The sequence below is a fragment of the Sphingomonas sp. SP6 genome, from assembly GCF_058313435.1.
In genome coordinates this window covers 617,325-840,531 of the sequence record NZ_JBZFLG010000002.1, presented here as the reverse complement: position 1 = coordinate 840,531, position 223,207 = coordinate 617,325, and the positions used below count along the sequence as shown (strand labels likewise).

Annotated in this window: 229 protein-coding genes, 3 tRNA genes, 2 pseudogenes and 1 riboswitch (2 of these 235 only partly in view); of the genes and pseudogenes, 131 read left to right on the top strand and 103 right to left on the bottom strand. The window is 69.8% G+C overall.

All coding sequences use genetic code 11. The annotated features are described in order from the left end of the window. Positions 1-1,417, top strand: partial view of a bifunctional phosphoribosylaminoimidazolecarboxamide formyltransferase/IMP cyclohydrolase gene (gene purH, locus AC4GYY_RS09845; protein WP_491120164.1) — the 3' portion only. 155 nt of this gene lie to the left of the window's left edge; 1,417 of the gene's 1,572 nt are visible here — the last part of the coding sequence; its start codon lies off the left edge, out of view; the stop codon is at positions 1,415-1,417. Between the two features lie 33 nt (positions 1,418-1,450). On the opposite strand, the gene AC4GYY_RS09840 is transcribed toward purH, so the two are convergent. After that, the gene (locus AC4GYY_RS09840; protein WP_491120163.1) at positions 1,451-1,927 is read right to left on the bottom strand and encodes a DUF3429 domain-containing protein; all 477 of its coding nucleotides are present in this window, start codon (positions 1,925-1,927) and stop codon (positions 1,451-1,453) included. Between the two features lie 127 nt (positions 1,928-2,054). Between AC4GYY_RS09840 and rpiB the strand changes: the two genes are divergently transcribed. The 9 genes from rpiB (at position 2,055) to AC4GYY_RS09795 (ending at position 9,876) form a co-directional block, all read left to right on the top strand. Then, on the top strand, positions 2,055-2,534 hold the full coding sequence (gene rpiB / locus AC4GYY_RS09835) for a ribose 5-phosphate isomerase B (RefSeq protein WP_491120162.1): 480 nt from the start codon (positions 2,055-2,057) through the stop codon (positions 2,532-2,534). Then, positions 2,531-3,835 carry a serine hydroxymethyltransferase gene (gene glyA / locus AC4GYY_RS09830; RefSeq protein WP_491120161.1) on the top strand — a complete coding sequence of 435 codons (1,305 nt, stop codon included), beginning with the start codon at positions 2,531-2,533 and terminating at the stop codon, positions 3,833-3,835. Before rpiB ends, glyA begins: the two co-directional genes overlap by 4 nt. Before the next feature lie 10 nt (positions 3,836-3,845). Beyond that, positions 3,846-4,022 carry a hypothetical protein gene (locus AC4GYY_RS09825; RefSeq protein ID WP_491120159.1) on the top strand — a complete coding sequence of 59 codons (177 nt, stop codon included), beginning with the start codon at positions 3,846-3,848 and terminating at the stop codon, positions 4,020-4,022. Between the two features lies 1 nt (position 4,023). Further along, a complete protein-coding gene (gene nrdR, locus AC4GYY_RS09820; protein ID WP_491120157.1) occupies positions 4,024-4,485 on the top strand; it encodes a transcriptional regulator NrdR in 462 nt (153 codons plus the stop codon). Positions 4,486-4,567: 82 nt separating this feature from the next. After that, on the top strand, positions 4,568-5,752 hold the full coding sequence (locus AC4GYY_RS09815) for a TrmH family RNA methyltransferase (RefSeq protein ID WP_491120155.1): 1,185 nt from the start codon (positions 4,568-4,570) through the stop codon (positions 5,750-5,752). Positions 5,753-5,789: 37 nt separating this feature from the next. Continuing rightward, positions 5,790-7,214 (top strand): metalloprotease TldD, encoded by a 1,425-nt coding sequence (tldD, locus tag AC4GYY_RS09810; protein WP_491120153.1) that lies wholly within the window; start codon positions 5,790-5,792, stop codon positions 7,212-7,214. Positions 7,215-7,364: 150 nt separating this feature from the next. Then, positions 7,365-9,206: a translational GTPase TypA gene (gene typA, locus AC4GYY_RS09805; RefSeq protein ID WP_491120151.1), complete on the top strand. Its 1,842-nt coding sequence runs from the start codon at positions 7,365-7,367 to the stop codon at positions 9,204-9,206. Positions 9,207-9,238: 32 nt separating this feature from the next. Then, positions 9,239-9,493, top strand: coding sequence for a type II toxin-antitoxin system Phd/YefM family antitoxin (locus AC4GYY_RS09800; RefSeq protein ID WP_491120149.1), 255 nt, complete (start codon positions 9,239-9,241; stop codon positions 9,491-9,493). Then, a complete protein-coding gene (locus AC4GYY_RS09795; RefSeq protein WP_491120148.1) occupies positions 9,490-9,876 on the top strand; it encodes a type II toxin-antitoxin system VapC family toxin in 387 nt (128 codons plus the stop codon). The genes AC4GYY_RS09800 and AC4GYY_RS09795 overlap by 4 nt, the downstream gene beginning before the upstream one ends. A 19-nt stretch (positions 9,877-9,895) precedes the next feature. Here AC4GYY_RS09795 and AC4GYY_RS09790 read toward each other — a convergent pair whose 3' ends face one another. From AC4GYY_RS09790 to nadB, 4 genes are all read right to left on the bottom strand, one after another. Then, entirely contained in the window at positions 9,896-11,413 is a 1,518-nt protein-coding gene (locus tag AC4GYY_RS09790) for a lipopolysaccharide biosynthesis protein (RefSeq protein ID WP_491120146.1), read from the bottom strand. A gap of 100 nt (positions 11,414-11,513) precedes the next feature. After that, positions 11,514-14,273 (bottom strand): DNA polymerase I, encoded by a 2,760-nt coding sequence (polA, locus tag AC4GYY_RS09785; RefSeq protein WP_491120144.1) that lies wholly within the window; start codon positions 14,271-14,273, stop codon positions 11,514-11,516. Between the two features lie 185 nt (positions 14,274-14,458). Then, positions 14,459-15,595 (bottom strand): serine hydrolase, encoded by a 1,137-nt coding sequence (locus tag AC4GYY_RS09780; RefSeq protein ID WP_491120142.1) that lies wholly within the window; start codon positions 15,593-15,595, stop codon positions 14,459-14,461. A gap of 127 nt (positions 15,596-15,722) precedes the next feature. Beyond that, the gene (gene nadB / locus AC4GYY_RS09775) at positions 15,723-17,327 is read right to left on the bottom strand and encodes an L-aspartate oxidase (RefSeq protein WP_491120140.1); all 1,605 of its coding nucleotides are present in this window, start codon (positions 17,325-17,327) and stop codon (positions 15,723-15,725) included. A 98-nt stretch (positions 17,328-17,425) separates the two neighbouring features. Here nadB and AC4GYY_RS09770 point away from each other — a divergent pair, with 98 nt between their 5' ends. Beyond that, a complete protein-coding gene (locus AC4GYY_RS09770; RefSeq protein ID WP_491120138.1) occupies positions 17,426-17,599 on the top strand; it encodes a hypothetical protein in 174 nt (57 codons plus the stop codon). Positions 17,600-17,604: 5 nt separating this feature from the next. Here the strand turns inward: AC4GYY_RS09770 and AC4GYY_RS09765 are convergent, their stop codons facing one another. After that, a complete protein-coding gene (locus tag AC4GYY_RS09765) occupies positions 17,605-18,051 on the bottom strand; it encodes a DUF4126 family protein (RefSeq protein WP_491120136.1) in 447 nt (148 codons plus the stop codon). A 56-nt stretch (positions 18,052-18,107) separates the two neighbouring features. After that, complete coding sequence (locus AC4GYY_RS09760; RefSeq protein WP_491120134.1) at positions 18,108-19,034, bottom strand: ABC transporter ATP-binding protein; 927 nt, start codon at positions 19,032-19,034, stop codon at positions 18,108-18,110. 66 nt (positions 19,035-19,100) lie between these two features. Between AC4GYY_RS09760 and AC4GYY_RS09755 the strand changes: the two genes are divergently transcribed. After that, entirely contained in the window at positions 19,101-19,331 is a 231-nt protein-coding gene (locus tag AC4GYY_RS09755) for a zinc-finger domain-containing protein (protein ID WP_491120132.1), read from the top strand. On the opposite strand, the gene AC4GYY_RS09750 is transcribed toward AC4GYY_RS09755, so the two are convergent. The 5 genes from AC4GYY_RS09750 to AC4GYY_RS09730 form a co-directional block, all read right to left on the bottom strand. Beyond that, positions 19,328-19,858, bottom strand: coding sequence for a pseudouridine synthase (locus AC4GYY_RS09750; protein ID WP_491120130.1), 531 nt, complete (start codon positions 19,856-19,858; stop codon positions 19,328-19,330). The genes AC4GYY_RS09755 and AC4GYY_RS09750 overlap by 4 nt on opposite strands. An 8-nt stretch (positions 19,859-19,866) precedes the next feature. Beyond that, positions 19,867-21,483, bottom strand: coding sequence for an NAD(P)/FAD-dependent oxidoreductase (locus AC4GYY_RS09745; RefSeq protein WP_491120128.1), 1,617 nt, complete (start codon positions 21,481-21,483; stop codon positions 19,867-19,869). A 164-nt stretch (positions 21,484-21,647) separates the two neighbouring features. Next, positions 21,648-23,027 carry an acyl-CoA dehydrogenase family protein gene (locus AC4GYY_RS09740; protein ID WP_491120126.1) on the bottom strand — a complete coding sequence of 460 codons (1,380 nt, stop codon included), beginning with the start codon at positions 23,025-23,027 and terminating at the stop codon, positions 21,648-21,650. Continuing rightward, entirely contained in the window at positions 23,027-23,422 is a 396-nt protein-coding gene (locus AC4GYY_RS09735; RefSeq protein WP_491120124.1) for a DUF6285 domain-containing protein, read from the bottom strand. The genes AC4GYY_RS09740 and AC4GYY_RS09735 overlap by 1 nt, the downstream gene beginning before the upstream one ends. Further along, positions 23,415-24,443 (bottom strand): phosphotransferase family protein, encoded by a 1,029-nt coding sequence (locus AC4GYY_RS09730; protein WP_491120122.1) that lies wholly within the window; start codon positions 24,441-24,443, stop codon positions 23,415-23,417. Before AC4GYY_RS09730 ends, AC4GYY_RS09735 begins: the two co-directional genes overlap by 8 nt. 284 nt (positions 24,444-24,727) lie before the next feature. Between AC4GYY_RS09730 and AC4GYY_RS09725 the strand changes: the two genes are divergently transcribed. From AC4GYY_RS09725 to AC4GYY_RS09710, 4 genes are all read left to right on the top strand, one after another. Beyond that, the gene (locus AC4GYY_RS09725) at positions 24,728-27,238 is read left to right on the top strand and encodes a TonB-dependent receptor (protein WP_491120120.1); all 2,511 of its coding nucleotides are present in this window, start codon (positions 24,728-24,730) and stop codon (positions 27,236-27,238) included. 86 nt (positions 27,239-27,324) lie between these two features. Beyond that, positions 27,325-28,560 carry an acyl-CoA dehydrogenase family protein gene (locus AC4GYY_RS09720; protein ID WP_491120118.1) on the top strand — a complete coding sequence of 412 codons (1,236 nt, stop codon included), beginning with the start codon at positions 27,325-27,327 and terminating at the stop codon, positions 28,558-28,560. A 52-nt stretch (positions 28,561-28,612) separates the two neighbouring features. Next, the gene (locus AC4GYY_RS09715) at positions 28,613-29,728 is read left to right on the top strand and encodes an SDR family oxidoreductase (RefSeq protein WP_491120116.1); all 1,116 of its coding nucleotides are present in this window, start codon (positions 28,613-28,615) and stop codon (positions 29,726-29,728) included. A gap of 35 nt (positions 29,729-29,763) precedes the next feature. Further along, positions 29,764-31,314 carry a long-chain-fatty-acid--CoA ligase gene (locus tag AC4GYY_RS09710; protein ID WP_491120115.1) on the top strand — a complete coding sequence of 517 codons (1,551 nt, stop codon included), beginning with the start codon at positions 29,764-29,766 and terminating at the stop codon, positions 31,312-31,314. A 37-nt stretch (positions 31,315-31,351) separates the two neighbouring features. On the opposite strand, the gene AC4GYY_RS09705 is transcribed toward AC4GYY_RS09710, so the two are convergent. Together AC4GYY_RS09705 and AC4GYY_RS09700 are read right to left on the bottom strand one after the other, a co-directional pair. Further along, complete coding sequence (locus tag AC4GYY_RS09705) at positions 31,352-32,215, bottom strand: enoyl-CoA hydratase-related protein (protein ID WP_491120113.1); 864 nt, start codon at positions 32,213-32,215, stop codon at positions 31,352-31,354. Positions 32,216-32,223: 8 nt separating this feature from the next. Then, on the bottom strand, positions 32,224-33,141 hold the full coding sequence (locus AC4GYY_RS09700; RefSeq protein ID WP_491120111.1) for an SMP-30/gluconolactonase/LRE family protein: 918 nt from the start codon (positions 33,139-33,141) through the stop codon (positions 32,224-32,226). 131 nt (positions 33,142-33,272) lie between these two features. On the opposite strand from AC4GYY_RS09700, the gene AC4GYY_RS09695 reads away from it, so the two are divergent. The 4 genes from AC4GYY_RS09695 to AC4GYY_RS09680 all read left to right on the top strand — a co-directional run bounded on the left by AC4GYY_RS09695 (position 33,273) and on the right by AC4GYY_RS09680 (position 37,668). Then, a complete protein-coding gene (locus tag AC4GYY_RS09695) occupies positions 33,273-35,033 on the top strand; it encodes a class I adenylate-forming enzyme family protein (protein WP_491120109.1) in 1,761 nt (586 codons plus the stop codon). Next, positions 35,023-35,736, top strand: a complete 714-nt coding sequence (locus AC4GYY_RS09690) for a TetR/AcrR family transcriptional regulator (RefSeq protein WP_491120107.1) — start codon at positions 35,023-35,025, stop codon at positions 35,734-35,736. The genes AC4GYY_RS09695 and AC4GYY_RS09690 overlap by 11 nt, the downstream gene beginning before the upstream one ends. 109 nt (positions 35,737-35,845) lie before the next feature. Further along, positions 35,846-36,886, top strand: a complete 1,041-nt coding sequence (locus AC4GYY_RS09685; RefSeq protein WP_491120105.1) for a phosphotransferase family protein — start codon at positions 35,846-35,848, stop codon at positions 36,884-36,886. Then, positions 36,883-37,668 (top strand): enoyl-CoA hydratase/isomerase family protein, encoded by a 786-nt coding sequence (locus AC4GYY_RS09680; protein WP_491120103.1) that lies wholly within the window; start codon positions 36,883-36,885, stop codon positions 37,666-37,668. The genes AC4GYY_RS09685 and AC4GYY_RS09680 overlap by 4 nt, the downstream gene beginning before the upstream one ends. Before the next feature lie 173 nt (positions 37,669-37,841). Here the strand turns inward: AC4GYY_RS09680 and AC4GYY_RS09675 are convergent. From AC4GYY_RS09675 to AC4GYY_RS09660, 4 genes are all read right to left on the bottom strand, one after another. Continuing rightward, positions 37,842-37,916: transfer RNA gene (locus AC4GYY_RS09675), tRNA-Phe, on the bottom strand. 153 nt (positions 37,917-38,069) lie between these two features. Beyond that, on the bottom strand, positions 38,070-39,506 hold the full coding sequence (locus AC4GYY_RS09670) for an ammonium transporter (protein ID WP_491120101.1): 1,437 nt from the start codon (positions 39,504-39,506) through the stop codon (positions 38,070-38,072). A 10-nt stretch (positions 39,507-39,516) separates the two neighbouring features. Then, positions 39,517-39,855: a P-II family nitrogen regulator gene (locus tag AC4GYY_RS09665; protein ID WP_491120099.1), complete on the bottom strand. Its 339-nt coding sequence runs from the start codon at positions 39,853-39,855 to the stop codon at positions 39,517-39,519. 222 nt (positions 39,856-40,077) lie between these two features. Then, positions 40,078-41,097, bottom strand: coding sequence for a zinc-binding alcohol dehydrogenase family protein (locus tag AC4GYY_RS09660; RefSeq protein WP_491120097.1), 1,020 nt, complete (start codon positions 41,095-41,097; stop codon positions 40,078-40,080). Between the two features lie 139 nt (positions 41,098-41,236). Here AC4GYY_RS09660 and AC4GYY_RS09655 point away from each other — a divergent pair, with 139 nt between their 5' ends. The 3 genes from AC4GYY_RS09655 (at position 41,237) to AC4GYY_RS09645 (ending at position 44,432) form a co-directional block, all read left to right on the top strand. Then, a complete protein-coding gene (locus AC4GYY_RS09655) occupies positions 41,237-42,445 on the top strand; it encodes a toxic anion resistance protein (RefSeq protein ID WP_491120095.1) in 1,209 nt (402 codons plus the stop codon). Continuing rightward, on the top strand, positions 42,442-43,149 hold the full coding sequence (locus tag AC4GYY_RS09650) for a hypothetical protein (RefSeq protein WP_491120093.1): 708 nt from the start codon (positions 42,442-42,444) through the stop codon (positions 43,147-43,149). Before AC4GYY_RS09655 ends, AC4GYY_RS09650 begins: the two co-directional genes overlap by 4 nt. Positions 43,150-43,223: 74 nt before the next feature. Next, positions 43,224-44,432, top strand: coding sequence for a vanadium-dependent haloperoxidase (locus AC4GYY_RS09645; protein WP_491120090.1), 1,209 nt, complete (start codon positions 43,224-43,226; stop codon positions 44,430-44,432). A 3-nt stretch (positions 44,433-44,435) separates the two neighbouring features. Here AC4GYY_RS09645 and AC4GYY_RS09640 read toward each other — a convergent pair whose 3' ends face one another. From AC4GYY_RS09640 to ubiA, 5 genes are all read right to left on the bottom strand, one after another. Then, positions 44,436-45,530: a dipeptidase gene (locus AC4GYY_RS09640; protein WP_491120089.1), complete on the bottom strand. Its 1,095-nt coding sequence runs from the start codon at positions 45,528-45,530 to the stop codon at positions 44,436-44,438. Positions 45,531-45,580: 50 nt separating this feature from the next. Further along, positions 45,581-46,084, bottom strand: coding sequence for a MarR family winged helix-turn-helix transcriptional regulator (locus AC4GYY_RS09635; RefSeq protein ID WP_491120087.1), 504 nt, complete (start codon positions 46,082-46,084; stop codon positions 45,581-45,583). A gap of 3 nt (positions 46,085-46,087) precedes the next feature. Then, entirely contained in the window at positions 46,088-46,867 is a 780-nt protein-coding gene (locus AC4GYY_RS09630) for a 3'(2'),5'-bisphosphate nucleotidase CysQ (RefSeq protein ID WP_491120085.1), read from the bottom strand. Next, complete coding sequence (locus tag AC4GYY_RS09625; protein ID WP_491120083.1) at positions 46,860-48,218, bottom strand: TldD/PmbA family protein; 1,359 nt, start codon at positions 48,216-48,218, stop codon at positions 46,860-46,862. The genes AC4GYY_RS09630 and AC4GYY_RS09625 overlap by 8 nt, the downstream gene beginning before the upstream one ends. A 170-nt stretch (positions 48,219-48,388) precedes the next feature. Continuing rightward, complete coding sequence (ubiA, locus tag AC4GYY_RS09620; RefSeq protein WP_491120081.1) at positions 48,389-49,294, bottom strand: 4-hydroxybenzoate octaprenyltransferase; 906 nt, start codon at positions 49,292-49,294, stop codon at positions 48,389-48,391. Between the two features lie 243 nt (positions 49,295-49,537). Between ubiA and AC4GYY_RS09615 the strand changes: the two genes are divergently transcribed. The 4 genes from AC4GYY_RS09615 (at position 49,538) to AC4GYY_RS09600 (ending at position 53,962) form a co-directional block, all read left to right on the top strand. Further along, positions 49,538-49,792, top strand: coding sequence for a FeoA family protein (locus AC4GYY_RS09615; protein ID WP_491120079.1), 255 nt, complete (start codon positions 49,538-49,540; stop codon positions 49,790-49,792). 6 nt (positions 49,793-49,798) lie between these two features. Beyond that, on the top strand, positions 49,799-51,652 hold the full coding sequence (feoB, locus tag AC4GYY_RS09610) for a ferrous iron transporter B (RefSeq protein WP_491120078.1): 1,854 nt from the start codon (positions 49,799-49,801) through the stop codon (positions 51,650-51,652). A 158-nt stretch (positions 51,653-51,810) separates the two neighbouring features. Beyond that, a complete protein-coding gene (gene ssb / locus AC4GYY_RS09605; RefSeq protein ID WP_491120076.1) occupies positions 51,811-52,344 on the top strand; it encodes a single-stranded DNA-binding protein in 534 nt (177 codons plus the stop codon). A gap of 100 nt (positions 52,345-52,444) precedes the next feature. Next, a complete protein-coding gene (locus AC4GYY_RS09600; RefSeq protein WP_491120254.1) occupies positions 52,445-53,962 on the top strand; it encodes a sensor histidine kinase in 1,518 nt (505 codons plus the stop codon). 25 nt (positions 53,963-53,987) lie between these two features. Here the strand turns inward: AC4GYY_RS09600 and AC4GYY_RS09595 are convergent, their stop codons facing one another. The 3 genes from AC4GYY_RS09595 to metX form a co-directional block, all read right to left on the bottom strand. After that, the gene (locus tag AC4GYY_RS09595; protein ID WP_491120074.1) at positions 53,988-54,377 is read right to left on the bottom strand and encodes a response regulator; all 390 of its coding nucleotides are present in this window, start codon (positions 54,375-54,377) and stop codon (positions 53,988-53,990) included. An 82-nt stretch (positions 54,378-54,459) separates the two neighbouring features. Then, the gene (gene metW, locus AC4GYY_RS09590) at positions 54,460-55,056 is read right to left on the bottom strand and encodes a methionine biosynthesis protein MetW (protein WP_491120072.1); all 597 of its coding nucleotides are present in this window, start codon (positions 55,054-55,056) and stop codon (positions 54,460-54,462) included. Next, positions 55,053-56,156 (bottom strand): homoserine O-acetyltransferase MetX, encoded by a 1,104-nt coding sequence (metX, locus tag AC4GYY_RS09585; RefSeq protein ID WP_491120071.1) that lies wholly within the window; start codon positions 56,154-56,156, stop codon positions 55,053-55,055. Before metX ends, metW begins: the two co-directional genes overlap by 4 nt. A 55-nt stretch (positions 56,157-56,211) precedes the next feature. Here metX and hisC point away from each other — a divergent pair, with 55 nt between their 5' ends. Continuing rightward, a complete protein-coding gene (gene hisC, locus AC4GYY_RS09580; RefSeq protein ID WP_491120069.1) occupies positions 56,212-57,306 on the top strand; it encodes a histidinol-phosphate transaminase in 1,095 nt (364 codons plus the stop codon). Further along, a complete protein-coding gene (locus tag AC4GYY_RS09575; RefSeq protein WP_491120068.1) occupies positions 57,306-58,214 on the top strand; it encodes a prephenate/arogenate dehydrogenase family protein in 909 nt (302 codons plus the stop codon). The genes hisC and AC4GYY_RS09575 overlap by 1 nt, the downstream gene beginning before the upstream one ends. Positions 58,215-58,216: 2 nt before the next feature. Here the strand turns inward: AC4GYY_RS09575 and AC4GYY_RS09570 are convergent, their stop codons facing one another. Genes AC4GYY_RS09570 through ftsE form a run of 5 tightly spaced genes read right to left on the bottom strand, consistent with a single transcriptional unit; the run spans position 58,217 to position 61,424 of the window. Continuing rightward, a complete protein-coding gene (locus tag AC4GYY_RS09570; RefSeq protein ID WP_491120066.1) occupies positions 58,217-58,621 on the bottom strand; it encodes a hypothetical protein in 405 nt (134 codons plus the stop codon). Positions 58,622-58,628: 7 nt separating this feature from the next. Next, on the bottom strand, positions 58,629-59,336 hold the full coding sequence (locus tag AC4GYY_RS09565; protein ID WP_491120253.1) for a lysophospholipid acyltransferase family protein: 708 nt from the start codon (positions 59,334-59,336) through the stop codon (positions 58,629-58,631). Further along, positions 59,336-59,869 (bottom strand): YdcF family protein, encoded by a 534-nt coding sequence (locus tag AC4GYY_RS09560; protein WP_491120064.1) that lies wholly within the window; start codon positions 59,867-59,869, stop codon positions 59,336-59,338. Before AC4GYY_RS09560 ends, AC4GYY_RS09565 begins: the two co-directional genes overlap by 1 nt. Then, positions 59,866-60,723, bottom strand: coding sequence for a cell division protein FtsX (locus AC4GYY_RS09555; protein ID WP_491120062.1), 858 nt, complete (start codon positions 60,721-60,723; stop codon positions 59,866-59,868). The genes AC4GYY_RS09560 and AC4GYY_RS09555 overlap by 4 nt, the downstream gene beginning before the upstream one ends. Next, entirely contained in the window at positions 60,720-61,424 is a 705-nt protein-coding gene (gene ftsE / locus AC4GYY_RS09550; RefSeq protein ID WP_491120060.1) for a cell division ATP-binding protein FtsE, read from the bottom strand. The genes AC4GYY_RS09555 and ftsE overlap by 4 nt, the downstream gene beginning before the upstream one ends. Before the next feature lie 120 nt (positions 61,425-61,544). Between ftsE and AC4GYY_RS09545 the strand changes: the two genes are divergently transcribed. From AC4GYY_RS09545 to AC4GYY_RS09520, 6 genes are all read left to right on the top strand, one after another. Further along, positions 61,545-62,249: a zinc-ribbon domain-containing protein gene (locus AC4GYY_RS09545; RefSeq protein WP_491120058.1), complete on the top strand. Its 705-nt coding sequence runs from the start codon at positions 61,545-61,547 to the stop codon at positions 62,247-62,249. 90 nt (positions 62,250-62,339) lie between these two features. Further along, positions 62,340-62,426: transfer RNA gene (locus AC4GYY_RS09540), tRNA-Leu, on the top strand. Between the two features lie 152 nt (positions 62,427-62,578). Next, positions 62,579-65,989, top strand: coding sequence for a beta strand repeat-containing protein (locus AC4GYY_RS09535; protein WP_491120056.1), 3,411 nt, complete (start codon positions 62,579-62,581; stop codon positions 65,987-65,989). A gap of 84 nt (positions 65,990-66,073) precedes the next feature. Further along, a complete protein-coding gene (locus AC4GYY_RS09530; RefSeq protein WP_491120054.1) occupies positions 66,074-66,616 on the top strand; it encodes an ECF-type sigma factor in 543 nt (180 codons plus the stop codon). After that, positions 66,570-68,891, top strand: coding sequence for a protein kinase domain-containing protein (locus tag AC4GYY_RS09525; protein WP_491120052.1), 2,322 nt, complete (start codon positions 66,570-66,572; stop codon positions 68,889-68,891). The genes AC4GYY_RS09530 and AC4GYY_RS09525 overlap by 47 nt, the downstream gene beginning before the upstream one ends. A gap of 52 nt (positions 68,892-68,943) precedes the next feature. After that, entirely contained in the window at positions 68,944-72,333 is a 3,390-nt protein-coding gene (locus AC4GYY_RS09520) for an amidohydrolase family protein (RefSeq protein ID WP_491120050.1), read from the top strand. A gap of 60 nt (positions 72,334-72,393) precedes the next feature. Here AC4GYY_RS09520 and AC4GYY_RS09515 read toward each other — a convergent pair whose 3' ends face one another. After that, positions 72,394-74,436, bottom strand: a complete 2,043-nt coding sequence (locus AC4GYY_RS09515; RefSeq protein WP_491120049.1) for a S9 family peptidase — start codon at positions 74,434-74,436, stop codon at positions 72,394-72,396. A 99-nt stretch (positions 74,437-74,535) separates the two neighbouring features. Here AC4GYY_RS09515 and AC4GYY_RS09510 point away from each other — a divergent pair, with 99 nt between their 5' ends. The 4 genes from AC4GYY_RS09510 to AC4GYY_RS09495 are packed head-to-tail and all read left to right on the top strand — an operon-like array spanning position 74,536 to position 79,483. After that, positions 74,536-75,579 (top strand): type III polyketide synthase, encoded by a 1,044-nt coding sequence (locus AC4GYY_RS09510; protein ID WP_491120048.1) that lies wholly within the window; start codon positions 74,536-74,538, stop codon positions 75,577-75,579. After that, entirely contained in the window at positions 75,576-76,265 is a 690-nt protein-coding gene (locus AC4GYY_RS09505) for a methyltransferase domain-containing protein (protein ID WP_491120046.1), read from the top strand. The genes AC4GYY_RS09510 and AC4GYY_RS09505 overlap by 4 nt, the downstream gene beginning before the upstream one ends. Beyond that, positions 76,262-77,326 carry an NAD(P)/FAD-dependent oxidoreductase gene (locus AC4GYY_RS09500; protein WP_491120044.1) on the top strand — a complete coding sequence of 355 codons (1,065 nt, stop codon included), beginning with the start codon at positions 76,262-76,264 and terminating at the stop codon, positions 77,324-77,326. Before AC4GYY_RS09505 ends, AC4GYY_RS09500 begins: the two co-directional genes overlap by 4 nt. Positions 77,327-77,362: 36 nt before the next feature. Continuing rightward, complete coding sequence (locus AC4GYY_RS09495; RefSeq protein WP_491120042.1) at positions 77,363-79,483, top strand: transglycosylase domain-containing protein; 2,121 nt, start codon at positions 77,363-77,365, stop codon at positions 79,481-79,483. On the opposite strand, the gene AC4GYY_RS09490 is transcribed toward AC4GYY_RS09495, so the two are convergent. Genes AC4GYY_RS09490 through AC4GYY_RS09480 form a run of 3 tightly spaced genes read right to left on the bottom strand, consistent with a single transcriptional unit; the run spans position 79,456 to position 81,130 of the window. Further along, positions 79,456-80,130, bottom strand: a complete 675-nt coding sequence (locus tag AC4GYY_RS09490; RefSeq protein WP_491120040.1) for a M48 family metallopeptidase — start codon at positions 80,128-80,130, stop codon at positions 79,456-79,458. The genes AC4GYY_RS09495 and AC4GYY_RS09490 overlap by 28 nt on opposite strands. Next, on the bottom strand, positions 80,127-80,552 hold the full coding sequence (locus AC4GYY_RS09485) for a YcgN family cysteine cluster protein (protein ID WP_491120251.1): 426 nt from the start codon (positions 80,550-80,552) through the stop codon (positions 80,127-80,129). The genes AC4GYY_RS09490 and AC4GYY_RS09485 overlap by 4 nt, the downstream gene beginning before the upstream one ends. Then, a complete protein-coding gene (locus tag AC4GYY_RS09480) occupies positions 80,549-81,130 on the bottom strand; it encodes an SCO family protein (protein WP_491120038.1) in 582 nt (193 codons plus the stop codon). The genes AC4GYY_RS09485 and AC4GYY_RS09480 overlap by 4 nt, the downstream gene beginning before the upstream one ends. A gap of 58 nt (positions 81,131-81,188) precedes the next feature. Here AC4GYY_RS09480 and AC4GYY_RS09475 point away from each other — a divergent pair, with 58 nt between their 5' ends. Continuing rightward, entirely contained in the window at positions 81,189-81,788 is a 600-nt protein-coding gene (locus AC4GYY_RS09475; protein ID WP_491120036.1) for an ankyrin repeat domain-containing protein, read from the top strand. Here the strand turns inward: AC4GYY_RS09475 and AC4GYY_RS09470 are convergent. From AC4GYY_RS09470 to AC4GYY_RS09420, 11 genes are all read right to left on the bottom strand, one after another. Then, positions 81,785-82,294, bottom strand: coding sequence for an MmcB family DNA repair protein (locus AC4GYY_RS09470; RefSeq protein ID WP_491120034.1), 510 nt, complete (start codon positions 82,292-82,294; stop codon positions 81,785-81,787). The two genes, AC4GYY_RS09475 and AC4GYY_RS09470, sit on opposite strands and share 4 nt — an antisense overlap. Before the next feature lie 49 nt (positions 82,295-82,343). Next, a complete protein-coding gene (locus tag AC4GYY_RS09465; RefSeq protein WP_491120033.1) occupies positions 82,344-82,982 on the bottom strand; it encodes a cell wall hydrolase in 639 nt (212 codons plus the stop codon). A gap of 166 nt (positions 82,983-83,148) precedes the next feature. Then, positions 83,149-83,469, bottom strand: coding sequence for a DUF1491 family protein (locus AC4GYY_RS09460; RefSeq protein ID WP_491120032.1), 321 nt, complete (start codon positions 83,467-83,469; stop codon positions 83,149-83,151). After that, entirely contained in the window at positions 83,466-83,921 is a 456-nt protein-coding gene (locus tag AC4GYY_RS09455) for a PaaI family thioesterase (RefSeq protein WP_491120031.1), read from the bottom strand. Before AC4GYY_RS09455 ends, AC4GYY_RS09460 begins: the two co-directional genes overlap by 4 nt. 12 nt (positions 83,922-83,933) lie before the next feature. Beyond that, a complete protein-coding gene (locus AC4GYY_RS09450; protein WP_491120030.1) occupies positions 83,934-84,404 on the bottom strand; it encodes a PTS sugar transporter subunit IIA in 471 nt (156 codons plus the stop codon). A 10-nt stretch (positions 84,405-84,414) separates the two neighbouring features. Continuing rightward, on the bottom strand, positions 84,415-85,005 hold the full coding sequence (gene hpf, locus AC4GYY_RS09445) for a ribosome hibernation-promoting factor, HPF/YfiA family (protein ID WP_491120029.1): 591 nt from the start codon (positions 85,003-85,005) through the stop codon (positions 84,415-84,417). Between the two features lie 57 nt (positions 85,006-85,062). Continuing rightward, complete coding sequence (dnaQ, locus tag AC4GYY_RS09440; RefSeq protein WP_491120027.1) at positions 85,063-85,740, bottom strand: DNA polymerase III subunit epsilon; 678 nt, start codon at positions 85,738-85,740, stop codon at positions 85,063-85,065. Positions 85,741-85,750: 10 nt separating this feature from the next. After that, the gene (gene coaE, locus AC4GYY_RS09435) at positions 85,751-86,344 is read right to left on the bottom strand and encodes a dephospho-CoA kinase (RefSeq protein ID WP_491120025.1); all 594 of its coding nucleotides are present in this window, start codon (positions 86,342-86,344) and stop codon (positions 85,751-85,753) included. Next, entirely contained in the window at positions 86,341-87,153 is an 813-nt protein-coding gene (gene aroE, locus AC4GYY_RS09430) for a shikimate dehydrogenase (protein WP_491120023.1), read from the bottom strand. The genes coaE and aroE overlap by 4 nt, the downstream gene beginning before the upstream one ends. Before the next feature lie 43 nt (positions 87,154-87,196). Further along, complete coding sequence (locus AC4GYY_RS09425; RefSeq protein WP_491120021.1) at positions 87,197-87,790, bottom strand: Maf family protein; 594 nt, start codon at positions 87,788-87,790, stop codon at positions 87,197-87,199. Continuing rightward, positions 87,787-88,620, bottom strand: coding sequence for a pyruvate, water dikinase regulatory protein (locus tag AC4GYY_RS09420; RefSeq protein WP_491120020.1), 834 nt, complete (start codon positions 88,618-88,620; stop codon positions 87,787-87,789). Before AC4GYY_RS09420 ends, AC4GYY_RS09425 begins: the two co-directional genes overlap by 4 nt. A gap of 311 nt (positions 88,621-88,931) precedes the next feature. Here AC4GYY_RS09420 and hemE point away from each other — a divergent pair, with 311 nt between their 5' ends. From hemE to AC4GYY_RS09395, 5 genes are all read left to right on the top strand, one after another. Further along, positions 88,932-89,948: a uroporphyrinogen decarboxylase gene (gene hemE / locus AC4GYY_RS09415; RefSeq protein WP_491120018.1), complete on the top strand. Its 1,017-nt coding sequence runs from the start codon at positions 88,932-88,934 to the stop codon at positions 89,946-89,948. A gap of 11 nt (positions 89,949-89,959) precedes the next feature. After that, positions 89,960-90,424, top strand: coding sequence for a CopD family protein (locus AC4GYY_RS09410; RefSeq protein ID WP_491120016.1), 465 nt, complete (start codon positions 89,960-89,962; stop codon positions 90,422-90,424). Next, positions 90,421-90,759, top strand: coding sequence for a hypothetical protein (locus tag AC4GYY_RS09405; RefSeq protein ID WP_491120014.1), 339 nt, complete (start codon positions 90,421-90,423; stop codon positions 90,757-90,759). Before AC4GYY_RS09410 ends, AC4GYY_RS09405 begins: the two co-directional genes overlap by 4 nt. A gap of 164 nt (positions 90,760-90,923) precedes the next feature. Further along, positions 90,924-92,180, top strand: a complete 1,257-nt coding sequence (rho, locus tag AC4GYY_RS09400) for a transcription termination factor Rho (RefSeq protein WP_491120012.1) — start codon at positions 90,924-90,926, stop codon at positions 92,178-92,180. A 229-nt stretch (positions 92,181-92,409) separates the two neighbouring features. Beyond that, positions 92,410-93,135 (top strand): YjbE family putative metal transport protein, encoded by a 726-nt coding sequence (locus AC4GYY_RS09395; protein WP_491120010.1) that lies wholly within the window; start codon positions 92,410-92,412, stop codon positions 93,133-93,135. 7 nt (positions 93,136-93,142) lie between these two features. On the opposite strand, the gene AC4GYY_RS09390 is transcribed toward AC4GYY_RS09395, so the two are convergent. Both AC4GYY_RS09390 and AC4GYY_RS09385 read right to left on the bottom strand, forming a co-directional pair. After that, the gene (locus AC4GYY_RS09390; protein WP_491120249.1) at positions 93,143-93,835 is read right to left on the bottom strand and encodes a dienelactone hydrolase family protein; all 693 of its coding nucleotides are present in this window, start codon (positions 93,833-93,835) and stop codon (positions 93,143-93,145) included. Continuing rightward, complete coding sequence (locus tag AC4GYY_RS09385) at positions 93,835-94,305, bottom strand: methylated-DNA--[protein]-cysteine S-methyltransferase (protein WP_491120008.1); 471 nt, start codon at positions 94,303-94,305, stop codon at positions 93,835-93,837. Before AC4GYY_RS09385 ends, AC4GYY_RS09390 begins: the two co-directional genes overlap by 1 nt. Positions 94,306-94,356: 51 nt before the next feature. On the opposite strand from AC4GYY_RS09385, the gene AC4GYY_RS09380 reads away from it, so the two are divergent. The 14 genes from AC4GYY_RS09380 to cysD all read left to right on the top strand — a co-directional run bounded on the left by AC4GYY_RS09380 (position 94,357) and on the right by cysD (position 105,579). Further along, positions 94,357-94,587: a DUF6489 family protein gene (locus AC4GYY_RS09380; protein WP_491120006.1), complete on the top strand. Its 231-nt coding sequence runs from the start codon at positions 94,357-94,359 to the stop codon at positions 94,585-94,587. Then, positions 94,584-95,861 carry a tRNA uridine-5-carboxymethylaminomethyl(34) synthesis GTPase MnmE gene (gene mnmE, locus AC4GYY_RS09375; protein ID WP_491120004.1) on the top strand — a complete coding sequence of 426 codons (1,278 nt, stop codon included), beginning with the start codon at positions 94,584-94,586 and terminating at the stop codon, positions 95,859-95,861. Before AC4GYY_RS09380 ends, mnmE begins: the two co-directional genes overlap by 4 nt. 53 nt (positions 95,862-95,914) lie before the next feature. After that, the gene (gene mnmG, locus AC4GYY_RS09370) at positions 95,915-97,651 is read left to right on the top strand and encodes a tRNA uridine-5-carboxymethylaminomethyl(34) synthesis enzyme MnmG (RefSeq protein WP_491120002.1); all 1,737 of its coding nucleotides are present in this window, start codon (positions 95,915-95,917) and stop codon (positions 97,649-97,651) included. Further along, positions 97,648-98,256 carry a 16S rRNA (guanine(527)-N(7))-methyltransferase RsmG gene (gene rsmG / locus AC4GYY_RS09365; RefSeq protein ID WP_491120001.1) on the top strand — a complete coding sequence of 203 codons (609 nt, stop codon included), beginning with the start codon at positions 97,648-97,650 and terminating at the stop codon, positions 98,254-98,256. Before mnmG ends, rsmG begins: the two co-directional genes overlap by 4 nt. Then, entirely contained in the window at positions 98,253-99,032 is a 780-nt protein-coding gene (locus AC4GYY_RS09360; protein WP_491120000.1) for a ParA family protein, read from the top strand. The genes rsmG and AC4GYY_RS09360 overlap by 4 nt, the downstream gene beginning before the upstream one ends. Further along, positions 99,029-99,904, top strand: coding sequence for a ParB/RepB/Spo0J family partition protein (locus AC4GYY_RS09355; RefSeq protein ID WP_491119998.1), 876 nt, complete (start codon positions 99,029-99,031; stop codon positions 99,902-99,904). Before AC4GYY_RS09360 ends, AC4GYY_RS09355 begins: the two co-directional genes overlap by 4 nt. A 106-nt stretch (positions 99,905-100,010) precedes the next feature. Further along, entirely contained in the window at positions 100,011-100,256 is a 246-nt protein-coding gene (gene infA / locus AC4GYY_RS09350) for a translation initiation factor IF-1 (RefSeq protein ID WP_093666220.1), read from the top strand. Between the two features lie 15 nt (positions 100,257-100,271). After that, positions 100,272-100,841, top strand: coding sequence for a Maf family protein (locus AC4GYY_RS09345; RefSeq protein ID WP_491119996.1), 570 nt, complete (start codon positions 100,272-100,274; stop codon positions 100,839-100,841). Next, on the top strand, positions 100,834-101,769 hold the full coding sequence (locus tag AC4GYY_RS09340) for a ribonuclease (protein WP_491119995.1): 936 nt from the start codon (positions 100,834-100,836) through the stop codon (positions 101,767-101,769). The genes AC4GYY_RS09345 and AC4GYY_RS09340 overlap by 8 nt, the downstream gene beginning before the upstream one ends. Continuing rightward, positions 101,766-101,933 carry a DNA gyrase inhibitor YacG gene (locus AC4GYY_RS09335; RefSeq protein WP_491119993.1) on the top strand — a complete coding sequence of 56 codons (168 nt, stop codon included), beginning with the start codon at positions 101,766-101,768 and terminating at the stop codon, positions 101,931-101,933. Before AC4GYY_RS09340 ends, AC4GYY_RS09335 begins: the two co-directional genes overlap by 4 nt. A 9-nt stretch (positions 101,934-101,942) precedes the next feature. Next, positions 101,943-102,725, top strand: a complete 783-nt coding sequence (locus AC4GYY_RS09330; RefSeq protein ID WP_491119992.1) for an exodeoxyribonuclease III — start codon at positions 101,943-101,945, stop codon at positions 102,723-102,725. After that, positions 102,722-103,774 carry a GTP cyclohydrolase II gene (gene ribA / locus AC4GYY_RS09325; protein WP_491119990.1) on the top strand — a complete coding sequence of 351 codons (1,053 nt, stop codon included), beginning with the start codon at positions 102,722-102,724 and terminating at the stop codon, positions 103,772-103,774. Before AC4GYY_RS09330 ends, ribA begins: the two co-directional genes overlap by 4 nt. A 67-nt stretch (positions 103,775-103,841) precedes the next feature. Then, positions 103,842-104,666: a 3'(2'),5'-bisphosphate nucleotidase CysQ gene (cysQ, locus tag AC4GYY_RS09320; RefSeq protein ID WP_491119989.1), complete on the top strand. Its 825-nt coding sequence runs from the start codon at positions 103,842-103,844 to the stop codon at positions 104,664-104,666. 1 nt (position 104,667) lies between these two features. Then, positions 104,668-105,579, top strand: coding sequence for a sulfate adenylyltransferase subunit CysD (cysD, locus tag AC4GYY_RS09315; protein ID WP_491119988.1), 912 nt, complete (start codon positions 104,668-104,670; stop codon positions 105,577-105,579). A gap of 68 nt (positions 105,580-105,647) precedes the next feature. Here cysD and AC4GYY_RS09310 read toward each other — a convergent pair whose 3' ends face one another. Beyond that, complete coding sequence (locus AC4GYY_RS09310; RefSeq protein WP_491119987.1) at positions 105,648-106,067, bottom strand: hypothetical protein; 420 nt, start codon at positions 106,065-106,067, stop codon at positions 105,648-105,650. 72 nt (positions 106,068-106,139) lie between these two features. On the opposite strand from AC4GYY_RS09310, the gene cysN reads away from it, so the two are divergent. Further along, positions 106,140-108,089, top strand: coding sequence for a sulfate adenylyltransferase subunit CysN (gene cysN / locus AC4GYY_RS09305; RefSeq protein ID WP_491119986.1), 1,950 nt, complete (start codon positions 106,140-106,142; stop codon positions 108,087-108,089). A gap of 7 nt (positions 108,090-108,096) precedes the next feature. Here cysN and AC4GYY_RS09300 read toward each other — a convergent pair whose 3' ends face one another. Beyond that, positions 108,097-108,513, bottom strand: coding sequence for a DUF1810 domain-containing protein (locus tag AC4GYY_RS09300; RefSeq protein WP_491119985.1), 417 nt, complete (start codon positions 108,511-108,513; stop codon positions 108,097-108,099). 41 nt (positions 108,514-108,554) lie between these two features. Here AC4GYY_RS09300 and AC4GYY_RS09295 point away from each other — a divergent pair, with 41 nt between their 5' ends. Next, positions 108,555-109,208 carry a YbhB/YbcL family Raf kinase inhibitor-like protein gene (locus AC4GYY_RS09295; protein WP_491119984.1) on the top strand — a complete coding sequence of 218 codons (654 nt, stop codon included), beginning with the start codon at positions 108,555-108,557 and terminating at the stop codon, positions 109,206-109,208. A 76-nt stretch (positions 109,209-109,284) separates the two neighbouring features. Here the strand turns inward: AC4GYY_RS09295 and AC4GYY_RS09290 are convergent, their stop codons facing one another. From AC4GYY_RS09290 to AC4GYY_RS09280, 3 genes are all read right to left on the bottom strand, one after another. After that, positions 109,285-109,518 carry a hypothetical protein gene (locus AC4GYY_RS09290; RefSeq protein ID WP_491119983.1) on the bottom strand — a complete coding sequence of 78 codons (234 nt, stop codon included), beginning with the start codon at positions 109,516-109,518 and terminating at the stop codon, positions 109,285-109,287. Positions 109,519-109,554: 36 nt separating this feature from the next. Further along, positions 109,555-110,568, bottom strand: coding sequence for a GGDEF domain-containing protein (locus AC4GYY_RS09285; protein WP_491119982.1), 1,014 nt, complete (start codon positions 110,566-110,568; stop codon positions 109,555-109,557). A 97-nt stretch (positions 110,569-110,665) separates the two neighbouring features. Further along, complete coding sequence (locus AC4GYY_RS09280; protein ID WP_491119981.1) at positions 110,666-111,205, bottom strand: peroxiredoxin; 540 nt, start codon at positions 111,203-111,205, stop codon at positions 110,666-110,668. A 51-nt stretch (positions 111,206-111,256) separates the two neighbouring features. On the opposite strand from AC4GYY_RS09280, the gene AC4GYY_RS09275 reads away from it, so the two are divergent. Beyond that, positions 111,257-112,054 (top strand): inositol monophosphatase family protein, encoded by a 798-nt coding sequence (locus tag AC4GYY_RS09275; protein WP_491119980.1) that lies wholly within the window; start codon positions 111,257-111,259, stop codon positions 112,052-112,054. A gap of 34 nt (positions 112,055-112,088) precedes the next feature. On the opposite strand, the gene AC4GYY_RS09270 is transcribed toward AC4GYY_RS09275, so the two are convergent. Beyond that, the gene (locus AC4GYY_RS09270; protein WP_491119979.1) at positions 112,089-114,212 is read right to left on the bottom strand and encodes an AsmA family protein; all 2,124 of its coding nucleotides are present in this window, start codon (positions 114,210-114,212) and stop codon (positions 112,089-112,091) included. Between the two features lie 151 nt (positions 114,213-114,363). Between AC4GYY_RS09270 and rpmI the strand changes: the two genes are divergently transcribed. The 8 genes from rpmI (at position 114,364) to AC4GYY_RS09230 (ending at position 122,723) form a co-directional block, all read left to right on the top strand. Next, on the top strand, positions 114,364-114,567 hold the full coding sequence (gene rpmI / locus AC4GYY_RS09265) for a 50S ribosomal protein L35 (protein WP_491119978.1): 204 nt from the start codon (positions 114,364-114,366) through the stop codon (positions 114,565-114,567). Between the two features lie 14 nt (positions 114,568-114,581). After that, positions 114,582-114,971, top strand: a complete 390-nt coding sequence (rplT, locus tag AC4GYY_RS09260; protein WP_491119977.1) for a 50S ribosomal protein L20 — start codon at positions 114,582-114,584, stop codon at positions 114,969-114,971. Between the two features lie 85 nt (positions 114,972-115,056). Further along, positions 115,057-116,151 carry a phenylalanine--tRNA ligase subunit alpha gene (gene pheS / locus AC4GYY_RS09255; protein WP_491119976.1) on the top strand — a complete coding sequence of 365 codons (1,095 nt, stop codon included), beginning with the start codon at positions 115,057-115,059 and terminating at the stop codon, positions 116,149-116,151. Next, complete coding sequence (gene pheT, locus AC4GYY_RS09250; RefSeq protein ID WP_491119975.1) at positions 116,148-118,574, top strand: phenylalanine--tRNA ligase subunit beta; 2,427 nt, start codon at positions 116,148-116,150, stop codon at positions 118,572-118,574. Before pheS ends, pheT begins: the two co-directional genes overlap by 4 nt. Further along, the gene (locus AC4GYY_RS09245; protein WP_491119974.1) at positions 118,574-118,996 is read left to right on the top strand and encodes a hypothetical protein; all 423 of its coding nucleotides are present in this window, start codon (positions 118,574-118,576) and stop codon (positions 118,994-118,996) included. The genes pheT and AC4GYY_RS09245 overlap by 1 nt, the downstream gene beginning before the upstream one ends. 5 nt (positions 118,997-119,001) lie before the next feature. Beyond that, entirely contained in the window at positions 119,002-119,883 is an 882-nt protein-coding gene (locus AC4GYY_RS09240) for an aldose 1-epimerase family protein (protein WP_491119973.1), read from the top strand. A 70-nt stretch (positions 119,884-119,953) separates the two neighbouring features. Next, positions 119,954-121,141, top strand: a complete 1,188-nt coding sequence (locus tag AC4GYY_RS09235; protein WP_491119972.1) for an MFS transporter — start codon at positions 119,954-119,956, stop codon at positions 121,139-121,141. A 19-nt stretch (positions 121,142-121,160) separates the two neighbouring features. Next, entirely contained in the window at positions 121,161-122,723 is a 1,563-nt protein-coding gene (locus tag AC4GYY_RS09230; protein WP_491119971.1) for a peptide chain release factor 3, read from the top strand. Positions 122,724-122,750: 27 nt separating this feature from the next. On the opposite strand, the gene AC4GYY_RS09225 is transcribed toward AC4GYY_RS09230, so the two are convergent. Together AC4GYY_RS09225 and AC4GYY_RS09220 are read right to left on the bottom strand one after the other, a co-directional pair. Continuing rightward, a complete protein-coding gene (locus AC4GYY_RS09225; RefSeq protein ID WP_491119970.1) occupies positions 122,751-122,951 on the bottom strand; it encodes a hypothetical protein in 201 nt (66 codons plus the stop codon). Between the two features lie 59 nt (positions 122,952-123,010). Next, on the bottom strand, positions 123,011-125,071 hold the full coding sequence (locus AC4GYY_RS09220; protein WP_491119969.1) for a prolyl oligopeptidase family serine peptidase: 2,061 nt from the start codon (positions 125,069-125,071) through the stop codon (positions 123,011-123,013). Positions 125,072-125,218: 147 nt separating this feature from the next. Between AC4GYY_RS09220 and AC4GYY_RS09215 the strand changes: the two genes are divergently transcribed. Then, on the top strand, positions 125,219-126,706 hold the full coding sequence (locus tag AC4GYY_RS09215; RefSeq protein WP_491119968.1) for an ATPase domain-containing protein: 1,488 nt from the start codon (positions 125,219-125,221) through the stop codon (positions 126,704-126,706). Further along, positions 126,703-128,739 (top strand): hybrid sensor histidine kinase/response regulator, encoded by a 2,037-nt coding sequence (locus AC4GYY_RS09210; protein WP_491119967.1) that lies wholly within the window; start codon positions 126,703-126,705, stop codon positions 128,737-128,739. The genes AC4GYY_RS09215 and AC4GYY_RS09210 overlap by 4 nt, the downstream gene beginning before the upstream one ends. Positions 128,740-128,741: 2 nt before the next feature. Here the strand turns inward: AC4GYY_RS09210 and AC4GYY_RS09205 are convergent, their stop codons facing one another. Continuing rightward, positions 128,742-129,419 (bottom strand): dienelactone hydrolase family protein, encoded by a 678-nt coding sequence (locus AC4GYY_RS09205; protein ID WP_491119966.1) that lies wholly within the window; start codon positions 129,417-129,419, stop codon positions 128,742-128,744. 130 nt (positions 129,420-129,549) lie between these two features. Between AC4GYY_RS09205 and AC4GYY_RS09200 the strand changes: the two genes are divergently transcribed. From AC4GYY_RS09200 to AC4GYY_RS09170, 7 genes are all read left to right on the top strand, one after another. After that, positions 129,550-130,371, top strand: a complete 822-nt coding sequence (locus tag AC4GYY_RS09200; RefSeq protein WP_491119965.1) for a calcium-binding protein — start codon at positions 129,550-129,552, stop codon at positions 130,369-130,371. A gap of 130 nt (positions 130,372-130,501) precedes the next feature. After that, complete coding sequence (locus AC4GYY_RS09195) at positions 130,502-131,086, top strand: F0F1 ATP synthase subunit delta (protein WP_491119964.1); 585 nt, start codon at positions 130,502-130,504, stop codon at positions 131,084-131,086. A gap of 2 nt (positions 131,087-131,088) precedes the next feature. Next, positions 131,089-132,618, top strand: coding sequence for a F0F1 ATP synthase subunit alpha (gene atpA / locus AC4GYY_RS09190; RefSeq protein WP_491119963.1), 1,530 nt, complete (start codon positions 131,089-131,091; stop codon positions 132,616-132,618). Continuing rightward, entirely contained in the window at positions 132,615-132,971 is a 357-nt protein-coding gene (locus AC4GYY_RS09185; RefSeq protein ID WP_491119962.1) for a hypothetical protein, read from the top strand. Before atpA ends, AC4GYY_RS09185 begins: the two co-directional genes overlap by 4 nt. 8 nt (positions 132,972-132,979) lie before the next feature. Next, entirely contained in the window at positions 132,980-133,861 is an 882-nt protein-coding gene (locus AC4GYY_RS09180; protein ID WP_491119961.1) for a F0F1 ATP synthase subunit gamma, read from the top strand. A gap of 24 nt (positions 133,862-133,885) precedes the next feature. Continuing rightward, positions 133,886-135,367, top strand: a complete 1,482-nt coding sequence (gene atpD / locus AC4GYY_RS09175) for a F0F1 ATP synthase subunit beta (protein WP_491119960.1) — start codon at positions 133,886-133,888, stop codon at positions 135,365-135,367. Continuing rightward, a complete protein-coding gene (locus AC4GYY_RS09170; protein WP_491119959.1) occupies positions 135,367-135,618 on the top strand; it encodes an ATP synthase F1 subunit epsilon in 252 nt (83 codons plus the stop codon). The genes atpD and AC4GYY_RS09170 overlap by 1 nt, the downstream gene beginning before the upstream one ends. Before the next feature lie 130 nt (positions 135,619-135,748). Here AC4GYY_RS09170 and purT read toward each other — a convergent pair whose 3' ends face one another. The 14 genes and pseudogenes from purT to rimP all read right to left on the bottom strand — a co-directional run bounded on the left by purT (position 135,749) and on the right by rimP (position 149,638). Continuing rightward, positions 135,749-136,933, bottom strand: a complete 1,185-nt coding sequence (purT, locus tag AC4GYY_RS09165) for a formate-dependent phosphoribosylglycinamide formyltransferase (RefSeq protein ID WP_491120247.1) — start codon at positions 136,931-136,933, stop codon at positions 135,749-135,751. A gap of 214 nt (positions 136,934-137,147) precedes the next feature. Beyond that, positions 137,148-139,499 (bottom strand): polyribonucleotide nucleotidyltransferase, encoded by a 2,352-nt coding sequence (gene pnp / locus AC4GYY_RS09160; protein WP_491119958.1) that lies wholly within the window; start codon positions 139,497-139,499, stop codon positions 137,148-137,150. Between the two features lie 155 nt (positions 139,500-139,654). Next, positions 139,655-139,924 carry a 30S ribosomal protein S15 gene (rpsO, locus tag AC4GYY_RS09155; RefSeq protein WP_491119957.1) on the bottom strand — a complete coding sequence of 90 codons (270 nt, stop codon included), beginning with the start codon at positions 139,922-139,924 and terminating at the stop codon, positions 139,655-139,657. A gap of 21 nt (positions 139,925-139,945) precedes the next feature. Beyond that, positions 139,946-140,971: a tRNA pseudouridine(55) synthase TruB gene (gene truB, locus AC4GYY_RS09150; protein ID WP_491119956.1), complete on the bottom strand. Its 1,026-nt coding sequence runs from the start codon at positions 140,969-140,971 to the stop codon at positions 139,946-139,948. After that, positions 140,937-141,626, bottom strand: a complete 690-nt coding sequence (locus AC4GYY_RS09145) for a site-2 protease family protein (protein ID WP_491119955.1) — start codon at positions 141,624-141,626, stop codon at positions 140,937-140,939. Before AC4GYY_RS09145 ends, truB begins: the two co-directional genes overlap by 35 nt. 118 nt (positions 141,627-141,744) lie before the next feature. Beyond that, positions 141,745-142,314: pseudogene (locus AC4GYY_RS09140) on the bottom strand (thymidine kinase); the annotation flags it as partial. Position 142,315: 1 nt separating this feature from the next. Then, on the bottom strand, positions 142,316-142,708 hold the full coding sequence (locus tag AC4GYY_RS09135; protein WP_491119954.1) for a type II toxin-antitoxin system VapC family toxin: 393 nt from the start codon (positions 142,706-142,708) through the stop codon (positions 142,316-142,318). Beyond that, on the bottom strand, positions 142,705-142,965 hold the full coding sequence (locus AC4GYY_RS09130; RefSeq protein WP_491119953.1) for an AbrB/MazE/SpoVT family DNA-binding domain-containing protein: 261 nt from the start codon (positions 142,963-142,965) through the stop codon (positions 142,705-142,707). Before AC4GYY_RS09130 ends, AC4GYY_RS09135 begins: the two co-directional genes overlap by 4 nt. A 21-nt stretch (positions 142,966-142,986) precedes the next feature. Next, positions 142,987-143,376: a 30S ribosome-binding factor RbfA gene (rbfA, locus tag AC4GYY_RS09125; protein ID WP_491119952.1), complete on the bottom strand. Its 390-nt coding sequence runs from the start codon at positions 143,374-143,376 to the stop codon at positions 142,987-142,989. Between the two features lie 312 nt (positions 143,377-143,688). Next, positions 143,689-146,484 (bottom strand): translation initiation factor IF-2, encoded by a 2,796-nt coding sequence (gene infB, locus AC4GYY_RS09120; RefSeq protein ID WP_491119951.1) that lies wholly within the window; start codon positions 146,482-146,484, stop codon positions 143,689-143,691. Beyond that, complete coding sequence (locus AC4GYY_RS09115) at positions 146,481-147,212, bottom strand: DUF448 domain-containing protein (protein ID WP_491119950.1); 732 nt, start codon at positions 147,210-147,212, stop codon at positions 146,481-146,483. The genes infB and AC4GYY_RS09115 overlap by 4 nt, the downstream gene beginning before the upstream one ends. Beyond that, positions 147,193-147,429 carry a tautomerase family protein gene (locus AC4GYY_RS09110; RefSeq protein ID WP_491119949.1) on the bottom strand — a complete coding sequence of 79 codons (237 nt, stop codon included), beginning with the start codon at positions 147,427-147,429 and terminating at the stop codon, positions 147,193-147,195. Before AC4GYY_RS09110 ends, AC4GYY_RS09115 begins: the two co-directional genes overlap by 20 nt. Next, positions 147,429-149,084 (bottom strand): transcription termination factor NusA, encoded by a 1,656-nt coding sequence (gene nusA / locus AC4GYY_RS09105; protein ID WP_491119948.1) that lies wholly within the window; start codon positions 149,082-149,084, stop codon positions 147,429-147,431. Before nusA ends, AC4GYY_RS09110 begins: the two co-directional genes overlap by 1 nt. Beyond that, positions 149,084-149,638: a ribosome maturation protein RimP gene (gene rimP, locus AC4GYY_RS09100; protein WP_491119947.1), complete on the bottom strand. Its 555-nt coding sequence runs from the start codon at positions 149,636-149,638 to the stop codon at positions 149,084-149,086. Before rimP ends, nusA begins: the two co-directional genes overlap by 1 nt. Before the next feature lie 156 nt (positions 149,639-149,794). Between rimP and AC4GYY_RS09095 the strand changes: the two genes are divergently transcribed. Continuing rightward, positions 149,795-151,036: a PQQ-dependent sugar dehydrogenase gene (locus tag AC4GYY_RS09095; protein ID WP_491119946.1), complete on the top strand. Its 1,242-nt coding sequence runs from the start codon at positions 149,795-149,797 to the stop codon at positions 151,034-151,036. A 55-nt stretch (positions 151,037-151,091) separates the two neighbouring features. On the opposite strand, the gene AC4GYY_RS09090 is transcribed toward AC4GYY_RS09095, so the two are convergent. The 3 genes from AC4GYY_RS09090 to AC4GYY_RS09080 are packed head-to-tail and all read right to left on the bottom strand — an operon-like array spanning position 151,092 to position 153,354. Continuing rightward, entirely contained in the window at positions 151,092-151,472 is a 381-nt protein-coding gene (locus AC4GYY_RS09090; protein ID WP_491120245.1) for a PaaI family thioesterase, read from the bottom strand. A 5-nt stretch (positions 151,473-151,477) separates the two neighbouring features. Further along, positions 151,478-151,909, bottom strand: a complete 432-nt coding sequence (locus tag AC4GYY_RS09085; RefSeq protein WP_491119945.1) for a PaaI family thioesterase — start codon at positions 151,907-151,909, stop codon at positions 151,478-151,480. Between the two features lie 38 nt (positions 151,910-151,947). Beyond that, complete coding sequence (locus AC4GYY_RS09080) at positions 151,948-153,354, bottom strand: UdgX family uracil-DNA binding protein (protein ID WP_491119944.1); 1,407 nt, start codon at positions 153,352-153,354, stop codon at positions 151,948-151,950. A 117-nt stretch (positions 153,355-153,471) separates the two neighbouring features. Between AC4GYY_RS09080 and AC4GYY_RS09075 the strand changes: the two genes are divergently transcribed. From AC4GYY_RS09075 to pal, 8 genes are read left to right on the top strand one after another with little or no spacing between them, the layout of a single operon-like run. Further along, the gene (locus AC4GYY_RS09075; RefSeq protein ID WP_491119943.1) at positions 153,472-157,611 is read left to right on the top strand and encodes a GAF domain-containing sensor histidine kinase; all 4,140 of its coding nucleotides are present in this window, start codon (positions 153,472-153,474) and stop codon (positions 157,609-157,611) included. Next, positions 157,608-158,369, top strand: coding sequence for a LytR/AlgR family response regulator transcription factor (locus AC4GYY_RS09070; protein ID WP_491119942.1), 762 nt, complete (start codon positions 157,608-157,610; stop codon positions 158,367-158,369). The genes AC4GYY_RS09075 and AC4GYY_RS09070 overlap by 4 nt, the downstream gene beginning before the upstream one ends. Positions 158,370-158,413: 44 nt before the next feature. After that, entirely contained in the window at positions 158,414-158,872 is a 459-nt protein-coding gene (locus tag AC4GYY_RS09065; protein WP_491119941.1) for a YbgC/FadM family acyl-CoA thioesterase, read from the top strand. Between the two features lie 13 nt (positions 158,873-158,885). Then, the gene (gene tolQ / locus AC4GYY_RS09060; RefSeq protein WP_491119940.1) at positions 158,886-159,578 is read left to right on the top strand and encodes a protein TolQ; all 693 of its coding nucleotides are present in this window, start codon (positions 158,886-158,888) and stop codon (positions 159,576-159,578) included. A 1-nt stretch (position 159,579) separates the two neighbouring features. Beyond that, the gene (tolR, locus tag AC4GYY_RS09055) at positions 159,580-160,014 is read left to right on the top strand and encodes a protein TolR (RefSeq protein WP_491119939.1); all 435 of its coding nucleotides are present in this window, start codon (positions 159,580-159,582) and stop codon (positions 160,012-160,014) included. Positions 160,015-160,066: 52 nt separating this feature from the next. Next, positions 160,067-161,083 (top strand): cell envelope biogenesis protein TolA, encoded by a 1,017-nt coding sequence (locus tag AC4GYY_RS09050; protein ID WP_491119938.1) that lies wholly within the window; start codon positions 160,067-160,069, stop codon positions 161,081-161,083. Between the two features lie 5 nt (positions 161,084-161,088). Further along, complete coding sequence (gene tolB, locus AC4GYY_RS09045; RefSeq protein ID WP_491119937.1) at positions 161,089-162,498, top strand: Tol-Pal system beta propeller repeat protein TolB; 1,410 nt, start codon at positions 161,089-161,091, stop codon at positions 162,496-162,498. A 47-nt stretch (positions 162,499-162,545) separates the two neighbouring features. After that, positions 162,546-163,094, top strand: a complete 549-nt coding sequence (gene pal, locus AC4GYY_RS09040) for a peptidoglycan-associated lipoprotein Pal (protein ID WP_491119936.1) — start codon at positions 162,546-162,548, stop codon at positions 163,092-163,094. A 109-nt stretch (positions 163,095-163,203) separates the two neighbouring features. Here pal and AC4GYY_RS09035 read toward each other — a convergent pair whose 3' ends face one another. The 5 genes from AC4GYY_RS09035 to AC4GYY_RS09015 all read right to left on the bottom strand — a co-directional run bounded on the left by AC4GYY_RS09035 (position 163,204) and on the right by AC4GYY_RS09015 (position 166,535). Then, positions 163,204-164,496 carry a PQQ-dependent sugar dehydrogenase gene (locus AC4GYY_RS09035; RefSeq protein ID WP_491119935.1) on the bottom strand — a complete coding sequence of 431 codons (1,293 nt, stop codon included), beginning with the start codon at positions 164,494-164,496 and terminating at the stop codon, positions 163,204-163,206. Then, entirely contained in the window at positions 164,493-164,915 is a 423-nt protein-coding gene (locus tag AC4GYY_RS09030; protein ID WP_491119934.1) for a DUF2231 domain-containing protein, read from the bottom strand. The genes AC4GYY_RS09035 and AC4GYY_RS09030 overlap by 4 nt, the downstream gene beginning before the upstream one ends. A 104-nt stretch (positions 164,916-165,019) precedes the next feature. Further along, a complete protein-coding gene (locus tag AC4GYY_RS09025; protein ID WP_491119933.1) occupies positions 165,020-165,142 on the bottom strand; it encodes a hypothetical protein in 123 nt (40 codons plus the stop codon). 114 nt (positions 165,143-165,256) lie between these two features. Beyond that, positions 165,257-166,075 carry an oxygenase MpaB family protein gene (locus AC4GYY_RS09020; protein WP_491119932.1) on the bottom strand — a complete coding sequence of 273 codons (819 nt, stop codon included), beginning with the start codon at positions 166,073-166,075 and terminating at the stop codon, positions 165,257-165,259. A gap of 34 nt (positions 166,076-166,109) precedes the next feature. After that, positions 166,110-166,535 (bottom strand): CBS domain-containing protein, encoded by a 426-nt coding sequence (locus tag AC4GYY_RS09015; RefSeq protein ID WP_491119931.1) that lies wholly within the window; start codon positions 166,533-166,535, stop codon positions 166,110-166,112. Positions 166,536-166,622: 87 nt separating this feature from the next. Here AC4GYY_RS09015 and rpiA point away from each other — a divergent pair, with 87 nt between their 5' ends. Further along, positions 166,623-167,294, top strand: a complete 672-nt coding sequence (rpiA, locus tag AC4GYY_RS09010) for a ribose-5-phosphate isomerase RpiA (RefSeq protein WP_491119930.1) — start codon at positions 166,623-166,625, stop codon at positions 167,292-167,294. Here rpiA and AC4GYY_RS09005 read toward each other — a convergent pair. Then, the gene (locus AC4GYY_RS09005; RefSeq protein WP_491119929.1) at positions 167,282-167,992 is read right to left on the bottom strand and encodes a CPBP family intramembrane glutamic endopeptidase, BDIM_20840 family; all 711 of its coding nucleotides are present in this window, start codon (positions 167,990-167,992) and stop codon (positions 167,282-167,284) included. The genes rpiA and AC4GYY_RS09005 overlap by 13 nt on opposite strands. Positions 167,993-168,149: 157 nt before the next feature. Between AC4GYY_RS09005 and tkt the strand changes: the two genes are divergently transcribed. The 8 genes and pseudogenes from tkt (at position 168,150) to AC4GYY_RS08965 (ending at position 177,332) form a co-directional block, all read left to right on the top strand. Next, positions 168,150-170,237 carry a transketolase gene (gene tkt / locus AC4GYY_RS09000; protein WP_491119928.1) on the top strand — a complete coding sequence of 696 codons (2,088 nt, stop codon included), beginning with the start codon at positions 168,150-168,152 and terminating at the stop codon, positions 170,235-170,237. A 29-nt stretch (positions 170,238-170,266) separates the two neighbouring features. After that, a pseudogene (gene tal, locus AC4GYY_RS08995) lies at positions 170,267-171,352 on the top strand (transaldolase); the annotation flags it as partial. Beyond that, a complete protein-coding gene (gnd, locus tag AC4GYY_RS08990) occupies positions 171,243-172,394 on the top strand; it encodes a phosphogluconate dehydrogenase (NAD(+)-dependent, decarboxylating) (RefSeq protein WP_491119927.1) in 1,152 nt (383 codons plus the stop codon). The pseudogene tal and the gene gnd, both read left to right, overlap by 110 nt. Before the next feature lies 1 nt (position 172,395). Continuing rightward, a complete protein-coding gene (locus AC4GYY_RS08985) occupies positions 172,396-173,196 on the top strand; it encodes a Cof-type HAD-IIB family hydrolase (RefSeq protein WP_491119926.1) in 801 nt (266 codons plus the stop codon). Beyond that, positions 173,193-173,939, top strand: a complete 747-nt coding sequence (locus AC4GYY_RS08980; RefSeq protein ID WP_491119925.1) for an HAD-IIB family hydrolase — start codon at positions 173,193-173,195, stop codon at positions 173,937-173,939. Before AC4GYY_RS08985 ends, AC4GYY_RS08980 begins: the two co-directional genes overlap by 4 nt. Before the next feature lie 69 nt (positions 173,940-174,008). Beyond that, the gene (locus AC4GYY_RS08975; protein ID WP_491119924.1) at positions 174,009-174,797 is read left to right on the top strand and encodes an SDR family NAD(P)-dependent oxidoreductase; all 789 of its coding nucleotides are present in this window, start codon (positions 174,009-174,011) and stop codon (positions 174,795-174,797) included. Between the two features lie 88 nt (positions 174,798-174,885). After that, on the top strand, positions 174,886-175,983 hold the full coding sequence (locus AC4GYY_RS08970; RefSeq protein WP_491119923.1) for an acyl-CoA dehydrogenase family protein: 1,098 nt from the start codon (positions 174,886-174,888) through the stop codon (positions 175,981-175,983). Between the two features lie 149 nt (positions 175,984-176,132). Continuing rightward, complete coding sequence (locus AC4GYY_RS08965; protein WP_491119922.1) at positions 176,133-177,332, top strand: acyl-CoA dehydrogenase family protein; 1,200 nt, start codon at positions 176,133-176,135, stop codon at positions 177,330-177,332. Between the two features lie 63 nt (positions 177,333-177,395). Here AC4GYY_RS08965 and AC4GYY_RS08960 read toward each other — a convergent pair whose 3' ends face one another. Genes AC4GYY_RS08960 through AC4GYY_RS08950 form a run of 3 tightly spaced genes read right to left on the bottom strand, consistent with a single transcriptional unit; the run spans position 177,396 to position 178,718 of the window. Next, positions 177,396-178,139 (bottom strand): 16S rRNA (uracil(1498)-N(3))-methyltransferase, encoded by a 744-nt coding sequence (locus AC4GYY_RS08960; RefSeq protein ID WP_491119921.1) that lies wholly within the window; start codon positions 178,137-178,139, stop codon positions 177,396-177,398. Next, the gene (locus AC4GYY_RS08955) at positions 178,136-178,297 is read right to left on the bottom strand and encodes a hypothetical protein (protein ID WP_491119920.1); all 162 of its coding nucleotides are present in this window, start codon (positions 178,295-178,297) and stop codon (positions 178,136-178,138) included. Before AC4GYY_RS08955 ends, AC4GYY_RS08960 begins: the two co-directional genes overlap by 4 nt. 13 nt (positions 178,298-178,310) lie before the next feature. Next, complete coding sequence (locus AC4GYY_RS08950) at positions 178,311-178,718, bottom strand: DUF2147 domain-containing protein (RefSeq protein ID WP_491119919.1); 408 nt, start codon at positions 178,716-178,718, stop codon at positions 178,311-178,313. A 98-nt stretch (positions 178,719-178,816) separates the two neighbouring features. Between AC4GYY_RS08950 and AC4GYY_RS08945 the strand changes: the two genes are divergently transcribed. Then, positions 178,817-179,974, top strand: a complete 1,158-nt coding sequence (locus AC4GYY_RS08945; RefSeq protein WP_491119918.1) for an acyltransferase family protein — start codon at positions 178,817-178,819, stop codon at positions 179,972-179,974. Here the strand turns inward: AC4GYY_RS08945 and AC4GYY_RS08940 are convergent. Both AC4GYY_RS08940 and AC4GYY_RS08935 read right to left on the bottom strand, forming a co-directional pair. Beyond that, positions 179,946-180,599 (bottom strand): COQ9 family protein, encoded by a 654-nt coding sequence (locus AC4GYY_RS08940; RefSeq protein ID WP_491119917.1) that lies wholly within the window; start codon positions 180,597-180,599, stop codon positions 179,946-179,948. The genes AC4GYY_RS08945 and AC4GYY_RS08940 overlap by 29 nt on opposite strands. Further along, positions 180,596-181,456 carry a DMT family transporter gene (locus tag AC4GYY_RS08935; RefSeq protein ID WP_491119916.1) on the bottom strand — a complete coding sequence of 287 codons (861 nt, stop codon included), beginning with the start codon at positions 181,454-181,456 and terminating at the stop codon, positions 180,596-180,598. The genes AC4GYY_RS08940 and AC4GYY_RS08935 overlap by 4 nt, the downstream gene beginning before the upstream one ends. Positions 181,457-181,564: 108 nt before the next feature. On the opposite strand from AC4GYY_RS08935, the gene AC4GYY_RS08930 reads away from it, so the two are divergent. Continuing rightward, complete coding sequence (locus AC4GYY_RS08930) at positions 181,565-182,641, top strand: alkene reductase (protein WP_491119915.1); 1,077 nt, start codon at positions 181,565-181,567, stop codon at positions 182,639-182,641. A gap of 34 nt (positions 182,642-182,675) precedes the next feature. Here AC4GYY_RS08930 and AC4GYY_RS08925 read toward each other — a convergent pair whose 3' ends face one another. The 8 genes from AC4GYY_RS08925 to AC4GYY_RS08890 form a co-directional block, all read right to left on the bottom strand. After that, positions 182,676-184,043, bottom strand: a complete 1,368-nt coding sequence (locus tag AC4GYY_RS08925) for a cytochrome P450 (RefSeq protein ID WP_491119914.1) — start codon at positions 184,041-184,043, stop codon at positions 182,676-182,678. Positions 184,044-184,172: 129 nt separating this feature from the next. Then, on the bottom strand, positions 184,173-184,592 hold the full coding sequence (gene ribH / locus AC4GYY_RS08920) for a 6,7-dimethyl-8-ribityllumazine synthase (protein WP_491119913.1): 420 nt from the start codon (positions 184,590-184,592) through the stop codon (positions 184,173-184,175). A gap of 145 nt (positions 184,593-184,737) precedes the next feature. Then, positions 184,738-185,892 carry a 3,4-dihydroxy-2-butanone-4-phosphate synthase gene (gene ribB / locus AC4GYY_RS08915; protein ID WP_491120244.1) on the bottom strand — a complete coding sequence of 385 codons (1,155 nt, stop codon included), beginning with the start codon at positions 185,890-185,892 and terminating at the stop codon, positions 184,738-184,740. Continuing rightward, on the bottom strand, positions 185,873-186,484 hold the full coding sequence (locus tag AC4GYY_RS08910) for a riboflavin synthase (RefSeq protein ID WP_491119912.1): 612 nt from the start codon (positions 186,482-186,484) through the stop codon (positions 185,873-185,875). Before AC4GYY_RS08910 ends, ribB begins: the two co-directional genes overlap by 20 nt. A 1-nt stretch (position 186,485) precedes the next feature. Further along, positions 186,486-187,451 (bottom strand): bifunctional diaminohydroxyphosphoribosylaminopyrimidine deaminase/5-amino-6-(5-phosphoribosylamino)uracil reductase RibD, encoded by a 966-nt coding sequence (gene ribD / locus AC4GYY_RS08905; RefSeq protein WP_491119911.1) that lies wholly within the window; start codon positions 187,449-187,451, stop codon positions 186,486-186,488. Between the two features lie 23 nt (positions 187,452-187,474). Further along, positions 187,475-187,822 carry a hypothetical protein gene (locus AC4GYY_RS08900; RefSeq protein ID WP_491119910.1) on the bottom strand — a complete coding sequence of 116 codons (348 nt, stop codon included), beginning with the start codon at positions 187,820-187,822 and terminating at the stop codon, positions 187,475-187,477. A gap of 54 nt (positions 187,823-187,876) precedes the next feature. Next, positions 187,877-188,536 carry an energy transducer TonB gene (locus AC4GYY_RS08895; protein WP_491119909.1) on the bottom strand — a complete coding sequence of 220 codons (660 nt, stop codon included), beginning with the start codon at positions 188,534-188,536 and terminating at the stop codon, positions 187,877-187,879. A 102-nt stretch (positions 188,537-188,638) separates the two neighbouring features. Beyond that, positions 188,639-189,961 (bottom strand): glutamate--tRNA ligase, encoded by a 1,323-nt coding sequence (locus AC4GYY_RS08890; protein ID WP_491119908.1) that lies wholly within the window; start codon positions 189,959-189,961, stop codon positions 188,639-188,641. Between the two features lie 77 nt (positions 189,962-190,038). On the opposite strand from AC4GYY_RS08890, the gene AC4GYY_RS08885 reads away from it, so the two are divergent. Then, positions 190,039-190,974 carry a ribose-phosphate pyrophosphokinase gene (locus AC4GYY_RS08885; RefSeq protein ID WP_491119907.1) on the top strand — a complete coding sequence of 312 codons (936 nt, stop codon included), beginning with the start codon at positions 190,039-190,041 and terminating at the stop codon, positions 190,972-190,974. A gap of 95 nt (positions 190,975-191,069) precedes the next feature. On the opposite strand, the gene AC4GYY_RS08880 is transcribed toward AC4GYY_RS08885, so the two are convergent. From AC4GYY_RS08880 to AC4GYY_RS08865, 4 genes are all read right to left on the bottom strand, one after another. Continuing rightward, on the bottom strand, positions 191,070-191,408 hold the full coding sequence (locus tag AC4GYY_RS08880) for a PilZ domain-containing protein (RefSeq protein ID WP_491119906.1): 339 nt from the start codon (positions 191,406-191,408) through the stop codon (positions 191,070-191,072). A 12-nt stretch (positions 191,409-191,420) separates the two neighbouring features. Next, complete coding sequence (locus AC4GYY_RS08875) at positions 191,421-191,945, bottom strand: sterol desaturase family protein (RefSeq protein WP_491119905.1); 525 nt, start codon at positions 191,943-191,945, stop codon at positions 191,421-191,423. 284 nt (positions 191,946-192,229) lie between these two features. Further along, entirely contained in the window at positions 192,230-192,907 is a 678-nt protein-coding gene (locus tag AC4GYY_RS08870; RefSeq protein WP_491119904.1) for an RlmE family RNA methyltransferase, read from the bottom strand. Further along, positions 192,904-193,905, bottom strand: coding sequence for a Ppx/GppA phosphatase family protein (locus AC4GYY_RS08865; RefSeq protein WP_491120242.1), 1,002 nt, complete (start codon positions 193,903-193,905; stop codon positions 192,904-192,906). The genes AC4GYY_RS08870 and AC4GYY_RS08865 overlap by 4 nt, the downstream gene beginning before the upstream one ends. 191 nt (positions 193,906-194,096) lie before the next feature. Here AC4GYY_RS08865 and AC4GYY_RS08860 point away from each other — a divergent pair. The 3 genes from AC4GYY_RS08860 (at position 194,097) to AC4GYY_RS08850 (ending at position 196,360) form a co-directional block, all read left to right on the top strand. Further along, positions 194,097-194,170: transfer RNA gene (locus tag AC4GYY_RS08860), tRNA-Gln, on the top strand. A 388-nt stretch (positions 194,171-194,558) separates the two neighbouring features. Beyond that, positions 194,559-195,041, top strand: coding sequence for a hypothetical protein (locus tag AC4GYY_RS08855; RefSeq protein ID WP_491119903.1), 483 nt, complete (start codon positions 194,559-194,561; stop codon positions 195,039-195,041). Then, positions 195,038-196,360: a DNA-packaging protein gene (locus AC4GYY_RS08850; protein ID WP_491119902.1), complete on the top strand. Its 1,323-nt coding sequence runs from the start codon at positions 195,038-195,040 to the stop codon at positions 196,358-196,360. The genes AC4GYY_RS08855 and AC4GYY_RS08850 overlap by 4 nt, the downstream gene beginning before the upstream one ends. Positions 196,361-196,394: 34 nt before the next feature. On the opposite strand, the gene AC4GYY_RS08845 is transcribed toward AC4GYY_RS08850, so the two are convergent. Then, positions 196,395-196,802: a DUF4844 domain-containing protein gene (locus AC4GYY_RS08845; protein ID WP_491119901.1), complete on the bottom strand. Its 408-nt coding sequence runs from the start codon at positions 196,800-196,802 to the stop codon at positions 196,395-196,397. 118 nt (positions 196,803-196,920) lie between these two features. Between AC4GYY_RS08845 and AC4GYY_RS08840 the strand changes: the two genes are divergently transcribed. The 28 genes from AC4GYY_RS08840 to AC4GYY_RS08705 all read left to right on the top strand — a co-directional run bounded on the left by AC4GYY_RS08840 (position 196,921) and on the right by AC4GYY_RS08705 (position 218,186). Then, positions 196,921-197,250, top strand: coding sequence for a DMT family transporter (locus tag AC4GYY_RS08840; protein WP_491119900.1), 330 nt, complete (start codon positions 196,921-196,923; stop codon positions 197,248-197,250). Continuing rightward, the gene (locus AC4GYY_RS08835) at positions 197,250-197,909 is read left to right on the top strand and encodes a spermidine synthase family protein (protein ID WP_491119899.1); all 660 of its coding nucleotides are present in this window, start codon (positions 197,250-197,252) and stop codon (positions 197,907-197,909) included. The genes AC4GYY_RS08840 and AC4GYY_RS08835 overlap by 1 nt, the downstream gene beginning before the upstream one ends. A gap of 66 nt (positions 197,910-197,975) precedes the next feature. Continuing rightward, positions 197,976-199,064 carry a phage portal protein gene (locus AC4GYY_RS08830; protein WP_491119898.1) on the top strand — a complete coding sequence of 363 codons (1,089 nt, stop codon included), beginning with the start codon at positions 197,976-197,978 and terminating at the stop codon, positions 199,062-199,064. After that, complete coding sequence (locus tag AC4GYY_RS08825; RefSeq protein WP_491119897.1) at positions 199,061-199,354, top strand: DUF6127 family protein; 294 nt, start codon at positions 199,061-199,063, stop codon at positions 199,352-199,354. Before AC4GYY_RS08830 ends, AC4GYY_RS08825 begins: the two co-directional genes overlap by 4 nt. A gap of 86 nt (positions 199,355-199,440) precedes the next feature. Continuing rightward, positions 199,441-199,848: an HK97 family phage prohead protease gene (locus tag AC4GYY_RS08820; protein WP_491119896.1), complete on the top strand. Its 408-nt coding sequence runs from the start codon at positions 199,441-199,443 to the stop codon at positions 199,846-199,848. Between the two features lie 103 nt (positions 199,849-199,951). Next, entirely contained in the window at positions 199,952-200,950 is a 999-nt protein-coding gene (locus AC4GYY_RS08815; protein ID WP_491119895.1) for a phage major capsid protein, read from the top strand. A gap of 178 nt (positions 200,951-201,128) precedes the next feature. Continuing rightward, entirely contained in the window at positions 201,129-201,674 is a 546-nt protein-coding gene (locus AC4GYY_RS08810) for a head-tail connector protein (RefSeq protein ID WP_491119894.1), read from the top strand. Continuing rightward, on the top strand, positions 201,671-202,072 hold the full coding sequence (gene gp17, locus AC4GYY_RS08805) for a tail completion protein gp17 (RefSeq protein ID WP_491119893.1): 402 nt from the start codon (positions 201,671-201,673) through the stop codon (positions 202,070-202,072). The genes AC4GYY_RS08810 and gp17 overlap by 4 nt, the downstream gene beginning before the upstream one ends. Positions 202,073-202,197: 125 nt before the next feature. Continuing rightward, positions 202,198-202,605 (top strand): phage major tail protein, TP901-1 family, encoded by a 408-nt coding sequence (locus tag AC4GYY_RS08800; protein WP_491119892.1) that lies wholly within the window; start codon positions 202,198-202,200, stop codon positions 202,603-202,605. Positions 202,606-202,675: 70 nt separating this feature from the next. Next, entirely contained in the window at positions 202,676-202,984 is a 309-nt protein-coding gene (locus AC4GYY_RS08795) for a gene transfer agent family protein (protein ID WP_491119891.1), read from the top strand. A gap of 173 nt (positions 202,985-203,157) precedes the next feature. Further along, entirely contained in the window at positions 203,158-203,301 is a 144-nt protein-coding gene (locus AC4GYY_RS08790; RefSeq protein WP_491119890.1) for a phage tail assembly chaperone, read from the top strand. After that, on the top strand, positions 203,294-203,839 hold the full coding sequence (locus AC4GYY_RS08785) for a tail tape measure protein (protein ID WP_491119889.1): 546 nt from the start codon (positions 203,294-203,296) through the stop codon (positions 203,837-203,839). The genes AC4GYY_RS08790 and AC4GYY_RS08785 overlap by 8 nt, the downstream gene beginning before the upstream one ends. 1 nt (position 203,840) lies before the next feature. Next, positions 203,841-206,090 (top strand): DUF2460 domain-containing protein, encoded by a 2,250-nt coding sequence (locus AC4GYY_RS08780; protein ID WP_491119888.1) that lies wholly within the window; start codon positions 203,841-203,843, stop codon positions 206,088-206,090. A 68-nt stretch (positions 206,091-206,158) separates the two neighbouring features. Further along, positions 206,159-206,959: a DUF2163 domain-containing protein gene (locus tag AC4GYY_RS08775; protein WP_491119887.1), complete on the top strand. Its 801-nt coding sequence runs from the start codon at positions 206,159-206,161 to the stop codon at positions 206,957-206,959. Further along, complete coding sequence (locus AC4GYY_RS08770) at positions 206,956-207,330, top strand: NlpC/P60 family protein (protein ID WP_491119886.1); 375 nt, start codon at positions 206,956-206,958, stop codon at positions 207,328-207,330. The genes AC4GYY_RS08775 and AC4GYY_RS08770 overlap by 4 nt, the downstream gene beginning before the upstream one ends. Positions 207,331-207,333: 3 nt before the next feature. Next, the gene (locus AC4GYY_RS08765; protein WP_491119885.1) at positions 207,334-209,475 is read left to right on the top strand and encodes a phage tail protein; all 2,142 of its coding nucleotides are present in this window, start codon (positions 207,334-207,336) and stop codon (positions 209,473-209,475) included. 27 nt (positions 209,476-209,502) lie between these two features. Further along, entirely contained in the window at positions 209,503-210,000 is a 498-nt protein-coding gene (locus tag AC4GYY_RS08760) for a DUF2793 domain-containing protein (RefSeq protein ID WP_491119884.1), read from the top strand. Between the two features lie 127 nt (positions 210,001-210,127). Then, positions 210,128-211,246: an OmpA family protein gene (locus AC4GYY_RS08755; RefSeq protein WP_491119883.1), complete on the top strand. Its 1,119-nt coding sequence runs from the start codon at positions 210,128-210,130 to the stop codon at positions 211,244-211,246. Positions 211,247-211,456: 210 nt separating this feature from the next. Next, entirely contained in the window at positions 211,457-211,807 is a 351-nt protein-coding gene (locus AC4GYY_RS08750; RefSeq protein ID WP_491119882.1) for a DUF3147 family protein, read from the top strand. Beyond that, positions 211,804-212,427: a nicotinate-nucleotide adenylyltransferase gene (locus tag AC4GYY_RS08745; protein WP_491120240.1), complete on the top strand. Its 624-nt coding sequence runs from the start codon at positions 211,804-211,806 to the stop codon at positions 212,425-212,427. The genes AC4GYY_RS08750 and AC4GYY_RS08745 overlap by 4 nt, the downstream gene beginning before the upstream one ends. Before the next feature lie 53 nt (positions 212,428-212,480). Further along, a complete protein-coding gene (gene rsfS, locus AC4GYY_RS08740; RefSeq protein WP_491119881.1) occupies positions 212,481-212,834 on the top strand; it encodes a ribosome silencing factor in 354 nt (117 codons plus the stop codon). Positions 212,835-212,875: 41 nt separating this feature from the next. Beyond that, positions 212,876-213,298: a 23S rRNA (pseudouridine(1915)-N(3))-methyltransferase RlmH gene (locus AC4GYY_RS08735; protein ID WP_491119880.1), complete on the top strand. Its 423-nt coding sequence runs from the start codon at positions 212,876-212,878 to the stop codon at positions 213,296-213,298. Then, positions 213,298-214,434 (top strand): murein hydrolase activator EnvC family protein, encoded by a 1,137-nt coding sequence (locus AC4GYY_RS08730; RefSeq protein WP_491119879.1) that lies wholly within the window; start codon positions 213,298-213,300, stop codon positions 214,432-214,434. The genes AC4GYY_RS08735 and AC4GYY_RS08730 overlap by 1 nt, the downstream gene beginning before the upstream one ends. A gap of 87 nt (positions 214,435-214,521) precedes the next feature. Then, the gene (locus AC4GYY_RS08725) at positions 214,522-215,877 is read left to right on the top strand and encodes a S41 family peptidase (RefSeq protein ID WP_491119878.1); all 1,356 of its coding nucleotides are present in this window, start codon (positions 214,522-214,524) and stop codon (positions 215,875-215,877) included. Next, positions 215,874-216,356, top strand: a complete 483-nt coding sequence (locus AC4GYY_RS08720) for a disulfide bond formation protein B (RefSeq protein WP_491119877.1) — start codon at positions 215,874-215,876, stop codon at positions 216,354-216,356. The genes AC4GYY_RS08725 and AC4GYY_RS08720 overlap by 4 nt, the downstream gene beginning before the upstream one ends. Beyond that, positions 216,353-216,886: a demethoxyubiquinone hydroxylase family protein gene (locus AC4GYY_RS08715; RefSeq protein WP_491119876.1), complete on the top strand. Its 534-nt coding sequence runs from the start codon at positions 216,353-216,355 to the stop codon at positions 216,884-216,886. Before AC4GYY_RS08720 ends, AC4GYY_RS08715 begins: the two co-directional genes overlap by 4 nt. Before the next feature lie 12 nt (positions 216,887-216,898). Then, positions 216,899-217,366, top strand: a complete 468-nt coding sequence (locus AC4GYY_RS08710) for a hypothetical protein (RefSeq protein WP_491119875.1) — start codon at positions 216,899-216,901, stop codon at positions 217,364-217,366. A 32-nt stretch (positions 217,367-217,398) separates the two neighbouring features. Further along, a riboswitch (ZMP/ZTP riboswitch) is annotated at positions 217,399-217,480 on the top strand. 19 nt (positions 217,481-217,499) lie between these two features. Next, complete coding sequence (locus tag AC4GYY_RS08705; RefSeq protein ID WP_491119874.1) at positions 217,500-218,186, top strand: DJ-1/PfpI family protein; 687 nt, start codon at positions 217,500-217,502, stop codon at positions 218,184-218,186. 161 nt (positions 218,187-218,347) lie between these two features. Here the strand turns inward: AC4GYY_RS08705 and AC4GYY_RS08700 are convergent, their stop codons facing one another. The 5 genes in view from AC4GYY_RS08700 to AC4GYY_RS08680 are tightly spaced (at most 45 nt apart) and all read right to left on the bottom strand, a layout consistent with a single transcriptional unit that may run on beyond the window. Continuing rightward, positions 218,348-218,953, bottom strand: coding sequence for a LolA family protein (locus tag AC4GYY_RS08700; RefSeq protein ID WP_491119873.1), 606 nt, complete (start codon positions 218,951-218,953; stop codon positions 218,348-218,350). A gap of 22 nt (positions 218,954-218,975) precedes the next feature. Beyond that, positions 218,976-220,382 (bottom strand): alpha,alpha-trehalose-phosphate synthase (UDP-forming), encoded by a 1,407-nt coding sequence (locus tag AC4GYY_RS08695; protein ID WP_491119872.1) that lies wholly within the window; start codon positions 220,380-220,382, stop codon positions 218,976-218,978. Next, positions 220,379-222,163: a glycoside hydrolase family 15 protein gene (locus AC4GYY_RS08690; RefSeq protein ID WP_491119871.1), complete on the bottom strand. Its 1,785-nt coding sequence runs from the start codon at positions 222,161-222,163 to the stop codon at positions 220,379-220,381. The genes AC4GYY_RS08695 and AC4GYY_RS08690 overlap by 4 nt, the downstream gene beginning before the upstream one ends. Beyond that, positions 222,160-222,906, bottom strand: a complete 747-nt coding sequence (gene otsB / locus AC4GYY_RS08685; RefSeq protein ID WP_491119870.1) for a trehalose-phosphatase — start codon at positions 222,904-222,906, stop codon at positions 222,160-222,162. The genes AC4GYY_RS08690 and otsB overlap by 4 nt, the downstream gene beginning before the upstream one ends. 45 nt (positions 222,907-222,951) lie before the next feature. Further along, positions 222,952-223,207: the 3' end of a hypothetical protein gene (locus AC4GYY_RS08680; RefSeq protein WP_491119869.1), read on the bottom strand. It continues 1,019 nt past the right edge of the window; the window shows 256 of its 1,275 coding nt (coding positions 1,020-1,275); its start codon lies off the right edge, out of view; its stop codon occupies positions 222,952-222,954.

The window sequence follows — 223,207 nt, the reverse complement described above, 5'->3', positions numbered from 1 at the left end:
CGTCTCCGACCTCACCGGCTTCCCCGAGATGATGGACGGGCGCGTCAAGACGCTCCACCCCGTGGTCCATGGCGGCCTCCTCGCCGTCCGCGACGATCCCGCGCACGCCGCCTCCGCGGAGGAACACGGCATCGGCATGATCGACCTCGTCGTCGTCAACCTCTACCCCTTCGCCGCCACCGTCGCGAAGGGGGCCGAGCGGCCCCAGATCATCGAGAACATCGACATCGGCGGGCCGAGCATGGTCCGCTCCGCGGCCAAGAACCACGCCTATGTCGCGATCGTCACCGACCCCGCCGATTACCCCCTCGTCGCCACCGGCGAGACCACGCTCGACGACCGCAAGCGCCTCGCCGCCAAGGCCTTTGCGGCGACCGCGACCTACGACGCGATGATCGCCAGCTGGTTCGGCTTCGCCGATCAGGGGCAGCGGTTCCCGGCGACCCTGCCTTACGTGCTCGAGGCCCCGAACGTGCTGCGCTACGGCGAGAACCCGCACCAGCAGGCCGCCTTCTACCACCACGCCGGCCCGTCGACTCCCGGCATCGGCCAGGCCCGCCAGCTCCAGGGCAAGGCGCTCAGCTACAACAATCTGAACGACGCCGACGCCGCGCTGGAGCTGGTCGCCGAGTTCCGGGACGCGGAGCCCACCTGCGTCATCGTCAAGCACGCGAACCCCTGCGGGGTCGCCACCGCTGCGACGCTCGCCGAGGCGTATGACGCGGCCTTCGCCTGCGACACGGTGTCCGCATTCGGCGGCATCATCGCGCTCAACCGACCCCTCGACGCCGCCACCGCGCGCGCGATCACCGGCATCTTCACCGAGGTCGTCGTCGCCCCCGACGCCGACGAGGAAGCGCTGGCGCTGTTCGCCGCGAAGAAGAACCTGCGCTTGCTGCTGACGGGCGCGCTCCCGGATCCGGCGCGCGGCGGGATGACGGCGAAGACGATCGCGGGCGGCTGGCTGGTGCAATCGCGCGACAATGGCGTCCTGACGGGCGATATGCTCAAGGTCGTGACCAAGCGCACGCCGACCGCGCAGGAACTCGCCGACGCCACATTCGCCTGGACCGTCGCCAAGCACGTCAAGTCGAACGCGATCGTCTATGCCAAGGATGGAGCGACCGCGGGGATCGGCGCGGGCCAGATGAACCGCCTCGAATCCGCCCGCATCGCCGCCTGGAAGGCGAAGGACGCCGCCGACAAGGCCGGCTGGCCGACCCCGCGCACGATCGGCTCGGCGGTCGCCTCCGACGCCTTCTTCCCCTTTGCCGACGGCCTCCTCGCGGCAGTCGAGGCGGGCGCGACCGCGGTGATCCAGCCCGGCGGCTCGGTCCGCGACGGCGAGGTCATCGCGGCGGCGGACGAGGCGGGCTTGGCGATGGTCTTCACCGGCATGCGCCACTTCCGCCACTGAGGCCGCTCGGCGGTGGGGGCCTGCTCTCCCCGCTTAGTTGCTGTAGTTGATCAGGATGTGTTCGGGCGCGGCGACCCCGGTGGCGATCGTCAGCACCGCGAGCCCGACCGAGAGCGGCACGCGCAGCCCCATCCAGCCCGGCGGCGCGACGCCCTCTTCCAGGAACATCCGGTCGACGACGAGCGTCAGCATCAGCACCACCGCGATCGCGACCAGCGCCCAGTCGGCGCGGAACCCCGCCATCCGCGCCGTCACCAGCGCGAACGCCGCGATCGTCGGGATCACCGCCAGCGCCGCCATCCGCGGCTGCCGCTCGCCCGCGCGCATCGCGAATCCCCACCAGATCCCGCCCAGGAACGAGACGATCAGCATCGCGTAGCCTAGCGCCATCAGCGCTCCGAGCGCCGGATCGATCCGCATCGCGGTCAGCAGCAGCGCCAGCAGTTGCGGCAGCAGTCCGGCAAAGCCCAGCATCCGCGCCGCGACGGAAATCGGCGGGTCGTCGCGCATCGTCCAGCCCCTGATCCAGATTAGAGCGCGTCAAACTTCCGATCCCGCGCGGACGTTCCGGGTTTCCGGTGGAAATCTGGCGGTCCCGTCGCTACGTCGTCGCGACCTCACCGACAGGACTTGCCGCTTGCGCGTCGCCCTCGCCACCGATCACGCCGCCGTCGACCTCAAACGCGCCGTCGCGCAATGGCTGGCGCAGGCCGGGCATGAGATTGTCGACCTCGGCACGAGCGACGGAGCGAGCGTCGACTATCCCGATTACGGCTTCGCGCTCGCCGCCGCGCTCGCCGACGGCCGGGCCGAACGCGGGATCGCGCTGTGCGGATCGGGCATCGGCATCGCCATCGCCGCCAACCGCAATCCGGAGTGCCGCTGCGCGCAGGTGTCCGAGCCGCTCTCCGCCCGCCTCGCCCGCACCCACAACGACGCCAACGCCATCGCGCTCGGCGCGCGGCTGATCGGCGAGACGATGGCGCTCGCGTGCGTCGAGGCATTCCTCGCTGCCCAGTTCGAGGGCGGCCGCCATGCCGCCCGCGTCGCCAAACTGTCCACGCCCCCGGCTCCGACGCCGGAGGAGGCGCTTCGCTTCACCGAGGAACTGTCATGAGCACCCAGCCCATCTCGAACGACGTCCAGCCGGATGGTTTCTTCACGCGCTCGCTCGCCGACGCCGATCCGGCGGTGTTCGCCGGCGTCGCGCACGAGCTCGACCGCGAGCAGACCCAGATCGAACTGATCGCCTCGGAGAACATCGTGTCGCGCGCCGTGCTCGAGGCGCAGGGCAGCGTGTTCACGAACAAATACGCCGAAGGCTATCCCGGCAAGCGCTATTATCAGGGCTGCCATCCCTCCGACGAGGTCGAACAGCTCGCGATCGACCGCGCGAAGGCGCTGTTCGGCTGCGGCTTCGCCAACGTGCAGCCGCATTCGGGGGCACAGGCGAACGGCGCGGTCATGCTCGCGCTCGCCAAGCCGGGCGACACGATCCTGGGGCTCAGCCTCGACGCCGGCGGCCACCTCACCCACGGCGCGCGCGCGGCGCAGAGCGGCAAGTGGTTCAACGCGGTCCAGTACGGCGTCCGCTCCGACGATCACCGCATCGACTTCGACCAGGTCGAGGCGCTCGCGCGCGAGCACAAGCCGCGGCTCCTCATCGCCGGCGGCTCGGCCTATCCCCGCCACATCGACTTTGCCCGCTTCCGCGCCATCGCGGACGAGGTCGGCGCGCATTTCATGGTCGACATGGCGCATTTCGCCGGCCTCGTGGCGGGCGGCGTCCACCCCACCCCGTTCGGCCACGCCCACGTCGTCACCACGACGACGCACAAGACGCTGCGCGGCCCACGCGGCGGGATGATCCTGACCGACGACGAGGCCATTGCGAAGAAGATCAACTCTGCCGTGTTCCCGGGTCTTCAGGGCGGTCCGCTGATGCACGTCATCGCCGCCAAGGCGGTCGCGTTCGGCGAAGCGCTCCGTCCGGAGTTCAAGAGCTACGCCGCCGCGGTGGTCGAGAACGCCAAGGTGCTCGCCGCGACGCTCGCCGAACGCGGCGCCGCGCTCGTCTCGGGCGGCACCGACACGCACCTTGCACTGGTCGACCTCACCCCGCTCGGCGTCACCGGCAAGGACGCCGACGAGGCGCTCGAGCGCGCCGGAATCACCTGCAACAAGAACGGCATCCCCAACGATCCGCTGCCGCCGGTCAAGACCAGCGGCATCCGCGTCGGCTCCCCGGCGGGCACCACCCGCGGCTTCGGCGCGGGCGAGTTCCGCGAGATCGGCCATATGGTCGCCGACGTCCTCGACGGGCTTCGCGCCAAGGGCGAGGAGGGCGACGCCGCGGTCGAGGCGGCGGTCAGGGAACGGGTTCGCGCCTTGTGCGCTCGGTTCCCGATCTATCACTGAGGGAAGACGCATGTCCAAGATCGACGAAGTCCAGGATGAGATCCGCAACACCCCCGGCCTGGGCAAGAGCATGGCCAAATGGAGCGCCCTCGGCGCCGTCGTCGCGATCCCGGTCCCGATCGTGGGGCCGATCTTCGGCGCGCTGGCGGGCGCGACCTACGCCTATATGAAGCGCAACAAGGGCTAGGATGCGCTGTCCGTTCTGCGGCCATGACGCAAGCCAGGTGAAGGACAGCCGCCCCACCGACGACGGGGCGGCGATCCGGAGGCGGCGGCAGTGCGAGGGCTGCGCGGCGCGCTTCACCACCTTCGAACGGATCCAGTTGCGCGATCTGACCGTCGTGAAATCGGAAGGACGGCGCGAGCCGTTCGACCGCGACAAGCTCGTCCGGTCGATCGGCATCGCCGCGCGCAAGCGCGCGATCGAGCCGGTCGCGATCGAACGCCTCGTGTCGAGCATCCAGCGCCAGCTCGAGACCAGCGGCGACGGCGAAGCGTCTTCGAAACGCATCGGCGAGCTGGTGATGGAAGGCCTGAAGGCGCTCGACTCGGTCGCCTACATCCGCTTCGCCAGCGTCTACCGCGACTTCAGCGAGGCCCGCGACTTCGAGGAGTTCGCGGGGAGCGTGGAGGAGGCCGGGCGGGGGTAGCTTGGCGGACTGGGTAAGTGGTGCTGCCGCTTTCCACCACTGTTCATGCTGAGCGAAGTCGAAGCACCGTTGAAGGTTTGAAATGGCGTTCTACTGCTACATCCTCCGCTGCTCGGACGGCAAATACTACACGGGCCATACGGACAATCTCGAACATCGCTTCGCGCAGCACCAATCCGGTGCCATGCCCGGCTGGACGAGCACCCGGCGACCCGTCACGCTGATGTGGTCACAGGAGTTTCCGACGAGGATGGAGGCGCTCGAAGCCGAGAAGCGCATCCAGGGGTGGACCCGGCGCAAGAAGGAGGCGCTGATCCGCAGCGACTGGGCGGACCTGCACGACGCCGCCATCCCTCCGTCCGAACGGGCGCTTCGACTTCGCTCAGCGCGAACGGACGGTGGGGACCAAACCCCCATTGCCGCTCGTGCTGAGCGAAGTCGAAGCACCGTCGATGCCGCGGACGACCAGGCCCCTCGACTTCGCTCAGGGCGAACGGGGGAAGACGGTACCCCCACCCCCGCTCATGCTGAGCGAAGTCGAAGCACCCCCATCATCGTCCTCGTCCGCCCCCAGCTCGGCGAGAACATCGGCAAGGCGGCGCGCGCGATGCTGAACTTCGGCCTGACCGAGATGCGCCTCGTCGCCCCGCGCGACGGCTGGCCCAATCCCGCCGCCGGCCCCGCCGCCAGTGGCGCGGATGTGGTGCTGGCGAACGCCAAGGTCTACGACACCGTCGCCGACGCCGTCGCGGACTGCGCGCAAGTCTACGCCACCACCGTCCGCAAGCGCGGCGTCACCAAGCCTGTGGTCACGCCCGCGGCCGCCGCGCGCGCGATCCACGCCGACGCGGGCCGCTCGGCGGTCCTGTTCGGCCCCGAACGCTCCGGCCTCGAAACCGACGACGTCGCGCTCGCCCGCACCATCGTCACCGTTCCGATCAACCCCGAGTTCGGCAGCCTCAATCTCGCCCAGGCCGTGATTTTGGTCGCTTACGAGTGGTCCAAACATGTGTCGCTCTCCTCGCCCCCCGAGGTCGACCTGCCCCAGCCCGCGCCGCAGGAAGAGCTCGACGGGATGATCGCCCAGCTCGACGCGATGCTGGTGGGCGCGGGGTATTTCTTCCCGCCCGATCGCACGCCCGTGACCCGGCGGACGCTGCGTACGCTCCTCACCAAGCCCGGCTGGTCGACCGAGGAGGTGCGCACCGTCCGCGGCGTCCTTTCCGCGCTCGCGGGCAAGCGGCCGCGGATCAAGCCGGCGGACTGACGGTGGCGCGGCCGCGCGCACGGCCTATATCGATCGCATGACCTCAGCCGATCCCCGCCAGCTCCTCTACCGCGACGCGCTCGATCCCGACGCCGCGCTCCGCCTCACCGCCGGCGCGCTCGCGAAGGCCGACGATGGCGAGCTCTACCTCCAGTATCGCCGCGCCGAGGCCTTCGGCTTCGACGACGGGCGGATGAAGACCGCGAGCTACGACACCCACGCCGGCTTCGGGCTGCGCGCAGTCTCGGGCGAGATGACCGCCTTCGCCCACGCCAACGAGCTCAGCGAAGCCGCGATCAAGCGCGCCGCCGAGACGATGGCGCTGATCGATCCTTCGGCGAGCCCCAAGGCCGCGCCGCCGCAGCGCACCAACCGCCACCTCTATACCGACGGCGACCCGCTCGATCTGGTCGCCTTCGCCGACAAGGTGAACCTCTGCCAGACGATCGACGCCGCCGCCCGCGCGCGCGATCCGCGCGTCGCCCAGGTCTCGGTCGCGCTGTCGGGCTCGTGGAGCGTGGTCGAGATCGTCCGCCCCGACGGCTTCGTCGCCACCGACGTCCGCCCGCTCGTGCGCCTCAACGTGTCGATCGTCGCCGAGCAGAACGGCCGGCGCGAGACCGGCAGCTTCGGGATCGGCGGCCGCTATCTCTACGACTCGCTGTTCGACGAGGCGACCTGGACCCGCGCGATCGACGAGGCGCTGGCGCAGGCTTTGGTCAACCTCGAGTCGGTCGCCGCCCCCGCGGGCGAGTTCACCGTCCTCCTCGGCCCCGGCTGGCCCGGCGTCCTGCTCCACGAGGCGATCGGCCACGGGCTGGAGGGCGATTTCAACCGCAAGGGCACCAGCGCCTTCTCGGGCCGGATCGGCGAGCAGGTCGCCGCGCGCGGCATCACGATCGTCGACGACGGCTCGCTTCCCGACCGCCGCGGCTCGCTGTCGATCGACGACGAGGGCACGCCCACCGCCGAGACCATCCTGATCGAGGACGGCTTCCTCAAGGGCTATATGCAGGACCGCCTCAACGCCCGGCTGATGGGCGTCGCCCCCACCGGCAACGGCCGGCGCGAGAGCTTCGCCCACGCGCCGATGCCGCGGATGACCAACACCTTCATGAAGGCCGGCAAGGACGACCCCGCCGAACTGCTTTCGCGGGTGAAGGACGGCATCTTCGCCAAGAGCTTCGGCGGCGGCCAGGTCGACATCGTCTCGGGCAAGTTCGTCTTTAGCTGCACCGAGGCGTACCGCGTCAAGGACGGGAAGATCGGCGCCCCGATCAAGGGCGCTACGCTGATCGGCGACGGCCCGACGGTGCTCACCAAGGTGCTCGGCGTCGGCCACGACTTCGCCCTCGACGAGGGCGTCGGCATGTGCGGCAAGGGCGGGCAGAGCGTCCCGGCCGGCGTCGGTCAGCCGACCTTGTTGGTCGGGGGGCTGACGGTTGGGGGAACGGCAGCGTAGACGCCGGTCCACCGCAGCGATGCGGCGGGGTTCGTTCGTATGATCGGGCGCCGGCAGTCCTATTCGCCCGCCCTTCCCGCGACGCAGCAATTCGGCTAAGGGCGCGGCCGAAGAGCCGTGCCCGACGCATGGCCGTTTCCAGGATTTCGCATGAATCTGCGCAACATCGCCATCATCGCGCACGTCGATCACGGCAAGACCACCCTCGTCGACCAGCTGTTCCGCCAGTCCGGCACCTTCCGCGACAACCAGCGGGTCGAGGAGCGGGCGATGGATTCGAACGACCTCGAGAAGGAGCGCGGGATCACGATCCTGGCCAAGCCGACCTCGGTCGACTGGACGCCGCCGGGTGCTGCCGAGAGCGTGCGAATCAACATCGTCGACACGCCGGGCCACGCCGATTTCGGCGGCGAGGTCGAGCGCATCCTGTCGATGGTCGACGGCGTCGTCCTGCTGGTCGATTCGTCGGAAGGCGCGATGCCGCAGACCAAGTTCGTGACGGGCAAGGCGCTGGCGCTGGGGCTGCGCCCGATCGTCGTCGTCAACAAGGTCGACCGCGCCGACGCGCGCATCCAGGAAGTGCTGGACGAGGTGTTCGACCTGTTCGTCAGCCTGGAGGCGAACGACGACCAGCTCGACTTCCCGGTGCTCTACGCGAGCGGCCGCAACGGCTACGCCTCGACCGACATGGATGCGCGCGAGGGCACGCTGACGCCGATGTTCGAGACGATCGTCAACCACGTGCCGCCGCCGAGCGCCGACCCCGACGGCCCGTTCAAGTTCCTGGTCACCTTGCTCGACCGCGACAACTTCCTCGGTCGGATCCTGACGGGCCTCGTGTTCTCGGGCAGCGTCAAGACCAACATGCCGATCCATGCGCTCGACAACGACGGCAAGGTCGTCGAGACCGGGCGCGCGTCGAAGATCATGTCGTTCCGCGGGCTGGACCGGGTGCCGGTGGACGAGGCGAGCGCGGGCGACATCATCTCGCTCGCCGGGCTGACCGTCGCAACCGTCGCGAACACGATCTGCGACCCCTCCGTCACCGAGCCGCTCCACGCGCAGGCGATCGATCCGCCGACGCTGTCGATGCGCTTCGCGGTCAACGATTCGCCGATGGCGGGGCGCGAGGGCACCAAGGTGACGAGCCGCATGATCCGCGACCGGCTGTTCCGCGAGGCCGAATCGAACGTCGCGGTCAAGGTGACCGAGGCGGCCGACAAGGACAGCTTCGAGGTCGCGGGCCGCGGCGAGCTCCAGCTCGGCGTGCTCATCGAGACGATGCGCCGCGAGGGCTTCGAACTCGGCATCAGCCGCCCGCGCGTGCTGTTCGGCGAGGACGAGGACGGCAAGCGCACCGAACCGTACGAGACCGTCATCATCGACGTCGACGAGGAATATTCGGGCACCGTCGTCGAGAAGATGAACATTCGCAAGGCCGAGCTGACCGACATGCGCCCGTCGACCGGCGGCAAGACCCGGATCACCTTCTCCGCGCCCAGCCGCGGGATGATCGGCTATCACGGCGAGTTCCTTTCGGACACGCGCGGCACGGGCATCATGAACCGGCTGTTCGAGCGGTACGGGCCCTACAAGGGCAACATCGAGGGCCGCAAGAACGGCGTCCTGATCTCGAACGGCGCCGGCGAGGCGAACAGCTATGCGCTTGGCCCCCTCGAGGAGCGCGGCGTGCTGTTCGTGGCGCACGGCGAGACGCTGTACGAGGGCATGATCGTCGGCGAGAACGCCAAGACCGACGACCTCGAGGTCAATCCGATGAAGGCCAAGCAGCTGACCAACTTCCGCGCGAGCGGAGGCAAGGACGACGCCATCCGGCTAACTCCGCCCAAGCGGATGACGCTGGAACAGGCGATCGCCTATATTGACGACGACGAGATGGTCGAGGTGACGCCGAAGTCGATCCGCCTGCGGAAGCGGTTCCTAGACCCGCACGAGCGCAAGCGCGCCGGGCGGGCAAAGCAGGCGGCTTGAGCTTAGCCAAGCGTTAGACTAAGCTTCGGCGCATGGCGACCGTCAGCGTCCATGAGGCGAAGACCCATCTCTCCCGCCTGATCGAGCAGGTGCTCGCGGGCGAGGAGGTGACGGTGACGCGCAACAAGGAGCCGGTGATCCGGTTGGTGCCGGCGGTCGCGGCGATGCCGAAGGTTCGACTGCTCGGGGCGATGCAGGGTCGATTGGGCAATGTCGCCGAGGAAGTCTGGACGCCGTGGACCGACGAGGAGATCGGCTTAGCCGAGTGGGACGATAAGCCGCTTTGAGGCTTCTGCTGGATACCCATGCCCTGTTCTGGGCGCTCGGAAACGATCCGCGCCTCTCGCCCGATGCGACCACCTCGATCGGCGATCCCGCCTCCCGGCTGCTGGTCAGCGCCGTGTCAGCGTACGAGATCTGCTACAAGCATCGGCTGGGCAAGTTGCCCGAAGCCGCTGCCCTTGCGGTGAATTTCGAACGCGAAATCGCGTCGCTGGATTGCGAGTGGCTGTCGATCACGCCGGCGCACGCCATCGTCGCGGCAGGGCTCGATCCGCGCCACCGCGACCCGTTCGACCGGCTGCTGATCGCACAGGCGTTGGTCGAGCGCGTATCGATCGTCTCGAACGAGGCGATGTTCGACAGGTTGGGAGTGAAACGGATCTGGTGAAGTTGGGGCAGGCGGCGAGCTACCGCGTCGCGCCCCCGACGTGGGGCAGCGTGGCCTCCTCGATCCGCGGCGCCTTGGAGAACAGCGCCCGGTCCGCCGCACCGAAGGCGAAGCGCCAGAGGACGAAGAGGTAGACGCATAGGATCGCGGGCTCGCCGAACAGCAGCTCGGCCCACTCGAGGCGGTGCGGGAGGAGGGTGAACGCCCCACCCACTACGCCGGCCGCCGCCACGGCCCAGACGAGCGGCCAGCGCAGGGGCGAGACGGGCGCGGACAGCAGGCGTCCCAACGTGCGCGCCTTGACGACGGACGTGAGCGAGACACTGATCATCAGCGCGACCGCAACGCCGGCCGCCTGATAGGCGTCGGGCCAGCCGAGCGCGCGCATCGCGAAGATCAGCCCAAAGCTCAGCGCCACCTGTACGAGGAGCATCGCCGCCGAGATCGCCAGATTGCGGTGCCGCGCCATGTAGACCAGCGCCGATTCGCACACCGCTCCGGTCGAGGCGAAGACCTCGGCGAAGAGGAGGAAGGCGAGCGCGGCGGTGCCTGCGACGAACTGCGGGCCGACGGTGCCCATCACGCCCTCGCCCGGGATCGACCCCATCAGTGCCAGCCCGAGCTGCGCCGCGATGATCCAGAAGGCGACCTGGCGGACCTGGGTGGCGATCGCGGGCAGGTCGTTCGCGGCGAGGCTGCGGGTGATGACGGGGCCGAGGATCGGATCGAACGACGTCTTGAGCTTCTGCGGCAACGAGGCGACCTGCTGCGCCATGTAGTAGATGCCGACGTAGCGCGGCTCGAACATCACCCCGAGGATGAAGCGATCCACGTTGCGGGTCCCCCATTCGAGCGCGTCGGCGCCCGCGAGCGGCGCATTGGCGCGGGCGAGCGCGAGCAGCTCACGGAAGCGCGGCGACCAGCCGTGGGGCAGGCCGTAGCTTTTGAGGAACGGGACGAGGCTGGCGATCAGTGCCGCGGTCATCGAGGCGACGTAGGAGAGGACCAGCCCGTCCCTGAGCGTCACGAACGAGAAGGCCCAGGCGGCGGCGGAGATCGTCCATGGCTCGACTACCGCGCGCGCGGTGACCGCCGCCTTGACGTTCAGCCGGTAGGCGAGCGCGGCGAGGCTGACGTCCGACCATGCGACCGCGACGATGACGAGGGGCAGGTAGCGATCGAGGCCCTCGATTGCGCTCGACGGGTACATGAGCTCGGGGAAGACCCACAGGGCCGCGCTGGCGATCAGGGAGACGACGAACGCGACCGCCAGCCCGTCCCAGGCGACATGCGCGTGGGGCCGCTCGGTCTTCGCCAACGCCTGCGCGAGCCCGCGCTTGAGCCCGAGCGTGGCGAGCAGCGCGGCGAGCTCGACGACGACGACCGCGAGCGCGAAGCGGCCGACCCGGTCGGGGCCGTAGAGGCGACCGGCGATGAACAGGAACGGGATGCGCGCGAGGAGGCGCAGCGCGAAGCCGGCGATGTTGGTCCGGCCGCCCTTCGCGAGCGTGGCGATGTCGCGGGAGGGTTCGGTCACCAGCCGTCACCCCGGCCTTGTGCCGGGGTCAACTGCTTCACGAGCGATGCCGCCCGCGGCTCCGTAGATGCCGGAACACGTCCGGCGTGACGGGAAGGGATCAATGCGCCGCCCCCCACGACGGACCGACGCCGATCTCCACCGCGAGCGGCACGTCGAGCTTCACCGCCGGTTCCGCTGCGGTCGCCATCACGCCCTCGATCACCCCCCGCGCCGCTTCCGCCTCGGCTTCCGCCACCTCGAACACGAGTTCGTCGTGGACCTGGAGGAGCATCCGCGTGCCCGTCAGCCCCGCCGCGGCCAGCGCCGGGTCCATGCGGGCCATCGCGCGCTTGATGATGTCGGCGCTGGTGCCCTGGATCGGGGCGTTGATCGCGGCGCGCTCCGCGCCCTGGCGTTCGTGCTGGATCTTGGATTTGAGGCGCGGGAACCAGGTCTTGCGACCGAATAAAGTGGTGGTGTGGCCGCGCTCGCGCACCGTCGTCAGCGTCTCGGCGATGTAGCGGTTGATGCCGGGGAAGCGATCGAAATAGCGGTCGATCATCGCCTGCGCCTCGTCGGCGGTGATGTCGAGGCGGCCGGCCAGCCCCCAGCGGCTGATGCCGTAGAGGATCGCGAAGTTGATCGTCTTGGCGGAGGCGCGGGTATCGCGGGTGACCTCGCCGAACAGCTCCTCCGCCGTCATCGCGTGAATGTCGTGGCCTGCGGCGAATGCCTCCTTCAGCTGCGGCACGTCGGCCATGTGCGCGGCGAGGCGGAGTTCGATCTGCGAATAATCGGCGGCGAGGATGACATTGCCGGGCTCGGCGACGAAGGCGTCACGGATCTGGCGGCCGACTTCCTGGCGGATCGGGATGTTCTGGAGGTTCGGGTCCGACGACGAGAGGCGCCCGGTCTGCGCGCCGGTGAGCGAATAGCTGGTGTGGACTCGACCCGTCTCGGGATGAATCTGCTCCTGGAGCGTGTCGGTGTAGGTGTTCTTGAGCTTGGTGAGGCTGCGCCAGTCGAGCACCTTGACCACCATCTCGCGGCCGGGCGAATCCTTGTCGGCGGCGATCCGCTCGAGCTCGGTGACGTCGGTCGAATAGACGCCGGACTTGCCCTTGCGCCCGCCCTTGATCCCCATCTTGTCGAACAGCACGTCGCCCAATTGCTTGGGGCTGCCGATGGTGAAGGGGAAGCCCGCGATCGCGTGGATTTCCTGTTCCAGCGCGGCGATCTGGGTGTCGAAGCCGCGCGAGAGTTCGGCCAGCCGCTCGCGATCGACCTTGATGCCGCGCTGCTCTATCCGGCTGACGACGGCGGGGAGCGCGCGGTCGACCATCTCGTAGACGCGGGTCGAGCCTTCGACCGGGAGGCGCGCCTTGAAGCGCTTCCATAGCCGCAAGGTCACGTCGGCGTCCTCGGCGGCGTAGCGGGTCGCGGCCTTGAGATCGACCTCGTGGAAGCCGATTGCCTTCTTTCCCGTCCCCGTCACGTCCTTGTAGGCGATGCACGAATGGCTGAGGTGGGTGGCGGCGAGCTCGTCCATGCCGTGGCCGTGGCGGCCGGCGTCGAGGTCGAAGCTCATCACGATCGTGTCGTCGTAGGGGGCGACATCCACGCCAAGCCGCGCGAGGATCGTCAGGTCGTACTTCAGGTTATGACCGATCTTGAGGACCGACGGATCCTCCAGCAGCGGCTTGAGCCTCGCGAGCGCCGCGTCGCGGTCGAGCTGGAGCGGCGTTTCGGCGAACATGTCGCTGCCGCCGTGCGCGAGCGGCACGTAGCAGGCATGGTTCGGCGCGAGCGCCATCGACACGCCGACGAGCTCGGCGAGCATGGGGTCCTTGGCGGTGGTCTCGGTGTCGATCGCGACCCAGCCCTGGTGGCGAGCCTCATCGATCCAGCGGGCGAGATCGACTTCGGTGACGACCGTCTCATAGCCGTCGTGATCGCAGGGCGGGTCCTCATCGAACACGACCGCCGCCGACGGCTCGGGCTGAGGCGCGTCGGCGACCCCGCCGAGTTTCGTGAGCAGCGACTTGAAGCCGTGATGTTCGAGGAAAGCGCGCAAGGGCGCGTCGGGGATGCCCTTGATGTCCAACTCGTCGAGCGGCTGGGGCATGTCGCCGTCGCACTTGAGCGTGACGAGGACCTTTGAGAGCCGGGCGTTGTCGGCGTGCTCGATAAGATTGTCGCGCAGCTTGCCGGGCTTCATCGCCGGGGCGGCGGCGAGGACGGCTTCCAGGTCGCCGTGCTCGATCAGCAGCTTGGCCGCGGTCTTCGGCCCGACGCCGGGAACTCCGGGCACGTTGTCGACCGCGTCGCCCATCAGCGCCAGCACGTCGCCGAGCTTGTCGGGGCCGACGCCGAATTTCTCCTGGACGTACTCCGGCCCGAGTGTCCGGTTGTTCATCGTGTCGAGCATGTCGACCGACGGATCGGTCATCAGCTGCATCAGATCCTTGTCGGAACTGACGATCGTGACGCGCCACCCCTGCGCGAGTGCGGCTTGCGTATAGCAGGCGATGATGTCGTCCGCCTCCAGCCCCTCCTCCTCGATACATGGCAGCGAAAAGGCGCGGGTGGCGTCGCGGATCATCGGGAACTGGGGAACCAGGTCCTCGGGCGGCGGCGGGCGATGCGCCTTGTACTGATCGTACAGCTCGTTCCGGAAGGTGTGGCTCGACTTGTCGAGGATCACCGCCATGTGGGTGGGGCCATCGGCCTTGTGGAGCGCGTCGGCGAGCTTCCACAGCATGGTGGTGTAGCCATACACCGCCCCGACCGGCTCGCCATGCTTGTTGGTGAGCGGCGGCAGGCGGTGATAGGCGCGGAAGATGTAGCCGGAGCCGTCGACCAGGTAGAGGTGGGGCATGGCGGGGATGTAGCGGGTGACGCGGGCGGCGTCATCCGTGACTCGCGGACCAACCCTCCCATCGTTCGTCCTGAGTAGAGACTGAGCGGAGCGAAGGCTCGTATCGAAGGGCAGCCCGCCACACGGTCCTTCGATAGGCCACTTCGCTGCGCTCAGCGGCTACTCAGGACGAACGGCCGAGGGCTCTAGCCCCCCGCTTCGCTGTCCTCGCTCGCGCCCCCCATCGTCGGCGCGCCGCGGTAGCCGGTCAGCGCGGAGGCGGCGGCCTGGATCAGCTGCTGGCGCTCGCGCATCGGTGCGGCGGTGTCGCCGATCATCACCGCGATCGCGTAGCGACGGCCGTCGGGGGCCGTCATCAGCCCGACATCGTTGAAGCCGGCGTTCTTGCGCCCGAGCTCCTGCCCGGTGCCGGTCTTGTGCGCGAGGCTCCAGCCCGGCGGGAGCGCCGCCTTCAGGCGCGCGCGGCCGGTGACGGTCGAGGACATGGTCGAGAGCAGCAGGCGCGTCGACGTCTCGCTCAGCAGCTCGCCGCGGGCGAGGCGGGCGAGCGCGTCGGCGATCGCGAGCGGGGCAGCGCCGTCGATCGGATCGTTGACGTAAGCCGCAAAGGCGGCGGCGCGGACCTCCGGCGAAAGGCGCGAGCGCGCGATCTCGAAGCTGTTGCCCACCGCATAGCTCTGCTGCCAGGTCAGCCCCGCGGTGGCCGACTGGAGCAGCCGCTCGCCGGGGCCGAAACGGATGTCGCCGAGCCGCTTCTCCTCGATCATCGCGCGTACCGCGGGAGGGCCGCCGACCAGGGTCAGCAGGCGGTCGTTGGCGGTGTTGTCGCTCTGCGTCAGCGCGCGGAACATGAGGGTCCCGACCGTCGTGGTGTACGCGCCCGACTTCACGACGAGGCCGGCGATCGGCTGGTGGAACAGCGTCAGGTCGGCCGGGGTGATGGTGACGGGGTCGTCGAGGCGAAGGCGGCCGCGGTCGCGCTGGTCGAGCACGGTGATTGCGACCCAGAGCTTGGAGACGCTCTGCTGCGGCATCCGCTGGCGCGCGCCGGCCTCGACCGTCCAGCCCTCGTCGACCGCGCGGATCGCCACGCCGGCCTTGCCGGGGAAGGAGGCGACGAGCGCGGCGACCCGCTGCCGAAGGCCCACCGGCGAGCGATCGGGCGCGCGCGGGCGCGGGGCGGGGACGGGGATCGCGACGACATAGGCGGGGGCGCTGGCGGCCGGCGCACGCGCGGTCTGGCCGGGGCGGCTGCCCGATCCGCAGGCGACGAGCGCCCCAGCGGCCGCCAGCCCCATCAGCCAACCGATTGCGCGCGTCATGCCTTGCGTGTGTCCCGCCCCGAGTTGCGGCGACGTTACGTGGGAAATCGTCATGCGAAACAGCTTCTTGCCGCTCGTGCGGTGAACCGCGCCTGAAGCGGGGCGGGGCGAATCGGGGCGTGCGCGACTATGGAACCAGCACCGTGTCGACCGCCTCCGGCAGCATCTCGGGCCAGTCGAGATTGAAGTGAAGCCCCCGGCTCTCGTGCCGCGCCAGCGCCGAACGGACGATGAGCTCGGCGGTCTGGAGGAGGTTGCGGAGTTCGATCAGGTCCGAGGTGACCCGGAAGTGGCCGTAATAATCCTCGACCTCCTTCGTCAGCAGCGCGATGCGGTGCTGTGCGCGCTCGAGCCGCTTGGTGGTGCGGACGATCCCGACGTAGTTCCACATGAAGCGGCGGATCTCGGTCCAGGTCTGCTGGATCACGACCTCCTCGTCCGAATCGGTGACGCGGCTCTCGTCCCAGGCGCGGATCGGGGGCACGGGCGGGAAGGCGTCCCAGTGCGCGGCGATGTGCTGCGCCGCGGCTTCGCCGAAGACGAAGCATTCGAGCAGCGAGTTCGAGGCGAGACGGTTGGCGCCGTGGAGCCCGCTCTCGGTGCATTCGCCCGCGGCGTAGAGGCCGGGCAGGTCGGTCTTCCCGTCCCGGTCGATGACGATGCCGCCGCAGGTGTAATGCTGGGCGGGGACGACCGGGATCGGCTGGCGCGTCATGTCGATGCCGAGGCCGATCAATTTGTCGTAGATGTTCGGGAAATGGCCGCGGACGAAGTCGGCGGGCATGTGGCTGATGTCGAGGTGGACGAAATCGAGGCCGTAGCGCTTGATCTCGGCGTCGATCGCGCGGGCTACTACATCGCGCGGCGCGAGCTCCATCCGCTCGGCGTCGTAATAGGTCATGAAGCGCTTGCCGGTGGTCGGATTGATCAGCCGTCCGCCTTCGCCCCGCACCGCCTCGGTGATGAGGAAGTTCTTGACCTGGAGGTTGTAGAGGCAGGTCGGGTGGAACTGCATCATCTCCATGTTCGAGATGCGGCAGCCCGCACGCCACGCCATCGCGATCCCGTCGCCGGTCGCGCCGCGGGGGGCGGTGGAAAAGAGGTAGGTCCGGCCCGCGCCGCCGGTTGCGAGCACCGTCGCGCGCGCGGTGTGGAGGTTGACGCGGCCCGACGCGCGATCGACCGCATAGACGCCCCAGACGTTGCCCGCGCCCGAATAGCGTTCCTCGTGGCGGCTGGTCGCAAGGTCGATCGCGACCTGGTTCGGGACGAGGGTGATGTTGGGGTGCGCCTCGGCCGCGCGCTGAAGCGCCTCCTGCACCGCCCAGCCGGTCGCGTCGGCGACGTGGACGATCCGTCGGTGGCTGTGCCCGCCCTCGCGCGTGAGGTGGAGCGCGTTCCCCTCCTGCGCGAACGGCACGCCGAGCCGCTGGAGCCGCTCGATCGCGGCCGGGGCGCCGCCGACCACGAACTCGACGACCGCCCGGTCGTTGAGCCCCGCGCCCGCGACCATCGTGTCCTCGACATGGCTTTCGAACGTGTCGCCCGGTTCGAGCACGGCGGCGATGCCGCCTTGCGCCCAAGCCGTCGACCCCTCGTTGAGCGCGCCCTTCGCCAGCACGGTGACGCGGAAGCGATCGGCGAGGTTGAGCGCGGCGGTGAGCCCCGCGGCGCCGGAGCCGACGATCAGGACGTCGGCGGCGATGATGGGCGGGGGAGGAGCGCTGGCCATGTGCGCGTCTGTGACACGGAAATGACGATGCGCAACTCCCGCGGCGACTGCGACGAGCCGCGGAACGCGACTCCCGTCCCGCGCATTCCGGCGATCCAGTGAGTGACAAAGCCAAGACCGATCGCGCCCGCGAACGCGCCGCGCGGCTCCGCGACGAAGCCGCGAACTGCCTCACCTTCGCGGTGCGCGAGGACGACGAGGCGCATGCCGCCGAGCTGATCGACGAGGCGCTCCGGCTCGCGCGCCGGTCGCGCGAGCTGGCGGGCGCCTAGCTGGATCAGGCGGTGCGGATCGCTGTCGTCGCGCCGGCGAGCACCGCCGCATCCTCTACGAAGCCCGTTGCGGTCTGGCCCCAACGCGCCATTGCGGTGCACCGCGCTCGCCACCCAACGTAGGATGCAGCGAGCGCGGTCGCGCCGCCGACCGCCGCGCCGAGCCATCGCCCGTCGCGCGGCGCCAGCGCCATCCCCGCGATCGCAGAGGTCACAAGGCGGGCGGCGAGGCCGATCGGGACGATCCGGTCGGGCGCGGACGGCTGCTTGTCGCCCGCCATCTCAGCGACGGCCAGTAAGGTCGCGCCGGCGGCGACGAGCGGGTGCGAGAGCAATGCAGGCGCGCCGCTGTTCTCGGGCAACTCGCCCCGCGCGCCGGCGACCGCGACTGCGGCGAGCGGGGTCATCGCGCGCTGACCGCCGACGAGGCCGATGAGGAAGGACGCGAGCATTGGAAATCTCCGGCGCTGACGGTTTCACCGACAGCGCGCGAAGCCGGAGGACGTTCCTAGCGCCCGTCCGCCGCCCGCGTCAGGCTGAGGAACACGTCTTCCAGATCGGGCTCGCGAGTCGAGACGTCGACGATCCCGAAGCCGGCGCCCTGGACCGCGCCGAGCACTTCGCCCGCGTTGACCCGATCCTTGGCGTAGGTGATCTCCAGCGTGCGCGCGCCCTTGAGCACGATCTTCTGGAAGCAGGCGTTTTCCGGCACCTGCGCGACATCCCGATCGACGGTGACCGCGACGAGCTTTTCCTGCGCCTTGCCGACGAGGTCGCGGGTCGGTTCGTCGGCGATGACGCGACCGTGATTGATGATCGCGATCCGGTCGCAGAGCGCCTCGGCCTCTTCGAGATAATGGGTGGTCAGCACCACCGTCACGCCGCGATCGTTGAGCGAGCGGACGTAGGTCCACAGCTGCTGCCGGAGTTCGATGTCGACCCCCGCGGTCGGCTCGTCGAGGACGAGGACGGGGGGCGAATGGACCATCGCCTTGGCGACCATCAGCCGCCGCTTCATGCCGCCCGAGAGCGTCCGCGCGTAGGCATCGGCCTTGTCCTCGAGATGCACGGCGCGGAGCAGGTCCATGCTCTGGCGCGCGTTCTTGGCGACGCCGTAGAGCCCGGCCTGGATCTCGAGCGTCTCGAACGGGGTGAAGAAGGGATCGAACAGGATCTCCTGGTTGACGATCCCGATCGAGGCCTTGGCGTTGCGCGGGTGCCGGTCGATGTCGAAGCCCCAGATCGACGCGCTCCCGCCGGTCTTATTGACGAGTCCTGCAAGGATGTTGATGAGCGTCGACTTGCCGGCGCCATTGGGGCCGAGCAGCCCGAAGATGCTGCCCTGCGGCACCTCCAGCGACACGCCGTCGAGCGCGCGCTTGCCGCCCGCGTAGGTCTTGCAGAGGTCGCGGATGGCGATGGCGGCTTCGGTCATGCAGGCGCGTTACCGGCCGGAGGGGACGATTGCTAGCGCGTGGCGCGCTTGCTAACGCGCCGGGCCATGCAGCCGCCTCCTCAGATCGCCCGCACCAGCCAGGCCCGCGTCGCCTGCGACGGCGCGCACGACGGCCTTCCCGCCGCGCTCGGCCACCCGCGCGTCTATCTCCAGATCGACGAGACCGGCTATGTCGACTGCGGCTATTGCGACCGGCGGTTCGTCCTGATCGGCGGGCCGGCCGACGGCGCGGACCAGAGCGCCCTGCCCGACCACGGCGACGGCGCGGGGCGCTAGGCGCGACGCCAGTCGCCGGGCGCGAGCCCATCCAAGCTCCAGTCGCCGATGCGCCAGCGCACCAGCCGCAGCGTCGGGTGGCCGACCGCCGCCGTCATCCGGCGGACCTGGCGGTTGCGGCCTTCGGTGATCGTCAGCCGCAGCCAGCCGTCGGGCACGGTCTTGCGGACGCGGACCGGCGGTTCGCGCGGCCAGAGCGCAGGCGGGTCGATTCGCTCGGCCGCCGCGGGGCGCGTCGGCCCGTCCTTCAGGCGGACGCCGCGACGCAGCGCCTCGAGCGTAGAATCGGCGATCTCGCCCTCGACCTGGACGAGATAGGTCTTCTCCAGCTTGAAGCGGGGATCGGCGATCCGCGCCTGGAGCCGACCGTCGTCGGTCAGCAGCAGCAGCCCCTCGCTGTCGAGATCGAGGCGGCCGGCAGGATAGACGCCGGGGACGTCGAGGTGGTCGGACAGCGTCGGGCGGCGCTGGTCGTCGGTGAACTGGCAGAGGACGCCGTAAGGCTTGTTGAAGAGGATCAGCGTCATCGCCGGGATCAGCGGGCGGCCACGCTGAGCGCCAGCGCCTCGGCGACCTTGATCCCGTCGACCGCGGCCGAAAGGATGCCGCCGGCATAGCCCGCGCCCTCGCCCGCCGGGTAGAGCCCGGCGGTGTTGACGCTCTGCAAGTCGGCGCCGCGGGTGAAGCGCACCGGCGAGGAGGTCCGCGTCTCGACTCCGGTCATCAGCGCGTCGGGATGGTCGTAGCCGGGGATCTGGCGGCCGAACACCGGCAGCGCCTCGCGCATCGCGGCGACCGCGAAGTCGGGCAGGCAGTCGGCGAGGTCGGCGGGGCGGACGCCGGGGCGGTAGGAGGGCTGGACCGAGCCGATCGCGGTCGAGGACCGCGCGGCGAGGAAGTCCTCCAGCCGCTGCGCGGGGGCCTGATAGTCCGATCCGCCGGCGACGAACGCCTGCGACTCCCAATGGCGCTGGAGCGCGAGGCCGGCGAGCGGGTGGCCCGGATAGTCGCGCGCCGGATCGATCGCGACGACGAGGCCGGAGTTGGCGTTGCGCTCGTTGCGCGAATATTGGCTCATGCCGTTGGTCGCGACGCGGCCTTCCTCCGAAGTCGCAGCGACGACGGTGCCGCCGGGGCACATGCAGAAGCTGTAGACCGCGCGGCCGTTCGAACATTGGTGCGACAGATGGTATTCGGCCGCGCCGAGGACCGGGTGGCCCGCGCTCGGCCCGAAGCGCGCGCGGTCGATCCACGACTGCGGATGCTCGATGCGGACGCCGATCGCGAAGGGCTTCGCCTCGACATGGACCCCGGCGTCGTGGAGCATGGCGAAGGTGTCGCGCGCGCTGTGGCCGATCGCGAGGACGACGCGGTCGGCGGCCAGATACCCGCCGGTGTGGAGGTGGAGGCCGCGGATCCGGCGCGTCCCGTGCGGGTCGGTGGCGACGTCGAGTCCGTCGACGCGGGTGCCGAAGCGATATTCGCCGCCGAGCGCCTCGATCGAGGCGCGCAGGCTCTCGACCATCGTCACTAGGCGGAAGGTGCCGATGTGGGGGTGCGCCTCGGTCAGGATCTCGGGCGGGGCGCCCGCCGCGACGAACTCGGTCAGCACCTTGCGGTCGAGATGACGCGTGCCCTTGATCCGGCTGTAGAGCTTGCCGTCGGAGAAGGTGCCCGCGCCGCCCTCGCCGTACTGGACGTTCGATTCGGGATCGAGGACGCCGCGGCGCCACAGTCCCCAGGTGTCCTTGGTCCGCTCGCGCACGACCTTGCCGCGTTCGAGGATGATCGGGCGGAAGCCCATCTGGGCAAGGATCAACGCCGCGAACAGCCCGCACGGGCCGGTGCCGATCACGACCGGGCGCAGGCCGCCGACAGGGGCGGTCGCGACCGGGCGATAGCGGGTGTCGGGCGTGGGGCGCACGTTGGGGTCGTCCGCGAAGCGCGCGAGCACCGCCGCCTCGTCGCGGAGCGCGAGGTCGACGGTGTAGATCAGCTGGATCGCGGTCTTCTTGCGCGCGTCGTTCCCGCGGCGCGCGACTTCGTAGGCCAGCAGCGCCTCGCGATCGACGCCGAGGCGGCGGCAGATCGCGGCGGGCAGCGCCTCGTCGTCGTGGTCGAGCGGCAAGGCGAGATTGGTCAGACGCAGCATGGGGGCGATGTAGCGATCGGGGAACGGCTGCGCCAATCGGGGAACAGAGCCACGGTCCGGAGATCACGCCGCGGCCAAGCCGCGTCGGCTCTGCGTCCGATGGCGCGGGACGCTCTGTCGGGGCGACCTGGCGTTCTCTCCGCGATCGCCCGACAGGCGCGACCTCACGCTTCGGGGCGAGTCGTGTCCACGGCCTGCCACCCGGAGCGCGGGCGGATCTGGCTCTGGGTGCGATAGTCCACGTCCGCGTAGGTCAGCGCACTGAACTCTTTGCGCTTCGGCCCCAAATAGCCGAACAGGAACGCGCCCACCTTGCGCATCTGGATTTCTTCCGTTCCCTCGGTGATCCGGTAGCGGCGATGATGACGGAAGATGTGCTCGAACGGCTTGTGCCGTGAATAGCCGATTCCGCCGTGGACCTGGATCGCCCGGTCCGCCGCTTCGCAGCACAGCCGGTTCGCCCAGTAATTGCACATCGAGACCTTGTCGGAAATCCGCTTCTCGACCTCCGGGTGCGACATCTGGTCCATCTCCCACGCGGTCTTGCGGATCAGCAGCCGCAGCATCTCGCACTGCGTGGCGAGCTCGACCAGCGGGAACTGGATCGCCTGGTTCCGGGCGAGCTCCTCGCCGAACGGCTGCCGGATGCGCGCGTAGCGCACCGATTCCTCGACGCAATAGACCGCCGCGCCGAGCGAACCGGCCGCCTGACGGATGCGGTTCTCGTGGACGAAGCTCTGCGCCAGCGGCAGCCCGTTGTCGAACGGTCCGAAGATCGCGCTTTCCGGCACCCAGACGTCCTTGAACGACACGCGCGGATGGTCGGTCGGCATGTTGTAGGTCCACAGATATTGCTCGACCTTGACGCCTTCGTCGTCGGCCGGGACCAGGAAGCAGGTAATGCCCTTGGCCGCGCCATCCTCGCCGCTGGTGCGCGCGAACAGCGCGCAGTGCGTGGCGACGTGCATGCCGGTCGTCCACATCTTCTCGCCGTTGAGCAGGTAACCGGGCACGCCGTTGCGCACCTCGGGCACGCCGCGCGTCTCCATATGCGTCGCGTCCGAGCCGTGATGCGGCTCGGTCAGCCCGAAGGTGATCCGGCGCGTGCCGTCGAACATGCCCTGGATGAACTCCGAGCGCTGCTCGTCCGTCCCGAAATCGTCGAACATCTTCGCGAACGGGTTGTTGGCGACGATCGAATGCTCGGTCTGCTGATCGTAGTGGAGCCCCAGCCCCTTGGCGGCGAGATATTCGCGGATGACCGTCATCCACAGGTTCGATCCGCCCTTGCCGCCGAACTTGGGATCCATCGCGAAGCGCAGGTGGCCGGCGCGGTCGGCGCGACGCTTGGCTTCGCGCATCAGCTCCTCCCACTCGGGCCGCGGCAATCCGTCGTTCTCGAAATCGGTGCGAGCCCATTCGCGCCGGTGATCGAAGAACCGGACGTTGTCGTCCTGATCCTCGAGCGGCTTGATCTCGGCCTCGATGAAGGCGTCGAGTTCCTTGAGATAGTCGCGCAGCTCCTGCGGAAGTTCGAAGTCCATCAGCTCTCTCCATCAATCGCGTCGCGATCGTTCGCCGCGCGCAGGTAGGTTTCGTACTTGGGTTGATCGATCGCCAGCGTGTCGATGGTGGTCGCCCAGAGGTGCGCGACCAGTCGCTCGTCGTCACGGGCGATCGCGCCGGTGCGGATCGCGGCGCACAGCGCCTCATTGAGCTCAGCCGTCTCGCCCGACCGCGCGAGCAGCGCCGTCAGCCGATCGTGCTCGCGCGCCTGCGCGGACGCGCCGGACGCCAGCTCGCGGCGGCAGATGTCGAGCACGTTGCCCGCGACCCGGGCGTGAAAGGCGAGCCGCCCGTCGAGCGCGGGCAGCACCTCACGGCGCAGGAAATCCGCCACCGCCTCGATCAGCTCGAGCGCCTGCGGTTCCTCACGCATGGCGCATCCCCGTCAGCGGCGCGAGGATGGCGAGCAGGTCGATCTCGGTCTCCGAGGCGCGCCGACCGATCGCCGCGCGCTCGACCGAGCGGTCGCCCGCCTGGAACTCGCGCGCCATCATCGCGCACGAAAGCCCCCAGCGCAGCGTGCCGAGCACCTCGTGGAAGCGCACCCGATCGGCGTCGGGCCTTACACCGCTCGCCGCCTCGTAGCCGTCGAACAAGTCCTCGCGCGCGCCGAACCCGCCGACCGGCCGATCGATCGCGCCGAACCGCCAGGAGGTGACGCAGAGCCATCCGAGATCCGCCATCGGATCGCCGCGGTGGACGACTTCCCAGTCGAGCACCGCGCGCAGCCCGTCCGCGTCGACGAGGATGTTGCCGTTGCGGAGGTCGCCGTGGACGACGCACGCCCTGGTCGGCTCCGGCGGGCGATGCTCGGCGAGCCAGCGCAGACTCCACTCGACCACCGGGCGCGCGAGGCCGTTCGCGCGATATTGCTGCTCTGCGCCCTCGAGTGCCGCGGCCACGCCGCCTTCGCGTAAGGGCGCTCCGGCGGGATCGAGCGCGTGGATCCGCGCCGCCGCCTCGCCGAGTTGAAACGCGAGCCGTTCGCGCGCGCGGGCGTATTCGGCGTTGCGCAGGATGCGACGCGCCAGCGATTCGCCCTCGACGTGCGACATCAGGTAACCGGCGCCGAGCCCGTCGCCCTCGCCGAGAACCTCGACGATGTCGGGTACCGGCACGCCCGCGCGGCCCCCGCGCGCGATCATCTCGGCCTCCAGCCACATCGGCGTCGCCGACGGGCGCGGCCGAAGACCCGGCGGGTTCCGGCGCAGGATGAGCCGGCGCCGCACGTCGCGGTCGACGACGGTGAACGCCCAGATCTCCTGGCTCGCCCCGGCCGAAAGGCGCCGCAGCGAGTCGATCCGCGCCGCGGGCCCGAACCGGCGAGCGGCCAGACGCATCAAGCCTTCGGCCGGATCGCCGGCATCGATGCGCTCGCTGGCAAGTGCGTTCACGCGACTCCCTCCTCGTCCGTCCGTGTCGCGAATCGAGCGTCACGACACAAGAGAAAATAGACGCTGTTATAACGGACTGGCCGATGCACTCCGTGTGCTTAGCGGTCCATGCCGCCCCTCGGCGGTCGCCCGCTTGCGCCGATAAATGGAACTTGTTATACATCTTTCCGGCTGATGCGGGCGACGATCGATCGTCCTCACGGCTTAGGAGAAAGCCCGGGCGGGGGTTCAGACGAGCCCTTCGGACGCGCTTGGACGCCGTCTTGAGCGGCAGGGGAGGATCGATGAAGGGCTTGACCTCGGCGCTTGCGGGCGCGTCACTGCTTTCGCTGGCGGTCGCCCTGCCGGCCGTCGCCCAGACCGGAGATGCGAACCCGCCTGCGGCGACCTCCGGTCCGCCGCAAGCGGCAGGTCCCGACGGCGCCGGCACCATCCCCGACGTGATCGTCACCGCCGAAAAGCGGGAGCAGCGGATCAACGATGTCGGCATGTCGATCTCGGTGCAAAGTGGCGAACAGCTGACCCAGCTGGGCATCACCGACACCGCCAGCCTGGCCAAGGTGACGCCCGGACTGAACTTCACGCCCAGCGCCTACGGCACGCCGATCTACACCATCCGAGGCGTGGGTTTTCAGGACACCTCGCTCGCCGCCAGCCCCACCGTCAGCATCTATACCGATGAAACGCCGCTGCCGTTCTCGATCACGACGATCGGTGCGGCGCTGGACGTCCAGCGCGTCGAAGTGCTCAAGGGACCGCAGGGGATCCTGTTCGGTCAGAACGCGACCGGCGGCGCCATCAACTACGTCGCCAACAAGCCGGGCGACCATCTGGAGATGGGGGTGGACGCGAGCTACGGCCGGTTCGACCAGCTCGACATCCAGGCGTTCATCTCTACCCCGCTCACCGACACGCTGGGGATCCGGGTCGCGGGCCGGCGGCAGTCGATGAGCGACTGGCAGCGCGGCTACACCACGCCGATCTCCTCCGGGCAGCAGGACCTGTGGATCGGGCGCGCGATCCTGGAGTGGCGGCCGACGGCGGCGTTCCGGGCGATGCTGAACGTCAACGGCTGGAAGGATCGCAGCGACACGCAGGTTCCGCAATTCTACGGCATCATCCCGCTCAACCCGACGAACGGGGTCGATCCGCGTCTCCTCGCCTATCCGCTCGCCCCGCATGACCCGCGCGCCGCCGATCGCAGCGCGTGCATCAACAATTCGCCGTTCAACGAGCCGTTCAACGCGATCCCGCCGCCGTACGGCTACGACCCGTCCCGGCCGAGCACCGCGACCAACTGCACCAGCCTCGCTCGCGACAACAGTTTCTTCAACGCCTCGCTGCGGCTCGAATATGACATCGCCGACGACATAACGCTGACCTCGCTGACCGCCTACGAGCATTTCGACCGCTCCCAGCCGGTCGAAGGGGACGGCGTCGTCTATCAGAACTACGAATCGCAGCAGCGCGGCTACACGGACACCGTGTTCCAGGAACTACGGCTGTCGGGCAGCTTCGGCGGGCAGGGCAGCTGGATCGCCGGCGGCAATTTCGAACACGACAAGACCTACGACAATTTCCTCCAGAGCTACGGCGGCTCCAGCGCCGTGCCGACGCTCGGCATCCTGCTCGGGCCGACCAATCCGCAGAACCGTCAGACGACCAAGACCTACGCCGGGTTCGCCAACGTCGAATATCCGATCCTGCCCAATCTGACCGCGCATGCGGGTGTCCGCTACACCGAGGTCGACAAGGACTATCGCGGTTGCGCGCACGATTCGGGAGACGGCACCTGGTCGGCGGCGTCGAAGGTGATCCAGAACCTGCTCGCCTTCGTGAACGGCTCGATCACCGCCGAGCAGTTCGCCGCCGGCGACGGCCCCGGCATCGATCCGGGACCGGGCGCGTGCGCGACCACCGGCCCGGGCCCGACCTTCAATCCCGCCTCGCCCGACTTCACCGAGAAACTGTACCAGGACAATGTCTCGTTCCGCGCGGGCGTCGACTGGAAGGTGGTGCCCGGCACCTTGCTCTACGCGAACGTCAGCCGCGGCTACAAGGCCGGAGGCTTTCCCACCGTCGCGACCTCCTCGTCGACTCAGCTCACCCCCGCGGTGCAGGAGGAACTGCTCGCCTACGAAGCCGGCTTCAAATCGTCGCTGCTCGGACGCCGGCTCCAGCTGAACGGCGCCTTCTTCTATTACGACTACACCAACAAGCAGATCCTCGGCAGCCTGAACGACGTCGTGTTCGGGGCGCTGCCGGCGCTCGTGAACGTTCCCAAGTCGGAGGTGATCGGGTTCGAGCTCTCCGGCGTGGCGACCCCGACGGACGGGCTGACGCTGTCCTCCGGCGTCAGCTACGCCAAGAGCCGGGTGATCGGCGACTATTTCAATTTCGACCCGTTCACCCCGACGCCGGTCAACTTCAAGGACGAGCCGTTCCCCAACTCTCCGCCCTGGACCGCTTACGGCGACGTTCAGTACGAGGTCCCGATCTCGGCGCAGATCAAGGGCTTCCTCGGCGGAACGGTGAACTACCAGAGCAGCACCCGCCAGTTCTTCTACGATCAGGGTCCCAACCCGGCCCAGTCGCGCGACATCCTGCGCATCCCGGCGCGCACCCTGCTCGATCTGCGCGCAGGGATCGAAAGCGGCCCCTGGCGCCTGTCGGCCTATGTGCGGAACGTGACCGACGAATGGTATTGGACGCAAGCGGTCCACACCAACGACATTCTGGGGCGCTATACGGGAATGCCGCGGACGTACGGCGTGACGGTGAGCTGGCGCTACTGAGCCGCCGAGCGGTCGCAGACGGCCGCTCCGCCGGGACGTCCTGTCGCCGCGGCGGGACCGAGATCCAATCAGGAGGAAACGCCGCCGTGTCGATCGATTTCGAGATCCCCGCCGACGCCGCCGCGGTGCGCGAACAGGTGCGCCATTGGGTCCGGGACGAGTGCAAGCCCGCCGAGGACCGTCTGGCCGCCGGCGAGGACTTCAAGACGGTGCTGGCGGAGCTGCGCGCCAAGGCGCGCGCGCAGGGGCTCTGGTGTCCGTTCATCCCGCGCGAACATGGCGGCATGGGGCTCGGCCCGCTCGCCAACGCGCTGGTCCAGATGGAGCTCGGCGAAAGCCACCTGGGCGCGCTTTCGATGAACACGCAAGGTCCCGACGACGCGACCATGCTGACGCTGCTGGCGCACGGCACCGACGATCAGAAGGAACGCTTCCTCAAGCCGCTGCTCGCGGGCGAAAAGCGCATCTGCTATTCGATGACCGAAAAGGCGGCGGGCGCCGACGCGACCGGGATGCAGACCCGCGCGGTGAAGGACGGCAACGCCAATTACGTGCTCAACGGGGAGAAGTGGTTCTCCTCCGCCGCGAGCGTCGCCGACATCGCGCTGGTGATGGCGATGACCGATCCCGATGCGCCGCGCCACCAGCGGTATTCCACCTTCATCGTCGAACTGCCGAACCCCGGCTACCGGATCGTGCGCGACATCCCGACGATGGCGGTCCACGGGCGGCTGACCGACGTGCTGGGCGGCGGCCATTCCGAAATCGAGATCACCGATCTGGTGGTCCCGGCGACCAACCTCCTGGGCGGCGAGGGCAACGGCTTCGCCATGGGGCAGCACCGGCTCGCCTATGGCCGGCTCCGCCACGGGATGCACAACGTGTCGATGGCGCAGCGCGCGCTCGATCTCGCGACGGCGCACGTCATCCAGCGCGAGACCTTCGGCAAAAAGCTGTCGGAGCGGCAGGGCGTCCAGTGGATGCTCGCCGACTGCGCCGCCGAACTCTACAAGGCGCGGCTCATGCTGCTCCACATCGCCTACAAGGCGGAGCGCGGCGAGGATCTGCGCCAGGAGAACTCGATCGCGAAGGTGTTCCTGGCGAACATGGTCCACCAGGTGGTGGACACCGCCATCCAGCTGCACGGTGCGCTCGGCTTCAGCCTCGATACGCCCCTCGCGGCCTGGTACACGGGCATCCGCTCGCAGCGGCTGGTCGACGGGCCGGACGAGGTCCACCGCTGGACGGTCGGCCGCAACGTCATCAAGGCGTTCGAGCGCGACGGCACCACCGCCGCGGCCTGCGGCGGGGCGCTTCTCTGAAACCGGATCGTCGAACGGGTCCCGCCCGGCGGGCGCGGCGGAGGAGAGCAGGATGAGCGGACGCACGGTGTTGGTCTGCGGCGCGAGCGGCGTCATCGGTCAGGCGGTCTGCGAGCGGTTCGCCGCCGCTCCCGACACCCGCGTCGTCGGCCTGTCGCGGCGCCCGCCGGTTCTGCGCGGCGGCCTGGCGGTCGAGCACCGTCCCGTCGACCTGCTCGACGCCGACGCTTGTCGCGACGCGGTGTCCGATCTCTCGGCGGTGACCCACCTCATCTACGCGGCCCTGTACGAGAAACCGGGCCTGGTCGCCGGCTGGTTCGAACAGGATCAGATGGACACCAACCTGCGCATGATGCGCAACCTGATGGACCCGCTGCTGACGGCCGCGCGCGGGCTCCGGCACGTCAGCGCGTTCCAGGGCACCAAGGCCTATGGCGCGCACCTCCACCGCATCGCCGTCCCCGCTCGCGAGGACCGCGAGCGCGACCCGCACGCCAATTTCTACTGGCTCCAGGAGGATGACCTGCGCGCCCGGCGCGCGCAGGCCGACTGGGCGCTGACGATCTGGCGGCCGCAGATCGTGTTCGGCACCGCGACCGGGGTCGCGATGAACGTGATCCCGGTGCTGGGCGCCTATGCCGCGATCTGTCGCGAGCTCGGCCGCCCGCTCGCCTTTCCGGGCCGGCCCGGCGGCGTCGGCGAAGCGGTCGACGCGGACCTGATCGCCCGCGCGCTCGACTGGGCGAGCCAAGCGCCCGCCGCGGGCGACCAGACGTTCAACATCACCAACGGCGACGTCTTCTCCTGGGACAACGTCTGGCCCGCGATCGCGCGCGCGGTCGATCTCGAGCCCGCGTTCGGCGAGCCCTTCTCGCTCGCGCGGTTCCTTGCAGATCATGCCGACGTCTGGGACCGGATCGTCGCGCGCGAGCATCTCCGGCCGCTGACGATCCCGGCGCTGGTCGGCGAATCGCACCATTATGCCGACCTGCTGTTCGGGGTTCACGCCCCGCCGGAGGCGACGCGCGAGCCGATCCTCGTCAGCACGATCAAGGTGCGCCAGGCGGGCTTCGGCGACTGCGAGGACACCGAGCGCATGTTCGCCCGGCTGCTCGGCAGACTGGCGGAGGAACGGATCGTTCCGGCGGTCCGGTCGGGGCGGGAGTGATGCGTTAGGATCTGCAACCGGGAAGGGAGAGGACGATGCTGCTGAGCGACGTGCCCGTGCTGGCGGCGCACCGTGCGCCGACGCGGGTGGCGGTGCGCCACGGCGAGCGCGAGCTGCGGTACGACGTGATGCGCGATCGCTGCCGGCAGCTCGCGAACACGCTGCTCGCTCATGGCGCGCCCGGCGACCGGGTGGCGATCCTCGCCGAGAACTGCCTCGAATACGCGCTTTGCTATTACGGCGTGCCGGGCGCGGGGATGACGCTGACCTTCCTCAACTATCGTCTCGCCGCCGCCGAACTCGCCTGGATCATCAACGACGCCGGGCCGCGGGTCCTGATCGTGCAGGACAGGTATCTGGGCGCGGTGCGCACGATCCGCGACCGGATCTCGTCGGTCGAGCGGCTGGTGGTGATCGGCGCGTCCGACGCGGAGGCGATCGGCTTCGACGCCTGGATCGCCGACGCACCGACGACCGAGCCGGCGACCCGGCCCGACGAGGAGTCGCTCGCCTGGCTGCTCTACACCTCGGGCACGACCGGGCTGCCGAAGGGGGCGATGCTGAGCCACCGCAACGTGATGGCGGCGGTCCTCAACAGCCTGGCCAGCTGGGATCGCGAGCCGGACTCGCACTATCTGCTGACGTTCCCGATGTACCACGTCGCCGGCTACGGCATGGTGGTCAACCACTGCCGCGCCGCCGAGCTGACGATCCTCCCCAGCTTCGATCCGGAAACGCTGTTCGGCCTGATCGAGCGTCACGCCATCACCGCCACCGCGGCCGCCCCGACGATGATCGCGATGCTGCTCGATCATCCCTCGATGCCGCGATACGATCTCTCCTCGCTCCGCAACGTCGGCTACGGGGCGTCGGCGATGCCCGCGGCGGTGCTGCTGCGCGCGCGGGAGAAGTGGCCGCAGGTGCGGTTCGGGACCGGCTTCGGCATGACCGAGCTCGCCGGCAACGTCATGGTGCTGACCGCCGACGAGCATGATCTCGCGATCGATGAAGGGCTGCCGATCCTCGCCTCCGTCGGGCGCCAGATGATGCTCGCGCGCGTCCGCGTGGTGGACGAGGCGATGCGCGACGTCGGGCCGGGGGTGGAGGGCGAGATCGTCGTCCAGGGCGATCAGGTCCTGCGCGGTTATTGGCGCAACCCGGAGGCGACCGCCAAGGCCTTCACCGACGGCTGGTTCCACACCGGCGACGTCGGCCGCTGGGACGAGAACCAGTATCTCACCATCGTCGATCGCAAGAAGGACATGATCGTGACTGGGGGCGAGAACGTCTATCCGCGCGAGGTGGAGGAGGCGCTCTATCGCCACCCGGCGGTGCTGGAGGCGGCGGTGATCGGTGCGCCCGACCCGGTCTGGGGCGAGAGCGTGGTCGCCGTGGTGACGCCGCGCGAGGGCGCCCGCCCCGCCGCCGCCGAGCTGATCGCCCATTGCCGCGACCATATCGCCAGCTACAAGAAGCCCAAGGCGGTCGCGTTCGTCGCCGAGCTGCCCAAGAACGCCTCCGGCAAGGTGCTGAAGCGGACTTTGCGCGAGATGCTCGCGGCCGGTGCGCTCGACCTCGATCGATGACGGGGATCGGCCGCCTCCCGATCGACCGCTCCTCCGGTCAGGCGGCCGTCCACCATGGATAGCCGCTCGGCATGTCCCGCGTCGGGCTTCCCTGAAACGCCGGTGCGCGCTTTTCGAGGAACGCCGCCACGCCCTCGCGCACGTCGGGCCCCGTGCCGAGGGCCAGCGCGAACGGGCCGTCGACCTTCAGCAGATCGAAGGGCAGCGGCGCGTTGCCGAACCGCCAGAGCAGCTGGCGCGTCAGCGCGATCGAGACGGGCGCGGTCGTCTCGGCGATCTCCAGCGCGATCTCGCGCGCGCGCGCGAGCAGCCGGTCGGGGGGCAGGACCTCGCTCACCAGGCCCCCGGCGAGCGCTTCCGCGGCGTCGAAGACCCGGCCCGAAAGGCACCAGCGCAGCGCCTGCGCAAGGCCGACGATCTGGGGCAGGAACCAGGCGCTCGCGGCTTCCGGCACCAGTCCCCGCCGCGCGAACACGAACCCGAAGCGGGCGGTCTCGGACGCGATCTTGATGTCGGTCGGCAGCGCCAGCGTCACGCCGACGCCCACCGCGGGTCCGTTGAACGCGGCGATCGTCGGCTTCGTCGAGTCGAACAGCGCGCCGATGAACCCCGCGCCGTCGCGATCCGCCCCCTCCTGCGACGCGCCGAAGTTCTTCGCGCCTTCGCCGCTCTGCGTATCGAAGCTGCCGGCGCCGGCCGAGATGTCGGCGCCGGCGCAGAAGCCGCGACCTTCGCCGGTCAGGATGACCGCGCGCACCGCATCGTCCGCGCTCGCCGCCCGCAGCGCCGCGGCGAGTTCGCGACCCATCCGGTTGGTGAAGGCGTTGAGCTTGTCGGGGCGGTTCAGCGTGACGGTCGCGACCGGGCCGTCGACCTCGTAGCGGATCTCTTGATAGGTCATCGCATCCCTCATGCGTTGAACGCGAGCTTGAGGCCGGGGCGCGGCCAGCGGCACTTGAACAGCTTGCCGGTGCCGGAGCAGGTCACCCAGGCGGTCCGCATGTCCTCGCCGCCGAAGCAGATGTTGGTGGTGATCGCATCGGGAAAGGCGAAATGTTCGAACGATCCGTCGCCGGGGTCGAAGGCGGTGATGCCGCCGTTGACGATCGTCGCGACGCAGATGTGCCCGTCGGCCTCGACCGCCAGGCTGTCGAACAGCTGGTATCCGGGCAGCGGCCCGAACACGCGCCCCGCCACCCACATGTCCTGCGGCGTCGCCAGCTCGCCCGGCCCGGCGATGTCGAACGCCCACAGCCGGCCGGTGTAGGTCTCGGCGACATAGACGGTGCCGCCGTCGGGCGAGAGCCCGCAGCCGTTCGGAGACACCATGCCTTCGCGCACCCGCGCGATGTGCGAGCCGTCCGGCCTTGCGTAGAGCAGGTGGCCCATCTGCATCGAGTCGCCGTTCGACTTGCCCAGATCGGTGAACCAGAAGCCGCCGCCCGCATCGAAGACCAGGTCGTTTGGCCCGCGCAAGGGGCGGCCGTCGCAGCTGTCGAAGACGGTCGTCACCGCGCCGCTCGTCAGATCGACGCGCTGGATCGACCCCGACGTGTAATCGTGCGGCGTACCGTGCGGCGCGAGCATTCCGTCCTCGCGTTCGATCCATTCGAAGCCGCCGTTGTTGGTGATGTAGGCCGCGCCGTCCGGTCCGATCGCCGCGCCGTTCGGCCCACCGCCCAGCTCGGCCACGATCTCCTGCGTGCCGTCGGGCTTCACGCGCGTCAGCGTCTGGCGCTTGATCTCGACCACCAGCACCGATCCGTCCGCCATCGCGATCGGACCCTCGGGGAACTGCAGTCCCTCGGTGACCAGCTCCATGTCCATCTCGGTCCTCTCCTCCGTTCGGGCCGCCCGATCGCTGGGCGTGCTCGCTTGCGTTGGTCGCGCCAAGGCGTGTAACCTGTTATAAGGATTTCGCCAAGCGCCGACGAGCGGGCGCTGCATGGGAGATGGACATGGCGACGCACCCCGATCCCGCGACGGCCTCGCGCCCCTGGCCCGCGCTCGACCTGCCGGAGACCTATCGCCGCCTCACCGCGCCCGGCGCGCCGTTCGCGATGACGGAGGTGGACGTCCGCGGCGTCCGCCTGCGCGCCTACGTCAACGCGCTCAACGATCTGCGCCAGGTGTTCGACATCGCCCGCGGCTGGGGCGAGCGCGAGTATCTGGTGTACGAGGACGAGCGGCAGACCTATGCGGCGCACTTCCGCGCCGCCGGCCGGCTCGGCCGCATCCTGGCCGAGCGGTACGGCGTGAAGAAAGGCGATCGCATCGCCATCGCGATGCGCAACCTGCCCGAATGGTCGCTCGCCTTTTGGGCCGGCGTGTCGATCGGCGCGGTGCTGACGCCGCTGAACGCCTGGGGCCTGGGCGACGAACTGGCCTATGGCATCACGAACTCGGGCGCGCGCGTGGCGTTCGTCGACGGCGAGCGCTTGTCGCGGCTCGCGCCGCATCTCGCCGATCTCGGGCTGGACCTGCTCGTGTCGACCCGCAGCGATGACGATCACGGCGCGGGCGCCACCCCGCTCGAGGCGCTGGTCGGCGCGCCCGCCGATTATGGCTCCCTCCCCGACGATCCGATGCCCGATCCCGGGATCGACACCGACGATCCCGCGACCATTCTCTACACCAGCGGCACCACCGGCCGGCCGAAGGGCGCGCTCGGGACCCATCGCAACGTGCTCAGCAACGTGATCTCGCTCGGCTTCAACGGCGCGCGCGCGGCCATCCGCCGCGGCGACCCGCTGCCGGTCCCCGACCCCGCCGCGCCGCAGCGGGTCAACCTGCTGCCCGTGCCGCTCTTCCACGTCACCGGCACCAACTCGATGATGGTGCCGAGCGTGCTCGCCGGCGCCAAGCTGGTGCTGATGCACAAGTGGAATCCCGAGCGCTTCCTGGAGCTGATCGAGCGCGAGCGCGTGAATTCGACGACGGGCGTCCCGGCGATGGTCTGGCAGGTCCTCGAATCGCCCGACTTCCATCGACGCGATCTGACGAGCCTCGACAGCTACGGCTATGGCGGGGCGGCGATCGCGCCCGAGCTGACCCTCAGGTTCGCCGAACTCTTTCCCTGGTTCGCCCCCGGCCAGGGTTACGGCGCGACCGAGACGTCCTCGGTATCGGTGGCGAACAGCGCCGAGGATTACCTGCGCCACCCCGACAGCGTCGGTGTCGCGGTGCCCGTCTGCGACGTGAAGGTGGTCGGCGACGACGGCAGCGCGCTTCCGCCCGGGGAAGCCGGCGAACTCTGGATCCGCGGCCCCAACGTCGTCGCCGGATATTGGAACAATCCCGACGCGACGGCCGCCAGCTTCACCGACGGTTGGTACCATACCGGCGACATCTGCCGGATCGACGACGAGGGCTTCGTCTATCTGCTCGACCGCGCCAAGGACATGCTGATCCGCGGTGGCGAGAACGTCTATTGCGTGGAGATCGAGGATGTGCTGGTCGCGCACCCGGCGGTGATCGACGCCGCCGTCGTCGGGCTGCCGCACCGCATCCTGGGCGAGGAGGTGGGCGCGCTGGTGCAGGTGAAGCCGGGGATGAGCGTGACCGAAGACGAGCTGAAGGCCCATGCCGGGCGCCTGCTCGCCCCGTTCAAGGTCCCCGTCCGGATCGACGTCCGGCACGCCGAGTTCCCGCGCAACGCCAGCGGGAAGACGTTGAAGCCCGTGCTGCGGGCCGAGCTGGTGTCGCTGCATGGCGGTTGATCCCGCCGACGTGCCGGAGCCCACGCCCGGCCGCCGCGAGACCGCCAAGGAGGAGCGCCGACAGCGCATCATCCAGGCCGCGCGCGAGCTGATCCGCGAGACGCACACCACCGGCCTGTCGATGCGCGAACTGGCGAAGCGCGCCGGGGTCAGCCTCGCGACGCCCTACAACCTGTTCGGCTCCAAGGGCGCAGTGGTTCTCGCGGTCCTTCAGGACGTGCGCGAATATCATCAGCGCTTCTCGGCACATTCGTCGCACGACGCCATTGCGCGCGTGTTCGAGGCGGTGGACCTCGCGCTCGAATATTATCTGAACGACCCCGATTTCTATAAGGTGCTGTGGAGCGAGGTGTTCGCCACGGCCAACGTGCGCGCCGCGATCTACAATCCTAAACGCGACGCCTTCTGGCTGGGGATCATGTCGAGCGCTTCGGCGGCGGGCGCGATCCAGCCGTCGATCGACGTCGGGCTCCTCCTCCACCAGCTGGATCATCAGTTCCGCTCGGTGATGCTCGACTGGGTGACCGGCGATCTCGCCTCCGAAGCACTCGGCCCCACCATCCGGCTCGGCTACGCTCTGATCCTGCTCGGCGCTGCGACACCCGGCTGGCGCGGTCCTCTAGAGGCGCGGGTCGCCGACTGCCAGGCGCGGATGCTGGACGCGGGGGTGGCGACCGCGCAGCGCTCGGTCATCCCCGGCTAGCGAGCGACACGGCGCTTGCCGCGCCTCCGACATTCCGACAGCCGCAGGCGGGCGCTTGCACGTCGCCAAAAACCCTATAACCTGTCCTAAAATGTTGGGTAGGGTTGTCATGCAAGAGGCGACGGCGCCGCTGCGCCCAATACGCGAAGGTCATGGGTTCGATGCGGCCGCGCTCGGGCACTGGATGGCGGAGCATGGCGTCGAGGTCCACCCTCCGGTGCGGGTCGACCAACTCGCAGGCGGCGCGTCCAATCCCACCTTCCTCGTGACGGATGCCGCGGGCCGCCGCTACGTGCTGCGCAAGAAACCGCCGGGCGCGCTGCTCGAGAGCGCGCATCAGGTCGATCGCGAGTACCGGGTCATGGCGGCGCTGCGCGGCACCGACGTGCCGGTCCCCCACGTCCGCGCGCTCTGCGACGATCCGGCGGTGATCGGCACCGCCTTCTACGTGATGGATTATCTCGACGGCCGCATCCTGCGCGATCCGCTGCTGGCGGGGCATAGCAGCGCGGAGCGGGCGGCGATCTACGATGAGCTCAATGCCGTGCTTGCGCGGCTTCACCGCGTCGATCACGAGGCGATCGGCCTGGGCGACTACGGCCGGCCCGGAAATTACTTCGGTCGCCAGATCGGGCGCTTCACCCGCCAGTATCGAGACGCCGAGACCGAGACGATCGCGCCGATGGAGCGCCTGATCGCGGTGCTGCCCGATCGCATCCCCGACGAGCCCTCGATCTCGATCGCCCACGGCGACTACCGGCTCGAGAACGTGATGTTCCACGCAACCGAGCCCCGCATCATCGGCGTGCTCGATTGGGAATTGTCGACGATCGGCCATCCGCTCGCCGACCTGGCCTACAATTGCATCTTCTACCATTCCGACGCCGCTCGCGCCGCCTTCGCCGACGGCGACGCGGCCGGGCTTCCGGACGAGGCCGCCTATGTCGCCGCTTACTGCCGGCGGACCGGCCGCGACCGCATCGCCGACTGGCCCTTCTACATGGCCTTCGCCACCTTCCGGCTCGCCTCGATCGCGCAGGGCGTCTACGCGCGCGCGCTCGCCGGCACCACGCCGACCGACGATTGGAAGGTCAACGGCGCGCCGGCGATGGCCGCGCTCAGCCTCGAGCTGCTGGAGGGACGGCGATGAGCGTCCGGTACGAGATCGCCGAGCACGTCGCGACCATCACGCTCGACCGGCCCGAGCGGCGCAATGCGCTTAACTACGACGCCTATGACCGGCTTGAGCGTGCGTTTCGCGACGCCACGGCCGACGATGAGGTGCGCTGCGTCATCGTGACTGGGGCCGACCCCGCCTTCTGCTCGGGCGACGACGTCGCCGAGATCATGGCCGGCCCGAACGCCGTCTCGCGTCAGCCCGCCGCCTCGTCCGTCACGCACACGCCGACGCCGGCGGCGATGGCCGCGCTCGACTGCGACAAGCCGGTGATCGCGGCAGTCAACGGCGCGGCGGTCGGCTGGGGCATGGAGCTCGCGCTCTACGCCGACATCCGGATCGCATCGGAGCGCGCCCGGTTCGCCGAGCTGTTCATCAAGCGCGGCCTGGTCTGTGACGTGGGCGGTTTCTACCGCTTGCCGTCGATCGTCGGCCCGGCGAAGGCGGCCGAGCTCCTCTTCACCGGCGACGTGATCGACGCCGCCGAAGCGCTCCGCATCGGCCTGGTCCGCGACGTCGTCCCCCACGCCGAGCTGATGACCGCCGCGCGCTCGCTGGCGACCCGCATCGCCGTCAATCCGCCGCTCGCGCTTAGAGCCATGAAGCGCGGTCTGCGCCGCGCCGCCGCGGGCGACGCCGCGGAACTCGGCGCGTGGGCGATCGGGACCATCCGCCGGCTGATGGAAACCGAGGACCACCGGGAAGGCGTCCGCAGCTTCTTCGAGAAACGGGAGCCGGTGTTCGTCGGCCGGTGAGGGCTCGCAGCGGGATCGCGGCTGGCACGAGGACCGGGGCGCCCCGATGCTCCACGCCGCGCCCGTGCCGATGGCGGCGACAACGCGGGCGATTCCCCACGCATCGCCCGACACCCTACAAACGTGATTTTCGTAGACGCCGTGGCGGTCTCGGGAGCCCCGGGGCGGGGTGGTGGTGCCCAGGGGCGGAGTCGAACCACCGACACGACGATTTTCAGTCGTCTGCTCTACCACTGAGCTACCCGGGCGCACGGCCTGCGAAGGCCGGAAGGCGCGCGTTACAGACGCGGGCGCAGGGTGTCCAGACGCAAAAAAGAGGGCCCGGAGCTTTCGCGCCGGGCCCAGGTCGTCCGCAGGAGGAACATGGTTCGGGAGCCGGCCGAAGCCGGCGCCCAATCTCGTCAATAATTGTAGGCGCGCTCACCGTGCTCGGCGACGTCGAGCCCCTCGTGCTCGATCTCGGCCGTCGGGCGGATGCCGATGGTGTACTTGAGCGCGAGGAACAGCACCGCGGAGACGCCACCCGACCAGACCAGCGTCAGCAACACCGCCTGGAGTTGGACCAGCAGCTGCGCCGAGATGCTGTACGCCTCGGGCGTGATCGCGACCGCGGGGAACTTCGTGTAGTCGAAATAGCCCTGCCCGCCCAGCTTGGGGTCGGCGACGATCGCGGTGCCCAGCGCGCCGACGATCCCGCCGACGCAGTGGACGCCGAACACGTCGAGCGAATCGTCGTACTTGAGCGCCTTCTTCACCGTGGTGACGAAGAGGAAGCAGATCGGCGACACCACGAAGCCGAGCACAATCGCGGTCATCGGCGCCGCGAAGCCCGACGCCGGGGTGATCGCGACGAGCCCCGCCACCGCGCCGGTGACCGCGCCGAGCAGCGACGGCTTCTTGTGGACGACCTGCTCGATCAGCGCCCAGCTGACCGCCGCCGCCGCGGTCGCGACATAGGTGTTGACGAAGGCAACCGCGGTGACGCCGTTCGCCTCCAGGTTGGACCCCGCGTTGAAGCCGAACCAGCCGACCCACAGAAGGCTGGCGCCGATCATCGTCATGGTCAGCGAGTGCGGCGGCATCGGTTCCTTGTTGAAGCCCAGCCGCGGGCCGATGACGAGGCAGCCGACCAGCCCGGCGATCCCGGCGTTGATGTGGACGACGGTGCCGCCCGCGAAATCGAGCGCGCCCTTGAGGAACAGATAGCCGCCGTCGGTCGGCGCGTCGGGCAGGAAATCCGGGCCCGCCCAGTACCAGACCATGTGCGCGATCGGGAAATAGACGATCGTCATCCACGCCACCATGAAGATCATCAGCGGCGTGAAGCGCACCCGCTCCGCGAACGCGCCGACGATCAGCGCCGGGGTGATGCAGGCGAAGGTCATCTGGAACGTCACATAGGCGAGCTCGGGAATGTAGACGTTGTTCGAGAAGGTCGCGGCGAGCGTGGTCCCGTCGACGCCCTTGAGGAAGGCCTTGGACAGCCCGCCGAAGAAATGGTTCTCGCCGCCGCTGGTGAAGGCCATCGAATAGCCCCACGACACCCAGACGAGCGTCGCGATGCAGACGATCATCATCACCTGCATGAGGACGCTGAGCATGTTCTTGGTGCGGACCAGCCCGCCGTAGAACAGCGCCAGGCCCGGCACCGACATCATCAGCACCAAGGCCGACGAGATCAGCATCCAGGTCGTGTCGCCCTTGTTGACCATGCCTGCCATCGCGGCGGCGGCAGGCGCCTTGACCGGGCCCGCCGCGGCCTGCGCCCAGGCCGGGAGCGCGGCGACGGCGAGCGCACCCGCGGCCGCCAGCGCCGACATCTTCGTTGCTTGCTTCATTCCCACCCCCTCAAAGCGCGCTGTCGTCGGTCTCGCCGGTGCGGATCCGCACCGCTTGCCCCACGTCGAGCGCGAAGATCTTGCCGTCGCCGATCGCGCCGGTGTTGGCGGAGGCCTGGATCGCCTCCACGACGCGCTCGGCGAGGTCGGCGGCACAGACCACCTCGATCTTGATCTTGGGCACCATGTTGGTGCTGTATTCCGCCCCGCGATAGATTTCGGTCTGGCCCTTCTGGCGACCGAACCCCTTGACCTCGGTGACGGTCATCCCCGCCACGCCGACGCCGGTGAGGGCTTCCCTCACCTCGTCCAGCTTGAACGGTTTGATGATCGCGATGATCAGCTTCACCCGCGCCCCCCTTTTTACGGCTGTGTGCGTCGGGGCGCGTCGCAACGATCGTGCCAGGCGCGAAATGACCGCCCCCACAAGGAAGCCCACACCGCGGCGCGGGGTTAACGGTTGTTAATTTTTGTGCAGGCGCGAAAGGCTGCCCAATTATGAGGCAGTCCGAACGGCCCTTCAGTACGCCGCGAGCCGATTGGCGCCAGAAGGGCCATCATGCCTGCGGGGTCACCGGCTCCAGCCGGACAGGACCACCTTCCCCTTCATCGTCCCACGCTCCACCATCGCGTGCGCGCGCTTGAGCGTCACGGCGTCGATCGGACCCAGCGCCTCCGTCAGCGTCGAGCGGACCGCGCCCGCGTCCACCAGCCGCGCGACCTCGGCCAGCAATTCGCCCTGCTTCGCCATGTCGGCGGTCCGGAACAGCGGCCGGGTGAACATCAGTTCCCAGTGCAGCGAGATTGCCTTGGTCTTGAGCGGCATGACGTCCAGCGTCTCGGGATCGTCGATCAGCGCCAGCCGGCCCTGCGGCGCGATCAGCGCGACGATGTCGGCGAGGTGATCGTCGGTGTGGCTGGTCGAGAAGACGTGGCCGGGCTTGCCGACCCCCAGCGCCTCGATCTGCGGTGCCATCGGCTCGCGGTGACTGACGACGTGGTGCGCCCCCAGCTCCTCGACCCAGGCGCGGGTCTCGCTGCGCGACGCGCTGGCGATCACCGTCAGGTCGGTCCGCGCCCGGAGCAGCTGGATCGCGATCGAGCCGACGCCGCCGGCCCCGTTGACGATCAGCACCGCGGGGGCGGCGGAGGGAACGGCGCGCGTCACTTCGAGCTTGTCGAACAGCGCTTCCCAGGCGGTGATCGTCGTCAGCGGCATCGCCGCGGCGGCGGCCCAGTCGAGCGTCGCCGGCTTCTTCGCGGCGATCCGGGCATCGACGCACTGGAGTTCGGCATTGCTCCCCTGCCGGTCGATCTGCCCGGCGTACCAGACCGCGTCGCCGGGCGCGAACCCGGCCACCCGGTCGCCCACGGCGACCACCTCGCCGGCGGCGTCATAGCCGAGCACCCGCCAGTCGCCGCTCGCCGGACGCATCCCGCCCCGAACCTTGACGTCGACCGGATTGACCGAGACGGCGCGGACGCGGACCAGCAGGTCGTGCGGCCCGGGTTCCGGATCGGGCAGGGTCACGTCGACGAGCGCGTCCTCGCGCTCGATCGGGCCTGCGGTCTTGAAGGCGACGGCGCGCATCGGCGACACTCCTGCTGTTCGCCCGGCCCTGCCGCCCCGCGCGCGCCGGAGCAAGCGCTCGCGCGCGTGTTGTCATACTAACACACCTTGAACGCGGCGCGCATTCGCTTATTCTGGGGCCGACACCGAAGGGACAGCCATGGCGACGACACCCACCGCGACCGCAGACGCGCCGACCCTCACGCTCACGCCGCCCGATCCGGTGCCGGTGGTCAGCGCGGAGAAGGCGGTCGGCCTGGTGCCGATCGACGACACCAAGAAGACCCAGCTCGAGACGCGCGTCGACGGCTTCATCGATGATCTGATCGCGCAGGACGTCAACTCGCCCGAGTTCGGCAAGCGCGTCGACGCGATCACCGCGATGGGCGCCAAGGAGATCCGCGAGGCGGCGGGCCAGTCGAACCGCTTCCTCGATCGTCCGACCCGCGCGATGGATCAGGAATCGGGAGTCGGCAAGGACCTGGCCGAACTGCGCCGCGTGGTCGAGGACCTCGATCCCGGCCGCCGCGGCAATCTCACCGCGCCCAAGAAGCTGTTCGGGATCATCCCGTTCGGCGGCAAGCTGCGCAACTATTTCGACAGCTACAAATCGTCGCAGACCCATATCGCCGCGATCCTCAAGGGCCTCGCCTCGGGCAAGGACGAGCTCCTCATGGACAACGCCGCGATCGACACCGAGCGCGCGAACCTGTGGAGCGCGATGGGGCGGCTCGAGCAGATGATCCACCTGTCGCGGACGATGGACCAGAAGCTGGAAGACCGCGCCAACGACCTCGACGCGACCGATCCCGCCAAGGCCAAGGCGATCCGCGAGACCGCGCTCTTCTACACGCGCCAGCGCACCCAGGACCTGATGACCCAGATGGCGATCACCGTGCAGGGCTATCTCGCGCTCGATCTGGTCAAGAAGAACAACGTCGAGCTGATCAAGGGCGTCGATCGCGCCTCGACCACCACCGTCTCGGCGCTCCGCACCGCCGTCACGGTCGCGCAGGCGATGGTCAACCAGAAGCTCGTGCTCGACCAGATCACCGCGCTCAACACGACGACCGCGAACATCATCGATTCGACCGGCAAGCTGCTGCGCGACAACACCGCGCGCATCCACGAGCAGGCCTCGTCCTCGACGATCCCGCTCGAGACGCTCCAGCGCGCGTTCCAGAACATCTACGACACGATGGACGCGATCGACACCTTCAAGCTGAAGGCGCTCGACAGCATGAAGACGACGGTCAACACGCTCTCGACCGAGCTCGACAAGTCCAAGGGCTATATCGCCCGCGCCGAGGGCGCGCAGCAGAACCGGCTCGCCGGCCCGACCGACACCTTCAAGCTGGAGTCGGTGTGAACGCCTCTTCGGACGAGACCATCGCCGCGGCGCGCGCGGCGTATCAGCGGATCACCGGGCAGGATCAGCCGCTGACGATCGCGCGCGACCGCCGGCGCGAGACCGCGACCCGGCTCGGCCGCAAGCTCGCGCGGATCGCGGCCGTCGACGCCGCGATCCTGGTCGCCGCGGTGGTGGTCGGGTTGGTCTGGCCGCTCGGCATCATGGGCGCGCTCGGCGTGATGGCGCTGCTCGTCGCGGCGACCGTGATCCTCGCCTTCTACCCGGCGCCGCGCGCGCTCCCGCCCGAGCGGCTGCGTCAGACCGACCTGAAGACGCTCCCGGCGGCGACCGGCCGCTGGCTCGAGACGCAGCGCCCCGCGCTGCCCGCGCCGGCGCGCACGCTCAGCGACCAGATCGGCGTTCGGTTGGAGACGCTCCAGTTCCAGATGGCCGGGCTCGACGAGTCCGCGCCCGTCGCGGGCGAGGTGCGCAAGCTGGTCGGCGAGCAGCTCCCCGACTTCGTCCGCGACTATCAGAAGGTGCCGCAACCGCTGCGCGGCGTCGCGCGCAACGGCAAGACCCCCGACGCGCAGCTCGCCGACGGCCTCAAGGTGATCGACGGCCAGCTGGCCCAGCTCTCGGAACAGCTCGCGCAGGGCGACCTCGACACGCTCGCCACCCGCGGGCGCTTCCTGGAGCTGAAGTACCAAGGCGACGACTGATGTCGTTTTCATCCAAGACGATCGCACGCGGACGCTGATACGCTTCCCCACGGGGTCGACGTGGGGGATGGTGAATGCGAATCGGATGGGCGCCGGCGGTCGCGATGCTGGCGGTCGCCACCCCGGCGCGGGCGGATTTGGTCACCGACTGGGCCGACTACGCGGTCAAGCTCGACGCGGACGCCGACGACACGCCCGAGGCCGGGCTCGCCGATTCGCAGATGGCGGTCGCGATGTTCGAGGCCGCGAACGCGATCGACCACCGCTACCAGAGCCTGTGCGGGATGAAACCGACGCCCGTCGCGGCCTCGGTCGAAACCGCGGTGATCGCCGCCGCCCGCGACGTGCTCGCGCAGCATTACCCCGACAAGAAGGCGCGGATCGTCGAGAACGCGACCTTTGCGATCGCCGCGCTGCCCGCCTCGGCCAAGGCCAAGACAGCCGGGGACGCGGTCGGCGCCGAGGCGGCGCGGCTCGCATTGACGCACGGCGGGGTCGATGCGGCGATCACGCAACGGCCGTACCGGCCGCTCACCAGTCCCGGCGTCTGGGTGGGAGCGACGCTGCCGGCGTTCCAGCCCTATTGGCAGGCGGTGAAGCCGTGGGTGCTCGACCGCGTGGACGCGGTGCGCCCCGGCCCGCCGCCCGCGCTCTCCTCCGAACGCTATGCGCGCGACTTCGACGAGGTGAAGCGACTGGGCGGCAAGACCTCGACCCAGCGTACGCCGCAGCAGTCGCTGATGGCGCGCTACCGCATCGCCCCCAATCTGATGCCGATGCTGCGCCAGATCGCCGACCAGCCCGGGCGCAGCATCGTCCGCAACGCGCGGATGCTCGCACGCGAGTGGATCGCCGAATATGACGAGGGCGTCGCGATGGTCGACGCCAAGATGCACTACAACTTCTGGCGGCCGATCACCGCCATCCGCAACGCCGACGACGACGGCAATCCGGCGACCGCCGCCGATCCGGCGTGGGAGCCGCTGGTCAAAACGCCGAACCATCCCGAATATCCGTGCGGCCACTGCGGCTATGCGGCGGTGACCGCGACGATGCTCTCCGCCGAGGTCGGCGACGCGCCGCCCGGCGGCGTGGTCGTCGGCTCCGATTCGATGGCCGACGCGGTGACGATGCGGCTGCCGACCTTCAGCGAATGGGCGCGGCAGGTCAGCCTGTCGCGGACGCTGGGCGGCGTCCACTACCGCTTCTCGAACGAGGCGGGGGAAGCGATCGGGCGCGATGTCGCGGCGCGGGTGCTGAAGACGATGCCGCCGCTCCGCTGACGATCATCCCCAGGTGTCCCGGAAGACCCGCGCGAGATTGGCGCCGAGCACCTTCTCCACCGTGCGCGACGAATAGCCGCGCTTCAGCAGCGCCTCGGCGATCACGACGTACCGATCGGACCGGTTGAGTCCGACGACGAACGGGGGCGGCCCCTCGCCCGGCGCGGCGACCCCGGTCGCCTTGCGCCGCGCGGTCTCGGCGTTCCAGCGCCTCATGCTGGCGGGCGAAGTGTCGAACCGGGTGAGCGTCGCGTCGCTGCCGATCCCGACATGATCCTCGCCGGCGACGTTCAGCGCATGGGTCAGATGCGCCAGATAGACCGCCAGCGTCGGCTGCGCGGGCGCTTGCGTCAGGTACGACAGCTCGTAGATCCCGATGACTCCGCCGCGATCGGCCAGCGCGCGCAGCAGCGCATCGGACTTGTTGCGCGGGTGCGGGTGGACCGCGGCGCAGCCGGCATGGGTGATCAGCACCGGCTTGGCCGAAGCGGCGATCGCGGCGAGGCTCGAAGGCTCGTCGCTGTGGCTCACGTCCACCGTCACGCGGAGCGCATTCATCCGCGCCACCGCCTCGCGTCCGAGCGGGGTCAGACCGCCATGCGCCCTCGACATCACCCCCGACGCGAACGGCGTATCCAGGTTGTAGCTCAACCCCATCACCTTGATGCCCAGCGCGGCGAATGCGTCGATCGAGCCGATCTTGCCCTCCAGCATCTCCCCGGCTTCGAACGACAGGATGATGCCGAGCCGCGCGCTCGCCTTGGCGCGCGCGAAGTCGGCGGCGTCGCGCACCCTGAGCAGCAGCGTCGGGCTCGCCGCGATTGCCTTGTCGGTCGCGGCGATCTCCTCCAGCGTCTCCTTCTTCGTCTGGTTGCCGCTGCCGCCGAGCGTCAGCTTCATCACCGACAGCCCCGAGGCGCGGATCTGCGCCGCGGTAGCGCCGGTGAGCGGCCCGTCGGGATCGAGGGGGACGACGAGATTGCCGTCGACCACCGTCATCCGCCGGATCAACGCTTCGGCGGCCCGCTCGCGCCGCACCGCCCACGCCGGCGCCGCCGTCAGCGCGAGCCCAGCGCCCAGGAACGTCCTGCGATCCATGCCCCTCTCCTCCTTGATGCGAGCAGGATATGTAGGGACCTACATGATTGTCAACCGCGCTCGGGCGGCTCGGGGGCGAGCGCCATGATCCGATCGAACATCGCCGCCCGGTCGAGCGCGTCGTCGAGCCGGTCGAGCGCCGCGACGAGATCGCCCGCCTCCTCGTTCAACACCCCCGCCGCGACGTTGAACGCCTCCCACAAGGGCGCCAGCCGCGCCGCCAGCGCCCGACCGTCCTCGGTCAGCCGCAGGTCGCGCCGGCGCGCATCGCCGGGCGCCGGATCGGCGCGCACGATCCCGGCGGCTGTCAGCGATCGTACCGTCTCGCTCACCGAGACATGCGTGATCCTGAGCACCGCCGCGATCTCGCCGACCGACATCGCGCCGTTCGCGATCAGCTGGCGCAGGACGCCGTACCAACGTTGCTCGAAGCGGATCCCGTGCGCGGCATAGACCCGCGTGCCGTCGCGATCGATCCGCTCGGACGCCCGCCGCAGCCGGGCGCCGAGCGCCTCGCCGCCGAAACTGCGGCTGTAGTCGCCGGGCTCGCTCACCCGCTACGCCGTCATCGCCGCCGCCGCGCGCTCCGCCAACCGCGCGACCGCCTCCCCGTGGATCGCGGGCGCGGTCGCCAGCACGCCGAAGGCGCGGGGTTTCGGCTGGTTGAACGTCAGCGGCTTGCCGAGCGCGTCGGTGACGCTCGCGCCCGCCTCGCTCGCGACCAGCGCGGCGGCGGCGATGTCCCACTCGTTGCCCCAGCGCAGCGTCGCCACCAGGTCCGCCTCGCCCGCCGCCACCATCGCGATGCGCAGCGCGATCGAATTGGGCTTGGCGACCGGCTGGAACACGGCGCGGTCCGCCTTCGCCAGCGCATCGGCGGGCACGCGCGCGCCGACGAGCGCCTGGCGTGCAGAGGCGCGCACCGGCTCGCCGTTGCGCCACGCGCCGCCGCCCGCCGCCGCCCGCCACGCCTCGTAGCGCGCCGGCGCGTCGAGCACTCCGATCACCACCCGCCCGTGCTCGACCAGCGCGATCGAGATCGCGAACCCCTCGCGCCCACGGACGTAGTCGCGCGTGCCGTCGATCGGATCGACCACCCACACCCGCTCGCGCGACAACCGCGCCGGATCGTCCGCGGTCTCCTCCGACAGCCATCCCGCCTCCGGAAGCAGCGCCGCCAGCCGCGCCTTCAGGAAGCGGTCGACCTCCAGGTCGACCGCGCAGATCACGCTGCCGTCCGGCTTGGCCCCGGTCTCGAAGCCCGTGCCCCAGCGCGACACCGCGAGCCGCCCCGCCGCCGCGGCGATCTCCGCGACGTCGTCGATCAGCTCAGCCACCGATCGCCCCGCTCGCGACCGACATCGCCTCGATGCGCAACGTCGGCACGTTGACGCCCTGGCGGAACTCCAGATCGTTCGCGGGCGTCAGCCGGGCGAACATCTCCTTGAGGTTCGACGCGATCGTGAACTCGCTTACCGGGGTCGTCAGCTCGCCGTTCTCGATCAGGAACCCCGACGCGCCCCGGCTGTAGTCGCCGGTCACCCCGTTCACCCCCTGCCCGATCAGCTCGGTGACGTAGAGGCCGCGCGCGACCTCGCCGATCAGCGTCGCCGGCGGGACCTTGCCCGGTTCCATGTAGAGGTTGCTGGTCCCCGCCCCCGGCGCGCCGCCGACGCCGCGCACCGCATGGCCGGTTGGCTCCAGCCCCAATTGCCGCGCCGCCGCCGAATCGAGCAGCCAGGTCTCGAGCACGCCCTCCTCGACGATCGCGACCGGCGACACCGGCAGCCCCTCGCCGTCGAAGGGTCGCGAGCGCAGACCGTGCGGGCGGTGCGGATCGTCGCGGATCGTCACGCCGGGGGCGAATACCGCCGACCCCAGCGCCTCCAGCAGGAAGCTCGTCCGCCGCGTGATCGCGCCGCCGGTGATCGCGCCGACGAGATGCCCCAGCAGGCTGGCGCCGACCCGCGGGTCGAACACGATCGGCATGGTCCCGCTCTGGACGCGCCCCGGATTCACCCGCGCCGCCGCCCGCTCGCCCGCGCGCCGCCCGATCTCGGCGGGCAGGTCCAGCCGCGTCCGGTGGCGTGCGGAGTGATAGGCGTAATCGCGCTCCATGGCGCCACCGCTCCCCGCCAGCACGCTCGCCGAGACGCCGTAGCCGGTGGTCGCATAGGCGCCCGCGAACCCGGCGCTGGTCGCGATCGCCCACACCGCCTGCGACGCCGACGCACCCGCGCCTTCGCTGTTGGTCACGCCCGGCACCGCGCGCGCCGCATCCTCCGCCGCCAGCGCCGCTTCCCGCAGCTCGGCCGGGGTCGCGTGGCCGCCGTCGTCGAGATCGAGCAGCGGCGGGTCGCCCCGCATCAACCGCGCTTCGGGCGCGAGCCCGGCCCAGGGGTCCTCGGGCGCCTCGCGCGCCATCGCCACCGCGCGTTCAACCAGCGCCGCCGCCGCGTCGGTCGACAGGTCGGAGGTCGACACGCTCGCCGACCGTCGCCCGACGAAGACGCGCAGCCCAAGCTCCTCGCTCTCGGAGCGTCCGACGTCCTCCAGCGCGCCGAGTCGCACGGACACCTCGATCGAGGCGTCCGCGGCGAACACCGCATCGGCGGCGTCCGCGCCCGCGGCTTTGGCGCGCGCGACGAGATCGGCGGCGCGCTCGCGCGCCAGGTCGGGGGTCAACATGCCTAGCGACTTAGGGGTGGAGGAGGGAGGTTGCTAGGTCGCTAGACCATCCTCCCCGTTCACGGGGAGGTGGCGCGTAGCGCCGGAGGGGGCTCTCCTCCTCTGCGTCGTTGATGGAGAGCCCCCTCCGTCAGCCTGCGGCTGCCACCTCCCCGCAAGTGGGGAGGATCTCAAATCCGCGTCCCGACCACCGCGCAGGCCAGGAAAACCAGCAGCCCCGTCGTCCGGTTCGCCCGGAACCGCGCGAGCGCGTTCGCCCCGTCCGCCGGGATCAACGTCGCCACCTGCCACGCGAGATGCCCCGCCGCCGGCAGCAGCGCGAGCAGGACCAGCGGGTCGGCGCGGACGCTCCACAGCGAAGCGCCCCACAATGCCAGTGCCGCCGCATAGAACCCGGCCACCCCGGGCTTCACCGCCGCTCCCAGTGCGCGCGCCGACGAGCGCACCCCGACGAGCGCATCGTCCTCGACGTCCTGGAGCGCGTAGATCGTGTCGTAGCCGATCACCCAGGCGACCGACCCCGCGTAGAGTAGCAGCCCCGGTGTCGCGAGCGCGCCCCATGCCTCGCTCCACGCGACCAGCGCCGCCCAGGAGAACACCAGCCCCAGCCATGCCTGCGGCCACCAGGTGATCCGCTTCATGAACGGATAGGCCGCGACCAGCGCCAGGCTCGCCAGCGCCACCCCCGCCGCATAGGCATGGAGCTGGAGCAGCACGACCAGCCCGACCAGGCTCAGCGCCACCAGCCACGCCCAGGCCGCCTTCAGCGACACCGCCCCGCTCGCCAGCGGCCTTGCAGCGGTACGCGCCACCTGCCGGTCGAGATCGCGGTCGACGATGTCGTTGTAGACGCACCCCGCCCCTCGCATCGCGATCGCGCCGAGCAGCAGCCACAGCGTCAGGTTCCAGCGCGAGACCGCCTCGCCCGCCAGCGCGACACCCCATGCGCCGGGCCAGAACAGCAGCCACCAGCCGATCGGCCGATCGAACCGCGCGAGCAGCGCCAGGTTGCGCGGCGTCGTCGGCAACGACGCGACGAGACCGCGATGTTCGGTGTCGGGGACGATCATGGTCATATCCGTCGCCGCGCCTCTCTCATCTTCGCCCACCCGTTCGTCCTGAGTCGCCGCTGAGCGAATGCGAAGTGGCGTATCGAAGGACCGAGGTCGGCGCAGTCCTTCGATACGGGCCTTCGCTCTGATCAGGCCCTACTCAGGACGACCGGAGGGGGTTAGCTAAAAGCGCGCTGTCGTGCGAGCGACCCGGGAGCCATGCAACCACCTATTGATAATCAATCGCACCAAGCGTATCGCGTCCCCATGAGCAGTCTCGAATCGCTCCCGCGCCGCCATTCCGCCACCGTGTCGCGGATCGATTGGGAGCGGCTCGCCGCCCCCGAGGCGAAGCGGCTGCGCGAGCTTGGCTTCGACGCCGGCGTCTCGGTCGAGGTGCTGCACCGCGCCTCCCTCGGCAGCGGGCCGATCGCGTGCCGGATCGGGCGGATGACCGTGGCGCTGCGTCGTGCGGTCGCGCGGGCGGTGGCGGTCGAGGCCGACGCGCTCCCCGCCGAATAGAGCTGAATGCACGCCGCGCCGCTGGTCGCGCTGGTCGGCAATCCCAACGCCGGCAAGTCGGCGCTGTTCAACGCGCTGACCGGCGCGCGGCAGAAGGTCGGCAATTATCCCGGTGTCACCGTCGAGCGCCATTCGGGCCGGCTCACCCTCGACGACGGTCGCCCGGTCGAGCTGGTCGATCTCCCCGGCGCCTACAGCCTCGATCCCGCCTCGCTCGACGAGCGCGTCACCCGCGACGTGCTGCTGGGCGCTCAAGCGGGCGAGCGCACGCCCGACGCGCTGCTGGTGGTGGTCGACGCCGCCAACCTCGACAATCACCTGCGCTTCACGCTCCAGCTGATCGCGCTCGGCCGCCCGGTGGTGGTCGCGCTCAACATGATCGACCTGGCCGAGCGCGACGGGCTGACGCTCGCGCCGGACGTGCTCGCCGCCGAGCTCGGCGTGCCCGTGGTCCCGACCGTGGCGGTCCGCCGCCGCGGCCTGGACCAGCTCCGCGCCGCGCTCACCGCAGCGGTGGAGACGGAGCCGGCGAAAAGGCTCCCGGTCGCGCCGACCGACGACATCGCCACGCTCCAGCGCCGCGCCCGCGCGCTCTCGGTCAGGGCGACCGTCAGCGAGACGAACGTCCGCCGCTGGACCCACATCCTCGACGGCGTCGCGCTCCACCCGGTCGCCGGCCCGATCCTCTTGCTGACGCTGCTGTTCGTCATGTTCCAGGCGGTCTTCTCCTGGTCCGAAGCCCCGGTCGGCTGGATCGAGGACGGCTTCAAGGCGCTCGAAACCGCCGTCACGAACGCCATGCCCGCGGGCATCCTCCGCTCCGCGATCACCGACGGCGTCATCGCGGGCGTCGGCGCGGTGATCGTCTTCCTGCCGCAGATCCTGATCCTGTTCGCCTTCATCCTCGTGCTCGAGGCGTCGGGATATATGGTCCGCGCGGCGTTTCTGATGGATCGGCTCATGGCGGGCGTCGGCCTGTCGGGCCGCGCCTTCATCCCCTTGCTCTCGTCCTTCGCCTGCGCCGTCCCCGGCATCATGGCGACGCGCACGATCGACGACGAGAAGGACCGGCTCACCACCATCCTGATCGCACCGCTGATGACCTGCTCGGCGCGGCTGCCGGTCTATACGATCATCATCGGCGCGCTGATCCCCGCGCGGCGGGTGCTGCCGGGTGTGGGCCTCCAGGGCCTCGTGCTGTTCGGCCTCTACGTCATGGGCATCCTCGGCGCGTTCGTCGCCGCGCTCGTGCTGCGACGGACCGTCACCAAGGGCTCGTCCTCGGGCTTCATGATGGAGATGCCTAAATATCAATGGCCCCATCTGCGCGATGTCGGGCTCGGCTTGTGGAGCCGCGCGCTGATCTTCTTGAAACGCGCGGGCACCACGATCGCGCTGACCACGATCGTGCTCTGGGGGCTGCTCTCCTTCCCGCGTGCGCCCGCGGGGCAGAGCCAGGTCGATTATTCGATCGCGGGGCGGATCGCGAACACCGTGATCGCCCCGATCGTCGCCCCGATCGGCTTCAACCGCGACATCAGCCTCGCGCTGATCCCGGCGATGGCGGCGCGCGAGGTCGCGGTGGCCGCGATCGGCACCGTCTACGCGGTCGACGACGTCGAGGGCGAGAAGGGGCAGCAGACCATCACCCAGAACCTGCGCGCGCGCTGGACGCTCTCGACCGCGCTCGCCTTCCTGATGTGGTTCGTCTTCGCGCCGCAGTGCATCTCGACGATCGCGGTGACGCGCCGCGAGACCAACGGCTGGCGCTGGCCGCTGTTCATGGTTGGCTATCTGTTCGCCACCGCCTACGTCATGGCGGGACTCACATACTGGCTGGCGGTGTTCGCAGGGCTCTAGAGTCGGGCGGATTTCCCCGTTACCGTTCGTCCTGAGTAGGGACCGAGCGCAGCGAAGGCCCGTATCGAAGGACACCGCGCATCAAGTCCTTCGATACGCCGCTTCGACAGGCTCACCGGCTACTCAGGACGAACGGATAGAAGGCACCAGGAACGAACATGGCAGGCAGCGTCAACAAGGTCATCCTGGTCGGCAATCTCGGGCGCGATCCCGAGTCGCGGTCGTTCCAGAACGGCGGCAAGGTCGTCGAACTCCGCATCGCGACCTCCGAATCGTGGAAGGACCGCAATTCGGGCGAGAAGAAGGAGCGCACCGAATGGCACACCGTGAAGGTGTTCCAGGAAGGTCTCGCCAACGTCGCCGAGCGCTATCTGAAGAAGGGCTCGAAGGTCTATATCGAGGGCGCGCTCCAGACGCGCAAATGGCAGGACCAGTCGGGCGCGGACCGTTATTCGACCGAGATCGTGCTTCAGGGCTTCAACGGCGTGCTGACCATGCTCGACGGCGCGCCGGGCGCGGGCGGCGGCCCCGGTGGGGGCGGCGGGCGTGACGACTGGGGCGGCGACGACTTCGGCGGCGGGTCGCGTGGCGGCGGTGCGGCTCGCGGCGGCCCCGCGGGCGGCGGGCGCGCCGTCGGCGGCGCGGCGGCGGGCGGATTCGCCGACGACCTGGACGACGACGTGCCGTTCTGACCCGAACCGCGCCGGAACCGGCTGGATGCGGCCGGGTTATCGCGACATCGCTTGATCCAGATGATTCGTGTCAGGACTCCTCACGCCCGACCAACCCACCCTGCGGGCTGAGCCCGGTCCGGTCGACGAACGCATCCGCGCGGAGGTGATCGCCGCCTATGACGTCGCCGCCGCGCGGTCGGTCGGCGCGCTGGACGACCTTGCGCAATTCGCCGCCGAACTCTGCGACACGCCGACCGCGCTCGTCAGCCTGGTCGAGGAGGCGCACCAGCAGTTCCTCGCGCGGATCGGTCTCGACGTCGCGTCGACCCCGCGCTCGATGTCGTTCTGCGCGCACACGATGGTCGGCGCGGAGATCATGGAGATCCCGGACGCCGCGGGAGACGCGCGCTTCGCCGACAATCCGCTCGTCACCGGTCCGCCCTACATCCGATTCTACGCCGGCGCGCCGCTGGTCAGCCGCGAGGGCGTGCCGCTCGGCGCGATCTGCGTCGTCTCGCCGGAGCCGCGACCGGGCGGCCTCACCCCCTTCCAGCGGCGCGGCCTCGCGATCCTCGGGCTGACCGTCATGTCCCGCCTCGACGATCGCCGCGCCGCGCGCGAGGCGGCCGAGACGCGCGCGGACCTGGCGGAGAGCGAAATGCGCTTCCGCACCCTGGCCGATACGATGCCGCAGATGGTGTGGTCGACCCGGCCGGACGGCTTCCACGATTACTACAATGCCCGCTGGTACGAGTTCACCGGCGCGCCCGAGGGCACGACCGACGGCGAGGGGTGGAACGACATGTTCCACGTCGAGGATCAGGGCCGCGCCTGGGAACAATGGCGCCGGAGCCTGGCGACGGGCGATCCCTATGCGATCGAGTACCGGCTCAAGCATTTCGACGGCACCTATCGCTGGGTGCTCGGCCGCGCGCTGCCGATCCGCGACGAGGCCGGCCGGATCACCCGCTGGTTCGGCACGTGCACCGACATCCACGAGCAGAAGCTGGCGATGGAGGAGCGCGAGATCATCAGCCAGGAGCTCTCGCACCGCATCAAGAACATCTTCGCGGTGATCGCCGGGCTCATCGGCTTCGCCGCCAAGTCGCGACCCGAGTTCGCGCCCGCCGCGAACGATCTGCGCCAGCGGATCACCGCGCTCGGCCGCGCGCACGATTTCGTCCGCCCGCACAGCCCCAATTCGCGCCCGAGCGCGCAGCAGGATTCGCTCCACGGCCTCCTCGACGATCTGTTCGCGCCTTATCAGCATGCCGGCGGCGACCGCATCCGCATCACCGGGGAGGAGATCGCGATCGACGATCGCTCGGCCACCCCGCTCGCGCTCCTGTTCCACGAACTCGCGACCAACGCGACCAAGTACGGCGCGCTGTCGGTGCCGGACGGCGTCGTCACCCTCGACATCCACGCCGACCCGACCGAGGTCACGCTGTGCTGGACCGAGGCGGGCGGGCCGCCCGTCGTCGCCCCCGACGGCGGGCATGGGTTCGGCAGTCAGCTGGTCGAGCTCGCCGTCGTCCGTCAGCTCGGCGGACGGGTCGAACGCGACTGGCGGCCGGAGGGGTTGGTGCTGACCGTGGCGGTCCCGCGCGCCGCCTTCAGCCGCGCGGGGATCTGACCCCCGCGGCGGAGTTCAGACCGGCTCAGCCGTGGGTCTCGAACCGGACCAGGTCCGGGCAGTCGGCCTCATGGCCGGTCACCACCGCCGCCGCCGTCACGATCGCGGCCTCGCTGAACGGCTTGCGGATATAGCCGAGGCCTCCGGCAGGGGCCTCGATCTGCGCCGGATTGGCGGTGACGAACACCACCTTCACCCCGTAATCGCGCGCGATCCGCTCGGCGATCAGCGGGCCGGTCGCACCGTCGCGAAGGTTGACGTCGACGAACGCGAACTCGCATTCGGGCGCAGCCGCGAGCGCGGTCGGCGTATCGGCCGCGATCGCGACCACCCGGTAGCCCGCATCTTCGAGAATGCGTTCCAGATCGAGCGCCACGAAGATCTCGTCTTCGACGATGAGAGCGGTCTTGGTCACGGTTTAACTTCGGTTGGAGCCAGGAAACGTCCGATTTCGAACCGGTCTGCGCGACGATGGTTCCGACAGCGTTACTTTGCCGTCAACCGTGTCCGCGCCGCAACAGGAACACCGCATGTTCGGCGAGCAGGTTCGCCGCCGCCGCGCTCGTCTCCACCCCACGCGACAGGAACCACGCGCGCTCCACCACGATATCGCGTTTGGCGACGAAGGCGCGAAAATCGTCGATCGTGACATGATGGATATTGGGCGTGTCGTACCATTCCTCGGGCAGCAACTTGGTCACCGGCATCCGCCCGCCCCACAGCAGCGACAGTCGCGTCCGCCAATGGGCGAAGTTCGGAAACGACACGAACGCGCGGGCGCCGATCCGCAGCAGCTGATCGAGCACGACATGCGGCGCGCGCGCCGTCTGGAGCGTCTGGCTCAGGATCGCATAGTCGAAGCTCGCATCGGGATAGCCGGCCAGGTCGACGTCGGCGTCGCCCTGGATGACGGAGAGCCCGCGCGCCACCGCCGCCGCGACGTTGCCCGCGTCGATCTCCAGCCCGCGCGCGTCGACCTGCTTGGTGTCCCGGAGCGCCGCCATCAGCGCCCCGTCGCCGCAGCCGACGTCGAGCACCCGCGATCCGGGCGCGACATGATCGGCGATGACCGCGAGGTCGGGGCGGAGCGTCACCGCCCGGCGCCCAGGAACCCGCGCACCACATCGGCAAGCCCCGGCGGATCGAGCAGGAAGGCGTCGTGCCCGAACGGGCTTTGCAGCTCGACGAAGCTCACCGCCGCGCCGCTGGCGTTCAACGCCTGCACGACCGTGCGCGACTCGGCGGTTGGGTAGAGCCAGTCGGTGTCGAAGCTCACCAGGCAGAACCGCGCGCGCGAGCCGCGAAAGGCGTTGGCGAGCAGCCCGCCATGCTCCTCGGCAAGGTCGAAATAATCCATCGCGCGGGTGATGTAGAGGTAGCTGTTGGCGTCGAACCGATCGACGAACGCGATCCCTTGATGCCGCAGATAGCTCTCGACCTGGAAGTCGGCGTCGAACCCGAAGGTCTTGGCGTCCCGCGCCTGCAACTTGCGCCCGAACTTGCTCGTCAGCCCCGCTTCCGACAGGTACGTGATGTGCGCCGCCATCCGCGCCACCGCCAGCCCGGCGGCGGGCGGCTCCGCGCGGTAATAATCGCCCCCGTTCCAGTGCGGATCGGCCATCACCGCCTGCCGCCCGACCTCGTGGAAGGCGATGTTCTGCGCGGTGTGCCGCGCGGTCGAGGCGATGACGAGGCACCCCTCGACCCGGTCGGGGAAGGTCGCCGCCCAGCTGAGCGCCTGCATCCCCCCCATCGACCCGCCGACCACCGCCTTCAGCCGCGCGACGCCGAGATGATCGAGCAGCATCGCCTGCGCGCGCACCATGTCGCGGATGGTGATGACCGGAAACGCCATCCCCCATTCGCGCCCCGTCGCCGGATCGACGCTCGCCGGCCCCGACGAGCCGAGGCACGAGCCCAGCACATTGGCGCAGATGACGAGGTTCGCGTCGGTGTCGATCGGCTTGCCCGGCCCGACCATGTTCCCCCACCATCCGGGCTTGCCGGTGCGCGGATGGACGCTGGCGACATGCTGGTCCCCGGTCAGCGCGTGACAGATCAGGATCGCGGGGTGCTCGGGGTCGCCATAGGTCTCGTAGGCGATCTCTACCGGCGTCAGCGTCCCGCCGCCGTCGAGCCGCAGCGGGCCGGGGAGGGTGATCGAACGCGAGAGGCCGAAGCGCGGATCGGACATCGCGCGCTCGATAGGGCGTGTGGACCCGGTTCGCCAGCGTCGCTAAGCGCCCCGCATGACCGGACCCGTCGCCAAGCCGTACATCCTCGAGATCGCGCCCTATATCCCGGGCCGCTCGACCACCGACGACGGCCGCAAGGTCGCCAAGCTTTCGTCGAACGAGAATCCCCTCGGCACCAGCCCGGCGGCGCGCGAAGCGTTCGCCGCCGCGTCGCACAACCTCGAGCGTTATCCCGACGCCAGCGGGACCGAACTGCGCGAGGCGCTCGCCGCCAAATACGGGCTCGACGCCGCGCGGATCATCTACGGCAACGGTTCGGACGAGGTGCTCCACCTCGCCTGCGGCGCGTTCGCCGGGGTCGGCGACGAGGTGATCTACGTCCACTACGGTTTCTCGGTGTACCCGATCGCGACCCGCCGCGTCGGCGCGACCCCGGTGGTCGCCCCGGACAAGGATTATGCGACCGACGTCGACGCGATCCTGTCCTGCGTCACCGACCGGACGCGGATCGTCTACGTCGCCAACCCCAACAACCCGACCGGCACCTATGCGCCGCGCGACGAGATCGCCCGGCTCCACGCCGGCCTGCGCGACGACATCCTGCTCGTCGTCGACCACGCTTATGCCGAGTACATCGACGGCGCGCATGACGACGGCGCGATGGCGCTGGCCAAGACCGCGCCCAACGTCCTCGTCACCCGCACCTTCTCGAAGATGTACGGCCTCGCCGCCGAGCGGATCGGCTGGGGCTATGCGAGCGCGGACATCATCCAGGCGATGCACCGCATCCGCCTGCCCTTCTCCATCACCATCGCCGGCACCGCTGCCGCGGTCGCAGCGCTCGGCGACGACGCCTTCGTCGCGCACACCGCCGAGCACAATGCGACATGGCGCGCGTGGTTCGCCGACGAGATCGGCAAGCTCGGCAACGCCGGCCTGCGTGCCGTCCCCAGCCAGGCGAATTTCGTGCTCGTCCTGTTCGAAGGCGATCTGACCGCGGAGGTCGCGTACAAGGGGCTGATGGACGCGGGCTATATCGTCCGCTGGCTGCCGGGTCAGGGCCTGCCCCACGGCCTGCGCATCACCATCGGCACCGAGGACGAATGCAAGGGCGTCGTCGCCGCGTTACGCAGGATGGCGGGAGCCTGATGCTCCCCTTCTCCCGCGTCACCATCGTCGGCCTCGGGCTGATCGGCTCCTCGATCGCGCGCGCGGTGCGCGAGGCGATGCCGACCGTGCGCCTGACCGGGCACGACGCCGACCCGCAGGTCCGCGACACCGTCCGCGCGCTCGATCTCGTCGACGACGTCGCCGACACCGCGGGCGCGAGCGTCACCGACGCCGATCTCGTCATTCTTTGCGTGCCCGTCGGCGCGATGGAGGCGGTCGCCGCGGAGATCGCCGCCGACCTCCCCGCCGACGCAATCGTCAGCGATGTCGGCAGCTGCAAGGCGGAGGTCGCCCGTGCGCTCTCCGCCTCGCTCGATCCGGCCCGCGTCGTCCCCGCCCACCCGGTCGCCGGCACCGAGCGCAGCGGCCCGGAGGCAGGGTTCGCCGCGCTCTTCCAGGGCCGCTGGTGCATCGTCACGCCCTTGGCCGAAAGCGATCCCGTCGCCGCCGAGCGTGTCGCCGAGTTCTGGCGGCGGCTCGGCAGCCAGGTCGAGACGATGGCCCCGGACCACCACGACCGCGTCCTCGCGGTGACGAGCCACCTGCCCCACCTGATCGCCTACACGATCGTCGGCACCGCCAGCGACCTCGAGGAGGTCACCTCGTCGGAGGTGATCAAATTCTCCGCCGGCGGCTTCCGCGACTTCACGCGCATCGCCGCGAGCGACCCGACGATGTGGCGGGACGTCTTCCTGTCGAACAAGGAGGCGGTGCTGGAGATGCTCCAGCGCTTCAGCGAGGACTTGAGCCAACTTCAGCGGGCGATCCGCTGGGGCGACGGCGACGCGCTGTTCGACGCCTTCACCAAGACCCGCGCGATCCGTCGCCAGGTCGTCGACCAGGGCCAGGACGACGCCGCCGCCGACTTCGGCCGGCGGCACGGATAGGATCACCCGTTCGACGCGCCCGTCTGGTTCGCCATTTCGCCGCGCATCGCGGTCATGCTCGGTCCCGGGCCGGTCGCCGGGCGAAGGCTCTCGCGCTCGCTCTCAGGCACGGGCGCGGTCGGATCGGGGCGGAACGCCTCGGGCGCACGCTGCGAGCCGACCGGCGGCGCGTCGGCGGCGAGGTCCGCCGCCGGATGCTCGGCGTCGCCGCCGGGCTTGCGCGCGCCGCCAGCGCCGATCCCGGTCCGGCTCAGCCCGAAGAAGCCGAGCGCGATCGCCGCGATCGCACCCAGCCCGGCGGCGGCGCCGACCACGACCGTCCGGGCGCCGACGCCCGAGCGCTGAGGCTTGATATTGGACTTCGCGCGGCTCTTCGGCGGCGCCCTGCGGGTCTTCTTGTCTGCCATGCGCCGCTCAACCGGCGAGCGGCCCCGCCTGTTCCGCCTCCAGCGCGTTGATCGCGGCGTGGACCCGCGCCTCGATCTCTCGCCGCGGCAGCCCCGGCGGGATCGGCTCGCCGATGCGGATCGTCACCACGCCCGCATGTTTCGCCCCGCGCTTCGGCAGCAACCGCCCGCTGTCGAGCGCGATCGGCACCACGGGGAGCGCCAGCGCCTTGTAGAGCCCCGCGAACCCCGATCGGAGCGGCGGCGTCTCGCCCGGCGGGACCCGCGTCCCCTCCGCATAGACGATCACCGACCGGCCCTCGGCGCGCGCCCGCTTGGCCTCGTGCACCATCTTCCGCAGCGCCCCGGCCGACGCCTCGCGGTCGACCACGATCGAGCCGTATCTGGTCGTCGCCCAGCCCCAGACCGGGATCCGCATCAGCTCGCGCTTGATGACCATCACCGGCGCGCCGAGGATCAGCTGGAGCTCCAGCGTCTCGTACATGGCCTGGTGCTTGGCGGCGTAGAACACCTGGCCCTCGGGCACCGCGCCCTCCACCCGCGGGCGGATGCCGAGGATGACGCGCATCAGCAGCCGGTGCATCCGTGCCCAGAGATGCGCGTTGGCGATCACCGCGCGCTGGCCGAACAGCGCCGAGAGCGGCACCGCCAGCACGATCGGCACCGACAATGCGTAGAACAGCGCGCGGAACACGATCGTCCGAAGCCAGGCGATCACGCGCCCAGCCCCGTCCACAATGCGACCCGCCGCAGCAGCAGCTTGTTGTATTCGTTGATCAGCAGCCCCAGCCGCTGTTCCGCCGGCACCCCGTCCCGGACGATCCGCACCTGCGGATCGAGCGCCGCGCCCAGCTCCATCCGCGCCCGCGCCATATGCCAATCGGACGTGACGAGGCGGACCGAGCGGACGCGGTGGTCCTCCACCCAGCGCGCGGTCTCCTCCGCATTCGACCGCGTGTCGACGGCCTCGGCGCCCAGATCGACGCAGCAGGCGACCGTCGCGGCGTGACCGAAGATGCGCGCGACGTCCGCCTTGCGCACCCCGGGCGCGACCCCGGACACCAGCATCCGCTTCGCCTTGCCCGCCTCGACCAGCGCGAGGCCGCGGTCGATCCGCCCCGGCCCGCCGGTCGGCACCACCACTGCATCGGTGACGACGTCGCTGGCCGGGGGCGCCAGCAGCAGCATGAACGCCGCGAAGCCCAGCCCCCAGGCGAGCGCCAGCACCGACAGGATGCGGACGATCACAGCGTCCGCCTCAGCGCCGCCACCACCGCGACGCGCGCGCTGCCCGCCGCCAGCAGGACGAAGCCGATCGGGAGGGACGCGAGCAGCACCCAGCCCGTCGCGCCGATCGTCGCGCTTCCCAGCAGTTCGGAGCCGAACGCGGCCACCCGCGCGCCGATCAGCGCGATCACCGCGAGCGCTGCTCCGCCGCCGACCACGCCGCCGATCAGCGCGTCGCGCGCGATCCGCCGCTGGAACAGCCGCGCGACCTGGACGTCGGTCGAGCCGAGCATGTGCATGACCTCGATCGTCGCCCGGTGCGCGTCGAGCCCGGCGCGCGCGGCGAGCACCACCACGCTCGCGGTCGCCGCCGCCATCAGCACCACCAGCCCACCCGCGAGCCAGGTCAGCGTCGCCAGCAGCGAGGCGACGGGCGCCATCCAGTCGGCATGCCGATCGATCCGTGCCGCGGGCGCGACCGCGCGGACCGCCCGCTCGACCGCCGCCGCCCCGTCCGCGCGCGTCAGGTCGACGTCGATCAGCGCGGGCACCGGCAGCTCGGGATCGGCCGCGTCGCCGCCCAGGAACGGCGCGAGGAGCGCGGCCAGCTCGTCCGCGGGCACCCGCCTCACCCCGCGCACCTCGGGCCGCGCCGTCAGCAGCGCCGCGACCCGCACCGGATCGCCCGCGCCCGGCGCGATCTGCACCGTCAGCCGCCCGGCCAGCCGCCGATCGAGCGCCCCCGCCGCATGCGCGGTCGCCAGACCCGCCGCCGCCGCGAGCAGCGTCAGGAACAGCATGATGGCGATCACCCAGGTCATCGCCCGGACGCCGCGCGCATCGTCGAGCAACCGGGTGGTGGCGCCGCCGCTCATGCCGCCGCGCCCGGCGGATGGCGCAGCGCCCCGGTCGGGTCGAGCAGCCGTCCGCCCTCCAGCCGCATCATCCGCGCGCCGCGCACACGATTGAGGAGATGAAGATCATGGGTCGCGACGACGATGGTCGTCCCGAGCGTGTTGAGCGAATCGAACAGGTGGAGCAGTCGCTCCGCCATCACCGGGTCGACATTGCCGGTCGGCTCGTCCGCGACCAGGATCTCGGGGCGGGCGATCACCGCGCGCGCGATCGCGACCCGCTGCTGCTCGCCGCCGGACAGCGTCGCCGGCAGCGCGCCGCCGCGACCGCCCAGCCCGACCCAGGCGAGCATCTCGTCGACCGGCCCGGCGATGTCGCGCTCGCCGACGCCGGCGACCCGCAGCGGCAGCGCGATATTGTCCGCGACCGAAAGGTGCGGCACCAGCCGGAAGTCCTGGAACACCACCCCGATCCGCCGCCGGAATCCCGGCAAGCGGCCGCGCGGCATCGTGACCGCATCCTCGCCGAACAGTCGGATGATGCCGCGGCTCGGCCGCTGGGCGAGATAGAGAAGCCTCAGTAGCGAGGTCTTGCCCGCGCCGCTCGCCCCGGTGAGGAAGTAGAAGGTGCCGGCCGCGAGCGTGAAGGTCAGGTCGATCAGCGTCTCCGCGCCCGCACCATAGCGCAGCCCCACATTCTCGAACTGCACGATATTGGCCATGGCTGCGGGCGACCATCGCACGGGAGCGCCGCGGCCATCAAGTCGCGAGCTTGCCAGCGCCGCCGCGCCCGTGCTTAGATTCCGCGATGGCCGGTCGGGTGCGTCGCCCATCGCCGGAAGTTGAAGCGTCAGTCCACGATGATCCTCGAATGCCCGCAGTGCCGCAGCCGCTACCTCGTCCCCGACGGGGCGATCGGGACCGAGGGCCGGACGGTGCGCTGCGCCAATTGCCGACACAGCTGGTTCCAGGAGGGCGCGCCTCCGCCCGCGACGGTCGAGCCGCCGGTCTCCTACCCGCCGCTGCCGGACGCGCCGCCGCCGCTCGCTCCGCTGGCGAGCGCGGCCGAGCCGACCGAGGCGTCGGCATCGCCCCCCGCCCCCGCCGGCCCGCCGCGGCGCAATCCGGCGCGCCGCTGGACCGCGGCGGCGATCGCCGCCGGGCTGCTGATGATCGCCGGCGTCGGGATCATCCTCTGGTCCAGCGCGCCGGGGCTGCTCGCCAATGTCGGGCTGTCGCTCGGGCCCAAGGATTCGCCGCTGCGGCTGGTCGACAATCCGATCGAGCGCCGCGATCTGACCAACGGATCGGAGCTGTTCGCGGTCTCGGGCAAGGTGCTCAATCCGTCCGCGACCGCGCAGCGCGTTCCCGACATCCGCGCCGATCTGCGCGACGCGACCGGGCGGATCGTCTATTCGTGGACGATCACGCCGCAGCAGCGCACGCTCGCGCCCAAGAGCGCGATCGACTTCAACTCCGCCAAGCTCGACGTCCCCGCCTCCTCGAAGCGGCTGGAGCTGAGCTTCGCCGGCGAGGGCGGCTCGTGACCGCCCCCGCGAAAACCGTTGCCACGCCGCGGACGCTTCGCTAGGGGCGTCCGCCTACCGGCCGCCGGGCCTTCCGGCGGTATGGCACGTGCGGTCGTGGCGGAACTGGTAGACGCGCAGCCTTGAGGTGGCTGTGGCCGAAAGGCCGTGGAAGTTCGAGTCTTCTCGACCGCACCATTCTCCCATGACTGTCGGCATGGGCCGTCCGCCTTCAAGAGGGGCGGTTCGTCGCCCACTCGTCGATTCCATCCAATCGGTGGCCCCCTTTCCCGCCTAACCCCGCTTCGCAATGTGCCGGGCGGTTCGGCACGATTTTCCGGGGAAACGACATGGCCAGACACAGCAGCTTTCGCAGGAACACCGACGCCCACGCGCTCGACGCGCTCTTCGTGGGCGGGCCGGGACGGCTCTTCAACACGCCCGACGATCTGTTCACGCTCGATCTGTCGGGGTTCAAGGAGGGCTACGGCTTCTCCACCTCGATCAGCGCCGACGCGACCGGCGGCTACAAGGGCGAATTCTACCTTGACGGCAACAGCCGCTACGCCTTCGCGAGCATCGAACGCTTCAACATCACCGGCACCAATTATGCCGACGTGATCCAGACCGGCAACGGCGCGGACGTGATCAAGGCCGGCGGCGGCAACGACATCGTCCAGGCCGATGCGGGCAAGGACACGCTCGACGGCGGCACCGGGATCGACGGGTTCAACAAGAATTTCGCCGCCGTGGCGGGCGGCGTCTCGGTCAACCTGTCGACCGACTCGATCACCGCGAGCCAGGGCTCGATCAAGAGCTTCGAATATTTCTACAACGTCCAGGGCTCGGGCGGGAACGACACCTTCGTCAGCTCGCAGGCGCGCGGCAACGACAGCGTCAACGGCGGCGAAGGCAACGACCGCGTCGAGTTCCGGGTCGGCGACGACGATTTTATCGGCGGCGGGGGCGTCGACACGCTCAAGACCGACGAAAGCTGGTACGCCGGGGCCGAAGGTATCCAGACTTCGCTCTCGGTGGACGCCGGCGGGGGTTACCGCGGCTATTATTTCGTCAACGGCGTCCAGCGCGTGGATTTCACCACCACCGAGCGGTTCGAGGTGCTGGGCACCAAGAACAACGACGCCATTTACGCCGGGAACGGCGGCAACATCCTGTCGGGCAATGGCGGCAACGACGACGTCCGCTCGGGCTGGGGCAGCGACACGCTGGACGGCGGGGACGGAATCGACGGGCTGGGTCGCGATCTGACCAACCAGGCGACGGCGGTCTCGATCAACCTCCAGACCTCCACCATCACCGCCGCCTACGGCACGATTGCCGGCTTCGAATATTTCTCGAACGTGATCGGCAGCGCGCAGAGCGATACCTTCGTCTCCACGGCGGTCCAGGCCAACGATACGATCGACGGCGGCGGCGGCGGCGATACCGCCAGCTTCTTCGAAGGCGTCGACAGCTTCGCCGGCAGCCAGGGCAGCGATCGGCTGATCGTCGATTATTCCGCGCAGAACACCAACGCCGGGATCCAGATGTCCTTCAGCGTCGACGCGAACGGCGGCTGGCGCGGCTATTACTATGTCGACGGCGATACCCGGACGGACTTCAGCTCCGTCGAATCGTTCGCGATCACCGGCACCGCGTTCGACGACAAGATCACCACCGGCGATTTCGACGATGCGGTCTCCGCGGGCGCGGGCAACGACATCGTCACCTCGGGCCGCGGCGTCGACACGCTCGACGGCGGCGCCGGCATCGACGGGCTGGGCCGCGATCTGACCGCGCTGACGACCGCGATCACGATCAACCTGAAGACCAGCACGATCACCGCCGCGCTCGGCACGATCGCAGGCTTCGAATATTTTTCGGGCGTCACCGGCGGCTCGGGCGGCGACACCTTCGTCACCACCTCCGCGCAGGCCGACGACGTCGTCACCGGCGGCGGCGGCAACGACACCGCGACCTTCTACGAAGGATATGACCGGTTCGCCGGCGGCTCCAACGACACGGACACGCTGATCATCGACTGGTCGGCACAGACCACCAACAAGGGCATCACCATGTCCTTCAACGTCGACACCAACGGCGGCTGGTCCGGCTATTACTATGTCGACGGCGACACCCGCGCCGACTTCAGTTCGGTCGAGGCGTTCCAGATCACCGGCACCGCGTTCGACGACACGATCTACGCCGGGGACAACAACGACGTCGTGAACGGCGGCGGGGGGTTCGACTATATCCGCACCGGCGCCGGCGTCGACACGCTCGACGGGGGCGCCGGGATCGACGGGGTCGCCCGCAATCTGACCGGCGCCGAGTTCGACATCTCCGTCGACCTCGCCGCCAACGGCGCGACCGCGGCGATCGGGACGATCAAGAACTTCGAATATTTCGGCGCGTCGGGCACCGGCTTCGCCTTCATCACCGGCGGCGGCAACGATTCGCTGGTGTCGACCACGCTCCAGCTGACCGACTATGTCGAGACCGGGGCGGGCGACGACACCTTCGCGGCCTATAACGGCTATGATCGCTACACCGCCGGCATCGGCACCGACCGGCTGGTGATCGACTGGTCGGCGGTCGACATCGGCGTCGGCATCACCAGCGTCAGCCAGAACGCCGACGCCACCGGCGGCTACGCCGGCTATGTCTACGCCAGCAACCTGCTGCGGGTCGATTACGCCAGCGTCGAGGCGTTCACGATCACGGGCACCCGATACGGCGACATCCTGTCGGGCAGGGAGTTCAACGACACCCTGTCGGGCGGCGGCGGCGACGACAAGATCTACGCCGGCAGCGGCGACGACGTGGTCGACGGCGGCGCCGGCATCGATGGTCTTCAGAAGGACATGACCGGCTTGGGCGGCAAGATCACGGTCGACGTCGATGCGGGCAAGCTCTCGCTCAAGGGGTCGAGCTTCACCGGCATCGAATACCTCCTGGACCTGCGGACCGGCGAGGGCGCGGACAAGATCACGACCGGCCATCTTCAGCTGGGCGACGTGGTCTGGGGCAACGGCGGCAACGACACCGCCAGCTTCTTCTGGGGCAGTGACACGTTCAACGGCGGCTCGGGCAGCAAGGACGTGCTCGTGATCGACTATTCGGCGGTCGACAGCGAAAGCGCGATCTCGACCTCGATGAGCGTCGATAACGACAACGGCGGCTTCCGCGGCTATTTCTCGGCCGACGGCGGCACGCAGACGGTCTTCACCGGGGTCGAGGTCTTCGACGTCACCGGCACCAAGAACAACGACACGATCACCGGCGCGGACTTCGCGGACACGCTCGCCGGCGGCGACGGCCGCGACACGCTGAACGGTGGCGGCGGCAGCGACAAGCTGCTCGGCGGCACCGCGGCCGACACGCTCGTGGGCGGCGACGGTGACGACACGCTGACCGGCGGCGAGGGGGGCGACACGATGACCGGCGGCGCAGGCGCGGACACCTTCGCCTTCGCGAACGGCGACGTGAACAACGGGACGCTCTACGTCGATCGGATCGCCGATTTCGCGACCGGCGTCGACACGATCGACCTGTCGAAGATCGACGCCGATCTGGGAGCGAGCGGCGATCAGGCGTTCACCTTCGTCGGCGCGGGTGCGTTCACCGCCGCCGGGCAGCTCCACATGGTCACCATCGCCGGGATCACCTACCTCCAGGGCAACGTCGACACCGATCTGGGTGCGGACTTCGCGATCCGCATCGACGGGACCGTCCCGATCTCCGACGACTTCAAGCTGTAAGGTCCGCACGACCCTCGAAGCCCACTGGCACGGCGAGGTCCGGCATGGCATGGTTTGCGCATCGTTGGTTGCGCGGGACGTGCCATGCCGGCCTCGTCGATCGAGTCCCCAAGGCGCTACGATCTCAGCGCCGAATGTTACGCCGAGATGCGGCGCACCGCGCGGCGGATGCTCTCGGGCGACCGCCAGCGTCTCGCCTTCGATCCGACCGAACTCGCGCACGACGCCTTTCTCCGGCTGATCCAGTCCGATGCGGCGCAGACGAACGACCAGGCCCATGCGCTCGCGCTCGGCGCGCGGACGATGCGCCGCATCCTGATCGACGAGGTCCGCCGCGCCTCCGCCGCCAAGCGTCACATGCCGACGGTGCTGCCGACGATCCTCGGCGGCGCGCGCGCGGCCGTCGATGTGGAGGCGCTCGACGCGGCGCTCAAGGCGCTCGAGGCGGTCTCCCCCGATCATGCGACGATCGTCGAGCTGCGCTTCTCGCTCGGCATGACCGTCGAGGAGACCGCCACCGCGCTCGGCATCGCCCCGCGCACCGTCAAGCGCCGCTGGCAGAGCGCGCGGGCCTGGCTCCATGACCATCTCGCCGACGACGAGGACCCGGCCGACGCTCCCGCCTGAGCTCGAGCGCCGCGCGCTCGCGCTGGTCGACGAGCTCGTCGAGCAGCGCGACGACGCCGCCGTCGACCGAACGCTGGCGGCGGAGGACGCGGCGGTCGGCGCGCGCGTCCGCCGCCTGCTCGGCCGCGCGCGGATCGGGGGCGAGCTCCCGACGATCGTCCTCGCCGACGACGACCTGCCGGTCCCGACGCGCGTCGGCGCCTTCGCGCTGATCGAGGAGGTCGGCGTCGGCGGGATGGGCCGCGTCTGGCGCGGCGAGCGCACGGACGGGCTGTTCGAGCAGACGGTCGCGGTCAAGCTGCTGCGCGCCTCCCCCGCCTTGCTGGGCGCGCGCTTCGCCGAGGAGCGGCGCATCCTGGCCCGGCTCGACCATCCCGGCATCGCCCGGCTGATCGACGGCGGGGTCGCGGAGGGCGTGCCCTATCTCGTCATGGAGTTCGTACCCGGCCGCCACCTCGACGCCGCCGCCGGCGGCCTGCCGCTCGCGCAGCGGGTCGCGCTGCTTCGCGAGGCGGCGGTCGCGGTTCAGTTCGCGCACGCCCGGCTGGTAGTCCATGCCGACCTCAAGCCTTCGAACATCGTCGTCGACGAAGGCGGCCGTGTCCGACTGCTCGATTTCGGGGTCGCGCGGCTGCTCGGCGACGAGACCGTTGTGGCGCACCCGATGACCCCCGCCTACGCCAGTCCCGCGCGCCGGGCGGGCCGCGCGCCGATGATCGCCGACGACGTCTTCGCGCTCGGCGAGCTGCTCGCCGTGGTGACCTCGGACGCGGGCGATCCCGACCTCGCCGCGATCGCCGCGCGCGCGCGCGCCGAGGACGAGCGCGCGCGCTACACCGGGGTCGGCGACCTGCTCGCCGATCTCGACCGCTGGCGCGATCGGCTTCCGGTCTCGGCCCGCGCGCCGACCGTCCGCTACCGCGCGCAGCGGTTCCTGTCGCGTCACCGCATCGGGGTCGCCGCCGCGACGCTGGCACTGCTCCTGCTGTCGGCGACGTCGGTCTGGGCGCTCCTGGCCGCGCGTGCCGAAAGCCGCCAGCGCGCGGTCGCCGAGCGTCGCTTCGACGAGGTCCGCGCCCTCGCGCGCTTCATGCTGACCGACCTCTACGATGAACTCGGCGACGCCCCCGGCACCGTCGCCGCCCGCGTGCGCATCGCCGAGGTCGCACGCGGTTACCTCGATCGCCTGGCTGAGACCGCGCCGCCGGAAGGCTCGCTCCGTCTGGAGATCGCGCGCGGCTTCGAACGATTGGCCCGGGTGCAGGGCGTCTCCGGGGTGGCGAGCCTCGGCCGCCCGAGCGATGCGCTCGCTTCGCTCGTGCGCGCCGACGCGCTCGTCCGCACCCTCCCCGCCGGCGCCGCGGCCGACGAACTCGCCGGCCGCATCGCGCTCGATCGCTGGACGCTCGCGCCCGAGAATGCGGATTCGCGCGCGATCAACGCCGCCGCGCGGCTCGCCTTCGCCCGCGCGCTCGCCCGCGAGCCCGATCGGCAAGGCGCGCTGCTCGGCTCGCTCTGGACCGAGAAGAACCGGGCGTTCGAGCTGATCTGGACCGATGACGACCCCGGCGGCGCGATCCCGGTGGTACGCCTGGCGCTCGCACGCCTCGACGCGACCCGCTACGACGCCGCGCACCGGGACGAGGCGCAGCAGCTGCGGGTGAACCTGCTCAACCGGCTCGGGGACGCGCTCTATTATGCCGGCGACAACCGCGCCTCGCTCGGCGCCTTCCGCCAGGCGCAGGCGGTCGCCGCCGCCGAACTCGCTCGCCGCCCGACCCTCGCCTGGCTGGAGCGCGTCGGCGAATCGCACTGGTTCGTCTCGGGCACGCTCGAACAATATGACGTGCCGGGCGCGCTGGTCGAGGCCGAGGCAGGGATCGCGACCATGCGCCGCGTCCTGTCCTATGGGCCCGACGCGAACGCCGAGAAGTGGCTCGCGATCCTCTACAACCAGCAGGCGTCGCTGCTCGCCGAGCTCGGACGTTCGGCGGAGGCCGCACCCGCCGCGCTCGCCTCGGTCGCGATCCGCCAGCGGCGCGCCGCCGCCCAGCCGGACGATCCGCGCCGCGCCCGCGATCTCGCGGTCGGGCTCGAGGCCGCCGCCGAGACGCTCGCCAAGGCCGGTCGGGGCGGCGAGGCCTGCACCCTCGCCCGGCGATCGACGGCCGGTTGGGAGGCGATCGAGCGACGCGGCAGGCTCGGCAAGTTGGACGCGAATAAGGCCTATCCCGAAGCTCGTGCCACCGCGGCGAAGCTCTGCGCGGGGTCGTGACAACGGCGTCAGCGCCGCTTACCCATCCGTCCAAAGACAAGAGAGGGGTTTCATGATCACGTCCGTCGCCAGCGTCCTCGCCGTCCTGCTCGCCCAGGCCGCGCCGCAACCGCAGTCCGCACCGCCGCAGGAGCGGACCGAAGCCCCCGAGGACCAGGCGACCCGCCCGCCCACCCAGGCCCCCACCGCGCCGCCGCAGCAGCAGCCGGCGCGGACGCCGGGCGCGAGCACGGACGCCGCGAAGCCGGCCCCGACCAAGGGCCAGAAGTGGGACGTCAACAATCCCCCCGGCGCGACCGTCCGCCAGGTCCCGATCAGCGTCGAAGAGGGCAGCTGGATCGACATCGACGTCTCCCCCGACGGCCGCACGCTCGCCTTCGATCTGCTCGGCGACATCTACACGATGCCGATCGCCGGCGGCGCGCCGACCCGGATCGCCGAGGGCCTCGCCTGGGAGGTCCAGCCGCGCTGGTCGCCCGACGGCCGCCGCATCGCCTTCACCTCGGATCGCGGCGGCGGCGACAACATCTGGATCATGAACGCCGACGGCTCCGACAAGCGCCAGGTCACCAAGGAGGACTTCCGCCTCCTCAACCAGCCGACCTGGTCGAAGGACGGGCGCTTCATCGCCGCGAAGAAGCATTTCACCACCGGCCGCTCGCTCGGCACCGGCGAGGTGTGGCTCTATTCGGTCGCGGGCGGCGGCGGCGTCCAGCTCGTCAAGCGCGCCAACGAGAAGCTCCAGAAGGAGCTGGGCGAGCCGATCTACGCCGCCGACGGCAAGTCGATCTTCTACACGAGGAACGTCACGCCGGGGAACGTGTTCGAATATGCGCAGGATTCGAACACCGACCTGTTCGACATCGAGCGCTACGATCTCGCCACCGGCGAGGTGACGACTGCGGTCACCGGCCTCGGCGGCTCGGTGCGCCCGACCCCCTCGCCCGACGGCCGCAAGATCGCTTTCGTCCGCCGCGAGCGCGCCCGGTCGAAGCTCTACGTCAAGGATCTCGACTCCGGCGCCGAGCGCAAGATCTACGACGCGCTCGACCAGGACGTGCAGGAGACCTGGGCGGTCACCGGCGTCTATCCCAACATGAGCTGGACCCCCGATTCGAAGTCGGTCGTCTTCTGGGCGGGCGGCAAGATCCGCCGCGTCGACGCCGACGGTGCGAACGCCGCGGTGATCCCGTTCCGCGTTGCCGACACCCGGGGCCTCATCGACGGCCCCCACCCGCAGATCGAGGTCGCGCCCGCCAGCTTCGAGACGAAGATGCCGCGCTGGGCCAGCGTCTCGCCCGACGGCCGCACTGTCGTCTTCGAGACCCTCGGCAAGCTCTGGACCAAGCCGATGGCGGGCGGCACGGCCAAGCGCCTCACTGCTGCTGGCGACGTGCTAGAGATGTTCCCCAGCTGGTCGCGCGACGGTAGCCAGATCACCTATGTCGAGTGGACCGACGCCGGGCTCGGCAAGATCAACGTCGTCGGTGCGGCGGGCGGCAAGCCTCGCACCGTCACCGCACACCCCGGTCACTATGCGAAACCGCGCTTCTCCCCCGACGGCCGCACGATCGCGTTCGAGAGCCGCGGCAGCGAGGGTCTGACGTCGGCGCTCTGGTCGGCCAATCCCGGCGTCTATGTCGTCCCCGCGGCCGGCGGCGCGGCGACGCTCGTCAGCAAGGACGCCGTCTCGCCGCAGTTCGGCGCGACCGCCGACCGCCTGTTCATGGTCGCCGAGGAGGGCGAGGAGCGCGCGCTCGTCTCGACCGACCTCTCCGGGCAGAACAAGCGCGTCCACGCCAAGGGCGAGCTCGCCAACGACTTCATCGTCTCGCCCGATGGCCAGACGGTCGCGTTCCGCCAGAATTACGAGGCGTTCGCGATGCCGCTGATGCCCGGCGGCCAGGCGGTCGAGGTCGCGCCCGACACCAAAGCGCTCCCCGTCACCCGCGTCAGCGCCGACGGCGCGGATTACATCCACTGGTCGAACGGCGGCGATCAGCTCCACTGGAGCCTCGGGCCGACGGTCTTCACCGCGCGCCGCGACGCGCTGTTCCCGTCAGCGCCCACGGGTGAGACCGCCGCGAAGTTCGTCGCCCCCGCTACCGGCGTGTCGCTGTCGATGACCGTCCCCGCCGCCAAGCCGACCGGCACCGTCGCGCTCGTCGGCGCGCGCATCCTGACGATGCGCGACGACGCGGCGGACGGCGGCCCGATCGACGACGGCGTGGTCGTGATCCGCGGCGACCGCATCGTCGCGGTCGGCCCCCGCGCCTCGGTCCAGATCCCCGCCGGCGCGAAGACCGTCGACCTGGCCGGCAAGACGATCATCCCCGGCCTCATCGACGCCCACGCCCACGGCCCGCAGGGCGAGGACGAGGTCGTCCCGCAGCAGAACTGGTCCGAGCTCGTCAACCTCGCGATGGGAACGACGACCAAGCACGATCCCTCTGCGCGTGCCTCGGAGATCTTCACCGCGTCGGAGCGCCAGCGCGCCGGCGACCTGCTCGCCCCGCGCATCTTCTCGACCGCGGAGATCGTCTACGGGGCGAAAGCCGCCGACGTGTACGCGCAGATCGACAGCTACGACGATGCGCTCGATCACATCCGCCGGATCAAGGCGGAGGGCGGGCATTCGATCAAGAACTACAACCAGCCCCGCCGCGACCAGCGCCAGATGGTCACCGAGGCCTCACGTCGCGAGAATATGCAGGTCGTCGCGGAAGGTGGCTCGCTCTACAATTTCGACATGACGCTGATCGCCGACGGCAACTCCACCGTCGAGCACAACGTCCCGCTCGAGCATTTCTACGAAGACGTGCTCCAGTTCTTCTCGGAATCGAAGACCAACAATACGCCCACGCTGATCGTCAGCTACGGCGGCCTCGCGGGCGATCCGTACTGGCGGCAGGCGACCGACGTGTGGAAGCAGCCGCTGCTCGCCGCGCACATTCCGCCCGATCAACTCGCGGCCGCCAACGTCCGCCGCACCAAGGCGCCCGAGGAGGATTTCGTCGACGACGACAATGCGCGCGAGGCGAACAAGCTCGCGCACCGCGGCGTCCTTGTCTCGATCGGTGCGCACGGCCAGCAGTCCGGCATCGGCAGCCACTGGGAGCTGTGGAGCTTCGTCCGCGGCGGCATGACCCCGGTCGAGGCCTTGCGCGCGGGAACGATCGTCCCGGCGAAGTCGCTCGGCATGGCGAAGGACATCGGCAGCCTGGAGGTCGGCAAGCTCGCCGACCTCGTCGTCCTCGACGCCGATCCGAGCGCGGACATCCGCAATTCGGAGAAGGTCGCCAAGGTCATGCTCGGCGGCCGCCTCTACGATTCGAAGACGATGAACGAGGAAGTCACCGGCACGGCGAAGCGGCGGCCCTATTACTGGCAGGGCGGCCCGACCTCGGCGAGCACGGTGACGACGATGCACGGAGCCGACTGAACCGCCAACAGCGGGAGCCCGGAGTGAGGCTCTGGGTTCCCGACTGCCCGAAAACACCTGCTACTTGGTCGTCCACCGGTCCATCCACCCGATCACCTCGCGGTACCATTGCCGCGAGTTCTTCGGCTTGAGCACCCAATGGTTCTCGTCCGGGTTCACCAGCAGTCGTGAGGGAATGTCGCGCCGCTGAAGCGCGGTGAAGGCGGCCAGCCCCTGCGTGTAGGGAATGCGGAAGTCCTTCTCGCCGGTGATGACCAGCATCGGCGTTCTCCAGTTCTGGACGAAGTTGACCGGGTTCCACTTCTCGAACGCGGCCGGGTCCTCGAAATACGCCTTTCCCCCGTGCTGCCATTCGTCGAACCACAATTCCTCGGTCTCGTACGCCATCGCGCGCGCATCGAAGACGCCGTCGTGCTGGACGATGCACTTGAACCGATCGGGCCACTGCCCCTCGATCCAGTTCATCATGTACCCGCCGTAAGACGCGCCGAGCGCACAGGCCCGGTCGCCGTCGAGCCAGGCGAACTTGGTCGTCGCTGCCTCGAGTCCCGCCTTCAGATCGTCGAGCGGCCACCCGCCCCAATTGCCCCGGATCGCGTCGGTGAAGGCCTGCCCGTACCCGGTCGACCCGTGGAAATCGACCGCGACGAGCCCGTAGCCCGCGCCCGCGAACACCGCCGGGTTCCAGCGGTACGACCACGAGTCGTTCGACGACCCCTCCGGCCCGCCGTGCACCATATACGCGATCGGGACCTTTCCGGTGCTCCCCGCCGGCCTCACCGCATAGCCGTGGACCGGATCGTTGTTGGCACCGGTGAAGCTGAATCGTGTCACCAGGGGCATGTCGATGCCCGCCAGTTTGGTCGCGTTGACCGTTGTCAGCCGCCGCGGCGCGCCCTTGCCCGCCACCAGCCAGAAGTCGTCCGGCGCAACTAAGCTGTCCAGCGCTGTCACGAGCCCCTGCGGCGTGACCGAGACCGCCGCGACATGACCCGCCTTGGTCAGCCGCGTGACCGTCCCCGTCCTCGCATCGACCGCGAACAGCGGGGTGTCCTGCACGTCGTCCGCGGTGACGTAGAGGGTCCGCGAATCGACGCTCCACGCGACCGACGCCGCCGATCGGTCCCACCCGTCCGTCAGCGCCCGTACCCGGCCGGTCGCGAGATCGCGGAGCATGACGACAAGCCGGTCCGCTTCGTGTCCCGGTCGCTTCATCGCCAGCCAGGCAAGCGTGCGGCCGTCGGGGGAGACCGCGGGCTGGGTGTCGGTCGCCTCGTTCGCATCGGTCAGGTTGACCGGCGCCGAGGACCCGTCCGCCGCGACCTGGAAGATGTCGAGGTTGGTCGACAGCGGCTCGATCCGCCCCGCCTCGCGCAGCGCGAAAACGAGCGTGCGCCCGTCCGGGCTCCACGCCACCTCCTCGCCGCCGCCCATCGGCTTGGACGGCGCGTCGCCGATCAGCGTTGCTGCGACCGCCACTCCGTCGCCCGGCGCGCCGTCCGGCCCGAGCGGCAGGACGAACAATTGCTGCCGCGTGCCGTCCCCCCACGTGTCCCAGTGACGCACGAACAATTGGTCGTAGGTCCGCCCGCCGCCGGCGTTCGGGTCCTTCTTCTCCATGGCCGGCGCGAGGCTGGGCGCGCCCGGCTTGCGATCGGCCCAGACGACGATCTTGTCTCCGGTCGGCGCGACCTTGAAGCCGCTCAATCCACCCTGGAAGCCGGTCAGCTTGTGCGGGTTGCTGCCGTCGGTCCCGATCGCCCAGACCGCCTGGTCGCCGCCCTTGTCCGACGTGAAATAGACCGTCCGCCCGACGATCTGCGGATCGTTCTCGTTGACGTCGGCCTCCGCCGCCAGGGGCTCGGGCTTCGCTCCGCGCTTCGACAGATCGAGTCGCCACAGATCGTACCGCCCCTTGTCGGCGGCGAGATCGGTCTCGCGCTGCGCCCACACCAGCCAGCGTCCATCCGCGGATGTGGTCGGCGCGCCGACGCGGCTGAGCATCGTCACGTCGTCGATGGTGAGCGGGCGGGCCAGGGCCGGAGACAGGGCCGGAGACGCGGCGGCAATCGCGACCGACGTCGCGGCGAGAAACGATTTCATCGCTCGCGATTAAACCGATCGTCGCCAACCGCAACACACCCATGCGTCCGTTCGATCATGCCGTTCGTACTGATCTGCTGAATGTCCTAGAGTTCGCCCGTGTCCTTCCTCAACGCCATCGGCACCGCGGTGCCGTCCCAAGATGTCCACCATGCGTTCGAGACCTGGGCGCATGCGCGTCTGCCCGACCGCGAGGCGCGGCTGTTCGACCGCATGGCCAAGCGTTCGGGGATCGAGCACCGTTGGTCGGTGCTGCCGGATGCACCGCACCCGATCGCGCCGGGCGGGTTCTACGCGGATGCGATGCCAGGCACGGCGGCGCGGATGCGCATCTACGCCGAGGCGGCGCCCGCGCTGGCGCTCCGGGCGATCGGCGATCTCGCGGCGCAGCGCCCGCTGGGCGGGATCACCCATCTCGTCGTCGCGAGCTGCACCGGCTTCGTCGCGCCGGGGATCGACCAGATCATCGCCGCGGACCTGGGCCTGGCGAACGTCGAGCGCACGCTGATCGGCTTCATGGGCTGCTACGCCGCCGTCGCGGCGCTGCGCACCGCACGCCATATCGTGCGGTCGGAGCCGGCGGCGCGGGTGCTCGTCGTCACCGTCGAACTCTGCACGCTCCACCTCCAGGCGGCGGCGGAGATCGAGCCGCTGCTCGCGATGCTCCAGTTCGGCGACGGCGCGGCGGCGGCACTGGTCACCGGCGACGCCGAGGGCTTCGCGCTCGGCGCGCCGTTCGCGACCACCCTCCCCGCCTCGAGCGCGCTGATCCGCTGGGACATCACCGATACCGGCTTCGCGATGCACCTGTCCGGCGAGGTTCCGGGCCGGATCGCCGCCGCGCTGAGCGACCCCGACGTCGCGCGCGCCGCGACCGGCGGGCGCACCCCCGAGGAGATCGACGCCTGGGCGGTCCACGCCGGCGGCCGCTCGATCCTCGACGCGGTCGAGGGGGTGTTCGGGCTTTCCGGCGAAGCTCTCGCCGACTCGCGGGCGGTGCTCGCGGCGAACGGCAACATGTCCTCTGCGACCTTAATGTTCGTGCTGGCGCGGATGCTCGCCGGCGCGCCCGTTCGCGACGGCGTCGCGCTCGCCTTCGGCCCCGGGCTCGCTGCCGAGGGCTTTGCGTTCCGAAGCGCGTGATGCTCGCGCGCCGCGCCGAGGCCGAGGAGCTGATGGACGCGGACGACCTGCCCGTGCAGACCTATGCAGCGGTGGTCGGCGATCTCGCCAAGGTCAACGCCGTGACCCTCGCGGCCCGCCCCACGCTCGCCTTTCTCGCCCGTATCGCGACCGTTGCGAAGCCGCTGCGGATCCTCGATGTCGGCTTCGGCGACGGCGACATGCTCCGTCGCGTCGCGGGCTGGGCGGCGAAGCGTGGCCAGCCGGTCGAGCTGGTGGGGGTCGATCTCAATCCGCGCAGCGAGGCGGCGGCGCGCGCGCATACCCCGCCCGATCTGCCGATCCGCTGGGTGACCGGCGACTATGCCGCTCTCGCCGGAGACGGCTGGGACGCGGTGATCTCGAGCCTGGTCGCGCATCACATGACCCACGACCAGCTGGTGGCCTTCGTGCACTTCATGGAGCGCGAATCCGGCCGCGGGTGGCTGATCAACGATCTTCACCGCCATGCGTTCGCCCACGCCGGTTTTCCGCTGCTCGCCCGCGTGTTCGGCTGGCACCCGATCGTCCGCCACGACGGCCGGCTGTCGATCGCCCGGAGCTACCGGCCGGCGGAATGGCCGCCGCTCCTCGCCGAGGCGGGGGTGACCGAGGCCCGCGTTTTCCGCGTCTTTCCGTTCCGGCTCTGCGTCGAGCGGCTGCGATGACGCCGAAGGCGGTGATCATCGGTGGCGGGCCGGCGGGCGCGGCGGCGGCGATCACGCTGGCGCGCGGCGGAGCCGAGCCGCTGCTCCTCGAACGGAGTCGCGAGACCGGCGATGCGTTGTGCGGCGGATTCCTGAGCTGGCGGACGCTCGACACGCTCGCATCGCTCGGCATCGCGCCGGAGGCGCTGTCTCGTGCACGGATCACTCGCGTGCGGCTGTTCGCGGGTCCGCGCGTGGCCGAGTCCCTCCTGCCCCGCCCGGCCGTGGCGGTCTCGCGACGGCGCCTCGACACCTTGCTGCTCGCCGCCGCCGCGCGCGCCGGCGCGCGGATCGAACGCGGCGCGCACGTGCGACGGCTGGATGAGGTCGAGGCGGAGGCGGTGCTGCTCGCGACCGGCAAGCACGACCTGCGCGGGCTGCCCCGCCCGGTGGATCCGCACGACCCGACCCTGGGCCTGCGCGTCCGGCTGGCGCCCTCCCCCACCCTGACGCGGCTCGTCGCCGATACGGTCGAACTTCACCTCTTCGATCGCGGTTACGCAGGCGTCGCGCTCCAGGAGGACGGGAGCGCCAACGTCTGCCTTGCCGTGCGGCGGTCGCGGCTGCGCGAGTCCGGGTCGCCGCTGGCCTTGCTTGACTCGCTTGCGGCCGGCCCGCTCGGCGAGCGGCTCGCCGATCTCGACGGCGCGGCGGCGATCGATGCGGTCGCCAACGTGCCCTACGGCTGGCGCCTCGCGGACGGCGTGCCCGGCCTCTTCCGCCTGGGCGACCAGGCTGGCGTGATCCCGTCGCTCGCCGGCGAGGGCATGGGGATCGCCTTCGCCAGCGGGGTGTCGGCCGCGACCGCGATCCTGCGCGGGGTGGACGCGGGAACGTGGCAGCGCGGCTTCGCGCGGCGGATCGCTCGACCGATCGGGCGTGCGGACACGATCTGGGGGGCGATGGAGCGACCGACGCTGGCCCTGTCGCTGGTGTCGGTCGCCGGGCTGGCCCCCCGGTTGGTCGCATGGGCGGCAGCGGCGACCCGCATTTCGGGCGGGCGAACGCCGATCACTTGTTAACCACCCGGCAAGCCGGTATCCGCCACGCGCACGGCCATGGCTCGCGCCCCCTCCCCCAAACCGCGCTGGCGTCGCCGGCTGATGCTTGCGATCAAGCTGCTGGTCGCGGCCGGTTTGCTGGCGCTCGTCGCACTCGCGACCGCAGTCTATATCGCGAAGGCGCAGCTGCCGAGCTTCGACGATTTGAAGCGCTCGCCCAACGGGCAGATGATCCGCGTCCATGCGGCTGACGGCACCGTGATCGTCACCCTTGGCCCCAGTTACGGCGAATGGCTGCCGTACGACCGGATCCCGACGGTGATGCGCGACGCGACCGTCGCGGTCGAGGATCGCCGCTTCTTCAGCCATCCCGGCGTCGATCCGATCGGGCTCGCCCGCGCGGTCGAGGTGCGCGTCCAGCGCGGGCGCTGGGTGCAGGGCGGCTCGACGATCACGCAGCAGCTCGCGCGCAACGTCTTCCTGTCGAGCCAGAAGAAGTTCGGCCGCAAGTTCCGCGAGTGGATCCTGGCGCTGGCGATGGAGCGCAAGTTCTCGAAGGACGAGATCCTCGAACTCTATCTCAACAAGGTCTATTACGGCGGCGGCAGCTACGGGATCGACGCCGCCAGCCGGAAGTTCTTCGGCCACGGCGCGGACCGGCTGTCGCTGACCGAGGCGGCGATCATCGCCGGGCTGGTCAAGGCGCCGTCGAACTATTCGCCGACCGCCGACGCCTCGGCCGCGGTCGGGCGCGCGGGCGTCGTCCTCGAGACGATGGTCGACACCGGCAAGATCACGCCGGCAGAGGCGGCAGACGCGAACCCGAAGGACGCCAAGCTCGCCCCCGAGCCGCGGCAGAACTCGGTCCGCTACTTCACCGACTGGGCGCTGCCGCAGCTCGACCTGCTGATCGACGAGACGGAGAAGCCGCTCGAGGTCTGGACCACGCTCGACCTCGGCATGCAGCGCGCCGCCGACGCCGCGATTCAGGCGAACACGCCCAAGGGCGCGCAAGGTGCGCTGGTCGCGCTCGATCGCGACGGGTCCGTCCGCGCGATGGTCGGGGGCAAGGATTACGTCACCACCAACTACAACCGCGCCGTCACCGCGGTCCGCCAGCCGGGTTCGGCGTTCAAGCTGTTCGTCTATCTCGCCGCGCTCGAGGCGGGAAAGACACCGGAGAACACCGAGGTCGACGAGCCGGTGACGATCGACGGCTGGAGCCCGCGCAACGATTCGCGGCACAATTCGGGACAGGTGACGCTCCGCACCGCCTTCGCCTATTCGCTCAACACCGTCGCGGCGAAGCTGGGGCAGGAGGTGGGCTTCTCCACCGTCGCCGACATGGCACGGCGGTTCGGGATCTCGACCCCCATCAACACTCACCCGTCGATGGTGCTCGGCACGTCGGAGGTGAAAGTCATCGACATGACCCGCGCATTCGCCAGCGTGGGCAACAAGGGCGTGGCGGTCACCCCGTTCGGGATCACCAAGGTCGTGAGCGAAGGCCAGGTGATCTACAACCACGAGGTCGACCGCAATCACGTGCTGGTCGCGCCCGATGTCGCCGCGCGGATGACCGACCTGCTCCAGACCACGGTCAACACCGGCACCGGCCGCGCGGCGCAGATCGGGCGGCCGGTCGCGGGCAAGACCGGCACGACCTCCGCCTCGAAGGACGGCTGGTTCCTGGGCTTCTCGAGTGGGCTGACGACCGGCGTGTGGATGGGCCGCGACGACGCGCGGCCGATCGCCGGCCTGCACGGCGGCACCGCGCCGGCCCGCGCCTTCGCCCAGTTCATGAAGGTCGCGGTCGCCAAGCGTCCGGTGGAGCAGTTCGATACCCAGGTGACCCTCCCCGACCAGCAGATCGAGCCCGACGAGGAGAGCTACTTCGGTCAACCCGACGACCGCGGCGGCACCGGCCCGTTCGTGGACGAGGACGGCAATCCCGTCGCCGGCAGCGAGACGCGACCGCAGCCGGACGATCGCGGGATCGGGATCGAACGCCCGGCGACGGGCTACGATCAGCAGCCCGCGCCCGAGGACGCGCCGCGGGGTCAGCGGGACGAGCGGCTCGACCAGGACTGGATCGACCGGGTGACGGGACAGGACGCCCCTCCGCCGCCGCGCCGATCGCGCGACGATGCTCAGCCGGAGCCGCGGCCGAACCAGTGAAGCGCCGCGCCATGCTCCTTCAGCCAGCGGCGCTGGGGGGCGGGATCGGCGCCGTAGAGATCGGCGACCAGCGCGTGGAAGGCGGGTGCGTGATTCATGTGGACGCGGTGGGCGACCTCATGCGCCGCGGTGGCGCGCCGGACCGCCGAGGGCGCGAGCACGAGCCGCCAGCTGTAGCGGATCGCCCCGCTCGACGAGCAACTGCCCCAGCGTCCGCGCGCGTCGCCGATCGTGACCTGCGGGACCGAGACGCCTGCACGTTCGGCGTAGCAGCGGGTGTCCGCCGACAGCAGCCGCAGCGCCTCGCGGCGAAGCCAGGTCTCGACCCTGCGGGCGATCGCCTCGCGCGGGCCGGAGACGAGCAGACGCCCGCCGTCGCGACTGGCGGTACGGCACGCGCCCTGTGTCCAGACGACCGTCAGCTCGTCGTCCGCGAACGGGATGACCGCTCCGTCGACGAAAGGGCGTCCTTCCGGCAGACGGTTCCGCTGCGCGTCGAGCCATTGCGCTTGCGTCGCGGCCCAGGCGAGCGCCTTCTCGGCCGAGGCGCGCTTGGGGATGGTCAGCCGGGCGCGGCCGCTGGTCCGATCGAACGACAATTTCGCGCGCCGGGCACGAGGATGGCGGACCAGCTCGATCCCGGTCACAAGTCGCGGTCGACGAGATGGTGTTCGAGGTCGCCGACGTCGTCCTCGCTGACGGTCCAACCCCGCACCGACTGGCCCGCACGGTGGACGGCCTCGCGGTCGCCCGAGACCAGATAATGCCAGTCCGGCAGCGCCTCGCCCGCCGCCCGCAGGCGGTAGGCGCAGGTCGAGGGCAGCCAGTCGATCGCGCGCACGTTGCCGTTGGTCAGCCGCACGCATTCCGAGACATAGGCGCGGCGGTTGCGGTAGTTCGAGCAGAAGCCCGAGCGGCGGTCGAGCAGACGGCACGCGACGTTGGTCGCCAGCAGCTCGCCGGTGTCCTCGTCCTCCAGCTTGTGGACGCAGCACTTGCCGCAGCCGTCGCACAGGGCCTCCCACTGCGCGCGGTCGAGCCGTTCCAGCGGCAACTCCCAGAACTTCACTTCACCCACCGCTCCAACGTCTCCTCCACCGCCTGCGGTGACTGATCGGCAGGCACCAGCGCGATCGGCTTGCCTGCGGGATCGAACAGATAGGTCTGGCGGCTGTGATTGACGAGGTAGCCGCCGCCCGCGCTCGCCTCGCCCTTCGCATAATAGACCGCATAGGCCTTCGCCGCCGCCGCGATCTGGGCAGGCGTTCCGGTCAGGCCGACCATGCGGGGGTGGAAGGCGGCGACGAACTGCGCGAGCACCGCCGGGGTGTCGCGCGTCGGATCGACGCTGACGAAGAGCGGGACGACCTTGCCGGCGCGGGCCGGGTCCTTCGTCTCGAACGCCTTCAGCCCTGCACCGACATTGCCCAGGTCGGTCGGGCAGACATCGGGGCAGAACGTGTAGCCGAAGTACATGACCCGCCACTTGCCCAGGTAATCGCGCTCGGTGCGCGGCCGGCCGTGCTGATCGACGAGGTGGAACGGCCCACCGATCCTCGCCCCGGCGAGCGGTGGCGCAGCCGAAGGCGACGTCGATGGCGAGCAGGCGACGACGGCGAGCGCCGCGAACAGGAACCGCATCTTCATGGCGCGGCGAGCCTTGGTCTGATAGGGTCGCCGTGACAAGAACCCCGGATCGCCACCCATGACCCCACGCCTGCTCGCGGCCGCCCTCCTGCTCTCGGTCGCCCTGGTCACCCCCGCCGCCGCCCAGTTCCAGTCCAAGGGCTACAAGTTCCTCCAGGCGGTGAAGGACGGCAAGGGTCAGGACGTCGTCGACATGCTCGACACGCCCGGCTCGACCATCATCAACACCCGTGATCCGACCAGCGGCGAGGGCGCACTGCACATCGTCGTCAAGCGCGGCGACGACCTCTACATGCGCTACCTGCTCTCGCGCGGCGCCGACCCCAATCTGCGCGACGCCAAGGGCAACACGCCGCTGCTGCTCGCCGTGCAATTCGGCAAGACGGCGCTGATCGACTCGCTGGTTTCGTTCAAGGCGAATCCCAATCTCGCGAATTCGAGCGGCGAGACCCCGCTGATCCGCGCGGTCCAGCGTCGCGACGTGGCGATGGTCCGCGCGCTGCTCGCCGCCAAGGCGAATCCCGATCAGGCGGATACGGTCGCCGGGATGTCCGCGCGCGACTATGCCCATGCCGACGATCGCTCGCCGATCGTGGCCAAGTTGATCGACGATGTCCCGAAAGGGGCGGCCCGCGGCGTGGCGGGGCCGAAGTTCTAGCGGAAACCCGGCACACCTTCGGGATCGGCGAGCGCGGTCAGCCGGCGCGCCGCCCGCCGCGCGAAGCCGAGCGTGCAACGCTTGCGGACGTGCGCGGGAAGGGGGGTCGGCGCGGCCTCACGGACGATCTCGGCATCGTAGCGATCGGCGACGATCACCCCGGTCCGCTCGGGAAGAAACCCCTCGTCATCGAGCGGCGCCGCGTCGAACCCAGCCGGCACCGCCCAGTAGAAGCGGTCGCAGCACGCAAGATAGTCGCGCCATTTGGCGTCGCCCAGCAGATCGGCGCGCGACACCTTGATCTCGACGATGACGATGCAGCCTTTCGCATCTAGCGCCATCAGGTCCACGCGACGACCGCCATCGAGGGGAACTTCGGCGATGGCGGTCAGATCGTGCCGCATCAACAGCCGCGTGACCCCACGCGCGACATCCGCCGCGCAGAGGGGCGGCGCCCCGGTAAGGGATGAGGAATCATCGGCGCAGGGGCGAGGCGCGGCGAGCATCCCCACTCCCTAGAACATCCGGGGAACGTAGGAAAGCGTCGCCGGCGGATCAACGATAGAAGATGTGGTTGCCGATCGAAGCGACGCGGGTCTTGCCGGCGAAGGGCGCGCGGCGCGCGTTGAAGTAGAGCGCGTCCGGAGCCGGGCTATCCCATGCCGCGGCGAGCGCCACCTTGGCGACCGCGACCGCGGTGCGATAGGCCGGCTTGCCCTGATCGACCGCCGGGAGTTGGCCACCACGGACGAACGAGAACTGGCCGCGCTGCGTGACGACGCCGCAGACCGACGAGCCGAACCGCTTCTGCTTGGCACGGTTGAGGACGACCTGTGCGACGGCGAGCTGACCGGCGAGCGGCTCCCCCTTCGATTCGAAATAGACCGAGGTGGCAAGGCAGCGGAGTTGTTCATCGCCGGCCGCGCCGGCGTCCTGCGCGGCGACGGCGGCAGCCAAGGTCGGATAGGCGACCTCATCACCCGGCTGAAGATCGGCCTGGGTGGTCTCGACCGCGGCGGGCTCGGGCTGGACGGGAACCGGATTCTGATCCGGAGTGTTCATTGGGTCGACGGCGCTGGCGGACAGCGCGACGTGCGCAAGCTCGGCGGCCTGAACTGCCGTGGTCGGGGCAGTGAGCCCGAGGACCGAGACGGCAAAGCTCATCACGAGCGCGGCACGGAACGAAAGAGACATCAACAGACTTCACGTGCGGTTGGCGCGCGGACGCGGTCGGACCTCGTAAACGAGGACGGAACCGGCCGGAAAACCCCCCGACTGCGTCACCGGATAGCGGATCGCACCCACTCCGGCCCAACGCGACAAAACGATGACAAAGGCGTGTCGGAACGGCTTTCGCCCGTCAATCGACGCCGAGCGTTTCGGCGACGAGTCGTTTCGCCTGTGGGATGTCTAGCTCGATCACCCAGAGATCCGGGTCGCGCACGCGGCGTCTGCGCCAATAATCCTCGACCGAGTCGCCGAGGGTCTGTTCGATCAGCGCCGGTTCACCGTCGTGGCCGATACCGCGCTCGAGGATCGTCGTCCGGTCGCGGTCGGTGGCGATCACCAGGATCGCGCCGCCGCTCTCGTCGCCGCGTGCGCGCACCACGCCCAGCCCGCCCGCATTGTTCGCCTGCTGGAGCATCGCGGAGACGATCAGACCACTCGGCAGTCGGCTCACACGCCGTAGCCCGGCAAGGTGGCGAGTGCGATCCGGCTGCGCATGAAGGTGCCGCTGCCGCGCGCGACCTCCTCGCCGTCGGGGGCGATCAACCGCGCATCGGCGACGAACACGCGGCGTTCGCCGCTGATCCACCGGCCCTCCGCCACGACCGGACCGGCCCCGAGCGGCCGGGTGAAATTGAGATTGAATTGGGTCGTCAGCAGGAAGCGATCGGTCACCAGGCTGTTGCAGGCGTAAAAGGCGGCGTCGTCGAGCATTTTGAAGTAGCTCGTCCCGTGCGCCGCGCCGCCCGCGTGGAAGTGCCGACGGTCGAGCGTGAACCGGATCCGCGCCAACCCGGCTTCGGGGATCTCGAGCGCCGACTCGAAGAGCCGGTTGATCGGCGCCGCGGCGTAGAGACGCTCCAGCGCGCGGAAATGCGCCTCGGCTCCGGTTTCGCGCTGCGTCACGCGCGTACCGCGTCACGCCGCATCGCGGGCCTCGTCCGCCGACAGCAGCGCCCAGAATGCGTCGCGCGAACCCGCGCCGCGGATCTTCGCGACGAACGCGCGGTCGCGCAGCCGGCGCGAGACGCGGGCGAGCGCTTTCAGATGTTCGGCCCCGGCGCCCGCGGGCGAAAAGAGCAGGAAGGCGAGGTCGACCGGCACGTCGTCGACCGCGCGGAACTCGATCGGGGTCGCCAGCCGCGCGACGGCGAGCGCGATCCGCGGCAAGCCGGACAGCTTGGCGTGCGGGATCGCGACACCCCCGCCGAATCCGGTGGAGCCGAGCTTCTCGCGCGCCGCCAGCGCCTCCGCGAGCGGCCTCGCCTCGACGCCGAGGATCGGTGCCGCCGCCGCTGCGACGTGCGTGAACAGCGCGCGCGCATTGGCGGCGACGACTCCCGTCATCACCAGCTCGGGGACGAGCAGGTCGCTGAGATCGACGGACATCGCGGCCGCGTCAGCCCGCCGAGCTCTGCGGCTCGACCCAGCCGATCGTCCCGTCCCCGCGGCGGTAGACCATGTTGTACGCGCCCGTTCCCGTGTTGCGGAACAGCAGCGCGGCGGTGTTGCGGAGATCGAGCATCATGACCGCGTCCGAGACCGTCGCCTCGGGCACGTCGACGCGGGTCTCGGCGACGATCAGCGGTGCATCGCCGGCATCGTCGACGTCGGTCGATTCGGCGAACAAGGTGTAATTGGCATTGTCATAGCCGTCCGCCTCCTGCGCGGCGACCGTCTCCGCGGCGCTGCGATCCTTCAGGCGGCGCATGTAGCGGCGCAGCTGCGTCTCGATCTTGTCGGCGGCGCCGTTGAAGGCGAGGTGCGCATCCTGCGGCGAATCGTGGCGACCCTTGAGGACCAGCCCGCGCATCACGTGCGCGACGATGTCGCACTTGAAGCCGTTGTCGTGCGGGCCCTTGCCGAAGGTTACCTCGGCCGAAATGGCGCGCGCGAAGTACTTCTCCGCAATCCCCTGGAGCCGGTCGTCGACATGCGCCTTGAGCGCCTCACCAGTTTCAACCTGATGGCCCGAGATGCGGATGTCCATGTCTGTCACTCCTTCTTGGGGCGATCTGGCGCCCGGTCTTCGTCGGTCGGCGGCCGATCAGGCTGCCCAGAGGGGATCGGTGACCCCGGTCATGAACGCGGCGTGGGCCGCCAACTCTCCCTCGCTCGGCGCAAAAACCCGCGGCGCGCGTGCGTGCGAAGCGCGCGGCGCGGCGACGACGATGGTCTCGGCGGCGACGTCCGCGACGAGGCCGAGCCCGATTTGACGCCCGCCGGTCAGTTCGACATAGACCTGCGCCAGCAGCTGCGCGTCGAGCAGCGCGCCGTGGAGCACGCGGTGCGAGCGATCCACGCCGTACCGCGTACAGAGCGCGTCCAGCGAATGCTTGGCGCCCGGATGCCGCTTCTGGGCCATCGCCAGCGTGTCTCGCATCCGCGACAGGCATACCGGATCCCGGCCGCAGCGCGTCAGTTCGCCGTTGAGGAAGGCGAAGTCGAAGGTCGCGTTGTGCGCGATCAACGGCGCGTCGCCGATGAAATCGATCAACTCGTGCGCGGCGTCTCCGAACAGCGGGAACTTCGCCAGGAACGCCGCCGACAGGCCGTGGACACGCTCGGCGTCCGGAGGCATGTCGCGTTCGGGGTGGTAATAAGCGTGGAAGGTGCGGCCGGTCTCGCAGCGGTTGATTAGCTCGACGCAGCCGATCTCGACCATGCGGTCGCCCCGCGAAAAGTCGAAACCCGTGGTCTCGGTATCGAAGACGATCTCACGCATGGGGGCGGTGTTATCGCGCGTGTGGCGCAGCGAGGCAAGCGATCACCCGGCGGACGCAAGCGCGGGTCTGGTCGAGCGGCACGTCGGTGGGAATGACGAAATCGGCACGGGTGCGCTTCTCGGCGTCCGGCGTCTGGCGAGCGACGATCGCGTCGAACTTGGCTTCGGTCATGCCGGGACGTCGCAACGTGCGCGCGCGCTGGACCTGGGGCGCCGCGGAGACCACCGCGACGGTGTCGACCGTACGGTCGCCGCCGGTTTCGAACAGCAGCGGGATGTCGAACACGACGAGCGGCGCGGCGGCATGGTCGCGCAGGAAGGCGGCGCGCTCCTCGCCGACCGCGGGGTGGACGATGGCCTCGAGTGCCTTCATCGCGGCATCGTCGCCCAGCACCGCGTCCGCGAGCGCGGTGCGGTCGACGCCTCCCTCGCCGGTCGTACCCGGGAAGCGCGCCTCGATCGCGGCGACGACTCTGCCGGCAGGACCTTGCAGACGGTGGACGGCAGCGTCGGCGTCGAACACGGGAATGCCCTCGTCCGCGAACATCGCCGCGACGGTCGACTTGCCCATGCCAATCGACCCGGTCAGTCCGAGCTTGATCATGCCGTCAGCAGCGCGCGCAGTTCGGCGTCGCGGTCGCGCGGCGGCTCAGCGCCGAAAAAGAGCTCGAAGGCAAGCGCCGCCTGGCCGATCAGCATGTCGAGGCCATCGACCGTCTCGAGCCCGCGCGTGCCGGCGCCGGCAAGGAGCCGGGTCTCGAGCGGCGCATAGACGAGGTCGTAGACGATCGCATCCTCGGGAAGCGGCGACAGGTCGAGGTCGAGCGGCGGCTGGCCGGCCATGCCGAGCGCGCTGGCATTGACGACGAGGGTCGCGGGCGGGAGCGGGGAGTCGAGCGGGACGGCGTCGCCCTTCAGGCCGAAGGTCGCGAGCAGCCCGGCGGCCTTGAGCGGCGAGCGGTTGAGGATCGTCACCCGGCCGACCCCCACCCTCGACAAGGCGAACAGCACCGCGCGTGCCGCGCCGCCCGCGCCGATCACCGCGACCGGCCGGTCGGCGAGGTCGAGCCCCGCGATGGGGGCCCAGAAGCCGGCGGCGTCGGTGTTGGTACCGATCACCGAGCCGTCGGGCTGGCGGACGATCGTGTTCATCGCGCCGATCGTGCCGCGGACGTTTCCGGGATCGTCGACGACGTCCATCACCGCCACCTTGTGCGGGATGGTGACGTTGCAACCGCGCCAGTTCGCATCGGCGCAGGATCTCGCGATGTAGTCGGCGACCTCATCCGCGGGAACTCGGAAGGCCTTGTAGTCGCCCTCGATACCCAGCGCATCGAGCCAGAAGCGGTGGATCAGCGGGGACTTGGAGTGGGCGACGGGATCGCCGATCACCTCCGCAAACGGCGTGCTCATGCGCCACGCCATCGCCGAAGTTGCGCGCGCTGCGGTTCATTCCTCAACTTCCGATCACCCCGCGCTCGCGCAGATAGCCCAGGACCGGCAGGAGCGGCATGCCAAGGACGGTGAATTGGCTGCCTTCGATCCGCTCGAACAGTTGCACCCCCGGCCCCTCCACGCGGTAGCAGCCGACGCATCCCGCAATAGCGGGCCATTCGGCGTCGAGATACGCCTCGATGAACGAGCAGGACAGGGGGCGGACGAAGATGCGGGCGGCTTCGACGTGGCGCCAGACCGGGCGTGTGCTCTCGGCGATGACCGCGGCGCTGACAAGATCGTGGCGGCGGCCCGACAGACGCTGGAGATGTTCGCGCGCCTCGTCGCGGTCGCGGGGCTTGTCCAGCACGCTGCCGTCGTCGAGCACCGCGAGGCTGTCCGAGCCGAGGACGAGCGCGTCCGGCTCGCGCGCGGAGACCTTGAGCGCCTTCAGTTCGGCCAGCGCGTCGGCAAGATCGCGCGGGCGCTCGCGGCCGAGCGACGCCTTGGCGGCGTCCTCGTCCACATGCGCCGGCTGCGCCTCATAGGGCACACCGGCGGCATCGAGCATCGCGCGGCGCGAGGCGGACTGCGAGGCGAGGATCAGCCGGGTCATTCGCCCTCGCGCGCAGAAACGCCGCCGCGCTCGCCGACGAGCGCGATGATCGCGGCGGCGGTCTCCTCGATCGAGCGGCGAGTCACGTCGATCACCGGCCAGCCGTTGTCGGCGAACATGCGGCGCGCATAGGCGATCTCGCGCGTCACCGCTTGCTGATCGACATAAGCGGTCTCGGCCGCCTGGTTGAGCGAGAGCAGGCGATTGCGGCGGACTTGGATCAGCCGGTCCGCGCTCGTCGTCAGCCCGACGACCAGCGGGCGCTGAAGCGTAAAGAGTTCGCGCGGGGGCGGGCTTTCGACCACGACGGGGATGTTGGCGACCTTGAAGCCGCGGTTGGCGAGATAGATCGAGGTCGGGGTCTTCGACGAGCGGCTGACGCCGGCGAGGACGATATCGGCCTCCTCCCACTCCTCGTGGAGCAGGCCATCGTCATGGGCGATGGTGAACTGGATGGCGTCGACCCGCGCGAAATAGGCGGCGTCGAGCACGTGCTGGCGACCCGGACGCGCCTTCGCCTGCTGGCCGAGCAGCGCCGACAGCGCGTCGTTGACCGGATCGAGCGGCGCCACCGCCGGCAAGCCGAGAGCCCGACAGCGCTGTTCGAGGCTGGCGCGGGTGGCGGCATTGACGAGGGTGAAGATCACCAACCCGGGATTTTGCGCGATCTCCTGAAGGATGCGATCAAGATGGGTTTCGGTGCGGACCATCGGCCAGAAATGGCGCACGGTCTCGACGTCGTCATATTGCGCCAGCGCAGCCTTGGCGATGTTCTCCAACGTCTCGCCGGTCGAGTCCGACAGAAGGTGAAGGTGGAGCTTGGCTGCCACCGTTGTCAGTGTAAGGTTGTGGAGAACATGGGGATAAGCGGTAGCGCAACTCGCCGGAAGCGCCAAGCATGGGCGTGCCAGTGGACCGATGCGGATCGATCCACATTGGCGTCCACAGCCCGTAATTCGCTCCACAGCCTGTGAGTCTTGTGCAGGACAGGCGGGACTCGGCGTCTGTCCAAAGAGTCAGAGGCGTCAAGCTGTTGGCAATCGGGGGGCGCTTGCCTAAGCCTCGTTGCCAACGCGCCCACATCATCAACAACCTCTTTCAAGACTCTTCTTGATGGACTCTGGTCGGAGCCGATCTGCCGATGAAACCGCTTCTCGCGACGCTCCGGGGTGAACGGCAGGCGCATCCCCCGGTGTGGCTGATGCGGCAGGCGGGACGGTATCTGCCCGAATATCGCGCGCTCAGGGCGGAGAAGGGCGGCTTCCTGGCGCTCGCGACCGATCCCGAGGCGGCGGCGGAGGTCACGATTCAGCCGATCCGCCGCTTCGGGTTCGACGGCGCGATCCTGTTCTCCGACATCCTCCTGACGCCCTGGGCGCTTGGGCAGGATCTCACCTTCGGGGTGGGGGAGGGGCCGCGGCTGGCTCCCAGGCTGCTCGACGCGGCGCTGGCGACGCTTCAGCCAAGGCCCGAGCGGCTCGACCCGGTCTATGCGACGGTGCGTCGCGTGAAGGCGCAGCTGGCGCCGGAGACGACCTTTCTGGGGTTTGCGGGATCACCGTGGACAGTCGCGACCTATATGGTGGCGGGGCAGGGATCGAAGGATCAAGGCGAGACGCGGCTTTTCAGCTATCACGACCCGGCGGCTTTCGGCGAACTGGTCGATGCGATCGCGACGGTGACGGTCGACTATCTCGCCGGGCAGATCGACGCCGGGGTCGAGGCGGTGCAGCTGTTCGACAGCTGGGCAGGTAGTCTGAGTCCCGAGCAATTCGAACGCTGGGTGACCGCGCCCAATGCGGCGATCGTCGCGGCGCTGCGAGACCGGCGCCCGGGCGTGCCGATCATCGGCTTTCCCAAAGGCGCCGGGGCGAAGCTGCCCGACTATGCGGCCGGCGTGCGGCCCGACGCCATCGGGCTCGACGAGACGGTCGATCCGGTGTGGGCGGATTCGGTGCTGCCGGCCGGGCTGCCGGTTCAGGGCAACCTCGATCCGCTGGCACTCGAGGTCGGCGGCGACGCGCTCGATCGCGGGGTCGACCGCGTGCTGGCGGCGTTCCCCGAGCGACCGCACGTGTTTAACCTGGGGCATGGCATCGGCCAGCACACGCCGATCGCGCATGTCGAGCGGTTGCTTGCCCGGGTGCGAGGCGGCTAAGCGGGTCAGCGATGATCGAACCGGGCTTTCTCAGCTACGCGGCCGACTGGGTGAAAGCGGCGCACGTCATCTTCGTCATCTTCTGGATGGCAGGGCTGTTCATGCTGCCGCGCTATCTGGTCTACCATCAGGAAGGGCTGGCCGACCCCGCCGAGGCGGCGCGCTGGGTCGAGCGCGAGGGCAAGCTGCGCACAATCATCCTGACCCCGGCGATGATCGCCGTGTGGGCGCTGGGGCTGCTGCTGGCGGCGAACATGGGGCTGTTCGCCGGCGTACCAGGCCTGGGCTGGCTTCATGCCAAGATCCTGCTGGTGGTCCTGCTGTCGGGCTATCACGGCTGGGCGCTGGGCTATGCGAGGAAGCTCGCGGCGGGGAGGGCCACGCTCGCCAATCGGACCCTGCGAATGGTCAACGAAGTGCCGGCACTGGCGACCGTCCTGATCGTCGCGCTCGTGATCGTGAAGCCGTTCGCATGAGCGCGCTGGTCGCGCTGGTGCTCCAGGCGGCGGCTCCAGAGGTCGCGGCGGCGAACGCGGCCGACCTGCGCTGCCTTGCAGCGATCGCCTCGGGCGGGGCCGAGGCGAGTTCGCGCGGCCTGGTCGCCGCGGGATCGATGTATTTTCTGGGGCGCATCGACGCGCGTTCGCCGGGCTACGATTATCAGGGCGAGATGCTGAAGCTCGTCCGGAACGGCGCCGATCCGGAGACGGACCGGACGCGGTGCCTGGCCGAACTGCGATCGCGGGGGGTAGCGCTGGTCAATCTGTCGCAGGGCTTGCGGTCGCAAGCCGCACCGGCTCCGGCCAAGTGAGCGGCGCTTGACTTGACGCGGCGTGGTTCATAGGTCTGTCTCCACGGTGTGCCGCCCGGCGCGCTGCCTCCCTTAGCTTCCTGTCCGAGCGTCTCACCGCCGAGCAAGCTGCCTCCTCCCCACCTCCGCGCGGGCGCGTCCCGTGCCTCCGGACGATATACCTCATGCATCTCAAGGATTTGAAGAAAAAGGCTCCGGCCGAGCTGGTGCAGCTTGCCGAGGAGCTCGGCGTCGAGGGCGCCTCCACCCTGCGCAAGCAGGACCTCATGTTCGCGATCCTCAAGGTCCAGGCCGAAAACGGCGAGCAGATCATGGGGGAGGGGACGATCGAGGTCTTGACCGACGGGTTCGGCTTTCTGCGCAGCGCCCAGGCGAACTATCTCGCCGGACCCGACGACATCTATGTCTCGCCCAATCAGGTCCGCAAGTTCGGGCTGAGGACCGGCGACACGGTCGAAGGCGAGGTCCGCGCACCGAAGGACGGCGAGCGTTATTTCGCGCTGACCAAGCTGCTCCAGGTCAATTTCGAAGACCCCGAGCGGGTCCGCCACCGGGTCAATTTCGACAATCTTACGCCGCTCTATCCCGATGAGCGGCTGAAGATGGAGATCGAGGACCCGACGATCAAAGACCGGACCGGACGTATCCTCGATCTCGTTTCGCCGCTCGGCAAAGGGCAGCGCTGCCTCATCGTCGCGCCGCCGCGCGTCGGCAAGACGATCATGATGCAAAACGTCGCGCGCGCGATCTCGATGAACCACCCCGAGGTGTTCCTAATCGTGTTGCTAATCGACGAGCGGCCCGAGGAGGTGACCGACATGTCGCGAACCGTGATCGGCGAGGTCGTCTCGTCGACCTTCGACGAGCCGGCGACGCGGCACGTGCAAGTCGCTGAAATGGTTATCGAAAAGGCCAAGCGACTGGTCGAGCACAAGAAGGACGTGGTGATCCTGCTCGACAACATCACCCGGCTTGGCCGCGCCTACAACACGGTGGTTCCATCGTCGGGTAAGGTGCTGACCGGCGGCGTCGACGCCAATGCGCTCCAGCGGCCCAAGCGCTTCTTCGGCGCGGCGCGCAACATCGAGGAGGGCGGGTCGCTGACGATCATCTCGACCTCGCTGATCGACACCGGCAGCCGGATGGACGAGGTGATCTTCGAGGAGTTCAAGGGCACCGGTAACGCCGAGATCGTCCTCGACCGCAAGATCGCCGACAAGCGCATCTTCCCCGCCATCGACGTCGGCAAGTCGGGCACACGCAAGGAGGAGTTGCTGGTCGAAAAGGACAAGCTCTCCAAGATGTGGGTGCTGCGCCGGATCCTGATGCAGATGGGGACGCTCGACGCGATGGAGTTCCTGCTCGGCAAGATGAAGGATTCGAAAACCAACGAGGACTTCTTCGCCAGCATGAATCAGTAGCGCGGTCGGCTTGCGCCACCCTGGCGCAGGACCCGCGCAAGTTCGGCCGGCGAGTCGGCGTGAGCCGATCCCGTTCGACGTTTACGACGCGGCTTGGCCGCGGCTGTTACGAAGCGTTGCCGCCGGCTGTTCACACGCGATTGGTCGCGCTAATTTCGATCCCCATTCTCCCGCTCACCTGCGAGCGGGCCCTTTCCCTTGTTGAGGGAAAGCGATTTTGGAGTCGCCCTTGCTTCTCGCCCTGATCGCTCAAGCCGCCGCCACCATCCAGGGCCCGGGCTCGCCCGCGGAGATCTGGCAGCATATCGTCGCCGACTTCTCGAATATCTCCGATCCGGCGGCATTAGCGGCGTTCGGGTCGGTGCTGATGATCGACCTCGTGCTGGCGGGCGACAACGCGATCGTGGTCGGTGCGCTTGCGGCGGGGCTGCAAGCCGATCAGCGCAAGAAGGTGATCCTCATCGGGATCGGCGCAGCCTTGGTGTTGCGCATCTTCTTCGCGCTGATCGTGACCTGGCTGATGGGTGTCGTCGGATTGATCTTCGCGGGTGGATTGCTGCTGCTGTGGGTCAGTTGGAAGTTCTGGCGCGAGATCCGATCGGGCGGTCATGCCGCCGACGCCGCCGACACTGCCGCGAACTCGGGGCTGACGCCCGCCAAGAGCTTCGTCAGCGCCGCCTGGGCGGTGGCGGTCGCCGACGTCTCGATGAGCCTCGACAACGTCCTCGCCGTCGCTGGCGCGGCACGCGAGCATCCGGGAATCCTGGTGGTCGGTCTTCTGCTGTCGGTCGCGCTGATGGGGCTGGCCGCGAACTTCATTGCGCGGATCATCGATCGCTACCGCTGGATCGCCTATATCGGCTTGGTCGTGATCCTCGTCGTTGCCGGGCGGATGATCTACGAGGGCTGGGTCGGCACCAGCGACGTCCAGGGGCTGACGACGCTGTTCCGTTGACCCCTCGTCAGCCGAGATGCTCGGCGAAGAAGGCCATCGTCCGCTCGTCAGCGAGATTCGCCGCCTCCGGCGAGCGCCGCACGCCGAGCTCGGTGGCAAAGCCGTGGTCCTCGCCAGGGTAATCGTAGAGCGTGACCTTGGGATGGTCGTCCAGCCCGTCGTGCATCGCGCGCTGCGCGGCGGTGTCGACGAAGTGATCGGCCTGGGGAATGTGAAGCATCAGCGGGTGCGCGATCGCATGCGCCTCACGGAGCAGTTCGGGAATGCCGACCGCGTAATAGCCGACGCTCGCATCCACGTCGGTGCGCGCCGCGGTCATATAGGCGAGTCGGCCGCCCAGGCAGTAGCCGACGCAGCCGACCTTCCCGCCGGCGGGAAGGTCGGCGCGGGCAGCGCGGATCGTCGCCTCGATGTCGGCGACGCCCTTGTCCTGGTCGAAGTCCGGCATCAGGGCGAGCGCCTTGCTCATCTGCTCGGGAACGTCGGGATCGAGCACGATGCCCGGCTCGATGCGCCAGAAGAGATCGGGCGCGATCGCGAGATAGCCCGCCTCCGCGAGGCGGTCGCACTTCTGGCGGATACCCGGGTTTACCCCGAAGATCTCCTGGATCACGACGATCGCGGCACGGGGCTTGCCCACCGGATCGGCGCGATAGACCGGGAACGTTCCGGCTCCGTTCAGGGCGGTCACATCAATCATCATCGTCTCCAGGTGCGTTCATGGGCTAGCAGCTGCGCCTTGGTCTCCGGACCGGCGCCTGCGGAATAATATTCGGTCGCGCCGGCGCTGACGACGCGGTGGCAGGGGACGACGATCGGGAATCGGTTCCTTCGGCAAACGCCGCCGATCGCGCGCGCCGAAGAGCCGAAGCTCGCAGCGACCTCGCCATAGGTCATCGTCCGACCGGGCGGGATGGCCACGAGCGCTGCGCGCAGCGCCTCGCCGCGCCGGGTCGACGCGGGGGCGAGGGGCAGGTCGAATCGGTCGAGTTCTTGCGCGAAATACGCGCGCAGCTGCGCTGCCGCCTCGCGCACCGCTGCGCCGTGACCGTCCTGCTCGCGCGCGCCGGTCGCCGGATCGATCGCGATGGCCGTAACTTGGTCCGTGGTACCGGTGACCCGTATGATGCCGACGGGCGTTGCGATCAGCGCGGTGTCGACGGCATACATCGGACCGCAAGCTAGCGTGGCGAACAGCGCCGCTCAAGGCGGAGGAACATCATGAAGGTCAATGTCGAGCTCGATTGTTCTCCCGAGGAGATGCGGCGGCTGATGGGATTGCCCGACCTCACGCCCGTCCATGAGGCCTATGTCGCGCAGCTCACCGGCATGATGGCGGGCACCGCGTTGAAGCCCGAAGCGCTCGACGCGGTGATGCGGAGCTGGGCGCCGATGGGCGAGGCGGGTCTCGGCTTCTGGCGGCAGCTGATGGAGGCGGGCGCGGCCAAGTGAGCGAGACGATCTACGCCGTCTCGAGCGGCGCGCCGCCGGCCGCGATCGCGGTACTCCGGATCAGCGGACCGGCGGCCGGTGCGGTCGCCACCGCGCTGACCGGGAGAACGCCGGCCCCGCGCCGTGCGACGCTGCGCCGGCTTCGGGACTCGGCAGGGGAGACGCTCGACCATGCGCTGGTATTGTGGTTCCCAGGACCGGCGACCGCGACGGGCGAGGATCTGCTCGAGCTTCAGCTTCACGGCGGACGGGCGGTGATCGCGGCGGTAGAACGCGGCATTGCGGCAGTGGCGGGGACACGGCGTGCCGAGCCCGGCGAATTCACCCGGCGGGCGCTCCTCAACGGGCGGATCGACTTGGCGCAAGCGGCGGGGCTCGCCGATCTGCTCGAGGCGGAAACCGAACTCCAGCGCCGCGCCGCGATCTCGGCAAGCGAGGGCGCGCTGACTCGTGAGGCGGGAGCGTGGCTGCGGCAGCTCTCAGACGCGCGCGCGCAGGTTGAAGCGGCGATCGACTATGATGACGAAGGCGAGGTCGGCGAAACGGCCGATCCAGCCCCGATGCTGATCTCCTTGGCGGCCGATCTGGAGCGTCGTCTCGCAGCCCCGACGTCCGAGCGCCTCCGCGAGGGATGGCGCGTCGCGATCGCCGGGCCGCCGAACGCTGGGAAGTCGTCGCTCTTCAATGCGATGGTCGGGCGCGATCTAGCGATTGTCGCACCTATTGCCGGGACTACGCGCGATCTGATCACCGCGCGGGTGATCCGTGAAGGGCATGTCTTCACCCTGATCGACACCGCCGGCTTGGTGGCGACGACCGCCGACCCGATCGAACGCGAGGGTGTCACCCGCGCGCTCGCGACGATTGCTGCAGTGGATCTCGTCCTTTGGCTCGATGACAGACCACCGCCGGCAGAGGCGAAGACGCTCTGGCTATGGGGCCGGTCAGACCTGGTCGGGCGTGCTGTTCCAGGCCCGTGCGATCTCACCGTCTCTGTACGCTTGCCGTCGACGGTCGATCTGTTGTGGGATCGCGTGGTCGCCGAGATCGCGACGAGCTTCTCGATCGCCGAGAACTACCTGCTCCAGGATGCGCAGCGATCGACCCTGAGCCGCGCCGCCGCATCGATCGCGGACGCGATCGGCGCCGCCGATCTGCTGATCCGCGCCGAGCATCTCCGACAAGCGAGCGAGACCTTGTCCGCTCTGATCGGGGTCGATCCGACCGAGGTCATGCTGGATGCTTTGTTCTCACGCTTCTGCCTCGGGAAGTGATGTTCCACGTGGAACGAGTTTGACCCTCGTTCGGGGCGCGATAGAGCGAAGCAATGATCTATGACGTCCTGGTGGTCGGCGGTGGACACGCCGGCGTAGAGGCGGCCACCGCTGCCGCCCGTCGTGGCGCAGCGACCGCGATCTTGACCCTGGACCCGACGCGAGTCGGCGCGATGTCGTGCAATCCTTCGATCGGCGGTGTCGGCAAAGGCCATCTCGTCCGCGAAATCGACGCATGCGACGGGGTCATCGCCCGCGCGGGTGACGCCGCCGCGATTCACTATCGGATGCTCAACCGGTCGAAAGGTGCAGCGGTGCGCGGGCCCCGTATCCAGGCGGATCGTATGCGCTTCGCCTCGGCGGTCCAGACGGCGGTACGTCGCCACGGTGTGGACGTCATCGCGGGAGAGGCGTCGGCGCTCGAAATCGAGCGTTTGCGTGTGGTGGGCTTGCGCCTCGCCAGTGGCGGACGGATCACGGCGCGCGCGGTCGTCCTTGCGACTGGCACTTTTCTCGGTGGCGTGATCTTCCGTGGGGAGCAGCGGATCAAGGGCGGCCGGATCGGAGAGGGCGCTGCGCATCGCCTGTCGGCGCAGCTTCGCGAGCTTTCGCTGCCGCTGGCCCGGCTGAAGACCGGGACGCCGCCGCGCCTCGACGGACGGACGATCGATTGGGCCCGGCTCGACCGGCAGGTGTCGGATGTCGAGGCCTGGACGCTGTCGCCGCTTGGCGAGCGGCAATTGCCACAGCTCGCATGCGCCGTGACTCGCACCAACCCGCGCACCCACGATATCGTCCGTGCGAACTTACATCGATCCCCGCTCCACAGCGGCGCGATCGAAGCGGGTGGGCCGCGCTACTGCCCGTCAATCGAGGACAAGATCCGGAGGTTCGGCGACCGCGACGGGCATCAGATCTTCCTTGAACCGGAGGGTCTCGAGGACCCGACCGTCTATCCGAACGGCGTCTCGACATCGCTGCCGGGCGAGGTTCAGGCGGAGATGCTTCGGTCGATCTCGGGACTGGAGCAGGTCCGGATCGTCTCTCCGGGCTATGCCGTCGAGTATGATTATGTCGATCCGCGTGCTCTCTCGCGCACCTTGGCACTCTCCGCGCTCGAAGGTCTCTATTTGGCCGGCCAGATCAACGGGACGACTGGTTATGAGGAGGCGGCCGCGCAAGGCCTGGTCGCCGGTGCCAATGCCGCCGCTGCCACGCGCGACCGGGAGCCGTTCGTGCCTGATCGCCGGACCAGTTATCTCGGGGTGCTGATCGACGACCTGATCCTTCACGGGATCACCGAGCCGTACCGCATGCTGACCGCACGGGCCGAGCATCGGCTCGCCTTGCGATCGGATAACGCCGAGGTCCGCCTCACGCCCGAGGCGATCCGGCTGGGGCTGGTCGGCCCGGAGCGCGCCGCGCATTTCGAAAGGCATCGCACGGCGTTGGATGCTGCGGCGTCGTCGCTTGCTCCGTCGGCGCTGGCGATCCGGGGCGGCTGGGTTCCCGAGCAATGCGACCGATTTGCCGACCACGTCGTTGAAGACATCCGCTATGCTCCGTATGTCGCTCGCCAGCAAGCGGAGATCGCCGCGGTCGGTCGGGCGTCGAGCGCGTTCCTCTCGCCCGCGTTCGATTATGGGTCCGTACCCGGTCTTTCGAATGAGATGGTCGAACGCCTATCAGCAAGCCGCCCCGATTCGATCGACGCGGCGTCGCGAATCCGAGGCGTGACGCCGGCAGCTGTAACAGCCTTGTGGGTCCACCTTCGTCGGGACGCAGCGTGACGGAAGACGAGGCGCGCACACAAGCTTCGATGATCGCCGGGCCGGCCTTTGGCGTGATCGAGCGTTATGCCGACCTGCTCCTCGGCGAGAATCGCAGCCAGAACCTGATCGCGCGGTCGACCGAGACTACGATTTGGCGAAGGCATCTGCTCGACTCGCTGCAGCTGGCCCGCTTCGCCCGTAAGGAGGATCGCAGTTGGATCGATGTCGGTAGCGGGCCGGGACTCCCCGGCCTGATCCTCGCGGCGCTCGGGCGTTGGTCTGTCACCTTGGTTGAGCCGAGAAAGCGGCGGGTCGCTTTCCTCGAACATGCCATAGGGCAGCTAGACCTTCGCGACGTCGCGATCCATGCGGCGGATGTCCGCACCCTGCACGCGCGTGGAGACGTGGTGAGCGCTCGTGCTGTTGCCCCGGTTGCGCAACTATTCGATCTCACCCGTCAGTGTACGAACGAAACGACTCGCTACATATTGCCAAAGGGCCGGTCAGCGGACGCGGACGTGGACTTGGCGAAGCAGCGCTGGCATGGTTCGTTCCACGTGGAACACAGCATCACCGATGCGGAGGCGGGGATCGTGATCGCCGAGCGGGTGCGCCCGAGATGATCCGGATCGCCGTCGCCAATCAGAAGGGCGGGGTGGGTAAGACCACGTCCGCGATCAATCTTGCGACGGCCTTAGCGGCAACGGGCCGCCGAGTGGTTTTGATCGACCTCGATCCTCAGGGCAATGCCTCAACCGGGCTCGGGATCGACCGGGGCCAGCGTCTCCGATCGAGCTATACCGTGCTCATCGAGGGGGGGGCGGTGGCCGAATGCTTCGTGCCAACCGGTGTTCCGAACCTCGACATCGTCCCTGCGACGGTCGACCTCTCCGGCGCCGAGATCGAGTTAGTCGAGATGGAGGCGAGGACGCATCGGCTCCATGCCGCACTCGAGCGGTGCGATTCGCGGTGGGACATCTTGCTGATCGACTGCCCACCATCGCTCGGGCTGTTGACGATGAACGCGATGGTCGCGGCCGATTCGCTGCTGGTGCCGCTCCAGTGTGAATTCTTTGCGCTGGAGGGCCTGAGCCAATTGCTGTCGACGGTCGAGCGGATCCGAGCTCGGTTCAACCCGTCCCTGTCGATCCTGGGAGTGGCATTGACGATGTATGACCGCCGCAACCGCCTGACCGAGCAGGTGGCGAATGATGTTCGCGCCGTTTTGGGGAAAGTGGTGTTCGAGACGGTCATACCGCGCAACGTTCGGTTGTCAGAGGCGCCGAGCTACGGCTTGCCTGCGCTGATCTACGACCATCGCTGCGTCGGGTCGGAGGCGTATATGGCGTTGGCGCGCGAGTTGATCGGGCGGTTGCCGGCGGAGCGGATCGCGGCATGAGTGAGCCGAAGCGTGTGCGGACCGGCTTGGGACGGGGCCTCGGTGCGCTGATGGGAGACGTCGCGCCGATCGAGAGCGGCGCGTCGACGGAAACGGCCGCGATCCGAACGATCCCCGTTTCCGCGCTGTCGCCGCATCCGCATCAGCCGCGCCGCCGCTTCGACCAAGCGGCGCTTGAGGAACTTGCCGAGTCGATCGCCACGCGCGGCATCCTTCAGCCCATCGTCGTGCGCCCGCACGGGCACGGTTATCAGATCGTCGCCGGCGAGCGGCGCTGGCGCGCGGCGCAACGCGCACACCTGCACGAGGTGCCCGTCGTGGTCCGCGACTTCGACGACGCCGAGACGCTGCAGATCGCCTTGGTCGAGAACATCCAGCGCGAGGACCTCAACGCGATCGAGGAAGCGCAGGCGTTCGAGCGTTTGATGCGCGAATTCGGCCATACGCAGGAGGCGTTGGGCAAGGTCGTGCATAAATCGCGTAGCCATGTCGCTAACCTGTTGCGATTGCTAGATCTTCCAGAGACGGTTCAGGCGCGGGTCGCCGACGGATCGCTGTCAATGGGGCATGCGCGGGCGCTGGTGGGTGCGGCGGAGGTGGAGCACCTCGCCGAACAGGTGGTCGCGCGTGGGCTGTCGGTTCGCGAGACCGAACGGCTCGCGAGCGCGGCGAAGCGGCCGAGCGGCGAGCCGTCTCGCAACATGCAGTCCCGCGATCCGGACCTAGCGGCGCTCGAGACCCAGCTGGCCGATCTGCTGGGATTGAAGGTCCGAATTTCCCATGCCGCTCGAGGCGGCAGCATCACCCTCGACTATTCGACGCTCGACCAACTCGACATGATCTGTCAGCGATTGAGCGGCGAGGCGATCTAGTCGCGTGCGAGGCGGTGCCGCGGCTCTCCATGAACGGCATCGGTGCACCTTCCCTTTTGACCGTTCCGGCGCTAAGGCGCGCCCTTCCTCCCGAAAGAGATGCTGCTTGCCGAAAGAAGAACTCCTCGAGATGCGCGGGCAGGTCGTCGAACTGCTGCCCAATGCGATGTTCCGCGTCCGGCTCGAAAACGATCACGAGATCCTTGGCCATACCGCTGGGAAGATGCGCAAGAACCGCATTCGCGTGCTGGTCGGCGACGAGGTTCTGGTCGAACTCACACCCTATGATCTGACCAAGGGGCGAATCACCTATCGCTTCATGCCCGGCCGCGGCGGCCCCGGGCCGTCCTGATCTAAGCGCGCCGACGTGCGCCTGGTCCTCGCGTCGACATCGGCGCGGCGGCGTGAGCTGCTGGGTCGACTCGGGCTCGCGCCCGATCGCATCGTCGCCCCGGCGATCGACGAGACTCCGCGCACCGCCGAACGACCCCGCGATTATGTGCTGCGGATGGCGCTTGAAAAGGCGCATGCGGTCTCGCGCGAGGCGGACGAGATCGTGCTTGCGGGCGATACGACCATCGCGCTCGGGAATCGGGTGCTTCCCCCCGCAGGGACCGAGGGCGTCCAGGGGGCGTTGTTGCGGAAGCTTTCCGGCCGACGCCACCACGCCTTGTCGGCGGTTTGCGTGATCGATGCGGCCGGGACGGTGCGGACCCGACTTTCGGACACCACCGTCGCGTTCAAGCCCCTGACATCGGGCGAGATCGACGCCTATCTGGCATGCGGCGAGGGGCTGGGGAAAGCGGGCGGCTATGCGATCCAGGGCCGCGCCGAGGCGTTCGTGCGGTTCATCCAGGGCTCGCATTCCGGAGTCGTCGGCCTGCCGCTGTTCGAGACCCGAGCGCTGCTGATCGCCGCGGGACTGCCGCTTGGCTGAGTGGCTGTTCGAGGCCGGGATCGGCGAAGCCCGCGCGGCGCTGGTCCAAGACGGGTGCATCGTCGCCGCCGAGATCGAGCCCGACGCCGACCTCCGGATCGGGCTGGTCACCCGCGCGCGGCTGATCGAGGCGGGGGCGACGAGCGGCGTGGTGCGGATCGGCGCGGAAGAGGCGATGCTGGTTCGGCTTGCCCCGGGTCTGTCGGTCGGGCGTGAGCTGACGGTCGAGATCGTGCGCGACCCGATCCCGGAAGCCGGGCGGCCGAAGCGCGCTCGCGCGGTGGTGAGCGAGCGCGAGCCGACTCCCGCGCCGACGTTACGCGACCGGCTCCTCGCGGAGGGCGCTGCCGTCCGAGACCTCCGATCGCACGAGCCCGACGCGCTCGAAGCGGCGGGATGGTCCGAGCTGCTGGAAGAAGCGATGACGGGGGAGATCGTCTTCGTCGGCGGTGCGCTGCGGATGACGCCGACGCCGGCCATGACGCTGTTCGATGTCGACGGCATGGGCGATCCCGCGGCGCTGGCCCTCGCCGGCGCGACTGCGGCTTGCAAGGCGATCCGACGCCACCGGATCGGCGGATCGATCGGCGTCGACCTGCCCACTATTCCAGGCAAAGAGGACCGGAAGCGGGTGGACGCGGCGATCGACGCGGCGCTGCCGCCGCCGTTCGAGCGAACCGCGGTGAACGGCTTCGGCTTCGTCCAGATCGTCCGCCCGCGCCCGCGCGCCTCGCTCCCCGAGCTGCTCCGCGCCGATCCGGTCGGCGCGGCGGCGCGTGCCGCGCTGAGAGCGATCGAGCGGGTGCCGCCGACCGTGTCGAACCGGCATCGGCTTTCGCCTGCGGTGGTCGACCGGATCGAGGCGCACCCGGAATGGCTTTCGGAACTGGTGCGGCGCACCGGGCGGGCGCCTATCTTAGAGCGATGACCAAGACCAAATGTCCGATCTGCGGCGCTCGGCCGACACCGCCTCACGCTCCGTTCTGCGGCCAGGGTTGCCGCGACCGCGATCTGCTTCAGTGGCTGGGCGAGGGGTATCGTATCCCGGGGCCGCCCGCCGACCCTGATGCAGACGCCGGCGAGGCCCGCTAAGGCGCCGCTGTGAAGATCGTCTCCTGGAACATCAACTCGGTCCGCTTCCGGATCGACATCGTCGAGCGTTTCCTCCGCGAGGTCGCGCCCGACGTCCTGTGCCTGCAGGAAACCAAGGTGATCGACGCGGACTTCCCGGCGGATGCGTTCCGGCGGCTCGGCTATCCGCACGTCATCTTGCATGGCCAGCGCATGCATCACGGCGTCGCCATCGTCAGCCGCGTGCCCGTCGTCGAGGACGACCGGCTGGATTGGCAGGCGAACCGGGAGGCGCGGCATGTGGGCGTGCGGCTGCCGAACGGGGTTCGGCTGGAGAACGTCTATGTGCCGGCGGGCGGCGACGTGCCAGATCGCAACGTCAATCCCAAGTTCGGGCAGAAGCTCGACTTCGTCGAGCGGATGACGCGCTGGTCGGAACGGCTCGATGGGCCGACGATCCTGACCGGCGACTTCAACATCGCGCCGCTGCCGAGCGACGTATGGAGCCACAAGGCGCTGCTCGGCGTGGTCAGCCACACGCCGGTCGAGGTCGCAGCACTGGACGCGCTGCAGGCGTCCGGCGGCTGGATCGACCTGGGTCGGCGCTTTCATCCCGCCCCGGCGCGGCTCCATACCTGGTGGAGCTATCGCTCGCCCGACTGGACGGTCAACGATCGCGGTCGGCGGCTCGACCATATGTGGGCGCGCGGCGAGGTCGTGAATGCGGCGACCGCACACAGGGTGTTCGAGGATTGCCGCAACTGGCTCAAACCTTCCGATCACGTGCCGATCATGACCGAGTTCGCCCTGTGAGTGCGCGCGATGCCGCCCGCGCGGTGGACGCGCTGCGTCGCGGGTGGCCGATTGCGGTTCGGGCGGACGGCGAGGAGCCGCTCGTCCTGCTCGCGATTGAAACCGCCGATGAGGCGCGACTGCGCGACTTCGGCCCGGCATGGCACGTGCTGATCTCCGCCGGGCGCGCCGAGACGCTCAAGCTGATCAACCAGATTGAGGCGGCGGTCCCGGACCGGCCGGTGCTGGTCGAGCGGGCGCCGTGGTTCGATATGGCGCTGGCGACCGCGCTCGCCGATCCGCAACGTGATCTGGCGACGCCGATGAAGGGGCCGTTCCGCACGCTGGCGAACGCACAGCCCGTCGCGACCGCGGCAGCGCTGCGGCTGGCGCGGATCGCGGGGCTGCTACCCGCCTTCTTTACTGGCGGCTGCGATCCCGAGGTGACAATCACGCCCGCCGACATCGACGCGCACGAAGACGCCGCGCGGCTGTCGCTGGCGGTGCGCGCGCGGCTGCCGGTGGCGGGCGCGGAGGACGCCGAGATCATCGCCTTTCGCTCCCCCGAGGCGGCGGACGAGCATGTCGCGCTGCTGATCGGCGCGCCCGACGGGCGGCCGCCGCTGGTGCGGCTGCACAGCGAGTGCCTGACCGGCGACGTGCTCGGCAGCCTCAAATGCGATTGCGGGCCGCAGCTCCATGCCGCGATCCACCGGATCGAGGAGGCGGGGTGGGGAATCCTGCTGTACCTCCGGCAGGAAGGCCGCGGGATCGGTCTGGTCAACAAGCTGCGGGCCTACGCTCTTCAGGATCAGGGGTTCGATACGGTCGACGCGAACACGCGGCTGGGCTTTGCGGTCGACGCGCGAGATTTCCGGGTCGCCGCGAGGATGCTGGAACTGCTCGGCCAAGGCGAAGTGCGGCTGCTCACCAACAATCCGGCGAAGGTCGCCGGGCTGGAAGGGGCAGGGGTGAGCGTGATCGAGCGCGTACCGCACCACCTGCCGTCCAATCCGTATAACGAGCGCTATCTGGCCACCAAGCGGGACCGCACCGGCCACCAGTTGTAGCGCCTCAATCTCGACATCATGCGCCGCACCATCTAACGCGGGGCCAAACGCGAGACGGGGACCGAGGTTGGCCGAGGACATGGTGACGGCGCTGCTCGACGCGGCGCACGAGGCGGGTAAGGTGGTGATGCGCCATCGTGCGGCTGGCGTGAGCGCCGAGATGAAGGCCGACAAGTCGGTCGTCACCGCCGCCGATCGCGAAGCCGAGGCGGTGATCCTCGAAGTGCTTGCACGGGTCGCCCCAGGCGTGCCGGTGGTCGCGGAGGAGGAATCCTCCGCGGGGCGTCAGCCGGTGGTCGCCGAGCGCTTTTTTCTGGTCGATCCGCTCGACGGCACCAAGGAGTTCCTGTCGGGCGGCGAGGATTTCACGGTCAACATCGCGCTGATTGAGAACGGCGATCCGATCCTGGGGATCGTCTATGCGCCCGCCGAGGGGACGATCTGGTGGGGCGAGGCAATCGGCGCCTTTCGCGCATCCTGGCCGGTCGACGGCGAGAAGGGCGAATATGAGAAGATCGGCTGCGTCGGCTGCGGTGAAAACCCCCGGGCGGTTGCGTCGAAGAGCCATGCCACCCCCGAGACCGAGACGTACCTCCAGCATTGCGGCGCGGGGGAGCGGGTCTCGATCGGATCGAGCCTGAAGTTCCTGCTCGTCGCGAACGGCGATGCCGACCTTTATCCGCGGGCCGGTCCGACGATGGAATGGGATACCGCCGCAGGCGACGCGGTGCTGCGCGCGGCAGGCGGCATGACCTACGACCTTGACGGCAATCCTCTCGTCTACGGCAAGCCGCATTACTTCAATCCCGGCTTTGTGGTCACCGGCGGGCAGCCGAGCCCGGCGCTGCGCCCCTTCTACCCCAACCACCAGACCCAGCCCGGAGCACGCTGACATGGCGCGGACCCTGACCCATCTCGAACGGCTCGAAGCCGAGTCGATCCAGATCATGCGCGAGGTCGTGTCTGAATCCGAAAAGCCGGTGATGCTCTATTCGGTGGGCAAGGATTCGGCGGTGATGCTGCACCTGGCGAAGAAGGCCTTCTATCCCTCGCCACCGCCGTTTCCGCTGCTCCACGTCGACACGACATGGAAGTTCAAGGACATGTACGCGCTGCGCGAGAAGGCGGCGCGCGAGGCGGGGATGGAGCTTCTGGTCTATCAGAATCCGGAGGCCAAGGAGCGTGGGATCAATCCCTTCGATCACGGTCCTTTGCACACCGACATGTGGAAGACCGAGGGTCTGAAGCAGGCGCTCGACAAATACGGGTTCGACGCGGCGTTCGGCGGCGCCCGGCGCGACGAGGAGAAGAGCCGCGCGAAGGAGCGCGTCTTCTCGTTCCGCTCGGCCAACCATCGTTGGGATCCCAAGAACCAGCGACCCGAGCTGTGGCACCTCTACAATGCGAGGAAGGCCAAGGGCGAGTCGATCCGCGTCTTTCCGATCTCCAACTGGACCGAACTCGACATCTGGCAGTATATCCAGATCGAGAACATCGAGATCGTGCCGCTCTACTTCGCAGCGAAGCGGCCCACCTATGTATGGGACGGCCAGTTGTTCATGGCCGATGATCTCGACCGGATCGAGTCGGTGCTTGGCCACCGCCCGGTGACGGTGGAGCGGTCCGTTCGATTCCGGACCCTCGGCTGCTTTCCCCTGAGCGGGGCCGTCGAGAGCGAGGCGGCGACGCTCAGCGAAGTGATTCAGGAGATGCTGCTCACCACGACGTCGGAGCGGCAGGGTCGCGTGATCGATCACGACCAGGCAGCGTCGATGGAGAAAAAGAAGCAGGAAGGCTACTTTTAAACGGCCGCATTCCTCGCGACCCGGTCAAGCCGAGCACGGCGGCGGGTCACCCCGCCGCCGCTGCCCTATTAGTCCTCTGACGACGACTCACCAGCGCCGGCCTTGGCGCCTCGCTTCGCGATGCGCTTCGCCTTGGCGGATGCAGCCTCGTTGACGGAGAACGAAATCCCGTCCTTCGCCAACGCCTTGATCAGCTTGCGTGCGTCACCCGTGAACTTGGTCTTATTCTCGCTCATGCGCGCCCTCTTCTCCTCGGGCGTGCCGTCTTCCAGCCGCGAGAGCGCCTTGGCGAGAACGCGGGTTGCCTGGCGCTGCGCCTCTTGTTCGGGGGTCTTCGCAGGCTTGCCTTCGGATGCGGTCGCTTCGGTATCGGTCAATGGTCGTCTCCTTCTGTGCACGGGCCGGCGCCGTTCAGCGCGACCCGACATCTCCCGATTCGCGCCATGCCGCGCGAACGGTCGCTCGGATAGCAGAAAATGGACGTCCATGCCGCTGCGCTTGCGCCGGAGGGGCAGTTTCGCCTAACCGCGAACGCGATATCTCCGAGCGGGGCCGTGTAAATGAGCGAAGTCGAGAGCGGCCCGGAAATGGCCGCCGAGCACGAGGCGGACGCCGTCTACAAGACCGATGCGCTGATCGCCGAGGACATCGACGCCTACCTCGAACAGCATCAGCATAAGACGCTTCTGCGCTTCATCACCTGCGGCTCGGTCGACGACGGCAAATCGACGCTGATCGGGCGATTGCTCTACGATTCGAAGATGATCTTCGAGGACCAGTTGGCGACACTCGAATCCGATTCGCGGCGCATGGGAACCCAGGGCCAGGAGATCGACTTCGCGCTGCTGGTCGACGGTCTCGCCGCCGAGCGCGAGCAGGGGATCACGATCGACGTCGCCTATCGCTTCTTCGCGACCGAAAAGCGCAAGTTCATCGTCGCCGATACGCCCGGGCACGAGCAATACACCCGCAACATGGTGACGGGCGCCTCGACCGCCGACCTGGCGGTGATCCTGATCGACGCGCGCAAGGGAATCCTGACCCAGACGCGGCGGCACAGCTATCTGGCGCAGCTGATCGGCATCCGGAACATCGTGCTGGCGGTCAACAAGATGGACCTCGTCGGCTACGACCAGGCGACCTACGACACGATCGTGGCCGATTACCGGGTGTTCGCGGAGTCGATCGGGATTGCCGCCTTCACGCCGATGCCGATTTCGGGGTTCAAGGGCGACAACATCATCGCGCTATCCGAGAACACGCCATGGTACGCGGGGCCGACGCTGATCGGGCATCTGGAGACGGTCGAGGTCGATCAGGTCTCCGATCAGGCGAAGCCGTTCCGGATGCCTGTGCAGTGGGTCAACCGCCCAAATCTGGACTTTCGCGGATTTTCCGGCTTCGTCTCGGCGGGCAGCGTCAAGCCGGGGGACAAGGTGCGGATCCTGCCCTCGGGCAAGACTACCAACGTCGCCAAGGTGGTGACGCACGGCGGCGAGCTTGACGAGGCGGTCGCGGGTCAGTCGGTGACGCTGACGCTCGCCGACGAGGTCGATTGCTCGCGGGGCGACGTGATCGCGGCCGCGGGCGATCCGCCTGAGGCCGCCGACCAGTTCGAGGCGACGATCGTCTGGATGGCGGACGAGGAGATGCTGCCGGGCCGCGCCTACTGGATGAAGCTCGGCACCCAGATGGTGTCGGCGACCGTCCAGCAGCCGAAGTATCAGGTCAACGTCAACACGATGGAGCATCTGGCGGCGAAGACGCTGGAGCTGAACGCGATCGGCGTCGCGAACATCACCACCGACCGCAACGTGGTGTTCGAATCGTACGAGAAGGATCGCGACCTCGGCGGCTTCATCCTGATCGACAAACTGACCAACGCCACGGTCGCGGCGGGGATGATCCACTTCTCGCTCCGCCGGGCGCAGAACGTCCATTGGCAGGCGACCGACATCGGCCGCGAGAAGCACGCCGACCTCAAGAACCAGAAGGCGGCGGTGCTGTGGTTCACCGGCCTGTCGGGAGCGGGCAAGTCGACGATCGCCAACATCGTCGAGCGCAAATTGGCGCGGATGAACCGCCACACCTTCCTGCTCGACGGCGACAACGTCCGTCACGGGCTGAACAAGGACTTGGGCTTCACCGACGCCGATCGGGTCGAGAACATCCGCCGGGTGGGCGAGGTCGCCAGGCTGATGACCGACGCCGGGCTGATCGTGATCACCGCATTCATCTCGCCGTTCAGGAGCGAGCGCGAGATGGTGCGGCAGATGATGGCGCCGGGCGAGTTCTTCGAGATCCACGTCGACACACCGCTGCGGGTCGCGGAGCAGCGGGACGTCAAGGGCCTCTACGCCAAGGCACGCGCGGGTGAGCTCAAGAACTTCACCGGCATCGACTCGCCGTACGAGGCACCGAACAATCCGGAGATGGTGATCGACACCACCGCGCTCAGCCCCGAGGACGCGGCGGAGCAGGTGATCGCCCGGCTGCTGGGCGAGGCCTGACCCGCCGTCAGCCGGCGCCGAGCAGCCGGATTGTGTGGGGATCGCGTTCGCCACCGAAGAAGCGCGCGAGCCCGCGTTCGAACGGCGCGGGATCGTCGGCGATCGCGGCGAACAGGGTCAGTGATGAGCGGAGCTTGATCGCGTCGATCCCGCCGAAGATGTCTTCGGCAGAGCCCGGTGCCGAGGTCGCGGCGTCGGTGACTTCGATCAAGCGCGTGCCGAGAAGCGGGTGGGCGAGATAGGCGCGCGCCTCCGCCGCATCGCGAATCGCGTAATGCCGTGCCGTGTGGGATCGGCCGAGGCCGGCGATCTGAGGAAAGATGTACCACATCCAGTGGGTCGTCTTGCGCCCGCGCCGCACTTCGGCGAGCGCGTAGTCGTAACTTTGGTCCTGGGCGGTGACGAAGCGATCGAGCGGGTCCATGGCTGACGCAACCGTGCGGATGGGCCGCGCGTTCCCGCGACATGCTCGAACATGTTCCCAGTTGGCTCGGTCATGCGCTCCGCGGGATACGCGCGGGATCCGACAAGCTTGCGGTCGCCCAGCCCGGACTGGGCAGCTTCGCCGCGCTCGACCTGACCAGCCCGGCGTTCGCGGACCGGGCGCGGCTGCCCGAAAGGTTCACCGCCGATGGCGACGGGGTGTCGCCGCCGCTGACCTGGGGCCAAGCGCCCGAGGGGGCGATGATGCTGGCGCTGATCGTCGAGGACGCCGACGCGCCGACGCCGCAGCCGTTGGTCCACGGCTTGGTCTGGGGGCTCCCGGCCGATGCGGCGCGGCTCGCCGAAGGCGCGCTGCGCGCCGACGGCGTGGGGTCCGAGACCGGGGGCGATGTCGGGCGGAATTCGTTCTTCGCGGAAGGCTGGCTGCCGCCCGATCCGCCGACCGGGCATGGCGAGCACCGCTATGTCTTCCAGCTGTTCGCGCTGGGTGCGGGGTGCAGCGATCCGGGGCGGACGCCCGGGCGCGGCGCATTGATCTCCGCGATGGCGGGGCATGTGCTGGCGGCGGGCGTGCTCACCGGCACCTATTCGCGCGGCGAGGCCGCCGGGGCGGGGACCGCCGTGGCAGGAGTGAGGGCCGCGGCTCAGACCAGGCTGGCCGCGGCATTGACGTAGAGGACGAAGGCGGTCGTGGCGAAGGCGGCGAACGCCAGGGACAAGGGACGCATGCGCTGTCTCCAGAACAGGGTCATCACGCGACCGGCAGGACAGGAACCGCAGCGCTGAGCATCACGGCGCCGAAGACCATCGCGCCGACCAGGCTGACGACCTGAGCGCTGAACTTGTTGAACGAGACCGACATTTGAACTTCCTTTCGCTTGCCGTCCGAACCATTCGGGCGGGATGCGAAAGGCATTGCACCTGCCATGCCAAACAACGATTGCATGAATTTCCAATGACTTAGCGAAAGCGCGGAAATCGCCATAGCGTTAACCGCCGATGAGCATGGTGGCGGACGCCATCAATCGGCGAGCTGCACACGGTTCCGTCCGTTGGCCTTCGCCAGATAGAGCGATGCGTCGGCGCGGGCGAGCGCGGCATCCAGCCGCTCGCCCGGCGAGACCTTCGCCAGACCGGCGGAAAAGGTGATCGTGCCGAGCAGAGCGTCGGTGTCGCGCAGCCGGAAGCGCTTGCCTGCGACACGGCGTCGCGCGGCCTCGATCACCCCGACCGGATCGTCGGCGGAAAGGAGCACGACGAACTCCTCGCCGCCGTAGCGGGCGGTGACGCACCCCTCGCACTCCTCGGCGATCGTGAGTCCCAGGGCGCGCAGCACACGGTCGCCGATGGCATGGCCGAACATGTCGTTGATGGCCTTGAACCGGTCGACGTCGCAGATCGCGATGGCGGCGGGCTCCTCCGGCATCCGACCCGCGAACGCCTCCTCGAACGCGCGGCGATTGGCAAGGCCGGTCAACGGATCGCGTCGCGCGTCGCCGCGCGCCTGCTCCAGCTCCCCGCGCAACGCTTCGGCCTCGCAGGTCGCCGTCTCCAGCCGGACCTCCGCTTCGCGGATCCGGTCGATCATCGCGGCGGTGAGCGCGGTCACCTCGTCGATCGCGCGCAGGCGCGAGCGGAGTTCGATCGTGGCGGCCAGGTCCTCCCCGAAGCCGCGGGTCTCGTCGCGGATGTCGCGGACGGTGCGGGTGAAGCCTTCGACCTGGCTGCGGGTGCGCTCGACCAGGGCCTCGGCGCGGTCTCCCGCCGGCTCTGGCATCGTCGGTGCCGCCACCGGCGCGCCGCGCGCGGGCTCGCCGCCGAGCCGCTCAAGATCGTCGGCGGTCAGGCGGAAGCCGCCTTCTTCGATCCGCGCGACCTCGAGCGCGAGCGCACCGCCCGGATCGTTCACTACCGAGAAGGCGAAGGCGTAATTGGCGGGATGCGCGCCGAGCGCGTGACGGGCGAGGAAGGCGCCGACGACCGCGAACACGTCGCGCGACTCCGGCATCTCCGCTATCTCAGGGACTGCGGCCATGGCTTGCATTCGTCGCGTCACCCCACCCGATCGTTACGGGGGCAGATAACGCCGATTGACTAAAAAGCCGTCACTAGGGTGGGGCCGCTTCGCCCGATCACGCCTTCGTCCGACGCACCGCCGCTAGGGTGAGGGTGACGTGCCCGGCCGGCGCCGGATCGTCGTGGACGAAGGCGACGCGGCCGTTGCGCCCGATCACGTAGCTGATCCGGCTGGAGACGGTGCGGCCTTTCACCGGCTGCGACAGCGTCGCCTTGTAGCGCGCGATCAACTCGGGCGGGGCGCTCGCCACCGCGAACTTGCCCGCGCACTCGCTCGCGGAGAAGCGCTTGAGGTCGTCCACGTTGTCCGCCGACATCCCGAGCACGGTCGCGCCGGCCTTCCTGAACTCGCCGATCTGTTCGGCGAACGCATGCGCCTCGGCGTTGCAGCCGCCGGTGAAGGCGGCCGGGAAGAAGTAGAGGACGACGGGGCCGCGGTGGAGGAGCGCCTTGAGACGGACCGTGACGGGCTTGCCCGCGACCGCACCCTGAACCGTGAAGTCGGGCGCGACCTCGCCGGGCGACAGCGCGGCGAGCGCAGGGGCGGCGGCGAGTACGGCGGCGAGCGCGAACGGGAAGGCGGCGGCGAGGCGCATGGTCAATCTCCGGCGTGGCAATCGAAATAAGAATCGAGTTAGGACAGGCGGATGCCCGCCCGTCAATCCGACATCGACTTCGCCCACCGCCTCGCAGATGCCGCCGGGGCGGCGATCCTGCCCTACTTCCGCCGTGACGCCGGCGTCGAGCTCAAGGCCGACAAGTCGCCGGTCACGCTCGCCGACCGGGCGGCCGAGGCGACGATGCGCCGGCTGATCGAGGCCGAGCGATCGGGCGACGGCATCCTGGGCGAGGAATATGGCGAGAAACGCGGAATCTCGGGCCGGCGCTGGGTGCTCGATCCGATCGACGGGACGCGCAGCTTCACCGCCGGTCGCGCCATCTTCGGCACGCTGATCGCGCTGGTCGAGGACGGCTGGCCGGTGCTGGGGGTGATCGACCAGCCGGTCCAGCGCGAGCGCTGGGTGGGCGCGGCCGGACTGCCGACGACCTTCAACGGCGATCCCGCGCGGACCCGCGCCTGCGCCGAGCTGGAGGGGGCGATCGTCGCGACGACGAGCCCGCACCTGTTCGACGACGGCGACGTGCCGCACTTCATGGCGCTGGTGGCGGCGACCAGCGGCGGCTTCCCGCGGCAGGGGCCGGTCTATGGCGGCGACTGCTACAATTACGGGCTGCTCGCGAGCGGGTACCTGGATGTCGTGTGCGAGAGCGGGCTCCAGTTCTACGACTTCGCCGCGCTGGTGCCGATCGTCGAGGGCGCGGGCGGGCGGATGTGCGATTGGAACGGCGACCCGTTGACCGCGGATAGCGCGGGCCATGTGCTGGCGATCGGCGACCCGGCACGCACGGACGAGGTGCTGGAGGCGTTGCGCGCGACGGCGTGAGCGACCAGCTGGGCGTCGCTCGTCGCCGCCCCGGTCAGAAGATCCCCAGGAACTTCTTCTTCTTGCCCCCGGCTTTGCCGTCCTCGCCGGTCGCCGTGGTGCCATGGCCGACATCGTCGCGCGGCTGGCCCTTGGTGGTGCGCTGCGCGCTTGCAGAGGCGCCGGCGAGCACCGGGCCGCACGCCGCCGACTTGGCGTCGCCCACATCGACGAAGGCGAGCAGCGCCGCGGGCGGCGTGGCCACGAGCGCGAGGCCGAGGGCGGCGCCGGCGCGGCCGATCAGCGCCTGGCTGATCACCTGGATCCCCGGCTTGGCGAACGAGCCCTTCAGGCCGACGGGGGACTGACCCGAGAAGAGGCTGAAGCGCTTGGCGTCGGCGCGGAAGGCGAGATCGAGCGCCTCGTCCCGGAAGCTGAACCCGCCCCGGCCGAGGATCACGTTCTTTTTCGTGTCGATCAGGATCGGATCAGCGGCGGCGATGCCGTTTCGGACGGTGAAAGCGACCAGCCCGCAGTTGATCGCCACCGGCTCCTTCAGCTGACGTTCGAACATCTTCTGGACGAAGGTGCCGATGTCCAGTTCCGACAATTGGACGTTGCGGGTCCAGAAGGCGCCGGTCGGCAGGACGAACGCGATCCGGCCGCTGGCGCCGGCGAGCGAATCGTGGATCGTGTCGCCGCGGCCGGCAAGCTGGATGCGTCCCTTGACCAAACCCGTCGTCCCCGCTTCGGCGACTCCATAGCCGGCGAGCAGCTTGCCCAGCGGAGTCGGCGACAGGCGGATGTCGTACCGGTCGGCGGCCGGGCGCTGGCGGGTGTCGAACACCACGTCCGACGCGACGTTGCCGCGCGCCATCGCGAACGTCAGCGGGGAGAGCGCAAGGCGGCCGTGATCGAGATCGAGCGTCAGGTTCACGTTCGAGATCGGGACGTTCCGGGACCGGACCGTCGCGATCGTCCATTTCAGCTTGGCGTCGAACCGCTGCATCGTCGCGACCGGCAGCGCCGCGTCGGGCAGTACCCGGCTCGGCCCGGCGCCTGTCGCCGCGGCGGCGGCGAGCGCACCCTTGGCGGCGACGATGTCCGGATTGTAGCCGATGAACGGCGCGGCATCGACGATGTCGAGCTTGCGCGTGGCCAGTTCCGAATCGAGGACGATCCGGTCGCCGGTCGTTACCGTCAGCCGCCCCGCCAGGTCGCTGTCGCCGAACGTGCCGGCCATGCGGGTGAACCGGTACTCGCCGTCTTCCTGCACCAGCCGCGCCTTGAGCGCATAGGTGCGGGTGTTCGGGATGACGACGCCGATGATGTCGAGCAGCTCGGCCATGTTGCGGCCGCGCGCGCGGGTCTGGAGCGGAACGCCCTCGACCTCGGCGATCGAGGGCAGGTCGCCGGCGACGTCGATGACGTTCCTTCCCGCCCAGGCGCGCATCGTCAGCTTGTTGTGGCCGCGGTTGGCGGTCGCGTCGGGAGAGAGCAGCTGCGCGGTGAGGCGGAACGGCGTCTGCCGGATCCGGCCGGTCCCGATCACGCCGACCGCGCGGCCGATCCGTGCATCGGTGGAGCGGATGTCGGCGACCGTGAGATCGGCGAGCAATTGCAGCCGGGGATCGACGAAGCGGACCGTGGTGCCGCGCATCGTCGCCACGTCGATGCGGGGAAATTCGAGCCGCTTGCCGCCCTTCCTCTTGGAAAAGGTCCAGGTGTTCTCGGTATGCGCGCGGTTCCATTCGAGATCGACCGCGCCGTTCGCGAGATCGAGCCAGTACAGCCGGCGCTTGCCGAAGAGCAGCGAGAGCGGTGCGATGCGGGTGTCGATCCGGTCGGCGCGGAACAGGTACGGTTTGCCCGCCCAGGCGGGGTTGGCGATCGTGATCCGTTCGGCGACGAACTTGATCCGGAACGGCGCGAAATAGAGCTGGAAGTCGCCGCCGACCTTGACCGCGCGGTGGGTCTGCGCGGCAACGAACCGCTCGAACGGTTGGCGGAGGAAGCGGCCCTTGGTGATGTAGAGGACCAGCCAGATCAGCACGGGGATGGCGAGGATCGCAATCGCCGTGTTGCGGATGATCCGGCGGCGACGCGCACGGCGGGCCTCCTCGGGCGGGAGCTCGTCGGACGACGCGGATCGCTCGATACGCTGAGTGGCCGTGTCCATGGCGGGCCAATCGCATGGACGCGGCCGATGGTTGCATTTGCTGCGGCACCTCGCTAAGCGCCCCGCTTCTCACGAGTGGGGTGATACGAACGGCCCGGCCATCCAGGGCTGCCGCGGCCGTTCCAGTCCCGCTCAGATCGAAAGGACCAAAATGCCCAAGCTCAAGACCAAGAGCGGCGTCAAGAAGCGCTTCAAGCTCACCGCCACGGGGCTGTTGAAGCACGGCGTCGCCGGCAAGCGCCACCGCCTGATCAGCCACAATTCCAAGTACATCCGCCAGAACCGCGGCACCAAGGTGCTGTCGAAGGCCGACACCTCGACGGTGAAGGCCTGGGCGCCGTACGGCCTGAAGTAAGGAGCGCGTAAGAGATGGCACGAGTCAAACGCGGCGTCACCACGCGCGCCAAGCACAAGAACATCCTGGAACAGGCCAAGGGCTACCGGGGTCGTCGCAAGAACACCATCCGCGTCGCGCGGCAGGCGGTCGAGAAAGCCGGCCAGTACGCCTATCGCGACCGCAAGGTGAAGAAGCGGACCTTCCGCGGCCTGTGGATCCAGCGCATCAACGCCGGCGTCCGCGCCGAGGGTCTGACCTATTCGCAGTTCATGCACGGGCTGAAGCTCGCCGGGGTCGAACTCGACCGGAAGGTCCTGGCCGACATCGCGATGCACGAGGGCGAGGCGTTTACCGCGATCATCGCGCAGGCGAAGCATGCCCTCAGCAATGTCGAAGGGGCGGCGCTGCCCCAGGCCGCCTGAGCGGCTTGCCTGCAACGGTTCGAGGGGCGTCGGTGGCTAGGCCACCGGCGCCCTTTTCGTTATCGCGCACCCGCGAAGGATGGACATGACCGAGATCGAAGACCTGAAGACCCATCTCGTCACCGCGATCGAGGCCTGTGTCGGGCTCGATGCGCTGGAGGCGTGCCGCGTCGAGGCGTTGGGGAAGCAGGGGCGGGTGACGCAGCTGCTCAAGACGTTGGGCGCGATGTCGCCCGAGGAGCGGTTGGCGAAGGGGCCCGCGATCCAGGGGCTGCGCGAAGCGGTGGCGGGGGCGATCGCGTCGCGCAAGCAGCACCTCGAGGGGCTGGCGCTGGAGGCGAAGCTGGCGGGCGAACGGGTCGACATGACGCTCCCGGTCGATCTTCCGGCGGCGGGAACGATCCATCCGGTCAGCCAGGTGATGGACGAGCTGGCGGAGATCTTCGCCGACCTGGGCTTCGCGGTCGCTTCGGGTCCGGAGATCGAGGACGACTGGCACAATTTCGGCGCGCTCAACATCCCCGACACGCATCCGGCGCGGGCGATGCAGGACACCTTCTATCTGGCGGGTGAGCACGAGCCGCCGATGGTGCTCAGGACCCACACCTCGCCGGTACAGATCCGGACGATGGTGGAGGTGGCGCGTCGCAACGGCACGGTCGACGACGGCGTCCGCATCATCGCGCCGGGCCGCGTCTATCGCAGCGACTGGGATGCGACGCACACGCCGATGTTCCATCAGGTCGAGGGGCTGGTGCTCGGGCGCGGGATCACGCTCGGGCATCTCAAATGGACGCTGGAGACGTTCCTCGCCGCCTTCTTCGAGCGCGACGACGTCGTGCTGCGGCTGCGCCCGAGCTATTTCCCCTTCACTGAACCCTCGGCTGAGGTCGATGTCGGTTACACGCTGGTCAAGGGCAAAAGGGTGATCGGCGGGTCCGAAGGCTGGATGGAGGTGCTGGGCAGCGGGATGGTCCACCGCAAGGTGATCGCCGCCGCGGGACTCGACCCGGACGTGTGGCAAGGTTTCGCGTTCGGCTGCGGGATCGATCGGCTGGCGATGCTCAAATACGGGATCGACGATCTGCGCCCGATGTTCGAGGCCGATCTGCGCTGGCTGAAGCATTACGGCTTCTCGGCGCTCGACGTGCCCACGCTCAGCGGGGGAGTGGGGGCATGAAGTTCACCCTGTCGTGGCTCAAGGAGCATCTGGCGACCGAGGCGACGCTGAGCGACATCGTCGATGCGCTGACGCGGATCGGCCTGGAGGTCGAGGGCGTCGACGATCCGGGCGCGGCGCTGGCCGACTTCCGCATCGGGCGCGTGCTGACCGCGGAGCGGCATCCGCAGGCGGACAAGCTGCAGGTGCTGTCGGTCGACACCGGCGACGGCCCGCCGCTGCAGGTGGTGTGCGGCGCGCCCAACGCGCACGCCGGGCTGGTCGGGGTGCTCGGGCTACCGGGGGCGACGGTTCCGGCGAACGGGATGGTTCTCAAGGTCTCGGCGATCCGCGGGGTCGAATCGAACGGCATGATGTGCTCGTCGCGCGAGCTGGGGCTGGGCGAGGAGCATGACGGCATCATCGAACTGCCCGCCGACGCGCCGGTCGGGACGCCGTATCCCGACTATGCCGGGCTGACCGATCCGGTGATCGACGTCAGCATCACGCCCAACCGGCAGGACTGCATGGGGGTGCGCGGGATCGCGCGCGACCTCGCGGCGGCGGGGCTGGGGACGCTCAGGCCGCTGACGGCGGTGTACCGCATCGAATCGCTCGATCCAGTTGCCGGCGAGGGCGACGCGCCCGAGGTCCGCACCGATGACGTCGAGGGCTGTCCGGCGTTCTACGCGCAAACGGTGCGCGGCGTGACGAACGGCGCGGCGCCGGAATGGATGACGCGGCGGCTGCGCGTGATCGGGCAGAAGCCGATCTCCACCTTGGTCGACATCACCAACTTCGTGTCGGTCGATCTGGGCCGGCCGCTCCACGTCTACGATCTCGCCAAGCTTTCCGGTCCGCTGGTCGCGCGCAAGGCGAAGGCGGGCGAGGAGGTACTCGCGCTCAACGGCAAGACCTATGCGCTGACCGAGGCGATGACGGTGATCGCCGACGACGCCGCGGTCCACGACATCGGCGGGATCATGGGCGGCGAGCATTCGGGGGTGTCGGAGACGACCACCGACGTGCTGATCGAATGCGCCTATTTCGATCCCGACCATATCGCGCGGACGGGCCAGGCGCTCCAGCTGACGAGCGACGCGCGCCAGCGGTTCGAGCGCGGGGTCGATCCGGCGTTCCTCGACGAGGGGCTCGCGATCGCGACGCGGCTGGTGACCGGGCATTGCGGGGGCACGCCCTCCCCGGTGACCCGCGCCGGATCGCCGCCGCTCGACAAGCGCATCGTCCGCTACGATCCGCACCTCTGCGACACGCTCGGCGGGCTGCATGTCGCGCCCGAGCGGCAGGCGCGGATTCTGCTGTCGCTCGGCTTCACGCTCGGCGCGATCGACCATGCCGATGCGTATAGCGACGCGCTGATGGCGACGATCGAAGGCGCGTGGCCGGTGACGGTGCCGAGCTGGCGACTCGATATCGACGGGCCGGCCGATCTGGTCGAGGAGGTGATCCGCATCGAGGGGATCGACAAGGTCGCCTCGGTCCCGCTGCCGCGCCTGCCCGGGGTGGCGAAGCCGACCGCGACCCCCGAGCAGAAGCTCGAACGCCGCGTCCGCCGCGCCGCCGCCGCTCGCGGGCTGGACGAGGCGGTGACGTGGAGCTTCCTCCCCGAAGCCCAGGTCGCGGCGTTCGGCGGCGGGGCGTGGACGCTGGCCAACCCGATCAGCGAGGAGCTGAAGGTGATGCGGCCGTCGCTGCTGCCGGGGCTGCTCGCGGCGGCGTCGCGTAACGCGAAGCACGGCGCGCAAGGGCTGCGACTGTTCGAAGTCGGGCGGCGCTATCTGGCGGACAAGGAGCGCGCGACGCTCGGCATCGTGCTGGCGGGCGAGCGGAGCCCGCGCGGCTGGCGCGGCGGCAAGGCGCAGCCGTTCGACGCCTTCGATGCGAAGGCCGAGGCGCTGGCGCTGCTCGCGGCGGCGGGCGCGCCGGTCGAGAATCTGCAGGTGATGGGAGAAGCGGGCGACGCCTGGCATCCGGGCCAGTCGGGGACGCTGCGGCTGGGGCCGAAGACGGTGCTGGCGGCGTTCGGCATCGTCCACCCCTCGGTCGCCAAGGCGTTCGACCTGTCGGGCACGGTCGCCGCGGTCGAGCTGTATCTCGATGCGATCCCCGCCAAGCGTGGGACCGGCTTCGCCCGCGCGCCCTATGCCCCGGCGGCGCTGCAAGTCGTGCGGCGCGACTTCGCCTTCCTGGTTCCCGCCGAGCTGACCGCAGAGGCGCTGACCCGCGCGGTCAAGGGCGCGGACAAGGCGGCGATCGTCGCCGCGCGCGTCTTCGACCTTTTCGAGAAGGACGGCGAGCGTTCGATGGCGCTGGAGGTCGTGCTGCAACCCGGCGAGACCGCGTTCGTCGACGCCGAACTCAAGGCGATCGCCGACAAGGTCGTCGCGGCGGCGGCGAAGCTGGGGGCGAGCCTGCGCGGGTGATGGGGGTGATCGATCGCTTCCTTCCCGGGCTCGATGCGCTGCTGGAGGAGCCGCGCGACACCGAGATGGTGACGATCGCGCTGCCGGGCGATTTCGACCCGCACGAGCGGCATTACCGGTTCACCATGCACATCGACGCCGAGCTGCGGTTCGCGCGGCTCGGCAGCGCTGGCGGCGGGAGCGCGATCTCGGCGCTAGACGACGATGACGAGTGGCGCACCGCCTTCTCGCTGATCGACGCCGACACGACCGATCTCGACCGAGGGCGCGCGCTGATGCGCCGGGAGCTTGCCGAACTCGGTGCGCCGCCGGGGACGCTGATCCAGTATTTGGAGGAGGAGGATCGGTGGGACGGCGCGCGCTGGCACCTGGCGGAGGACCGGTCGTTCGACGAAGATCTGCTGGATGGCATGGATGAGTGACGGTGATGAGTGAGCTGATCACGATCACCTCGGGCGCGCTGACCGCGGCGATCGATCCGCTGGGGGCAGAGCTGAAGTCGCTGAAGGACGGCGAGCGGCGCGAGCTGATGACGTCCGCCGATCCGTCGCACTGGAGCGGGCACGCGCCGATCCTGTTCCCGATCGTCGGGCGGCTGAACGGCGACGTCCTGCGGGTCGATGGGCGCGACTATCCGATGAAGCAGCACGGCTTCGCGCGGCGGTCGACGTTCGATGTGATCGAGACGGCGGCGGACCGCGCGGTGTTCCGGCTGACCGACTCGGACGAGACGCGGGCGATGTACCCGTTCGCGTTCTGGCTCGACGTGGCCTTCACGGTAAACGGCGCGACGCTGGCGATCGACGTGGCGATCGCCAATCCCGGCCCAGGCTCGGCAGGGGTGCCGCTGCCCGCGAGCTTCGGCTTTCACCCGGCGTTCGCCTGGCCGCTGCCCTATGGCGCAGCGCGCGAGGATCACCGGATCGTGTTCGAGGGGGACGAGCCTGAGCCGATCAAGCGGCTGGAGGGTGGGCTGATCGCCGCCGACCGCGCGTCGCCGCTCGACGGGCGAACGCTGGCGCTGGCGGATGCGTTGTTCGCCGACGATGCGCTGATCTGGTTCGGTCCGGAGTCGCAGCGCGTGAGCTATGGCGTCGAAGGCAAGCCGCGGCTCGAGATCGCCTTTCCCGACACGCCGTTCCTCGGCATCTGGTCGCAGCCGGGGGCGGGGTTCGTCTGCGTCGAGCCGTGGCACGGCCATGCCGATCCGATGGGTTTCACCGGCGAGTTCCGCGACAAGCCGGGCGTGTTCGAAGTTGCCCCGGGTGGCGAGACGCGGATCGGGATGAGCGTCACGCTGCTTCCCTGACCATCGCGCGCAATTGCCGTTGCGCGGCGCGCATTTGACGCTGCGGTGCAGCAACACCACTTGCCGATGGATGCAACCCAAAGCCACGCCCGTCGCGCTCGTCCATCTTGCGCTAGCCGTCGGCGGGTTCGCGATCGGGACGACCGAATTCGCGACGATGAGCCTGCTGCCGTTCTTCGCCCACGACCTTGATATCGACGCGACCACCGCCGGCCATGCGATCAGCGCCTATGCGTTGGGCGTGGTGGTCGGCGCGCCGACGCTGGCGGTGCTCGGTGCGCGGATGTCGCGGCGGACTTTGCTGATCGCGCTGATGACCTTGTTCGCGATCGGCAACGCACTGTCGGCGCTCGCGGGAAGTTACGCGCAGATGCTGGCGTTCCGCTTCGTCGCCGGGCTGCCGCACGGCGCCTATTTCGGCATCGCGATGCTGGTCGCGGCCGATCTGGTGCCGCAGGACCGGCGTGCGCGCGCGGTGGCGCGGGTGTTCCTGGGGCTCACGATCGCGACGATCGTCGGCGTGCCGCTCGCCAATGCGCTGGGGCAGGCGGTCGGCTGGCGCTGGGTGTTCGCGCTGGTCGCCGGGCTCGCGCTGTCGACCGCGCTGCTGGTGTGGCGGCTCGCGCCCGCGGATCGTCCCGACGCCGAGGCGAGCCCGCTCCGCGAACTCCGCGCGCTGACGCGGCCGCAGGTGTGGCTGACCCTGGCGGTCGGCGCGATCGGGTTCGGCGGGCTGTTCGCGGTCTATACTTACCTCGCCGACACGATGCTGGCGGTGACGAAGGTGTCGCCGGCGGCGATCCCGCTTGCGCTCGCGGCGTTCGGCATCGGGATGACGGGGGCAAACCTGATCGTCCCGCGCTTGGCCGACCGCGCGCTGCTGCCGACCGCAGCCGGAGTGCTGGTCTGGTCGGTCGCGGCGCTGCTGCTGTGGCCGATCGCGGCGACCCATCTCTGGTCGGTCTGCCTGGGGATGGTCGCGATCGGCGTCGGCGGCGCGCTCGGGACGGTGCTCCAGACCCGGCTGATGGACGTGGCGGGCGACGCGCAGGCGCTGGCGGCGGCGCTCAACCATTCGGCGTTCAACACCGCCAATGCGCTCGGGCCGTGGCTGGGCGGGATGGCGATCGCAGGCGGCTTCGGCTGGACCTCGACCGGCTGGGTCGGCGCGCTGCTGGCGATGGGCGGGCTGGCGGTGCTGGGCGTCTCGGCGGCGGTGGAGCAGACGGACGGCGCGCGGTCTCGCGCGATGGCGTGAGAGCCGCTAGGGGGCCGCGATGACATCCTCTCGTCGCACCTTCGCGATCATCTCCCATCCCGACGCCGGCAAGACCACGCTGACCGAGAAGCTGCTGCTGTTCGGCGGCGCGATCCATCTGGCGGGCGAGGTCAAGGCGCGCGGGGCGACGCGGCGCGCGCGGTCGGACTGGATGAAGATCGAGCAGCAGCGCGGCATCTCGGTCACGTCGTCGGTGATGACGTTCGAGCGGGACGGCATCACGTTCAACCTGCTCGACACGCCGGGGCACGAGGATTTCAGCGAGGACACGTACCGCACGCTGACCGCGGTCGATTCAGCGGTGATGGTGATCGACGCCGCCAAGGGCATCGAGCCGCAGACGCGCAAGCTGTTCGAGGTCTGCCGCCTGCGCAACGTCCCCATCATCACCTTCGTCAACAAGGTGGATCGCGAGGGACGCCCGCCCTTCGAGCTGCTCGACGAGGTCGCCGAGATGCTTCAGCTCGACGTCTGCCCGATGAGCTGGCCGGTCGGCATGGGGGGCGAGTTCGAGGGGGTGTACGATCTGTATGCCAACACGCTCAGCCGCCCGGAGGGGGAGAGCCGCGAGTTTCTCGGCAAGGCGCTGCCGTTCGTCGGCCTCAACGATCCGGCGCTCGCCGCGACGCTGTCGCCGATCGGGGTCGAGCGGCTCGTCGAGGAGGCCGAGCTCGCTCAGGGCGGCTATGCGGCGTTCGATGCCGAATCCTACCGGGCCGGCAACCTGACACCGGTCTATTTCGGCTCGGCGCTGAAGGAGTTCGGAGTCGCGGAGCTGATCGCCGCGCTCGCCGACTACGCCCCGTCGCCGCGGGCGCAGCCCGCCGAGCCCGCGCCCGTCTCACCGGACAATCCCGAGGTCACCGGCTTCGTGTTCAAGGTCCAGGCGAACATGGACCCCAATCACCGCGACCGGATCGCCTTCATGCGGCTGTGCTCGGGGACCTTCAAGCGCGGCATGAAGCTGACGCCGAGCGGATCGGGCAAGCCGATGGCGGTGCATTCGCCGATCCTGTTCTTCGCGCAGAACCGCGAAGTGGCGGACGAGGCGTTCCCGGGCGACATCATCGGCATCCCCAACCACGGCACGCTCCGGGTCGGCGACACGCTGTCCGAGCGGGCGGACGTGCGCTTCACCGGCCTGCCGAACTTCGCGCCCGAGATCCTGCGCCGGGTCCAGCTCAAGGACCCGACCAAGACCAAGCAGCTGCGCAAGGCGCTCGACGACATGGCCGAGGAAGGGGTGACCCAGGTCTTCTATCCCGAGATCGGATCGAACTGGATCATCGGCGTGGTCGGCCAGCTCCAGCTCGACGTGCTGCTGTCGCGGCTCGATGCCGAGTATAAGGTGGCGGCGGGGCTGGAGCCGGCGCCGTTCGACACCGCCCGATGGCTCGCGGGCGATGCGGCGGACGTGAAGGACTTCATGGACCTCAACCGCTCGGCGATGGCGAAGGATCGCGACGGCAACCCGGTGTTCCTGGCGAAATCGGCGTGGGAGATCGGTTATGTCGCGGACCGCTACCCCAAGGTGCGGTTCCTGGCGACGCGAGAGCGGTGAACCCCCGCCGTCGCCCGGGCGACGGGCTCAGCGCAGCTGCTCGACACCCCAGGTGACGAGGATCTGCACGCCGGTCAGGCCGAGCTTCACCACGGCCTGCGGGCCGGGCGACGCGGCGGCGGGCGCGTCGGTGTCGATGCTCACGCCGAACGACGGGCGGTGCGAGGTCGCGGCGACGAGCGCGAGCACCCCGAGCCCGAGCGCGAACCTGCGGCGACGATAGTCCATCGGAAACACTCCCTCAGATCGCCGGTATAGCAGCGACGCGGCTCGAACCCAAGCGGCGCTCAGTTCGCCGGTGTCGCCGCCGCGCCGGGCTGCGCGCGGTACTTGTCGAACCATGCCAGGATCGCCGAGGCCTTGGCCGCCGCCTGCGACGGGCGCGCGGCGATCCCGCCGTGGCTCGCGCCCGGCACCTTCACCAGCGCCGTCGGCACGCCGCGGATCTGGAGCGCGGCATAATATTGCTCGCTCTCGCTGACCGGGGTGCGATAGTCGTTGGCCCCGACCACGACGAGCGTCGGCGTCTTGACGTTGCCGACGAGGCTCAGCGGCGAGCGATTCCAATAGCTCATCGGGTCCTCCCACGGCAGGCGGCTGAACCAATAGCGCGAGGTGAACATCGTCGCGTCCATCGTCAGCGCCTCGCTGATCCAGTTGATCACCGGCTTCTGCGTCGCCGCCGCCTTGAAGCGATCGGTCTTGCCGACGATCCAGGCGGTGAGGACGCCGCCGCCCGAGCCGCCGGTGACGAACAGGTTGTTCGGGTCCGCCGTCCCGTCCGCGACCGCGGCGTCGACCGCGGCCATCAGGTCGTCATAGTCCTGGCTCGGATAATTTTTATCGATCAGGTTGGCGAACTCCGCGCCGTAGGAGGTCGAGCCACGCGGGTTGGTCCAGAGCACCGCATAGCCGTGCGCGGCATAGAGCTGCATGTCGGTCGCGAAGCTAGGCCCATAGGCGCTGTTGGGGCCGCCGTGGATCTCGAGGATCAGTGGCACGCGCTGGCCCGGCGCGCGGCTCGGCGGGGTGGCGAGCCAGGCGTCGATGCTCCGCCCGTCGGGGGCCTTGACGGCGAGCTTGCGGATCGGCGCCAGCGCCTTGGCGGCCAGATACGTGCCGTTCAGGTCGGTCAGCCGCCGCGGCTTGCCGCCTGCGAGCACGAACACGTCGGCGGGCGCAGAGCCGTCGCCGCCGGTGTAGGCGACCACCCCGCCCTTCGAGACGGTGAAGTCGCCGCCGGTATAGGGCCGGTCGAGCCCGCCGCCCTGGAGGTTGTCGGCGAGGACCGAGACGCTGCCGTCGACGCCGACGCGGGCGAGCTTGCGCTTCCCCGCATCGTCGTAGCTGGCGTAGAGCGCGCGGCCGTCGGCGGCCCATTCGGCGTCCTCGATCGAGCGGTCGAGCGTGGTGGTGAGCGAGCGTGGCGCGCTCGCGTCCCTGAGGCCGACATAGAGCTGGAGGTTCTCGTAGCTCCGGCGCTTGTCGTCGAAGCCGAGCCAGGCGACGTGGCTGCCGTCCGGCGAGACGCGCGCCCCCGCGTCCGGTCCGTCGCGGGTGGTGAGCTGGCTCATCGCCCCCGAACCGACGTCGACCGCGTAGAGATCGGTGTTCATCACCTGCCGCTCGGCGTCCGGGCCACGGATCGCGGCGAAGAGGATGCGCCCGTCCGGAGTCCACGACAGCGGGCCGCCGTCGTCGTAGCGGCCGAAGGTCAACTGCCGCGCCGCGCCGCCGTCCGCCGACACGACGAAGACATGGTCGTAGCCGGGCTTGACGTAGCCTGGGCCGTCGTTGCGGTAGGTAACGCGGTCGATCACCTCGAGCGGTTCCGCCCATTTCGCGCCTTCCGGTTTCGGCGGGGCGCTGCCGAGCCGCATCTCCTCGCCCGGCACGGTCGCGATCAGGGCGAGGCGGCGGCCGTCGGGCGACCAGGCGAGCGCATTGGTGTCGCCGGGGAGGTCGGTGATGCGCGCCACCGCGCCGGTGCCGATCCAGCGGACGAACAGCTGCGCGCGGTCGCCCTCGCCCGTGATGTACGCGACGCGGGTGCCGTCGGGCGACCAGCGCGGAGCGGCGCCGGAAGGGGCGAGCGGGGTCTGGCGGCCGCTGGCGACGTCGACGAGCCATAGCGACGAAGCGAGCCGGTCGCTCATGACGTCCCCCGCGCGGCGGACATAGACGATGGTGCGCCCGTCGGGGCTGATCTGCGGGTCGGACGCGATCGCGAGGCCGAACAGGTCGCTGCCGGTGAAGGCGGACGAGGGCGCGTCTGCCGGCTTGGTCTGTGCGACCGCAGGCGTGGCGAAGAGCAGGGCGGCGGTCAGGAGGACGGACGTGAGGCGCATCGGGGTGCTCCGGAAAGACGGGATGCTTTTCGCCGATCGGGCGCGTAGCGCAAGCGCGTTCGTCTTGAGCCATCGGAACCTCGAACAGGGCTACGGACGTTTGTCATACTGGCGTCCGGCCGGACGCCTGCACGGAGCTTAGAGATCATGACGTCCCCAAACCCCGGCGATGCGAAGATCGGGATCCCCGGTCTCGACGACGTGCTCGGCGGCGGGCTCGCGCGGAGCCGGACCTATCTGGTCGAAGGGACGCCCGGCGCGGGCAAGACGACGATCGCGCTGCAATATCTCATGGCGGGAGCCATATTGGGGGAGCGCTGCCTCTACGTCACGCTGTCCGAAACCGAGGACGAACTGCGCGCGACCGCGGCGTCGCACGGCTGGGACCTGGCGGGGATCGAGATCTACGAACTGGTCCCGCCCGAGAACCTCCTTGACGAGGAGCAGCAGCAGAGCCTGCTCTACTCCTCGGACCTGGAACTGGGCGAGACCACCAAGCGCATCTTCGAGGCGTTCGAGCGGGTGAAGCCCCAGCGTCTCGTGCTCGACAGCCTTTCGGAGATCCGGCTGCTCGCGCAGAGCTCGTTGCGGTACCGGCGGCAGATCCTGGCGATGAAGCATTATTTCGCCCGATCCGGCGTCACCGTAATGCTGCTCGACGACCTGACGTCGGACGACAGCGACAAGACCGTCCATTCCGTCGCGCACGGCGTCATCCGGCTCGACGAGCTGGCGCCCGATTACGGAGCGGAGCGCCGCCGCCTGCGGATCCAGAAGTATCGCGGCCGGCGCTACCGCGGCGGGTATCACGACCTCGCGATCAAGACCGGCGGCGTCCGCGTCTTCCCGCGGCTCGTCTCGGCCGAGCACCGCGCCGGCTTCACCCGTGATCTGCTGAAGACCGAGTCGGCGGAGTTCAACGCCTTGCTCGGCGGCGGTCTCGACCGCGGCACCGGGGTTCTCGTCCTGGGGCCGGCGGGCACCGGCAAGTCGCTGATGGCGGCGTCGTTCGTGAAGACCGCGATCGAGCGCGGCGAATCGGCGGCGATGTTCGTCTTCGACGAAGAGGTCGGCTTGCTGATCGAACGCGCGAAGGTGCTCGGGATCGATCTGGCCGCCATGGTCGAAACCGAGCGGCTGGTGCTGGAACAGGTGGACGCCGCCGAGTTGACGCCGGGCGAGTTTTCCGCGCGGGTGCGCCACTGCGTCGAGGTCCACGGCGCGCGCACCGTCGTGGTCGACAGCCTCAACGGATATCAGGCGGCGATGCCCGGCGAGAATGCGCTGATCCTGCACATGCACGAGCTGCTGCAATATCTGAACCGCCAAGGCGCCACCACCATCCTCACGGTCGCGCAGCACGGGCTGGTCGGCGACATGAAGGCGCCGGTCGACATCACCTACCTCGCGGATACGGTGATCCTGCTGCGGTATTTCGAGGCGACGGGGCGCGTGCGGCGCGCCATCTCGGTCGTCAAGAAGCGCATGGGCAGCCACGAGAACACGATCCGCGAATATCGGATCGGCGGCGCAGGGCTGACGCTGGGCGAGCCGCTGATCGGGTTCCAGGGCATCCTGCGCGGAGTGCCGGTTCTGGCCGGAGATGCGGCCTTGCTCGACCGCGACGACGTGTGATCCGAACGTCGACTTCGGAACGCGCGCTGATCCTCGCGCCGCACGGCCGCGATGCGATCGTCGCGGTGGCGATCCTCGCCGAAGCGGGGATCGAGGGCGTCAGCTGTCCGACGCTGTCGGCGCTGGTCGCCGAACTCGGCCGCGGGGTCGGGTTCGTGATCGTGACCGAAGAGGCGATCGCGACCGCCGATCTCCACCAGCTGTCGCAGTGGCTCGCCGAGCAGGAGGAATGGTCGGACCTGCCCTTCGTGCTGCTGACCACCCGCGGCGGCGGGCTCGAGCGGAATCCGGCGGCGAGCCGTCACCTCGACGTGCTCGGCAACGTCACGTTCCTCGAACGGCCGTGTCATCCGACCACGCTCGTCAGCCTCGCGCGCTCGGCGCTGCGCGGCCGCCGGCGGCAATATGACGCACGCGCGCGGCTGCTGGCGCTGCGCGACAGCGAGACGCGCTACCGAACGTTGTTCGACACGATGGACGAAGGGTTCTGCGTCATCCGCTTCGTCGACGGCGAGCACGGACCGCTCGGCGACTACGTCCACGTCCAGGCGAACCAGGCGTACGAGCGTCATGCCGGGTTCCGCGACGTTGTGGGCCGTCGCGTCCGCGAGATCATGCCCGACGAGGCGGAAGACTGGATCGCGCTGTTCCGCCAAGTGCTGCTGAGCGGCGAGCCGGTCCGGTTCGAGCGCGAGCTGGTCGCGACCCGGCGCTACTTGGAATTGTCCGCGTTCCGCGTCGAGGCGGAGGGCAGTCGCGAAGTCGCGGTGATCTTCCAGGACATGACCGAGCGCAAGCGTGCCGAGCTGGCGCTGCGCGAGCTGAACGAGACGCTGGAGAGGCGCGTCGAGGATGCGGTCGCCGAGCGCGAGGCGTCCGCCGCGCAGCTGCGCGAAGCCCAGAAACTCGAGACGCTGGGACAGCTGACCGGGGGCGTCGCGCACGACGTCAACAATCTGCTGACGCCGATCACCGGCGCGCTCGATCTGCTCCATCGCAAATACGCCGGCGAGGACCCCCGGGCGGCGCGCTGGATCGAAGGCGGGCTGCAATCGGCCGAGCGGGCGCGGCTGCTGGTCAGCCGCCTGCTCGGCTTCGCGCGCCGCCAATCGCTCGAGACCCGCGCGGTCGACGTCGCGGCGCTGCTCGACGGGGTGCGCGATCTGATCGCGAGTTCGGTCGGCGCGTCGGTCGCGCTCACCATCGTCGTGGACGAGAGGACGCCGGCCGTCGTGGCCGATCCGAACCAGCTCGAACTGGCGTTGCTCAACCTGGGCGTCAACGCGCGCGATGCCATGCCGAACGGCGGCGCGCTCACCATCGCCGCCGAACGTGCAACGGTCGCCGCTCGCGAGCGGGCGGGGCTGGCGGCGGGCGATTACGTCCGCGTGTCCGTCATCGACACCGGCGTCGGCATGGACGAGGCGACGTTGGCGCGCGCGATCGAGCCCTTCTATTCGACCAAGGAGGTCGGCAAGGGGACCGGGCTCGGCCTGTCGATGGTCCACGGGCTCGCGGCGCAGCTGGGCGGCGTGTTCACGCTGTCGAGCGTGGTCGGCGAGGGGACGCGCGCGGACCTGTACCTGCCGGTCGCGGACATGGCGGCGGAGCCCGCGCTGCGCCGCGCGCCGACCGCGGTCGCGCTTTCGCTCGGGCTGACCCTGTTGCTGGTCGACGACGAGGAGCTGGTGCGCGCCGGCACCGCCGAGATGCTGCGCGACCTGGGGCACCGGGTGGAGGAGGTCGGCCGCGGGGCGGAGGCGCTCGCCCGGCTCGAGGACGGGCTGCGCCCCGACGCCGTGATCACCGATTACATGATGCCGGGGATGAACGGCGCCGAGCTGACCGGCCGGATCCGCCGGGGGTGGCCCGATCTGCCGGTGCTGGTCATCACCGGCTATGCCGGCGGCGACCTCGACATCGGCGCGTCGCAGCTGCCCAAGCCGTTCCGCCAGACCGAACTCGCCGCGGCGCTCGCCCGGCTGGTGCGTCCCGTGCCGGACGAGACCCGGCGCGCCGCGGAGCGCCGCTGAGGTCAGCCGCCGTTCGCGCGGAACAGCGCCAGCGTGCGCGCCTTCGCGAGTTCGGCCGAGGGTTCGTGATAATCCTTGCGCCGGTCCGAGTTGAAGCCGTGCCCGGCCTCATAGACATGGACCGCGGCGTCCGGAAAATCGCGCGCGGCGACCGCCTCGACCCCCTCCATCGGAATGCCCGAATCGAACCGGCCGAAATGCGCGATCACCGGCGCGCGCGGCGCCGCCTCGGCCGCCATCGCCGGGATCATCGAGCCGTAATAGGCGCTCGCCGCGGCGACGCCGTCGAGCTTCGTCGCCGCCGCCCAGGCGACCGACCCGCCGTAGCAATAGCCGACGACGAAGACGGGACCGTCTTGGCGGAGCGCGTCGATGCACGTCTGAACGTCGGCCAGCGACTGGTCGAACGGATGGAGCGTGCGCGCGAGTTCGACCGCCCGCGCGAAATCCGGTCCGCTGTACGCCGCCTCGAACTCCGGATGCTCGCGGTCGAACAGCGCGGGCGCGAGCACCTCGTAACCGTCGCCGGCATAATCGTCGGCCATCTCGCGAATATGGTCGGTGACCCCGAAGATCTCCTGCACCAGCACGACGCCGCCGCGGCGCTCGCCCTCCGGTCGCGCGTGATAGACGCCGATCTCCGCGCCGTCCGACATCGTCTGCCGTGTCATCTCACCCATCGTCGCCTCTCCTCCGAGTGCGACCGTTTGGACCAGCGGCGCGCGAGGGGCCAGCCTCTTCGCTCACACGGGCGTTGCCGGTCCGCCGGGGCCGGCGTAGGTGCGAGCACCCGAGATCGGAGTCGCTTCAATGTCGTTCGGACCGTTCCGCCCCGCCCCGTCCGCCAGGCTCGACTTCAAGGGCGGCAAGGGCGACGACGAATACACGCTCCGCGCGAAGACGAGCGAGACGGCGGCGATGGGCGGCGGCGACGACACCGTGACCGCCCCCGCCAAGGGCCTCGACCCCGGCGACCGGATCGACGGCGGCGCGGGCGGCGACACGCTCGAGATCACCGGCGCGTTGCCGGGCACGTTCACGTTCGGCGCAGCGACGCTGACCAACTTCGAGTTCATCGGCATCCACGGCAAGGGCGCGTTCGATCTGGTGCTGGACCGGCACATGGTGACCGGCGGCGCGCAGCTGTTCGTCTATTCCGGCGGCTTCTTCGGCGAGGACGTGACCAGCATCCGGGTCGACGGTTCCGCGATCCGGCACGGGACGCTGCGGCTGAGCGGCAGCGACGGGGACGACGTGCTGATCGGCGGCAGGGGCGCGGACCTGATCGGCGGCGACGCGACCGGCGACGACACCCTCACCGGCAACGGCGGTGCCGACCAGTTCGTGTTCACGAGCATCATCCCGCAGCACGCCGTGATCACCGATTTCACCCGGGGAACCGACGTCATCTACACCCAGGACTTCGGCTTCGACGAGCTGACGATCACCGATTCGGCGGCGGGGGCGGTGGTGGAGATCTACGACGGCGTGTTCGCGACCGTGAACGGCGTTGCCGCATCGCAGCTGACCGCGGCGGACTTCATCTTCGCCGGCCACGACGCGATCGGCCTCGACGGCACCCGCCCGCTTGCGGACCATTCGCCGGCCTTCCCCGATCTGCCGCTCGCCTGAGCGCGCGTCCGCCACGGTTGCAACGCCGCACCCCCTTTGCTAGGCGCACCCCTACCCGGGCGTAAGGCGCTGTTTCAGCGCCCTCGTGGCGCTTGGGACAAATCATCGAGCGAACGGGGATTCGAATCGCGTGGAAGCGGCCACCGCAACGTCCAATAGCAGCGGAGGGGGAAGCAGCATCGGGGCGAGCCTGTCGGGCCGCTACGCCACCGCGCTGTTCGAGCTCGCCGCCGATGGACGCACGATCGACACGGTCGAGGCGAGCCTCGCCAAGGTGCGCGCCGCACTCGACCAGTCGGACGACTTCGCGGCGCTGACGACCTCGCCGATCGTCGCGCGCGACGCCGCCGCCAAGGCGGTGCTGTCGACCGCGGACGAGCTGGGGGTCGACGCGACCACGCGCAGCTTCCTGGGGGTTCTCGCCGAGAATCGCCGACTGGGCGAGCTGCCCAAGATCATCCGCGCCTTCCGTCTGCTCGCCGCGCGGCACCGCGGCGAGGTGACCGCCGAAGTGACGAGCGCGCATCCGCTCGACGGTGGGCAGGTCGAAGCGCTGAAGCAATCGCTCCGCACCCGCGTGGGCCGCGAGGTCAACGTCGAGCTGTCGGTCGATCCGCAGCTCCTGGGCGGGCTGGTCGTCCGGATCGGCTCGCAGATGATCGACTCCTCCATCCGTACTCGTTTGAACGCGCTCGCCAGCGCGATGAAGGGCTGAACATGGACATCCGCGCCGCAGAGATTTCGAAGGTCATCCGCGACCAGATCGCCAATTTCGGCACCGAGGCCCAGGTCTCCGAGACCGGCCAGGTGTTGAGCGTCGGCGACGGCATCGCGCGCATCTACGGGCTCGACAACGTCCAGGCGGGCGAGATGGTCGAGTTCGCCAACGGCGTGCAGGGCATGGCGCTCAACCTGGAGGCCGACAACGTCGGCGTCGTGATCTTCGGCTCGGACGCCGAGATCAAGGAAGGCGATATCGTCAAGCGCACCGGCACGATCGTGGACGTGCCGGTCGGCAAGGGGCTGCTCGGCCGCGTCGTCGACGGGCTCGGCAATCCGATCGACGGCAAGGGCCCGATCGTCACCGACCAGCGCAGCCGCGTCGAGGTCAAGGCGCCGGGCATCATCCCGCGCCAGTCGGTTTCGGAGCCGATGCAGTCGGGTCTGAAGGCGATCGACGCGCTGGTCCCGGTCGGGCGCGGTCAGCGCGAGCTGATCATCGGCGACCGTCAGACCGGCAAGTCGGCGGTCGCGATCGACGCCTTCATCAACCAGAAGGGCGTCAACGCCGGCGACGACGAATCGAAGAAGCTCTACTGCGTCTATGTCGCGGTGGGGCAGAAGCGCTCGACGGTCGCGCAGCTGGTCCGCACGCTCGAAGAGAATGGCGCGATGGACTATTCCATCGTCGTCGCCGCGACCGCGTCCGAGCCGGCGCCGCTCCAGTTTCTCGCGCCCTACACCGGCGCGGCGATGGGCGAGTATTTCCGCGACAACGGGATGCACGCGCTGATCGTGTTCGACGACCTCTCGAAGCAGGCGGTCGCGTATCGCCAGATGTCGCTGCTGCTGCGCCGCCCGCCGGGCCGCGAGGCCTATCCCGGCGACGTCTTCTATCTCCACTCGCGGCTGCTCGAGCGCGCCGCCAAAATGTCCGACGCGAACGGCGGCGGCTCACTGACCGCGCTGCCGATCATCGAGACCCAGGCCGGCGACGTGTCGGCCTATATCCCGACCAACGTCATCTCGATCACCGACGGGCAGATCTTCCTCGAGACCGACCTGTTCTTCGCGGGCATCCGCCCGGCGATCAACGTCGGCCTGTCGGTGAGCCGCGTCGGCTCGGCGGCGCAGACCAAGGCGATGAAGAAGGTGTCGGGCAGCATCAAGCTGGAGCTGGCGCAGTACCGCGAGATGGCGGCGTTCGCGCAGTTCGGCTCGGACCTCGACGCCTCGACCCAGCGCCTGCTCAACCGCGGCGCGCGGCTGACCGAGCTGCTCAAGCAGGCGCAGTTCAACCCGATGCCGTTCGAGGAGCAGACCGCGTCGATCTTCGCGGGCACCAACGGCTATCTCGATGCCGTCGCGGTCCAGGACGTCGTGCGGTACGAGGCGGCGATGCTGAGCTACTTGCGGAGCGATCACGCCGATGTGCTGACCAAGATCCGCGACACGCGCGATCTGGGCGACGAGGCGAAATCCGGGCTCAAGTCGGCGCTCGATCACTTCGCCAAGACGTTCGCGTGATCGCGGCATTCGCCCTGCTCGCCGCGGCGACGCCGGCCGTCGACCCGGGGCGCGCTGCGCTCGCGGGCGACTGGACGGTCGATCTGTCGGTCAAGCCGGACGAGCCCTATACCAAGCCCATGCAGCTGACGCTCAACGACGACGGCACCGTCACGGGCATGTTCTACCAGAGCGACATCGAGGCGGGGCGGTGGAAGGCCGCGCGCGGGCGGACCTGCGTCAGCTTCCGCACCACCGACGGGGTCGGCCCCTATCACACCGCCGCCTGTCTCGTCGGCGATCGGGTGATCGGGCAGACCTGGGCCGAACGGCGTAAGTTCCTGTTCAACTGGGACGCGGTGCGGACCAAGTGAGAGACTGAATGGCATCCCTGAAGGCCCTCAAGATCCGCATCGGCTCGGTCAAGTCGACGCAGAAGATCACCAAGGCGATGAAGATGGTCGCTGCCGCCAAGCTGCGCCGCGCGCAGGAGGCGGCGACCGCCGGGCGCCCTTACGCCGACCGGCTGGAAGGCGTGATGGCCTCGCTCGCGTCCAAGGTGACGATCAGCGAATCGTCCCCCAGGCTGCTCGCGGGCACCGGCAAGGATCAGGTGCATCTGCTGGTCGTCGCGACCTCTGAGCGCGGCCTGGCGGGTGCGTTCAACACCAACATCGTCCGCGCCGCGCGTCGCAAGGCCGAGGAGCTGGAGGCCGCCGGCAAGACCGTGCGCTTCTATCTCGCCGGCAAGAAGGGCCGCGTTCTCAAGCGTTTCTATCCGAACGGCGTGGTCGCAGACCATGAGCTCGGCCAGCACAAGGTGCTCGGCTTCGATCAGGCGCAGGAGGTTGCGGACGACCTCATCCGCCGGTTCGAGGCTGGCGAGTTCGACGTCGCGCACCTGTTCTTCGCCAGGTTCCAGTCGGCGCTGGTCCAGGAGCCGACCGGCATCCAGATCATCCCCGTCGCGGTGAAGCAGGGCGAGGTGGCGAGCGCGAACGACGGGGGCGCCGCGGTCGAATACGAACCCGACGAGGAGGGCATCCTCGCCGCGCTGCTGCCGCGCAATGTCGCGATCCAAATCTTCCGCGCGATGCTGGAGAACGCGGCGTCCGAACAGGGCAGCCGCATGACCGCGATGGACAACGCGACCCGCAACGCCGGCGACATGATCAAGCGCCTCTCCATCCAATACAACCGCGCCCGCCAGGCGGCGATCACGACCGAGCTGGTCGAGATCATCTCCGGTGCCGAAGCGCTCTAACGTCTCCAAAGCAGGAAGCAGAACATGGCAACCGCCGCTGAAGACCTCCGCCCGACCACCGCGACGGGCAGCAACAACGTCGGCCGGGTCGCGCAGGTGATCGGCGCCGTCGTCGACGTGTCGTTCGACGAGGGCCGCCTGCCCGCGATCCTCAACGCGCTGACGACCGACAACAACGGCAACACGCTCGTCCTCGAGGTCGCGCAGCACCTGGGCGAGAACACCGTCCGCACGATCGCGATGGACTCGACCGAGGGGCTGACCCGCGGCCAGACCGTCACCGACACCGGCGCGCAGATCACCGTGCCGGTCGGCCCGGCGACGCTCGGCCGCATCCTCAACGTCGTCGGCCAGCCGATCGACGAGCGCGGGCCGGTCAACTCCGATCATCATTCGCCGATCCACGCCGCGGCGCCGCCGTTCGTCGATCAGTCGACCGAGGCGGCGATCCTCGTCACCGGCATCAAGGTCATCGATCTGCTCGCGCCCTATGCGCGCGGCGGCAAGATCGGGCTGTTCGGCGGCGCGGGCGTCGGCAAGACGGTGCTGATCCAGGAGCTGATCAACAACATCGCCAAGGGCCATGGCGGCGTCAGCGTCTTCGCGGGCGTCGGCGAGCGGACCCGCGAGGGCAACGACCTCTACCACGAGTTCCTCGACGCGGGCGTCATCGCCAAGGACGCCGACGGCAATGCGGTGAGCGAGGGTTCGAAGGTTGCGCTGGTGTTCGGCCAGATGAACGAGCCGCCGGGGGCGCGCGCGCGCGTGGCGCTGTCGGGCCTGACGATCGCGGAGTATTTCCGCGACGTCGAAGGGCAGGACGTGCTGTTCTTCGTCGACAACATCTTTCGCTTCACCCAGGCGGGCGCGGAAGTGTCGGCGCTGCTCGGGCGCATTCCCTCGGCGGTGGGCTATCAGCCGACGCTGTCGACCGACATGGGCGCGCTCCAGGAGCGGATCACCTCGACCAACAAGGGCTCGATCACCTCGGTCCAGGCGATCTACGTCCCCGCGGACGATCTGACCGATCCCGCCCCGGCGACCTCGTTCGCCCACTTGGACGCGACCACGACGCTCAACCGCGCGATCTCCGAACTCGGCATCTACCCCGCGGTCGACCCGCTCGATTCGACCAGCCGCGTGCTCGAGCCGCGTGTCGTCGGTCAGGAGCATTATCAGACTGCCCGCGCCGTCCAGCAGGTGCTCCAGCGCTACAAGTCGCTCCAGGACATCATCGCAATCCTCGGGATGGACGAGCTGTCCGAAGAGGATAAGCTGACCGTCAGCCGCGCGCGCAAGATCCAGCGCTTCCTGAGCCAGCCGTTCCACGTCGCGGAAGTGTTCACCGGCATCCCCGGCAAGTTCGTCCAGATCGAAGACACGATCCGGTCGTTCAAGGCCGTCGTCGCGGGCGAGTACGACCACCTGCCGGAGAGCGCCTTCTACATGGTCGGCGGCATCGACGAGGCGGTCGCCAAGGCCGAGAAGATGGCTCAGGAGGCGTAATGCTTCACTTCGAACTCGTCACGCCGGAGAAGCTGATCCGCTCCGAGCAGGTCTATATGGTGACGGTTCCCGGGACCGAAGGGGACTTCGGGGTGCTGGAGGGCCACGCCCCGGTGATGTCGACGATCCGCGATGGCGAGTTGCTCGTCCAGCGGACCGCGGGCGCCGCCGCCGAAGCGATCGCGATCCGCGGCGGGTTCGCGGAGGTCAATGCGAGCGGCCTGACCGTCCTGGCCGAACACGCGGGCTGAGGCTGCGCGCGCGAGCGGTCTGCGCATCCCCGGCACAGGCCGGGGCCCAGCGGCGAGCGTTCAGTGAGCGGCTCGCGCCGTTTTGTGAAGCATCGATGCTGGACCTCGGCCTTCGCCGGCAAGGCTTTCCTTAGTCCTCATAGCTGATCGTCACCTTCGCGGCCGCCTCCGTGGCGAGGCGGCGCGCTTCGTCGACGTCCTCCGCTCGCGCGAGCGCCACCCCCATCCGGCGATAGGGCCGCGTCACGGGCTTGCCGAAGAGGCGGACGTCGATGTCGCCGCCCTCCAGCGCCAGCGCCTCCGCCAATCCGTCGAAGCGGAAGGCGGTCGCGTCGCGGTCGGCCAGGATCACCGCCGACGCCGACGGCCCGTAGAGCCTGGGCTCCGGCACCGGCAGGCCAAGGATCGCGCGGGCGTGCAGGTCGAACTCGCTCAAATTCTGAGAAATGAGCGTCACCATGCCGGTGTCGTGCGGGCGCGGCGACAGCTCGGAGAAGATCACCTCCTCGCCCCGGACGAAAAATTCGACCCCGAACAGCCCGTAGCCGCCGAGATCGTCGACGACTTTCCTTGCCATCTCTTGCGCCGAGGACAGCGCCGCGGCGGACATCGGCGCGGGCTGCCACGATTCGCGATAGTCGCCGCGCTCCTGCCGGTGGCCGATCGGCGGGCAGAAGACCACGCCGTCGCGGGTGCGGACGGTCAGCAGCGTGATCTCGTAGTCGAAGGCGACGAACTGCTCGACGATCACCCGCCGCCGGTCGCCGCGCATGTTGGCGACCGCATAGTCCCAGGCCTTGTCCAGCTCGTCGGCGCTCCGGACGGTGCTCTGGCCCTTGCCGGATGACGACATCACCGGCTTGACCACGCACGGGAAGCCGGTGTGCGCGGCCGCCGCGCGCGCCTCGGCTAGGCTCTCGGCGTAGCGGTAGCGTGAGGTGACGAGCCCCAGCGTGTCCGCCGCCACATCGCGGATGCCGTCGCGGTTCATCGTCAGCTGGGCGGCGCGGGCGGACGGCACCACCGTCGTTCCCGCCGCCTCGATGTCGGCGAGCACTTCGGTGCGGATCGCCTCGACCTCGGGCACGACGAAATCGGGCGCGTGGCGCGCGATCACCGCCCTGAGCGCGTCGCCGTCGAGCATCGAGAAGACCTCGGCCTGGTCGGCCACCTGCATCGCCGGCGCAACCGCATAGCTGTCGCAGGCGACGACATACGCGCCGAGCCGCTTGGCCGAGATCGTGAACTCGCGACCCAACTCGCCCGAGCCGAGCAGCAGGATCTTGGCGGTGAAGGACATGGCGGCGCTCTCGATGGTTGAGGCGCGCCCATGCACGATCGGAGCGCAAACGAAAACGGCCCCGGCATCGCTGCCGGGGCCGGTGCGTTCAGCTTCTACTCTTTCCGTTCGTCCTGATTAGCCGCTGAGCGAATGCGAGGTGGCGTATCGAAGGACCTGAGTTGGGCGGTCCTTCGATACGGGCCTTCGCTGCGCTCAGTCCCTACTCAGGACGGACGGAATAGGGCTATCAGTCCCGATCCCCCGTCAGGAATGCGGGCGCGAACTCGGGCGCGGGGCCGTCGTCGCTCGAGGTCTCGCGACGCGGGCCGCGGTCGCCCCCGCCACTGCCGCCACGGGGACCCCGGTCGCCGCCGCCGCCGCCGCGACGGCGGTCGCCGCCGCGGTCGCCGCCACCGTCACGGCGCGGGCCGCGATCTCCGCGGTCGCCACGCTCGCCGCCCTCGCGGGGCTGGCGCGGGGGACGGCTGTCCTCCAGCTCGGCGCCGGTCTCCTGGTCGACGACACGCATCGACAGGCGGACCTTGCCGCGCGGATCGATCTCGAGGACCTTGACCTTCACGGCCTGGCCTTCGGAGACGACGTCGGTCGGCTTCTCGACTCGCTCGTTCTTCATCTCGGAGACGTGGACGAGCCCGTCCTTGCCGCCCATGAAGTTCACGAACGCGCCGAAATCGACGATGTTGACCACCTTGCCGTCGTAGATCTTGCCGACCTCGGCCTCCTCGACCAGGCCCTTGATCCACGCGATCGCCGCGTCGATCTGCGCCGGATCGGACGAGGAGACCTTGATCACGCCCTCGTCGTCGATGTCGACCTTCGCGCCCGTCGTCGCGACGATCTCGCGGATCACCTTGCCGCCGGTGCCGATGACTTCGCGGATCTTCGACTTGTCGATCGTGAAGGTCTCGATCCGCGGCGCGTGCGCCGACAGTTCCGAACGGGTCTGGTCGAGCGCCTTGGCCATCTCGCCCAGGATGTGCGCACGGCCCTCATGCGCCTGCGCCAAGGCGACCTTCATGATCTCCTCGGTGATCCCGGCGATCTTGATGTCCATCTGGAGCGAGGTGATGCCCTCGCTCGTCCCGGCCACCTTGAAGTCCATGTCGCCCAGGTGATCCTCGTCGCCGAGGATGTCGCTGAGCACCGCGAACTTGTCGCCCTCTAGGATCAGCCCCATCGCAATGCCCGAGACGGGGCGCTTGATCGGCACGCCGGCGTCCATCAGCGACAGCGAGCCGCCGCAGACGGTCGCCATCGACGAGGAGCCGTTGCTCTCCGTGATGTCGGAGGTGACGCGGATCGTGTAGGGGAACTCCTCCTTGGTCGGCAGCACCGCATGGAGCGCGCGCCAGGCGAGCTTGCCGTGACCGATGTCGCGACGCGACGGCGCCCCGAAGCGGCCGACTTCGCCGACCGAATAGGGCGGGAAGTTATAGTGCAGCATGAAGTGCTGGTAGCTGAGGCCGCCCAGCCCATCGATCATCTGCTCGGCGTCGCGGGTGCCGAGTGTGGTCGTCGCGATCGTCTGGGTCTCGCCGCGGGTGAACAGCGCCGAGCCGTGCGCGCGCGGCAGGAAGTGGACCTCGGCCTCGATCGGACGGACGGTCTTGGTGTCGCGGCCGTCGATGCGGCGGCCGGTCTTGAGGATGGCGCCGCGGACGATCTCCGCCTCCACCTTCTTCACCAGCTTGAGCGTGCCCAGATATTCCTGCGGATTGCTTTCCTTGAGGTCCGCGAACGCCTCGCGCGCCTTGGTGCGGGCGTCGTCGATCGCGGTCTGGCGGGCCTGCTTGTCGGTCAGCTTGTACGCGGCCTCCATGTCGGCGCCGATCAGCGCCTTGAGCTTCGCCTTGTGCGCCGACAGATCGGCGCCGGTGTTGAGCTCCCACGGCTCCTTGGCGGCCTGCTCGGCGAGCTTGATGATCGCCTCGATCACCTGCTGCGAGGCCTTGTGCGCGAACATCACCGCGCCGAGCATGACGTCTTCGGACAGCTCCTTGGCCTCCGATTCGACCATCATCACCGCATCGTGGGTGGCGGCGACCATCAGGTCGAGCTCGCCGGCGGCGACTTCGGCGTCAGACGGGTTGAGCTGATACTCGCCGTCCTTGTAGCCGACGCGCGCGGCGCCGATCGGGCCCATGAAGGGGACGCCCGACAGCGTCATCGCGGCCGAGGCGGCGATCATCGCCAGCAGATCGGGCTCGTTCTCGCCGTCATAGCTCATCACCTGCGCGATGCAGTTGATCTCGTTATAGAACCCTTCCGGGAACAACGGGCGCAGCGGGCGATCGATCAGGCGGCTGACGAGCGTCTCGCGCTCGGTCGCGCCGCGCTCGCGCTTGAAGAAGCCGCCGGGGATGCGGCCCGAGGAGGAGAACTTCTCCTGGTAATGGACGGTGAGCGGGAAGAAGTCCTGCCCTTCCTTGACGCTCTTGGCGGCGGTGACCGCGCAGAGGACGACGGTCTCGCCGAGGGTCGCGATCACCGCGCCGTCGGCCTGGCGGGCGACCTTGCCCGTTTCCAGCGTGAGGGTCTGGCCGCCCCACTGGATGCTGACTGATTTCTTGTCGAACATGAGATTTCCTTTGGACCGCGCGCCCGATGCGCGCGGGGCCTCTTGGTGCGGGCTAGCCGGCCCGCGCGGGATGGAGCGAGATGTCGCCCCGTGCCCTTCTGCCGGATTGCAGCCGAGCCGATACGAGAAGGGCGCCGCGAGGGCGCCCTTCGGAATTACTTGCGAAGGCCGAGCTTCGCGATGAGGGCGAGATAGCGGTCGCCGTCCTTCTTGCGGAGGAAATCCAGCAGCGCGCGACGCTTGTTGACCATCATCAGCAGGCCGCGGCGCGAGTGGTTGTCCTTCTTGTGGCCCTTGAAATGCTCGGTCAGGTTGCGAATCCGCTCGGTCAGGATCGCGACCTGCACTTCGGGGGAGCCGGTGTCGCCGTCCTGGCGGGCGTGGTCCTTGACCACTTCGGTCTTGCGTTCGGCGGTGATCGTCATTTCAGGTCCTTCGACATCGGGTCACAGGTTGAAGCCGCGGACCACCCGCATCTCGCGGGCCTGAACCTCCACCAAGGCAACCGGAACGTCGTCCAGCAGCGCGAAATGAGGGCCATCGTCGGCGGCGATCCCGGCCAGAACGCGCCCCTGTCGGAGCGCCCCTGCCTGGTCGGGAGTGAGGGATAGAGCCGGGATGTCGTCCAGCCCCGCCCTCAACGGCAGGAGTGCGTGTTCAAGCTCGCGCGCCTTAGCGAGTTCGGCGAGTTTGTCCAGCGAAATGGCGTCGGCGAGCGTGAACGGCCCCGCCTTGGTGCGGCGGAGCATGACGACGTGCCCGACGGTGCCGAGCGCGCGGGCGATGTCGCGGGCGAGGCTGCGGATGTAGGTGCCCTTGGAGACGTGCGCGGTGAAGGTCGCTTCATACAGATCCTCCCCGGCACGGGGAGGGAGACCGTGCGAAGCATGGTGGAGGGGGCCCGCTGCGGACGGTGTCGCCTGGAGCGGCCCCCCTCCGTCGCCTTCGGCGCCACCTCCCCGTGCCGGGGAGGATCGAAGGGAATACACGGTCACCGCCCGCGTCGCGAGGACCACCTCTTCGCCCGCGCGCGCGAGATCGTAGGCGCGCTCGCCGTCGATCTTGAGCGCCGAATAGGCCGGCGGGACCTGCTCGATCGGCCCGGTGAAGCGCGGCAGCACCGCCTCGATCTCGGCGGAGGTCGGGCGGACATCGCTGGCCGCGATCACCGTCCCCTCGGCGTCCAGCGTATCGGTCTCCTCGCCGAAGCGGATGGTGAAATCATAGACCTTGTCGCTGTCGAGCATCCGCCCGGCGAGCTTGGTCGCCTCACCCAGCGCGATCGGCAGCACGCCCGTCGCGAGCGGATCGAGCGTGCCGCCGTGGCCGACCTTCGCCTTGGCATAGCCGCCGTCGCGCAAGGCCCGCTTGACCGCGCTGACGCCCTGGGTCGAGCCGAGCGCGAGCGGTTTGTCGAGGATGATCCAGCCTTGCACCTCAGGCGATCGCGTCGGCGATCGAGAGATAACCATCGGCGACCGCGTTCGCGATCGGGCCGACCACCCGCCCGACGATGTTCCACTGCGGCGCGATCATCGGCACCACCACGATCAGCAGAATCGCCGCCAGCATCGCATAGCGCGAGAACCCCGCCCAGCGGATCGCGAGCGGGCGCGGCAGCAGGCCCTGAACGATATGCCCGCCGTCGAACGGCGGGAAGGGCAGCAGGTTGAACAGCGCCAGGAAGACGTTGATCATCAGGAAGTTGGTGACGTTGGACAGCCAGAACGCGGACCAGCCGGTGGCGCCTTGTCCGCCCGTCGGCTCCCAGCTCAGCCCCAGCACGATCGCCGCGACCAGCGCCAGCGCGAAGTTGGTCGCGGGGCCGGCGGCGGCCACCAGCATCATTCCCGTCCGCGGCTCCCGCAGCCGGCGGGCGTCGACCGGGACGGGTTTGGCCCAGCCGAACACCGGCAGATGCGCGAGCGCCAGCCCGAGCGGGAGCAGCAGGGTGCCGACCGGATCGACGTGGCGCAGCGGGTTGAGGCTGAGCCGCCGCCGCTCGTGCGCGGTCGGATCCCCGAGCAGACGCGCGACCCAGCCGTGCGCCACCTCGTGGAACACGATCGCGATCACCAGCGGGACGATGTAGACGGCCGCACGCGCGACGATAGTGTCGGGGGTCATGGCGCGGATGTAGGCGTCAGCTCCGCGTCCCGCCACGGGTGTCGAACGGGAGCGGGAACACCCGCGCGGGCGCGACGTCCCGCGGCACGAACGGCGCGATCGTCACCCGTCCGGTCTGGATCGCGGCGGTGAAGTGGCGGCGGCACAGCGCGACATAGCGTTCGTCGCCGCCAATCTCGGTCTGTGCGCCCTGGCGCACCGCATTGCCCTCGGCATCGACGCGCAGGTTCATCGTCGCCTTGCGCCCGCACGCGCACACCGATTTGATCTCGATGAGGGTGTCGGCAAGCGCGAGCAGGCGCGCGGAACCTTCGAACAGTTGCCCGCGGAAATCGGTGCGCAGCCCATAAGCGAGGACCGGGATGTCGTGCGCGTCTGCGAGGGCGGCGAGCTGGTCGACCTGGGCGGTGGTGAGGAACTGGGCCTCGTCGACCAAGACGCAGGCGATGTCGATCAGTTCGACTCGCGCGAGCACCGCGCCGGCGATGTCGGTCCGCGCGTCAAACATGGTCGCGTCCGCGGTCAGCCCGATCCGCGAGGCGATCGTGCCGGGGGTGAAGCGATCGTCGACCGCGGCGGTGAACAGCATCGTCGCCATGCCGCGCTCGCGATAGTTGAAGTCCGCCTGGAGCAGGTTGGTCGACTTCCCCGCATTCATGCTGGCGTAGTAGAAGTAGAGCTTGGCCATCTCAGGCGAGGGTTTCGATCGCGAGTGGCGTGTCTTCCCCGACCGCGCGGGCGATCTCGCGATCGAACGTCACGAACGTCGACGCGACGCCGCCGGCCATGATGAGGTGCGTCGCGTCAGCCCAATCGGCGCCTTCCCTGAACCGACCAATCGCCCAGCGGAGGCCGTCTTCATCGCTTGTATTCACGGTCTGGATCGAGAGCAGGGCGAGCAGCAAATCCGCGACCAGGGTTCGATCGAGCTTGAGCTTCTTGCCCAGGACCCAGCCGAGTTCGAGCCAAACGGTAGGAGTTATCCAGACGGGATCGCCCACGATCGCCTTGGCGACTTCGTGCTGGGTCGGCTCGTCGGCAAGCAGCAGCCTGACGAGGACATTGGTATCGACAGCTCTCACCCCTCGTCATCGTCTACATCTGCCGACCAACTGAGTTGGTGGATCGCGATGGGCGGTCCCTCATGTTGATACAGCGATCGAAACTTTGCGACCGCGTCTTCCACGGTTAATGATTTCGACCGGGGTCGCCGAAGAGTCACGAAATCCCAGCCTTCGACAACCTCCAGATCATCGCCCGCACCCCAGCCAAGCCGCTGCCGCACGTCACTCGGGACAACGACCTGCCCTTTGCCGGACATCTTCGTGATCGCGTTCATTCGGGTAAGATGCGTCTTACCTCATTCGCCGTCAAGGTCCCGCGCCACCGTGGGCTGGCGCAGCAGCGCCGCGATATGCTCGCCCTCATCGAAGCTCTCGTCGGGGAGGAACTTGAGCTTTGCCGCATATTTCATCTTCACGCGGGTGGCGACCTCGCGCTGGAGGAAGGCGGTGTTGGTGCGCAACGCCTTGAGCACCGCCTCCTCGTCCTTGCCGAGGAGCGGCTTCACAAAGACGGTGGCGTGGCGCAGATCGGGCGACATCCGCACCTCGGTGACGCTTACCATGTGCTTCGCCAGCGTCTCGTCGTGAACGTCGCCGCGTTGAAGAACCTCCGACAGGATGTGACGCACCTGCTCGCCGACGCGAAGGGTGCGGACGGAGCGTTCGACGTTGGCGGTTTCGCGCATCTTGAAACTCGGGCTCGATCGGGCTATTCAATAACGGCAGTTGTTGACGCTTCGATACGTCACTTCTTGGGCTCGGGTGTTCCTGCACCCGGGCCCAAACTGTTTGGGGCCCGGCGTTCCTGCACCGAGCCCCGCACTCGCCTAGCGGCGACCCAGCTCGATGAGCTTGATCACCAACCCGACAATCGCAATGACAAGCATCGCGACGCCGAGCGCCAGTGCTGCAGTCGTCTGATCTCCGATAAAGCCACCTCCTTACGACCGGCAGGTCGCCAGTCGCAGGAGGTGATTAACCGGCCCTTCTCCTAGTCGCTACAGCGTCCGCTCACGCATCTCGACCTCGAACGTCTCGAGGAAGTCACCCGCGCGGATGTCGGTGAAGTTCTGCGTGAACGTCACGCCGCACTCCAGACCCGCGCGAACCTCAGGCACGTCGTCCTTGAACCGGCGGAGCGAGGCGATCTCGCCCTGGTAGATGATGACATCGGCCCGCGTGATGCGCGCCTTGAGCGCCTTGCGGATGACGCCTTCGGTGACGAGCAGACCCGCCGCCTTGCCGGTCTTGCCCGCGGAGAAGACCTCGCGGATCTCGGCGCGGCCTACGACGGTCTCGAACGCCTCCGGCCCGAGTTCGCCCGCCATGCCGGCGCGGATCTCGTCGATCAGGTCGTAGATGACGTCGTAATATTTGAGCGCGACCTTCTGCCGCTCGGCGATCTCGCGCGCCTTGGCGTTGGCGCGGACGTGGAAGCCGATGATCGGTGCGCCCGACGCCCCCGCGAGCGTCACGTCGCTCTCGGTGATCCCGCCGACGCCCGAGTGCAGCACCCGCGCCTTGATGAGATCGGTCGAGATCTTGTTGATCGACGCGACGATCGCCTCGACCGACCCTTGCGTGTCGGCCTTGACCACGAGCGGATATTCGATCGCCTTGTTCGCCGCCAGCGCGGAGAACATGCTCTCGAGGCTCGCCGGGGCGGTCGTGGTGCGCTTCTGGGTGAGCACGCCTTGGCGATATTCGGCGACCTCGCGCGCCCGCGCCTCGTCCTCGACGACCTGGAGCTGGTCGCCCGCGGACGGTGTGCCCGAAATGCCGAGCACCTCGACCGGCATCGACGGCCCCGCCTGCTTCATCTGACGCCCCTTGTCGTCGACCAAGGCGCGGACCTTGCCGCTCTCCGCACCGACGACGAAGATGTCGCCGACCTTAAGCGTGCCGCGGGTGACGAGCACCGTCGCGACCGGGCCGCGGCCCTTGTCCAGGCTCGCCTCGATCACGCTGCCCTCGGCCTCGCGGTCGGGGTTGGCGCGGAGCTCCATCAGCTCGGCCTGAAGCTGGATCTTCTCGATCAGCTCGTCGAGCCCGGTCTTCTTGAGCGCGGAGACCTCGACGTCCTGGACCTCGCCGCCCATGCTCTCGACCTGGATGTCCTCGCTGAGCAGGCGCTCGCGCACGCGCTGCGGATTGGCGTCGTGCTTGTCGACCTTGTTGATCGCGACGATCATCGGCTTGCCCGCCGCCTTGGTGTGGTTGATCGCCTCGATCGTCTGCGGCATCAGCCCGTCGTCGGCGGCGACCACCAGCACCACGATGTCGGTCACGTCCGCGCCGCGCGCGCGCATCGCGGTGAACGCCTCGTGGCCGGGCGTGTCGAGGAAGGTGATCTTCGACTTGTCCTTGAGCGTCACCTGATAGGCGCCGATGTGCTGGGTGATCCCGCCCGCCTCGCCGCGCACCACGTCGGTGCCGCGCAGCGCGTCGAGCAGCGAGGTCTTGCCGTGATCGACATGGCCCATGATCGTCACCACCGGCGGCCGCGGCTTCAGATCGGCCTCGTCGTCGGGCGCGGTGTCGAACGCCAGGTCGATGTCCGAATCGGAGACGCGGACGATGTTGTGGCCGAACTCGGTCACCAGCAGCTCGGCCGTGTCCTGGTCGATCGTCTGCGTCATCGTGACGGGCGAGCCCATCTTGAACAGCGCCTTGACCAGATCGGCGCCGCGCTCCGCCATGCGGTTCGCCAGCTCCTGGACGGTGATCGCCTCCGGCACCTGGACGTCGCGGATCTGCTTGGCCTGCGGCTCGCGCAGCCCGCCGAAGCCGCGCTTCTCCTTCTCGCGCGCGCGCTTGAGCGCGGCGAGCGAGCGGGCGCGGGCGCTGCCGTCCTCGTTGAGCGCGCGATTGACCGTCAGCTTGCCGCCGCGACGCTCGTCGGCCTTGCGGTCGCGCGGGGTCGGCCGCGACGGCGGCGCGTTGCGCGGAGTCGCCTGACCGCTCGGCAGTGCGCGCGGCTGACCCGGGGTCTGCGACCCCGCATTCGCCTGCGCCGTGGCGGGAGCCGCCTCGGCGGGCTTGGGCTCGGGCTTGAGCTGCGGCCGCGGGATCTCCGGACGCGCGACCGGCTGGAACCGGCGCGGCGCGGGCATCGAGGGATCGGGCGCGAGCACCATCGGTCGCGGCGGCGCGGGCGGCGCTACCGGCTGACGCGGCTCGGGCGCGGGCGCCGCACGCACGGCGGGCGTGGATGCGGCGGGCGCGGCCGGAGCCGTCTCCGCCGGAGCCGGGGCGGCGGCCGCCTCGGATCGGGCGGCGGGCGTTGCCACCGGCTCGACGTGCGGCTGGGCTGCGGCCGCGGGGGTCGCGGCCGGAGCAGGCGTCTGCGCAGCGACGGGCGCTTCGGCGGCGGCGCGCTGTTCCTCGGCACGGCGGCGCGCGGTCTCGACCGCCTCTTCGGCGGCGCGGGCGCGCTCGGCGTCCTCGCGGTGGCGCGCATCCTCGAGCGCGCGCATCCGCTGCGCCTCGGCCTCGCGCAGCAGCTTGGCCTGGCGCTCCTGCGGGGAGAGCTGGTGCGAGACGCCCGCCGCGGGCCGCGGCGGCGTGTCGGCGACGCGCGCGACGGGCGCCGGTGCCGGCGTCGGCTCGGGAGCGGGCTGTTCCGGCGCCGCCCCCTGCGGACCGAGCACGCGGCGACGCTTCACCTCGACCACCACCGTATTGCTACGGCCGTGGCTGAAGCTCTGCTTCACCTTGCCGGTCTCGACGGTGCGCTTCACCCCCAATGGCGCGCGCATCCCGAGCTTCGGCTTGTCGTTATCGGTCTCGCTCACTCAACGTCCTCGTGTTCGTCACGGCCAGATGCGTCCGGAAGAAATCCGGGCGCCGATGCGCCTTGCGGGGCCGTTCCGCAAGGTGCCGGGATCAGGTCGGGGCCGGTATAGTGCAGCCACCGCGTCAGGGCTTCGCCCAGGCGTGCGGCCGCCGCTGTGTCGGTGACGCCGATGTGTACCACGTTTTCGCGGCCCAACGCCATCGACAATATGGGGCGGGCGACCGGGAGCGCCAACCCCTTCAGATCCGATCCGTCGCGATCCGAGCCGACGCGCCACGCCTGGGCGAGCTTACGCGCGCCGTCGGGCGAGGCGTCGGCGGCGTGATAGAGCGCGCGGAGCTGCCCCTTGCGCGCGGCGTCCTCGATCCGCTCGCTGCCGGTCAGGACGGTGCCGCTCCGCGCTTCCAGCCCCAGCCGGTCGAGCGCGTTGCGTTCGAGCGCGGCCTCGAGCCGTGCGGGCAGATCGTCGGCGATGGTGAACGCGCCGATCTTGAACGCGCGCGCGAGCTGGCCCTTCAGCCGCCCCTTGGCGATCGCGATCTCCAGCTCGGCGCGGGTGACCCCGATCCACGCGCCGCGCCCGGGAGCCTTGGCGCGCACGTCCGGCAGCACCTGCCCGTCGGGGGCGAGCGCGAGCCGGACCAGTGCCGCGCGCGGCGCGCGGTCGCGGGACAGGATGCAGGATCGGGTCGGGTCGGCTACGGTCTCATTGCGAGGGTTCCGCATGTGCGTCCTCCCTCGGGTTGAGCGTCGGGGCGGCGCGGTCGGCGATGAGGATGCCGGCGGCCCCGTAATTCTCGGGGCTGACCTCTTCGATCACGATCTGGACCGCGGCCGGGTTCTTGCCCAGCCGCGTGACGAGCGACGCGGTGACGTCCGCCACCACGCTCGCCTTCTGCGCCTTGGTGGCGGAGCCCGCCAGTCGGATCGAGACGAACGGCATCAGGCCTCAGACGCCTCCTCGCCCGCGGTCGCGTCCCCGGCAGGCTCGGACGCGGCGCCGTCGTCCTCGAACCAGTGCGCGCGCGCGGCCATGATGATCTCGTTGCCCTGCTCCTCGGAGAGGCCGAAGGCGCCGAGTACGCCGCCCTTGTTCTCCGTCCGGGTGTCGCGGCGCGGCGCAGTGTCCTCGCCGCGACGACGGGGCTCGGCGCGCTTCTTCTCGATCAGCTCGTCGGTCGCGAGATCGGCGAGGTCGTCGAGCGTCTTAATCCCTGCCTTGCCCAGCGTGACCAGCATCGCCTCGGTCAGATACGGCAGGTCGGCGAGCGCGTCCTCGACGCCCAGGCGCTGACGCTCCTCGCGGTTCGCCTGCTCGCGACGATCGAGCGCCTCGAGCGCGCGCGACTGAAGTTCCTGCGCGAGATCCTCGTCGAACCCTTCGATCCCGGCGAGTTCGTCCAGCTCGACGTAACCGACCTCCTCCAGCTCGCCGAAGCCCTCGGCGACCAGCAGCTGCGCGAGCGTCTCGTCGACGTCCAGCTCGGTCTGGAACATCTCGGTGCGCTCGGTGAATTCCTTCTGGCGCTTCTCCGAGGCGTCCTGCTCGGTCAGGATGTCGATCGCCTTGCCGGTCAGTTGCGACGCGAGGCGGACGTTCTGGCCGCGGCGGCCGATCGCGAGGCTCAGCTGATCATCGGGAACGACGACCTCGATCCGGTCCTCTTCCTCGTCGATCACGACGCGCGCGACGTTCGCCGGCTGGAGCGCGTTGACGACGAAGGTCGCGGTGTCGGGCGACCAGGGGATGATGTCGATCTTCTCGCCCTGCATCTCCTGGACGACCGCCTGGACGCGGCTGCCCTTCATGCCGACGCAGGCGCCGACCGGGTCGATGCTCGAATCGTGCGAGATGACGCCGATCTTGGCGCGGCTGCCGGGGTCGCGCGCCGCCGCCTTGATCTCGATGATGCCGTCGTAGATCTCGGGGACTTCCTGCGCGAACAGCCGCTTCATGAAGTCGGGATGCGCGCGGCTGAGGAAGATCTGCGGCCCGCGGTTCTCGCGCACGACCTTGAGGATCAGGCTGCGGATGCGGTCGTTCACGCGGACCACCTCGCGCGGGATCTGCGCGTCACGGCGGATCACGCCCTCGGCGCGGCCCAGGTCGACGACGACGTGGCCGAACTCGACGCGCTTGACAACGCCGGTGATGATCTCGCCCGCGCGATCCTTGAACTCCTCATACTGGCGCTCCCGCTCGGCGTCGCGGACCTTCTGGAAGATGATCTGCTTCGACGCCTGGGCCTGGATGCGCCCGAACTCGATCGGGGGGAGCGGATCGACGATATAGTCGCCGACCGCCGCGCCGGGCTGGAGCTTCTCGGCCTGGGCGACGTCGACCTGGGTGAAGTAATTGTCGACCGCCTCGACGACCTCGACCACCCGCCACAGCCGCAGGTCGCCCGTCGTCGCGTCGAGCTTCGCGCGGATGTCGTTCTCGCTGCCGTACCGGTTCTTGGCGGCGCGCTGGATCGCGTCCTCCATCGCTTCGATCACGATCGCGCGGTCGATCATCTTCTCGGTCGCGACCGAATTGGCGATCGCGATCAGCTCGGCCCGGTTGGCGGTGGCGACGCCGGCGGCGGTGGAGGCCATCAGTTCAGTTCCTCTTGTTCGGCGTCTTCGGCCTGTTCGTCTTCGAAATCTTCGGCGCCCTCGGTCACGAGCGGCGCGGTGGCGGCGAGCAGCCGGTCGGTGAAGACCAGCTTGGCGTCGTCGATCGCCGCGAACGGCAGCGTCGCGACGGTCCCCTGCGCCGAGCGGATCAGCACCGAATCGCCCGCCACTCCGGCGAGATCGCCCTTGAAGGTGCGCTGTCCGTCCTGCTTCTCCGTCAGCGTGATCCGCGCCTCGTGGCCCTGCCAGTCGGTGTAATCCCTGAGGCGGGTCAGCGGTCGGTCGATTCCGGGCGAGGACACCTCTAGCCGGTACGCTTCGTCGATCGGATCATGCGTGTCGAGCAGGTCCGACACGCGGCGCGACAGCTCGGCGCAATCGTCGATCGTCAGCTGGCGGGTGTCGGGGCGCTCGGCCATCACCTGGAGCGTACGCTCGTCGCCGCGCCCGAACAGCTTCACGCGCACGAGATCGAAGCCGAGCGCGGCGGCCTCGGGTTCGATCAGACGGGTGAGGAGGGGAAGGTCGGTCAAGAGCTCGCGTTCCGAATATGACGATGCGCGCCGCGGGGCAGGCCCCGCAGCCTCTTTCACCTGGCGATGTAAGAGAATGCAGAGGCGATATAGGCCAATTTCGACGCCTGCACAAGCGCGGGCGCAACCAAGTCCGAACCGGTCCGTTCGACGGTGATGATCCGCTTTCTCGCCGCCGCCGCCTTGCTGCCTATCGCCTGCTCCGCGCAGACCCAACCGCAAGCGCGATCCTCGTCGCAGGAACCGACGCGCACCGGCGCGGCGACCCCCGATTCGACTCCGCCGTTCAAGGTCGAGACGATCGGACGGTTCGAGTCGCCGTTCGCGCTCGCCTTCCTTCCCGACGGGCGATTGCTGGTGAGCGAGAAGGCGGGCCACATCAAGCTGCGCGCCGCCGACGGCAAGGTGACCGATGTCGCGGGCGTCCCCGCGGTTGCGTTCGGCGGTCAGGGCGGGCTGCTCGACGTCGCGCCCGCACCCGATTTCGCCAGGAACAAGCTGATCTACTGGAGCTACGCCGAGCCGCGATCGGACGGCAGCAGCCTGGCAGTCGGGCGCGGGCGGCTGGAGGAGACCGGCGGCACCGCGAAGCTCACCGGGGTGGAGGTGCTGTGGCGCGCGGGGTCCGACGGCGCGGGCGGCCAGTTCGGTGCGGCGATCGCGTTCGATCCCGACGGCCGCTCGCTCTACCTGTCCTCGGGCGAGCGCCAGCGCTTCACGCCCGCGCAGGACCCCGATCAGGCGCTCGGCAAGGTCCTGCACCTGACGCTCGACGGCGCGCCCTGGCCGGGCAATCCGGGCTTCGGCACGGTCGGCAAGAAGTGGATCATCGTCACCGATCCGCCCCGCGACAGCGAGGAGGCGAAGACCGCGCCCGGTAGGCGGGTCCCCGCGCGCCGTCCGAACACCACGCCCGCCGAGACGTGGAGCACCGGCCACCGGAACCCCTACGGTCTCGCCTTCGATGACGGCGGGCGCCTCTGGGAGGCCGAGATGGGGCCGCAGGGCGGCGACGAGATCAACCTGATCAAGAAGGGCAGGAACTACGGATGGCCGCTCGCCTCCAACGGCGACAATTACGACGGCGTGCCGATCCCCGATCACAAGAAGGGCGACGGCTTCGAGGCGCCGAAGGTGTGGTGGAACCCTTCGATCTCGCCGGGCGGGATCGCGGTGTATCGCGGCGCGATGTTCGGCGACTGGAAGGGCTCGCTGCTGGTTGCCGGACTCGGCGCGCAGGCGCTGATCCGGATCGCGTTGGCCGGCGACCAGGCGGCGAAGGCGGACCAGTGGGACATGGGGACGCGGCTGCGCGACGTGGCGCAGGCGCCCGACGGATCGGTGTGGCTGATCGGCGACGGCGCGGGCGCGCCGCTGCTGCGCCTGTCTCCCAAATAGGTCCGGCAGCGATCCGCGGGATGCGCGGATGACGCCGGCGCCGGCATCGGTCGGATCAGTCGCGCGAGATCAGATAGTTCATCCGCGCCGCCGCGATCGGCTTCGCGCGGTCGTCCTGCCACGCGGCCGCTTCGACGTTGGCGACGCGGGTGCCGAGTCGGGTGACGACGCCGGCAGCGCGTGTCGGCTTCTCCCGCCCGCCGCGCATGAAGTCGACCGTGACGTTGACCGGCTTGATCCGGCCGCCGCCTTCCGACTCCAGGGCATGGCGCAGCGCCGCGATCGCCGCGACCTCGAGCAACCCGGCGAGCGCGCCGCCGTGGACGAAGCCGGGGCGCCCCAGCACGTCGTCGCCGAAGGGCATTACCAGCACCGGCTTGCCGTCCTCCCATTCGAGCGTCGCACCCAGCAGATCGGCGTAGGGCGGCAGCGTCACGTCGGTCACGGCTGAGCGTCCAGGTTCATGTAGGTGCCCGCGACGTGCGCGATCGGATCGTCGGGATCGCCGTCGTGCGCGACGCCGCGGATAAAGCTGATCGCGCGCTTGATGGCATAACATTCGCCGCGCCCGATCACGTCGCGTCCGGGCGTCGCCGCGCGCAGATAGTCGACGCGCAGGTCGAGCGTCGCATGCGGCACGAAATGCCCGCGCCTGACCCAGATCGCGAGACTGGTGGCCATGTCCATCAAGGCGACGATCGGGCCGGAGGCGAGCACTCCCGAATCGGGGTCGCCGATCAGATCGGGGTGGTAGGGCAGGGTCATCTCGACCCAATCGGGACCGTGCGCGCGGTACGCGATGCCGATCCGCCCGCCGTGTCCGCCGAACGTGATCTTGCCGAGCCCGGCGACCGGAAGTTTGGTGATGTCCACTCCCGCGGCTCTACAGCCGGGCCGGTGCGAGGCAAGCGTCAGCCGGCGAGCGCGGCCGCGTGCGCCAGCTTCAGGTCGGCGACGAACCGATCGAACTCGGTGCGCTTCGCCGCCTCGTCGGGGAGGCGCAGGAGGTAGCTCGGGTGGACGGTGATCCACGCCTCGCCGCCCCCGAGCCCATCGGCGTCCGGCAGGCGCTGTCCCCGCCCGCGTTCGCGGCTGATCGTCATCGTCTTGCCGAACAGGCTGCGCGCCGCGGTCGCGCCGAGCGCCACCGTCACCTTGGGGCGGAGCAGCATCCGCTCCTGCTCGATCCACCAACGGCAGGCCTCGATCTCGCCCGTATCGGGCTTGGCGTGGATGCGGCGGCGCCCCCGCGCCTCGAACTTGAAATGCTTGACCGCGTTCGTGACGTACGTTTCGGCGCGCGTGATGCCGGCGGTCTCGAGCGCGCGGTTGAACACCTGCCCGGCAGGCCCGACGAACGGATGCCCGGCCAGGTCCTCCTGGTCGCCGGGCTGCTCGCCGACGAACACCATCGTCGCATCGATTGGACCTTCGCCGAACACCGTCTGGGTCGCGTGCTTGTGGAGGTGACAGCGGGTGCAGGCCATCGCCTCCGAGCGCAGCGCCTCCCATGCCGCCTGGCTGTTGCCGCCCCCCGTCGCGCGCGCCGTCTCGATCATCCCGCTCTCCCGTGCCTGCGCGCCCGCGATCAGCGCCGGGACGAGCGCGGTCTCGGGCATGTTCTTCCAATATTTGCGCGGCATCTCCTTCAGCATCGCCCCGATCTTGACGCGCGCGGGGTTGAAGATGCTGGCGTAATAGGTCTTCCACACCTCCTCGGTCGGATCGCCGTCGGGGGCGTCGGCTTTCGCCGCTCCAGGCCCTTCGCGCAACGCCGCGCCGTCCCAGTGCAGCGAAGTCTCCGGCGTCAGGATCGACCAGCGCATCGACGCGAAGCGGTTGACGAAGAAGGCGGCATTGGCGCGGACGATATGGTGCTCGGGCTCGAACCAGGCGACGTAGCGCGAGCCCGCTTCGTCGGCGACTTCGCGAAAGCGCAGGAAGGCGCGCATCTTGTGGATGTCGCGGCGCACCTCCTTGGCGAGATGTTCCAGCCGCCGGACCAGCGGATCGGCGTGATCCTCGGCGAGCTTGGGCGCGGTGCGCAGCCGCGACAGCATCGTATAGAGCAGCGCGAACCGCTCCTGATCGCGGTGGAGGATCGCGTTCCGGGCGAGGTCGAGGAAGACGCGGCTGACCTTGAGCGGCGCACCCGTGGGATCGTGGCGAGGTTCGGCATCGACGGCGAAGAGATCGGTCGCCTCGTCGCCGACCTGCCAGACGACGTCCTCGGACCGCTCGCCCGATGCGATCAGTCCGCGCGCGGCGTCGCGCCAGGCGTCGAAATCGTCGGGAGCGGGCAGGGTGACGACGCGCACGGAGACGACAACCGGCGAACCCCGCGTCCGGTTGCGCGTGGGCCTTGGCGACGAATGGGCGACGAAGCGGACGCGGCGCCCCTCTCGTCCCTGCCGCGGTGCTGATAGGATCGGGAGATGAGCTCCTCCGACGGCGCCGCCCGATCCCTCTCGCTTAGTCCGGCCGCCGCCACCGAGGCGGTGAAGTTGCGGTTGTCGGAAAGCCTCGCCGGGGCGCCCGAGCCGACCGAGATCCTGCGCACGGTCGCGCAGATCATCGGGCGGCACCTGGGCGTGTCCCGCGTCGCCTATGGCGAGATCGAGCCGGGCGAGGACGTGATCGTCATACCGGCCGAATGGACCGACGGGGTCGCGTCGATGATCGGCCGCCACCCGCTCCATCGCCGGTCGGCGTTCGTCCGCGACTATGCCCGCGGGCGGACAGTCGCGGTCGCGGATGTCGGCGCGATGGATCTCGTCGCGGCCGAGCGCGCGATGATGGAGGAGACCGCGTGCGCTGCGTGCATCTCCGTCCCGCTGCTGCGCGACGGCGAGCTGGTCGCGCTCTTTTCCGCCACCCACCGCGAGCGGCGCGTCTGGCGCGCCGACGAGATCGCGCTGGTCGAACACGCCGCCGCGCGGACCTGGAGCGCGCTCGAGCACAGCCGCGTCATCGCCCGCCTGCGCGAGAGCGAGGCGGCGATGAGCGAGCGCGACCGCCACCAGACCTTCCTGATCGACTGGACCGACCGCGTCCGCCACGAAGCCGATGCCGCGGCGATCGCCCGGCTGACCGTCGAGCGCCTGGCCCGGCATTTCGGGGTCTCGCGATCCGGTTATGCGGTCGCCGACGAGACCGGCGCCTCGCTGCGGATCGTCGCGGAGGCGCATGTCGACGGCGAACCGACGCTTGGCCTCGCCTACACGCTCGACCGGCTGGGGCCGACGATCGCCGCCGACTTCCGCGCCGGGCGGATGGTCCGTTTCGACGACGCGAGCGCCGATCCCCGCCTGTCGGAGAAGCTGCGCGGGTTCGCGCGTGCGATCGGGCTCGCCGCCGATCTGTCGATGCCGCTGATCGCGGGCGGCAAGCTGCGGGCCGTATTGTCGGTCACCCAGCGGCTGCCGCGCACGTGGACCGCGGGCGAGGAGCAGCTGCTGCGCGAGATCGCCGCGCGGATGTGGACCATCATCGAAAAGGCCGAGGCGCGCGAGGCGCTCCAGGCGCGCGAGCGACATCAGGCGTTCCTGCTCGACTGGTCCGACGGGGTGCGCGATATCGAGGGCGACGAGGCGATCGTCGCCTTCACGCTCGCGCGGCTCGGCGGCTATCTCGGCACCTCGCGCGCGAACTTCGCCGAGATCGAGGGAGACCGCGCGACCGCGCGCATTTCGGTCCGCCAGGAATGGTTTCGCGACGGCCACCTCGCGCACGATCGCGCCGCCGTCAGCGAGGGGGTGCACGACGCCTATCTGGACGGCGCACTCGTCGTGGTCGAGGACGTGACGGGCGACCCGCGGTTCGACGAAGCGACGCGCGACCGTTATCTTGCGGTCGAGGCGGCGTCGTTCCTCGCCGCGCCGATGATGGGCGGCGGGCGCGTCCGCGGCTTCCTGTCGGTGCAGGACGCCGCGCGGCGCCGCTGGCATCCGTTCGAATGCCAGCTGCTCCGCGACATCGCCGACCGGACATGGGGGCTGACCGAGCGCGCCCGCGCCGTCGCCGCGCTCGCCGCGCGCGAGCGCGACCAGACGTTTCTCCTCTCGTGGAGCGACGAGGTCCGCGTGCTCGGGACGCCCGAGGCGATCGTCGAGACGACGCTGGCGCGGCTGCGCGAGCATCTGTCGGCGTCGCGCGCGTGCCATTCGGACATCCAGCTCGATGGCGGCAGTTACCGGATCGTCGCCGAGGCGCGCCACCATACGGTTTCGGTGAACGGGCTGGTCTATCCTTCCTCCAACCTCAGCGACGAGGTGCGGCGGACCTATCTGGCGGGCGCGCCGCTCGTCGTCCCCGACATGGCCGGAGACCCGCGCTTCTCCCCCGCCGCGCTCTCGGGCTTCGCGCGCGCGGAGGTCGCCGCCCGCGTCTCGGTGCCGCTGTCGCGCGGCGGCGAGGTGCAGGCGATCCTCGCGATCGATTCGAAGACGCCGCGCCGCTGGACCGAGCAGGAGGTGGCGCTGGTCCGCGACGTCGCCGACCGCATGTGGACGCAGATGGAGCGCGTCCGCGCCGAAGCGGCGCTCAAGGAGCGCGAGCGGCACCAGGCGCAGCTGATCGCCTGGACCGACCGGATGCGCGACGAGCGCACCGCCTGGGGAATGCTGACCGCGACGCTCGATCACCTCGGCGCGGCGCTGGGCGCCTCCCGGATCAATTACGCGGAGACCGGCGAGGACGGCGAGGTGCTGCATGTCCTCCACGAGTGGAAAGCGGGCGGGCCGAGCGTGCTCGGCGCCGATTTCCCGCTCGATTTCCTGGGTCCGAGCGTGCGCGGCGCACTGGAGAGCGGGACGCCGTTCGTCGTCGAGGACATGGCGGGCGACCCGCGCATCGCCGACGAGCACCGCCCGCTCTACAAGGGCATCGGCGTCGGCGCGCTGCTGACGCTGGCGATGGTGCGCGGCGGCAAGGTGATCGCCAACCTGTCGGTCCAGCAGACCGAGGCACGGCGCTGGCGGCCGAGCGACGTCCAGCTGTTCGCCGACCTCGCCGAGCGAACCTGGTCGCTGCTCGAACGGCGGCGGTCGGAGGAGCGACTGAACGAAAGCGAAGCCCTCCTCGCCGCGTTCATGGAGAATGCGCCGATCGCGATGTACCTGAAGGACACCGCCGGCCGCTACGTCCGGGTCAACCGCGAGATGGCGGTGGTGCTCGGCTGCGAGACGACGAGCGACGCGCTCGGCCGGACCACGCACGACTTCATGCCCGCGCCGGTCGCCGCCGAGGTCACCCGGCTCGACCACGCAGCACTCGACGGCGGGGTCCATGCGGTCGAACTCGAGATCCCCGGGCGCGAGCGCTACGCGCATGCGCTGTCGGTCCGCTTCGCGGTTCCGGGCTACGATGGCCGGATCGGGCGTCTCGGCGGCTTCGTCATCGACGTGACCGAGCGGCGGCGGACCGAGGCGGCGCTGGAGCAATCGCGCGCGTCGCTGTTCCAGACGGAGAAACTGTCGGCGCTCGGCTCGCTGCTGGCGGGCGTCAGCCACGAGCTCAACAATCCGCTGTCGATCGTCGTCGCCCAGTCGGTGATGCTCGAGCGCCAGACCGCGGGCTCGCCGCTCGCCGAGCGCGCGGCGAAGGTGAGGAAGGCCGCCGATCGCTGCGCGCGCATCGTCCAGACCTTCCTGGCGATGGCCCGGCAGAAGCGGCCCGAGCGCAAGCCCGTCGAGCTGAACCAGATCGCCGCCGCGGCGGTCGAGCTGACCAGCTACGGCGTGCGCGCCGACGGCATCGCGGTCGAACTCCAGCTTGCCGAGGACCTGCCGCGGATCTCGGCGGATGCCGACCAGCTCCATCAGGTCATCGTGAACCTCGTCGTCAATGCGCAGCAGGCGATGGTCGACGCCGGCGACGCGGTGCGTCGCGGTGGCCGGATCACCGTCCGGACCGCGTCGGGGCCGGAGCCGGGAACGGTGATCTTCGAGGTCGCCGACACCGGCCCCGGCGTTCCCGAGGACGCTCGCCGGCGCATCTTCGAGCCGTTCTTCACCACCAAGCCGCAGGGGCAGGGCACCGGCGTCGGCCTGTCCTTCTCGCAAGGCCTGGTCGAGGCGCACGGCGGACGGCTGGCGCTGGTCCCGTCCAAGAAGGGCGCGGTGTTCCGCGCGACGCTGCCGGTCGAGCGCGACCGGACGCTTCCCCCGGTTGCGTCCGAACCCGTCGCCGATGCGGCCGCGCCCGTCGAGCGCCTCGCGCTGGTCGTCGACGACGAGCCCGAGATCGCCGAGGCGCTCGCCGACTTCCTCACGATCGAGGGCTTCGCATGCCACGTCGCCATGGGCGGCGCGGCGGCGATCGCCAGGCTCGAGACGGGGGAGGCCTACGATCTCGTCGTCAGCGACATCAGGATGCCGGGCGTCGACGGTCCGCAGCTCCACGCCTGGATCGGCGGGCATCGCCCCGACCTGGCCGACCGTCTCGCCTTCGCGACCGGCGACACATTGGGGGCCACCGCCGCGAATTTCCTTGCCGAGGTGAAGCGTCCGGTGCTGGAAAAGCCGTTCACGCCGCAAGCTGTGAGGGACTTCGTGCGGCGGATGGAGGGGGCATGACGAAGACGCCGCATATCGTCGTGGTCGACGACGAGGAGGACCTGCGCGAGCCGACCGCGGCCTATCTGAGCGAGCAGGGCCTCGACGTGTCCGAGGCGGGCGGGGGCGCAGAGCTCGACGCCGTGCTCGCGGCGAAGCCGGCACAGCTCGTCGTGCTCGACGTGACGATGCCGGTTGAGGACGGGTTCTCGATCGCCCGTCGCCTGCGCGCGAGCGGCGCGCCGATCGGCATCGTGATGCTGACCGCCCGACGCGACGTGGTCGACCGCGTCGTCGGGCTGGAGCTGGGCGCGGACGATTATCTGATGAAGCCGTTCGAGCCGCGCGAGCTGCTCGCCCGCATCCGCGCGGTCCTGCGGCGGCTGGAGGCCTCCGGCGACGCCGCGCCCCCGTCCACGCCGGTCGCGCCAGCACCGAGCGCGGAGGGCGACTATCACCGCGAGATCTGGGTGCCGACCGGGCGCGGGCAGATCCGCCTGCCGGTGGACATGATCGAGTGGATCGAAGCCGCGAAGGACTATGCGCTGCTCCACACCGCCGAGCGTAGCCATATGATCCGGGTGACGATGCAGACGCTGGAGGAGCGGCTCGACCCGGCGACCATGATCCGTGTCCACCGCTCGTCGTTCGTCCGGCTCGACGCCGTCGCCGAGATCAACCAGATCGGGCGGCACACGGTGCTGGTGCTCACGTCGGGCGCCAGCGTCCGGGTGGGGCCAGCGTATATCGCGGAGATCCGGCACCGTCTCGGGCGCTGAACGGGTTTCCCCGAGTCGCCAGTTCGGTTAACGCGCGTCCGACGATGGAAGACGCGCGCATCCTGCCGGCGGAAGGCCGCTTCGACGGGGTGGTCCATGTCTTCCCGGTCCGCGTCTATTTCGAGGACACCGATCTTTCGGGCGTCGTCTACCACGCCAATTACCTGCGCTGGATGGAACGGGCACGCAGCGACATGCTGGCGCTCGCCGGCATCGATCAGCGCGCCGCGTTCGAGGCGGGCGAGGGTGCGTTCGCGGTCGCCGACCTCCGGATCCGCTACCGCGTGCCGGCGCGGCTCGGCGATGCGCTCGTCGTCGCCAGCCGCGTTCTCCGCGTCGGCGCGGGCGTCGTCATTCAGCAGACAGTCAGCCGCGATCAGCAGGTTCTGAGCGAGGCGGAAGTGACCGCCGCGCTCGTCTCCCCCGCCGGACGCGCGCGACGGCAGCCTTCCGACTGGGTGGCGCGTTTCCGCTCGCTCGTCGCGCAACCCGCATCCGCCTAAGAGAGGGCACGACTTGAACCCGTTCTTCAACACCGACGCCGCGACGCTCTCGCCGATCGCGCTGTTCCTCCAGGCCGACGTGGTCGTGAAGGTCGTGATGTTCGGGCTCCTCGCCGCGAGCGTGTGGACCTGGGCGATCGTCTTCATGTTCTGGCGGCGGATCGGCAAGACCAGGCGCGAGGCCGAGCGGTTCGAGCGCGAGTTCTGGAAGGCGGAGGATATCGATGCCTTCTACAAGAAGCATACCGACACCCCGCTGCCGACCGCGCGGGTGCTGGCGGCGGGGGTCGCCGAATGGCGGCGATCGACCCAGGGGACGACGATCGACCGCGCGGGCACGCGCGAACGGCTGGCGACCACGATGGGCGCGGCGGTCGCGAACGAGATCGATACGCTGTCGGACCGGCTGAACATCCTCGCGACGATCGGCTCGGTCGCGCCGTTCGTCGGGCTGTTCGGCACCGTCTGGGGCATCATGCGCAGCTTCACCGGCATCGCCAGCGCGCAGAACACCTCGCTCGCGGTGGTCGCGCCGGGGATCGCGGAGGCCTTGTTCGCCACCGCGATCGGGCTGTTCGCGGCGATTCCCGCGGTGATCGCGTACAACCGCTTCTCGCACGGGATCAACCGCATCGAGGCGAGGCTGAACCGCTTCGCCGACGGCTTTCATGCGACGCTCAGCCGCCAGCTGGACCGCGAGCGCTAGGGTGGCGATGCAACTCCCCTCGCAGCGCTCGGGCGGGCGCAAGGCGCCGATGGCGGAGATCAACGTCACGCCTTTGGTCGACGTGATGCTGGTGCTGCTCATCATCTTCATGGTCACCGCGCCGCTGCTGACCGCGGGCGTGCCGGTGAACCTGCCCGACAGCCGCGCCAAGCCGCTCGACGAGGACAAGGAGCCGGTCGAGATCTCGATCGACACGCAGGGCCGCACCTTCATCGCCAAGCAGGAGGTCGCCGCCGCCGACCTGCCGGGCGCGCTGGAGAAGATCGCCGGCCGCGCCCAGGGCGGCGAGCCGCCGCAGGTGTTCCTGCGCGCCGACACCGCGCTCGATTACGGCCGGGTGATGCGGGTGATGGGCGAGCTCAACCGCGCCGGGCTTAACCGCGTCGCGCTGGTGACGGTGGACGAGACCAAGTGAGCGTGTCCCTCTCTTCGTTCCCTTCTCCGTTGGTGTCGAGCGAAGTCGAGACATGCTCCTCGACTTCGCTCGGAGCGAACGGGTCGAAGGCTGCTCGTTCGAACGGTCGGTAGCGATGGAACGCGCGGAGAAGATCGGGCTGGGAGTCGCCGGGGCGGGACATCTGATCCTGTTCGGGCTGCTGTCCGTCGGCTTTCTCGCCACGCCCAATCCGATCAAGCTCAAGCAGCAGCCGATGGAGGTCAGCCTGGCGCGCGACGTCGCGATCGAGCAGACCGCGCCCGAGCCCGCGACCGAGCCCGCGCAGTCGGTCGCGCCCAAAGAGGGCCTGCCCGAAGACGCTGCGCCGCCCGCACCCGAGCAGCTCGCGCCGGCGCCCGAGCCGGAGCCCCAGGCCGCACCCGCGCCGCCCAAGCCTGCGCCGCCCAAGCCTGCGCCGCCGAAGCCCGCGCCGAAGCCCGCTCCCGCGCCGAAGCCGGTTCCCGCGCCGCCCAAGCCGAAGCCCAAGCCCGCACCTGCTGCCGAGAAGGCTCCCGCCAAACCTGCTCCCAAGGCACCGACCAAGCCCACCAAGGCCGCCGCTCCGGCCAAGCCGCCGACGGCGACCAAAGGGAGCGGAGCGACGCCGACCGCGACGACCGCGAAGCCGCGCGGCAGCCGGCTCGGCTCGGACTTCCTCAAGGGCCTGAGCCCCGAGGCGTCGACCAGCCGCAACCCGAACCCCCCCGCCGCCAAGATCGGTGCGCAGGCGGCGGCGAACATCGGCTCGGCGATCCTCCGCCAGGTTCAGCCTTGCGCCAACCGCCAGGTCACGCCGGGTCCGGGCGCGGAGCGCATACGGGTCGTCATCCGCCTTCAGATCAATCCCGACGGCTCGCTCGCAGCACGCCCGTCCGTTCTCGGTCACGACGGCGTCGATGGCGAGAACGAGCGTTACGTCGCGCGGGTCGACGATCTCGCCATCGCCGCGTTCGTCGGCTGCGCGCCGCTCACGGGGCTGCCGAAGGACCTCTATGACGTGCCCGGCGGATGGAAGAGATTCCAGCTGCGCTATAAACTGCCAGGATGAGACCCATGATCCGCAACGCCCCGGTCCGCTCCGTCATCGTCCTCTCGCTGGCGCTGCTCGCCGGTCCCGCGATCGCGCAGCAACTGCCCACCCCCGACGTCAGCGAGTCCGCGCCCGCACCCGCGCAGGGTCCCGCACAGGCCGGGGGCGGGTCCGAGCTGGTGGTGGACGTGACTGGCGGCATCTCCGCGCCGCTGCCGATCGCGATTCCGCAGATGCCCGCGGTCGCGGTGGTGCAGACGCCAGCCGGCTCGACCGACGCGCTCGGGCGGCAGCTGTCGGAGATCATCACGGGCGACCTCAAGAACTCGGGCCTGTTCACCCCGATCGGTCCCGACCGGCTGCGCCCGGTCGCCTATCCCGAGGTGACCGCGCCCGCGTTCGATTATTGGGGCGGCACCGGCGCGCAGGCGCTGGTGCAGGGCTATATCCGCGCGAACGGCGACGGGACGCTCACCGTCGGCTGCTACCTCTACGACGTCTCGTCCAAGGCCGAGCTGACCCGCCAGGGCTTCGTCGTCCAGCCTTCCGAATGGCGGCGCGCCGCGCACAAATGCGCTGATCAGGTCTATACCCGGCTGACCGGCGAGGGTCCGTATTTCGACAGCCGCGTCGTCTACGTGTCCGAGACCGGGCCGAAGGCGAAGCGGATCAAGCGGCTCGCGATCATGGACCAGGACGGCGCGAACCACCGCTTCCTGACCAACGGCCAGACGATCGTACTGACCCCGCGCTTCGCGCCGAACCAGCAGTCGATCGTCTATATGAGCTATCTCGGTCGCATCCCGTCGATCTACGTCTACGATATCGGCTCGGGGCGGCAGCGGCTGGTGGTGCAGAATGCCGCCACCACCTTCGCGCCGCGCTTCTCGCCCGACGGCCGCTATATCCTGTTCTCGATGGCGACGGGGGGCAACACCGACATCTACCGCGTCTCGGCGCAGGGCGGCGCGCCGCAGCGGCTGACCAACTCGCCCGGCATCGACACCGGCGGCAGCTATTCACCCGACGGATCGAAGATCGTGTTCGAGAGCGATCGCTCGGGGGGGCAGCAACTCTACGTCATGGGCGCCGACGGATCGAACCAGCAGCGGATCAGCTTCGGCGGCGGCCGCTACGCGACCCCGGTGTGGAGCCCGCGCGGCGACCTGATCGCCTACACGCGGATCGCGGGCGCGTTCCGCATCGGCATCATGAATGCGACCGGCGGCGGTGAGAAGCTGCTCACCAACAGCTGGCAGGACGAAGGGCCGACCTGGGCGCCCAACGGCCGCGTGATCATGTTCTTCCGCCAGGGCCAGGGCAACGCGGGTCGCGCCGATCTGTGGTCGGTCGACCTGACCGGGGTCAACGAACGCAAGGTGCCGACGCCGCTGGACGGGTCCGATCCTGGCTGGGGCCCGCTCCGGCCGTAGATGTGTTATCGGGGGCGGTAACGGGCGATTTTCACGGGAGACGAACGATGGCCAGAACGACCACCACGATCCTCATCGGCGCGGCGCTGCTCGCGACTGCCGCCTGCTCGAAGAAGCGCCCCGAGGTGCTGCCGCCGCCGCCGGGCCCGGCGACCGATGCAGGGGCGGGCTACGGCAACCAGGGCGCGGGCAACGGTGCGGTCGTCCCCGGCTCGGCCGAGGACTTCAAGCGCTCGGTCAACAGCGACACGGTCAATTTCGCGACCGACATGTACGATATCGACGGCACCGCGCGCGGCATCCTCGATTCGCAGGCCGACTGGCTCCAGCGCTATCCGAATGCGCGGATCACGCTCGAGGGGCATTGCGACGAGCGGGGGACGCGCGAGTACAATCTGGCGCTCGGCGACCGTCGCGCGAACTCGGCGAAGAACTACCTGGTCGCCCGCGGCGTCGCCGCCTCGCGGATCACGACGATCAGCTACGGCAAGGAACGCCCTCTCGCGCTCGGCTCCGACGAGGCGAGCTATGCGCAGAACCGCCGCGCGGTGACGGTGGTGCTCTCGGGCGGCGGGAGCATGGGCGGCGCGAACTGAGCGAGGTCCGTTGGTCCTGAGTAGGGACCGAGCGCAGCGAAGGCCCGTATCGAAGGACACCGCGTAAACGGTCCTTCGATACGCCACTTCGCCTCCGCTCAGCGGCTACTCAGGACGACCGGGTGGAGGCGGTCACCCGCCAGATCGTGTTCGACAGGTCGTCGACGACCAGCAGCCCGCCGCCCCGGTCGAATGCGACCGCGACCGGCCGTCCGCGCGCGTGACCCTCGCCGTCGAGGAAACCCGCGAGCAGGTCGATCGGCTTCCCCGCGGGCTTGCCGCCGCGGAACGGGACGAACGCGACCTTGTAGCCGTTGAAGTGACCGCGGTCCCAGCTGCCGTGCTCGCCGACGAAGGCGCCGGTGTACCGCCCGAGCGTCCCGAACGCCAGGCCGAGCGGGGCGACGTGGCTGCCCAGCGAATAATCCGGCAGGATCGCCCGGCGCACCATCTCCGATTGCTGCGGCTGGACGCGCTGATCGACGTGCTGCCCCCAATAACTCCACGGCCATCCGTAGAAGGCGCCGTCCTTCACCGAGGTGAGATAATCGGGGACGAGGTCGGGCCCGAGCTCGTCGCGTTCGTTGACGACGGTCCACAGTTGATTGGTGCCGGGCAGGAACGTCAGGCCGTTGGGATTGCGAAGCCCGGTGCCGTAGGGCCGGTGCGCACCCGTCGCTCGGTCGACCTCCCAGATGCGCGCGCGCTCCTTCTCCGCCTCGATCCCGTTTTCGGTGACGTTCGAGTTCGAGCCGATCCCGACATAAAGCTTGGCCCCATCGGGGCTCGCAACCAGGCTCTTGGTCCAATGATGGTCGATCGGCCCGCCGGGCAGGTCCGTCAGCACCGTTCCCGCGGTCGTGATCCGGGTCTGTCCGGTCAGATAGGGGAAGCGCACGATCGCGTCGGTATTGGCGACGTAGAGATCGCCCCCGACCAGCGCGACGCCGAACGGCGAGACGAGATGATCGAGGAAGACGGTGCGCACGTCCGGCTTGCCGTCGCCGTTGGTGTCGCGCAGCAGCGTGATCCGGTCCGCGCCCTTGGTCTTGGAATGGCCGAAGCCTTGGATCCAGTTGACGATGATGTCCTTGGGTCGCGCGATCGGCTCCTCGGGGCCCTTGGGCTCGACCGCGAGTACGTCGCCGTTCGGCAGGAGATACACCGAGCGGACGTTGGCAAAGCCCGCCGCATAAGCGGTGACCTTCAGGCCGGGTGCGGCCTTCGGCGCCGCCCCGGTCCAGTCCACCGGCGTCGCGATCCGCATGGGCGGCATCAGATATTGGGTCTGCTCCGGAAGGCGCGGGTCGGCGCCGACCTGCTTGCTCGGATCGTCGCCGCCGCGCGCGCAGGCGGCCAGAGCGAGCGCGCCGAGCGCGACGGTGGCGAGATGGCGCGTCATCGTCCGGTCTCCCGCTCGAGGGCATAGCCGCTCCACGCCGTCGCCAGCGCCAGGATCGCGACCAGCGCGGACAGGATCAGCCCGGTCGGCACCACCGAGGTCCAGCCGTCGCGGCTGTGGATGAAGCCGTTGACGATCGCCAAGACCAGCATCGCCAGCGTTGCGACCGAGTGCCAGGCGGGCCGTCGCCTTCGCGCGCGGCGTGTCAGCGCATCGGCGATGCCGACGACCGCGGCGAGCAGCGCGAAGATCACGCCCACCGCGATCAGCCAGACGGAGAAGTTCGCCCACTGCATGTTGGCGCTGTTCGCATAGGCGATGTCGGTCACCAGCGCGCCGGTGAAGCACGCAAGCGGGTAAGCGGCGAGGATCCCGTGGATGGGCTGCGCGATCCCGGCACGCGCGGCGGAAACGGTCATGGACGGTGACCTTTATGGGGTTGGGCTGCCGGTACGCGCGGGAACCGCGTCGCGTTCCCCTCCGTTCGCTCGCGTAACGATCGTCGAGGTGATCGCGGCAGGGGTTAGGCCGCGACCGGAATCGTCGCCACGGACTCGGGCGGAACGGATGGCTCGGGGGCGAAGGCGAACAGCGTCAGGCAGAAGCCGACGGCGATCGCGAGTAGCGGATTGGGATGGCGTCGCATGATGGGACCTCGTTGGTGCGAGGTCGACCTGACCCTCGATCCGGGAGGTGTCCGCCGCGTCGCGACGAGCGGGGCGGGGATGCGACCGAGCCGTCGTCGCCGGCGACGAAGGCGTCAGCCCGCGAGCGCCCACCGCAGCACCCGGCCCATTCCGCGCGCGCCGCCGCGGATCGCCGGGGCGGCGAAGGCGGGCGGCGCGCCGTGCATCGCCGCCGCCCAATCGGGCAGGAGGTCGCGCCCGGCCGCGAACACGACCGCGCGCATCGGCTCCATGGCGGCCTCGTCGCCGCGCGCGAGCAGCGCCTGCGCGACGTCGCGGGTGCGCGCGTCGAAGCGCAGTTCGGGACGGACGCGGCGATAATAATCGGCGATCTCGCGCCGCGAGGTCGGCACGTCCGCCGCGCCCAGCCGGCGGGCGACGTCCGCATAATCGGCGAGGTAGCGGTCCTGCACCGCGCCCGGCAGTCCGGCGTCCTTGTAGCGGAGGTGGGCGCGCAGGAAGCTGTCGACCTCGGCGACATGAACGAAGGTGAGCAGTTCGGGGTCGTTGGCGCTGTAGGCCGTGCCGTCCGGCAGCGTGCCGGCCACCCTGTCGTGGACCCGCTTCACCCGAGCGATCATCGCCTCGGCGGCGGCGGTGGAGCCGAAGGTCGTCACCGAGATGAACGCCGCGGTGCGCTTGAGCCGGCCATGCCGGTTCTGGCGGAAATCGCTGTGGTCCCACACCCCGGCGAGCGCGCGCGGATGAAGCATCTGGACCAGCAGCGCCGATACTCCGCCGATGATCATCGAGGTGAAGTCGCCGTGGATCCGCCACGGTGCGCTGCCCGGTCCGAAGAGCCCGTCGTCGCCCGGCGGGCGCGAGAGATCGACCTCGCCCGATCCCACCAGCCCTCGCACGCGGGTGCGGATCGTCGATCTGAGGTCGCTCACGCCTGGGATATGGGGCGTACCCGCCCTGCTGCAATCACGCCTGGGTGATGTAGTCGCGCATCGCCGCGGCCTCGCCCTCGATCTTCTCGATCCGATATTTCACCAGATCGCCGATCGAGACGATGCCGACGACGCGCCCGCCGTCGACCACCGGGAGGTGACGCAGCCGTCGCTTGGTCATCAGCGACAGCGCGCCGAGCACCGAGTCGCTCGGTCCCACCGTCTGCACGGGTGCGGTCATCACGTCCCCGACCGCGCGCGTCAGGAGCGCGGCCCCGTCCGCCAGCCCGTAGATCACGTCGCGTTCGGAAAACACCCCGATGACGGCGTCTCCGTCCAGCACCGGCACCGCGCCGATCCGGCGTTCGGCGAGCAGCGCGACCGCCTCGGCGACGGTCTGGTCCGGGCCGACCGAGATCACCTCGGAGCCCTTGGTCGACAGGATGGCGGCTATGGTCATGGGGCCTCTCCGGATGGCCGCGGGACCGTTCGGAGTCCCGTCGGGACGATGGATCATGCCACAACGCACGGCGTTACGGAAACGACCATGACCCTCGACGACGAAAAGACGCACACTGCCGAAGCGGCGGTGGCCGAAGTGGCCAACGGGATGCTCGTCGGCCTCGGCACCGGTTCGACCGCCGCGCACGCGGTGGCGGCGCTGGCCCGGCGAGTCGCCGGAGGGCTGCGCGTCACCGCGGTCGCGACCAGCGAGACGACCGCGGCGGCGGCGACCGCGGCGGGTATCCGCGTGCTCGACTTCGCCGACGTCGCGGCTTGCGACCTCGCGATCGACGGCGTCGACGAGATCGACGCGCGGCTGTGGGCGATCAAGGGCGCGGGCGGGGCGATGTTGCGCGAGAAGGCGGTGGCGGCGTCGGCCGCACGGATGATCGCGATCGGCGATTCGACCAAGCGCGTCGCCGCGATCGGCCGGGCCAAGCTGCCGGTCGAGGTGCTGCCCTTCGCGCGGAGCTTCGTCGTCGGCGCGCTCGAGTCGCTCGGCGCCGTGGTGGAGATCCGGTCAGGGTCCCTGACCGACAACGGCAACCTCGTCGCCGATTGCCGCTTCGCCGCCATGCCCGACCCCGAGTCGCTGGCGGCGGCGATCGCCGCGATCCCCGGCGCGCTCGGCCACGGGCTGTTCCTCACCGAGATCGACGCGGCGTACCTCTGGTCGAACGGCGCCGTCGCGCGCCTGGATCGTCAGATCACATAGCCGATCGCGTTGCCGAAGTTGTGGATGGCGACCGGCCAGGCGATGCTGCGGGAGCGCAGCCGCAGCCACACCGCGAGCAGCGACGGCCCGGCGGTGAGCGCGAAGATCATCGGCTCGAACCCGAACCCCGCGCGGTCGTAGGAGAAGGCGTGCGCGAGCCCGAACAGCGCCGACGACAGGATCGCGCCCCAGCCCCAGTCGACCCAGAGCCGGCGCAGCCGCGCCGGGAAGGCGCGGTCGAGCGCCAGCAACAGCAGCCCGCGGTAGAATGCCTCCTCCTCGAGGCCGGGCATCGTCAACTGGAACGCGACCGACTCGGGCGTCGCCGGATCGCCGGGGAAGGCGAGCGCGAGCGCGACGAACACCGCGGCATATCCGAGCGCGACGACGGCGCACGGACCGACGCTCCCCGGTGCCTGGTGCAACGTCAGGCCGCTGCGTCGCCAGCCGAAGGCGGGCAGCGCCGCGATCGCCAGCGTCGCCGCCAGCGCGCAGACCTTGCCCTGCCAGTTCCATTCCAGCCCGCGCAGAAGATCGGGGATCAGTCCGTAGCAGCGGGTCAGCAGCGCATCGTTGACCAGCACCAGTGCCGCGGCCACGCCGAGCCACCGCCAGGCGACCCGCGTCGCGAGCGAGAGCACCGCTCCCGCCGCGAACAGCATCGCCAGGATCGCCGTCACGCTCGCCAGTCCGTCCACGTCAGCTTCCCCTTCGCTCCGGACCGAGGCTGCTTCGACTCGGCTGTCCGTTCGATGAACGTCGTGACGCAGCTGGAACGAGGCGCTAGGAGCGCCGCGTCCGCAACCTGCTGCGTCGCGGCGCGTTCCGCCCGCGACTTCCGACACGAGGCTCTTGATGACCGATACCGCCACCCAGCCCGCGAACGTCCACGAGGACGGCTCGCCCGAGCGCCTCCAGATCGACACGATCCGGACGCTGGCGATGGACGCGGTGCAGAAGGCGAATTCGGGCCACCCCGGGACGCCGATGGCACTGGCCCCGGTCGGCCATACGCTCTGGACCAGGTTCCTCCGATACGATCCGTCGGCGCCGGACTGGCCCAATCGCGACCGTTTCGTCCTGTCGGTCGGGCATGCGTCGATGCTGCTCTACGCGCTCCTGTACCTGGCAGGCGTCGAGGAGATCGGTCGCGACGGCAAGAAGACCGGCCGCCCCGCGATCGGCCTGGACGACATCGAGCAGTTCCGTCAGCTCTCGTCCAAGACTCCGGGCCATCCGGAATATCGCCATACGACCGGCGTCGAGACGACGACGGGTCCGCTGGGCGCCGGCTGCGGCAACTCGGTGGGCATGGCGATCGCCGAGCGCTGGCTGGCGGCGCGCTACAACAAGCCCGGCTTCACGCTGTTCGATCACGACGTCTACGTGCTGTGCGGTGACGGCGACATGATGGAGGGCGTCAGCGCCGAGGCGGCGAGCGTCGCCGGGCATCTGAAGCTCTCCAACCTGTGCTGGATCTACGATTCGAACCACATCTCGATCGAGGGCGCGACCAGCCTCGCCTTCGATGAGGATGTCGGCAAGCGCTTCGAGGCGTACGGCTGGAACGTGATCCACGTCGACGACGCCAACGACACCGCCGCGCTGACCGCGGCGCTCGAGACTTTCAAGGCGACCGACGACCGCCCGACCTTCATCGTCGTGCATTCGGTGATCGGTTGGGGCAGCCCCAAGGCGGGCAGCGAGAAGGCGCACGGCGAGCCGCTGGGTGTCGAGAACGTCGCCAAGACCAAGGAGGCGTACGGCTGGCCGGCCAAGGACTTCTACGTCCCAGACGGGGTCAAGGAGGCGTTCACCGGCGCGCTGGCTAATCGCAGCCGACCGTTGCGCGAGGAGTGGCAGGCGCTGTTCGCCAGCTACCAGGAGGCTGAGCCGGAGCTCGGCCGCGAGCTCGACCTGATGCTGAAGGACGAGCTGCCGGAGGGCTGGGACGCCGACGTCCCGACCTTCGACGCCGACGAGAAGGGCATCGCCACTCGCGACTCGAGCGGCAAGGTCCTCAACGCGCTGGCAAAGCGCGTCCCGTGGCTGCTCGGCGGCTCGGCCGACCTCGCGCCCTCGACCAAGACCGACATCAAGGGCGCGCCCTCGTTCGAGCCCGACAATTACGGCGGCACCAACTTCCACTTCGGCGTGCGCGAACACGGCATGGGCGCAATCGTCAACGGCATGACGCTCAGCCATCTGCGCGGCTATGGCAGCACCTTCCTGGTGTTCCTCGATTACATGCGCGCGCCGGTGCGGCTGTCGGCGATCATGGAGATCGGCGCGGTGTGGGTGTACACCCACGACTCGATCGGCGTCGGCGAGGACGGGCCGACGCACCAGCCGATCGAGCATCTCGCGACGATGCGCGCCATCCCCGGCCTCGACACGATCCGCCCCTGCGACGCCAACGAGGTCGCCGAAGCGTGGCGCGCGGTGCTGAAGGACGCGAGCACGCCCGCCGCACTGGTGCTGTCGCGCCAGGCGCTGCCGACGCTCGACCGGACGAAGTACGCGCCCGCGTCGGGGCTGGCGAAGGGCGGCTACGTCCTGGCCGACAGCGCCGATGAAGAGGGGGGCGAGCCCGAGGTGATCCTGATCGCGACCGGCTCGGAAGTGTCGCTCGCGGTGAAGGCGCACGACCAGTTGCAGGCTGAGGGCATCAGATCGCGGGTCGTGTCGATGCCGTCGTGGCACCGCTACGAGCTGCAGGACGAAGCGTACAAGGAGAGCGTGCTGCCCTCCGCCGTCCCGGCGCGGGTCGCGATCGAGATGGCGGGCGAGCTCGGCTGGACGCGCTACGTCGGCATGACGGGCAAGACGATCACGATGTCCACCTTCGGCGCGTCGGCGCCGCTGGCGAAGCTTGCCGACAAGTTCGGCTTCACCGTCGAGAACGTGGTCAAGGTCGCCAAAGAGGTGATCGCAGACAATTGAGCGCGTCGCCGCGGCATGACGCTTGGAGAATGATGATGGGTAAGCTCAACGACCTCGGATCGCTCGGCCAGGCGGTCTGGCTCGATTTCGTCGATCGCAAGTTCCTGGAGGCCGGCGGCCTCAAGAAACTCGTCGACGAGGACGGGCTGACCGGCGTCACCTCCAATCCGTCGATCTTCGAGAAGGCGATGGGTCACGGCGACGCCTATGACGGGACGCTTGCCGAGTTCGACCGCGCCCATCCCGGCGCGGCGACGATCGACCGCTACGAGGCGCTCGCCATCCAGGACATCAAGGCCGCCGCCGAGACGCTGCGCCCGGTGTACGACCGGCTCGGGGCGAAGGACGGCTACGTCAGCCTGGAGGTCTCGCCCTACATCTCCAACGACACCGACGCGACGATCGCCGAGGCGCAGAAATTGTGGGGGATGGTCGACCGGCCGAACCTGATGATCAAAATCCCCGGCGTCGCCGCGGGCGTGCCCGCGATCGCGGCGACGATCGCCGCCGGGATCAACGTCAACGTCACGCTCCTGTTCTCGCAGGAGGCGTATCAGGCGGTCGCGCACGCTTATTGCGACGGGCTGGAGGAGCGCGTCCGCCAGGGACAGCCGATCGACCGCATCGCCAGCGTCGCCAGCTTCTTCGTCAGCCGGATCGATTCGGCGATCGACAAGAAGATCGACGAGCTCGGCACGCCTGAAGCGAAGGCGATCCGCGGCAAGGTCGCGATCGCCAACGCCAAGATGGCATATCAATGGTATCTGGAGTTCCTGAAGAGCGACCGTTGGCAGGCGCTCGCCGCCAAGGGCGCGCAGCCGCAGCGGCTGTTGTGGGCGTCGACCGGGACCAAGGACAAAGCCTATCCCGACACGCTCTACATCGACACGCTGATCGGGCGCGACACCGTCAACACGATGCCGCCGGCGACGATGGACGCCTTCCGCGACCATGGAACCGCGGCGGAGACGCTGACGCAGGACATCGACGGCGCTCGACACGTCCTTGCCGAAGCGGATCGGCTGGGGCTCGACCTGCCGGAGGTCACCGAAACGCTGGCGGGCGAGGCGGTGGCGAGCTTCGTCAAGGCGTTCGACGACCTGCTCGGCGCGATCGCGGCGAAGCAGCCCGCGCACGCCTGACCTCCCACGACCCAAGCTTAGGATTGACGGCATGAAACTCGGGATCATCGGCCTCGGCCGGATGGGCGGCAACATCGCGCGCCGGCTGATGCGCGGCGGGCACGAGGCCGTCGTGTTCGATCGCAACCAGGGCAATGTCGACGCGCTGGTCGGCGAAGGCGCGATCGGCGCCTCGTCGATCGACGACATGCGCTCGAAGCTCGACACGCCTGAGATCTGGTGGGTGATGCTCCCCGCCGGCGACCCGACCGAGCAGACGATCGCGGCGATCGCCGAGAAGGCGAAGCCCGGCGCGATCGTCATCGACGGCGGGAACACCTTCTACAAGGACGACATCCGCCGCGCGAAGGCGCTGCGGGAGAAGGGCGTCCACTATATCGACGTCGGCACCTCGGGCGGGGTGTGGGGGCTCGAGCGCGGCTATTGCATGATGATCGGCGGCGACAAGGAGCCGTTCGACCACTGCGACCCGATCTTCGATTGTCTCGCGCCAGGCCTCGGCACGATCCCGCGCACCCCGGGTCGCAACGGCGAGAACGAGGACCCGCGCGCCGAGAAGGGCTACATCCACGCCGGCCCCGCGGGTGCCGGACATTTCGTCAAGATGGTCCACAACGGCATCGAATACGGGCTGATGCAGGCCTATGCCGAGGGCTTCGACGTGCTGAAGGGCAAGTCGTCGGACAAGCTGCCCGAGGATCAGCGATTCGACTTGAACCTCACCGACATCGCCGAGGTGTGGCGGCGCGGCAGCGTGATCTCGTCGTGGCTGCTCGATCTCACCGCGATCGGACTCGCCAAGGACCAGATGCTCGAACATTTCACCGGCAGCGTCGCCGATTCGGGCGAGGGTCAGTGGACGATCGACGCCGCGATGGAGGAAAAGGTCCCCGCCAACGTCCTCACCGCCGCGCTGTTCGCGCGCTACCGCAGCCGCGTCGATCACACGTTCGGCGACAAGCTCCTGTCCGCGATGCGCTTCGGCTTCGGCGGGCACGTCGAGATGCCGCAGTAAGATGACCCTCGTCGTCTGCGACGTCGACGGCACGCTCGTCGACAAGAACAAGACGCTGACCGATGCGACCGTCGCCGCGGTAAAGCGGCTGGCGGACGCGGGCGTCGGCTTCACGATCATCTCCGCCCGGCCGATGTCGGGGATGATGCCGATCGCCGAGCGGCTGGCGCTCGACGTGCCGATGGGCGCATTCAACGGCGGCCTCGTCTTCACCCGCGATGGGCAGATCGCCGAGCATCACACGATTTCCGAGGAGGTCGCGCGCGGCGTGTTCGAGGTGGTCGGAAGCGCGCAGGTCGACCGCTGGGTGTTCGCCGACGACCGCTGGTACGCCTCGACCGACCAGGGCGTCCATGTCGAACACGAGCGCCTTGCGTCGAATCAGCAGCCGGTGATCCGCGACGACTTCGCCGATCTGCTGGGGCGCGCCGACAAGATCACCTTCGTCAGCGACGATCCGGCGCTGCTCGCCAGCCTCGCCGATCAGGTGAAGGCGCGGTTCGGCGATGAGGCGACGATCGTCCAGTCGCAGACCTATTACCTCGACGTGACGGCGCACGAGGCGAACAAGGGCGACGGCATCACCGCGCTCGCCAAGTCGCTGAGCGTGCCGCTCGCCAAGACGATCGCGATCGGCGACCAGGCCAACGACCTCGCGATGTTCGCGCGCGCCGGCCGCGCGATCGCGATGGGCAATGCGACCGATGCGGTGAAGGCACAGGCCGCCGACGTCACCACCGCCAACGACCATGACGGGGTCGCCCATGCGATCGACCGTTTCATCCTCGGGAGAATGATGTGAAGCAGCTCGTCGCCTTCGATCTGGACGGCACTCTCGCACAGAGCAAGCAGGCGATCCAACCCGACATGGGCGAGGCGCTCGCCGACCTGCTCGGCGTCGCCGACGTCGCGGTGATCTCGGGCGGCGACTGGCCGCAGTTCGACAAGCAGGTCGCAAGCCGGCTGCCCGAGCGCGCCGATCTGTCGCGGCTGTGGCTGATGCCGACGACGGGCACCAAGCTCTACACGCACCAGTCGGGCGCGTGGAAACCTGTCTACGCCGAGCTCTTTTCCGAGGAGGAGCGCAAAACAATCATCGACGCCTTCAACGCCTCGCTCGAGGCGACCGGGCAGAAGCCCGAGCAGACCTGGGGCGAGCGCGTCGAGGATCGCGGCAGCCAGGTCACCTTCTCCGCGCTCGGCCAGCAGGCGCCGCTCGAGGCCAAGGAGAAGTGGGATCCGGATTTCGCCAAGCGCAAGGTGATCCAGGCGGACCTCAAGCAGCGGCTCCCCGGCCTCGCGATCAACATGGGCGGCGCGACCTCGATCGACATCACGCGAGAGGGCGTCGACAAGGCCTATGGCCTGCGCAAGCTCCACGAGGAGAGCGGGTTCCCCTTGAGCGGCTTCCTCTTCATCGGCGACGCGATCTTCCCTGGCGGCAACGACTATCCGGCCAAGGAGATGGGGCTCGATACCATCCGCGTCCGCGATCCGAACGAGACGCTGAGCGTCATCGCGACCGTGGTCGCCTGCCAGAAATGAGTTGACGCCCGGCCCGCCATAACGAATGTTATGCTCCGAACCGCGGATCAACCGCGCGCGAGGAGAGGCATGAAGCTGGGATCGGACATCGCCGCGATCGTGACGGGCGGCGCCTCGGGGCTGGGGCGCGCGACCGCCGAGGCGCTGATCGCCGAAGGGGTCAAGGTCGCGCTGTTCGACAAGAACGCCGAGATCGGCCCCGGCGTCGCCGCCGAGATCGGCGCGACCTATGTCGAGGTCGACGTGATGGACCAGGCGTCGGTCGACGCTGGCTTCGCCGCCGCGCGCGCCGCCAACGGGCAGGAGCGGATCCTGGTCAATTGCGCGGGTGGCGGGTTTGGCGGCCCGAACAAGACGGTCGCGCGCTCGAAGGAAGACGGGTCGATCAAGCCCTATCCGGTCGAGAACTACCAGAAAACGATCGAACTCAACCTCGTCGGATCGTTTCGCTGTATCGTCGGTGCGGCGGCGGGGATGATGACGCTGGAACCGACCGCGGACGGTGATCGCGGCGCGATCGTCAACACCGCCAGCGTCGCGGCCGAGGACGGGCAGATCGGCCAGGTCGCCTATACCAGCGCCAAGGCCGGGATCGTCGGCATGACCCTGAACGTCGCGCGCGACCTGATGTCCGACGGCATCCGCTGCAACACGATCCTCCCCGGCATCTTCGACACGCCGCTGCTCGGCCGCGCCAAGCCGCAGGTGAAGGCGGCGCTCGCGGCAGCGGTGCCGTTTCCCAAGCGGCTCGGCATGCCCGAGGAGTATGCGAAGCTGGCGCTGGAGATGATCCGCAACGGTTATTTCAACGGCGAGGACGTGCGGCTCGACGGCGCGATCCGGATGCAGCCGCGCTAGCCGCCACGATCCGTTCGTGCCGAGCGAAGTCGAGGCACATTGCCCGTCCCTCGACTTCGCTCGGGACGAACGGGAGGAGAAGGTCCCCATGAACTTCGATTATTCCGACGACCAGAAGATGCTCAAGGACGAGGCGCGCAAGTTCCTCGCCGCGCGCTGCGACGCCACGGTCGTCCGCGGCGTCCTCGACAACGACGAGCGCGCCTATGACGAGGCCTTGTGGAAGGGCGTCGCCGAACAGGGCTGGCTCGGCGCGGCGATCCCGGAGGAGCATGGCGGGCTCGGGCTCGGCCATGTCGAGCTGTGCGCGCTCGCGGAGGAGCTGGGCCGCGCGTGCGCGCCCATTCCCTTCGCCTCGACCGTCTATTTTGTCGCCGAGGCGCTGATGCTCCACGGCTCGGACGCGCAGAAGGCGAAGTGGTTGCCGAGGATCGCCGCGGGCGAGGCGGTCGGCGCCTTCGCGACCAGCGAGGGGCCGGGGCCGGTCACCGCGCGCTCGGTCCGCACGACCGTTACGGGCGGCAAGCTCAGCGGCGAGAAGATCCCGGTCACCGACGGCGACGTCGCGGACCTGATCGTCGTGCTGGCGAAGGACGGGCTCTACCTCGTCGAGAAGGGCGCTGGCGTGTCGGCGGAGGTCCTCAAGACGCTCGACCCTACCCGTTCCGCCGCGCGCGTTACCTTCACCGACGCGCCCGCCGAACGACTCGGCACCGACGATGGGATTGCCGGGATGCAGACCGTGCTCGACCGGGCCGCGGTGCTGCTGGCGTTCGAACAGCTCGGTGGGGCGGACCGCGCGCTTGAGATGGCCAAGGCCTATGCGCTCGAGCGGGTCGCCTTTGGCCGCCCGATCGGCGGCTATCAGGCGATCAAGCACAAGCTCGCCGATGTCTACGTCAAGAACGAGATCGCGCGCTCGAACGCCTATTACGGCGCCTGGGCGCTCAACGCCTCCGCCGCCGAACTCCCGCTCGCCGCCGCCACCGCGCGCGTCGCGGCGACCGAGGCGTTCTGGTTCGCGGCGAAGGAGAACATCCAGACGCACGGCGGGATCGGCTTCACCTGGGAGGCGGACCCGCAGCTCTACTATCGCCGCTCGCGCCAGCTCGGCCTCGTCGCCGGCGCGCCGGCGCTGTGGCGCGAACGGCTGGTGGCGCAGCTCGAAATGAAGAACGCGGCCTGATGACATCGCACCCACCCGTTCGTCCTGAGTAGCCGCTGAGCACAGCGAAGCGGCGTATCGAAGGACTTGAGGCGGACGGTCCTTCGATACGGGCCTTCGCTTCGCTCAGTCCCTACTCAGGACGAACGGTGGGTTGGAAAGGAACGATCATGGACTTCAACGACTCCCCCGAAGAAGGCGCCTATCGCACCAAGGCGCGCGCCTGGCTCGAGACCAACGCTGCCGAGCACATGGCACAGGCTCACGCCGACGACATGGCCGCCGCCCGCGCGTGGCAGGCGCGCAAGGCCGCCGCGGGTTACGCGCAGATCACTTGGCCCAAGGAATGGGGCGGCGGCGGCGGCACCCCGATCCAGAGCGTGATCTTCGGCCAGGAGGAGGCCAAGCATCCCGTTCAATACGGCTATTTCACGATCGGCCTGGGCATGTGCGTGCCGACCGTGATGGCCTTCGCCGACGACGCGACCAAGCAGCGCTTCGTCGGGCCGGCGCTGCGCGGCGAGGAGATCTGGTCGCAGCTCTTCTCCGAGCCCGCCGGCGGCAGCGACGTCGCCGCGATCCGCACCCGCGCGGTGCGAGACGGCGACGACTGGGTCGTCAACGGCCAGAAGGTTTGGACCTCGGGCGCGCATTACAGCGACTTCGGCATCGTCCTGGTCCGCACCAACCCCGACGTGCCCAAGCACAAGGGGCTGACGATGTTCTGGCTCGATCTTAAGTCGCCCGGCATCGAGATACGCCCGATCCACCAGATGTCGGGCGGCTCGAACTTCAACGAGGTGTTCTTCAACGACGTGCGCATCCCCGACACCCAGCGGCTGGGGAAGGTCGACGACGGCTGGAAGGTCGCGCTGGTCACGCTGATGAACGAGCGGCTCGCGGTCGGCGGCGGCGGCGGCGCGACGCCGAAGGAAATCCTGGCGCTTGCCCGCGAGCTGCCGGCGATGGAGGGGACGCTGATCGGCGATTCGGCGTTCCGCCAGCGGCTCGCCGACTGGTACGTCCAGGCCGAGGGCCTTCGGAACACGCGGATGCGGACGATGACCGCGCTCAGCCGCGGGCAGACGCCGGGGCCGGAAAGCTCGATCGGCAAGATCATCGCCGCCAACCAGCTCCAGGACCTGGGCAACGCCGCGGTCGAGGCGGAGGATCAATACGGCATCATCGCCGACCCCGCGCTCGTCCCGATGAAGGCGCTGTTCCAGTCGGCGCTGATGAACGCGCCGGGCCTGCGCATCGCCGGCGGCACCGACGAGATCCTCAAGAACATCATCGCCGAGCGCGTGCTGGGCCTGCCGGGCGAGATCCGGACCGACAAGGACGCGGCGTTCAAGGATCTGGTGGGGTAACGACCGCTCGTGCCGAGCGAAGTCGAGGCGCCGGGTGTCTCGACTTCGTTCGACACGAACGGGTCAGGTCCAATCCCCCGCGCTCGCCATCCACACCGCCACCACCGCAGCCGCAGCCGTGTCGGCGCGCAGGATACGCGGCCCGAGCGAGATCGGGACGGCGGCGGGCAGCGCCCGAATCGCCACGCGCTCGGCATCGTCGAACCCGCCCTCCGGCCCGACCAGCACCGCCGCCGGACCCCGCCTCGCCCGCATCGCCGTCGCCGCCGGTTCGCCGCCCTGTTCGTCGGCGAAGAACAGCGCGCGATCCTCCGGCCAATCGCGCAGCAGCGCCGTCAGCGACACGGGCGCGTCGAGCGCGGGCAGCGCGGTCCGCCCGCATTGCTCCGCCGCCTCGATCATGTGCGCGCGCAGCCGATCGAGGTTGAGCTTGTCGACCACCGCGCGCCGGGTCGTCACCGGCTTCAGCCGCGCGACGCCCAGCTCGCACGCCTTCTCCGCCACCCAGTCGATCCGACCCTTCTTGAGCGGCGCCGCGCACAGCCACAGGTCGGGCACCGGCTCGCGCTCGCGCAACCGGTCGGTCACGTCGAGTGCCAGCTCGCGCCTGCCGACCAGCGCGACGACGCCGAGCCACTCGCCGCTCACGTCGTCGAACAGCTTCACCGCGTCGCCCGGCTTCGCGCGCATCACCGCGATCAGATAATGCGCCTGCGGTCCCGCGATCGTCAGCGGCCCCGGCGCCAGCGGCGCGTCGACGAACAGTCGCGGAGCGGAACGGGGCGGCCAGGCCGGAGTCGCGGTCATCGTCGTCCTCTCGCCAGCATCCAGCGCGCGGCCATGAACAGCACGAAGCCCGCGAGCGCCACCCCCATCACTGCCAGCGTCACCCAGCCCGCCACCCGCGCGATCGCGTAGAACAACGCCTCGACGAAGCGCCCGATGGCCACGGAGAGATGGATCACGCCGGCGGGCGCCTCACTTCGCGGCGACCTTGGTCCAGGTCTGCGACTTGCAGGCGAGCCCGGCGATCAGGCAGCCAGTCGCGACCAAGGTGCGCGGGTCGCGCTGCTCCAGCGTCCCCTCGACGCTGCGCCCCAAGTCGGGCACGAACACCTCGCCCGCCCACACGCCGTCGCCATCGCGTCGGAGATCGCGGAACAGCGCGGTGCCGACCAGCCGGTCGGTCCCGCCCGCCGCCGCATCCTCCTTCGCCGCCTCGCTCGCCTGCACCACCGTCCCGCAGAGTCCGCCGCCGCACGGCGCGACCCGGATGCGCACGCTGTCCGCGGCGTTGCGCCAAATGCCGCTCGGGGCCGGCGGCGCCGCCATCGCCGGCATTGCGGCGACCGCGAGCACGGTCATAGGGACACGGGCGAAACGCATGACGAACCTCCATCGGCGCGGGACGTGGAGAAGATAGGTCATGCGCGCACGAAAGCGAGGGCGCTTGCGGCGGCCGGGCGGGTGTGGTGTCTCGGCTGATGCGCACCGACGCCGCCACCTCGACCGACGCGATCGCGCCCGCCAAGCCCCATTTCGTCGTGCTCGACGGATTGCGCGGCGTCGCGGCGCTGGTCGTCGTCGCCTTCCATCTGTTCGAGGCGTGGGCCGGGGGCGATCCGCAGCGGCAGATCGTCAATCACGGATACCTGGCGGTGGACTTCTTCTTCCTGCTGTCGGGCTTCGTCGTCGGATACGCCTATGACGATCGCTGGGGCCGCATGACGATTATGGGTTTCGTGGCGCGGCGGCTGATCCGGCTCCAGCCGATGGTGGTGGCGGGAATGCTGATCGGTGTTCTTCTGTGGCCGTTTCAGCACTTCTCGATCTTCCCCGACCTGGCGAGCGCCACGGCGTGGCAGGTAGCGGGCGTATTCGTCGCGGGATGCCTGATGATCCCGCTGCCCAAATCCGCCGACATTCGCGGTTGGGGGGAGAGTTACACGCTGAACGGGCCGGCCTGGTCGCTGTCCTACGAATATCTGGCGAACGTCGTCTATGCGCTGGTGCTGCGCCGCCTGCCGACGCGGGTGCTGGCACTGCTCGTCGCGGTGGCGGGGACGGCGACGTTGCGCCTGCTCGTCTGGGGCGAGCGGGGAGACCTGATCGGCGGCTGGTCGCTCGATGGCGCGGGCGTGACGATCGGCCTCACGCGAGTGGCCTTTCCGTTCATGGCCGGATTGCTGCTCATGCGGCTGGGCGTGCATCTGCGCAGCCGACACGCCTTTGCTCTCGCCGCGGTCCTGCTCGTCGCCACGCTGGCTGCTCCGCGATTCGGCGGGCGCGAGCAGCTCTGGGTCAATGGCATGTACGAGGCGGCCTGCGTGCTGCTGGTGTTCCCGCTGATCGTCACGCTCGGCGCGGGCGAGCGGGGCGTGGAGGGCGCCGCGCTCCGCATCGCGCGAGTGTTCGGCGACCTCTCCTATCCGATCTACATCACCCACTACCCGCTCATCTACATCTACACCGGGTGGGTCGTCGACGCGAAGCCGTCCGCTACGATGGGCGCGCTGACCGGCATGGGCGTGTTCGCGATCGCGATCGCGATCGCCTTTGCGTGCCTCAAGCGCTACGATGAGCCGGTCCGGCGGGCGATTGCCGCCCGCATCCTCAAACGGCCGGGTAACGCAGCCGGCTGACGAAGCGCGACAGGCTCGGGCGATAGGCCGCGCGGCCGAGCAGCTGCGCCTTCGCCTTCTCGAACCGCATGATCCCCTCGATCCGCCGCGCCAGGAACGCGCTGGTGGCGGCGTGATCCTCGCTGTCGTCGTCGAGGAAGACCTGGATCGTCGCAGTATAGACCGCGCCCAGGATCGCGCGCTTGGTGTAGTGATTGTAGTCGGTCGCCATGTCGCCGGCGGCGCGCCAGATCGCGTCGGCAGTCCGCCACCCGAGCCGCGCCGCGAGCGCAAGGTTCTGCGGCATCGCCAGCACCGCCAGCGCGCGGCGGAGCGATTCGTGGTTGGGGGCGAGCAGCGCCAGCCGGGCCTCGACCAGCCCGGCGATGCGCCCACGGATCTTCATCGTCGCGAGCCGATCGGGCGGGCAGGCGGCGAGCATCTCCGCGTCGACCGTGGTGAACCAAGCGTCGATCATCCGGGTCGCGCCGTCCTTGAAGGCGAGCGCGGCGACGTCGCGGTCGACGCCGATCGCGTCGGCGGCGAGGTCGCGGGCGTCGTCGCCCCAGCCGTCGAATGCGGCGTTGATCGCGATCTCCGGGGCGAGCGCGAGGCGAAGCTCGGGGAGGGTCAGGTCCTGCGTCATGCGGCGTCCTTAGCGCGTTCGGGCGCGATCCGCACCAGGACCAGCGCGACCGCGACCATCACCGCGCCGATCAGGTCGGCGAGGCCCAGCCGCTCGCCATAAGCGGCGCGGCCGATCACCGCCGCGACGACCGGCTGGGTCAGGAGCGCCAGCCCGATGACCAACGGCGAGAGCTGGCCGAGCGCATAGATCATCAGCCCCTGGCCGATCACCTGGCTGCACAGCGCCAGCGCCACCAGCGGGGTCCAGTCGCCGGGCAGCACCCGCTCGCCCAGCACCAGCGCCGCGATCAGCAGCGGTGCGCTCGCGGCGAGGCTGGACCAGGCGAGCGCGGGCAGGGGCGCCATCCCGGCCCGGGCGCGCGCCATCAGGATGAAATAGCCCGCGTATAGGACGCCGGCGGCGAGGCTGAGCAGATCGCCGATCAGGTTCTGCGGCGCGAGCTGGTACGATCGCCCCATCAACAGCGCCGCGCCCGCCGCCGCCAGCACCAGCGCCGTGCCCTGCATTCGCGTCGGCCAGGCGCGCGCGGCCAGAAACCCCCATAACGGATAGACGAAGGTCGCGGCGTTTCCGAACAGTGTCGCATTGGCGAGCTTCGTATGGTGGATCCCGACATGCCAGCTCGCCAGATCCCCCGCGAACAGCAGCCCCGACAGCGCGAGCACGCCCCACAGCCCGCGCGCGCTCGCCAGCGGCCTGCCGCCGCTCGCCACCGCAAGCGCCATCAGCACCGGCGCTGCGAGCCCGATCCGCCAAAAGGCGGCGGCGACCGGCCCGACCTCGGTCATCCGCACGAACCACGGCCCGAAGGCAAGCGCGACATTGGCCGCGATCAGCGCAGCGAACGGACGCACGCTTGCGCGGGATGTAGCTTTTCTTGGGGCGGAGGTCTGATGCACCCCGCCCCCTAACCGCCTATGTCGGCGAAGTCAGGTAGCAAACCGCAACGCGAAAGGGGTTCCATGCCGTCACTCTTCGACCCGATCACATTGGGCGCGATCGAAGCGCCCAACCGCATCCTCATGGCGCCGCTCACCCGCACCCGCGCCACCGCCGACCACGTCCCGACCGAGCTGATGATCGACTATTACCGCCAGCGCGCGAGCGCCGGGTTGATCATCTCCGAGGCGACCGGGATCAGCCGCGAAGGGCTCGGCTGGCCGAACGCGCCGGGGTTGTGGACCGACGAACAGGTGGAGGCATGGAAGCCGGTGACCGAGGCCGTCCACGATGCGGGCGGGCGGATCGTCGCGCAGCTGTGGCACATGGGCCGGCTCGCACGCCCCGACACGACCGGGATGCAATCGGTGTCGTCCGCGGCCGTCCAGGCGCCTTATGCGGTGCCCGACAAGAACCCCTACGACACGCCGCGCGTCGCTACCGTGGACGACCTGAAGCGCATCCAGGACGATTACGCCGCCGCCACCCGCAACGCGCTCGCCGCCGGGTTCGACGGGGTCCAGGTTCATGGCGCGAACGGCTATCTGATCGACCAGTTCACGCGCAACGGCGTCAACGACCGCACCGACGATTACGGCGGCAGCCCCGAGAACCGGCTGCGGCTGATGCGAGAGGTGATGGAGCGCGTGATCGCCGAGGCGGGCGCGGCGCGCACCTCGATCCGCCTCTCGCCCAACGGCGAGACACAGGGCGCGGACGACAGCGATCCCGAAAGCGTGTTCGTGCCAGCCGCGAAGATGCTCAACGATTTGGGCATCGGCTTCCTCGAGCTGCGCGAGCAGTCCGCCGACGGCACCTTCGGCGCGTCCACCGTGCCGAAGCTCAGCCCTCAGATCCGCAAGGTGTTCAGCGGCCCGCTGGTGCTGAACCAGGACTATTCGTTCGAGGCGGGGCAGCGCGATCTCGACTCCGGCGTCGCCGATGCGATCGCCTGGGGCCGCAAGTTCATCGGCAACCCCGATCTCGTCGAGCGCTTCCGCCGCGGCGCGCCGCTCAACCAGGACAATCCGAAGACCTGGTACGCCCCCGGCGCCGAAGGCTACACCGACTATCCGGCGCTCGAGACCGAGGCCGCGTGACCGTCCCGTGCTCCCGCGCCGGCGGGAGCACGGATCACACCGGCACGAACGTCAGCGGCAGCCGGTCGCGGGGCTTGGGGATCGGGAAGATCTCCCAGGCGTTGCCCGCGCCCGGCGCCAGCTCGATCCGGTAGCGCGACAGCAGATGCGCCATCAGGATGCGGATCTGCATCGTCGCGAAGTGCAGCCCGATGCACATGTGCGCGCCGCCGCCGAACGGCACCCAGGCGAAGCGGTGGCGGCCCTTCGACGCCTCGGGCGTGAAGCGCAGCGGATCGAAGCGGTCGGGATCGGGCCAATGCTCGGCCATGTGGTGCGTGTAGGCGGTGTTGACGCCGACGAACGTGCCCGCGGGGATGTGATATCCGCCGTACTCGAAGTCGCGCAGCGCGCGGCGCGGGATCGAGGGCACGGGCGGCATCAGCCTGAGCGATTCCTTGAAGGCGTATTCGGTCTCGACCAGCCGGTCGAGCTGACCGTGCGGGATCGATCCGTCGTTGCTGCCGAGCGACCGCACCTCCTCTCGCAGCCGGTCCTGCCATTCCACGTTGCGGCCCAGCAGCATGACCATGCTCGTCGCCGAGGAGGTGATGGTGTCGTGCGCGGCCATCATCAGGAAGTTCATGTGATCGACGATCGCGTCCGCAGGCAGCGGCTCGCCCGCCTCGTCGGTCGCGCGACAGAACAGCGAGAAGAAATCCTGGCCGTCGCCGTGGCGCCGCGCCGGGATCTCGCGATTGAAGAACTCGACGAGATACTCGCGCGCCTTGACCCCGCGACGCATCGACGTCCCCGGCAAGGGCGAGCGGATCGGCGACACCGACGCCGCGACTTCGTCGACGAACGCTTGATTGATCTTCGACGCCTCCGGCCCGAGCGGTACACCGAGGAAGCTCGCCGCCGCGAGATCGAGGCTCAGCGCCTTGACCGCGTCGTAGAATTTGATCGGCCGGTTCGCCCAGCCGCCGACCTGCGCGGCGATGCCCTTGTCGAGCTGCTCGGCGTAATGGCGCATCGGCTCGGGCTTGAACGCGACCGACAGCGCCTTGCGGTCCTGCCGATGCTTCTCGAAGTCCATCAGCATCAGCCCGCGCGGGAACACCAGGTTGAGCACCGGGCCCCAGCCCTGTTCGGACGAGAAGTTCTTGTCCTTGTCGAACAGCACCAGCTCGTTCGCGTCGGGCCCGAGCAGCACCACCGAATCGCCGCCGAAGCTGTTGTTGCGATAGACCGACCCGTACTTGGCCTGCATCTGCCGCGTGTGCGCGAGCGGGTCCTTGAGCACCTTGAAGGTGTTGCCCACGAACGGCAGTCCCCGCTCGCCCGGGATCGCATCGAGCGAGCGCGGCGCGTTCTTGGGCAACCAGTGCGGATTGGCTTCGATCGTGTGCGCGTAGGGCATGAGGCGGCTCCCGTTACTTACACGAGTATAAGTAAGCCGAGGCCGGGAGGCAACGCCCCAACTCCCGTTCGTGCCGAGCGAAGTCGAGGCAGCCTGTCCCTCGACTTTGCTCGGGACGAACGGGGTCTGTCACCCCAGCCGTTCGCGCAGATCGAGCATCGCCAGCGCCGCGATCGCCGCGCTGCCGCCCTTGTCGAGCTGGGCAGGGTCGGCGCGCGCGATCGCCTGGGCCTCGTTCTCGGTGGTCAGGATGCCGTTGCCGATGGGAATGCCGTCGAGCGTCAGCGCCATCAGCCCGCGCGCGCTCTCGTTCGAGACGATCTCGAAATGGTACGTCTCGCCGCGGATCACCACGCCGATCGCGACGAACGCATCCCAGCGGCCCGCCTCCGTCGCCATCGCGATCGCGCCCGGCACTTCGAGCGCGCCGGGAACGGTCAGCACTTCGTGGGTGTGCCCCGCCGCGTCGATCGCCGCGCGCGCGCCGGCGATCAGCATGTCGTTCAAGTGATCGTAGAAGCGGGCTTCGACGATGAGCAGGTGGGCCATTCAAAACTCCGATCCTTCCCGTTTACGGGGAGGGGAACCGCCGAAGGCGGTGGAGGGGGCTCTCCACAAGCGATATCGCTGGCGGAGAGCCCCCTCCGTCAGCCCTGCGGGCTGCCACCTCCCCGTAAACGGGGAGGATCTACGATTACTCTCCGCCCGTCCCCGGGATCGCGCGCTCGCCGACGATCGACAGGCCGTAGCCCTCGAGCCCGACCAAAGTGTGATGGGTGTTCGACAGGAGCACCATCTCCTCCACCCCCAGTTCGGCGAGGATCTGCGCGCCGACGCCGTAGTCGCGCAACTCCTCGATCTCGGGCGCGCCCGCGCTCTTCCCTTCCGCGCGCAGCTTGATGAAGCGGCTCACCGAGTCCTTCATCGGCCGGTTGATGACGACGATGACGCCGGTGCCCTCTTCGGCGATCAGCTCCATCGATCGCGACAACAACCCGGAACGTTCGGAGGTCTCGCCGAACATATCGACGAACCACGACGCGGTGTGCATCCGCACCAGCGTCGGGTTCGAGGGATCAATCCGACCCTTGACCAAGGCGATCGTCTCGTCCCCGGTCGCCTTGTTGTGGAAGGTGAGCGCGCGCCAGTCGCCGCCCCAGCGTGAGTGGAACGGCAGCTCCGCGCGCTTCTCGACGAGATGGTCGTGACGCCTCCGATAGGCGATCAGGTCTCGGATCGTGCCGATCTTCAAATTATGGAGCTGGGCGAAGGCGACGAGGTCGTCGAGGCGCGACATCGTCCCGTCCTCGTTCATGATCTCGCAGATCACGCCCGAGGGATTGAGCCCGGCCAGCCGCGCGACGTCGACCGCCGCCTCGGTATGGCCCGCGCGCACCAGCACGCCGCCGTCGCGCGCGACGAGCGGGAAGACGTGTCCGGGCGTCACGATCTCGTCGCGCCCCTTCGACGAATCGATCGCCACCGCCACCGTGCGGGCGCGGTCGGCGGCCGAGATGCCGGTCGTCACGCCGTCGCGCGCCTCGATTGAGACGGTGAAGGCGGTCTCGTGCCGTGTCCCGTTGTTGCGGCTCATCAGCCCCAGCCCGAGCTCGTCGACACGGCGCTTGGTGAGCGCGAGGCAGATCAGCCCGCGGCCGTGCTTGGCCATGAAGTTGATCTTCTCGGGCGTCGCCATCTGCGCGGGGATAACGAGATCGCCCTCGTTCTCCCGATCCTCGTCGTCGACCAGGATGAACATGCGGCCGTTCTTGGCCTCGTCGACGATCTCCTCGGGCGAGGACAGATAGCCGTGGCGGAGGCGGGAGACTTCAGCGGGTACGGCCACGATAATGCTCCATGCGTTGGAGATAGCGCGCGAGGACGTCGATCTCGATGTTGACCGCTTGCCCCGACGCGATCCCGCCCAGCGTCGTCATCTGTTGAGTGTGCGGGATGACGTTGACCGCGAAATGGGTGCCGTCCTCCTCATCGCGGACGTCGTTGACGGTCAGCGAGACGCCGTCGATCGTCACCGAGCCCTTGGGCGCGAGGAAGGGTGCGAGCGCCGCATCGACCCGGAAGCCGATCCGCTTGGAATCGCCTTCGGGACAGACGCCCAGCACGGTCGCGACCCCATCGACATGTCCGGTGACGATGTGCCCGCCCAGCTCGTCGCCGAGCTTCATCGCGCGCTCCAGGTTGAGCGCGCGGCCCTCGTTCCACATGCCCTCGGCGCTGCGGCTGAGGGTCTCGCCCGAGACGTCGACGGTGAAGCGGCCCGGCGCCTTGTCGACCACGGTCAGGCACACGCCCGAGCAGGCGATCGACGCGCCCATGTCGACGGTAGCCGTGTCATAGGCGGTCGCGATGGTCACGCGCGTGTCGCCACGCCGCTCCACGCGCTCGATCCTGCCGACGTCGCTGACGATTCCCGTGAACATCCTATCCTCGCGCCCGCTCGTAGACTTCGAGCCGATCGCTGCCAAGCGCGCGGGCGTCGGTCGATCTCCACCGTCCATGCGTCTCTGTCAACGTTATCAGATCGAGCGAGGCGAGCGAAGGCAGGCCGCCGCCGATCAGGACCGGTGCGCGGTAGAGGAGAAGGCGGTCGACGAGATCCGCCTTGAGGAACGCCGCCGCGGTCTGCGCCCCGCCTTCGACGAGGAGGTGATCGCCGGGGAGGGCGGCGATGTCGGCTGGCCGAGCGATCCGAAGAACTCCGCCACCCCGGCTTGAGGCCGGGATGACGGTGGAGGAGGAGAGCATCACCCGCGCTGGCGACCGACCCTCCATCCCCGCCAGCCGCACGTCGAGTCGCGGCGCATCCGCCTCCCACGTCCCGCGCCCGACCAGGATCGCCTCGTGACGGCTGCGTTCGAGATGCGCGTGCGCGCGCGCTTCCGGTCCAGTGATCCAGCGGCTCTCGCCGGACGCCAGCGCGATGCAGCCGTCGAGCGAGGTGGCGAGCTTGAGCGTCACGAACGGCCGCCCGAACCGCCGCCGCGTCAGAAATCCGGCCATGCTCCGCGCCGCTTCTTTGGCGAGAATACCGATCCGAGTCGCGACTCCCGTCGCCTCAAGGCGCGCCAGCCCCGCGCCGTTGGTCCGCGGATCGGGATCGCGCAGCGCCGCGACCACGCGCGCCACTCCCGCCGCGACCAGCAGGTCCGCACACGCCGGCCCGCGCGGTGACTGATGCGCGCACGGCTCGAGCGTGACGTACGCTGTCGCGCCCCGCGCGCGCTCGCCCGCTTCGGCCAGCGCCATCGCCTCGGCATGGGGACGCCCGCCTGCTTGCGTCCAACCTCGCCCGACGACGATCCCATCGCGCACGATCACGCAGCCGACATTGGGATTGGGCGCGGTCCGCCCGCGGGTCCGCTCGGCGAGCGTCAGCGCCGCGCCCATCCAGCGCTGATCGGCGGCTTCGGTCAGATCCCGTACTTCTTCAGCCCGTCGTCGAGCGTCTTGAACTGCGCGCGCGTTTGCGCCTCACGCTTCTTCTGCTCGGCGGCGTCCTTGTCGCGCTGGACCTGATCGATCTTCTGCTGAGCGACGATCTCGGCATCGGTGCGGTCGGCGCGCCATTGATGGACGTAGATGATGTTGGGCCGATATTCGGGCGCGATCGTCGAATCCTTGACGAACAGGACCAGCACGCCGCCGGTGATCGCCAGCGCCGCCATCATGAACCAGAGTTCATGCGGCGGGCGCGACGCCAGATAGCGTCGCAGGTCGAGCAGGGCGCGCAGCGGCGAGAAGCGGGCGAGGAATCGCATGCGGCAAAAGATAGGGCGGGGCGGGCGCTCGGGCCAGCCCCGCCCGTCCGCGGGTCATTCCGGCATGACGAACCGTACCGTCAGCTCGCGCCACGCCTCGATCGCAACGCCGTCGCGCGTCGCCGGACGGAAGCGCCAGTGGGCAAGCGCCTGGCGCCGCGTCACCGTCCAGAAGGCTTCGCTCGCCGCGGCGATCCGCTCGATCTGACGGACCCGTCCGTCGATGCCGACGAGCACCCGCACGCTCACCAGCCCCTCGCGCCCCGCGCGCTGCTCCGACGGAGGATAAGGCGGCTGGAAGTCGCGGGCGTAGCGCGCATCCATGGTCGCGCCGATCGTCACCGGTGTCGGTGTCGGTGTCGGCTGCGGCGGCAGGATCGTGATCGGATCGAGCCCGGCACCCGCGGCCGGGCCGGGGACCGGGGTGATCGTGAAGGGCTTGTCGTCCGGCGCGATCAGATCGCTCGTCACGATCGGGTCGGGCCGAGTCACACGTTGAATGGGCATCTGGACGACGGGTTCGATCTCGGGCTCCGGTTCAGGCTTGGGCTGGGCGAGCGGGATGTTCGTAACGATGAGTGGCGGACGGAACACCTCGCGGATCGCCGGTGAGGAGATCACCAATCCACTCACCATCGCCGCGCTCAGCCCCAGCGCCGCCAGCGCGCTTCCCAGACGGAAACCATGCGCGCCTTCATATCGTCCCGTATCCATCGTGACCTCTCCTGTTCTCCTAACCGGGCTCCCGGCGCATGCGATGTTACACCATAACACGGGCAGCACAAGCGGGACCTGGGCCGTCTGGCGCCGCCTCCATCACCTTCCGAGCCGCGCCAGCGCCCGCTCGCGTCCGATCAGCGGCAGCAACCCGGCCATGTCGGGGCCGTGATCGCGCCCGGTCAGGGCACGGCGGAGCGGCAGGAACAGCGCCTTTCCGCTGCGTCCGGTCTCCGCCTTGAGCGCCGCGGTGAGCGCGTGCCACGGGTCCGCAGACCAATCGATCTCGCCCGCGACCCGCGCCGCCGTGCCGAGGTACTCGGCGTCCCCACCCGGCTCGGGCGCGTCGATCGGCCCCTCGATCACCTCCCACCAGTCCGCCGCCTCGGCGACCGTCTTCAGGTTGGGCCGAACCGCCAGCCACTCCGCCTCGCTCATCCCGGCGGGCAGACGGGCCGCGACACGGGCATAATCCAGCCGATGGACGATCCGCGCGCTCAGCGCCGCCAGCTCCGCCTCGTCGAACCGCGCCGGCGCGCGTCCGAACCGCGCGAAGTCGAACGTTTCGATCAGCGGCTCCGCTTCGGCGAACGGCTCGACCGGGTCGCTCGTCCCGATCCGCGCGAGCAGTGCGCGCACCGCCGCCGGCTCGATCCCGGCTTCGCGAAAATGATCGACGCCGAGACTGCCGAGCCGCTTCGACAGCTTTCCCTCCGTCCCCGTCAGCAGCGCGGCATGCGCGAAGGCGGGCGCGGGCGCGTCCATCGCGGCGAACATCTGAAGCTGGAGCGCGGTGTTCGAGACATGGTCCTCGCCGCGCACGACGTGCGTGACGGCGAGGTCGACATCGTCGATCGCGCTCGGCAGCATGTAGAGCCACGACCCGTCGGCGCGCCGCACCACCGGGTCGCTCATCGTCGTGGGATCGAACTGCTGCGGCCCACGAACCAGATCGTCCCAGGCGATCGGCGAGTCGTGGTCGAGCCGGAATCGCCAGTGCGGCCGCACTCCCTCCGCCTCCAGCCGCGCCCGGTCGGCGTCGCCGAGCAAGAGCGCGGCGCGATCGTACACCGGCGGCAGACCGCGCCCCAGCTGGACCTTGCGTCGGAGCTCCAGCTCCGCCTGGGTCTCGTACGCCGGATAGATCCGTCCCGCCGCGACCAGCTCGGCGAACCGCGCCTCGTACCGCGCGAACCGCTGCGACTGCCGCACCTCGTTGTCGGCGGCCAGCCCAAGCCACGCGAGGTCGGCGCGGATCGCCTCGACGAACCGCTCCTCGCTCCGCTCGGCGTCGGTGTCGTCGATCCGCAGCAGGAACCGCCCGCCGGTCTTTCGCGCCCACAGCCAGTTGTGGAGCGCGGTGCGGATGTTGCCGACGTGAAGGCGGCCGGTCGGAGAGGGGGCAAAACGGGTGACGGTCATGGCGGACGCCTCTAGGCCGCCCCCTTTGCGCTTCAAACCCCCGGCCCCTATGGCGGCGGATCGAAAGGGCGCCTCACATGAAACTGATGACCGGCAATTCCAACCTGCCGCTCGCGCGCGACATCGCGCGGTATCTCGAGCTGCCGCTGACCGACGCGCTCGTCCGTCGGTTTGCGGACGAGGAGGTGTTCGTCGAGATCCAGGAGAATGTCCGCGGCGAGGACGTGTTCGTGCTCCAATCGACGTCCTATCCGACCAACGACAACCTCATGGAGCTGCTGATCATGACCGATGCGCTCAAGCGCGCGTCGGCCCGGCGGATCACCGCGGTCCTCCCCTATTTCGGCTACGCCCGGCAGGACCGGAAGCCAGGGCCGCGCACCCCGATCTCGGCCAAACTGGTCGCCAACCTGATCACCGTCGCGGGCGCGGACCGGGTGCTGTGCGTCGATCTCCACGCCGGGCAGATCCAGGGCTTTTTCGATATCCCGACCGACAATCTCTACGCCGCGCCGGTGATGTCGGCCGACATCCACGCGCGCTTCGGCGAGAAGAACCTGATGGTCGTCTCCCCCGACGTTGGCGGCGTGGTGCGCGCGCGGGCGCTGTCGAAGCGGCTCGACAACGCCCCGCTCGCGATCGTCGACAAGCGCCGCGAGCGCGCGGGCGAATCAGAGGTGATGAACATCATCGGCGACGTCGAGGGGCGGTTCTGCGTCCTGATCGACGACATCGTCGACTCGGCGGGCACGCTCTGCAACGCCGCCGCGGCGCTCAAGGAAGCGGGGGCGGAGGACGTCGTCGCCTATGTCACCCACGGCGTGCTCTCGGGCGGGGCGGTCGCGCGGGTCGAGGCGTCGGCGCTGCGCGAGCTGGTGATCACCGATTCGATCGGCAGCCACGAGGTGATCGCCGGCGCCAAGCGCATCCGGCACCTGACGATCGCGCCGCTGCTGGCGGAAGCGATCCGGCGGATCAGCGACGAGGCGAGCGTGTCGAGCCTGTTTGACTGAGGTCTGCCGCGGGCAAAGCCCGCGTCGTCGGCCGAGCTACGCTCGCCGGCCGGGCCGAGGCGTTCGCTGCGCGAACGGCGCGGGCGTGGCCGCGCCTACGCCTCGCCCAGCGCGACGATGTGATCGAACACCGCCGGATGCAGCGGCTTGGTGAAGGCGCAGCCGTAGCGGTACTTGTCGCGCCACGCGACCACCGCCTCGAGCCCGGCGAGGCCCGGCAACGTCAGCCACACGGTCGTGCCCGGCCAGAGCGTGAAGCTGGTCTGCGCGCGGAAGCCGGTGGTGGAGAGGTCGACGACCTCGATCTCGAACCGGGTGGTGCCGCGATCGCGCAGGTGGGCGCGCATCTTGACCGCCTTGCGCAGCGCGTGGCGGGCTTCCTCGCCTTCACCCGGAGTCGGTAGCGGTACAGGGTGGTCCATGCCCCGCGTCATGCGCCCCGAACGTTACTTTTCGGCAAACGCGCCCGACCGGACCGCGGCCGGCGGGCGCACGCCGGCGCGACCGCGGCGCTTGAGCTCGGCCTTCAGCGCCTCGGGCCTGGGGGCGACCAGGAAGCCGAAGCTGACCGTGCCCGCCTTGGTCCCGACGACGTGATGCAGCCGGTGCGCCTGGACGATCCGCTTCATGTAGGAGGAGCGCGGGAGATAGCGGGTGCGGACCCGCTCGTGCACGATCACGTCGTGGAAGCCGAAATAGATCGCGCCATAGCCCGCGATCCCCGCGCCGATCCACGCCCAGCCCTGCCACCAGCCGAGCTGGACCCCGCCCAGGATCAGCACGATCGACGGAATGGCGAAGATCACCCCGTAGAGGTCGTTGAGCTCGAACCGGCCGGTGCGCGGCCGGTGGTGGCTCTCGTGGAGGAACCAGCCGGGGCCGTGCATCACCCAGCGGTGCATGACATAGGCGAAGCCCTCCATCCCGGCGATGGTGGCGACGAACAGGGCAAGACCGAAGGGCCAGGGCATCGTCCTTCTATAGGAGCTTGGGCGGCCGGCCGCCACCGGGGGGAACGGCCGCGCGGCCGCAACGCGCCCGGCCGGCTCGCCCCCTGCGGCCGGGAACGAGCGGCTAAGGTCGCCGCCGCTCGCCGCCCAACACCTGCGCGCGCATCATCCGGCGCACGCGACCCGGCATCCAGCGCGCGCCGAACGCCAGCCGCCGCGCGGTGCTGCCGACATAGGTGCTGCCGACATAGGTGTGGACGGCGTCGCCGTGGACCGCGCGCCCGCGCCGGTGATCAGGATCGCCGTCATTCGTCCGTGCTCGTCGGCCGCCCCTTGAAGCCCTGCGCGACCACGAACCACTCGACCGAGCCCTTGCGGCTGGCGGGGGGCTTGGCGTGCTTCACGGTCGTGAAATGGCGCTTCATCTCGGCGACCAGCGCCGAATCGGCGCCGCCCGCGAACACCTTCGACACGAAGGCGCCGCCCGGTCGCAGCACCTCGATCGCGAAGGCGTGCGCCGCCTCGACCAGCGCCATCGTCCGGAGCGCGTCGGTCTGCGCATGGCCGACGGTGTTCGCGGCCATGTCGGACAGCACCAGATCCGCCTCGCCGCCCAGCGCGTCGGACAAGGCGGCGGGCGCGGCATCGGCCATGAAGTCGAGCTGGAGGATGGTGACGCCGTCGATCGGGTCGACCGGGAGCAGATCGATCCCGACCACCACCGCCTGTGGCTGGACGCGGCGGACGACCTGGCTCCAGCCGCCGGGCGCCAGACCCAGGTCGATCACCCGGCGTGCGCCCTTGAGAAAGCCGAAGCGCTCGTCGAGCTCGACCAGCTTGTAGGCCGCGCGGCTGCGATAGCCTTCCGCCTTGGCACGGCGGACATAGGGATCGTTGAGCTGGCGTTCGAGCCAGCGCGTCGACTGCGGCGAGCGGCTGCGCGCGGTGCGGACGCGCTGGCGCCCCTGGATCGGCCCCCTCACGGCCGGCTCGCCATCAGCCGGCGCAGGATGCCTTCGCGGATGCCGCGGTCGGCGATGCCGAGCCGCTCGGCGGGCCAGAGATCGAGGATCGAATCGAGGATCGCGCAGCCAGCGACCACGAGATCGGCGCGCTCGCGGCCGATGCACGGCAGCGCCGCGCGCTCGTCGAGGGTCTTGCCCGCCAGTTCGGCGCTGATCCGGCGCATCGCGGCGGCCGGGGCGATCAGCCCGTCGACGGCGGAGCGATCATATTGATTGAGCCCCAGGTGGACGCTCGCGAGCGTCGTCACCGTTCCCGAGGTGCCGAGCAGCCGCGGGTTGACGGGGCTTGTGGGAAGCCGCGCGGCGAACGGCGCGAAGCTGGCCGCGACCAGCCGCTTCATCTCGGCATAGGGAGCCAGCCCATGGGTCGGGCCGCCGGTCGATTCGGTCAGCGAGACGACGCCCCAGGGCGCGGAATGCCAGTCGACCACGGTCGGGATCGTCGGCTTCGTGTCGACCAGCACCAGCTCGGTGGAGCCGCCGCCGATATCGAAGATCAGCGCCGGGCCGTCGCCCGGCTCGATCAGGACGTGGCAGCCGAGCACCGCGAGCCGCGCCTCCTCCTCCGCCGAGATGATGTCGAGCCGGATGCCCGTCTCCTCGCGGACGCGGGCGATGAAGTCGGCGCCGTTCGACGCCCGCCGACACGCCTCGGTCGCGACCGAGCGGGCGAGCGTCACCGGGCGGCGGCGGAGCTTGTCGGCGCAGACCTTGAGCGCGGCGAGCGTGCGCGCGATCGCCGCGTCGGAGAGCCGCCCGCTGGTGGCGAGCCCCTCGCCCAGCCTCACGATCCGGGAAAAGGCGTCGACCACCGCGAAGCCGTCGCCCTGCGGGCGCGCGATCAGCAGCCGACAATTGTTGGTGCCCAGATCGAGCGCGGCGAATTGCCTGGGATACCCGCCGGACCGCGGGGCCTGAGCCGGTCGACCGTCCTCTGACTGCGGCCGATACGGCATGTCGGGGACCGTGCCCATGCCGTCATGCTTTCTGTTCTGTCCGTCGCGGGCGAGATCGCCCGTTCGGTGTCTGGCGGTGAAACTAGCCGACGCGCCGGTCCGCGGCAAGGTTGGCGCTCGGCGGTGGCGCGGCGGGCGACGCGCGACGATTGACAAGCGGGCGAGCCCGCGCCTAGAGGCGCCCGCCTAGTTGCCCGATCCTCTAATGGTAAGAGAGCGGACTCTGACTCCGTCAATCAAGGTTCGAATCCTTGTCGGGCATCCATTTCCTTCAGCTTCGATCGCGGGGAGCGTGCCCTCCGGCGCGGTGCGCGAGCGCGTGCTGGCGAACCGATCCGGTTAAAACGGGTTGACAGCGTCACGCTGTTCAGGTACATAACAGGAACGCTGAAGATTCGCGAGTCGGGTTGCGGCGACGGTGCGAACCGGGCCGCGGCGGCGCCGCGTCGTCGGACGGGCTGACGCCCGCCCGTCGGTCTCGCGCGAGTCAGCCGGACACACGCCGGCTGCCGCGCTTCGGCGAACGCTGAAGTATCGTGAGTCGGGCGGGGCCGACGCGATCTTCGGCGAATTCGAGAGTGGTGAAAGCGGCCGGGCGGCGCGGGGGTGGGGTCCCTCCGCGGCGTCCGGCCGTGATGCGTGGGGGATGGGCGATGGCGAAGCGCAAGGCTTTCAGTTTCACTCAAGGCGTACGGGACACGTTCCTCTCCCGGCTGTCCGTGACGGCGAATATCCGAGCGGCGGCGGAGGCGGCGGGCGTTTCGAGAACGACGGTCTATCACCACCGGCTGATCGACCCGGCGTTTGCGCATCAGTGGCGGATGGCGCTGCTGGCGGGCTACGACCGGATCGAGCTGGCGCTGATCCGTCGCGCCCTGGGATTGAAGGACGAGCAGGAGGACGCCGAGATCGGCGGACTCGATGTCGATCTCGCGCTCAAGCTGCTCAACCGGTACAAGCCGGTGGTGGCGCAGGCGACGAACGACGCGGTGGCGGCGACGTTTCGCGCGTCGCGCGATGCTGCCGCGGCGCTGCTGCTGAGCAAGCTGCGCACTCAGTCGCGTCGGCTGGGTCTGCCGCAGTCCGTTCCATCAGAAGCGCTGCTGCTCGTCGATGGCGCGGCGACGGGCGCGTGAAGCGGGGTGACGAGCTGCCGCGCCTGATCGCATGGCTGGCGACGCTGCCGCCCGAGGCGCAGGAGAGGATCGTGGCAGGGCTGCCCGACGCCATGACGCGGACGCTCAACGAGGAGTGGGAGGCTTGGGCGCTCAAGGGACAGGCCCCGCCGCCCGGCGACTGGCGGGTGTGGCTGATCCAGGCGGGGCGCGGGTTCGGCAAGACGCGCGCGGGGGCGGAGTGGGTGAGCGGGTTCGTGCGCGCCACGCCCGATGCGCGGGTGGCGCTGGTCGGGGCGACGATCGACGATGCGGTGCGGGTGATGCTCAAGGGGCCGAGCGGGGTGCTGACGGTAGCGCGCGACGACGAATGGCCGGCGTGGCGCGCGCAGACGGGCGAGGTGCGCTGGCCCAACGGAGCGGTGGCGACGGTCTATTCGGCGGAGGCTCCGGAGAAATTGCGTGGGCCGGAGCATCATATCGCCTGGTGCGACGAATTGGCGAAGTGGCGCAACGGCGACGCGACCTGGGACAATCTGCGGCTAACGATGCGGCTGGGGGAGCAGCCGCGGGTGCTGGTAACGACGACGCCCAGGACCAATGCGCTGATGCGACGGGTGATCGCGCTGGCGGAGAAGGATGGGGCGTTTGGGCGCGGGCGGACGGGGGACAATCCGTACCTGCCCGAGGCGTTCGTCGCGGCGATGGCGGAGACCTATGGCGGGACGCTGCTGGGGCGGCAGGAGCTGGACGGCGAGCTGATCGCGGAGGTGGCGGGCGCGCTCTGGTCGCGCGCGCTGATCGAGCGGCAGCGGCGCGAGATGATTTGCGAGCGGGTGCGGGTGGTGGTCGGGGTCGATCCGCCCGCCGGGGTCGGCGGCGATGCGTGCGGGATCGTCGCGGTGGCTCGGGGCGAGGACGGCTGCGCCTATGTGATCGAGGATGCGAGCGTGGTGGGGGCCTCGCCCGAGGGCTGGGCGCGCGCGGTGGCGGGGTGCGCCGAGCGGGTCGCGGCGGACCGGGTGGTGGCTGAAGGCAACCAGGGCGGGGAGATGGTGCGCAGCCTGCTCAGGGGCGCGTCGCGGCGTCTGCCGATCACGGTGGTCCATGCGCGGCACGGGAAGGTGGTGCGGGCCGAGCCGGTGGTCGCGCTCTATGAGCGCGGCGAGGCGTGGCACGCGGGAGTGTTCCCGGCGCTGGAGGACGAGCTCTGCGGGCTGGTGCGGGGCGGCGCGTACGAGGGGCCGGGCCGCTCGCCGGACCGGGCGGATGCGTGCGTCTGGGCGATGACCGAGCTGATGCTGGGCGGCGGGGGAGAGGTGGCGGTGCGGGGGTTGTGAGGGGGTGCGCTAACGCTCAAAAGGCGACGCTTGATCAGGGAAGAGCGAGTGCGCGATCATCGCCTACGGGGAACAAGCCGCTGTCCTCTTTAAAGCCTGCCGCACGCCAAATGCGGACTGCGTAGCGCCCAACCTCGTCCCGATCTTCCGTCGCGAACGTGTCGGTCCTCTCCAAAAGCTGGCCGAGGCGGCGGCGCACTTCGCCTGAATCGAGCGGGTCAGGCATAGCATCGATGTCACGGATGCTGTCGTCCACTGCCGCCCGCAACGGCGCTTGATCTTCTGGGGTGTCGGCACCTGTATACTCGCCATGCGGCGAGAACTTCGTTTCTTGCAGGATCGTCATGAGCGCGGGTCTGTTATGCGGCGTTCCGGGCGGCGAAGCGCTGCCACAGGCGGCAAGGACCGTCAGGGCTAAAGCGGCGAGTCGCAAGCGGTGCATGGCCGCAGAATGGCGCGGCGGCGGGTGCGCGGCAATGTCCGCTCACCCCCAAACCCGGACATTCGCGCCGGTCTAGGCACGGTTGCCGGGGGCGGGTGCGGCCCGTATCGCCTGACGGATGAGCTATCTCTTCCTCGGGATCGCGATCGTCGCGGAGGTGATCGCGACCTCGTTCCTGAAGCAATCGGAGGGGTTCACGCGCGTCGGGCCTACGATCGTGGTGGCGATCGGCTATCTGGTCGCGTTCTTCTGCCTGTCGCTGGCGCTCAGGACGATCCCGACCGGGGTGGCCTATGCGATCTGGTGGGGGGTCGGGACGGTGACGATCGCGGGGATCGCCTGGGCGTTTCAGGGGCAGAAGCTGGACGGCGCGGCGGTCGCCGGGATGGCGATGATCGTTGCGGGGGTGCTGGTGATGAACCTGTTCTCGAAGACGGCGGGGCATTGATGATCCCGCGCGAGAAGCTCGGCGAGACGGTGGCGCCCGAGGGCGAGGTGCTGGGGCTGTACCGGCGGGGTGGGGATTACTTCATCACGCTGGGGCGCAACGAGCTGATGACCTCGCGGATGAGCGGGTCCGAGGAGGCGCTGGTCGATCTGGCGTGTGGCGGGCTGGGCGATGGCGCTCGGGTGCTGATCGGCGGCTATGGGATGGGGTTTACGCTGCGGCGGGCGCTGGCGGTGCTGGGGCCGGGCGTCGAGGTGACGGTGGCGGAGATCGTGCCGGCGATCCTCGACTGGGCGCGGGGGCCGATGGCGGAGCTGACCGCGGGCGGCCTCGACGATCCGCGGACGCGGGTGGTCGAGGGCGATGTCGCGGCGGTGATCCGCGACGGGCCGTGGGACGCGATCCTGCTCGATGTCGACAATGGGCCGGACGGGCTGACGCGCGCAGGGAACGACCGGTTGTACCGCGCAGGCGGGTTGGCGGCGGCGCGGGAGGCGCTGCGGCCCGGCGGGCGGCTGGCGGTGTGGTCGGCGGGGCCGGATGCGGCGTTCGCGAAACGGTTCGCGAGCGCGGGGTTCGCGGTGAGCGAGCATGTCGTGCGGGCGCGGCAGAACGGGAAGGGGCCGCGGCACGTGATCTGGGTGGGGGTGCGCTCCTAGCGCACGGGTCCTTCGAGACGGCGCTTCGACAAGCTCAGCGCCTCCTCAGGATGAGCGGAGGGTAGAATGAAATTGTTCGGGTGGAAGCCCGGGCGCGTCGAGGCGCGTCCGGCGCTCGCGCGTGCCGGTTTGATCGGGGCGGCGCAGGGGGCCCCGTTCGCATTTGGGCCGCAGGGGTATGAGGCGCAGGTGCGCGCGGGGTATCTCGGCAATCCGGTGGCGCAGCGGGCGGTGAAGCTGGTCGCCGACGGTGTCGGGGGGACGCCGTTCGATGCGAGCGAGACGACCAAGGCGCTGGTCACCACGCGGGTGCTGGGGACGGTGGCGGCGCAGCTGCTGCTCCACGGCGATGCGTTCGTGCAGGTGCTGCGCGGGGCGGAGGGCGAAGCGGTGGAGCTGTTCGCGCTGCGGCCCGAGCGGGTGGCGGTGGAGGCGGACGGGTTCGGGTGGCCGGCGGCGTATCTCTACCGGGTCGGAGCGAGGACGGCGCGGTTGCCGTGCGAGGAGGTGATCCACCTGCGGGGGTATCATCCGCTCGACGATCATTACGGGCTGGGGTGCCTGGGCGCGGCGTCGGGGGCAATTGCGGTCCACAATGCGGCGAGCGCCTGGGCGAAGGGCTTGCTCGACAATGCGGCGCGGCCGTCGGGGGCGCTGGTCTACGATCCGGGGGACGGTTCGGCGCTGTCGGCGGAGCAGTTCCGGCGGCTGAAGGCGGAGATGGAGGCGGGGTTCGCGGGCGCGGCCAATGCAGGGCGGCCGATGCTGCTCGAGGGCGGGCTGAAGTGGCAGGCGCTGTCGCTGACGCCTGCCGATCTCGACTTCGCCGAGACCAAGGCGGCGGCGGCGCGTGAGATCGCGCTCGCCTTCGGGGTGCCGCCGATGCTGCTCGGGCTGCCGGGGGATTCGACCCATGCCAATTACAAGGAGGCGAACCGGGCGCTGTGGCGGCTGACGGTGCTGCCGATGGCGGAATGGGTGCTGGGCGAGCTTTCGCGCGGGCTGGCGGGGTGGGTCGCGGACGCCGCGATCACGGTCGATCCCGACAAGGTGCCGGCGCTGGTCGAGGACCGCGAGCGGCTGTGGCGGATGGTCTCCGCGGCGACCTTCATCAGCGACGAGGAGAAAAGGCAGATGACGGGGTGGGCGAAGTGACCGGCTCGGTCTTGGCGCAGCTGCTCGCGCAGGGAAGCGAGCGCGGTGCGGACCTGGCGACGCTGCGGGCGATCGCGGAGGAAGCGGGGGAGTTGGGAGCAACGCGGGCGCTGACCCGGCTGGGCCTCGCCGACGAGGGGGCGACGCGGGATGTGGCCGAGCTGCGCGAGCTGCTGGGGGCGTGGCGGGATGCGAAAAGGTCGGCGTGGAAGTCGGTCGCGGGGTGGGTCTGCGCGGTGCTGCTTGGGGTGCTGGCGATGAAATTGGGGTTCGGGGAGTGGGTGAAGTGATCCTGCTGCGAACGCTTCCGACTGCCCCTCTCCCCGACCAGCGCGGGGTTGATCGCGCCCCGCGCGATCAAAGCCATGCCGGGGGCATGGCTGACCCCGCGCTCCCCGCAAGCGGGGAGAGGGAGAAGACGGTTCGCATCACCGGTTATGCCGCTGTGTTCGGGCTGGTGGACCGGGTTGGCGATGTGATCCGCGCCGGGGCGTTCGGGGAGGCCTCGCCGGTACCGCTCTTGTGGCAGCATCGGGGTCCGCCGGTCGGGGAGATGCTGGCGATCGGGGAGGATCCGCGGGGGGTGTGGATCGAGGCGGATGTCTCTGATCCCGAGGTCGCGCGGCTGGTGCGGTGCGGGGCGCTGCGGGGGCTTTCGGTCGGGTACCGTGCTCGGGTCGTCGAGCAGGGGGCGTATCGGGCGATCGTGCGCGCAGAGCTGGTCGAGGTGAGCCTGGTGGCGGTGGCGATGCAGCCGCGGGCGAGGGTGACCAGCGTCGATTGAGTTTTGCCGGGGGTTGGGCGGACTGCCCCTCTCCCTTCCGCCGGTCTGCGACCGGCTCCCTCCCTCTCCCCGCAAGCGGGGAGAGGGAATATTGGAGAATATCATGAGCGAAGTGATGGTGCGGCCGGCGCTGGAAGGCGCCGGGCGGGGGACGGGTGCGTTCGGCGGCTTCGTGCGAACGGGGCTGGCGCTGGAGACCAAGGCGTTCACCGGGGTGACGGGGGACAGCGGCGGCTATGCGATCCCCAAGGAGATCGACGCGGTGATCGACGCCGCGCTCAAGGCGGCGAGCCCGATCCGGTCGGTGGCGAACGTCGTCCGGGTGGGCTCGGCGGGGTATCGCAAGCTGGTGACGACGGGGGGCACGCCGAGCGGCTGGGCGGCGGAGACGGGCGCTCGGACCGAGACCGCGACGCCGACCTTCAACGAGATCGCGCCGCCGATGGGCGAGCTCTACGCCAATCCGAGCGCGTCGCAGGCGATGCTCGACGATGCGACCTTCGACGTCGAGGAGTGGCTCGCCGGCGAGATCGCGGCCGAGTTCGCCAAGGCGGAGGGGACCGCGTTCGTGAGCGGCAACGGGACCAACCGGCCCAAGGGGTTCCTCCAGCAGCCGACTGCGACGACGGGCGACGCGAGCCGCGCGTTCGGGACGCTCCAGTATCTGGCGAGCGGAGCCGCGGGGGATTTCGGCAGCGCGCCGCAGGAGCGGCTGATCGACCTGGTGCAGGCGCTGCGCGCGCCGTACCGGCAGGGCGCGGTTTGGGTGATGAACGCGGCGACGCTGGCGCGCATCCGCAAGTTCAAGACGTCTGATGGCGCGTTCGTATGGCAGGCGAGCCTGTCGGCGGGGCAGCCGGCGACCTTGCTCGGCTATCCGGTGATCGAGGCGGAGGACATGCCGGATATCGCGGCGAACTCGCTGTCGCTGGCGTTCGGCAACTTCAAGCTGGGCTATGTCATCGCGGAGCGGAGCGAGACGGCGATCCTGCGCGATCCGTATTCGAACAAGCCGTTCGTCAATTTCTACGCGACCAAGCGCGTCGGCGGGTGCGTGACGAACAGCGAGGCGATCAAGGTGATGAAGTTCGCCGCAGCCTAGCTTCGGATTGCGCGAGCAATCCGAAGACTCGGCAAGGCCGGGCAGCGAGGACGGCAACGCCGTCCTCGTCTGACGGGCTTGCCGCGACTTGGCACGGTGCGGGATGACCGCCCGTGCCCCTCCACCAGCTTCGCTGGTCCCCCTCCCCGAGCAAGCTCGGGGAGGACTGGAGAAGATCATGACAATATCTCCAATTTCCGGCGCGGCGCTGGCCTCGGCGGTGGCGGCGGTGCGCGCGTTTCTGCGGATCGAGGGCTCGGCCGAGCAGGCGGTGGTGGAGCAGGCCGCGGCGTCCGCCATCGCGATCGGCGAGGCGTTCACCGGGGCGCTGTTCGTGCGGCGCGGCGTCGAGGAGCGGGTGCCGGCCGCGAGCGGATGGGCGGCGTTGGCGGAGCAGCCAGTGGCGTCGATCGACGCGGTGTTGGATGCGGACGGCGTGGCGCTGGCGGTCGAGGCCTATGCGGTCGACATCGACGCCGAGGGGCGGGGGTGGGTGCGGCTGACCGGTGGGTCGGCGACCCTCACCGTGCAGTATTCGGCGGGGCTGGCCGTGAGCTGGGACGCGCTCGATGCGCCGCTGGCGCAGGGCGTGGTGTTGCTGGCGGCGCATCTGTTCGACCGGCGCGATGCGGGAGCGCAGCCGCCGGCGGCGGTGGCGGCGCTGTGGCGGCCGTATCGGCGGATGCGGCTGGCGTGGCCGTCTCGCTCGGAGGTCGCGGCGTGAGCGCGGGGGCGGCGATCCAGGCGGCGGTGGTCGCGGCGCTCAAGGCGCGGGACGAGTTCGCGGGCGTGGCGGTGTTCGATGCGCCGCCGGTGCGGGGCACGGTTCCCTATGCGGTGGTCGGCGAACCGGAGCTTCGCGATGCGAGCGCGAAGGGGCTGGTCGGGCGCGGCGGCGTCGTCACCGTGAGCTTGCACGACGCCGGCGAGCAGCCGTGGCGGATGCGCGCGCTGGTCGGAGTGATCGCAGAGGCGGTCGAGGCGATCGCCGGCGAGCTGGGCGGCGGATGGCGCGCGACCGGCTTCGTTCTCGCGCGCGAACGGGTGGTGCGGGCGAGCGCGCGTGACCGGTGGATGGCGATGAGCGAGTTCGCGGTGCGGGTGTGGCGGGTGGATGGGTGAGGGAGCCCACTCACGCCTCCCCGGCGAAGGCCGGGGCCCAGTAACGACGCAGCCCGAGACTAGGCCCCGGCCTTCGCCGGGGAAGCGGATAGTGCTGCCCGGGTGACGATTTGGGGAGAGATAACATGGCGGTGGAGAAGGGATCGGCGTTCCTGTTGAAGGTCGGGGACGGGCAGCCGTCGCCGACCTTCTCGACGGTCGCGGGGATGCGGACGACGCAGCTCTCCGTCAGCGGCGAGGCGGTGGTGGTCACCAACAAGGATTCGGGCGGGTGGCGGCAGTTGCTGTCGGGCGCGGGCGTCAGGAGCGTCGCGGTGTCGGCGGCGGGGGTGTTCACCGGCTCGGCGGCGGAGGCGCGGGTGAAGGCGAGCGCCTTGTCGGGCGTGCTCGACGATTACCGGCTGACCTTCGAGGGGGGCGAGACGATGACGGGCAAGTTCCTGGTCACCCGGCTGGATTATGCCGGGGATTTCAATGGGGAGCGGACCTACACGCTGTCGCTGGAGAGTTCCGGCGCGGTGGTGGCGGCGTGATCCTTCGATACGCGCCTTCGACTGCGCTTCGCTCCGCTCAGTCGCTACTCAGGACGAACGGAGGTGAGGCATGAGCGCGAATCCGGTGCGGGGCGAGGCGTCGTTGCGGGTCGGCGGGGTCGAGGTTGTGCTGCGGCCGACGTTCTCGGCGCTGGTGGCGGCGGAGGGGGAATTGGGGCCGCTGTTCGCGCTGGTCGAGCGGGCGGCGTCCGGCGGGTTGGCGCTGGCCGAGACGGTCGCGCTGTTCTGGCATTGCCTGCACGACGCGCCCGAGGGGGTGACGCGCGAGCGGCTGGGGGAGGCGGTGGTGGCGACCGGGCTGGCGGGGGTGACGCCGGTGCTCCGGGTGCTGCTGGCGCAGATCTTGGGGGGGCGGTGAGTCCGCCCGATCCTCCCCGTTTACGGGGAGGTGTCAGCGAAGCTGACGGAGGGGGCTCTCCTCCTCTAGCGGCCCGAGGAGGAGAGCCCCCTCCGTCTCGCTGCGCTCGCCACCTCCCCGCAAGCGGGGAGGATTTCAGTGGGGCCGCGCTGCGCCTTGCCGGTCTGGCCGGGGTGGCGTTCGGGTGGTCGCCCGACGCCTTCTGGCGGGCGACGCCGGCGGAGTTGGGGGCGTTGGTGCGCGCGGTCAGCGGCGATGCGCCGGGGGTGGATGCCTCGGTCGTGGCGCGGCTCAAGGAGAGGTTTCCCGATGGATGACGAGATCGACCGGCTGCTGGCCGGGATGCGCGGCGATGCGAGCAATGTCGCGCGCGAGGTGGCGGCGTTGCAGGCGTCGCTCGACGGGCCGCTGGCGGCGGGGGCGGCGCGCGCGGGGGCCGCGATCGAGACCTCGCTGCTGCGCGCGGTCAGGACCGGCAAGCTGGGGTTCGAGGACCTGCGGCGGAGCGCGCTGTCGGTCATGGACGCGATCGCGGCGTCGGCGCTGCGGGGCGGAATCGACGGATTGCTCGGCGGCGGTGGGCTGGGCGCGGCGCTGGCGCTGCTGGTCGGGGGTGCGCCGGGGCGGGCGACGGGCGGAGCGGTGTCGCCGGGGCGGCCGTACTGGGTCGGCGAGCGCGGGCCGGAGCTGATCGTGCCGGCGTCGGCGGGAACCGTGGTTCCGGCAGGCGGGGCGGCGCGCGAGGTGCGGGTGGCGATCACGGTCAATGCGGCCGCGGACGCGGCGCCGGCGGCGCTCAGGCAATCGAGCCGGCAGGTCGCGCGCGCGGTCCGTGCGGCGCTGATGGAGGCGTGAGATGGGGTGGTGCCTGGTGAGCGACGCCAAGGGTCGGGCCGAGGGGACGATGTCGCGGTTCGACCCGGTCTATTGGACGGTCAATTTCCCGCGGCCGATGATGGCGGCGGTGACGACGATCGCGGCGGATGCGCTTCGCGTCGATGCCGTGTTCTACCGGCAGGACGATCTGGCGGGGCTGATCTGGGAGGCGGAGGATCGGCACGACCATCCGCTGCTCAGGTACGGGACGGCGCGGGACTTTCGCGGCTGCCGGCTGAGCTTTCGGTGGCGGTCGGCGGGGGTGCGCGCGCTCGACGCCATCAACGGCCCGGTGCTGACGATCGAGGGGCGCGACGCGGGGGGCGTGGCGCGGTCTTGGTACGTGCGGTTGTGGAATTATGCGGTCGGGTCGCCCGAGGATGCGGCGGTGGCGATCGACTTCGCGCACGTCGACGGCGGGTTCGCGCTGCCGGGGGAGGCGGATCCGGTGTGGGCGGGGGATGTCGACCGGATGTTCGTGTCGCTGGTGCCGCCCGGCTATACCGGGGCGGATGCGCCGCTGGCGGTGGCGGCGGAGGGGTGGGCGGAGCTGTCCGCGATCCGCTGCGACGGGCCGGGGGCGGTGCTCTCGGTCGGCGACGCGGTGCTGCCGGAGCATTCGCTGGGGATCGCGACCGGGTATGACGATGCGTACAACCTGACGCCCGAGCGGGTGCTGCGGCAGGCGCTGGCGCTGGGGTATCGCGGGGCGATCGATCACTACGTGGGCATGAGCCACTCTTTCCGGCTCGACGGGGGGATGGTGACGACGAACGGCGGGGCGCTGAACGTCGCCTGCGCGGCGTGGCACCGGGATTTCGCGACGCGGGCGAAGACGCTCGGCTACGATGTGATCTGGTCGGTGTCGTACGAGCTGTTCGCGGAGCATTGCCCCGATGCGTGGAAGCAGCGGTACGCCGACGGCTCGCCGGCGCTCACCGGGTGGGAGCCGCCCTCGGCCCTGCTGTCGCCGGTGAACGGCGCGGCGATGGCCTATGTGCAGGCGGCGGCGCGGGCGTTCGTCGGGATCGGCGTGGCGGCGGGGCTCGCGCCGAAAGTCCAGGTGGGCGAGCCGTGGTGGTGGACGTCGGCCGACGGGCGCATCGCGCTCTATGACGCGGCGGCGGTGGCGGCGTTCGCGCCGGTGCCGATCGCCGATGTGCGGGGGGCGCTGACCGGGCCGCAGCGGAACACGCTCAACCGCGCGGGGACGCGGCTGGCGGCGTCGACCGCGGCGCTGACCGCGGCGGTGCGTGCGGAGCATCCGGGGTGCGCGACCTATCTGCTCGCCTATCTGCCGACGGTGCTGGATCCGGCCGCGCCCGAGCTGAAGCGGGCGAACCTGCCGCTGGGGTGGGCGCCGCCGGCGTTCGATGTGCTCCAGCTCGAGGATTACGACTGGGTGACCGCGGGGCGGACGCGCGACAGCGCCAAGGGTGCGGCGGAGGCGACGGCGCGGCTGGGCTATCCGGCCGAGGCGCAGGAGTATCTGTCGGGGTTCGTGCTGCGGCCGGAGGACGCGCGGCAGTGGAAGCGGATCGTCGCGGCGACGGGGGCGGCGCGCGCGCGAGGGGTGCGGCGGGCGTACCTCTGGGCGCTGCCGCAGGTGCTGCGCGACGGGCTGGTGGTGTGGGACGGGGAGGACGAGATGGACGCCTTCGACGACGTGCTGTTCCCGATCGCGCTGGGGCGCGAGGCGGAGGTCGCGCCGGAGTTCCGGACGAGCGTGGTGGCAAGCGCGGCGGGGTACGAGACCCGGAGCGCCGCCTGGGCGGAGGCGCGGACGCGCTACGACGTCGGGGCCGGGGTGCGCAGCGAGGCGGATATCCAGACCTTGCTCGCGTTCTTCCGGGCGCGGATGGGACCGGCGCGCGGGTTCCGGCTGCGCGATCCGTTCGACAGCGAAGGCGTCGGCGAGGTGCTGGGCGAAGGCGACGGAGTCGAGACGCGGTTCGCGCTGGTGCGGCGCTATGGCGAGACGACCCGGCGGGTGACGCGGCCGGTCGCAGGCTCGGTTCGCGTGTTCCTCGACGGGGTCGAGACGGCGGCGTTCGCCGTCGACGGCGGGATCGTCGCGTTCGATGTCGCGCCGCCCACCGGCGTGGTGGTGACGGCCGGCTTCGCGTTCGACGTGCCGGTGCGGTTCGCGCAGGACCGGCTGAGCGTGACGCGCGCGACCTTTCTGGCAGGCGAGGCGGCGAGCGTGCCGCTGGTCGAGGTGCGGGAATAGGTCTTCGGACCCTTCGAGACGGCGCTTCGACTTCGCTCGGCGCCTCGTCAGGATGAGCGGGGTGAGGGATGGCTGACATTTTGGCGACGGTGGCGTTCGCGTGGACGATCGCGCGCGTCGATGGGGTGACGATCGGGTTGACCGATCATGATCGCGATCTGGTGCTCGACGGCCTCGTCCATTGTGCCGCGCCGGGGATGGTCCCGTCGGCGGTGGCGCGGCGGGACGGGCTGGAGGCGGATACGATGGCGCTGGCGGGCGCGCTGATCGCAGGCGCCATCGCCGAGCGCGATCTGCTGGCGGGACGGTGGGACGGGGCGCGGGTGCGGCTGCGCGCGGTCGACTGGACGACGGGCGCGACACTGGCGGAGCTGGGCGGCGGGACGATCGGGGCGGTCGAGCTGTCCGAAGGCGGGTTCTCCGCCGAGTTGCGCGGGGCGGCGGCCGCGCTCGACACGCCGGTGGCGGAGGAGACCTCGCCGTTGTGCCGGGCCGAGCTGGGCGACGCTCGGTGCCGCGTGGCGATGGCGGGCCGGCGGCGGTTCGCGCGGGTGCTGGCCGCCGACGGCGCGGTGCTGACGCTGGATGCCGCGGAGCCGGTGGCGGGGGCCTATGCCGGCGGGCGCGTGCGGTGGTTCTCTGGCGAGAACTGCGGACTGGAGGATGCGGTGGCGGGGTCGGACGGCGCGGCGGTCACGCTCAGGATGCCGCCGCGCTTCGCGCCCGAGCGCGGCGCGCTGGTGCGGCTTGGGGAGGGATGCGACCGGACGATCGCGACCTGTGCGGGGCGGTTCGGCAATGCGGCGAACTTCCGCGGCGAGCCGTACCTGCCGGGGATCGACCTGCTGACGCGCTATCCGGGCGGATGAGCGCGGTCGTGGCGCGGGCGCGGGCGTGCCTGGGGGTGCGCTTCCGCGCGCAGGGGCGCAATCCGGCGCATGGGCTCGACTGCGCGGGACTGGTGGGGGTGGCGCTCGACGTCGACCTGCCGGCGGACGCGCCGCTCCGATGCGCGGATGTCGCACGGATGATGCGCGGCGCAGCGGCATTGGGGCTGCACCGGGTGGACGGCGCGCGGGCGGGCGATGTGGTGCTGTTCGCGAGCGGGCCGGGGCAGTTGCATCTGGGGGTGCTGAGCGACGGCGGGGTGATCCACGCCGATGCGGTGGCGCGGCGTGTCGTTGAGCGCGCGGGGGCGCCGCCGTGGCCGGTGCTCGCGATGTGGCGGAAGGAGGGGTGAGCGATGGCGACGCTGGTGCTGACGGTCGTCGGCGGGGTGATCGGCGGGCCTGTCGGGGCGGCGATCGGCGGGCTGGTCGGCAATGCCGTCGACCACACGATCTTCGCGCCGCCGGGGCGCGAGGGACCGCGGCTGACCGAACTGTCGGTGCAGACCTCGTCCTACGGCACGCCGATCCCCAAGGTGTTCGGCCGCATGCGCGTCGCCGGATCGGTGATCTGGGCGACCGACCTTCGGGAGCATCGGTCGACCGACGGCGGCGGCAAGGGGCAACCCTCGACGACGAGCTACAGCTACTCCGCCTCGTTCGCGGTGGCGCTGTCGTCGCGGCCGATCGTGTCGGTGGAGCGGATCTGGGCGGACGGCACCCTGCTGCGCGGCGCCGCGGGCGACTGGAAGGCACAGACGGGGTTCCGGCTGTACCCGGGCGACGAAGCGCAGACCGCGGACCCGCTGATCGCTTCGCTGGAGGGGGCGGGGCTGACGCCGGCGCACCGCGGTGTCGCCTATGCGGTGTTCGAGGACCTGCAACTCGCCGACTTCGGCAATCGCATCCCGTCGCTGACCTTCGAGGTGACCGCGGACGCCGCGCCGCCGACGATCGCGGAGATCGCGGTGGAGATCGGCGCGGGCGCGGTCGCGGCCGAACCGCTGGCCGCGACGCTGGCCGGCTTCTCCGCTTACGGCGACAGCGCGCGCGGCGTCGCGGAGCTGCTGGCGCGGGCGGCGGGCGGATGGTTCGCGGCCTCGGCGCACGGCGTGGCGCTGCGGGCGGGTGGGGGCACGACCACCGCGGTCGAGGACGCAGGGTTCGGCGCGGATGCGCCGCGACGGGGGCGGACGATCGCGCCGATCGAGACGGTGGCGCGGACGCTGGCGGTCTCTCATTATGACCCGGCGCGCGATTACCAGACCGGGATGCAGCAGGTCGCGCGCCCCGGCTCCGGCTCACGGCCTGAGCGGGTCGAGCTGCCGGCCGCGCTGGACGCGGGCGCGGCGCGGACGCTGGCCGCGGCGATGCTGGCGCGCGCGGAGACCGAGCGAGTGCGGCGGACGGTGTCGCTCGACCTGCGTGGGGCGGCGATCGCGCCCGGCGAGCGGGTGACGATCACCGGCGAAGCGGGGACATGGCGGGTGGCGGCGGCCCGGCTGGAGGGGATGGCGGCGACGCTGGAGCTGACGCCGCTCGCGCCGGCTTCGGTGCCGGTCGCGTCGACCCCGGGGCGAGCGCTGGGCGCGCCGGACCGGGCAATCGGCCGGACGGTGCTGCATGCGTTCGAGCTGCCCAACCTGGACGACACGCTGCTGAGCCAGCCGCGGGTGCTGATCGCGGCGGCGGGAACGGGCGAGGGGTGGCGGCGCGCGGCGCTGCTGACGAGCCTGGACGGCGGGGCGACGTGGAGCGGCGCGGGATCGACCGCCTTGCCCGCGACCATGGGGACAGTGGCGCTTGCGCCCGGCGACGGGCCGTCAACCGTGCTCGACCTGGCGAACGCGATCGAGGTCGAACTGCTCCACGACGCGATGTCGCTGGCGAGCGTCGATGCCGCCGCGCTGGATGCGGGCGCGAACCTGGCGGTGGTCGGCGGCGAATTGCTCCAGTTCGGCGTGGCGACGCAGCTGTCGCCGACGCGGTGGCGGCTGACGCGGCTGCTCCGCGCGCGGCGCGGCGTCGCGGCGGCGCATGCCGCGGGCGAGCCGTTCACGCTGCTCGCGACCGAGAGCGTCGCCGCGGTGACGCTGCCGACCACGGCGATCGGGTCCGCGCTGCGCGTGCTGGCGAGCGGAGTCGGCGATGGCGGCGATCCGGCCGAGACGGCGCTGGCGATCGCCGGCGTGTCGGTCGCGCCGCCCGCCCCGGTGCGGCTGGCCGCCGAGCGGCGCGACGACGGCGCGACGCGGCTGACCTGGATCCGCCGCAGCCGGCTGGGCTGGGCGTGGCGCGACGGCGGCGACGCGCCGCTGGGAGAGGAGCGCGAGGCGTACCGCGTGACGATCGCCGCCGACGGGACCGAGCGGACGCTGACGACGACCGCCGCCGAGGCGCTCGCGACCGCGGCGGAGACCGCCGCCGGGGCGGAGGTGACGGTCCGGCAACTGGGAACCGCCGCCGAGTCCGTCGCGGCGCGGCTCTCGCTGTCGTGAGCAGCACCAGCAGAGGAGGAGGATGACGTGAGCGAGACCGTACGGTTCGCGCTGCCGCTGATCGACGCCGGGCAGGCGCAGAAGGAGGTGACCCACAACGAGGCGCTGACCGCGCTGGACCTGATCGTCCAGGCGTCGGTGGTCGATGTCGGGGTCGACGCGCCGCCGCCGTCGCCCGCGCCGGGCCAAGCGTGGGTGGTGGGCGGATCGCCGAGCGGCGCCTGGGCGGGGCATGCCGGCGCGGTCGCCGGCTGGACGCAGGGCGGCTGGCGCTTCGTCGCCCCACGCGAGGGGACCGAGGTGTGGTGCGCGGCCGCCGGGTGCGCGGCCCGGTATCGCGGCGGCGCATGGGAGACGGGCGTGGTGCGGGGCACGGCGCTGGTGGTCGACGGCACGCGGGTGGTCGGGCCGCGGGCGGCGGCGATCCCGGACCCGAGCGGCGGCCCAACCCCCGACCCGCAGGCGCGGTCGGCGATCGCCGCGATCCTGGCGGCGCTGCGGGGGCACGGGCTGATCGCCCCGTGAGCTCCGCCGCGCCAGCGGGGTGTGGCTGTGAGGCAACACTCGGGGCTTTTGTCAACTTGACGGAAACGAACGTTCGGATAGAAGGTTTGCGCTGTCTGAATGGACACCTGAGAAAAGGGGATTATTAATGCGCAAGCTTGCCGTTGGACTGGCGCTCGCCACCACCGCGCTCGCGTCGCCCGCCCTCGCCCGCGATGATTCGTGGTACGTTGGCGTCGAAGGCGGCGGGATGATCGTGGAAGATATCAAGTACGATATCAACGTCGTTAATGGGAACGAGAACGCCAAGGTCAATCACGACTACGGCTGGGACGTCGGCGGCAACCTGGGCTATGATTTCGGTGCGTTCCGCATCGAGGCCGAGGTGGGCTACCGCTCGGCGACCATCGACGGCTATCGTTCGAACGTCGCCACCCCAGGCGCACTCGGCGGCAGCGTCGTCTCGTTCCCGGCTGGCACCTACAGTGGCGCCGGCGGCCGCACCTCGGCCTTGTCCTTCATGCTGAACGGCATGCTGGACTTCGGTGACGACGACGGCATCCAGGGCTTCGTCGGCGGCGGTGTCGGCGTCGCGCGCGTCAAGGCGCGCTATGCGGTCCAGCCGCAGCTGAGCTTCATCAACGACAGCGACACCAAGTTCGCCTATCAGGGGATCGCGGGTGTCCGCGCGCCGCTGACCGACCATGTCGACGTGTCGTTCAAGTACCGGTTCTTCACCGTCGAGGATTTCCGCGTCACCGACATCGGGCCGCGCAACTTCCAGGGCCGGTTCCGGTCGCACTCGCTGCTCGGCGGGCTGACCTACAACTTCGGCGAGCCGGCCGCTCCGCCGCCGCCGCCCCCGCCGCCGCCGCCGCCTCCCCCGCCGCCGCCGCCGCCTCCTCCGGCCGTGACGTGCTCGCCGGGTCCGTTCATCGTGTTCTTCGAGTGGGACAAGTCGGACATCACCCCGGAAGCCGGGTCGATCCTCGACAATGCGGTCACCCAGTATCAGTCGTGCGGCAACGCGCAGGTGATGCTCGCGGGCCATGCGGACCGCTCGGGTTCGGCGTCGTACAACGTCGGCCTGTCGCAGCGCCGCGCGGATGCGGTGAAGGCGTATCTCTCGTCGAAGGGCATCCCCGACGGCGTGATCTCGACCGAGGCGTTCGGCGAGAGCCGCCCGCGCGTCGAGACCGCCGACGGCGTCCGCGAGGTGCAGAACCGCCGCGTGGAGGTCACCTACGGTCCGGGTTCGGGCCAGTAAGGCGATCGCTCAACGAGCAGACAAGGGGAGGTCGGCAGCGATGCCGGCCTCCCTTTTCTTTTGCGCAGCCGCAATGCCGCCGGCCGGATGGCGCGACGCCGACCCGGCGGCTGTGGGCTCCGACAGCATCGCCGCATGAGGCGCTCCGCCGAGCCGGCGATCCCATCCGCGGCGCTTTCCAGCGCCGACGGCCGGCGGTAGACCGCGACGATGCTTTACCTCGCCCTCAAGGCCGCGATCTCGGGCGTGCTGATCGCCATCGCATCGACGCTGGCGAGGCGCTACCCGGGGTTCGGCGCGCTCGTCGCGTCGCTGCCCCTGGTGTCGGTGCTCGGGATGATCTGGCTGTGGCGCGAGCAGCCGGACGCGCCCAACATGGCGCGGCATGTCGAGGCGACCTTCTGGTACGTGCTGCCGTCGTTGCCGATGTTCCTCATCATCCCCGCGTTGCTGCGTGACGGCATCGGCTTTCGGGCCGCGCTGGCGCTGGGATGCGGGGTCACGATCCTGCTCTATGCCGCGGTGACGACGTTCGGGCCGCGGTGGGGGCTGCGACTCTGACGCGGGTCGGGCTGCTCGGCGGATCGTTCAATCCCGCGCATTCCGGGCACCGCGCCATCACGCTCGCGGCGATCCGCGCGCTGGGGCTCGACGAGGTGTGGTGGCTGGTGTCGCCGGGCAATCCGCTCAAGCCCGCCGCGGGGATGGCGCCGTTCGCGGCGCGACTGGCGTCGGCGCGGCGGATGGCCCACCGCGCGCCGATCCGGGCGCGCGATCTCGAGCGACGGCTCGGGACGCTCTATACGGTGGACACGGTGCGGGCGATCGTCCGCCGCTATCCGCGCCGGCGCTTCGTGTGGCTGATGGGGGCGGACAATCTCGCGCAGTTCGACCGGTGGCGGGACTGGCGCGGCATCGCGCGCACGCTGCCGATTGCGGTGATCGCGAGACCGGGCTATGACGTTCCCGCCCACGCGGCCCCCGCGATGGGCTGGCTGCGGCGCTTCCAGCGGCCCGTGCGCCAGGCCAAGGACTGGACGTCGTGGAGTGTCCCCGCGCTCGTGATGCTGCGGTTCCGCCCCGATCCGACCTCCGCGACGCGGATCCGCGCCGCCGACCCCGCCTGGCATGCGCGCGGCATCCACCCCATATTCGCCGCCAGACCCTTCACCCAGGAGTGACCTTGCCCGCTTCCCAACCCGCCTTCCGATCGCCTGACGCCGACAGCGTAGCGGTGCTCCACCGGCTCGTCCTCGACAGTCTGGACGACGACCAGGCGGTCGACACGATCTCGATCCCGCTCGCGGGCAAGTCGACGATCGCCGACCACATGGTGATCGCGAGCGGCCGGTCGACGCGCCAGGTCGCGTCGATGGCGTCGAAGCTGGCCGAAAAGATCAAGGGCGAGTGCGGGCGGCCGGTGCGGATCGAGGGGCTGCCGACCGCCGACTGGGTGCTGATCGATGCAGGCGACGTGATCGTCCACCTGTTCCGCCCCGAGGTCCGCAGCTTCTACAATCTGGAGCGGATGTGGTCGTTCGGCGAAGCCCCGGCGGCGGGACCGGGCGAGGTCGCGGGAACGGCCTGACGCGCGTTCGACAATCGCGCGGGCACTGCTAGACCGGGGCGATGCTGCTCCATATCGTCGCGCGCGGGCGGATCGGGCGGTCCGCCGAACGGGAGCTGGTCGAACGCTATCTGGGACGGATCGCCTGGCCCACACGGGTGACCGAGCTTCCCGATCTCGGCGGGCGCGTCCCCGACGTTGCGGCGCAGACGCGGACCGTCCTGCTCGACGAGCGCGGCGAGGTGCTGCCGTCGACCGGCATCGCGACGCAACTGGGGCGGTGGCGGGACGACGGCGTGCGCGAGGCGCGGTTCCTGATCGGCGCGGCGGACGGCTTCGGCGAGGCCGAGCGCGCGGGGGCCGACCTGCTGCTCTCGTTCGGGCGCGCGACCTGGCCGCATCTGCTGGCGCGGGCGATGCTGGCGGAGCAACTCTACCGCGCGACGACGATCCTCGCCGGCCACCCGTACCACCGCGAGGGATGATGCGGCGCGCGCTCTTGTTCGTGCTGTTGCTCGCGGGGCCGGGAGCTTTGGCGGCGCAGGGCGGCGCATCCGCGGATCGGCGGCAGCTCGCGCAGGCCAAGGCGGCCTCGGCGGCCGCACAGGTGCGCGCGGCGGCGCTGGACCGCGCCGCCGCCGCCGAGCGCGACGCCGCGGCGCGGGCGCGGACCGAGGAACAGGCGGTGGCGACTCGGGTCGAGCGCCGGGAGGCCGATCTCGCCGCCGCGGAGGCGCGGGTGCGGATCGTCGATGCGCTGCTCACGGCCCGGCGCCGCGATCTCGCCCGGCGGCAGGCGCCGGTGGCGCGGCTGCTCGGCGCGTTGGGGATGATGGCGCGCAGCCCGACGATCGCGACCGTTGCGCGGCCCGGCTCGATGGACGACCTGGTTCATCTGCGCGCGGTGCTGGGGAGCGTGACGCCGGTGGTGCGGGCGCGGACCGCGGCGCTGCGGCGCGAGCTGGCGCAGATCCGGCGGCTCCGCGCCGACGCGGGGGTGGCCGCGCAGGCACTCGCCGACGGCCGGGCGGCGCTGGTGCGCGAGCGGCAGGCGTTGGCGGCGCTGGTGGCCGCGCATGCCGGACGCGCCGACACGCTGCGGCGGCGCGCGCTGATTCAGTCGGATCGCGCGATCGCGCTGGGCGAGACCGCGCGCGACCTGGTCGACCGGATGGATCAGGCGGGCGACGCGGCGCAGACCGTGCGCGACCTGGCGACGCTCACCGGACCGCCCGGCTCGGCCGCAGCGGCGGGGGGACGACCATACCGGCTGCCGGTCCGCGGGCGGCTGCTGACCGGGTTCGGCGAGGTGTCGCCCGACGGCGTGCGTGCGCGCGGGCTGACCTTTGCCGTCGCCGGCGGCGCGCCGGTCACCGCGCCGGCGGCCGGGCGCGTGCTGTTCGCCCGGACCTTCCGCGGCTACGGCGTCGTCGCGATCCTCGACCACGGCGAGGGCTGGCGGACCGCGCTGATCGGACTGGCGTCGGCATCGGTGCGACCCGGCGCCCAGGTCGCCGCGGGCGCGCGGGTCGGCGTCGCGGGGGGCGGACGCGCGCCGATTGTGACGGTCGAGCTCTATCGGCGGGGACGGCCCGTCGACATCGCGGCGCTCGCCTCGTGAGCGCTTCAGCCCGGGTTCACGGCGGCTGCGCTTCCGTCGGACGGGATTTGCCGCTACGCTCGAACGACCGCTGACACAGGACCGCTGATGCGCGCCAAGCTCTTGAAATCCGCCGCGATCGGCGGCGCTCTCCTCCTGGGCACCGCCGCGCTCGCCGCCGGCACCGAAACGGCGCGGGCGATGGACCAGTTCGTCCAGGTGTTTGCAGAGGTGAAGCGCAACTATGTCGACCAGGTCACCGACCAGCAGCTGATCGAGGGCGCGATCCAGGGGATGCTGTCGAGCCTCGACCCGCATTCGAGCTACGTCAGCAAGCTCGACTTCGACAACCTGAAGATCATGACCGAGGGCAATTACGGCGGCCTCGGCCTCACCGTCTCGATGGAGGACGGCGCGGTCAAGGTGATCGCGGCGCAGGAGGATACGCCGGCCGACCGCGCGGGGATCAAGTCGGGCGACTATATCACCCACATCGACGGCAAGCTGCTGTTCGGCGGGACGCTGGACGAGGCGGTGACCGCGATGCGCGGCAAGGCCGGCACCAAGATCGCGCTGACCTTGGTGCGTCCGGGCCGCGACAAGCCGATCGACGTGACCGTCACCCGCGAGGTGATCGTCCAGAAGCCGGTCAAATGGGAAGTAAAGGGCGACGTCGGCTACATCAACATCAACAGCTTCTCCGAATCGACCGGCGCGGACACCCGCGCGGCGATCATGGCGATCACCAAGTCGCTCGGGCACAAGCCGCTGGGCTATGTGGTCGACCTGCGGGAGAACGGCGGCGGGCTGCTGACGCAGGCGATCGCGGTCAGCGACGCCTTCCTCGACGCAGGCGAGATCGTGTCGCAGCGCGGACGCGAGCGGACCGATATCGAGCGCTATTTCGCGAAGCCGGGCGACGACGCGGCCGGGCTGCCGGTGATCGTGCTGACCGATCCCGGAACGGCGTCGGCCAGCGAGATCGTCGCCGGCGCGCTCCAGGACCATCACCGCGCGATCGTCATGGGCGAGCGGACCTTCGGCAAGGGTTCGGTGCAGACGCTGCTGCCGCTCGGGCCGAACACCGCGCTCCGCCTCACCACCGCGCGCTACTACACGCCGTCGGGGCGGAGCGTGCAGGAGGGCGGAATCGAGCCCGACATCACGGTGCCCCAGCTGTCCGATCCCGATTACAAGAGCCGTCCGGTATTCCGTGAGGCGGACCTGCGGCGGCACCTGATCAACGAGATCAAGGCGGACAACGCGGTGCTCGAGGAGGATGTGAAGGACGATCCGCGGCTGACCGCGACCCCGGATAGCCTCAAGAAGCAGCGGATCGACGATTTCCAGCTCTGGTATGCGCTCAAGACGATCGCAAGGGTGGGCGGGGCGACGCAAGTCGCGGCGGTGACCGCGGCGATGGCGAAGGATTACAAGCCGCTCCCCGATCTGGCGGCCAAGTGAGCCGCACCCTGGTCTTCGCGCGCTGGCTGGCGCTGCTGATCCCGGCGTCGCTGCTCGCCGGTGCGTGGGCATCGCAGCTGATCGGGCATCTCTATCCGTGCGAGATGTGCCACTGGCAGCGCTGGCCGCACTATGGCGCGCTCGCTGTCGCGGCGCTCTCGTTCGCGGTCGGCGGGCGGGCGGTGAAGACGACGCTGGTCGCGGGCGCGGCGGCGCTGATCGCCGTATCCGGGTTGATCGGCGTGTTTCACGCGGGCGTCGAATGGCATTGGTGGCAGGGAATCACCGCCTGCTCGCGCACAGTCCAGACCAGCGGGATGAGCGCGGACGACATGCTGAAGGCCGTGCTCGCGGCGCCGGTGGTGCGGTGCGACGCCGCGCAGTGGCGGCTCGCCGGCATTTCGCTGGCGGGATGGAATGCGATCGTCTCGCTCGGTGGCGCGGCGGTGATCGGATGGCTGCTGAGGAGGCGGGGATGAGCTGGAAGCCGGGCGACAGACGCGAGGCGACCGCGTCGATGATTCGCGTCGATCAGGCGGGCGAGTACGGCGCGACCCGCATCTACGCCGGCCAGCTGGCGGTGCTGGGCGGGCGCTCGACCGCGTCGCGGCAGGTGTCGGCGATGGCGCTTCAGGAGGAGAAGCACCGCGCCTTCTTCGACCGGATGATCGCCGAGCGCGGGGTGCGGCCGACCCTGCTCCAGCCGTTCTGGAACGTCGCCGGCTATGCGCTGGGCGCGGTGACCGCGGCGATCGGGCCGGAGGCGGCGATGGCCTGCACCGCGGCGGTCGAGACCGAAATCGACCAGCATTATGCGGATCAGCTCGCCGAGCTCGGCGACGGCGACCGCGAGCTGTCGGCGGCGGTGGAGGAGTTCCAGGCCGAGGAGCTCGAGCACAAGGCGACCGCTTTGGCGAGCGGGGCGGAGGACGCCTTCGCCTATCCGCTGATGTCCGCTGCGATCCGGCTCGGCTGCCGCGTCGCCATCGCCGCGTCGAAGCGGATCTGATAGGAGAATGCGATGAGTTCCCGCCTCCTCGTTGCCGCGCTGGCGTTCGCCGCGCTTCCGGCGACCGCCCAGACTGCGGGGCCGGCGGCGCCGGACCTGGTTCGCGCGAAGCCGATCCAGGGCGAGGCGGAGGTGTCGAAGAACGCGCCCGTCGGTGGCGTGCTGGTGCTCTACGGCAACCAGCGGTGCCCGACGAACAAGGACGGGGCCGAGGTCGTCGTCTGCGTCCGCCGCAGCGCCGAGGAGCAGTTCCGCATCCCCAAGGAGCTGCGCAACTTTCAGGTGACGCCCGAGAACCAGGCCTGGGCCGCGCGCGAGCAGGGCGTGCTGTCCGAAGGGACGGGCGCGAACAGCATCGGCAGCTGCTCGGTGGTGGGCCCGGGCGGACAGGCGGGCTGCTTCAACCAGGCGGTGAAGACCAACCGGGCGACGAACCGCGAGCGCGCGAAGACGGATTCGGTGGACCTGTCGCCCTATTGAGCTTCCGTCCGGTGCCGGAGCGGTGTAGTCGCGCTCCGTCGCACGACTGGCGCTGACGCGGGCGAACCGCGGGGAAGTGCGACCGCAGCGACGCCGCGCGCCTGGGCATCCACTTTGACGAGGAGCCGAGGCCATGCGGATCGCCTTTCTGCTGTTTCCCGACGTCACCCAGCTCGATCTGACCGGGCCGGCGCAGGTGCTCTCGCGCCTGGGGCACGGCACCCGGCTCGACCTGGTCTGGGCCACGCGCGAGCCGGTGCCGACCGACGCCGGCTTCTCGATCGTCCCGACCGCGACCTTCGCCGAAGCGCCCGCCGCGGACATCCTGTGCGTGCCCGGTGGCTTTGGGACGAATGCCGTGATCGCAGACGCCGCCGCGCTGGCCTGGGTGCGGCAGGTCGGCGAGACGGCGACCTGGGTGACGAGCGTATGCACCGGCTCGCTGATCCTGGGCGCGGCCGGGCTGCTCCGCGGCTACCGCGCGACATGCCACTGGACCCAGCGCGAGACCCTGCGGCTGTTCGGGGCGGAGCCGGTGGCCCAGCGCGTCGTGACCGACCGCAACCGGGTGACCGGCGGCGGCGTCACCGCCGGAATCGACTTCGCACTCACGCTGACCGCGCTGATCCGCGGCGAGGCGCACGCGCGCGGCGTTCAGCTCAGCCTGGAATATGATCCACAGCCGCCATTCGATTGCGGCTCGCCCGACCGCGCGGGGCCAATCCTGGCTGAAACGGTACTGGAACGCGGTCGCAAGGTGGCGCCAGAGCGCGAAGCGGAGCTGCGCAGGCTTGCGCAACAGCTCGGGTTCGGGGGATGAGGAAAGGCCCCCGCTCCGGGGGCAGGAGCGAGGGCCGACCTGACGTTCGTCACGCAGGCGGGACTGGGAGCCCATCCGGGCAACAGGGGGAAATCCCGAACAGCCCCCGTCCGCCGGCCCCTAGTAGGACAACGAACCTGTCGCAGAGGTGAACGACCCGTTCAGTTTCGCCCACCCTTGCTCCGCGGATCGTTCCAGCGGAACATCCCGTCGCTCACCGGCTGGTTGAACCGAGGGTTCGCAAGGCGGACCGTGGTGCGGTTGCCCTGACTGTCGAGCATGACCCAGCCCTGCATCGCCAAGCCGGCCGGCGCCGCCGCGTCCTTGGCGAAGACGAGGGTGATGCGGCCGTATTCGGGGTGTTTGGGGTCGTAACCCTCGACCGAGAGTACCGACGGATTGCCCGAGGGAACGACGCGGGCGAAGCGCGAGATGTCCTTCGACGGATCGAGCAGCACCCCGAGCGGCGAGTTGGCGATCGGCCAGCGGTTCACCTGCTTGACCGAATAATCGATGTAGTTGAGCGCGCGCCCGTCGCCGACGACGAGGATCGGCACCCCCTTCTGATACTGGAAGCGGATGCGACCGGGGCGCTTGAGCGTCAGCGTGCCGGAGATCGACTTGCCGTCGCGTCCGGTCTGGACGAACGACGCCGTCATCGTGTCGAGCGCACGCAGGTGCGCCTGGACCTGGGCGAGGCCCTCGGACTGCGCGCTCGCGGGAGTCGCGGCGACCAACGCGGCGGCGACGGGGATCAGGAACTTCAACGGGGGTCTCCTTCGCGCCGGGTCATGCCGCGGGCGCGTTGAATGCGCTCTGAACCGGCGCGGGTCCGAGTAGCGCGTCGGTGAAGCGGGTGCGCCACCAGACCACGTCCTCGCGCTCGACCCCGTCCATCAGCGCGCGCCAGCGGCGGATGCGCTCGGGCTTCTTCATCTTCAGCGCGGCGAGGATCGCGTCCGCGATCTCCTCGGCGGAATGCGGATTGACCAGCAGCGCCTCGCGCATCTGCTCCGCGGCCCCGGCGAAGCGCGACAGGATCAGCACGCCCGGATCGTCGGGGTCCTGCGCGGCGACATATTCCTTGGCGACCAGGTTCATGCCGTCGCGCAGGGGGGTCACCAGCCCGATCCGGGCCGCGCGGTAGACCCCTGCGAGCACCTCGCGCGGATAGCCCTGGTTGACGTAGCGGATCGGCACCCAGTCGATGTCGGCATGCGCGCCGTTGATCCGCCCCGCCATCGCCTCCAGCGAGGCGCGGATGCGGCGATAGGTCTCGACCGTCGCGCGGCTGGGCGGCGCGATCTGGAGGAGGAAGACTTCCTTGCGCTCCTCGGGATGCTGGTCGAGGAAACGCTCGTAGCCGAGGAAGCGCTCCTCCAGACCCTTCGAATAGTCGAGCCGGTCGACCCCGATCATCATGTCGCGGCCGACCGCCGAATCGCGCATTTGCCGGTGAGTGAGGCGGGCGCGCGTCGAGCGCGACATCCGGACGAACTCGGCGGCGTCGATCCCGATCGGGCAGGCCAGCAGGCGCGTCGTCCGATCGCCAAGGGTGAGCACCCCGTCCTCGACCGTGCCGCCGAGCTCGTTCACCACGTAATCGACGAAGGCGTCGAGCCACTCGTCTGTCTGGAAGCCGACCAGATCGTAGGCGAGCAGCGATTCGACGAGTCGTTCCGCCTCGGGCAGCGTGGCGAGAAGGCGGCGCGGGGGCCAGGGGATGTGGAGGAAGAAGCCGAGCCGGTTACGGTGCCCGCGGCGGCGCAGCTCGTCGCCGAGCGGGAACATGTGGTAATCCTGGATCCACACCGCGTCGTCGGCGCGCAACAGCGACGACAGCGCCTCGGCGAAGCGCGCGTTGACCCGCTGGTAGCCGCCGGCGAACGTGCGCTCGAACTCGGTCAGGTCGACGCGGTAGTGGAACAGCGGCCAGAGCGTGCGGTTGGCGTAGCCCTCGTAATATTCCTCGACGTCCTGCGGCTCGAGGTCGATCGTCGCGCTGGTGTAGCCCGCGCCCTCGTCGACCCGGAGCTCGCCGGTGAAGGCGCCGATCTCCTCGCCCGACCAGCCGAACCACAGCCCGCCATGCTCGCGCAGCGCCGCCTGGAGCGCGACCGCGAGCCCCCCTTGCGCGCCCGAATTCGAGCCAGAGGGGGCGGTGACCCGGTTGGAGACGACGACCAGCCGCGTCATCGGATCGCGCTCCACGGCTGCGACAGCAGCACCGCGCAGTTGATCATGCCGACGAGCGAATAGGTCTGCGGGAAATTGCCCCACAGCTCGCCCGTGACGGGATCGATGTCCTCGCTGAGCAGGCCGGAGGCGGTGCGCTTCGCCAGCATCTCCTCGAACAGCGCGCGCGCGTCGGCGTGGCGGCCGGTCGCCTGCAATGCCTCGATCAGCCAGAAGGTGCAGACGTTGAACGCGGTCTCGGGCAGGCCGAAATCGTCCTCGGTATCGTAGCGCAGCATCGTCGAGCCCCGGCGCAGACCCGTCTCGACCGCTGCGAGCGTGCCGAGGAAGCGGGGATCGTCGGGGGCGAGGAAGCGCAGGTCGAGCAGCTGGATCAGGCTGGCGTCGAGGTCGTCGCCCGAGAAGGTCGCGGAGAGGCGGCTCGTCCCGGGCCGCCACGCGCGCTCCTCGATCGTCCGGCGGATGCGATCGGCGCGGTCGCGCCAGAACGCCTGGCGATCGGCGAGCCGCAGCCGCTCCCCGATGTTGGCGAGCCGGTCGCACGCCGCCCAGCACATCGCAGCGGAGTAGGTGTGGACGCTCTGGCGGGTGCGCAGCTCCCACAGACCGGCGTCGGGCTTGTCGTGGTTCGCCCAGGCGAGCTCGCCGACGTGCTCGAGCGCGCGATAGTCCTCGACCCCGGCCATGCGGAACAGCCGCGTATCGAAGAAGGCGTGGGTGTTGGACAGCACGATCTGGCCGTAGGCGTCGTACTGGATCTGCTCATACGCCTGGTTGCCGACGCGGACCGGCCCCATGCCGCGATAGCCCGCCAGACCGGGGGCGAACCGCTCCTCCAGAATCGCTTCGCCCAGCACCCCGTAGAGCGGCTGGATGTGCCCGCCCTTTGCATCGTCGACGATGTTGCGCAGATAGACCAGATAGCCCTCGAGCACGTCGAGCGCACCGAGACGGTTGAGCGCCTGGACCGTGTAATAGGCGTCGCGGATCCAGCAGTAGCGATAGTCCCAGTTGCGCTCCGACCCGGCATGTTCGGGGATCGAGGTGGTGAGCGCGGCGACGATCGCGCCGGTCTCCTCGTGCTGGCAGAGCTTGAGCGTGATCGCCGAGCGGATCACCACCTCCTGCCATTCGAGCGGCACCGCGAGGCCGCGGACCCATTCCTGCCAGTCGGCGATCGTCTGCTGGAGCATGTCGTCGAGCGAGGCGGCGAGATCGCCCGAGAAGCTCTCGTCGGGACCCAGGAAGAAATGCAGCGGGCGTTCGAGGCGGAAGGCGCGCTCCTCGGCGATCATCCCGACGGGTGCGGTGGTGCTGAGCCGGAGCGTCTGCGCCTCGGCGGTGTAGCGGATGTGGTTGGTGCCGCCGGTGCGATGGTTGCACTCGCCGCCCCAGCCGCAGGTCGGCCGCAGCGCGACCCGGATGCGCGGGCTGCCCGCGACGGGGCGGACGATCCGGGCGAAGGCGGTCGGGCGGTATGTGCGTCCGTGGCGGCGGAAGCGCGGGCAGAAGTCGATCACCTCGACCGCGTTGCCGTTCGCGTCCTCGTGGCGGGTGACGAGGACGGGGGTGTTGCGGTGATAGTCCTGGGTCGTCTTCGCCGAACCCTCGAGCGTGATCGCCCAATAGCCGTGTTCGGGCGCGTCGCCGCCGATCAGTGCCGAGAAGACCGGGTCGCCGTCGACCCGCGGCGCGCAGCCCCAGACGAAGCGCCCGGCGCGGTCAACCAGCGCGGAGACCTGGCAATTGCCGATCGGGTAGAGATCCAGGGTGGCGGTCATGCGGCGACCGTATCCAGCCAGTCGCGCACGGCCGCGACATCGGCGAGGCGGTACGTGGCCGACGTCTCGCGCGCATCGCCAACCAAGATGCCGTAACCTCCCAGCCGCTCCGCCGCCGCGAACGCGGGCTCGTCGGTGTCGTCGTCGCCCACGAAGACGGGACGCGCGGACGCCATGTACGGTTCCGCGCGGAGCGCCTCAAGCGCGACGCCCTTGTCGCCTGCGGCGCTTCGAACCTCGGCCATCATCTTGCCCGGCTGGAAGCGGAGCGCATGCGAGTCGGCGAGGCGGCGCGCGAGCGCGTCGGCGTCCCGACCGTGCGCGGGCGCGCCGCGATAGTGGAGCGCCACTCCGAGCGGCTTGGTCTCCACGAGCAGCGCGGGGTCGCGCGCGGCGAAGGCCGCGAACTCGGCTGCAACGGCGTCGAGCGCCCGCGGGCGATCGGCGACGACGCGGCGCCCGTCGGAGTGGCGGATCTCCATGCCGTGGCTGCCCGCGATCGCGAAGCCGGGCGCGCCGAACAGCGCCGCGATCTCGCCCGCGGGCCGCCCGCTGATCACCGCGATGCGTCCGTCGAGCCGGTCGGCGAGCGACGTCATCAGCGCCCGCAACCGAGCGTCGGCAAGGACCATATCGGGACGCGGCGCGAGGTCGACCAGCGTGCCGTCGAAATCGAGAAACACGGCGGCCTCGGCGGGAAGACGGTCGGGGGGCGGGCGAAGATCGTTACGGAGGCGGTTCACGCGCATGCAAACGCCGTCGGCGTCCGATTTCTCCGGCGGACGGGCTTATTCCGCGCGCAGCACCTCCGCCACGAACCGACGGAACCCGGCCGCGGTGGCCGCCACCGTCTCTGCCGAGACGCAGCGCGCATCGTCGTCGGCGACATGGTGGTAGCGGTGCGTCCCGAACACGCCCGCGACCGACCGATAGCCCGCCGCCATGACCTCGGTCAGTTCGCCGCCCGAGAGCAGCTCGGTCGGATAGGGGGATTCGAGCCCCGCCAACCCGGCGAACGCGCGGCGCGCGGCGGGGAGCAGCGGT

Coding starts and splice junctions, on each gene's coding strand:
- AC4GYY_RS09840 (WP_491120163.1), bottom strand. CDS start 1,927: ATGCGCGACGACCCGCCGATTTCCGTCGCGGCGCGGATGCTGGGCTTT.
- glyA (WP_491120161.1), top strand. CDS start 2,531: ATGAGCACCCAGCCCATCTCGAACGACGTCCAGCCGGATGGTTTCTTC.
- AC4GYY_RS09825 (WP_491120159.1), top strand. CDS start 3,846: ATGTCCAAGATCGACGAAGTCCAGGATGAGATCCGCAACACCCCCGGC.
- nrdR (WP_491120157.1), top strand. CDS start 4,024: ATGCGCTGTCCGTTCTGCGGCCATGACGCAAGCCAGGTGAAGGACAGC.
- AC4GYY_RS09815 (WP_491120155.1), top strand. CDS start 4,568: ATGGCGTTCTACTGCTACATCCTCCGCTGCTCGGACGGCAAATACTAC.
- tldD (WP_491120153.1), top strand. CDS start 5,790: ATGACCTCAGCCGATCCCCGCCAGCTCCTCTACCGCGACGCGCTCGAT.
- typA (WP_491120151.1), top strand. CDS start 7,365: ATGAATCTGCGCAACATCGCCATCATCGCGCACGTCGATCACGGCAAG.
- AC4GYY_RS09800 (WP_491120149.1), top strand. CDS start 9,239: ATGGCGACCGTCAGCGTCCATGAGGCGAAGACCCATCTCTCCCGCCTG.
- polA (WP_491120144.1), bottom strand. CDS start 14,273: ATGCCCCACCTCTACCTGGTCGACGGCTCCGGCTACATCTTCCGCGCC.
- AC4GYY_RS09780 (WP_491120142.1), bottom strand. CDS start 15,595: ATGACGCGCGCAATCGGTTGGCTGATGGGGCTGGCGGCCGCTGGGGCG.
- nadB (WP_491120140.1), bottom strand. CDS start 17,327: ATGGCCAGCGCTCCTCCCCCGCCCATCATCGCCGCCGACGTCCTGATC.
- AC4GYY_RS09765 (WP_491120136.1), bottom strand. CDS start 18,051: ATGCTCGCGTCCTTCCTCATCGGCCTCGTCGGCGGTCAGCGCGCGATG.
- AC4GYY_RS09760 (WP_491120134.1), bottom strand. CDS start 19,034: ATGACCGAAGCCGCCATCGCCATCCGCGACCTCTGCAAGACCTACGCG.
- AC4GYY_RS09755 (WP_491120132.1), top strand. CDS start 19,101: ATGCAGCCGCCTCCTCAGATCGCCCGCACCAGCCAGGCCCGCGTCGCC.
- AC4GYY_RS09750 (WP_491120130.1), bottom strand. CDS start 19,858: ATGACGCTGATCCTCTTCAACAAGCCTTACGGCGTCCTCTGCCAGTTC.
- AC4GYY_RS09745 (WP_491120128.1), bottom strand. CDS start 21,483: ATGCTGCGTCTGACCAATCTCGCCTTGCCGCTCGACCACGACGACGAG.
- AC4GYY_RS09740 (WP_491120126.1), bottom strand. CDS start 23,027: ATGGACTTCGAACTTCCGCAGGAGCTGCGCGACTATCTCAAGGAACTC.
- AC4GYY_RS09735 (WP_491120124.1), bottom strand. CDS start 23,422: ATGCGTGAGGAACCGCAGGCGCTCGAGCTGATCGAGGCGGTGGCGGAT.
- AC4GYY_RS09725 (WP_491120120.1), top strand. CDS start 24,728: ATGAAGGGCTTGACCTCGGCGCTTGCGGGCGCGTCACTGCTTTCGCTG.
- AC4GYY_RS09715 (WP_491120116.1), top strand. CDS start 28,613: ATGAGCGGACGCACGGTGTTGGTCTGCGGCGCGAGCGGCGTCATCGGT.
- AC4GYY_RS09710 (WP_491120115.1), top strand. CDS start 29,764: ATGCTGCTGAGCGACGTGCCCGTGCTGGCGGCGCACCGTGCGCCGACG.
- AC4GYY_RS09705 (WP_491120113.1), bottom strand. CDS start 32,215: ATGACCTATCAAGAGATCCGCTACGAGGTCGACGGCCCGGTCGCGACC.
- AC4GYY_RS09700 (WP_491120111.1), bottom strand. CDS start 33,141: ATGGACATGGAGCTGGTCACCGAGGGACTGCAGTTCCCCGAGGGTCCG.
- AC4GYY_RS09695 (WP_491120109.1), top strand. CDS start 33,273: ATGGCGACGCACCCCGATCCCGCGACGGCCTCGCGCCCCTGGCCCGCG.
- AC4GYY_RS09690 (WP_491120107.1), top strand. CDS start 35,023: ATGGCGGTTGATCCCGCCGACGTGCCGGAGCCCACGCCCGGCCGCCGC.
- AC4GYY_RS09685 (WP_491120105.1), top strand. CDS start 35,846: ATGCAAGAGGCGACGGCGCCGCTGCGCCCAATACGCGAAGGTCATGGG.
- AC4GYY_RS09680 (WP_491120103.1), top strand. CDS start 36,883: ATGAGCGTCCGGTACGAGATCGCCGAGCACGTCGCGACCATCACGCTC.
- AC4GYY_RS09670 (WP_491120101.1), bottom strand. CDS start 39,506: ATGAAGCAAGCAACGAAGATGTCGGCGCTGGCGGCCGCGGGTGCGCTC.
- AC4GYY_RS09660 (WP_491120097.1), bottom strand. CDS start 41,097: ATGCGCGCCGTCGCCTTCAAGACCGCAGGCCCGATCGAGCGCGAGGAC.
- AC4GYY_RS09655 (WP_491120095.1), top strand. CDS start 41,237: ATGGCGACGACACCCACCGCGACCGCAGACGCGCCGACCCTCACGCTC.
- AC4GYY_RS09645 (WP_491120090.1), top strand. CDS start 43,224: ATGCGAATCGGATGGGCGCCGGCGGTCGCGATGCTGGCGGTCGCCACC.
- AC4GYY_RS09640 (WP_491120089.1), bottom strand. CDS start 45,530: ATGGATCGCAGGACGTTCCTGGGCGCTGGGCTCGCGCTGACGGCGGCG.
- AC4GYY_RS09625 (WP_491120083.1), bottom strand. CDS start 48,218: ATGTTGACCCCCGACCTGGCGCGCGAGCGCGCCGCCGATCTCGTCGCG.
- ubiA (WP_491120081.1), bottom strand. CDS start 49,294: ATGACCATGATCGTCCCCGACACCGAACATCGCGGTCTCGTCGCGTCG.
- AC4GYY_RS09615 (WP_491120079.1), top strand. CDS start 49,538: ATGAGCAGTCTCGAATCGCTCCCGCGCCGCCATTCCGCCACCGTGTCG.
- feoB (WP_491120078.1), top strand. CDS start 49,799: ATGCACGCCGCGCCGCTGGTCGCGCTGGTCGGCAATCCCAACGCCGGC.
- ssb (WP_491120076.1), top strand. CDS start 51,811: ATGGCAGGCAGCGTCAACAAGGTCATCCTGGTCGGCAATCTCGGGCGC.
- metX (WP_491120071.1), bottom strand. CDS start 56,156: ATGTCCGATCCGCGCTTCGGCCTCTCGCGTTCGATCACCCTCCCCGGC.
- hisC (WP_491120069.1), top strand. CDS start 56,212: ATGACCGGACCCGTCGCCAAGCCGTACATCCTCGAGATCGCGCCCTAT.
- AC4GYY_RS09575 (WP_491120068.1), top strand. CDS start 57,306: ATGCTCCCCTTCTCCCGCGTCACCATCGTCGGCCTCGGGCTGATCGGC.
- AC4GYY_RS09570 (WP_491120066.1), bottom strand. CDS start 58,621: ATGGCAGACAAGAAGACCCGCAGGGCGCCGCCGAAGAGCCGCGCGAAG.
- AC4GYY_RS09555 (WP_491120062.1), bottom strand. CDS start 60,723: ATGAGCGGCGGCGCCACCACCCGGTTGCTCGACGATGCGCGCGGCGTC.
- ftsE (WP_491120060.1), bottom strand. CDS start 61,424: ATGGCCAATATCGTGCAGTTCGAGAATGTGGGGCTGCGCTATGGTGCG.
- AC4GYY_RS09535 (WP_491120056.1), top strand. CDS start 62,579: ATGGCCAGACACAGCAGCTTTCGCAGGAACACCGACGCCCACGCGCTC.
- AC4GYY_RS09530 (WP_491120054.1), top strand. CDS start 66,074: ATGCCGGCCTCGTCGATCGAGTCCCCAAGGCGCTACGATCTCAGCGCC.
- AC4GYY_RS09525 (WP_491120052.1), top strand. CDS start 66,570: ATGACCATCTCGCCGACGACGAGGACCCGGCCGACGCTCCCGCCTGAG.
- AC4GYY_RS09520 (WP_491120050.1), top strand. CDS start 68,944: ATGATCACGTCCGTCGCCAGCGTCCTCGCCGTCCTGCTCGCCCAGGCC.
- AC4GYY_RS09515 (WP_491120049.1), bottom strand. CDS start 74,436: ATGAAATCGTTTCTCGCCGCGACGTCGGTCGCGATTGCCGCCGCGTCT.
- AC4GYY_RS09500 (WP_491120044.1), top strand. CDS start 76,262: ATGACGCCGAAGGCGGTGATCATCGGTGGCGGGCCGGCGGGCGCGGCG.
- AC4GYY_RS09495 (WP_491120042.1), top strand. CDS start 77,363: ATGGCTCGCGCCCCCTCCCCCAAACCGCGCTGGCGTCGCCGGCTGATG.
- AC4GYY_RS09480 (WP_491120038.1), bottom strand. CDS start 81,130: ATGAAGATGCGGTTCCTGTTCGCGGCGCTCGCCGTCGTCGCCTGCTCG.
- AC4GYY_RS09475 (WP_491120036.1), top strand. CDS start 81,189: ATGACCCCACGCCTGCTCGCGGCCGCCCTCCTGCTCTCGGTCGCCCTG.
- AC4GYY_RS09470 (WP_491120034.1), bottom strand. CDS start 82,294: ATGCTCGCCGCGCCTCGCCCCTGCGCCGATGATTCCTCATCCCTTACC.
- AC4GYY_RS09465 (WP_491120033.1), bottom strand. CDS start 82,982: ATGTCTCTTTCGTTCCGTGCCGCGCTCGTGATGAGCTTTGCCGTCTCG.
- AC4GYY_RS09450 (WP_491120030.1), bottom strand. CDS start 84,404: ATGTCCGTCGATCTCAGCGACCTGCTCGTCCCCGAGCTGGTGATGACG.
- hpf (WP_491120029.1), bottom strand. CDS start 85,005: ATGGACATCCGCATCTCGGGCCATCAGGTTGAAACTGGTGAGGCGCTC.
- dnaQ (WP_491120027.1), bottom strand. CDS start 85,740: ATGCGTGAGATCGTCTTCGATACCGAGACCACGGGTTTCGACTTTTCG.
- coaE (WP_491120025.1), bottom strand. CDS start 86,344: ATGATCAAGCTCGGACTGACCGGGTCGATTGGCATGGGCAAGTCGACC.
- aroE (WP_491120023.1), bottom strand. CDS start 87,153: ATGAGCACGCCGTTTGCGGAGGTGATCGGCGATCCCGTCGCCCACTCC.
- AC4GYY_RS09425 (WP_491120021.1), bottom strand. CDS start 87,790: ATGACCCGGCTGATCCTCGCCTCGCAGTCCGCCTCGCGCCGCGCGATG.
- hemE (WP_491120018.1), top strand. CDS start 88,932: ATGAAACCGCTTCTCGCGACGCTCCGGGGTGAACGGCAGGCGCATCCC.
- AC4GYY_RS09410 (WP_491120016.1), top strand. CDS start 89,960: ATGATCGAACCGGGCTTTCTCAGCTACGCGGCCGACTGGGTGAAAGCG.
- AC4GYY_RS09405 (WP_491120014.1), top strand. CDS start 90,421: ATGAGCGCGCTGGTCGCGCTGGTGCTCCAGGCGGCGGCTCCAGAGGTC.
- rho (WP_491120012.1), top strand. CDS start 90,924: ATGCATCTCAAGGATTTGAAGAAAAAGGCTCCGGCCGAGCTGGTGCAG.
- AC4GYY_RS09390 (WP_491120249.1), bottom strand. CDS start 93,835: ATGATTGATGTGACCGCCCTGAACGGAGCCGGAACGTTCCCGGTCTAT.
- AC4GYY_RS09385 (WP_491120008.1), bottom strand. CDS start 94,305: ATGTATGCCGTCGACACCGCGCTGATCGCAACGCCCGTCGGCATCATA.
- AC4GYY_RS09380 (WP_491120006.1), top strand. CDS start 94,357: ATGAAGGTCAATGTCGAGCTCGATTGTTCTCCCGAGGAGATGCGGCGG.
- mnmG (WP_491120002.1), top strand. CDS start 95,915: ATGATCTATGACGTCCTGGTGGTCGGCGGTGGACACGCCGGCGTAGAG.
- AC4GYY_RS09360 (WP_491120000.1), top strand. CDS start 98,253: ATGATCCGGATCGCCGTCGCCAATCAGAAGGGCGGGGTGGGTAAGACC.
- AC4GYY_RS09355 (WP_491119998.1), top strand. CDS start 99,029: ATGAGTGAGCCGAAGCGTGTGCGGACCGGCTTGGGACGGGGCCTCGGT.
- AC4GYY_RS09335 (WP_491119993.1), top strand. CDS start 101,766: ATGACCAAGACCAAATGTCCGATCTGCGGCGCTCGGCCGACACCGCCT.
- cysD (WP_491119988.1), top strand. CDS start 104,668: ATGGCGCGGACCCTGACCCATCTCGAACGGCTCGAAGCCGAGTCGATC.
- AC4GYY_RS09310 (WP_491119987.1), bottom strand. CDS start 106,067: ATGGACGTCCATTTTCTGCTATCCGAGCGACCGTTCGCGCGGCATGGC.
- cysN (WP_491119986.1), top strand. CDS start 106,140: ATGAGCGAAGTCGAGAGCGGCCCGGAAATGGCCGCCGAGCACGAGGCG.
- AC4GYY_RS09300 (WP_491119985.1), bottom strand. CDS start 108,513: ATGGACCCGCTCGATCGCTTCGTCACCGCCCAGGACCAAAGTTACGAC.
- AC4GYY_RS09295 (WP_491119984.1), top strand. CDS start 108,555: ATGCTCGAACATGTTCCCAGTTGGCTCGGTCATGCGCTCCGCGGGATA.
- AC4GYY_RS09290 (WP_491119983.1), bottom strand. CDS start 109,518: ATGGCGATTTCCGCGCTTTCGCTAAGTCATTGGAAATTCATGCAATCG.
- AC4GYY_RS09285 (WP_491119982.1), bottom strand. CDS start 110,568: ATGGCCGCAGTCCCTGAGATAGCGGAGATGCCGGAGTCGCGCGACGTG.
- AC4GYY_RS09280 (WP_491119981.1), bottom strand. CDS start 111,205: ATGCGCCTCGCCGCCGCCTTCCCGTTCGCGCTCGCCGCCGTACTCGCC.
- AC4GYY_RS09275 (WP_491119980.1), top strand. CDS start 111,257: ATGCCCGCCCGTCAATCCGACATCGACTTCGCCCACCGCCTCGCAGAT.
- AC4GYY_RS09270 (WP_491119979.1), bottom strand. CDS start 114,212: ATGGACACGGCCACTCAGCGTATCGAGCGATCCGCGTCGTCCGACGAG.
- rpmI (WP_491119978.1), top strand. CDS start 114,364: ATGCCCAAGCTCAAGACCAAGAGCGGCGTCAAGAAGCGCTTCAAGCTC.
- rplT (WP_491119977.1), top strand. CDS start 114,582: ATGGCACGAGTCAAACGCGGCGTCACCACGCGCGCCAAGCACAAGAAC.
- pheS (WP_491119976.1), top strand. CDS start 115,057: ATGACCGAGATCGAAGACCTGAAGACCCATCTCGTCACCGCGATCGAG.
- pheT (WP_491119975.1), top strand. CDS start 116,148: ATGAAGTTCACCCTGTCGTGGCTCAAGGAGCATCTGGCGACCGAGGCG.
- AC4GYY_RS09245 (WP_491119974.1), top strand. CDS start 118,574: ATGGGGGTGATCGATCGCTTCCTTCCCGGGCTCGATGCGCTGCTGGAG.
- AC4GYY_RS09240 (WP_491119973.1), top strand. CDS start 119,002: ATGAGTGAGCTGATCACGATCACCTCGGGCGCGCTGACCGCGGCGATC.
- AC4GYY_RS09235 (WP_491119972.1), top strand. CDS start 119,954: ATGCAACCCAAAGCCACGCCCGTCGCGCTCGTCCATCTTGCGCTAGCC.
- AC4GYY_RS09230 (WP_491119971.1), top strand. CDS start 121,161: ATGACATCCTCTCGTCGCACCTTCGCGATCATCTCCCATCCCGACGCC.
- AC4GYY_RS09225 (WP_491119970.1), bottom strand. CDS start 122,951: ATGGACTATCGTCGCCGCAGGTTCGCGCTCGGGCTCGGGGTGCTCGCG.
- AC4GYY_RS09220 (WP_491119969.1), bottom strand. CDS start 125,071: ATGCGCCTCACGTCCGTCCTCCTGACCGCCGCCCTGCTCTTCGCCACG.
- AC4GYY_RS09215 (WP_491119968.1), top strand. CDS start 125,219: ATGACGTCCCCAAACCCCGGCGATGCGAAGATCGGGATCCCCGGTCTC.
- AC4GYY_RS09205 (WP_491119966.1), bottom strand. CDS start 129,419: ATGGGTGAGATGACACGGCAGACGATGTCGGACGGCGCGGAGATCGGC.
- AC4GYY_RS09200 (WP_491119965.1), top strand. CDS start 129,550: ATGTCGTTCGGACCGTTCCGCCCCGCCCCGTCCGCCAGGCTCGACTTC.
- atpA (WP_491119963.1), top strand. CDS start 131,089: ATGGACATCCGCGCCGCAGAGATTTCGAAGGTCATCCGCGACCAGATC.
- AC4GYY_RS09180 (WP_491119961.1), top strand. CDS start 132,980: ATGGCATCCCTGAAGGCCCTCAAGATCCGCATCGGCTCGGTCAAGTCG.
- atpD (WP_491119960.1), top strand. CDS start 133,886: ATGGCAACCGCCGCTGAAGACCTCCGCCCGACCACCGCGACGGGCAGC.
- AC4GYY_RS09170 (WP_491119959.1), top strand. CDS start 135,367: ATGCTTCACTTCGAACTCGTCACGCCGGAGAAGCTGATCCGCTCCGAG.
- pnp (WP_491119958.1), bottom strand. CDS start 139,499: ATGTTCGACAAGAAATCAGTCAGCATCCAGTGGGGCGGCCAGACCCTC.
- rpsO (WP_491119957.1), bottom strand. CDS start 139,924: ATGACGATCACCGCCGAACGCAAGACCGAAGTGGTCAAGGACCACGCC.
- truB (WP_491119956.1), bottom strand. CDS start 140,971: ATGGTTATCTCTCGATCGCCGACGCGATCGCCTGAGGTGCAAGGCTGG.
- AC4GYY_RS09145 (WP_491119955.1), bottom strand. CDS start 141,626: ATGACCCCCGACACTATCGTCGCGCGTGCGGCCGTCTACATCGTCCCG.
- AC4GYY_RS09130 (WP_491119953.1), bottom strand. CDS start 142,965: ATGAACGCGATCACGAAGATGTCCGGCAAAGGGCAGGTCGTTGTCCCG.
- rbfA (WP_491119952.1), bottom strand. CDS start 143,376: ATGCGCGAAACCGCCAACGTCGAACGCTCCGTCCGCACCCTTCGCGTC.
- AC4GYY_RS09115 (WP_491119950.1), bottom strand. CDS start 147,212: ATGCGGAACCCTCGCAATGAGACCGTAGCCGACCCGACCCGATCCTGC.
- AC4GYY_RS09110 (WP_491119949.1), bottom strand. CDS start 147,429: ATGCCGTTCGTCTCGATCCGACTGGCGGGCTCCGCCACCAAGGCGCAG.
- nusA (WP_491119948.1), bottom strand. CDS start 149,084: ATGGCCTCCACCGCCGCCGGCGTCGCCACCGCCAACCGGGCCGAGCTG.
- AC4GYY_RS09095 (WP_491119946.1), top strand. CDS start 149,795: ATGATCCGCTTTCTCGCCGCCGCCGCCTTGCTGCCTATCGCCTGCTCC.
- AC4GYY_RS09075 (WP_491119943.1), top strand. CDS start 153,472: ATGAGCTCCTCCGACGGCGCCGCCCGATCCCTCTCGCTTAGTCCGGCC.
- AC4GYY_RS09070 (WP_491119942.1), top strand. CDS start 157,608: ATGACGAAGACGCCGCATATCGTCGTGGTCGACGACGAGGAGGACCTG.
- AC4GYY_RS09065 (WP_491119941.1), top strand. CDS start 158,414: ATGGAAGACGCGCGCATCCTGCCGGCGGAAGGCCGCTTCGACGGGGTG.
- AC4GYY_RS09050 (WP_491119938.1), top strand. CDS start 160,067: ATGCTCCTCGACTTCGCTCGGAGCGAACGGGTCGAAGGCTGCTCGTTC.
- tolB (WP_491119937.1), top strand. CDS start 161,089: ATGATCCGCAACGCCCCGGTCCGCTCCGTCATCGTCCTCTCGCTGGCG.
- pal (WP_491119936.1), top strand. CDS start 162,546: ATGGCCAGAACGACCACCACGATCCTCATCGGCGCGGCGCTGCTCGCG.
- AC4GYY_RS09035 (WP_491119935.1), bottom strand. CDS start 164,496: ATGACGCGCCATCTCGCCACCGTCGCGCTCGGCGCGCTCGCTCTGGCC.
- AC4GYY_RS09030 (WP_491119934.1), bottom strand. CDS start 164,915: ATGACCGTTTCCGCCGCGCGTGCCGGGATCGCGCAGCCCATCCACGGG.
- AC4GYY_RS09025 (WP_491119933.1), bottom strand. CDS start 165,142: ATGCGACGCCATCCCAATCCGCTACTCGCGATCGCCGTCGGCTTCTGC.
- AC4GYY_RS09015 (WP_491119931.1), bottom strand. CDS start 166,535: ATGACCATAGCCGCCATCCTGTCGACCAAGGGCTCCGAGGTGATCTCG.
- rpiA (WP_491119930.1), top strand. CDS start 166,623: ATGACCCTCGACGACGAAAAGACGCACACTGCCGAAGCGGCGGTGGCC.
- tkt (WP_491119928.1), top strand. CDS start 168,150: ATGACCGATACCGCCACCCAGCCCGCGAACGTCCACGAGGACGGCTCG.
- AC4GYY_RS08985 (WP_491119926.1), top strand. CDS start 172,396: ATGACCCTCGTCGTCTGCGACGTCGACGGCACGCTCGTCGACAAGAAC.
- AC4GYY_RS08975 (WP_491119924.1), top strand. CDS start 174,009: ATGAAGCTGGGATCGGACATCGCCGCGATCGTGACGGGCGGCGCCTCG.
- AC4GYY_RS08970 (WP_491119923.1), top strand. CDS start 174,886: ATGAACTTCGATTATTCCGACGACCAGAAGATGCTCAAGGACGAGGCG.
- AC4GYY_RS08965 (WP_491119922.1), top strand. CDS start 176,133: ATGGACTTCAACGACTCCCCCGAAGAAGGCGCCTATCGCACCAAGGCG.
- AC4GYY_RS08960 (WP_491119921.1), bottom strand. CDS start 178,139: ATGACCGCGACTCCGGCCTGGCCGCCCCGTTCCGCTCCGCGACTGTTC.
- AC4GYY_RS08950 (WP_491119919.1), bottom strand. CDS start 178,718: ATGCGTTTCGCCCGTGTCCCTATGACCGTGCTCGCGGTCGCCGCAATG.
- AC4GYY_RS08945 (WP_491119918.1), top strand. CDS start 178,817: ATGCGCACCGACGCCGCCACCTCGACCGACGCGATCGCGCCCGCCAAG.
- AC4GYY_RS08940 (WP_491119917.1), bottom strand. CDS start 180,599: ATGACGCAGGACCTGACCCTCCCCGAGCTTCGCCTCGCGCTCGCCCCG.
- AC4GYY_RS08930 (WP_491119915.1), top strand. CDS start 181,565: ATGCCGTCACTCTTCGACCCGATCACATTGGGCGCGATCGAAGCGCCC.
- AC4GYY_RS08925 (WP_491119914.1), bottom strand. CDS start 184,043: ATGCCCTACGCGCACACGATCGAAGCCAATCCGCACTGGTTGCCCAAG.
- ribH (WP_491119913.1), bottom strand. CDS start 184,592: ATGGCCCACCTGCTCATCGTCGAAGCCCGCTTCTACGATCACTTGAAC.
- AC4GYY_RS08910 (WP_491119912.1), bottom strand. CDS start 186,484: ATGTTCACGGGAATCGTCAGCGACGTCGGCAGGATCGAGCGCGTGGAG.
- ribD (WP_491119911.1), bottom strand. CDS start 187,451: ATGGGCGCGGCGCTGACGCTCGCCGAGCGGACCCGCGGGCGGACCGCG.
- AC4GYY_RS08900 (WP_491119910.1), bottom strand. CDS start 187,822: ATGCGATTCCTCGCCCGCTTCTCGCCGCTGCGCGCCCTGCTCGACCTG.
- AC4GYY_RS08895 (WP_491119909.1), bottom strand. CDS start 188,536: ATGGATACGGGACGATATGAAGGCGCGCATGGTTTCCGTCTGGGAAGC.
- AC4GYY_RS08890 (WP_491119908.1), bottom strand. CDS start 189,961: ATGACCGTCACCCGTTTTGCCCCCTCTCCGACCGGCCGCCTTCACGTC.
- AC4GYY_RS08885 (WP_491119907.1), top strand. CDS start 190,039: ATGAAACTGATGACCGGCAATTCCAACCTGCCGCTCGCGCGCGACATC.
- AC4GYY_RS08880 (WP_491119906.1), bottom strand. CDS start 191,408: ATGACGCGGGGCATGGACCACCCTGTACCGCTACCGACTCCGGGTGAA.
- AC4GYY_RS08875 (WP_491119905.1), bottom strand. CDS start 191,945: ATGCCCTGGCCCTTCGGTCTTGCCCTGTTCGTCGCCACCATCGCCGGG.
- AC4GYY_RS08865 (WP_491120242.1), bottom strand. CDS start 193,905: ATGCCGTATCGGCCGCAGTCAGAGGACGGTCGACCGGCTCAGGCCCCG.
- AC4GYY_RS08855 (WP_491119903.1), top strand. CDS start 194,559: ATGGCGAAGCGCAAGGCTTTCAGTTTCACTCAAGGCGTACGGGACACG.
- AC4GYY_RS08845 (WP_491119901.1), bottom strand. CDS start 196,802: ATGCACCGCTTGCGACTCGCCGCTTTAGCCCTGACGGTCCTTGCCGCC.
- AC4GYY_RS08840 (WP_491119900.1), top strand. CDS start 196,921: ATGAGCTATCTCTTCCTCGGGATCGCGATCGTCGCGGAGGTGATCGCG.
- AC4GYY_RS08835 (WP_491119899.1), top strand. CDS start 197,250: ATGATCCCGCGCGAGAAGCTCGGCGAGACGGTGGCGCCCGAGGGCGAG.
- AC4GYY_RS08830 (WP_491119898.1), top strand. CDS start 197,976: ATGAAATTGTTCGGGTGGAAGCCCGGGCGCGTCGAGGCGCGTCCGGCG.
- AC4GYY_RS08820 (WP_491119896.1), top strand. CDS start 199,441: ATGGCTGACCCCGCGCTCCCCGCAAGCGGGGAGAGGGAGAAGACGGTT.
- AC4GYY_RS08815 (WP_491119895.1), top strand. CDS start 199,952: ATGAGCGAAGTGATGGTGCGGCCGGCGCTGGAAGGCGCCGGGCGGGGG.
- AC4GYY_RS08810 (WP_491119894.1), top strand. CDS start 201,129: ATGACAATATCTCCAATTTCCGGCGCGGCGCTGGCCTCGGCGGTGGCG.
- AC4GYY_RS08800 (WP_491119892.1), top strand. CDS start 202,198: ATGGCGGTGGAGAAGGGATCGGCGTTCCTGTTGAAGGTCGGGGACGGG.
- AC4GYY_RS08795 (WP_491119891.1), top strand. CDS start 202,676: ATGAGCGCGAATCCGGTGCGGGGCGAGGCGTCGTTGCGGGTCGGCGGG.
- AC4GYY_RS08785 (WP_491119889.1), top strand. CDS start 203,294: ATGGATGACGAGATCGACCGGCTGCTGGCCGGGATGCGCGGCGATGCG.
- AC4GYY_RS08780 (WP_491119888.1), top strand. CDS start 203,841: ATGGGGTGGTGCCTGGTGAGCGACGCCAAGGGTCGGGCCGAGGGGACG.
- AC4GYY_RS08775 (WP_491119887.1), top strand. CDS start 206,159: ATGGCTGACATTTTGGCGACGGTGGCGTTCGCGTGGACGATCGCGCGC.
- AC4GYY_RS08770 (WP_491119886.1), top strand. CDS start 206,956: ATGAGCGCGGTCGTGGCGCGGGCGCGGGCGTGCCTGGGGGTGCGCTTC.
- AC4GYY_RS08765 (WP_491119885.1), top strand. CDS start 207,334: ATGGCGACGCTGGTGCTGACGGTCGTCGGCGGGGTGATCGGCGGGCCT.
- AC4GYY_RS08755 (WP_491119883.1), top strand. CDS start 210,128: ATGCGCAAGCTTGCCGTTGGACTGGCGCTCGCCACCACCGCGCTCGCG.
- AC4GYY_RS08750 (WP_491119882.1), top strand. CDS start 211,457: ATGCTTTACCTCGCCCTCAAGGCCGCGATCTCGGGCGTGCTGATCGCC.
- AC4GYY_RS08735 (WP_491119880.1), top strand. CDS start 212,876: ATGCTGCTCCATATCGTCGCGCGCGGGCGGATCGGGCGGTCCGCCGAA.
- AC4GYY_RS08730 (WP_491119879.1), top strand. CDS start 213,298: ATGCGGCGCGCGCTCTTGTTCGTGCTGTTGCTCGCGGGGCCGGGAGCT.
- AC4GYY_RS08725 (WP_491119878.1), top strand. CDS start 214,522: ATGCGCGCCAAGCTCTTGAAATCCGCCGCGATCGGCGGCGCTCTCCTC.
- AC4GYY_RS08715 (WP_491119876.1), top strand. CDS start 216,353: ATGAGCTGGAAGCCGGGCGACAGACGCGAGGCGACCGCGTCGATGATT.
- AC4GYY_RS08710 (WP_491119875.1), top strand. CDS start 216,899: ATGAGTTCCCGCCTCCTCGTTGCCGCGCTGGCGTTCGCCGCGCTTCCG.
- AC4GYY_RS08705 (WP_491119874.1), top strand. CDS start 217,500: ATGCGGATCGCCTTTCTGCTGTTTCCCGACGTCACCCAGCTCGATCTG.
- AC4GYY_RS08695 (WP_491119872.1), bottom strand. CDS start 220,382: ATGACGCGGCTGGTCGTCGTCTCCAACCGGGTCACCGCCCCCTCTGGC.
- AC4GYY_RS08690 (WP_491119871.1), bottom strand. CDS start 222,163: ATGACCGCCACCCTGGATCTCTACCCGATCGGCAATTGCCAGGTCTCC.